Source organism: Escherichia sp. MOD1-EC5189 (genome assembly GCF_002966045.1).
Taxonomy (GTDB): domain Bacteria; phylum Pseudomonadota; class Gammaproteobacteria; order Enterobacterales; family Enterobacteriaceae; genus Escherichia; species Escherichia coli_F.
On the sequence record NZ_PTRX01000007.1, the window covers coordinates 1 to 220703 of the forward strand.

Here is a 220703-nt window from a genome sequence, read left to right on the forward strand (position 1 = left end):
TGCACCTACCCGTTTTATTACATAACTGAAGAAAGCATTGCATTCCGGGAGCGTCCATATATGTTACCTCGCGCCCGTACCCGATAGCCGAAAGGAATAAGATGAGGGGACCGCGCTAGCGGCGATTTACCGCCGGGAGCCCGGGTTGCCAGGGTGGTGGCGATTGAGCCACCCTGGCACGTTCACCGGCTTGAGCGTTCCAAAGTAGCGAGGAACATAAAGTGAACGGAACAGCCTCTAATGTCACATACTCTCCCGGTTGAATGAAACGCCTGATGCGACGCTTACGCGTCTTATCAGGCCTACATACCATCACACCTCGTACTCCATCTCGCCATCCTTACGCAGTGGAATAATCTGCACCTTCTGCACGCGATGGCTTTCCACCTGCAACGTTTTAAGCAAATAATCCCCCACCTGAACTTCTTCGCCAGGTTTTGGAATACGCTGCAAATATTCCATCAACAGCCCGGCAATGGTGTGATATTCACGTTTTTCATCCAGCGGCAGCAGCACATATTGCACCAGATCTTCCAGCGGCATATGACCATTCGCCGTCCAGGAACCGTCGGCATTTTTCTGAATATCATGACGGGCATCGATCTCTTCCACTTCGTTTGGCAAGTTACCTGCAATGGTTTCAGTGACGTCACTTAATGTCACAATCCCTTCCACCGAGCCAAACTCATCCACCACAAAAGCAAAGTGTGTGCGAGCATTACGGAACTGCTCCAGGGCAGGTAACAACGGCAATGTTTCCGGGAACACCAGCGGCTGGCGGATCAACACCCGCAGGTTGAGCGGTTCACCGCGCAGCGACTGTTGCAGAAGATCGATAACGTGAACGACACCGAGCAAATCTTCCGCGTCATCGCCGTCGGTAACGACCAGACGCGTGTGCTGATTTCGCTCCAGCAGCTGGCGGATCTCCTCTTCTGGCACGTTGAGATCGATATGCTCAATATCGTGGCGCGACGTCATGATGCTGCTGACAGTACGCTGGTTAAGATTAAGTACCCGCTCAATCATCCGCCGTTCCTGCGGATTAAAGATCTGCTGGTTACCATGATCCACCAGCATGGACGCGGTTTCGGCATCCAGCTCCGCATCTTCTTTTTGCCCGCTTAACAAGCGCATTACCGCTTCGGTAGTTCGCTGGCGCAGCGTCTGGTTAGCGGAGAGAAAACGTCGCCGGTTAAAGATGGCAAGTTGATTGAGCGCCTCGATCATTACCGAGAAACCAATCGCGGCGTACAGATATCCCTTCGGAATGACGAAGCCGAAACCTTCCGCCACCAGGCTAAAGCCAATCATCAACAGGAAGCTTAGGCAGAGAATAACGATGGTCGGGTGACTGTTAACAAATTGCGTTAACGGCTTGCTGGCCATCAACATCAGGCTGATAGCGATAACCACGGCGGCCATCATGACCAGTAAATGGTCGACCATCCCGACGGCAGTAATCACCGAGTCAAGTGAGAAGATGGCGTCCAGTACCACAATTTGCGTCACCACGCCCCAGAACTTCGCACCTTTGCGTTGCGTGGGGTTATTGCTGTCTTTCCCCTCCAGCCGTTCGTTCAACTCCATCGTGGCTTTGAACAGCAGGAAGAAACCACCAAACAGCATGATTAAGTCGCGGGCGCTAAAGGTAAACGAGCGGAAGCTGAACAGTGGTTGAGTCAGGGTGACCAGCCAGGAGATTGACGCCAGCAGTAACAGGCGCATTAACATTGCCAGCAGCAGCCCGGTAACCCGTGCGCGGTCGCGCTGCTTCGGCGGTAGTTTTTCGGCGAGGATGGCAATAAAGACCAGGTTATCAATGCCGAGGACCAGTTCGATCACAATCAGCGTGATTAACCCGGCCCAGATAGACGGATCGGCAATCCATTCCATAGTAAGTACAAAACCTATTCGTTGTATGACAAATGTCACAATTCGATCATGGATAAATCAGGGCAAAAATGCAATGTCACAGCACTATTTATCTGACTTTATTTGAGGGCTATAACATCGCATTATCCCTGAATTAAAAGTGGCAATAATAAAGCGCTATTTAAGAAATATCGCATATGGAGACATTATATTAATTATTGTCAACCTAAAGAAATTCCTAAAAAACATATTGATTGACACTTAATATAATTCTTAAAAATAGCCAATTGCCGAATTGTTACCTTGCCTGCTATTCCGTTAGCTGTAACACTTCCTCCTGCATTATTGGAAGCCAATATTCAATTACCATAATGCCACCTTATATCTGGAAAATTAATTCACGGAATAACGCTTTTTCATAATCGGCTGCATGATGAAAGAGTTGGAAAATCTAAACTAAATCAGTGTGTTGGTAGCTGAAAAGCCAGGGGAGGTAGCGTGTCTGGACGCCTGAAAGACCAGTCTGAATTATTCTGTCAATAGCCTGCGGATGAAATCAATTTTTTTAGGACTGATGCCAGTTAAATTTTTATTCAATTAACTGCAAGGTAAATGTGCATGGCGACATTGCTATTAATAGTGCACAGGATAATTACTCTGCCAAAGTGATAAATAAACAATGATGAAATCCAAAATGAAATTGATGCCATTATTGGTGTCAGTAACCTTGATAAGCGGTTGCACAGTACTTCCGGGCAGCAATATGTCGACGATGGGTAAAGACGTCATCAAACAGCAGGACGCTGATTTCGATCTCGACAAAATGGTGAATGTTTATCCGCTGACCCCGCGCCTGATTGATCAATTACGTCCACGCCCGAACGTCGCGCGCCCCAATATGACGCTGGAAAGCGAGATTGCCAATTATCAATATCGTGTCGGGCCGGGCGACGTTCTTAATGTCACCGTCTGGGATCACCCGGAACTCACCACTCCAGCTGGTCAGTACCGCAGCTCCAGCGACACCGGCAACTGGGTACAGCCTGACGGCACTATGTTCTACCCGTATATCGGCAAGGTTCACGTGGTGGGGAAAACGCTCGCTGAAATCCGCAGTGATATTACCGGGCGCTTAGCGACGTACATCGCTGACCCGCAGGTGGACGTTAATATCGCCGCCTTCCGCTCGCAAAAAGCGTATATCTCAGGTCAGGTGAATAAATCCGGTCAACAGGCCATCACCAACGTACCACTGACCATTCTCGATGCCATTAACGCCGCAGGTGGCCTGACCGATACCGCTGACTGGCGCAACGTGGTGCTAACACACAATGGTCGTGAAGAACGCATTTCTTTGCAGGCGCTGATGCAAAACGGTGACCTCAATCAGAATCGACTGCTTTACCCCGGCGATATCCTCTACGTGCCGCGTAATGATGATCTGAAAGTATTTGTGATGGGTGAAGTGAAGAAACAGAGCACCCTGAAAATGGACTTTAGCGGCATGACCTTGACTGAAGCCCTGGGCAATGCCGAAGGTATCGACATGACCACCTCCAACGCCAGCGGCATCTTTGTCATTCGTCCATTGAAAGGCGAGGGCGGGCGTAACGGCAAGATCGCCAATATCTACCAACTGGATATGTCCGATGCCACGTCGCTGGTGATGGCGACAGAATTCCGCCTGCAGCCTTATGACGTGGTGTATGTCACCACCGCCCCGGTTTCCCGCTGGAACCGTCTGATCAATCAGTTGCTGCCAACTATTAGCGGTGTCCGTTACATGACGGATACAGCCAGCGACATTCATAACTGGTAATCGTCATGTTTAACAACATCTTAGTTGTCTGTGTCGGCAATATTTGCCGTTCCCCGACGGCGGAACGCTTACTGCAACGTTATCACCCTGAGCTGAAAGTAGAATCCGCTGGTCTCGGCGCACTGGTCGGTAAAGGGGCTGATCCTACTGCCATCAGTGTTGCTGCAGAACATCAACTGTCTCTGGAAGGTCACTGTGCACGGCAAATCAGCCGCCGCCTGTGTCGCAACTACGACCTGATATTGACCATGGAAAAGCGCCATATCGAACGCTTATGCGAGATGGCACCTGAGATGCGCGGCAAAGTGATGCTGTTTGGTCACTGGGATAACGAATGTGAAATCCCCGATCCGTATCGCAAAAGCCGGGAAACGTTTGCAGCGGTGTACACATTACTTGAACGGTCTGCCCGCCAGTGGGCGCAGGCATTGAACGCAGAGCAGGTATAACAATGACAGAAAAAGTAAAACAACATGCCGCTCCGGTAACGGGCAGTGATGAAATCGATATTGGTCGCCTGGTCGGCACCGTCATTGAAGCGCGCTGGTGGGTAATTGGCATCACCGCCGTATTCGCCCTCTGTGCTGTGGTTTACACCTTCTTCGCTACGCCGATATACAGCGCCGACGCACTGGTACAAATTGAGCAAAGCAGCGGCAATTCGTTAGTGCAGGATATCGGCTCGGCGTTAGCCAACAAGCCGCCAGCATCGGACGCTGAGATCCAGTTGATTCGCTCGCGTCTGGTGCTCGGTAAAACGGTGGACGATCTTGACCTCGATATTGCGGTGAGCAAAAACACGTTCCCCATTTTCGGCGCGGGCTGGGATCGCCTGATGGGACGTCAGAACGAGACAGTAAAAGTGACCACCTTTAACCGTCCAAAAGAGATGGTGGATCAGGTGTTTACGCTTAATGTGCTTGATGACAAAAACTACACCCTGAGCAGCGACGGCGGCTTTAGCGCCCGTGGGCAAGCGGGCCAGATGCTGAAAAAAGAAGGCGTCACGCTGATGGTTGAAGCCATTCACGCCAGCCCGGGCAGTGAGTTTACCGTCACTAAATACTCCACGCTGGGGATGATCAATCAACTGCAAAACAGCCTGACGGTAACAGAGAATGGCAAAGACGCTGGCGTACTGAGCCTGACTTATACCGGTGAAGATCGCGAACAGATCCGCGACATTCTTAACAGTATCGCCCGTAACTATCAGGAACAAAATATTGAGCGCAAATCGGCGGAAGCGTCGAAAAGCCTCGCCTTCCTCGCGCAACAGTTACCAGAAGTACGCAGCCGCCTTGATGTTGCCGAAAACAAACTGAATGCCTTCCGTCAGGATAAAGATTCTGTTGATCTGCCGCTGGAAGCGAAAGCGGTGCTTGATTCAATGGTGAACATCGACGCGCAGTTGAACGAACTGACCTTTAAAGAAGCGGAAATCTCCAAGCTGTACACCAAAGTTCACCCGGCGTATCGCACGCTGCTGGAGAAACGGCAGGCGCTGGAAGAAGAGAAAGCCAAACTTAACGGTCGCGTAACGGCGATGCCGAAGACTCAGCAGGAGATTGTGCGTCTGACGCGCGATGTCGAGTCTGGGCAGCAGGTCTATATGCAACTGCTGAATAAAGAGCAGGAGCTGAAAATCACCGAGGCCAGCACCGTCGGCGATGTGCGCATTGTTGACCCGGCAATCACCCAGCCTGGCGTGCTGAAACCGAAGAAAGGGCTGATTATTCTCGGCGCAATCATCCTCGGCCTGATGCTTTCTATCGTGGGTGTGCTGCTGCGCTCGTTGTTCAATCGCGGCATTGAAAGCCCGCAGGTGCTGGAAGAACACGGCATCAGCGTCTATGCCAGCATCCCGCTGTCGGAGTGGCAAAAAGCGCGCGATAGCGTCAAAACCATCAAAGGGGTTAAACGCTATAAACAGAGCCAGCTACTGGCGGTGGGGAATCCAACCGATCTGGCGATTGAAGCCATCCGTAGTCTGCGTACCAGTTTGCACTTCGCGATGATGCAGGCACAGAACAATGTGTTGATGATGACCGGGGTTAGCCCGTCAATCGGTAAAACCTTTGTCTGCGCTAACCTGGCGGCGGTGATCAGTCAGACCAATAAACGGGTGTTGTTGATCGACTGCGATATGCGCAAAGGCTACACCCACGAGCTGTTGGGCACCAATAACGTCAATGGCCTGTCGGAAATTCTGATTGGTCAGGGCGATATTACTACCGCTGCTAAACCGACCTCTATTGCCAAATTTGACCTGATCCCGCGCGGTCAGGTACCGCCAAATCCTTCCGAACTGTTGATGAGCGAACGCTTTGCGGAACTGGTGAGCTGGGCGAGTAAAAACTATGACCTGGTGTTGATTGATACGCCGCCGATTCTGGCAGTGACCGATGCCGCAATTGTCGGGCGTCACGTCGGAACCACGTTAATGGTGGCGCGTTATGCGGTCAACACCTTGAAAGAAGTGGAAACCAGTCTGAGCCGCTTTGAGCAAAACGGTATTCCGGTGAAAGGGGTGATTCTGAACTCTATCTTCCGCCGCGCCAGCGCGTATCAGGATTATGGCTATTACGAATATGAATATAAGTCGGACGCGAAATAACGAGATCCGCTGTCGGATGCGATGCTGACGCATCTTATCCGACCTACGTTCACGCCGCATCAGGCAAGCAAACCCGCTCCGTAGGCCGGATAAGGCGTTCACGCCGCATCCGGCAACAGAACCTGTAAACCAGCTTATAAACCGGCAGAACATCTCGATACTCCGGGAGAACAACCTATGAAAGACAATCCGCTGATCTCAATCTATATGCCGACCTGGAACCGCCAACAACTGGCGATTCGGGCGATAAAATCGGTCCTGCGCCAGGACTACAGCAACTGGGAGATGATTATCGTGGATGATTGCTCCACCTCCTGGGAACAGTTGCAACAGTACGTCACCGCCCTCAACGACTCGCGCATTACGTACATTCACAACGACATTAACAGCGGGGCGTGCGCGGTACGTAACCAGGCGATTATGCTGGCGCAAGGGGAATACATCACCGGGATCGATGACGATGATGAATGGACACCCAACCGCCTGAGCGTCTTCCTCGCCCATAAACAGCAACTGGTCACACACGCCTTTTTGTACGCTAACGACTACGTTTGCCAGGGCGAAGTCTATTCCCAACCGGCAAGCTTGCCGCTGTATCCCAAATCGCCGTATTCACGCCGCCTGTTCTACAAACGCAATATCATTGGTAATCAGGTGTTTAGCTGGGCGTGGCGTTTCAAAGAGTGCTTGTTCGATACCGAACTGAAAGCGGCACAGGATTACGACATCTTCCTGCGAATGGTGGTGGAGTACGGCGAACCGTGGAAAGTGGAAGAGGCGACGCAGATCCTGCATATCAATCACGGCGAAATGCAGATCACCTCGTCACCGAAAAAATTCTCCGGGTACTTCCACTTTTATCGTAAGCACAAAGACAAATTCGACCGCGCCAGCAAGAAATATCAGTTGTTTACCCTCTACCAGATCCGCAATAAACGCATGACCTGGCGCACCTTGTTGACGCTGCTGTCGGTGCGTAACGGCAAACGTCTGGCTGATGGAATTCGGGGGCGCTAAAGATGCTGGAAGATCTGCGCGCCAACAGCTGGAGTTTACGCCCGTGCTGCATGGTTCTTGCCTATCGCGTTGCTCATTTTTGTTCAGTGTGGCGCAAAAAAAACGTCCTCAACAATCTGTGGGCGGCCCCGCTGCTGGTGTTGTATCGCATTATCACCGAATGCTTTTTCGGTTATGAAATCCAGGCCGCCGCGACCATTGGCCGACGCTTTACTATCCATCACGGCTATGCCGTAGTGATCAATAAAAACGTGGTCGCGGGGGATGATTTCACCATTCGCCACGGCGTCACTATCGGCAATCGTGGTGCCAATTACATGGCATGTCCACACATTGGCAACGGCGTCGAGCTTGGTGCCAACGTCATTATTCTCGGCGATATCACGATTGGTAACAACGTTACCGTGGGGGCGGGCAGCGTGGTGCTCGACGCAATCCCGGACAACGCGCTGGTGGTGGGAGAAAAAGCGCGAGTGAAGGTAATTAAATGAATATTCTGCAATTTAATGTGCGACTGGCGGAAGGCGGGGCGGCAGGTGTGGCGTTAGATCTCCACCAGCGCGCGCTGCAACAGGGGCTGGCGTCACATTTTGTCTACGGCTACGGCAAAGGCGGCAAAGAGAGCGTCAGCCATCAGAACTATCCGCAGGTGATCAAACATACGCCGCGGATAACCGCGATGGCGAACATTGCCCTGTTTCGTCTGTTTAATCGCGATCTGTTCGGCAACTTCAATGAGTTATATCGCACCATTACTCGCACACCGGGACCGGTAGTCCTGCATTTTCATGTGCTGCACAGCTACTGGTTGAATCTTAAGAGCGTGGTGCACTTTTGCGAAAAGGTGAAAAACCACAAACCGGATGTCACTTTGGTCTGGACGCTGCACGATCACTGGAGCGTTACCGGACGCTGCGCTTTTACCGACGGGTGCGAAGGCTGGAAAACGGGCTGTCAGAAATGCCCGACCTTAAATAACTATCCGCCGGTGAAGATTGATCGCGCACACCAGCTGGTGGCGGGCAAACGCCAGTTATTCCGCGAGATGCTGGCGCTGGGCTGTCAGTTTATTTCCCCCAGCCAGCATGTGGCTGATGCTTTCAATAGCCTGTACGGTCCAGGGCGTTGCCGGATTATCAATAATGGCATTGATATGGCAACCGAAGCGATTCTGGCGGACCTGCCTCCGGTGCGCGAAACTCAGGGCAAGCCGAAAATCGCAGTGGTGGCGCATGACCTGCGTTACGACGGCAAAACTAACCAGCAACTGGTGCGCGAGATGATAGCGCTGGGCGACAAAATCGAACTGCATACCTTCGGTAAGTTCTCGCCGTTCACCGCTGGTAACGTTGTCAATCACGGCTTTGAAACCGACAAACGTAAGTTAATGAGCGCGCTCAATCAGATGGATGCGCTGGTGTTCAGTTCTCGCGTCGATAACTACCCGCTGATTTTGTGTGAGGCGCTATCGATTGGCGTGCCGGTGATTGCCACCCATAGCGATGCGGCGCGGGAAGTGCTGCAAAAATCCGGCGGTAAAACCGTCAGCGAAGAAGACGTGCTGAAACTGGTGCAGTTAAGCAAACCGGAAATCGCGCAGGCGATATTTGGTACCACGCTGGCTGAGTTCAGCCAACGCAGCCGCGCCGCCTACAGTGGACAACAGATGCTGGAGGAGTATGTCAACTTCTATCAGAATCTGTAGCTACCTGCTGCTGCCGCTGATTTACCTGCTGGTTAACGTCAAAATCGCCCAGCTTGGCGAAAGTTTCCCCATCACCATCGTCACTTTTTTACCTGTCTTGTTACTGCTGTTTTTAGAGCGCATCAGCGTTAAAAAATTGATGATTGCCTTAGGGATTGGTGCGGGACTCACGGCGTTTAACTACCTGTTTGGTCAGTCGCTGGATGCCAGTAAATACGTCACTTCAACTATGCTGTTTGTCTATATTGTGATCATTATTGGCATGGTGTGGAGTATTCGTTTTAAAACAATTTCGCCACACAACCATCGCAAGATATTACGTTTCTTTTATCTGGTGGTCGGGCTGGTGGTGGCGCTGGCGGCGGTGGAGATGGCGCAAATTATCCTCACCGGCGGCAGTAGTATTATGGAGTCGATTTCGAAATATCTGATTTACAGCAACAGCTATGTGCTGAATTTCATTAAATTCGGCGGCAAGCGCACAACAGCACTTTATTTCGAACCGGCATTTTTCGCTCTGGCATTAATCTCAATTTGGCTCAGTATCAAACAGTTTGGTATCAAAACGCCTAAAACCGATGCTATGATTCTCGCAGGGATAATATTATCCGGATCGTTTTCAGGGGTTATGACCTTTATCCTGTTTTATTTGTTGGAGTGGGCGTTTCAATATCTGAATAAAGAGGCGATTAAGAAAAAGTTACCGTTAGCATTGATTTCTCTGGCTGTATTCCTGGTTGGTGTGGTAATCGCGTTTCCTTATATTTCCACCCGCTTGGGCGATTTAGGTACGGAAGGATCGTCATCGTATTATCGTATTGTCGGTCCACTGGTGATGGTCGGTTATTCTTTGAGCCATATTGACGGTGTAGTCAGATTTGGCTCACTTTATGAATATGTCGCATCATTCGGAATATTTAACGGTGCGGATGTCGGAAAAACCATAGACAATGGTTTGTATCTGCTGATTATTTATTTTTCCTGGTTCGCGGTGTTTTTATCACTGTGGTACATGGGGAAAGTGATAAAAATGATGATCAACGCTTTTGGTGATAACCGCAATTTTCGCGTGCAATTATATCTTTTCACTCCGGTATCGCTGTTTTTTACCGGTTCGATATTTAGCCCGGAATATGCATTTTTAATCGTCTGTCCGTTTATTTTGCGAAAAGCGTTAAATATACACCCTAAATAATTCGAGTTGCAGGAAGTTGGTGACGCAGCGAATCCCCAGGAGCGTACACGAGTACGTGACTGGGGTGAGCGAGGAAAACCAACGCACATGCAGCTTGAAGTATGACGGGTATTACGAGGTAAGAACATGTTGCTTAGCATAATCACTGTCGCGTTTCGTAACCTCGAAGGGATAGTCAAAACACACGCCTCGCTGGCGCATCTGGCGCAGGCTGACGATATCAGCTTCGAATGGATTGTTGTCGATGGCGGTTCCAACGACGGTACCCGTGAGTACCTGGAAAATCTCAATGGTATCTATAACCTACGCTTTGTTAGCGAGCCAGATAACGGTATCTACGACGCCATGAACAAAGGCATTGCGATGGCACAAGGCAAGTTTGCGCTGTTTCTCAACTCGGGCGATATTTTTCATCAGGATGCCGCAAATTTTGTCCGTAGATTAAAAATGCAAAAAGATAACGTGATGATTACCGGCGATGCGCTGCTGGATTTTGGCGACGGGCATAAAATTAAACGTAGCGCCAAACCTGGCTGGTATATTTATCACAGCCTGCCCGCCAGTCATCAGGCGATATTTTTCCCGGTATCCGGCTTGAAAAAATGGCGTTATGACCTGGAGTATAAAGTTTCTTCCGATTATGCGCTGGCGGCCAAAATGTATAAAGCCGGTTATGCATTTAAAAAACTCAATGGCCTGGTGTCTGAATTTTCTATGGGTGGAGTATCTACCACCAATAATATGGAATTGTGTGCTGACGCGAAAAAAGTCCAACGGCAAATATTACATGTGCCTGGCTTCTGGGCAGAATTATCCTGGCATTTACGCCAGCGCACGACGGGTAAGACTAAAGCCTTATATAACAAAGTCTGAATATAAGGAATACCAATGCAAGATTTAAGTGGTTTCTCGGTGCCGAAAGGGTTCCGGGGCGGCAACGCTATTAAAGTGCAGTTATGGTGGGCAGTACAGGCAACATTATTTGCCTGGTCGCCACAAGTATTGTATCGCTGGCGGGCATTTTTATTACGTTTATTTGGCGCAAAAATAGGAAAAAACGTAGTTATTCGTCCGTCAGTAAAAATTACCTATCCGTGGAAATTAACCTTAGGTGATTACGCGTGGGTCGGCGATGACGTCAATTTATATACCCTCGGTGAAATAACCATTGGCGCACATTCGGTGATATCGCAAAAAAGTTATTTATGCACCGGGAGCCACGACCATGCAAGTCGACATTTCACCATAAACGCCACGCCCATTGTGATTGGTGAGAAATGCTGGCTGGCAACCGATGTTTTTGTTGCTCCTGGCGTCACGATCGGCGACGGCACCGTCGTGGGTGCGCGAAGCAGTGTTTTTAAATCGCTTCCGGCAAATAGAGTTTGCCGGGGGAATCCCGCAGTGGTGATACGCGAACGCGTTGAAACTGAATAAATTCAAAAAATACAGAGGAATAAGACATGTCAAAAGTCGCTCTCATCACCGGTGTAACCGGACAAGACGGTTCTTACCTGGCAGAGTTTCTGCTGGAAAAAGGTTACGAGGTGCATGGTATTAAGCGTCGTGCATCTTCATTCAACACCGAGCGCGTGGATCATATTTATCAGGATCCGCATACCTGTAACCCGAAATTCCATCTGCATTATGGCGACCTGAGTGATACCTCCAACCTGACGCGTATTTTGCGTGAAGTGCAGCCGGATGAAGTGTACAACCTGGGGGCAATGAGCCACGTTGCGGTTTCTTTTGAGTCACCGGAATATACCGCAGACGTTGATGCGATGGGCACACTGCGTCTGCTGGAGGCGATCCGCTTCCTTGGTCTGGAAAAGAAAACCCGTTTCTATCAGGCTTCCACTTCTGAACTGTACGGTCTGGTGCAGGAAATTCCGCAGAAAGAAACCACGCCGTTCTATCCGCGATCTCCGTATGCGGTCGCCAAACTTTATGCCTACTGGATCACCGTTAACTACCGCGAATCCTACGGCATGTACGCCTGTAACGGCATTCTCTTCAACCATGAATCCCCGCGCCGTGGCGAAACCTTCGTTACCCGCAAAATCACCCGCGCAATCGCCAATATCGCTCAAGGGCTGGAGTCGTGCCTGTACCTCGGCAATATGGATTCCCTGCGTGACTGGGGCCACGCCAAAGACTACGTAAAAATGCAGTGGATGATGCTGCAACAGGAACAGCCAGAAGATTTCGTTATTGCCACCGGCGTTCAGTACTCCGTGCGTCAGTTCGTGGAAATGGCGGCAGCACAGCTGGGCATCAAACTGCGCTTTGAAGGCACGGGCGTTGAAGAGAAGGGCATTGTGGTTTCCGTCACCGGGCATGACGCGCCGGGCGTTAAACCGGGCGATGTGATTATCGCCGTTGACCCGCGTTACTTCCGTCCTGCTGAAGTAGAAACGCTGCTCGGCGACCCAACCAAAGCGCACGAAAAACTGGGCTGGAAACCGGAAATCACCCTCAGAGAGATGGTATCTGAAATGGTGGCTAATGACCTCGAAGCGGCGAAAAAACACTCTCTGCTGAAATCTCACGGCTACGACGTGGCGATCGCGCTGGAGTCATAAGCATGAGTAAACAACGTATTTTTATCGCTGGCCATCGCGGGATGGTCGGTTCTGCCATCAAGCGACAGCTCGAACAGCGCGGTGATGTGGAACTGGTATTACGCACCCGCGACGAACTGAACCTGCTGGACAGCCGCGCGGTGCATGATTTCTTTGCCAGCGAGCGCATTGACCAGGTCTATCTGGCGGCGGCGAAAGTGGGCGGGATTGTCGCCAACAACACGTATCCGGCGGATTTCATCTACCAGAATATGATGATTGAGAGCAACATCATTCACGCTGCGCATCAGAACGACGTCAACAAACTGCTGTTTCTCGGATCGTCCTGCATCTACCCAAAACTGGCAAAACAGCCGATGGCAGAAAGCGAGCTGTTACAGGGCACGCTGGAGCCGACCAACGAGCCATACGCCATTGCCAAAATCGCCGGGATCAAACTGTGCGAATCTTACAACCGCCAGTATGGACGCGATTACCGCTCTGTCATGCCGACCAACCTGTACGGGCCGCACGACAACTTCCATCCGAATAATTCGCATGTGATCCCCGCATTGCTGCGCCGCTTCCACGAGGCGACGGCACAGAATGCACCGGACGTGGTGGTGTGGGGCAGCGGTACGCCGATGCGCGAATTTCTGCATGTCGATGATATGGCGGCGGCAAGCATTCATGTCATGGAGCTGGCGCACGAAGTCTGGCAGGAGAACACCCAGCCGATGCTGTCGCACATTAACGTCGGCACGGGTGTTGACTGCACTATCCGCGAGCTGGCGCAAACCATCGCCAAAGTGGTGGGTTACAAAGGTCGGGTGGTTTTCGATGCCAGCAAACCGGATGGTACGCCGCGCAAACTGCTGGATGTGACGCGCCTGCATCAGCTTGGCTGGTATCACGAAATCTCACTGGAAGCGGGGCTTGCCAGCACTTACCAGTGGTTCCTTGAGAATCAAGACCGCTTTCGGGGGTAATGATGTTTTTACGTCAGGAAGACTTTGCCACGGTAGTGCGCTCCACACCGCTTGTCTCTCTCGACTTTATTGTCGAGAACAGTCGCGGCGAGTTTCTGCTTGGCAAAAGAACCAACCGCCCGGCGCAGGGTTACTGGTTTGTGCCGGGAGGGCGCGTGCAGAAAGACGAAACGCTGGAAGCCGCATTTGAGCGGCTGACGCTTGCGGAACTGGGGCTGCGTCTGCCGATAACAGCAGGCCAGTTTTACGGTGTCTGGCAGCACTTTTATGACGATAACTTCTCCGGCACGGATTTCACCACTCACTATGTGGTGCTCGGTTTTCGCTTCAGAGTCGCGGAAGAAGAACTGTTACTGCCGGATGAGCAGCATGACGATTACCGCTGGCTGACGCCGGACGCACTGCTCGCCAGTGACAATGTTCACGCTAACAGCCGCGCCTATTTTCTCGCTGAGAAGCGTGCCGGAGTACCCGGATTATGAAAATACTGGTCTACGGCATTAACTACTCGCCGGAGTTAACCGGCATCGGCAAATACACCGGCGAGATGGTGGAATGGTTGGCAGCACAAGGTCATGAGGTGCGGGTCATTACCGCACCGCCGTACTACCCGCAGTGGCAGGTGGGCGAGAACTATTCCGCATGGTGGTACAAACGAGAAGAGGGGGCCGCCACGGTGTGGCGCTGCCCGCTGTATGTGCCAAAACAGCCGAGCACCCTGAAACGCCTGTTACATCTCGGCAGCTTTGCCGCCAGCAGTTTTTTTCCCCTGATGGCGCAACGTCGCTGGAAGCCGGATCGCATTATCGGCGTAGTACCAACGCTGTTTTGCACGCCGGGAATGCGCCTGCTGGCGAAACTCTCTGGTGCGCGTACTGTGTTGCATATTCAGGATTACGAAGTGGATGCCATGCTGGGGCTGGGCCTTGCCGGAAAAGGTAAAGGCGGCAAAGTGGCACAGCTGGCGACAGCCTTCGAACGTAGCGGACTGCATAACGTCGATAACGTCTCCACGATTTCGCGTTCGATGATGAATAAAGCCGTTGAAAAAGGCGTGGCGGCGGAAAACGTCATCTTCTTCCCCAACTGGTCGGAAATTGCCCGTTTTCAACATGTTGCAGACGCCGATGTTGACGCCCTTCGTAACCAACTTGGCCTGCCGGATAACAAAAAAATCATTCTTTACTCCGGCAATATTGGTGAAAAGCAGGGGCTGGAAAACGTTATTGAAGCTGCCGATCGCCTGCGCGATGAACCGCTGATTTTTGCCATTGTCGGGCAGGGCGGCGGCAAAGCGCGGCTGGAAAAAATGGCGCAGCAGCGCGGACTGCGCAATATGCAATTTTTCCCGCTGCAATCGTATGACGCCTTGCCTGCACTGCTGAAGATGGGCGATTGCCATCTGGTGGTGCAAAAACGCGGCGCGGCAGATGCCGTATTGCCGTCGAAACTGACCAATATTCTGGCGGTAGGCGGTAACGCGGTGATTACTGCAGAAGCCCACACCGAACTGGGGCAGCTTTGCGAAACCTTTCCGGGCATTGCGGTTTGCGTAGAGCCGGAATCGGTCGAGGCGCTGGTGGCGGGGATTCGTCAGGCGCTCCTGCTGCCCAAACACAACACGGTGGCACGTGAATATGCCGAACGCACGCTCGATAAAGAGAACGTGTTACGTCAATTTATACATGATATTCGGGGATAATTATGTCGCAGTCGAAACTCTATCCAGTTGTGATGGCAGGTGGCTCCGGTAGCCGCTTATGGCCGCTTTCCCGCGTACTTTATCCCAAGCAGTTTTTATGCCTGAAAGGCGATCTTACCATGCTGCAAACCACCATCTGCCGCCTGAACGGCGTGGAGTGCGAAAGCCCGGTGGTGATTTGCAATGAGCAGCACCGCTTTATTGTCGCGGAACAGCTGCGTCAACTGAACAAACTCACCGAGAACATTATTCTCGAACCGGCAGGGCGTAACACTGCACCTGCCATTGCGTTGGCGGCGCTGGCGGCAAAACGTCATAGCCCGGAGAGCGACCCGTTAATGTTGGTCCTGGCGGCAGATCATGTGATTGCCGACGAAGACGCGTTCCGCGCCGCCGTGCGTAATGCCATGCCGTATGCCGAAGCGGGCAAGCTGGTGACCTTCGGCATTGTGCCGGATCTACCTGAAACCGGATATGGCTATATTCGTCGCGGTGAAGTGTCGGCGGGTGAGCAGGATACGGTGGCCTTTGAAGTGGCGCAGTTTGTCGAAAAACCGAATCTGGAAACCGCTCAGGCCTATGTGGCAAGCGGCGAATATTACTGGAACAGCGGTATGTTCCTGTTCCGCGCCGGACGTTATCTCGAAGAACTGAAAAAATATCGCCCGGATATTCTCGATGCCTGTGAAAAGGCGATGAGTGCCGTCGATCCGGATCTCGATTTTATTCGTGTGGATGAAGAGGCGTTTCTCGCTTGCCCGGAAGAGTCGGTGGATTACGCGGTCATGGAACGTACGGCAGATGCCGTTGTGGTGCCGATGGATGCGGGCTGGAGCGATGTCGGTTCCTGGTCCTCTTTATGGGAGATCAGCGCCCACACCGCGGAAGGCAATGTTTGCCACGGCGATGTGATTAATCACAAAACCGAAAACAGCTACGTGTATGCCGAATCTGGCCTGGTCACCACCGTCGGGGTGAAAGATCTGGTAGTGGTGCAGACCAAAGACGCGGTGCTGATTGCAGACCGTAACGCGGTGCAGGATGTGAAAAAAGTGGTCGAGCAGATCAAAGCCGATGGTCGCCATGAGCATCGGGTGCATCGCGAAGTGTATCGCCCGTGGGGCAAATATGACTCTATCGACGCGGGCGACCGCTACCAGGTGAAACGCATCACCGTGAAACCGGGCGAGGGCTTGTCGGTACAGATGCACCATCACCGCGCGGAACACTGGGTAGTGGTCGCGGGAACGGCAAAAGTCACCATTGACGGTGATATCAAACTGCTTGGTGAAAACGAGTCCATTTATATTCCGCTGGGGGCAAAACACTGCCTGGAAAACCCGGGGAAAATTCCCCTCGATTTAATTGAAGTGCGCTCCGGCTCTTATCTCGAAGAGGATGATGTGGTGCGCTTCGCGGATCGCTACGGACGGGTGTAGTAGTTGAATAATCAACCGGAATAAATCTCCGGTAAATAACGACAAAAACAAAATTGGCCGCTTCGGTCAGGGCCAACTATTGCCTGAAAAAGGGTAACGATATGAAAAAATTAACCTGCTTTAAAGCCTATGATATTCGCGGGAAATTAGGCGAAGAACTGAATGAAGATATTGCCTGGCGCATTGGTCGCGCTTATGGCGAATTTCTCAAACCGAAAACCATTGTGTTAGGCGGTGATGTCCGCCTCACCAGCGAAACCTTAAAACTGGCGCTGGCGAAAGGTTTACAGGATGCGGGCGTCGATGTGCTGGATATTGGCATGTCCGGCACCGAAGAGATCTATTTCGCCACGTTCCATCTCGGCGTGGCTGGCGGCATCGAAGTTACCGCCAGCCATAACCCGATGGATTACAACGGCATGAAGCTGGTGCGCGAAGGGGCTCGCCCGATCAGCGGTGATACCGGACTGCGCGACGTCCAGCGTCTGGCAGAAGCCAACGATTTTCCTCCCGTCGATGAAACCAAACGCGGTCGCTATCAGCAAATCAATCTGCGTGACGCTTACGTTGATCATCTGTTCGGTTATATCAACGTCAAAAACCTTACGCCGCTCAAGCTGGTGATCAACTCCGGGAACGGTGCGGCGGGTCCGGTGGTGGACGCCATCGAAGCCCGCTTTAAAGCCCTCGGCGCACCCGTGGAATTGATCAAAGTGCACAACACGCCGGACGGCAATTTCCCCAACGGTATTCCTAACCCGCTGCTGCCGGAATGCCGCGACGACACCCGCAATGCGGTCATTAAACACGGCGCGGATATGGGTATTGCTTTTGATGGCGATTTTGACCGCTGTTTCCTGTTTGACGAAAAAGGACAGTTTATCGAGGGCTACTACATTGTCGGCCTGCTGGCAGAAGCGTTCCTCGAAAAAAATCCCGGCGCGAAGATCATCCACGATCCGCGTCTTTCCTGGAACACCGTTGATGTAGTGACTGCCGCAGGCGGCACCCCGGTGATGTCGAAAACCGGACACGCCTTTATTAAAGAACGTATGCGCAAGGAAGACGCCATCTATGGTGGCGAAATGAGCGCCCACCATTACTTCCGTGATTTCGCTTACTGCGACAGCGGCATGATCCCGTGGCTGCTGGTCGCCGAACTGGTGTGCCTGAAAGAGAAAACGCTGGGCGAACTGGTGCGCGACCGCATGGCGGCGTTCCCGGCAAGCGGTGAGATCAACAGCAAACTGGCGCAACCCGTTGAGGCGATTAACCGCGTCGAACAGCATTTTAGCCGCGAGGCACTGGCGGTGGATCGCACCGATGGCATCAGCATGACCTTTGCCGACTGGCGCTTTAACCTGCGCTCCTCCAACACCGAACCGGTGGTGCGCCTGAATGTGGAATCGCGCGGCGATGTGCCACTGATGGAAGCGCGAACGCGAACTCTGCTGACGTTGCTGAACGAGTAATGTCGGATCTTCCCTTACCCCATTGCGGGTAAGGGGCTAATAACAGGAACAACGATGACAAATCTAAAAAAGCGCGAGCGAGCGAAAACCAATGCATCGTTAATCTCTATGGTGCAACGCTTTTCAGATATCACCATCATGTTTGCCGGGCTATGGCTGGTTTGCGAAGTCAGCGGACTGTCATTCCTCTACATGCACCTGTTGGTGGCGCTGATTACGCTGGTGGTGTTCCAGATGCTGGGCGGTATCACCGATTTTTATCGCTCATGGCGCGGTGTTCGGGCAACGACAGAATTTGCCCTGCTGCTGCAAAACTGGACCTTAAGCGTGATTTTTAGCGCCGGACTGGTGGCGTTCAACAATGATTTCGACACGCAACTGAAAATCTGGCTGGCGTGGTATGGGCTGACCAGCATCGGACTGGTGGTTTGCCGTTCGTGTATTCGCATTGGGGCGGGCTGGCTGCGTAATCATGGCTATAACAAGCGCATGATCGCCGTAGCGGGGGATTTAGCTGCCGGGCAAATGCTGATGGAGAGCTTCCGTAATCAGCCGTGGTTAGGGTTTGAAGTGGTGGGCGTTTACCACGACCCAAAACCGGGCGGCGTTTCTAACGACTGGGCGGGCAATCTGCAACAGCTGGTCGAGGATGCAAAAGCGGGCAAAATTCACAACGTCTATATCGCGATGCAAATGTGCGACGGCGCACGAGTGAAAAAACTGGTCCATCAACTGGCGGACACCACCTGTTCGGTGCTGCTGATCCCCGACGTCTTTACCTTCAACATTCTCCATTCACGCCTCGAAGAGATGAACGGCGTTCCGGTGGTGCCGCTGTACGACACGCCGCTTTCCGGGGTTAACCGCCTGATAAAACGTGCGGAAGACATTGTGCTGGCAACGCTGATCTTGCTGCTGATCTCCCCGGTGCTGTGCTGTATTGCGCTGGCGGTGAAACTCAGTTCACCAGGGCCGGTTATTTTCCGCCAGACTCGCTACGGCATGGATGGCAAGCCGATCAAAGTGTGGAAGTTCCGTTCCATGAAAGTGATGGAGAACGACAAAGTGGTGACCCAGGCGACGCAGAACGATCCGCGCGTCACCAAAGTGGGAAACTTTCTGCGCCGCACCTCGCTGGATGAATTGCCGCAGTTTATCAATGTGCTGACCGGGGGGATGTCGATTGTGGGCCCACGTCCGCACGCGGTGGCGCATAACGAACAATATCGCCAGCTCATTGAAGGCTACATGCTGCGCCACAAAGTGAAACCGGGCATTACCGGTTGGGCGCAGATTAACGGCTGGCGCGGCGAAACCGACACGCTGGAGAAAATGGAAAAACGCGTCGAGTTCGACCTAGAGTACATCCGCGAATGGAGCGTCTGGTTCGATATCAAAATCGTTTTCCTGACGGTATTCAAAGGCTTCGTTAACAAAGCGGCATATTGATATGAGCTTACGTGAAAAAACCATTAGCGGCGCGAAGTGGTCGGCGATTGCTACGGTGATCATCATCGGCCTCGGGCTAGTGCAGATGACCGTGCTGGCGCGGATTATCGACAACCACCAGTTCGGTTTGCTTACCGTTTCGCTGGTGATTATCGCGCTGGCAGACACGCTTTCTGACTTCGGTATCGCTAACTCGATTATTCAGCGAAAAGAAATCAGCCATCTTGAACTCACCACGCTGTACTGGTTGAACGTCGGGCTGGGGATCGTGGTGTGCGTGGCGGTGTTTTTGTTGAGTGATGCCATTGGTGACGTGCTGAATAACCCGGATCTGGCGCCGTTGATTAAAACATTGTCGCTGGCGTTTGTGGTGATCCCCCACGGGCAACAGTTCCGCGCGTTGATGCAAAAGGAGCTGGAGTTCAACAAAATCGGCATGATCGAAACCAGCGCGGTGCTGGCGGGCTTTACTTTTACGGTGGTTAGCGCCCATTTCTGGCCGCTGGCGATGACCGCGATCCTCGGTTATCTGGTCAATAGTGCGGTGAGAACGCTGCTGTTTGGCTACTTTGGCCGCAAAATTTATCGCCCCGGTCTACATTTCTCGCTGGCGTCGGTGGCACCGAACTTACGCTTTGGTGCATGGCTGACGGCGGACAGCATCATCAACTATCTCAACACCAACCTTTCAACGCTGGTGCTGGCGCGTATTCTCGGCGCGGGCGTGGCAGGGGGCTACAACCTGGCTTACAACGTGGCCGTTGTGCCGCCGATGAAGCTGAACCCCATCATCACCCGCGTGTTATTTCCGGCATTCGCCAAAATTCAGGACGACACCGAAAAGCTACGCGTTAACTTCTACAAGCTGCTGTCGGTGGTGGGGATTATCAATTTTCCGGCGCTGCTGGGGCTGATGGTGGTGTCGAATAACTTTGTACCGCTGGTCTTTGGTGAGAAGTGGAACAGCATAATTCCGGTGCTGCAGTTGCTGTGTATTGTGGGGCTACTGCGCTCAGTGGGTAACCCGATTGGCTCGCTGCTGATGGCGAAAGCGCGGGTGGATATCAGCTTTAAATTCAACGTATTCAAAACCTTTCTGTTTATTCCGGCGATTGTTATTGGTGGGCAGATGGCGGGTGCAATCGGCGTCACGCTTGGTTTCCTGCTGGTGCAGATTATCAACACCATTCTGAGTTATTTCGTGATGATTAAACCGGTGCTCGGTTCCAGTTATCGCCAGTACATCCTGAGTTTATGGCTGCCGTTTTATCTCTCGCTGCCGACGCTGGTGGTTAGTTATGCGCTGGGCATTGTGCTGAAAGGGCAACTGGTGCTGGGGATGCTGCTGGCGGTGCAAATTATCGCAGGCGTGCTGGCGTTTGTGGTGATGATCGTGTTGTCGCGCCATCCGCTGGTGGTGGAAGTGAAGCGTCAGTTTTGTCGCAGCGAAAAAATGAAAATGCTTTTGCGGGCCGGGTGAATGGTTGTTTTCGGTTCCGGCAATAGTTGCCGGATGCGGCGTGAACGCCTTATCCGGCCTACGGCTCTGTGCTCGGGTCTTGTAGGTCTGATAAGACGCGTCAGCGTCGCATCAGGCACTGAATGCCGGATGCTGAATAAACGCCTTATCCGGCCTACGGTTCTGTGCTCGGGACTTGTAGGCCTGATAAGACGCGCCAGCGTCGCATCAGGCACTGAATGCCGGATGCGGCGTGAACGCCTTATCCGTCCTACGGTTCTGTGCTCGGACCTTGTAGGCCTGATAAGACGCGCCAGGCAAAAAGCGGCAACGAACACAACAAACACAGCCTCACCTGGCATCAAATTTATGAGGAAAAAATGAAATTACTGATTCTGGGCAACCACACTTGCGGCAATCGCGGCGACAGCGCCATCTTGCGCGGCTTACTTGATGCCATCAACATCCTCAATCCACACGCCGAAGTGGACGTAATGAGCCGCTATCCGGTCAGTTCTTCCTGGCTGCTCAACCGCCCGGTAATGGGCGATCCGCTGTTCCTGCAAATGAAACAACACAACAGCGCTGCGGGCGTTGTCGGGCGCGTAAAAAAAGTCCTCCGTCGCCGCTACCAGCACCAGGTATTGCTCTCACGCGTCACCGACACCGGCAAGCTGCGTAATATCGCCATTGCCCAGGGATTCACTGACTTTGTGCGCCTGCTGTCAGGTTACGATGCCATTATCCAGGTCGGCGGATCGTTTTTTGTCGATCTCTACGGCGTGCCGCAGTTTGAACATGCGCTTTGCACGTTTATGGCGAAAAAGCCGCTGTTTATGATTGGTCACAGCGTCGGCCCGTTCCAGGATGAGCAATTTAACCAACTGGCAAACTACGTATTCGGGCACTGCGACGCGCTGATCCTGCGCGAATCGGTCAGCCTGGATCTAATGAAACGCAGCAATATCACTACCGCAAAAGTTGAACATGGCGTCGATACCGCGTGGCTGGTCGATCACCACACCGAAGACTTCACCGCCAGCTATGCTGTTCAACACTGGCTGGACGTAGCCGCACAGCAGAAAACGGTGGCCATTACCCTGCGCGAACTGGCACCGTTCGACAAACGCCTAGGCACCACTCAACAAGCGTATGAAAAAGCCTTTGCCGGGGTGGTCAATCGCATTCTCGATGAAGGGTATCAGGTGATTGCGCTCTCCACCTGTACGGGCATCGACAGTTATAACAAAGACGACCGCATGGTGGCGCTCAACCTGCGTCAGCACATCAGCGATCCTGCCCGTTATCACGTGGTGATGGATGAGCTCAATGATCTGGAAATGGGCAAAATCCTCGGTGCCTGTGAACTCACCGTCGGTACGCGCCTGCACTCTGCCATTATCTCGATGAATTTTGCTACTCCGGCAATTGCCATCAACTACGAACATAAATCCGCCGGGATTATGCAACAACTGGGGCTGCCAGAGATGGCGATTGATATTCGCCATTTACTGGACGGCAGCCTGCAAGCGATGGTTGCGGATACCTTAGGCCAACTTCCGGCGCTGAACGCGCGACTTAACGAAGCCGTCAGTCGTGAGCGTCAGACGGGAATGCGGATGGTGCAGTCTGTGCTTGAGCGCATCGGGGAGGCGAAATGAAGGTCGGCTTCTTCTTATTGAAATTTCCGCTGTCGTCGGAAACCTTCGTTCTCAACCAAATCACTGCGTTTATTGATATGGGCTTTGAGGTGGAGATTGTCGCGCTGCAAAAAGGCGATACGCAAAACACCCACGCGGCATGGACGAAATATAACCTTGCCGCCAGAACTCGCTGGTTACAGGACGAACCACAAGGCAAAGTGGCGAAACTGCGCCACCGCGCCAGCCAGACCTTACGCGGCATTCATCGTAAAAATACCTGGCAGGCGCTCAACCTCAAACGCTATGGTGCTGAGTCGCGGAACCTGATTTTGTCTGCCATTTGCGGCCAGGTCGCAACACCGTTTCATGCTGATGTGTTTATCGCACATTTTGGCCCTGCGGGGGTAACCGCAGCAAAACTACGGGAACTGGGTGTCATTCGCGGCAAAATCGCCACTATCTTCCACGGTATTGATATCTCCAGTCGGGAAGTGCTCAACCATTACACTCCCGAATATCAACAACTGTTCCGCCGCGGCGATCTGATGCTACCAATAAGCGATCTGTGGGCAGGAAGGCTGCAAAAAATGGGCTGCCCGAGGGAAAAAATTGCCGTATCGCGCATGGGTGTAGACATGACGCGCTTTAGCCCGCGTCCGGTGAAAGCGCCCGCAACACCGCTGGAAATCATTTCCGTCGCACGCTTAACCGAGAAAAAAGGCTTGCACGTGGCGATCGAAGCCTGCCGTCAGTTGAAAGAGCAGGGCGTGGCATTTCGTTATCGCATCCTCGGCATTGGCCCGTGGGAACGACGCCTGCGCACCCTCATAGAACAATATCAACTGGAAGATGTTGTAGAGATGCCGGGCTTTAAACCGAGCCACGAAGTGAAGGCGATGCTCGACGACGCGGATGTCTTCCTGTTGCCTTCGGTAACGGGTGCTGACGGTGATATGGAAGGTATTCCGGTGGCGCTAATGGAAGCAATGGCGGTCGGCATTCCGGTGGTTTCTACTCTGCATAGCGGAATTCCGGAACTGGTGGAGGCCGATAAATCCGGCTGGCTGGTGCCTGAGAACGATGCTCGCGCACTGGCGCAGCGACTGGTGGCGTTTAGCCAACTGGATACCGACGAACTTACTACGGTTGTCAAACGTGCGCGCGAAAAAGTCGAACACGATTTTAACCAGCAGGTGATTAACCGAGAACTCGCCAGCTTGTTGCAGGCTTTATAGAGGAGAACGCATGCCATTTAAAAAACTCTCCCGACGCGCCTTCCTGACGGCAAGCTCGGTGCTTGCCTTCCTCCATACCCCTTTCGCTCGCGCGCTTCCCGCCCGACAACGCGTTAATATTAACGACTACAACCCACACGACTGGATCGCCTCATTTAAACAAGCCTTCAGCGAAGGGCAAACGGTCGTCGTGCCTGGTGGATTGGTTTGCGACAATATCAACACCGGCATCTTCATTCCTGCAGGTAAAACGTTACACATCCTTGGAAGCCTGCGCGGCAACGGCAGAGGGCGATTTGTCTTACAGGACGGCAGCCAGGTGACAGGGGAGAAGGGCGGCAGTATGCATAACATCACCCTGGATGTGCGCGGCTCTGACTGCACCATTAAAGGGCTGGCGATGAGCGGCTTTGGCCCGGTAACGCAGATTTATATTGGCGGCAAAAACAAACGGGTCATGCGCAACCTGATCATCGATAACCTCACCGTTAGCCACGCTAACTACGCTATCTTACGCCAGGGATTTCATAACCAGATTATCGGTGCCAACATCACCAACTGTAAGTTCAGCGACCTCCAGGGCGACGCCATTGAATGGAATGTGGCGATTAACGACCGTGATATTTTGATCTCCGACCATCTCATCGAGCGCATCAACTGTACCAACGGCAAAATCAACTGGGGCATCGGTATAGGCCTTGCGGGGAGTACTTACGATAACAACTACCCGGAAGACCAGGCAGTGAAAAACTTTGTCGTGGCTAATATCACGGGATCGGATTGTCGGCAGTTGATCCATGTTGAAAATGGTAAACATTTTGTTATTCGTAATATCAAAGCCCGCAATATCACGCCGGATTTCAGTAAGAAAGCAGGCATTGATAACGCGACAGTTGCTATTTACGGTTGTGACAATTTCGTGATTGATAATATTGAAATGATTAATAGCGCCGGGATGTTAATCGGTTATGGGGTAATTAAAGGCAAATATCTCTCAATACCGCAAAATTTCCGAGTGAATAATATTCAACTGGATAATACTCATCTTGCTTATAAATTGCGCGGCATCCAAATCTCCGCCGGGAATGCCGTTTCCTTTGTGGCACTGACTAACATTGCGATGAAGCGTGCGTCATTGGAGCTGCACAACAAGCCGCAACACCTTTTTATGCGCAATATCAAGGTGATGCAGGAATCCTCTGTTGGACCCGCATTGAGCATGAACTTCGACATGCGCAAAGACGTTCGTGGCGTCTTTATGGCGAAAAAAGAAACACTGCTGTCTCTTGCAAATGTTCATGCGGTGAATGAAAAAGGGCAAAACTCCGTCGATATCGACAGGGTTAATCACCATATTGTTAATGTGGAAAAGATTAACTTTAGATTGCCGGAACGGAGGGAGTAGATTTGCGACCATTCATAAACTTACTGGATATAATGTTCTAAAAGATTATAATCCTCACACTAACTGTTAAAGCTGGGGCTGGGCAGCATTGACTACTCAGGGAAGGTACTCATCTTTATCTTGTGTTTCTTACGTAACAACCAGACTAAAGTGATTTATGAACGATAACGTTTTGCTCATAGGAGCTTCCGGATTCGTAGGAACCCGACTACTTGAAACGGCAATTGCTGACTTTAATATCAAGAACCTGGACAAACAGCAGAGCCACTTTTATCCAGAAATCACACAGATTGGCGATGTTCGTGATCAACAGGCACTAGACCAGGCGTTAGCCGGTTTTGACACTGTTGTACTACTGGCAGCGGAACACCGCGATGACGTCAGCCCTACTTCTCTCTATTATGACGTTAACGTTCAGGGTACCCGCAATGTGCTGGCGGCCATGGAAAAAAATGGCGTTAAAAATATCATCTTTACCAGTTCCGTTGCTGTTTATGGTTTGAACAAACACAACCCTGACGAAAACCATCCACACGACCCTTTCAACCACTACGGCAAAAGTAAGTGGCAGGCAGAGGAAGTGCTGCGTGAATGGTATAACAAAGCACCAACAGAACGTTCATTAACCATCATCCGTCCTACCGTTATCTTCGGTGAACGCAACCGCGGTAACGTCTATAACTTGCTGAAACAGATCGCTGGCGGCAAGTTTATGATGGTGGGCGCAGGGACTAACTATAAGTCCATGGCTTATGTTGGAAACATTGTTGAGTTTATCAAGTACAAACTGAAGAATGTTGCCGCAGGTTACGAGGTTTATAACTACGTTGATAAGCCAGACCTGAACATGAACCAGTTGGTTGCTGAAGTTGAACAAAGCCTGAACAAAAAGATCCCTTCTATGCACTTGCCTTACCCACTAGGAATGCTGGGTGGATATTGCTTTGATATCCTGAGCAAAATTACGGGCAAAAAATACGCTGTCAGCTCTGTGCGCGTGAAAAAATTCTGTGCAACAACACAGTTTGACGCAACGAAAGTGCATTCTTCAGGTTTTGTGGCACCGTATACGCTGTCGCAAGGTCTGGATCGAACTCTGCAGTATGAATTCGTCCATGCCAAAAAAGACGACATAACGTTTGTTTCTGAGTAATGCAGACGAGTCAGAGAAAAAAGGACCAGGTTGGACTACGATTATTCGGAAAGAGGTACTGATTAAATTATCAGTATGTGGATTTCCGAGTAATCCGAGTAACCCAGATGCTGATGGTGTGTAGTGTTATCGTAAGGTTTAATCAAAGTTATGCGGAACAAAGCTTTGGTATATAGCCATAACGTTTGGCTAACCTATGGCAATAATTTACGCACTATCAGCCACTTAGAGGTAGGAAAATAATGACGAATTTAAAAGCAGTTATACCGGTAGCGGGTCTTGGGATGCATATGTTGCCTGCCACTAAGGCGATACCCAAAGAGATGCTACCGATCGTCGACAAGCCAATGATTCAGTACATTGTTGACGAGATTGTGGCTGCAGGGATCAAAGAAATCCTCCTGGTAACTCACGCGTCCAAGAACGCGGTCGAAAACCACTTCGACACCTCTTATGAATTAGAATCTCTTCTCGAACAACGTGTGAAGCGTCAACTGTTGGCGGAAGTACAGTCCATTTGCCCGCCGGGCGTGACCATTATGAACGTGCGTCAGGGTGAACCTTTAGGTTTAGGCCACTCCATTTTATGTGCACGCCCTGCCATTGGCGACAATCCGTTTGTTGTGGTGTTGCCAGACGTCGTGATCGACGACGCCAGCGCCGACCCGCTGCGCTACAACCTTGCAGCCATGATTGCACGTTTCAACGAAACGGGCCGCAGCCAGGTGCTGGCAAAACGTATGCCGGGTGACCTCTCTGAATACTCCGTCATTCAGACCAAAGAACCACTGGATCGTGAAGGTAAAGTCAGCCGCATTGTTGAATTCATAGAAAAGCCGGATCAGCCGCAGACGCTGGACTCAGACATCATGGCCGTTGGTCGCTATGTGCTTTCTGCCGATATTTGGCCGGAACTGGAACGCACGCAGCCTGGTGCATGGGGGCGTATTCAGCTGACAGATGCCATCGCTGAACTGGCGAAAAAACAATCTGTTGATGCAATGCTGATGACTGGTGACAGCTACGACTGCGGTAAAAAAATGGGCTATATGCAGGCGTTTGTGAAGTATGGACTACGCAATCTGAAAGAAGGGGCGAAGTTCCGCAAAGGGATTGAGAAGCTGTTGAGCGAATAATGGAAATCTGACCGAATGTAACGGTTGATAAGAAAATTATAACGGCGGTGAAGATTCGTGGCGAAAGTAATTTGTTGCGAATATTCCTGCCGTTATTTTATATAAACAATCAGAATAACAACGAGTTAGCAATAGGATTTTAGTCAAAGTTTTCCAGGATTTTCCTTGTTTCCATAGCTGATTGGTAAGACAATTAGTGTTTGAATTTTTCATGTTTAGCGCGAGTGTGTAACGCTCGTCACATCGTAGGCATGTACGCAGTGCTCTGGTAGCTATAAAGCCAGGGGCGGTAGCGTGTGCAAATCTGAGTTAAGGCAGCGATTGTGGGGGCTATAGGTATGTATAGCTGCTCGTTCTGTAGATATGCTTGAACCAGAGCAGCTTCTGACTCAAGCATGTCGTCGCAATAATATTTAATCAACGGGATCGTAAAATGGGTAATATTCTCCAACTTATTGGACGCAATAAAGCATTATTCGGTGATGATGTATCTGAAAATGAAGAAGAATTACAAAGAATTGTCGCTACATCCCGTTTTTTGGTTCTGGGCGCTGCAGGCTCTATCGGGCAGGCTGTTACAAAAGAGATATTTAAACGTAATCCTCAAAAGCTCCATGTTGTCGATATTAGTGAAAATAATATGGTTGAGCTGGTACGAGATATACGTAGCTCTTTCGGTTATATTGATGGGGATTTCCAAACCTTTGCTCTGGATATTGGTTCGGTTGAGTATGACGCATTTATCAAAGCTGATGGAAAATACGATTATGTCCTGAATTTGTCAGCGCTTAAGCATGTTCGCAGTGAAAAAGATCCGTTTACTTTAATGCGTATGATTGAAGTAAACATCCTTAATACAGAGAAAACTATTCAACAATCTATTGCAGCCGGTGTTAAGAAATTTTTCTGTGTTTCTACCGATAAAGCCGCAAACCCTGTGAATATGATGGGGGCTTCCAAGCGTATTATGGAAATGTTCCTGATGCGCAAGAGCGAAGAGATCGCTATTTCTACTGCTCGTTTTGCAAATGTAGCATTTTCAGATGGCTCACTGCTTCATGGTTTTAATCAGCGACTGCAGAAACAACAGCCAATTGTGGCTCCTCACGATATCAAGCGCTATTTTGTGACTCCACAGGAATCTGGTGAGTTGTGTTTGATGTCCTGTATCTTCGGCGAGAATCGTGACATTTTTTTCCCAAAGTTAAATGAGGCGCTGCATCTTATCTCCTTTGCCGATATCGCTGTTTTGTATTTGAAACAGCGTGGCTACGAACCTCATCTCTGTGAGACGGAAGATGAGGCTCGTGTGTTGGCGAAAACTTTGCCAGCGCAGGGAAAGTGGCCATGCCTTTTCACATCCAGCGACACCACTGGTGAAAAAGATTTCGAGGAATTTTTTACCGACAAAGAGGTGCTTGATATGAAGCGCTTTATTAATCTCGGCATTATCAAGAATGATCCACTTTACGATCCCGTGCTTTTAGACCATTTTAAAGAAAAAATTGAGTACATGAGGGCGTCGCTGGAGTGGAGTAAAAAAGACATCGTAAAACTGTTTTTTGAAATGATTCCAGATTTTGGGCATAAAGAAACAGGTAAATATCTTGACAGTAAAATGTAAGTAGGCCTCCTCGTATGAATATCAATTCAATTATCGAATTTGTCCGAGACGTATACAAAACGAATGAGTTTATTCCTTTGCATGCGCCAGTTTTTGATGGCAATGAAAAAAAATATGTATTAGATACACTTGAAAGCACGTTCGTTTCAAGCGTAGGCAAATATGTCGATGACTTTGAGCGCAAGATGGAGGCTTATACTGGAACGGCGAGAGCTGTTGCGACAGTAAATGGTACTGCGGCATTAAGTGCTGCGCTGTATCTAGCTGGGGTGAAGCGCGGCGACTTAGTGGTTACCCAAGCGCTGACTTTTGTTGCAACCTGTAATGCACTTTATCATTTGGGGGCTGAACCTGTATTTATAGATGTTTCGCCTGTCAGTCTCGGTCTTTGCCCTGTTGCGCTGGATAGCTGGCTTTCTGAAAATACCGAGCTGACTGAGCATGGGTGCCAGCATCGTACGACACATCAGATTGTTCGCGCTGTGGTGCCAATGCACACTTTTGGTCATCCTGTTGAAATGGATGAACTTATTGCGGTCTGCAAGAAGTGGCGAATTGTTCTGGTAGAAGATGCGGCAGAAAGCTTGGGTTCCTTTTATAAGGGGCTGCATACTGGTACGCTTGGTGAGTATGGGGCTCTGAGTTTTAATGGAAATAAGATTATCACTACTGGTGGTGGTGGCATGGTTTTTTGTCGCGCGTCTGAGGAAGGTGTGCGAGCGAAGCATGTCACCACAACCGCCAAGGTTCCACATCCATATGAGTTTTACCACGATGAGCCTGGTTTTAACTACCGTATGCCCAACCTGAATGCTGCTCTGGGATGCGGACAAATGGAACGATTGGATATGTTTTTAAAGCAAAAACGCACGCTTGCCCAGCGTTATCAAACATTCTTCGAAGGGTCTGAGTTTAAATTCGTTAAAGAACCTCAATATGCTCAGTCTAATTACTGGCTTAATGCCGTAATCTGTGAAAACTTGGATTCACGTGACGCTATTTTGGCACAAATGAATGAAGCAAAAGTGATGACACGCCCGATATGGAAACTGATGCACCGCTTACCAATGTTTGAGCACGCAATGCGGGATGATCTTAAAAACTCTGAGCAAATTGAGGCTCGCTTGGTCAACTTGCCTAGCTCTCCTGTGGAATAAGTGCGATGACAACAACAACACGCAAGGTCGCAGTTTTTACCGGAACTCGAGCAGAATATGGATTACTCTATTGGTTAATGAAGGACATCCAGAGTGACGAGGAACTGCAACTGCAACTGCTCGTCAGTGGTATGCACCTTTCCCCTGAATTTGGCAATACATGGCAACAGATTGAGCAGGATGGTTTTTCAATTGATGAGAAAATTGAAATTTTGCTCTCCTCTGATTCTCCGGTCGGTATAGCAAAAAGCATGGGGTTGGGGGTTCTGGGGTTTGCTGATGCATTATCCCGGCTGAAACCTGATGTTTTGGTCATTCTTGGCGATCGTTTTGAAGCTCTTGCGGCGGCGCAAACCGCGATGATTCTTCGTATTCCTGTTTTCCATCTACATGGCGGTGAAATTACTGAAGGTGCCTACGATGATGCTATTAGGCACGCCATCACGAAATTGAGTTATTTACACGGTACTTCCACGGAAGAATATAAAAACCGTGTCGTTCAGTTGGGTGAAAATCCGGCTCGTGTTACTAATGTGGGTGCTATTGGGTTAGAGCATCTGAAGCGTAGCAAGTTTATGACGGTCGAAGAGTTATCAACATCATTGAATTTTTCGCTAAAAAAGCCGTATGTACTTGTCACATATCATCCGGTTACTTTAGGTGATGAGCCTGCTGAGGCGAGCTTTACAGCATTGCTGGACGCGCTTGATAAATTTCCCGAGCTTCAGGTTATTCTGACCTACCCGAATGCGGATGATGGCGGCAGAAAAATTATTCCTTTACTTGAAGCCTATGCTGCTAAATCACCTGAACGCGTCAAAGCTATCCCGTCACTTGGACAGGTGCGTTATCTCAGTGCGGTTAAATATGCTTCAGCGGTGGTGGGAAACTCTTCCAGCGGCATAATTGAGGTGCCTGCTCTCGACGTTCCTACGGTAAATATTGGCGTGCGTCAAAAAGGGCGTATTGCCGCGCAAAGCGTACTCAATTGTGATGCTACAACGGAATCTATCACTGCTGCACTAACGAGTGCGATTTCGCGAAGTTACATAAGGGAAGGAGAAAAAATAACCAATCCTTATGGGCAAGGGAATGCGAGTGCTAAGATCATTGAGATGATCAAATCCATGAATTTTGTACCGAGCAAGACATTCTACGACATTAAGTGAAATTATATGACGCTTATTATTGCTGAAGCCGGTGTTAACCACAACGGCGACGAAAAACTGGCTTTTAAACTTGTTGATGTTGCTCATAAAGCAGGTGCTGATATCGTCAAATTTCAGACGTTCAAGGCGAAAAACTTGGTAACAGCTGAAGCAGTACAGGCGGACTATCAGGTTGCGAACACTAAAAAGCAAGAATCACAGTTAGAAATGCTAAGTCGGTTGGAGCTTTCATGGGAAGCTCACCACAAGCTGGTTAGTTATTGTAATAAACTTGGTATCGAATTCCTTTCTACCGCCTTTGATTCCGAGAGCTTGGATTTTCTTGTTAATGAGCTTGGCGTCAAAAGGCTAAAGTTACCTTCAGGTGAATTGACTAACGCGCCTTTGGTACTTGAGCATGCGCGCACTGGTTGCGACATTATTGTCTCAACGGGAATGGCGACATTGGCTGAGATTGAGGCCGCGTTGGGTGTTATTGCTTTCGGATATACAGCGCCTGAAGATGCAGTGCCGAGTATTGAAGCTTTTCAGCGTGCGTACTCCTCTGAGGTTGGTCAAAAAGCGCTAAAGGAAAAGGTTATCATTCTTCATTGCACTACGGAATATCCTGCGCCAGTGGAAGAGATTAATCTACGTGCTATGGATACGTTGCGTCAGGCGTTTGGATTGCCTGTGGGGTATTCCGATCACAGTGAAGGGATAATGATTCCTGTGGCCGCTGTTGCACGTGGTGCGGTTGTGATCGAAAAACACTTCACACTAGATAAAAACATGGAAGGACCGGACCACAAAGCATCGCTGGAGCCCGTTGAACTGGAGGCAATGATTGCCGCTATTCATCAGATAGAAAAAGCGCTAGGGAATAGCATTAAAGCGCCTACTGTGTCAGAAATCAAAAACAAGAGTGTTGCGCGAAAAAGCCTAGTTGCTGCAAAAACTATTATAGCGGGGGAAAGCTTCACACCCGACAATCTGGCAATAAAGCGTCCTGGTACAGGTATGTCTCCTTATTTATATTGGAATTTAATAAATAAAGTTTCTGAAAATGATTATTTGCCGGGGGAGTTGATTAGTGAATGATAATCTTCAGAAAAAACCACTTGTTATTATTGGTGGGGGAGGGCACGCCAGCGTAATTGTTGATATTTTGAAAAGACAGAAGCGAGAGATTGTTGCTATTATTAGCCCTGATGATATCACTCAGCGAAAGGTATATTCAGGAATTGATGTTTTTTCGAATGATAATGAAATCTTTCGTTTCCAACCAAAGGATATTCGCTTAATTAATGGAATTGGGGCCTTACCAGACTCGGAAGTTAGGTATAAAGTTAATTTGTTCTTTGAAAAAATGGGCTATTGTTTTGAAACAATTGTAGCTGATAACGCATATGTGTCACCCTTTGCCTTTTTGGAAGAAGGAGTACAGATATTTCCTGGTGCCATAATTCAACCAGGGACACATATTGGTGCCCATACTATTATTAATACCCGTGTAGTCATTGAGCATGATGTGTCTCTCGGTGCATATAACGTAATCTCTCCTGGGGCTATAATATGTGGGCAGTGTAAAACTGAAGAGCGTGTATTCATTGGTGCAGGTGCAATTGTTATTCAGAATATTGAAATCGGATCAAGAGCCGCAATCATGGCAAACGCATTGGTAGCAGAAAATATACATCCACAACAAAAAGTTTATGCATCACGCGGTATAGTCAGATAATGTTTCAGAAGGTATATAATGAATCAGCAATGGAAAAATGTATTAATCTCACCAGATAGCTCGATACTTGAAGCACTCGAAATTATCAATAACGAAGCATTAAGAGTTGCGTTGGTAGTTAATGAGAATAACACGTTATTAGGAGTCATTACCGATGGTGATATTCGAAGAGGAATTTTGAAAAACCTGCCTCTGACTGCAGAAGTACACCAGGTTATGAATAAAAAACCCGTAACGGCAAGTCCAGTTCTTTCCAAAAAAGAGCTCAATAATCTGATGTCATCGCATGGGATACTGTCTATACCAATAGTCGATAAGGGTATCATTGTGGGGCTGGAGACTATTACAAGTATCGCTGCAACGGAAAAATATGATAATCCTGTTTTTATTATGGCCGGAGGGTTTGGTACTCGTTTGAGACCACTCACTGATAATTGCCCTAAACCAATGCTTAAAGTAGGTGATAAACCTATTTTAGAGACAGTGGTAAGAAGTTTTGTTAAAGCAGGGTTTAGTAATTTATATATATCAACCCATTTTCTTCCAGATATGATTCATCAGCACTTCGGTGATGGTGATGCGTTTAATGCAAAAATCACCTATATACATGAAGAAACTCCCTTAGGTACGGGAGGAGCGCTGGGATTGCTTCCTGACTCCTTATCAGATTCTTTGCCACTCATTATGATCAATGGTGATGTGCTTACCAATATTGATTTTGAGCGGTTACTATCATTTCATAATAATAACAATGCGGATGCTACAATCTGCGTAAGAAAATATGACTACCAGATCCCATATGGTGTTATAACAGGTAATGGTAATAAAATAGTCAGTATGGTTGAAAAGCCAGTACATCATTTCTTTGTTAATGCAGGAATCTATGTTGTTTCTCCCGATATTTTTAAATCAGTACCCAAAAACCATCGAATTGATATGCCGACGTTACTCGAACAATTTATGAGTAAGAATAAAGAGATACTAATGTTCCCGATTCATGAGTATTGGCTTGATATAGGGCGAATAGATGATTTTAATCGGGCACAGGCCGATATTCATTCTTTAGGGCTGGATTAAAATGAAAAAGGTCGCTGTAATCGGGTTGGGAAATATCGCAACAAGACATCGCCACAATCTTAAAAAACTTTTTCCAGGAATTATTGTTTTTTCTATGTCTTCAAGTGAGCGAGTGCTATCCGAGTTAGTGAGTGACTGTGATGGTTACTTAGCTAATGTAGATGCTATCATACAAGAGCAAGTCGATTTTGTAATTGTAGCATCACCAGCAACTTACCATTTACGGCATAGTGAAAAACTTTTGGCAGCAGGAATTCCTACTTTTATTGAAAAACCTGTTACAGCTTCGTTTGATGACGCTAAGAAGTTACATGAAATAGCTGAAAGACACTCAACTCCGGTGGCTATAGGATATTGTTTACGCTATTTGCCTTCTGCAAAAATAATTAAAAAAATAATTGAGGATAAATTTATTGGCAGTATTTACAATGTCAATATTGAGATTGGTCAATATCTGCCGGATTGGAGACCGTCAAAATCATATCGTGAAAGTGTATCAGCAAGTAAAGTTTTGGGTGGCGGAGCGCTACTCGAATTAAGTCATGAGCTGGATTATGCGCAATGGCTATTTGGTGAACTGAAACTTGTGAATTCAGTGCTACGGACTTCGTCAGAACTTGAAATGGATGTCGAATCTTTAGCTGATATTATAGTGATAAATTCCGCCGGTTCGCTTATTAATATCCATCTTGATTTCCTTCAAAAGAAACCATGGCGACAATGTCATATTATTGGCAGTAAGGGACGAATTGTCTGGGATCTCATCCGCAATGAAATCATTCATCATACTCGACAGAGTACCGATATTATCTTTAGTGATCCTGGCTGGGATAAAAATGGTATGTATACAGATATGCTGCTCGACTTCATTGCGGAAATATCCGGGAGTGATAACAACTGTGTGACATTAGAGTCATCAATAAATATTGTTAGCTTAATTGATAAGATAAAAGAAACAAGTCAATGCCTTGGAGAAGTTCAATGAAAATAAACGCTTTTATATTTGCACGTGGGGGATCAAAAGGATTACCTGGTAAAAATATTAAACCTCTAGCAGGCAAACCTCTCCTGCAATACTCTATTGAGACTGCCAAACAGAGTCCTTCGATTTCCTCAATATATGTTTCAACCGACGATGATGATATTGCTCTCGTTGCAGAAAATTGTGGTGCTACTGTTATTCGTAGACCGGCGGAGCTTGCCGGAGACACTAGTCCAGAATGGTTGGCATGGCGTCACGCAATTGAGTGGGTTCAGAAGGAAGTGGGGGATTTCGATGGCTTTGTAAGTTTACCGACTACAAGCCCTTTGCGAAGTGTCGATGATGTCGAATGTGCTATTGCTAAAATAGTCGAGTCTGGTGCTGACATATGCATTTCAGTCACTCCGGCGAGCAGAAGTCCTTATTTTAATATGGTAAAATTTCACGAAAGTGGTTATGTGAGGCTTGTCAATGAACCGGAAGAGAAAGTGCTCAGACGGCAGGATTCACCAGACGTATTTGATATTACTACTGTTGTGTACGCGACAACGCCAAAATTTGTTTTGAATAATTATGGGCTATTCTCAGGCAAAGTTGCAAGCATTATTGTGCCTAAAGAACGTGCCGTTGATATAGATGATATTTTTGATTTTTACATGGCGGAAATTTTACTTAAGGAATTGAATCGTGGCTAATATACTTAAAGGGAAAAAAATCCTTATTGCTGGTGCCGGTGGATTGCTAGGCACTCATCTTGTTAAAAAAGTCATAGATGAAGGTGGTTATGTTATTGCCGGTGATTTTGACTTAGTGTCAACACAGAACAAATTAAATGAGCTGGGTATCACAACTGGATATGAATTACATCAACTTGATGTAACAAGTCTTGAATCTGTTCAGGAAATACTAGCCATTGCACCTGATCTGGATGGTGCTATTAATACGACTTATCCTCGAAATAAAACTTATGGTGCCCACTTTTACGATGTAACGCTGGAAAGTTTCAACGAAAATCTTTCGTTACATCTTGGAAGTTCATTTCTTTTCTCACAACAGTGTGCAGCATATTTCAAAAAAAATCAGCGTTCATTTTCACTTGTAAATATTTCTTCTATTTATGGTGTCGTGGCACCAAAATTCGAAATATACGAAAATACTAAAATGACGATGCCTGTTGAATATGCAGCAATAAAATCGGCATTGTTACATTTAAACAAATATATTGTGGCTTATGTTAGAGATAGTCGATTTAGAATTAATGCTGTAAGTCCTGGTGGTATTTTTGATAACCAACCATCTTCATTTCTGGAAGCATATAAAGAACATACAATGGGAGCTGGAATGTTAAATGTAGAATCTGTCTTGGACTCTATCATTTTCCTTTTATCGGATGGCTCGCAATATGTAACAGGTCAGAACATCGTTGTTGATGATGGATTCTCTATCTGATTATTTACTCTAGACATTTTTAGATAAACGACATCTAATGCTCGGAAGGTGGGGGTATTTTGGATAATAGAAACTTATTCTATGTTATTAGAATATTTCAGTTCTTACTAAAATTTGGGTTGATTCTTTTCATACCCAATTTTTTAAATACAGAAAATTTAGGGTACTATTCATATATAAATACAGTGACCAATGTATTTATTATATTGTTTGGCATGGAACTTTGGTATTTTTATAATCGAGAGATAACAATAACAAAAAAAGGAAAATATTCAGAAATACTGTCTGAGCAATATGCTGGATATATTGTTTTTTACATAATATTGCTACCACTTCTTATTGTTTTTTTTTATGATTTTACTATTGGTGTTATTGTTAAAGCAGGTGCATTTGCCATATTATCTCATTGGGTACAAGAAATTAATCGTAATTTGATTTATTTGTCAAGGCTTACTGAAGCAGCTGTTATTAACTTAGTTCAGTCTGGTTGGGTTGTATTATTTCTTTTTGCGAAGGAAGTTAATATCAATCAGACTTTAAATGCCATGATTGTCGCTCTTGTTGTGTGTGTCGTATTGGGGCAATTTTACCTTCCAGAGCTAAAGATTTTCTCTTTTTCGGCGTTTAGTTTTTTTTCTTTTAAAAAACTATATTTAAATCTCATCGTTGCAAGATGGCTTTTTATCTCCTCTATATCTATGCGTTTAGCTGTTTCTCTGCCTGTCTTATATTATAAGAGCACAAACAACATACATGACTTGGCTATATTTACCTATTTCTATGCTATAGGTACAGGGATAGAATTTTTTATTTATCATTTTGTGCAAGCTAAATTTATGGGGAGGCTATTAAAGACTTTTGTTACTGATATTAAGCAGTATAAAAAAGTTAAAAAATCATACTTAATACAAAATTCAGTACTGTGTTGTATACTTTTGTTTGGGGCTGTAGGTTTCTCATATGAGATCCTGCCTTATGTCGTCAAAAATAGAATTATCACAGAGTCTGTTTCTTTAGGAATTATTGTTATTGTTGGTATTTCAGTAATAAACATGACTAATTACTATTCTGTAGTTCTTTATTCGCAAAAGAAAGATATTGCTAATGTATTTATCCCTCCGTTTTCGTTACTTTTATCATTGTTTATAGTTTTGATTCTGTATCTTATGAAAATAAACGAGTCAATGCTCGGTTATTATTATTTTTTGATTTTTTCAGCTCTTATTGCATTGTTGCGATTATATTTATGGTATAAGTATGATGAACAAAAAATACATATTAACATTTCTTAGTTTTTTCTTAATAATAAATTTGTACTTAGATTTAACATTGTATGGTATCGAAAGTTTTTTTCTTATCGTGTTCGTTTTTTTTATTATCAAGGCCAATTCTATTAGAGTTGCTTTCTCGCTATTTCTAATGATTTTATTATATTTGCTGACGTTATTGTTTTCTGGCAAACTTGGAAGCATGAATAGTGAATTCCTTTCATTCTCCCAATTTTTTATCGCAATATTGGTGTTCATTTCTTTGTGTGAATATTCAGACTATTTGGATAAATACACATTTAATAAACTCGTTTTCTGTGCACTGTTGTTTGTGTCCACTATTTCGGTGCTTCAATACTATCATTTGGATGGTGGGTTAATTTCTGAAATACGTAGAACTATTCACCCGGGGGTATATGATTTATCAGAAGAGTTAAAACGCGATGAAAGCATAACTCTTTCAGGTATAACAAGACCCGTCGGTTTGGCAAAGGAGTCATCGTATCTTAGTATATTTATCGTCTTCTGCGGTTATTCCATTCTTGCGTTAGGGAGTCGATTGCAGAAAATTGTGTTCTTAATACTTCTTTCTTTTTTCTTCTATACAAATACCTCACCCATGTTGGGTATCGTGTTCGTGATATGGGGGACTCATTTGTATTTCAGTGTAAGAAATAATAATTTAAAGATGTTAGCCGTTTTATGGTTTTTTCTGATGGTTTTTATTGCAATGTTAGTATTGAAAAACAGGATTGAAGTTGTAACTCATCAGAGTTTAGGTTGGGATTTTTTATTTGAAGTATATAAAAAAGGTCTGATAACAACTGAATCAAGCTTGGGAATACGTCTTTTTAATCCATTTATTACCATGGTTAATGTGTTAAAAGATAATTTCTTATTCGGGGCTGGCTTCTCAAACATCCCATTTATAAAATTACATTCAGAGGCTTTGGTTTTTACTCCCAAAAATATATTAAGCAATGCTTTAGCCTCTGGATTTATCTATGTAGGGAGCGTTGGTATACTTTTAATTATACTGGCGGTGAAGCCATTCCTGATAACCAAAATGAGTGTCTTTGTATCGTATTCAATAATTCTTTCTTTTTGTGGCGGCGGTTTTTTTACTATTAGATACTGGTCACTTTTATTTTTATTTATGCTAATTTACTCACTTTCTCAAAGGTCGAGAAAAAATGAAATTTTTTCGTGAAATTGATGTGCTAATTATCTTTGAACATATTAGCAGAGAGCTTGAAACATGCTTTTATATGAAACTGGAACTTGAAAAGTTAGAATTGAGCTGTGAACTGGCTCCTTTGCATTTCAATCGATATGTGACAAATATTAGATTTAAGCCAAGAATTGTAGTTTTGCCGTTTCTTAATAGCAAAGATGATTTTACGTTGCAGAAGATTAGAGATATTTATGGTGAAGATGTTATAGCATTGAATTTACATCATGAACAATTATATAATGAATCTACAAAAAAATTTATGCTTCCAAAAGATAGCTATTCGAGGGAAACCTATCATCTCGCATGGACAGAAAGTTTTTATTCTGACCTAATTGTGGCTGGCGCTAAACCTGAAAAAATAAAAGTTTTGTGTAATCCGAGATTTGATTCGTTCTGGTTAGATTCAGGAGAAAGATTTTCTCTGAGTGAGTCTTATGAGGAAGTTATCTTCTTCCCGACGACTTTTGCATGGGCTTTTGTTTCTGAAGACTATTTTCTATCTTTGGGTCATATATCTAAGGACAGATTTTATCGGATGAAAGAGATTACAGACAAAGCAGCTCAGGCGTATTTTAATGATATTAAGAAATTAGCTGACTCATTCCCTGAAAAGCTATTTCTTGTAAGACCTCATCCCTATGAAGATATAAATTATTTTCATAATAAATTTTTAGAGTATTCTGGACTTGCTGTTCTGCCTGAGAATATAAAAATTGAACGGTGTGGTAATGTATATGATTGGATAAAAATAGCTTCAGTAGTTATTGGATGGTGTACTACAACTAATATGGAGGCAGCCATGTGTAAAAAATGTAGTGTTGTCTATCATCCAACATATTATCCAGCAGACATGAATCTGAGCTTTTTTAAGGATTTTGATATTGTCAATAAATATGAAGAATTAGTCGATATTGTCTCAGGACTCAACAGAAAGCTGTTGCCAGATGATACCTTATCAAAATTTTCTAAATTATATGGTTTTCCTCTCAGTCCTGTTTGTCCAAATATTGCTCGTTGGATTCGGGATATTTTATTAACTCATAACAATTCAGAAGAACAGTTTAATGGTAAAAACTATTTAGTTAATATTATCTATGTGATTTTTAAAGATATACCTAAGTATTTGCTTATTAAACTTAAGTTGATGCATATCTTCAATAAGAATTACTCGGGATTATATGAAGATTGTGTCACTTATGGTTGGATAAACAAAAAATATAAACAGTTTAAAAATAAAAATGGTTGAATAATGATAGATTATCTTATTGTTGGTAGCGGACTCTTTGGTTCAGTATTTGCCTTCGAAGCAAATAAGCGTGGTTATTCTGTAAAGGTTATTGAAAAAAGAAATCATCTTGGAGGTAATGTCTACTGTGAGAATGTTGCTGGTATAAATGTCCATAAGTATGGTGCTCATATATTTCATACGAATGATAAAAAAATCTGGGATTATGTTAATGAATTGGTTGAATTCAATAATTTCATCAACTCTCCAGTGGCTTTATCGAAAGGTCAATTATATAACTTGCCTTTTAATATGAACACATTTTATAAGATGTGGGGGGTAATTTCACCAGATGCAGCAAAAAAAATAATTTCAGAGCAGAGTTTAGAAATTACTTCTGAACCCTGTAATCTTGAAGAGCAAGCTATTTCATTAGTTGGTCGAGATATCTACGAAACTCTAATAAAAGAATATACTGAAAAGCAGTGGGGACGTTCCTGCATTGATTTACCATCGTTTATTATTAAAAGACTCCCGGTTAGATTCACATACGACAATAACTATTTTAAAGATAAATATCAAGGGATCCCAATTGGAGGTTATAATAAAATAATCGAAAAACTTCTGTCTGGCATTGATGTGGAATTAGAAGTTGATTATTTTTCTAAGAAAAAAGAATTTGATGGAAGTGCAAAATCAATAGTCTATACTGGTCCAATAGATAGATACTTTGACTATCGATTTGGTCGCTTAGAATATCGCTCTTTAAAATTTGAAGAGCAAATACTTGACACCTCAAACTATCAAGGGAATGCAGTGGTAAATTATATTGATAAGGAGTTTGATTTTACTCGGATCATCGAACATAAGCATTTCGAATTTGGCACTCAGGATAAAACTGTTATCACGAAAGAATATCCTAAAGAATATGAGGATGGTGACGAATATTTCTATCCTGTAAATGATAAAAAAAATAATTCTAGGTATGCTAAATATAAGCTTTTAGCCAATGATTTGGAGAATGTGATTTTTGGTGGGCGTTTAGCCGAGTATAAATATTATGATATGCACCAAGTTATAGCCTCCGCTCTTAGCTTAGTTGACAAAACCTTTAAAAAATAATTTAGTCATTATTTAATATTTTTGTGGTGTGTTTTGATGAAAAAATTCCTTATTATTGACCCATTTATTCATTTTACTGAACATACATTAGTAGATCGTGCACTTATTGAGTATTTTTCTCTTCATGATTCAATGATACTTGTTAACGAAACAATGAAATGTGAATGTGACGATTTGCAATGTAATTTCATAAAACCCTTCCATGATTTTAAAACGAAAATCAAGCTTGTTCGGTTATGTAATCGAGAGATTATAAAGACATTGTATTCTCTGTTTTTTATTTTCCTCAATTTATTTCACCGCAGAAGAATTGTTTTCTTGGCATTAAGTCAGTTTCAATGGTTTTTTTTTAGTATTATATGTACATTATGCAGATTTCAAACTTCGATTGTAATGCATCACTACGCAGAGGCTATGATCAAAGATAAGAAAAAATTAACTATTGGCGATAGAATGTTTCTTTTGGGTAAAAAAATATTTACCCGTTCAAAACATAATACTTTTCTTTATTTATCAAAGCATATAAAAGAAAATCTGCTAAAAGCAAATGTTGCTGTTACATCACAAGATTTTTTTATTAATCACCCGATACCTTTAAGCTTTATTAATAGAGTGCCTTTCACAAAACCATCTAATAAGAAGCATGTTTTAGCTACAATTGGTTTGCTTTCAAAAAAAATGAAAAGCTCGGATAAAATTAATGACCTTAAAACGAGTAATAATATCGAGTTGTGGATGATTGGGCGTCTTGCTTCTACTAATGAGTTTAAGATTAATGATAATATCAAAACTAAATTATGGTCAGGGATGTATTCTACTCATGAGTTTGAAGATGCAATAAAAAAAGTTGATTCTTTTTTGTATTTCTTTACTCCTGAGCAATATCAATGTACAGCTTCTGGAACATTAATTGATGCCATATTATATTGCAAGGGGGTTGTCTGTCTGAATAACGATGCTGCTGTTTCTCTATTAGAAAACTATGACGACAAAATTATCTTTAATAGCATTGATGAAATGAGTGACTACCTGCGCGATAATAAACGTATTTCGAATGGAAATAATACCGACACAAGAATGAAATACTGTTTGCTATCTGAGTGTTGTGGTGATATCTCAATCGTGAATAGATGGGCTAGTGTTAATAGGATGGATTGATTGTTAGATTCTTTCTTCTTTTCCTTAAATTTGAGGTGCTAATGTTACCCGTAATTATTGCAGGAGGGAGTGGTAGCCGGTTATGGCCACTTTCTCGAGTATTATATCCGAAACAATTTCATCACCTTTATGGTGACTATACAATGCTGCAGTCTACAATTAAGCGGTTAGAGAAAATTACTGCGGAAACACCTGTTGTAATTTGTAATGAAGCTCACCGTTTTATAGTCGCTGAGCAGTTACATCAGATAAATTGTTTGGCAAAGAATATTATCCTAGAACCTATAGGAAGAAATACAGCACCTGCAATTGCACTGGCAGCAATTTCTTGTGCAAATATGGACCTTGCTGATTCTGATCCTATTATTCTTGTTTTAGCAGCAGATCATGTTATTACTAACCAAAATGAGTTTATCAAGTCGCTGCAAGCAGCAAAGACTTATGCAGAGGCTGGAAAGCTTGTGACTTTTGGTATCGTGCCTTATAAACCTGAAACGGGCTATGGTTACATCCGTCGTGGCAACGCCTGTTTTGGTGATACAAACAATGTTGCGTTTGAAGTTGCTCAGTTTGTTGAAAAGCCTAATATAGAAACTGCACATGAATATGTCACAAGTGGAGAATATTACTGGAATAGTGGTATGTTCATGTTTCGTGCTAGCCGATTTCTTGATGAGTTGAAAAAGTTCCGTCCTGACATATTCAATGCTTGTAGTAAAGCAATGAATATATTAAATCCAGATCGTGATTTTATTCGGATTAATGAAGAGGCCTTTATTTCTTGTCCTGAGGAGTCAATCGATTATGCTGTGATGGAACAAACTAACGATGCGGTTGTTGTTCCAATGAATGCTGGATGGAACGATGTTGGTTCTTGGGCCTCGCTTTGGGAACTTTCAGACAAGGATGTTAATGGGAATGTCTGCCGTGGAGATGTGCTTTTGAATAATACTGAGGATAGTTACGTTTATGCTGAATCGGGGCTGGTAACCACTGTCGGCGTTAAGGATCTGGTAGTCGTGCAGACCAAAGATGCGGTGCTGATCGCCGATCGCAATTCGGTGCAGGATGTGAAAAAAGTGGTGGAGCAGATTAAAGCAGATGGGCGTCATGAACACCATATTCACCGTGAAGTTTACCGCCCGTGGGGCAAATACGACTCTATCGATGCCGGTGAGCGCTACCAGGTAAAACGCATCACCGTTAATCCGGGTGAAGGGCTTTCTGTACAAATGCATCATCACCGTGCAGAACATTGGGTAGTGGTGGCGGGGACAGCAAAAGTCACCATTGATGGCGATATCAAACTGCTCGGTGAAAACGAGTCTGTCTATATTCCTCTGGGGGCAACGCACTGTCTGGAGAATCCCGGGAAAATTCCGCTCGATCTGATTGAAGTACGCTCCGGCTCATACCTCGAAGAGGATGATATTGTCCGTCTTCAGGATCGCTATGGTCGCGTGTAGTCATGCTAAGACGCGTAGCGTCGTCATTAGACAATGACTGCCGGGTGGCGGATGAATGTCTGTCCTATCTATGGAGCGTGCCAGGGTCAACATTCGGCAAACTGTGACATGAATAATTTTGGCCATTTTATTGTCTGCGCCAACTGTTACCTGAAGAAGGGTAAAAATATGACGAAATTAACCTGTTTTAAGGCTTACGATATTCGCGGCAAGCTAGGCGAAGAGCTGAATGAGGAGATTGCGTGGCGGATTGGCCGTGCTTATGGCGAATTCTTGAAGCCGAAAACCATCGTGCTCGGCGGTGATGTGCGTCCGACAAGTGAGGCGCTGAAACAGGCGCTGGCGAAGGGGCTACAGGATGCGGGTGTCAATGTGCTGGATATTGGTATGTCAGGCACCGAAGAGATCTATTTCGCCACCTTCCATCTGGGCGTCGACGGCGGTATTGAAGTGACCGCCAGTCATAATCCGATGGATTACAACGGTATGAAGTTGGTGCGTGAGGGCGCACGCCCCATCAGCGGCGACACCGGCTTGCGAGATGTCCAGCGTCTGGCAGAGAGTAATGACTTCTCGCCCGTCAACGATGCTGCGCGCGGTAGCTATAAGCAGATTAATCTGCGTGGTGCCTATATCGATCACCTACTCGGCTACATCAACGTCAAAAATCTCACCCCGCTGAAGTTGGTCATTAACTCCGGTAACGGTGCGGCAGGCCCGGTGATCGATGCTATCGAAGCGCGTTTTAAGGCGCAGGGCGTGCCGATTGAGTTCGTCAAAGTTCACAACACGCCGGACGGCAATTTCCCGAACGGGATCCCGAATCCGCTGCTGCCTGAGTGCCGCGCCGATACGCGCGATGCGGTGATTGATCACGGTGCGGATATGGGGATTGCTTTCGACGGCGATTTCGACCGTTGCTTTCTGTTTGATGAAAAAGGTCAGTTTATTGAGGGTTACTACATCGTCGGACTGCTAGCGGAAGCATTTCTTGAAAAACAGCCGGGAGCCAAAATCATACACGATCCGCGTCTTTCCTGGAACACCGTCGACGTGGTGACGGCGGCAGGCGGCACGCCGGTGATGTCGAAAACCGGTCACGCGTTCATCAAAGAGCGGATGCGTAGAGAAGATGCCATCTATGGCGGCGAGATGAGCGCCCATCACTATTTTCGTGATTTTGCTTACTGCGATAGCGGGATGATCCCGTGGCTGTTGGTGGCTGAACTGGTGTGTCTAAAAGGGCAATCCCTAGGTGAACTTGTTTGTGACCGGATGGCGGCTTTCCCTGCAAGCGGGGAAATTAATCGCAAACTGGATGAGCCGGCGGCAGCGATTTTGCGTGTGGAGCAGCACTTTGCCAGTGAAGCGCTGGCAGTGGACAGAACCGATGGTATCAGCATGTCGTTTGTTGACTGGCGTTTCAATCTGCGTTCGTCCAATACCGAGCCGCTGGTGCGACTCAACGTGGAATCGCGCGGTGATATATCTTTATTAAATAGAAAAGTTCAAAAAATATTACAGATTCTAACAAGTAAAATTTGATTTTATATAATATTATTTATATCAAGATTTCATATCGAGGGTTCTTGTGAGTAAGAAAATTATAGCGATAGTAGTGACTTATAATCGTGTTAAATTATTAAATAAAGTAATTGATGCCTTGCTTTTACAGACATATAAAATCGATAAAATTATTGTTGTAGATAATAATAGTTCTGACGGTACAAAGGAATTAATAAATTCGTACTCACAGACCGAAATTATCTATCACAATACTGGTGCTAATTTAGGTGGAGCTGGGGGATTCTATCAAGGGTTTGTTCTGGCATCATCATACGAGTACGACTGTTTATGGTTAATGGATGATGATTTAATGCCTAACCCCACTTGTCTGGAAGAGTTGATCAGAAGTAAGTGTGATGGCATTGTTCAACCTCTGCGTTACAATTTGGATGGTACTTGCGCGGAACTTTCTCCTTTATCTTACGATCTCAATACTATCTTTAAGCTAAAGCCCAAAGGAATAAGTATCAGAGACTATATTCAACGTAATGGGGCTTTGTCAGAGCCTATTGCCATAGAAGCTATACCTTTTGAAGGACCATTGATACATAAAAGAGCAGTCGAAGTTATAGGATTACCAGAGCCGCGCTTTTTCATATTTTGCGATGATATTGACTATGCTATTCGGGCGAAAAAATCTGGAGTTCGTATTATTTGTGAACCGAGGGCAAAAGCTACGCGTTTATTAGTTAATAATCAAACTAATGACATGTTATCATGGAAAGGATATTTTATGCTTAGGAATCTTTTTCATCTTTATAAAAAACACGGTGAAAATAACTTGGTTAAATTGAAACCGTTAATTTTGGCTTGTGGGTACACATTATTATGTGTTTTAAAACTCAGATTTAAACAAGTGCCAGTGATTATTAATGCATTGCGAGACTCAGCAGAATTAAAAAACAATGAAGTATTTAAACCGAAGTGATTGATTTTTTTTAACAAAAACAAGTGAAGATTTTTTCTATTCATCGTATCTGTTACTGAGTTAACATCTAAATCACATTCAAACCGCACACAAGTTGTGTAGTGACCCCCTGACAGGAGTAAACAATGTCAAAGCAACAGATCGGCGTCGTCGGTATGGCAGTGATGGGGCGCAACCTTGCGCTCAACATCGAAAGCCGTGGTTATACCGTCTCTATTTTCAACCGTTCCCGTGAAAAGACGGAAGAAGTGATTGCCGAAAATCCAGGCAAAAAACTGGTTCCTTACTATACGGTGAAAGAATTTGTTGAATCTCTGGAAACGCCTCGTCGCATCCTGTTAATGGTGAAAGCAGGTGCAGGCACGGATGCTGCTATTGATTCCCTTAAGCCATACCTCGATAAAGGTGACATCATCATTGATGGTGGTAATACCTTCTTCCAGGACACCATTCGTCGTAACCGTGAGCTTTCTGCAGAAGGCTTTAACTTCATCGGTACCGGTGTTTCCGGCGGTGAAGAAGGTGCGCTGAAAGGTCCTTCCATTATGCCTGGCGGACAGAAAGAAGCCTATGAACTGGTTGCACCGATCCTGACCAAAATCGCCGCAGTGGCTGAAGACGGTGAGCCATGCGTTACCTATATTGGTGCCGATGGCGCGGGTCACTATGTGAAGATGGTTCACAATGGTATTGAATACGGCGATATGCAGCTGATTGCTGAAGCCTATTCTCTGCTTAAAGGTGGCCTGAACCTCACCAACGAAGAACTGGCGCAGACCTTTACCGAGTGGAATAACGGTGAACTGAGTAGCTACCTGATCGACATCACCAAAGACATCTTCACCAAAAAAGATGAAGACAGTAACTACCTGGTTGATGTGATCCTGGATGAAGCAGCAAACAAAGGTACCGGTAAATGGACCAGCCAAAGCGCGCTGGATCTCGGTGAACCGCTGTCGCTCATTACCGAGTCTGTGTTTGCACGATACATCTCTTCTCTGAAAGAGCAGCGCGTTGCGGCGTCCAAAGTACTGTCTGGTCCGCAAGCACAGCCAGCAGGCGACAAGGCTGAGTTCATCGAAAAAGTTCGCCGTGCGCTGTATCTTGGCAAAATCGTTTCTTACGCTCAGGGTTTCTCTCAGCTGCGTGCGGCGTCTGAAGAGTACAACTGGGATCTGAATTACGGCGAAATCGCGAAGATTTTCCGTGCTGGCTGCATCATCCGTGCGCAGTTCCTGCAGAAAATCACCGATGCATATGCCGAAAATCCGCAGATCGCTAACCTGCTGCTGGCTCCGTACTTCAAGCAAATTGCCGATGACTACCAGCAGGCGCTGCGTGATGTCGTTGCTTATGCAGTACAGAACGGTATCCCGGTTCCGACCTTCGCTGCTGCGGTTGCCTATTACGATAGCTACCGTGCCGCTGTTCTGCCTGCGAACCTGATCCAGGCACAGCGTGACTATTTCGGTGCGCATACTTATAAGCGCATTGATAAAGAAGGTGTGTTCCATACTGAATGGCTGGATTAATCTGATTTAACCAACAATAAAATTGAGGCCCGGCGTATATTGCACCGGGCTTTTTTTTGCCAAATATCTTATAAACTAAATTTCACTGCTTAATATTAACTTAATAAATATCAGCTATTCTTATAAAGAAAATCTGAATTGTTTTTCGTAGCGTTGACCATCTGACAACGTAGCGTTAAAACATTTAGCTCTTATCAGGATGCTAAAAACATCATGATTCACAGTTAAGTTAATTCTGAGAGCATGAAATGAAAATCACCATTTCCGGTACTGGCTATGTAGGCTTGTCAAACGGGCTTCTAATCGCACAAAATCATGAGGTTGTGGCATTAGATATTTTACCGTCACGCGTTGCTATGCTGAATGATCGGATATCTCCTATTGTTGATAAGGAAATTCAGCAGTTTTTGCAATCAGATAAAATACACTTTAATGCCACATTAGATACAAATGAAGCCTACCGGGATGCTGATTATGTCATCATCGCCACTCCAACCGACTATGATCCTAAAAATAATTATTTCAATACATCTAGTGTAGAATCAGTAATTAAAGACGTAGTAGAGATAAATCCTTATGCGGTTATGGTCATCAAATCCACGGTTCCCGTTGGTTTTACCGCAGCGATGCATAAGAAATATCGTACTGAAAATATTATTTTCTCCCCCGAATTCCTCCGTGAAGGTAAAGCTCTTTACGATAACCTTCATCCGTCACGTATTGTCATCGGTGAGCGTTCGGAACGCGCAGAACGTTTTGCGGCGTTATTACAGGAAGGCGCGATTAAGCAAAATATCCCGACCCTGTTCACCGATTCAACCGAAGCAGAAGCGATTAAACTGTTTGCTAATACCTATCTGGCGATGCGCGTAGCATACTTTAACGAGCTGGATAGCTATGCAGAAAGTTTAGGTCTGAATACTCGTCAGATTATCGAAGGTGTTTGTCTCGATCCGCGTATTGGCAATCATTACAACAATCCGTCGTTTGGCTATGGTGGTTATTGTCTGCCAAAAGATACGAAACAGTTACTGGCGAACTACCAGTCTGTGCCGAATAACCTGATCTCAGCAATTGTCGATGCTAACCGCACGCGTAAAGATTTTATTGCCGATGCCGTTTTGTCACGCAAACCGCAAGTGGTGGGTATTTATCGCCTGATTATGAAGAGCGGTTCAGATAACTTTCGTGCATCTTCTATTCAAGGGATTATGAAGCGTATCAAAGCGAAAGGTGTTGAAGTAATTATCTACGAGCCGGTGATGAAAGAAGACACATTCTTCAACTCTCGCCTGGAACGTGATCTCGCCACCTTCAAACAACAAGCCGACGTCATTATTTCCAACCGTATGGCAGAAGAGCTTAAGGATGTGGCAGATAAGGTCTACACCCGCGATCTCTTTGGTAGCGACTAACATCTTGTTATCAGGGCGATTTTCGCCCTGATTCTCTTATGTTCTCTTTGTAATGATTCATTATTTTTATCATTTATCCTATAGCATTCATGGCGATTATCGCTAAACTATGGCGACTTAAAATTATTTCGTCCGTTAGGGTAATGATGAGAGTAGAAAATAATAATGTTTCTGGGCAAAACCATGACCCGGAACAGATTGATTTGATTGATTTACTGGTCCAACTTTGGCGTGGCAAGATGACAATCATCATTTCTGTCATTGTGGCTATAGCTCTGGCTATCGGGTACCTGTCCGTAGCCAAAGAAAAATGGACTTCAACAGCTATCGTTACTCAACCTGATGTGGGGCAAATCGCTGGTTATACCAACGCGATGAATGTGATCTACGGATCAGCTGTACCAAAAGTTTCCGACATTCAGGCTTCACTTATCGGACGTTACAGCACAGCATTCTCCGCATTAGCAGAAACGCTGGATAATCAGGAAGAACCTGAAAAACTGACCATTGAGCCTACCGTTAAAAATCAGTCCTTACCTTTAGCGGTTTCTTATGTGGGTGAAACACCTGAAGGTGCGCAGAAACAGCTGGCGAAGTATATCCAGCAAGTTGACGATCAGGTCAATGAAGAACTGGAACAAGACCTGAAAGATAACATCGCGCTGCGTATGAAAAACTTGCAGGACTCTCTGAAAACCCAGGAAGTGGTTGCGCAGGAGCAGAAAGATCTGCGTATCCGTCAGATTCAGGAAGCGTTGCAGTATGCAAATCAGGCGCAGGTGACAAAGCCACAGGTTCAGCAGACTGAAGATGTGACGCAAGATACGTTGTTCCTTTTGGGTAGCGAAGCGCTGGAGTCGATGATTAAGCATGAGGCGACCCGTCCGTTGGTGTTCTCGCCAAACTACTATCAGACTCGTCAAAACCTGCTGGATATCGAAAGCTTAAAGGTTGATGATCTTGATATTCATGCTTACCGTTATGTGATGAAACCGACGTTACCTATTCGTCGCGATAGCCCGAAAAAGGCAATTACCTTGATTTTGGCGGTGCTGCTGGGCGGCATGGTAGGCGCGGGGATTGTGCTGGGGCGTAACGCGTTGCGTAATTACAACGCGAAATAATATTATTGTGCATTTAAGAGAAACGGGCAGGGTGGTGACACCATGCCCGTTTTTTTTGCCGGATGCGATGCTGGCGCATCTTATCCGGCCTACGTGTGTTGAGATAATGTGTAGGCACGATAAGCTTGCGCATCGGGCTATGGCTCCGGATGCGACAACAACATCGCATCCGCTTACCCAGTAACTCACTGATGCCGTTTACGCAGGTTCTCAATCACCGTCGTTAAATCCAACTCCTGATCCTGTAACAGCACCAGCAGGTGATACATCAAATCAGACGCCTCGTTGGTCAGCTCAAAGCGGTCATGTACCGTTGCTGCCAGTGCGGTTTCCACGCCTTCTTCGCCCACTTTCTGCGCAATGCGTTTGGTGCCGCTGGCATACAGTTTGGCGGTGTAGGAGGTTTCCGGGTCGGCAGATTTACGTTCGGCGAGCAGTTGTTCCAGTTGATACAGGAACAGCCACTGGTGAGCGGTGTTGCCGAAGCAGCTGTTGGTGCCTTTGTGGCAGGTCGGGCCGATGGGATTCGCCAGCACTAGCAATGTGTCGTTGTCGCAGTCCGGCGCAATATTTACTACGTTGAGGAAATTGCCGGACGTTTCACCTTTGGTCCACAGTCGCTGTTTAGTGCGCGAGAAGAAAGTGACTTTGCCGCTTTCGAGGGTTTTGTCTAAGGCTTCCGGGTTCATATAGCCCAGCATTAACACTTCACCGGATACCGCGTGTTGCACAATCACCGGCATCAGTCCGTCGGTTTTTTCCCAGTCCAGTTCGCGACGTTGTTGTTCTGTTAACATATCCTGATCTCCACGCCCTGTGTTGCCAGGTACGCTTTTAATTCACCAATATTGATTATTTGTTTGTGGAACACGGAAGCTGCCAGCGCGCCGTCAACGTCGGCATCGCGGAAGGCTTCGAGGAAGTGTTCCATGGTGCCCGCGCCACCGGAGGCAATCAGCGGGACGTGGCAAACTTCACGCACTTTTTTCAGTTGTTCGAGATCGTAACCGTTACGCACGCCGTCCTGATTCATCATGTTGAGGACGATTTCTCCGGCACCGCGTTTTTGCACTTCCTGTACCCAGTCGAGTGTTTCCCACTGAGTAACGCGGGTGCGGCTTTCATCGCCGGTATATTGATTCACATGATATTTACCGGTTTCGGCGTCGTACCAGGTATCAATACCGACCACAATACACTGCACGCCAAAGCGATCCGCCAGGCGAGTGATTAACGTCGGGTCCGCCAGCGCAGGGGAGTTAATGGAAATTTTATCCGCGCCAAAAGAAAGAATTTTGGCGGCATCATCCAGAGACTTAATCCCACCCGCCACACAGAACGGGATGTCGATCACTTCCGCCACGCGGGATACCCAGCTTTTATCTACCACGCGTCCATCGCTGGAGGCGGTGATATCGTAGAACACCAGTTCGTCAGCGCCTTCTTCGGCGTAGCGTTTTGCCAGCGGTACAATATCGCCAATGATTTCATGGTTGCGAAACTGTACGCCTTTCACCACCTGACCATCACGAACGTCGAGACACGGAATTATGCGTTTTGCCAGCATGCGATGGCCTCCTTCACGGTGAATTTACCTTCCAGTAATGCACGACCAACTATTACGCCGCGCACGCCCGTACCACGCAGGGCCGCCACATCATCAATGTCGCCAATACCGCCGGAAGACTGAAATGCTACCTGCGGATATCTGGCGCACACTTCTTCATATAAAGAGACGTTAGAACCTGCCAGCGTACCGTCGCGCGAGATATCGGTACACAGCACATGTTTCAGGCCGACGGGCAGATAGGTTTCCACCAGTTGTTCCAGCGACACGCCCGAGTTCTCTTGCCAGCCGCTGACCGCCACTTGCTTGTTGCCTTGCTCGTCAATACGGACATCCAGCGCCAGTACTAAGGCATCGGCACCGAAACGTTCAAACCAACCTTTCACCCTTTCTGGTGATTTCACCGCGGTGGAGCCGACCACCACGCGCGCAACGCCCGCTTCCAGTAACGCCGCCACGTCTTCTTCGCTACGCACGCCGCCGCCAACCTGCACCGGAACGTTAACGCCCGCCACCAGGGTTTTAATCAGCGGGATTTGACGTTTAGCCGGATCTTTTGCCCCGGTCAGATCCACCAGGTGCAGCACTTCGGCACCCTGCGCGGCGTAATCTTGTAAGCGCGGCAGCGGGTCGTTACCGTAATCGCGCTGTTTGCCGTAATCGCCCTGATGGAGACGCACCACGGTGCCGTCGATTAAATCTAATGCCGGAATAATCATCACATCTCCAGGAAGTTTTTTAGCAACTTAGCGCCAGCGGCACCAGAACGCTCCGGGTGGAACTGCACGCCGTAGAAGTTATCTTTTTGTACCGCCGCGGTGAACGGTTCGCCGTAGTTACACTGGGCGATGGTCCACGGATTGACCGGCATTGCGTAGCTGTGAACAAAGTAAAAGTACGCACCGTCTTCAATCCCCTGAAACAGGCGGTTGCCTGCCTGCGGGTAAACGCGGTTCCAGCCCATATGTGGCAGCGGCAGACCAAAGTCGGTCATTTTCGGCACGTCTTCGTCGATGATGCCCAGCAAATCGACGCCGTTGCTCTCTTCGCTGCGCCGTCCCAGCAGTTGCATCCCTAAGCAGATGCCCAGCACCGGTTGGGTACAGGCTTTGATGAGATCAAACAACTCGCGCTCACGGACCTGGTCCATCGCCGCTTGCGCGGTGCCAACGCCGGGTAAAAACAGTTTATCGGCCAGCAACACGACGTCCGGGTCACGGCTAACTTTGGGTTCATAACCGTGACGCACAATGGCAGATTTCACCGAGTTCAAATTGGCGCAGCCGGTATCAAGGATCACCACGTTCATTACAGCACTCCTTTCGACGAGGGCAGGGTATCGCCTTCCACGCGGATGGCCTGGCGCAGGGTGCGACCAAAAGCTTTGAACAGGCTCTCTACACGGTGGTGATCGTTTTTACCTTTGGTTTTCAGGTGTAGCGTCACGCCCATGGTGTAAGAGAGCGAACGGAAGAAGTGCTCGATCATCTCGGTGCTGAGATCGCCTACACGCTGATAGGTAAACTCGGCTTTATATTCCAGGTGCGGGCGACCAGAGATATCCAGCGCGCAGCGGGCAAGGCATTCGTCCATCGGCAGCACAAAACCGAAGCGGCAAATACCGCGTTTGTCGCCAAGAGCTATTTTTAACGCTTCGCCCAGCGCCAGACCGGTATCTTCGACAGTGTGGTGATCATCGATATAGAGGTCGCCTTTAACGTTGATTTCCATCCGGAAGCCGCCGTGAGTAGCAATCTGATCCAGCATGTGATCAAAAAAGCCAACGCCGGTGTTAATCTTGCTGCCACCTTCGCGATCCAGCCACACCTGAACGTCAATCTGCGTCTCTTTGGTGTTGCGCACCACGTGGGCATAACGGTCGCGTTTCGTGAGTTGCTCGCCAATCATCGGCCAGTTCAGAGTATCGCGGTCGTAACGTAAACCATTAATGCCCATGTTTTCGGCCAGTTGAATATCGGTCGCGCGATCGCCAATAACATAACTGTTGGCACGATCCATCGCTTGCTCAGCCAGATAACGCTCCACCAGTTTGACTTTCGGCTTACGGCAGTCGCACTCATCGGCGGGCAGGTGTGGACAAATCAGCACTTCATCAAACTGCACGCCTTGTGAGGTGAAGATCTGCATCATCAGGTTGTGCGGGCCATCGAAATCCGCCTGAGGGAAACTTTGTGTTCCCAGACCATCCTGATTCGTGATCATCACCAGTTTGTAGCCCGCTTTTTGCAGCTTCAGCAGTTCCGGGATCACGCCCGGTTCAAAGGCGAGTTTGTCAAAACGGTCCACCTGAAAATCACTCGGCGGTTCGCTAATCAGGGTTCCATCGCGATCGATAAAAAGATACTTCTGACTCATCAAACTTGCTCCGCACGTAAGGCGTCAATGACGCGCTGGCTTTCTTCACGGGTTCCGACGGTAATTCGCAGGCAGCCGCTTAAAGAGGGTTGTTTATTCTGATCACGTAAGATAATGCCCTGATCCCACAAAGATTTAAACACTGCGCTGGAGGCTTTAAAGCGCGCCAGAATGTAGTTGGTTTCAGAGTCAAAAACCTGCTCCACGCAGGGGATCTCTTTCAGTGCGGCAATCAGGTATTCGCGTTCAGCAATAATTTGCGCCACTCGTTCGCGCATGGCGACGATTCCCTGCGGGCTTAACGCCTGGGCTGCAATATCGGCAACCGGTGTCGAGAGCGGGTAGGGGGCGATCACTTTCATCAGCAGGTTGATGACTTCTTCGTTTGCCAGCGTAAATCCGCAACGAAGCCCCGCCAGAGCAAAAGCTTTCGACAGTGTGCGCAAAATAGCCAGGTGCGGATATTCCGCCAGCCAGCCAGCCAGCGATGCCTGCGGGCAAAACTCAATATAGGCTTCATCGGCAACCACAATCGCTTTACCGCGGGTTAACTCCAGCAGGGTGCGAAAATCCTGCGGGTTGATCAGTTGCCCGGTTGGGTTGTTGGGGCTGCAAACGTAGACCACTTTCACACCGTCCAGCTTGTCGGAAATTCCCTGTAAGTCCAGTTGCCAATTGTCCAGGGTCGGCACTGTGCGGCATTCGACACCAATGGATTCAGCGCTGACGCTGTACATGCCGTACGTTGGCGGACAGTAGAGGATGGCGTCTTTACCCGGTTCGCAAAAAGCGCGGATCAGCAGTTCAATACCTTCGTCCGCGCCACGGCTGACCAGCACCTGTTCCGGTTTTACGCCTGCATATTGCGCGTAATTGTCAATCACCGCTTTTGGCTGGCATTCCGGGTAGCGGTTGAGCGTTTGCTGAGTAAGCTGAAACTCCACGGCTGTGGGATATTCGTTGGCGTTCAGCCAGACGTCGCCGTTACCGCCCAGACGACGCGCCGACTGATACGGCGTCAGGTTGCGGACGTTTTCACGCGCTAAATCGGTAATAGTCACGGTGCTCATGCTTGCTCCTTAAGGGCGTTAACACGCAAAGTAACGGCATTTTTGTGGGCAGTCAGGCGCTCGGCGGCGGCCAGTGTTTCAATGGTCGAAGCCAGCGTGGAAAAGCCTTCTTTCGACAGTTCCTGTACGGTCATGCGTTTCTGGAAATCTGCCAGCCCGAGGCTGGAACAGGTGGCGGTATAACCGTAAGTCGGCAGCACGTGGTTGGTGCCGGAGGCGTAATCACCTGCCGATTCCGGTGACCAGTCACCGAGAAATACCGAACCGGCGCTGGTAATGCCATCGACCAGTTCGCGGGCGTTGCGGGTCTGAATGATCAGGTGCTCCGGGCCGTACTGGTTGGAGATCTCCACGCACTGCGCTAAATCGTTGGTTACGATCAGGCGGCTGGCGCTCAGTGCCTGACGGACGGTTTCGGCTCGCGGCAGTTCTGCCAGCTGGCGTTCGACGGCTTCGGCAACGCGACGCGCCATATCAGCATCAGGAGTCAGCAAAATCACCTGTGAATCCGGGCCGTGTTCAGCCTGAGAGAGCAAATCAGAAGCCACGAAATCCGGCGTTGCGCCGCTGTCGGCAATCACCAACACTTCCGATGGGCCTGCGGGCATATCGATCGCCGCACCGTCCAGACGCTGGCTCACCTGACGTTTTGCCTCGGTGACAAAGGCGTTGCCAGGCCCGAAGATTTTGTCCACTTTCGGCACGGATTCTGTACCAAACGCCAGCGCGGCAATGGCCTGTGCGCCACCGACGTTAAACACGTCCTGCACGCCGCACAGCTGCGCCGCGTAAAGGATCTCATCGGCAATCGGCGGCGGTGAGCACAGCACCACTTTTTTACAGCCCGCAATACGTGCCGGAGTTGCCAGCATTAATACCGTTGAGAAGAGCGGGGCGGAGCCGCCAGGAATATACAAACCCACTGAAGCGACCGGGCGCGTAACTTGCTGGCAACGCACGCCTGGCTGCGTTTCGACATCTACCGGCGGCAGTTTTTGCGCAGTGTGGAAGGTTTCAATATTCTTTACTGCCACCGCCATCGCCTGTTTTAGCTCGTCGCTCAGGCGTTCGCTGGCAGCGGCGATCTCATCCGCAGATACCTTCAGCGCGGTAACCGCGGTTTTATCAAACTTCGCGCTGTATTCCCGCAAGGCCTCATCGCCACGCGTTTTCACGTTATCGAGAATATCGTTAACAGTGCGGGTAATGCTTTCAGAGGCGGAGATCGCCGGGCGCATTAACAGCTGGCGTTGTTGCTCCGCAGTACAGCTATTCCAGTCAATGATTGTGTTAAAGCTCATGGCGATCACTCCATCATCTTCTCAATCGGCAGGACCAGGATTGAACTGGCACCCAGCGCTTTCAGTTTTTCCATCGTTTCCCAGAACAGGGTTTCGCTGCTGACCATGTGCATCGCTACGCGTTGTTGATCACCTGCCAGCGGCAGAATGGTTGGGCGTTCGGCACCTGGCAGCAGGGCGATGACTTCATCCAGTCGGTCGGTCGGTGCGTGCATCATGATGTATTTTGATTCGCGCGCCTGGATCACGCCCTGAATACGCGTCAGCAGTTTGTCGATCAGTTGCTGTTTGGATTCTTCCATTTCGCCATCGCGTTGGATCAGGCAGGCTTTCGAGCGGTAGATAACTTCGACTTCGCGCAGGCCGTTAGCTTCCAGCGTGGCACCGGTGGAAACCAGATCGCAAATCGCATCCGCCAGTCCGGCGCGCGGCGCAACTTCGACAGAACCGTTCAGTAAGCAGGATTTAAAAGAGATACCTTTCTGGTCGAGATAACGCTTGAGCAGGTGAGGATAAGAGGTGGCGATACGTTTACCGTTTAAGGAGAGCGGGCCGTCCCAGGCTTCATCAACCGGCGTTGCCAGCGAAAGGCGACAGCCGCCGAAATCCAGACGACGCAGGGTAAAGTAGCGAGGATCTTCACCCTGGGCGCGGCGGTTAAGCAGCTCTTCTTCCAGCACGTTTTCGCCGATAATCCCTAGGTCAACCACGCCGTCCATTACCAGACCGGGAATGTCGTCGTCACGTACGCGCAGAATATCAATCGGCATGTTTTCTGCCATCGCGATCAGGCGCTGGGTGTGAAGATTAATTTTAATGCCGCAGCGCGCCAGTAATTCGCGTGAGTCATCACTTAAACGGCCGGATTTCTGCATAGCTATGCGTAAACGAGTGTTGTCTGTCATTTTCTTATTCCTCTTTAAACCTGTCTGAACCGTTATCAACCGCGCAATAAAAAAGCCCCCGGAAGGTGATCTTCCGGGGGCTTTCTCATGCGTTCATGCACCACTGGAAGATCTGAATGTCTTCCAGCACACATCGCCTGAAAGACTAGTCAGGATGATGGTGATGATGGTGATGTTTAAATTGAACGCGTGTCATAAAAGTCTCTGTGAATGTTTATTCAACTGATGTCTTTTAACCTAAACCACTTTCACGTTAGAAAGCAAGGGCTTTTTTATATATTTTATGGCGATGGATTTGTTTAATGAATGAGCGGGGAAAGGAGAGGGCCAGGAGTGGCTACGTTAAAAAAGTAATCGTGAAAATATGTCTTTAAAACCCTCAAGAACATTGTGTTCTGTAACTAAAGTGGGCTTGGTTCCTGCCGGATGCGGCGTGAATGCCTTATCTGGTCTACAAATGTTGCCTAAATTCAATATATTGATGTTTTTGTAGGACTGATAAGCGGAGCGCATCAGGCAATTGTATATTTGCTAACAGTTTCGATTTCATTCATAGAATGAATTGTCAGTTTTGATACGCTAGCGTAGCCTTATAGATCTAAGGTGTATCAGGAGATAACGGATGAAAAAGGTCGCAATTGTCGGGTTAGGGTGGTTAGGCATGCCGCTGGCGATGTCACTTTCAGCGCGAGGCTGGCAAGTCACCGGGAGTAAAACCACACAAGATGGCGTCGAAGCGGCCCGAATGAGTGGCATTGATAGTTATCTGCTTCGCATGGAACCTGAGTTAGTTTGCGATTCTGACGATCTGGATGCCCTGATGGATGCTGATGCGCTGGTCATCACGCTTCCGGCACGTCGTAGCGGCCCCGGCGATGAGTTCTATTTACAAGCGGTACAAGAGTTAGTGGATAGTGCGCTGGCTCATCATATTCCCCGCATTATTTTTACCAGCTCAACGTCTGTCTATGGCGACGCACAAGGCACCGTTAAAGAAACCACCCCGCGTAATCCGGTGACCAACAGTGGACGAGTATTAAAAGAACTTGAAGACTGGCTGCACAATTTACCCGGTACTTCAGTCGATATTCTGCGTCTTGCGGGCCTGGTCGGGCCGGAACGTCATCCTGGTCGCTTTTTTGCCGGAAAAACCGCGCCTGATGGTGAACATGGTGTCAATTTAGTCCATTTAGAAGATGTTATTGGCGCTATCACCCTGTTGTTACAGGCACCTAAAGGCGGACACATCTATAATATATGTGCGCCAGCTCACCCTGCGCGTAATGTTTTTTATCCGCAAATGGCCCGTTTATTGGGGCTTGAACCTCCGCAGTTCAGAAATAGTCTGGACAGCGGCAAAGGTAAGATTATTGATGGCAGCCGGATTTGTAATGAACTGGGATTTGAATACCAGTATCCCGATCCGCTGGTAATGCCGCTGGAGTAAACGATCACGCCAGCAGGACGCCGCATGCACTGCAAGGGGGCGTGTATGAAACCACTGCTGGATGTGTTGATGATCCTCGATGCCTTAGAAAAAGAAGGCAGTTTTGCGGCGGCGTCGGCCAAACTCTATAAGACGCCGTCCGCTCTGAGTTACACCGTTCACAAGCTGGAAAGCGACCTTAACATTCAATTGCTTGATCGTAGTGGTCACCGCGCAAAATTCACCCGCACCGGAAAAATGTTATTAGAGAAGGGGCGGGAAGTTCTGCATACCGTGCGAGAACTGGAAAAACAGGCGATAAAACTGCATGAAGGCTGGGAAAACGAGCTGGTGATTGGCGTGGACGACACCTTCCCTTTTTCTCTTCTCGCGCCACTTATTGAAGCTTTTTATCAACATCATAGCGTGACGCGCCTGAAGTTTATCAATGGCGTGCTCGGTGGTTCCTGGGATGCCCTGACTCAGGGACGAGCGGATATTATTGTTGGTGCGATGCATGAGCCACCATCTTCCAGTGAGTTTGGTTTTTCACGGTTGGGTGATCTCGAACAAGTCTTTGCGGTCGCGCCTCATCATCCGTTAGCCCTGGAAGAAGAACCGTTAAACCGTCGTATCATTAAGCGATATCGGGCGATTGTGGTAGGGGATACTGCGCAGGCAGGCGCTTCTACGGCCTCGCAACTTCTCGACGAACAAGAAGCCATTACCGTTTTCGATTTTAAAACCAAGCTGGAGCTGCAAATTAGCGGCCTTGGCTGCGGCTATTTACCCCGTTATCTGGCGCAACGTTTTCTCGATAGTGGCGCGTTAATCGAGAAGAAAGTGGTCGCCCAAACTCTCTTTGAACCTGTCTGGATTGGCTGGAACGAACAGACCGCAGGACTTGCCAGCGCCTGGTGGCGAGACGAGATTTTAGCAAATAGTGCGATCGCCGGTGTTTATGCAAAATCTGATGACGGAAAATCAGCCATTTAAAGAAAAATTATTATGACAAGCCTCTCATTCTCTTGTCATTTCCCCCCCATTTAGGCACAATGCGCCGCTGTCAAAAAATGACTAAAAACCGACGTTTAATTAGCGTCGGTTATTTTTTGCTTCAAACCAATCATTCATACCAAGAGGCCGGGCTTCGTACCGGATAGATATTTACTAAAAATCGACAGTTGTTGTCGCTGAGGAATCCAAAAAAATGGGGCAATTTTTTGCTTACGCGACGGTTATTACCGTAAAGGAGAATGACCATGTCGCATAACGTTACTCCAAACACCTCTCGCGTGGAATTGCGTAAAACGCTTACGTTAGTTCCGGTTGTAATGATGGGTCTTGCCTATATGCAGCCGATGACGCTGTTTGATACATTTGGTATCGTTTCAGGCCTCACGGATGGTCATGTGCCGACAGCCTATGCGTTCGCATTGATTGCGATCCTGTTTACGGCTCTGAGCTACGGGAAGCTGGTTCGCCGCTATCCTTCTGCTGGCTCTGCATACACTTACGCCCAGAAATCCATTAGCCCGACTGTCGGCTTTATGGTGGGTTGGTCTTCTCTGCTCGACTATCTGTTCGCGCCGATGATCAACATTCTGCTGGCGAAAATCTATTTTGAAGCTCTGGTGCCTTCCATTCCATCGTGGATGTTTGTGGTGGCGCTGGTGGCCTTTATGACCGCCTTTAACCTGCGTAGTCTGAAATCCGTAGCGAACTTCAACACTGTAATTGTAGTGTTGCAGGTAGTGCTGATCGCGGTAATTCTGGGCATGGTAGTTTACGGCGTATTTGAAGGTGAAGGCGCTGGTACGCTGGCGAGCACTCGTCCGTTCTGGTCTGGTGATGCACATGTCATTCCGATGATCACTGGTGCGACGATTCTGTGCTTCTCCTTTACCGGCTTTGACGGCATCAGCAACTTGTCGGAAGAAACCAAAGATGCAGAGCGCGTGATCCCGCTTGCAATTTTCCTGACCGCGCTTATCGGTGGCATGATCTTCATCTTTGCAACTTACTTCCTGCAACTGTACTTCCCGGATATCTCTCGCTTTAAAGATCCGGATGCGTCACAGCCAGAAATCATGCTGTATGTTGCGGGTAAAGCGTTCCAGGTCGGCGCGCTGATCTTCTCCACCATTACCGTACTGGCGTCCGGTATGGCGGCGCACGCAGGCGTGGCGCGTCTGATGTACGTAATGGGTCGTGACGGCGTGTTCCCGAAAAGCTTCTTCGGTTATGTACACCCGAAATGGCGTACTCCGGCGATGAACATCATCCTGGTTGGCGCGATTGCTCTGCTGGCAATCAACTTCGACCTGGTAATGGCTACGGCGCTGATTAACTTTGGTGCGCTGGTGGCGTTCACCTTCGTTAACCTGTCGGTTATCTCGCAGTTCTGGATCCGTGAGAAGCGTAACAAGACGCTGAAAGATCACTTCCAGTATCTGTTCCTGCCGATGTGTGGTGCGCTGACTGTAGGTGCGCTGTGGGTTAACCTGGAAGAAAGCTCAATGGTTCTGGGTCTGATCTGGGCGGCAATCGGCCTGATTTACCTGGCTTGTGTCACCAAGAGCTTCCGTAACCCGGTTCCGCAGTACGAAGACGTTGCATAATCTTACAAGCCGGATGACATAATCATCCGGTAAATCTCAAAAAGCCGGAGTTTGTCGCTCCGGCTTTTTTGTTTCAGACGATCTCTTCCGCGTACTGCCAAAGCGCTTTTAACAGCGCCACTTTCTCTTTGTCATCGGCATATTGTTGTGCCAGCATCTGCAATTCATCAGCATAGCCCTGCAAAAACTCTGGCGTGAAGACCTGGCGGCGGTGCTCCAGCCAGCGTTGCTGCTCGGCATAATCCAGCGTCCCCGGGAAGTTGCGCGCCCGATAATTGAACAACAGCTTTGCAATCCGTTTATCAACAAAAGTGATATCCAGTGCCGGTAAATTACGCGGCTCGGTTTCCAGCACAATTTTCATTGCTGCACGATCGGCGTCACTGAAAAAGCCATTATAAAGCTGTGCATCCACGTTATCTGAAGGCGTAAACGGTTCGGCTTCGGCGAATATGGCCACCACTTTTTCACGCACTTGCGGATTTTCACGCAGAATTTTTAGGTTATCGAGGCAATACTGACGATTAATTCCCAGTCGGTCGGCATCTTCCGGGCGTAGCGTATTCGCCTGGGCCAGCACCGGACATTTATTGATATGCACCAGTTTAACCGGAACGGCGGCGTTATCGCCAAGATCGGCTTTTGCGGTATATAGACGCTCGCGCAATGTGTCGCTATCCAGTTCCAGTAATGGCGAAATGTCTCCTGCCAAATCCACCATAATTACGGCATTGCGATTTTCAGGATGCCACGCCAGCGGTGCTACCCAGCTGGTATTGCCGCGCCATGCCCCAAACATTCCGGAAACGTGAACCAGGGGTTTCATCTGCGGAACATCAATCAACGCCATCAGTTTGTGTTTATTGCGATGGGTAAAGAGATAATCAAACAGGCGTGGCTGACGCATTTTTACCAGCTTTGCCATCGCAATAGTGGCGTACACATCAGCCATCGCATCGTGGGCGTTGCTATGTTCAATACCATTCGCTTTGGTTAAATGCTCAAGGCGAAAGCTCGGTAGACCGTCATCATTTTCAGGCCAGTTTATTCCTTCCGGGCGCAGGGCATAACAGGCACGCATAACATCCAGTAAATCCCAGCGCGAGTTATCATGCTGCCAGCTCCAGGCGTAAGGATCGTAGAAATTACGATAAAAAACGTTGCGTGTGACTTCGTCGTCGAAACGCACATTGTTGTAGCCCAGAATACAGGTCTTCGGTACGGTAAAAAGCGAGTGAATACGGGCGGCAAACGTGGCTTCGTTTTCTCCTTTCGCCCGTGCCTCCTGCGGGGTAATACCGGTAATTAATACTGCTCCAGGCTGGGGTAAATAGTCATCCGCGGGCTTGCAGTAAAAAACATCGGGTTCGCCGATGACATTGAATTCGTTATCAGTGCGAATGGCTGCGAACTGTGCAGGGCGATCTAACGCGGGGTGCGTTCCAAAGGTTTCGTAATCGTGAAACAAAAAGGTAGATTGTTGCTTACCGTCATTCATCATTAGGTTAAATCCGTTATTTCTGCTGTCTGCCAGAGTATCAAATATCACCGTGCTAATCAGCTTTAGCGCGACAATTTGGCAGCGAGTGGCAACAGATCATGTCAGATAAAAATGAGATAGTAGTCACATTTTCTTGCACTTTATTCCAGCCAGTTCATAAGTATTTCCGTAAAAAGAACAGCTATTTGAAACTCCTGAGGGTTTGCTGTTGAAACGCCGTCTTATTATTGCTGCTTCTTTGTTCGTTTTTAACTTATCGTCTGGTTTTGCGGCGGAAAACATTCCTTTTTCACCTCAGCCTCCAGAGATTCATGCCGGGTCCTGGGTATTGATGGATTACACCACCGGTCAGATTCTCACCGCGGGTAATGAGCATCAACAGCGCAATCCCGCCAGCCTGACAAAGCTGATGACGGGCTATGTCGTGGATCGCGCTATCGATAGTCATCGCATTACGCCAGACGATATTGTCACCGTAGGGCGCGATGCGTGGGCAAAAGATAATCCGGTTTTTGTTGGTTCTTCTCTGATGTTTTTGAAAGAGGGCGATCGCGTATCGGTACGTGATTTAAGCCGTGGTTTAATTGTGGATTCCGGAAATGACGCTTGTGTTGCACTGGCTGACTATATTGCCGGTGGGCAACGGCAGTTTGTTGAAATGATGAACAACTATGCCGAGAAACTGCATCTCAAGGATACGCATTTTGAAACAGTGCATGGTCTGGATGCACCTGGCCAGCATAGCTCGGCTTATGATTTAGCTGTGCTTTCTCGCGCTATCATCCACGGCGAGCCCGAGTTTTATCATATGTACAGTGAGAAAAGCCTCACCTGGAACGGTATCACCCAGCAAAACCGTAACGGGTTATTGTGGGATAAAACCATGAATGTTGACGGCCTGAAAACGGGTCATACTTCTGGTGCCGGGTTTAATCTCATTGCTTCGGCTGTAGATGGGCAGCGTCGTCTCATTGCAGTGGTAATGGGGGCTGACAGTGCAAAAGGTCGTGAGGAAGAGGCAAGAAAATTACTGCGTTGGGGGCAACAAAACTTTACTACGGTGCAAATTTTGCACCGTGGGAAAAAGGTCGGTACGGAACGCATCTGGTATGGTGATAAAGAAAATATCGACCTGGGAACGGAACAAGAGTTCTGGATGGTGCTACCGAAAGCCGAAATTCCACATATCAAAGCCAAATATACCCTTGATGGTAAAGAACTCACCGCGCCAATTAACGCCCATCAGCGGGTAGGGGAAATTGAACTTTACGACCGTGATAAACAGGTGGCGCACTGGCCGCTGGTTACCCTGGAATCTGTCGGGGAAGGCAGCATGTTTTCCCGCCTGAGTGATTATTTCCACCATAAGGCTTGACCTTTCTTTTGCAGCAGACTGGCAGGAGTGCGAGTCTGCTCGCATAATCAACACTCATTCCTTGTGGTTTTAATATTGCAACTATACTGTATATAAAAACAGTATTAATGGAGGCGTCATGAACTACGAGATTAAGCAGGAAGATAAACGTACCGTTGCAGGTTTCCATCTCGTTGGCCCGTGGGAACAGACGGTAAAGAAAGGCTTTGAGCAGTTGATGATGTGGGTAGATAGCAAAAATATTGTGCCGAAGGAGTGGGTTGCTGTCTATTACGACAATCCAGATGAAACACCCGCCGAAAAATTACGCTGCGACACCGTCGTGACGGTGCCGAATAACTTTACGCTCCCTGAAAACAGTGAGGGCGTCATTCTGACAGAAATTTCAGGTGGTCAGTATGCGGTGGCGGTGGCTCGTGTAGTCGGTGATGATTTTGCTAAACCCTGGTATCAGTTCTTTAATAGTCTCTTGCAGGACAGTGCTTATGAAATGTTACCAAAGCCCTGCTTTGAGGTTTATTTGAACAATGGCGCGGAAGAGGGGTACTGGGATATCGAAATGTATGTTGCGGTGCAGCCAAAACATCACTAATTCATCTCAGGGCGGTGTGTTAACGCGATGACCACTCTTTTTTTGAAAGCGAAAAGAGTAAGATGCGCCTTTCAAATTTTTCGCTCCTGCCGGGAAATTACACTGTTCCCGGTATGTCCGTCGGATAATTCAGAGGCGCGCCTTCTGGCCGACAGATGTGTTATGAGCGCTTTTAATCTTCATTAACGGAGTTTCTGCGTGCGTGCCGATAAGTCATTAAGCCCGTTTGAAATCCGGGTATACCGCCATTACCGCATTGTGCATGGTACTCGGGTCGCGCTGGCATTCCTGCTCACTTTTCTCATTATCCGCCTGTTTACTATCCCGGAAAGCACCTGGCCGCTGGTCACCATGGTGGTGATTATGGGGCCAATCTCGTTCTGGGGTAACGTTGTCCCTCGCGCATTCGAACGTATTGGCGGTACGGTGTTGGGGTCGATTTTAGGTCTTATCGCTCTGCAACTGGAGTTAATCTCGTTACCGCTGATGTTAGTCTGGTGCGCGGCGGCTATGTTTCTTTGCGGTTGGCTGGCGCTGGGCAAGAAACCGTATCAAGGTTTATTGATTGGGGTGACGCTGGCAATTGTTGTTGGTTCCCCGACAGGTGAAATTGATACGGCGTTATGGCGAAGCGGCGATGTGATCCTCGGCTCTTTACTGGCAATGTTGTTTACCGGCATCTGGCCACAACGGGCGTTCATCCACTGGCGCATTCAACTGGCAAAAAGTCTGACCGAGTATAATCGGGTCTATCAATCTGCATTCTCACCGAACTTACTCGAACGCCCGCGTCTGGAAAGCCATCTACAAAAACTCCTGACCGATGCCGTGAAAATGCGTGGGCTGATTGCGCCCGCCAGCAAAGAAACCCGTATTCCAAAATCGATATATGAAGGTATCCAGACCATTAATCGCAATCTGGTTTGTATGCTGGAGTTGCAAATCAATGCATACTGGGCCACGCGCCCCAGCCATTTCGTGTTATTGAACGCGCAAAAACTTCGTGATACCCAGCACATGATGCAGCAAATACTGCTGAGCCTTGTTCATGCGCTGTACGAAGGTAATCCGCAGCCGGTTTTTGCCAATACGGAAAAATTGAACGATGCTGTGGAAGAGCTGCGTCAGTTGCTCGATAACCACCATGACCTGAAGGTCGTGGAAACACCAATCTATGGCTATGTGTGGCTGAACATGGAAACGGCACATCAGCTTGAGTTGCTATCGAATCTGATTTGCCGGGCCTTGCGCAAATAATTCCTGAACTTCAGAATCATCTTGCTGCTGCTTCGATTCAGCAAGGATAAAGGGTATGATAGTGAAAAGGGATAAAAGCATTGTCATCTGCGGCAGCTATGAGTAATGTTGGCCCTAACGAATAGCGGTTGCTTAAACGAATCCGACTCTCACATTATCAGGGGTATAAAAATGGAAACTACCAAGCCTTCATTCCAGGACGTACTGGAATTTGTTCGTCTGTTCCGTCGTAAGAACAAACTGCAACGTGAAATTCAGGACGTTGAGAAAAAGATCCGTGACAACCAGAAGCGCGTCCTGCTGCTGGACAACCTGAGTGATTACATCAAGCCGGGGATGAGCGTTGAAGCAATCCAGGGCATCATCGCCAGCATGAAAGGTGACTATGAAGATCGCGTTGACGATTACATCATCAAAAATGCCGAGCTCTCCAAAGAACGCCGCGATATCTCCAAAAAGCTGAAAGCTATGGGCGAAATGAAAAACGGCGAAGCGAAGTAATTCCTGTTTTATTCAATGAGGGTTGCCCGGTAACCCTCATTGCTCATTGCTCATTGTTTCTTTTCTGTGTATCACCGTCATCATTCCCATCTGATAACCTATTGAAATTAGCGACAGCCTTCTTCTGTATGCAGCAAGACAAAAAGTTCTGCAACTCCATTGTTATTAACCGCACTGGTTACTAACACATTGTGCGCTCCAGCTTCCCGTAACCAACTTTTCACCAAAGATATTTGTTCCATGCTGGCTAAATCTGCTTTGGTGACTACTCCAGTAACAGGGCGATTCATTGACGAGGTAAAGCCTGGCGAAAAAGGGGACCACGGTGCGTCCGCATTAAGCACCCCCGCGATAATGTCCGTTTCTCAGGCACTGACCAACAATGCACTGTAGAGGCGGCGATTTTATTGGTGAGGACTGGCAGCAAGATTTCCAGCCTCTTGACGGTGGGCCTGTGCAATCGTTATCAGATTCGTATAGCGATTATTCAGTGCTGCTATTGATAGCAGCTGAAAGCGAGATATCCGTACCAGAATGGCTCGCTCATTCTGAGGGAACGACGGTAATTTTGATTGCAGAACACAATGCCCGTTTGCTGAATGGTCCGGCTGGTGGGGCTGTAGCATTGATCCATTATCTGAATGAAATCTGTCATTCCAGAGAAACCGCTGTCAATGACGCATTTTGTCGGACGTTAACACGAGGAAGTCTGGCTATTCCGCAATGCCATCTTCTTTCGTAATGGATTGAGAATGCTGGATTTTTAATTATATTACGCGCAGTATTAATCGCGTAAATGTTTTGCGGTCAGCAACAGTGGGGGAACCATTGTTCTGTTCAATGAATACCATCATACAATTGAATCAGGAGTCGGTATGATGATTTTGGTGACGGGGGGCGCACGGAGCGGGAAGAGTCGCCACGCAGAGGCGCTTATTGGGGACTCTTCACAGGTTCTGTATATCGCCACCTCGCAAATCCTTGATGATGAGATGGCTGCACGGATAGAACATCATCGGCAAGGCCGCCCGGCTCACTGGCGCACAGTGGAGCGCTGGCAACATCTTGATGAATTAATTCATGCAGACATTAACCCGAATGAGGCTGTGTTGCTGGAATGCGTTACCACAATGGTGACTAATCTGTTGTTTGATTATGGCGGCGATAAAGACCCTGATGAATGGGATTATCAGGCGATGGAACAGGCGATTAATGCTGAGATTCAGTCGTTGATTGCTGCCTGCCAACGTTGCCCCGCAAAGGTTGTATTAGTGACTAACGAAGTGGGAATGGGGATTGTGCCGGAGAGTCGTCTGGCACGACATTTTCGTGATATTGCCGGGCGGGTAAATCAGCAGTTGGCCGCTGCGGCAAATGAAGTATGGCTGGTGGTTTCGGGTATTGGAGTAAAAATCAAATGAGTAAATTATTTTGGGCGATGCTCTCATTTATTACGCGTCTGCCTGTACCGCGTCGCTGGTCCCAGGGACTGGATTTCGAGCATTATTCTCGCGGTATTATTACTTTTCCTTTAATTGGATTATTGCTTGGCGCGATTAGCGGGCTGGTCTTCATGGTGCTGCAGGCATGGTGTGGCGTACCACTGGCGGCATTGTTTAGCGTACTTGTGCTGGCGCTGATGACCGGGGGATTCCACCTGGACGGCCTCGCTGATACCTGTGATGGCGTATTTTCTGCACGTAGCCGCGATCGCATGTTGGAAATCATGCGTGATAGCCGTTTAGGCACCCACGGCGGTCTGGCATTGATTTTTGTTGAACTGGCAAAGATTCTGGTGTTAAGCGAGCTGGCTTTGCGTGGCGAACCGATCCTTGCATCACTGGCGGCAGCATGTGCGGTCAGCCGTGGGACTGCCGCATTATTGATGTATCGTCATCGTTATGCCCGGGAAGAAGGGCTTGGCAATGTGTTCATTGGCAAAATTGATGGGCGACAAACCTGCGTCACACTCGGTTTAGCCGCTATTTTTGCTGCCGTATTATTGCCAGGTATGCATGGTGTGGCTGCTATGGTGGTGACGATGGTGGCGATTTTCATCCTCGGTCAGCTTCTCAAACGTACGCTGGGCGGGCAAACCGGCGATACGCTGGGAGCAGCCATAGAGCTTGGTGAACTGGTCTTCCTGCTGGCACTGCTATAAAGAGACGTGACATGCAAACACTTGCCAATTTACTGAATACGATCCCTGCCATCGATCCTGCCGCTATGTCGCGTGCACAACGGCATATTGACGGGTTACTCAAACCTGTTGGTAGCCTGGGAAGGCTGGAGGCGCTTGGCGTACAACTGGCGGGAATGCCGGGGTTGAATGGCATACCGCATGTGGGCAAAAAAGCGGTACTGGTTATGTGTGCCGATCACGGCGTCTGGGAGGAAGGGGTCGCTATTTCCCCAAAAGAAGTGACAGCCATTCAGGCTGAAAATATGACCCGCGGAACAACCGGCGTGTGTGTGCTGGCAGCACAAGCGGGCGCTAACGTCCACGTAATTGATGTTGGTATTGATACTGCTGAGCCTATCCCCGGGCTTATCAACATGCGTGTCGCACGAGGTAGCGGCAACATTGCTTCAGGTCCGGCAATGAGTCGCTGTCAGGCTGAAGAGTTGCTTTTGGACGTCATATGTTATACGCGGGAGCTGGCAACAAACGGTGTCACGTTGTTTGGCGTAGGTGAACTGGGGATGGCAAACACGACACCGGCAGCGGCGATAGTGAGCACTATCACTGGCCGGGATCCTGAAGAAGTGGTTGGGATTGGCGCAAACCTGCCGACAGATAAACTGGCTAATAAAATTGATGTTGTGCGACGGGCGATTACGTTGAATCAACCAAATCCGCAGGATGGCGTTAATGTTCTGGCAAAAGTGGGTGGATTTGATTTGGTCGGAATGGCTGGCGTGATGTTAGGCGCTGCTTCCTGCGGTTTACCCGTGTTGCTGGATGGATTTCTTTCTTATGCTGCCGCGCTCGCAGCCTGCCAGATGTCTCCTGCAATCAAACCGTATCTCATTCCTTCTCACCTGTCGGCAGAAAAAGGGGCGCGTATAGCGCTGTCGCATTTGGGGCTGGAGCCTTATCTCAATATGGATATGCGTTTAGGTGAGGGAAGTGGCGCAGCTCTGGCGATGCCCATCATCGAAGCTGCCTGTGCGATATACAACAGCATGGGCGAACTTGCTGCCAGTAATATTGTTCTACCGGGGAATACGACTTCTGATTTGAACAGTTAAAAACGAAAAGTCTGATAAAAGCTATACTTATCGGATAGTATTCGCGACTTAGGAAAGGGACATGATGCGTCGTGTAAATATTTTTTGCTCATTTGCTCTACTTTTTGCCAGCCATAATAGCCTGGCGGTAACTTATCCATTACCTCCAGAGGGTAGCCGTTTAGTGGGACAGTCGCTTACTGTAACTGTTCCTGATCACAATACCCAGCCGCTGGAGACTTTTGCCGCACAATACGGGCAAGGGTTAAGTAACATGCTGGAAGCGAATCCTGGCGCTGATGTTTTCTTGCCGAAGTCAGGCTCGCAACTCACCATTCCGCAGCAACTGATTTTGCCCGCCACTGTTCGTAAAGGGATTGTGATTAACGTCGCTGAGATGCGTCTTTATTACTACCCTCCAGACAGTAATACTGTGGAAGTCTTTCCTATTGGTATCGGCCAGGCTGGGCGAGAAACCCCGCGTAACTGGGTGACTACCGTTGAACGTAAACAAGAAGCACCAACCTGGACGCCAACGCCGAACACCCGGCGCGAATATGCGAAACGAGGGGAGAGTTTGCCCGCATTTGTTCCTGCGGGGCCTGATAATCCCATGGGGCTGTACGCGATTTATATTGGCAGGCTATATGCCATCCACGGTACCAATGCCAATTTTGGTATTGGGCTCCGGGTAAGTCAGGGCTGTATTCGTCTGCGCAATGACGATATCAAATATCTGTTTGATAATGTTCCTGTAGGTACTCGTGTACAAATTATTGATCAGCCAGTGAAATACACAACGGAACCGGATGGATCAAAGTGGCTGGAAGTTCATGAGCCGCTGTCGCGCAACCGTGCGGAATATGAGTCAGACCGAAAAGTGCCTTTGCCAGTAACGCCATCTTTGCGGGCGTTCATTAACGGGCAAGAAGTTGATGTGAATCGCGCAAATGCTGCATTGCAGCGCCGATCAGGAATGCCTGTGCAAATTAGTTCTGGTTCAAGACAGATGTTTTAAGAGCGTTGTTAATTAGAAAGCAAAAAGCCTGCTCGAAAGCAGGCTTTTTTGAATTTGGCTCCTCTGACTGGACTCGAACCAGTGACATACGGATTAACAGTCCGCCGTTCTACCGACTGAACTACAGAGGAATCGTGTGAACGGGGCGCATATTAATGGCAGTGCATGGTGATGTCAAAGGGTGAAATGCATTTTTTTGTTTGTTTGCTGTCAATTTCAACAAAGTGGTGAGCTTTCAATCTTATTGGGTAATGAACCATCGTGGTGCATACCCTCCTTTTATAGGGCAGGGGAACGCGACAGCTGATTAAAGGAGCCAATGACGAATCTATCATAATCTCTTATTTGACAGTTGCTTAGCTTGTACATCAACGCCAAAATAAAACTGGCAAGCATCTTGCACTCTGGTTGTAAGTAATGGCGGCACTTGGGCCGATTCTTAAACACCGGAGGCAACATGAACTTCAGACGCTTGAAATACTTCGTAAAAATTGTAGATATTGGTAGCCTGACCCAGGCTGCTGAAGTATTGCATATCGCACAACCAGCGCTCAGTCAGCAGGTTGCCACACTGGAAGGTGAGTTAAACCAACAACTTTTGATTCGCACAAAACGGGGCGTTACGCCAACTGACGCCGGAAAAATTCTCTATACCCATGCGCGGGCCATTTTACGTCAGTGTGAGCAGGCCCAACTGGCGGTGCATAACGTTGGTCAGGCATTATCGGGGCAAGTCTCGATTGGCTTTGCGCCAGGAACCGCTGCGTCATCCATCACCATGCCCTTATTACAGGCGGTTCGCGCTGAATTCCCGGAGGTCGTTATCTATCTTCATGAAAATAGCGGTGCAGTGCTTAACGAAAAACTGATAAGCCACCAACTCGATATGGCAGTGATTTATGAGCATTCTCCTGTGGTTGGTGTTTCCAGTCAGGCTTTGCTGAAAGAAGATCTTTTCCTGGTAGGAACGCAAGATTGTCCGGGGCAAAGCGTTGATGTTAATGCTATAGCACAAATGAACCTCTTTCTCCCCAGCGATTACAGTGCCGTTAGACTTCGTGTTGATGAGGCTTTTTCCCTACGGCGGCTTACAGCAAAAGTTATTGGGGAAATTGAGTCTATTGCCACGCTTACCGCAGCAATTGCCAGCGGCATGGGCGTTGCGGTATTACCCGAATCGGCCGCGCGTTCGTTATGTGGCGCAGTAAACGGATGGATGTCACGCATTACCACACCTTCAATGAGTCTCTCTTTGTCATTAAATTTACCCGCCAGAGCGAACTTATCACCACAGGCGCAAGCAGTGAAAGAGTTGTTAATGTCAGTGATGAGTTCTCCAGTGATGGAAAAAAGGCAGTGGCAATTGGTGAGCTAAGCGTTATATCGGGATGGAATAAGATGCGGGTTTTTATTATTTGTTATGCCGGGCATTAGACTTTAACAATAACGTGATATCTGAACTGCCCGGAGTTTACCGTGAATTTCCAACAACTAAAGATAATCCGCGAGGCTGCACGTCAGGATTACAACCTGACAGAGGTTGCGAATATGCTTTTTACCTCACAGTCAGGCGTCAGCCGTCACATTCGGGAACTGGAGGATGAACTTGGCATCGAAATATTTGTTCGACGAGGTAAGCGACTGCTGGGCATGACTGAACCGGGCAAAGCATTACTGGTCATTGCAGAACGTATTCTGAATGAAGCCAGTAATGTTCGTCGTCTTGCAGACCTGTTTACCAACGATACGTCTGGCGTTCTCACTATTGCAACGACGCATACTCAGGCACGTTATAGCTTGCCTGAGGTCATTAAAGCTTTTCGCGAACTTTTCCCGGAGGTTCGGCTGGAGCTAATCCAGGGTACACCACAGGAAATTGCGACGTTGTTGCAAAATGGCGAAGCTGATATTGGTATCGCCAGCGAGCGTTTAAGTAATGACCCGCAGCTCGTCGCCTTCCCGTGGTTTCGTTGGCACCATAGTTTGCTTGTTCCACTCGATCATCCCTTGACGCAAATTATACCGTTGACGCTGGAATCAATAGCGAAGTGGCCGTTAATCACTTACCGACAGGGGATTACGGGGCGCTCACGTATTGATGACGCATTTGTCCGCAAAGGTTTGCTGGCAGATATTGTATTAAGTGCGCAGGATTCTGATGTCATTAAAACCTATGTTGCACTTGGGCTGGGGATTGGATTAGTTGCCGAACAATCCAGCGGTGAACAAGAGGAAAAGAATTTAATCCGTCTGGATACGCGGCATCTTTTCGATGCTAATACTGTCTGGTTGGGACTCAAGCGAGGACAACTTCAGCGTAACTATGTCTGGCGCTTTCTGGAACTTTGTAATGCAGGACTGTCAGTTGAGGATATCAAGCGCCAGGTGATGGAGAACAGTGAAGAGGAAATTGATTATCAGATATAGCAAAAAGCCCGCTATAAAAGCGGGCTTTTCAGAAATTTGGCTCCTCTGACTGGACTCGAACCAGTGACATACGGATTAACAGTCCGCCGTTCTACCGACTGAACTACAGAGGAATCGCTGTTGAGGCACATCTTAACGGCGAAAAATCTTTTGTCAAACCCGATTTTTAAATTTCCCAACTGTTTGCCGTTTCTATCAACAGTTTGTTGCATTTGCAGACAATTTGTTGGCGAAAATCTTTGCAGCTTTGCTGATTCTCCCTCATTATTTGAAATGTGGTTTCACTTTCTGCAATTAAGGTCGGCTTTGAATATCTCCTCTGCTTTACGCCAGGTTGTTCACGGCACTCGCTGGCACGCCAAACGCAAGAGTTACAAAGTGTTGTTCTGGCGCGAGATAACCCCGCTTGCTGTTCCTATCTTCATGGAGAACGCCTGTGTCCTGTTGATGGGTGTCCTGAGCACTTTTCTGGTCAGCTGGCTGGGAAAAGATGCGATGGCCGGCGTGGGATTGGCGGACAGCTTCAATATGGTCATTATGGCTTTTTTTGCAGCTATCGATCTTGGTACTACTGTCGTTGTGGCATTTAGTCTCGGTAAGCGGGATCGACGACGAGCGAGGGTGGCGACGCGGCAGTCATTGGTGATCATGACGTTGTTTGCCGTACTGTTGGCAACGCTTATTCATCATTTTGGCGAACAAATTATTGATTTCGTCGCGGGTGATGCCACGACAGAAGTTAAAGCACTGGCGTTGACTTATCTGGAGCTGACGGTACTCAGTTATCCAGCAGCTGCCATCACTTTGATTGGTAGCGGGGCACTTCGTGGTGCAGGGAATACGAAAATACCGCTACTGATTAACGGTAGCCTGAATATTCTTAATATTATTATTAGCGGCATATTGATTTACGGCCTTTTCTCCTGGCCGGGACTGGGATTTGTCGGGGCTGGGTTGGGGTTAACCATTTCTCGTTATATTGGCGCAGTGGCAATTTTGTGGGTGCTGGCGATTGGTTTTAATCCTGCGCTAAGGATTTCGTTAAAGAGCTATTTTAAACCGCTGAATTTTAGCATTATCTGGGAAGTCATGGGGATTGGTATTCCAGCGAGTGTCGAATCAGTGTTATTTACCAGTGGTCGGTTATTAACCCAAATGTTCGTTGCCGGGATGGGGACCAGTGTTATTGCCGGGAATTTTATCGCGTTTTCAATTGCGGCTCTTATCAACTTACCCGGAAGTGCGCTCGGCTCTGCTTCTACGATCATTACAGGCCGAAGGTTGGGGGTAGGGCAGATAGCGCAAGCAGAGATTCAGTTGCGGCATGTGTTCTGGCTGTCCACTCTTGGATTAACGGCCATCGCCTGGCTAACGGCTCCCTTTGCTGGGGTTATGGCATCGTTTTACACCCAGGATCCACAGGTTAAACATGTCGTTGTGATTCTGATTTGGCTAAATGCTTTATTTATGCCTATTTGGTCTGCCTCATGGGTGCTACCCGCTGGATTTAAGGGTGCTCGCGATGCCCGTTACGCCATGTGGGTTTCTATGTTGAGCATGTGGGGTTGCCGGGTTGTAGTCGGTTATGTGCTGGGAATCATGCTTGGCTGGGGTGTGGTTGGTGTCTGGATGGGAATGTTTGCCGACTGGGCTGTGCGGGCCGTGCTGTTTTACTGGCGCATGGTTACTGGACGTTGGCTGTGGAAATACCCTAGACCTGAGCCGCAAAAGTGTGAAAAAAAGCCAGCTGTGTCGGAATAAACGACAAAGTGCAGATTATTTCAGCAAACGATTTCAAATTTAAAAAACAGGCTTTGACATTAAGGATGGGCATCGCTAATATTCGCCTCGTTCTCACGATTCCTCTGTAGTTCAGTCGGTAGAACGGCGGACTGTTAATCCGTATGTCACTGGTTCGAGTCCAGTCAGAGGAGCCAAATTTTAGTTTTGAGACATCTCTATAAGTCTCAAAACAGTTAAAAAATAAAAATTATTTTTACCCGGTTACCTTGTAAAAAAGTGACTGGGTTTTTTGATTTCTGTGTTTCGTGCGCTTAATCGAGTCTCACGCTTCAGTGAGCAAATTGCCCCCCCAACAGACATCACGATTCGCAAGGTCAAAAAATTCGTTCCGTGAAGTACCGTACAAAGGTGTAGAGAAAAATGCCTTATGCGGGATGTTGCTGTCGCGTTTTTATCGGGAAACTAAACGTAATTGCCACTTTGTCTTCTGTAATCAGAAAAAGAAAACCTGGAATTTTAATAAATATTATTTCTCTGGGACCGGTATTTTTATAATCAATATGACGAGTTGAATATTATATTTATTATAAGAATTTAATGAGATTAAAGAAATCTGCCATAAAGACAGATTTCTTTAAAATATAATTAGAGATTTGCGACGTTATGATAAACTTTTTGAACATCGTCGTCATCTTCAAGAGCATCAACAAGCCCTTCAAAGATTTCTAAATCTTCTGGGGAAAGCTCAACTTCAGATTGAGCAATCATTTCTAATTCTGTTGTTGAGAACTCAGTGATTCCGGCTGCTTTTAGAGCCGCGATTCCTTTATGAAGGTCAGTTGGTTCAGTATAAATAACAATGTTACCTTCTTCTTCGGTCACATCACGAACATCAACTTCAGCTTCAAGTAAAATTTCAAAAATATGGTCAGGGTCTGTACCTTTAAATACAATCACACCCGTATTGTCAAACATATAGCTGACAGAACCTGCCGCTCCGATATTGCCGCCTTTTTTATTGAAAATTGTGCGAACGTTAGCAATTGTACGGTTAACATTGGAAGTCAATGTCTCGGCGATAATCATTGAGCCATTTGGACCAAAGCCTTCATAACGTCCCTGCACGAACGTTTCATCTCCGCCGCCTTTGGCTTTATCAATTGCTTTATCAATAACATGCTTTGGAACTTGTGCCTGCTTTGCTCGTTCAATAACGAATTTTAAAGATGTGTTTAATTCTGGATCGGGTTCACCTTGTTTGGCAGCAGCATAGATTTCTACACCGAATTTTGCATAAATTTTAGACGTTGCACCGTCTTTAGCCGTTTTTTTAGCAACAATATTGGCCCATTTACGTCCCACTGGAATGATCTCCTCGAAAATTTATTTACATTACTGGTAAATCGTTAACATGCGTTAATTCGGCATATTATATCATAACAGGAAAAATCTCGTCTATTAGAAATAAAAATATTCTAAATCCATAATCTTATATTTAATATCATAAAAACTAATGTTGTTGGCGGATTTTTTTATAATTGTGTTTTGAAAGCATACTTGCTTTTAATATATGGAAATCATTAAGGCTATAATAAAACTCGTATCCGCCCCAGGAAGCAAACAGCCTGCTTTATTGCAGGCTATTTGCTGGATGACTTACTAAATCCTTCACATCTATTCCTGATAAAAAGGAACAGAACTTATTACCGGAACGGCGGTTCATTAAAGGTTCGTAATTTACGTGAATGCAGTCGGTCGCCTTCTGCGCGCAGCAAATCGATCGCACGAATGCCAATTTGCAGGTGTTCGGAAATAGCGCCTTCATAAAAACGGTTAGCCTGACCGGGAAGTTTAATCTCACCATGCAAAGGTTTATCTGAAACACACAGTAGTGTCCCGTATGGCACGCGGAAACGATATCCTTGTGCGGCAATGGTTGCACTTTCCATATCAATTGCCACGGCACGGCTTAAGTTAAAACGAAGTGCAGAAGCTGAGTAACGTAATTCCCAGTTCCTGTCATCTGTGGTTACCACAGTGCCAGTACGTAGCCGCTGTTTAACTTCCTCTCCGGGCCTGCCGCTGACTAACTTGGTAGCGTCATAAAGCGCACGTTGCACTTCAGCAATGCTCGGAATAGGAATATCGGGCGGCAGTACCGCATCAAGAACGTGGTCATCGCGTAAATAAGCGTGTGCAAGTACATAATCTCCAATGGCCTGGCTTTCACGTAAGCCACCACAGTGACCAATCATCAACCAGACATCCGGGCGCAGCACCGCCAGATGATCGCAGATGGTTTTAGCATTTGACGGTCCCACGCCAATATTCACCAGAGTAATACCCTGACCATCGGCGGTAATTAAATGCCATGCTGGCATCTGGTGTTTTTTCCATGCAAGGTCGGAAATGGCTTCTTCTGGCGCTTCGGTTTCGGCGGTGATCCAGTTTCCGCCAGCACAAGAAAGGGCAATGTAGGGACTATCAGGGTCGAGGATCTGGCTGCATCCCCAACGAACGAATTCATCCACATAACGTGTGTAGTTGGTAAACAAGACGAACGGCTGAAAATGTTCAACTGGCGTACCGGTATAATGGCGCAACCGCGCGAGGGAAAAATCGACGCGGCGCGCATCAAAATGCGATAGCGGGGAGAATTCCGTTGGATGATAAATGCCGTCTGCAGTTTCATCGCCAATTTGCGCCAGTTCTGTTGTCGGGAAGTAGCGAGTTAATCCAGCGCTCATTGAGCGATCAAGTGTCAATTCAGAGCCATCGATGACATAAGGATAAGGGATTTCATGTTGCGAGGGTTGCACAGAAATATGCGCACCATAATCCTGATAAAGCAACGTTAGTTGCTCATTCAGGTACGAACGAAAGAGAGTAGGGCGAGTAATCGTGGTGGTGTAGCTGCCTGCGTGAGTAAAACGACCAAATGCGCGCGTTTTGGGGGGATTTGTTGTGCTACCGTCCCAGGTTACGGTCAGTGATGGATAGACAAAAAGACCTTCTTTACGGGCATTTTCATCAGGTAATTCGCCACTTTTAATATAGTTGCCAATGGCATTGCGTAAAGCGACTACAGATTGCTCATACAGCGCGTCGAGTTTTTCCAGTGCCTGAGCTGGGGTCAGACCGGAGCCCTTATTATTCATGTGTGTCTCCTGTTCCATACAATTACCGCACTTCCGATAGTATGTCACAGGAATGTGAAACAAAAGTGTAAGGCGAAGATCGGATGATCTTCGCCTGACTATCAAGCGTGTTGATTGTCTTTCATCAACAAAGCGGTTATTGCAGAAATGAGGCATCCAGCCAGCAAATAAATGGCGACGCTATGCCAGTTCCCGGCAAAGTAAGTGATAAGTGCAGCGGCAATGAAAGGTGTAAAGCCACCGCCAACCACACTGGCAACCTGATATCCGACTCCAGCGCCACTATAGCGATAACTGGCACCAAACATTTCGGTAAACATCGGTTGTTGCACGCACACCACCATGTCATGCGCAATGTTTGCCAGCATTATGGAGAAGAAAACTATCCAGAAAATAGATTGTGCTTCAAGCGCTATAAAGAAAGGAAATGCGCTCAACGTTCCGATTAACGCGCCTGTGATATACACCCTGCGGCGACCAAAACGATCGGCAAGCCAGGCAAAACAGGGAATTGTCAGACAGCTTAGTCCACCTACCAGCAAACCGATATTAAGGAAAAGTTCGCGCGGTAACCCCATATTTTGGGTTGAATAGTTAAGCGCAAAGGCGGTAACGATGTACATCGTCAGCAACTCGCACAGTCGTAGCGCAATAATCTTCAGGAAAGCACCGGGATGCCGTAATAGTGCTTCGATAACCGGAATGCGTTTTTTCGCGGCCGCTTGATTATGTTGCTGTTGTTCAAACTCCGCGGACTCCTCCATGCCATTACGCCCCCACAATGCTCCCAGCACCAGTACGATGCTAAACAGGAAAGGAATACGCCAGCCCCAGCTTAGAAACTGTTCGTCAGTCGTCATCATACTGATCAGTGAAACCAGTCCGGTTGAAAGCAGTAAACCTACACCGTAACCAACTTGTACACCGCTACTGTAAAAGGCTTTTTTATTCTTAGGTGCGCTTTCAACGGAAAGCAACGCTGCGCCTCCCCATTCGCCGCCGACGGCAAATCCCTGAATGGCACGCAGTGTCACCAGTAAAATGGGGGCCCACCAACCTATGGTCGAGAAGGAAGGAAGAATGCCAATCAAGGCTGTCGCGATGCCCATCATCCAGACGGTCAGCATTAACATGCGCTTACGTCCCAGTCGGTCGCCAAAGTGACCGAAAATGACACCGCCAAGTGGACGGAAAAGGAAGCCGACACCAAAGGTGGCAAATGCGGCGAGCGTTCCCATAGCCGGGCTTACTTGCGGGAAAAACTCGCGATTAAACACCAGTGCGGCGGTAATGCCATAGAGTAAAAAATCATACCAGTCGACGACGGCACCAGCGAAACTGCCTAACGCAGCTCGTCGGGCGCGACTTAACGAAAGCGTCCCTTCATCGGGACGAGTGGAGATGAGCGTGGAGTCCATAATGATCCTGTTTGTACTGTCTTTTTATAATTAGTATGGAAAAGGTAACTCACATTGCCGTCGATCTATAAACGAACCTTATGAGACTACCGCGCCAGAGCGCTTCTGCAAATGATTTTATGGCTGATTAACGGCAACATGAAAAATTCGATGGAAGATGAAATCGCAGGAGTTGCATAAGGATTGAGCAGAGCACCTACAGTTTTGAGATATGAAACATAAAAGTCCGCATATGCACAAAATTGCACCCTGATGATTCTGATAGACTGCATTGCATTATAACCAGTAGGGAGGCGAGGTTAGGTATGTTTTTAGCATCATTGTTGAGACGTATTGCATTTAGTTGCTACGATTATAAATCGTATACTTTCAATATTGAAAAAACAGAGTTTGTTGTCATCCATATTCCCGATCAGATTGGCGATGCTATGGCTATCTTTCCAGTGATTCGGGCGCTTGAATTGCATAAAATTAAGCATCTTTTAATTGTTACTTCGACTATTAATTTAGAAGTCTTTAATGCGCTCAAACTTGAACAGACTAAATTAACATTAGTCACAATGACTATGCAGGATCACGCAACATTAAAAGAAATAAAAGATTTAGCGAAGAACATAACACAGCGATACGGTACGCCGGATCTTTGTATAGAGGCGATGCGTAAAAAGAACCTGAAAACGATGTTATTTATCAGTCAGTTGAAAGCAAAAACGAATTTTCAGGTTGTAGGTTTAACCATGAAGTGCTACTCCCCTTTGTGTAAGAACGCGTCCCGGATGGATCAGAATCTCAGGGCTCCCGTACCCATGACATGGGCGTTTATGATGCGTGAAGCGGGTTTTCCTGCAGTCAGGCCAATATATGAATTACCATTAAGCGAGCAGGTAATAAATGAAGTACGTGAGGAATTGTGCACTTTAGGATCTTACATTGCGCTTAATTTAGATGGCAGCGTGCAGGAACGCACATTTTCGTTATCAGTAGCTGAGAAACTCATCGCCAAAATTCAAAGTGATAATGATATGCCAATAGTCATTGTTCATGGACCAAAAGGGGAAGATAAAGCCCTGAAATTAGCGGGTTGTTATAATAATGTCTACCGGCTATCCTTATCACCCTCGATTAAACGTTCAGCAGCAATCATAAAAGATGCTTATATCGCAATAACCCCTGATACCTCAATATTACATATGGCAAGTGCCTATAATACCCCCGTCGTTGCAATTTATGCTGATTACAAAACGCGGTGGCCTGCGATGGCAGATATCTCGGAGTCAGTGGTCGTTGGGCAAAAAATTGATCATATAAGTCTGGATGAATTCGGAAAGGCGCTAAAAAGTGCTTTGGAGAGAGTATGTGTCAGTACTTACGTATAGAAGGTAATGCCGATCTATGCTGAACAGGGGACATTAATACCCTGAGGTTGGTCAATCACCACAAAAAAAGCCTTTGAATCAAAGCAATACTCACCGAATAATAAGGCAACCTGAACTTAAATCCCCGTTAACTGCCATACATTATTATGACTTGCACTGATGTAATTAGCTAAATATTATCGTGATTTGACTAAATAGCAAAAATGATAGCTATCAAAAATAGCTCATATACTTTGTTTCCCGCTGCCGTAGAATAGATGGTCCTTCCATGTTCAAGCATTTATTCAAAAAAAGGGGGCTCGACTGTCTTCAGATAAACAGAGAGGGATTGTAAAGTCGAGTGCCCCTAATGGAGCACTCTATAAAAAATTCAATAATCAAATGTTTTTATAACATGTAACATGAGCAAATCCAAGTTTTGCCATTACGCTTTGCTCACCTGTTGCCAGGGAAATTTCGTATTGTTCACTGGAGTTTGCGGGACTAGATGACCAATACATATTTGAATAAAAATCGGCTTCATTCATATAATGCCCCATATCTCCCCATTCACTGTACAATGTCCCTATACCTCGGGAACGACCCTGGCTTAAAAGGCTTGCACGGGGAAGCATGTAGCCATTGCTACTGCAAAAATTTTCAGCAAGGCTGTATATCATGACAGAATCGCCGGAGTTTACCCACCAACTCTTCACCCGGATTTCGTATATATAGCCAGGGCCTCCTGATTTTGGCGTCGCTGTAATCGTTACCCAACTGCTTCCGACATTTTTAAATGTCACTTTACCAGTAGCGTCAACATCAACCCAGGAGGCAGAGCTTGAAAACTCATAATCAGCCGCCGTTTTTCCTGGGGCAAAGTTGTCATTATTCAACTGATAATACGCCCCAGTGAACCCCTGCGAAGGGAATGTAGTTGTCGGTAGGTTAGCACCATTGACTAACACTGTACCGCTCATTATTTTGTCTTCTGCGCGAGTGAATTGTATTGTGGTACTCAGACCCGCTTGATGAACACCATTCAATACAGGGATCAGCGTTGCGATACCCTCTCCGCCTCCTGTAACAGTGGCTTTGTAATCACCGTTGATATTTTGACTGTAATCAATTGCGCTAATTTTCACGTAGGGCACGTTAGTACCTGATTGCACAAATTCCATCCCTTCAGAAACTTTGATCGTATTGCCTGATATATCGTGCAAAACAAGATGTAGCTCAGCACTATCGGTATAGTCCCCTTTTAGTGATGACCGATTGTTCTTAAGGACGGACTGCGAGGCGTCTGCCGGGCCTGCCACCAACGTTATATTAGCTGTTTGGGTTGCACCTGTGCTCGTTCCTGCACTAACAGTTACGCTCCCAGTTCGCGCACTTTTCACGGTGGTTGTCGCAAATCCGTGTTGATCGGTCACCGCTGTTAATGACCCTAATGTGGCAGAGCCACTTTTTAATGCGAAGTTCACATTGACGCCTTCGACTTGGTTACCACTGCCGTCCTCAACAGTAGCCTTCAGCGTGCTGATATCGCTGTCGTTGGCAGTGATAGTTGACGGATCAGCGCTTAGGCTGACCACATGGGCTGTGCTTTGGTTGCCAGTAACTTTCACGATTGTCTGCGCCTGAATAATTACGCCACTAGTGATAGATGCTGTAACCGTATACGTACCGACTTTATTGCTGGTCAGAACGACTTGTGCCTCCCCGGAAGGATTGGTTTTCATTGTTCCGCTACTTAACGTTGCATCTTCTGGCGTTACGATAAAGGTAACGAGTTCATTGTTCACTGGGGTCCCATTTGGATTGGTTAGCCTTACTGTCAGAGTTGAACCTAATGGGTCATTGATGCCGATAAGTGGACTTGATGCTGTGAGTGTCAGTTTTAAATCGATTACCACCAGGTCCTTCTCATAAGAGGAGCCATTCGCCAGGGATGCTTGCACAGTATACGAACCGTATCTTTTGGGCGTCATGGTGACTTCGGCTATACCCAGTGTATTCGTAGAGACCGTATCCTGACTAATGACCATGTTAAAAATTGACGGCTCTGCACTGAATGTCACAAGCTGTTCAGAAACTGGATTGCCAAACTGGTCGTCGACGTGCGCTTTAACCGCCAGGGGGGTTGCGACCATAACCTGACCTTCAGGCATTTCCAGACTGGTGATCGTCGCAGAATCAGCATCTGCTTTGACAGTCAACGTTTGCATGATGGTGTCTGTAGGTGCATTTGCCAGATTAGCCACAACAATTTTCGTCCCTGCAATGGTGCTTGTTACAAGAATTTCTGCCTTACCCTGAGCATCTGTTTCAGCGGTGGTGTTACTCAGCGTGGCGGATAAGCCGCGGAAATTGACCTTGATGCCTTCTAATGGATTGTCATAAGCGTCAGTGACACTTGCCGTCAGGGTCGCACCCTCGGTTGTGCTGGCGATTAATGAGCTTGATGATGCGGTAAAATCAGCCAGTTTAGCGGTACTCGCATCGGCAAGCAAAGTCACCGGCCTCGTATCACTGACACCATAACTGTCCACGCTGACCGTCACGGGATAGGTGCCGGATTTTGTACCGCTCAGTGTAACTTCCGCCTTGCCGTTGATGTCAGTAATGGCGGAACCGCCTTGTCCGAGAGTAAAGCTTGCACTCACATCTGCCGGTAGCGTGAATGTCACCGCCTCATTGGCTAACGGGTTGCCGTTTCCATCAGTCACTGTTGCCTGAAGTATGGTCATTCCAATGTTATTGGCGATAAAGTTGTTTTCGGTAACGTTAAGATTAACCTGCGCAGTGAGCGTATCCGCAATAAAGTTCACCACCAACTGCTCACTCTTACCGCCAGCCATCGATGCTGTAACAGTATGAGCGCCTGCTTTTGTACCTTTCAGCGTGACTTCCGCTTTGCCTTCAGTATCAGTAATCGCTTTACCGCCATCGCTCAGCGTGAAGTTCGTCCTCACATCTTCCGGCAGAGTAAATGTTACCTCTGTGTTGGCTATCGCATTGCCCTCTGTATCAGCGACTGTTGCTGTTAGTGTCGTGAGATCGTTATTGTCGGCAATCACCGGATCTTTTGAGGCTCCCAGCGTGATTTCAGCATTCGCCACGTTCGGCACATAGGTCACTGTTTGTTGTATCGAATCGCCATTGTCGAGCGTTGCCGTCACTTGATAAACCCCGGCTTTTGTAGCGGTAAAGCTTGCGTAAAAATGGCCGTAGGAGTTGGTAGTATATATAGCGTTATTACTGGGGGTCACACCTTCACTTGGCGAAACGCTGATGGTCACCTTATGTTGGGGTACACCGTTTCCGTAATTATCGTTTACCACAACATACAGATCGGTCGTGTTGCCTGCGGAGACTGTATCAGTAAGTGCTTGTAACAAGGTGATATGTGCCGTAGACGCATCAGCGTTGACATTAATTGATGTGCTAAGCGTGGAGCTACCATTTTCCAGACTGGCCTCAACGGTATCCGGCCTCCCTCCTGATTCTGTCGAGGAACGGGTATTGGTATAAGTGACGGTTGCCTTACCCTGTTCGTTCGTTACGGCTTGGCCGCCATTCGTCATTTCAGCAGAGTTTGTACTGCTGGTGAAACTCACAGTTACACCTTTCACCGGAAAGCTATTATTATCAACGACTGTCGCGGTGATGACGCTGCCGGTGCTATTCTGCGGGGTACCAGCGATTATGCTGTTTGGGACAGACGTCAACCCAATAATTTTTGCCGCAGCTGTGTCGCCAATAAAATGCACAGTTTTGTGGTCGCTGGCACCATTATTAGCAAGTGATACAGTGACCGTCTGCTCACCAAAGGCAACGCCTACGAGAGTGGCCTGCGCGATGCCAGACTCATTGGTATTACTCTCCCCTGGGGTCAGGGTGAGGCCTGAAGAGGCTGAGCTGAATGTTACCGGAAGATTGTTCACCTTATTGTCGAACTGGTCTTTAACCGTTGCAGTTAACGTTGCACTATCGACGCCATTACCCGTGATCTCATCTTTTGACATCTGCAGGGCAACCTGAGCCGAGGTTTTGTCTGCCACAAATGTTACCGGCTGCGAATCACTGGCATTGTTATTAATCAGCGTCGCGGTAACTGTATGCGTGCCCGCTTTTTTACCTTTGAGGGTGACATGCGCTTCCCCATTGGCTTGGGTGACGGTAATACCGTTATTTTCAAGGGTAAAGTTTGCCGCGACGTCTTGTGGCATGGTGAAATTCACCGCTATCCCCGCCACCGGATGATTCGACGGATCTTTCACTGTAGCTGTCAGCTGCACACTGTCGCTGTTATTCGTCACCACCTGTTGAGCAGGAATGTTCAGCGTGAGCCGCGCGTTGCTGGCATCGGGAGCAATATTGACTGTCTTCGAATCGCTATTGCCGTTAGGCAGAGTGGCTTCGGCTGTATGAACACCCAATACCGCGCCTTTTAGGGTAACTTCAGCAACACCACTGTCGTTAGTATTGGTCGTGCTCTGACTAAGTTGAGTATCTGCCGGGTAGGTACTGAAGGTGACCGGTAGATCTTTTACAACGTTATCGAAAGGATCTTTCACTGTTGCCGTGAGTAACGTCTCGTCCACTCCATTACCCGTGATTTCCACTTTCGAGGTTTGCAAGGCGACAATCGCGCTGTCCTTATCCGCCACGAATGTGACTGGTTGCGCATCGCTGGCATTATTGTTACCCAGCGTTGCGGTAACCGTATGCGTACCCGCTTTTTTGCCTTTAAGGGTGACATGTGCTTCCCCATTGGCCTGGGTAATGGCAATACCATTATTTTCAAGGGTAAAGTTTGCCGCAATGTCCTGTGGCATGGTGAAGCTCACCGTTGTTCCCGCCACGGGATGATTCAACGGATCTTTCACGATTGCCGTCAGCTGCACACTGTCGTTGTTATTCGTCACCACCTGTTGAGCAGGGATGTTCAGCGTGACCTGTGCATTGCTGATATCGGGGGTAATATTCACCGTCTTCGTATCGCTGCTGCCGTTAGGCAATGTGGCTTCGGCTGTATGAACACCCAAAACCGTGCCCTTAAGGGTAACTTCAGCAATACCGTTCTCATTAGTATTACGCGCGTTCAGGCTCAGTTGTGTGTCTGCGGGGGAGGTGCGGAAGGCTACTGACAGATTTTTAACCACGTTATCAAAAGGATCTTTCACTGTTGCTGTCAGCGTCGTCTCATCCACGCCATTCCCAATGATTTCCGCTTTCGATGTTTGTAGAACGACAACCGCTCTGTCTTTATCCGCCACAAACGTCATTGGCTGTGCATCGCTGACATTGCTGTTAGCCACACGAGCCGTGATCATATGCGTGCCCGCTAACGTGCCGGTCAGGGAGGCGATTGCAACCCCGTTACTATCCGTCATGCCTTTTCCGCCGTTGCTAATCGAGAACCGACTTGCGACGTCGTTTGGCACAGTGAAGGTGATTTCTTTATCTTTTAGTGGGTTGCCATTTTTATCCTGCAAGGTTGCAGTCATATGTTGCGGTGCTGTGTTGGTGACGGTGATATCACCTGAAGGCACACTGAGGGTCAGGGCAGCAGTACTTTGATCACCGATAAAATTCACCTGTTGACTAGCCTGGGAACCAGAGCTGACAGAGGCCGTAACCGTATAATCACCATTTTTCAAACTGGTCAGCGTGGCTGTGGCGATCCCGTCGTGGCTATTCACTTCGGTTTGGCTCAGTTTCGCCTCTGTTGAATTAACATTGAAGGTGACCTTGACGTCATTGAGCAGGTTGCCTTTTGCATCCCGGACTGTCGCGGTCATGGTGGCGCTGTCATTGCCGTCAGCGACCACTTCATTTTTCGACTTCTGTAGATCAACCTGCGCGGTACTCGAGTCACCGACAAAACTGACGATTAACGTTTGTTTCACGCCATTTTCAAGGGTGACTTCAACCGTGTTGTCTTCCTGCTTACTACTTTTCAGATCAAAAGTCGCCAGACCATTAACATCCGTTTTTGCGGTGTTTTGATTGTTGAAGGAAGTTGCCGATCCGTTTAATACCGCAAACGTGACGGTATGATCATTGATTGGGTTGCTTCCTTCATCAGCGACATTGACCGAGACGGTATTTGCTGCATTCTCATTGGCGAGCACACCATTATTGCTGGCAGATAATGTCGCAATTTTCGCTGACTGCGGGTTGGCGTCGATGATAAATCCAGCGGTATGCAAATCTTCATTCCAGTTTTGCATTAACAGCTTCGCAGTAAGTCCACTGCCTTTGGTATAGGCGGTATAGGTTGCCTTATAGACGCCATCTGCGGTTTCTTTCCAGTCTGTAGTGACTCCTGGTTTCACGTTGTCGATGCTGACTGCAGTATTCAGTTGCTGTTTTTGCTCCTTAACAGGTTTGTCATTTTCATCTCTCAGTTCTACCGTCACTTCGATAGGATTGCCGGACAGATAATGGTTTTTATCAATCGTAATTGACGAGTGAGTTCGGGATGACGAAACAGAAATGATATTAACCACGGCGGGGGCTTTGGCCGCATCCGCACCGTTCAGTTGCGGCATCAGCGTGAGCGTACCAGACATCGCCCCTGTGGTCAGGATCTGGGTATAGCTTCCGTCACCATTATCTTTCCAGTCAGACAGGGTAATGTCTTGAACACCTTCGTGACGCGTCGAGAGCTCCAGCCCGATAACAGGATTACCTGCCGCATCATGCGCAATAAAAGTCAGTATGGCGGTTGAATGAGAATCCGCGCTCAATGTCTGGGCACTTAACGATACCGAGGAATCTTTCTGGCTTAGCGTAGGCGCCTGAACGACCACCATGCTCTGTTCACGATTCGACACATTGCCTTTGACATCTTCAGCGGTGACTTCAATCGGCCAGGTGTTATCGGTTTCTGGTGTACTGGTGAACCGGTAACCCGGCAGGGTAACCAAAATATCTTTATCCGTTGTGACCACTTTACCACCGGCAGCTTCCAGAGCGGTGGCTTCGACGTTATAGCCTTTCAGGGCATATTTGGTTTGTAGCGACGAAACCAGTGATTTCACTTCTCCTGACTTCCCTGTCACGGGGTCTGTCAGGGTCAGGCGAACCAGTTCTTTTTTGCGATATTCCAGAACGATGTTGTTGTTGCGATCCACCAGATCATAACGGCTGCCTGCAAGGCTACGCCGTGCAGCGACTTCGTTCGGGTCAAGCTGTTTCTGCATTGCGCTGCCAGGTTGCCAGGTAAAATCGACGGCAAAACGGGTGTCATTTTCGCCCTGTTTACCCTGGCGTTGCTCCGCGCTGAAGGTCATCAGCGGGAAGGGGGTATAGTTAAGTCCAGCGGTTATGGCATGAGGATTACTTTGCCGATCGTCTTTATCGAACAGGGCCACTTCATCGCCATAATACTGTTCATAGACCAGTTTACCGCCAAGGTGCGGCCAGGCGGGTAACCAGCCTTCTGCGCGTACATCCCAGCCATTGGCCGGGCATGCTTCATAATCGTTGTCCAGTTCAGGTGCGCTGCGCCAGTTGGTCAGTCGCAAATAGCCGTTACTGCTTAATTTAAGATAGTCGCGCCAGTACTCCGCGCCAATGCCGGCGCGGGAGTGGTAACGGCTAAGATCGTGGTCGAAAAAGAAGTTGATGCCCGACATCCATGTGGGAGTGAAATGACGCCAACCCAAGCCGTTGTTAATCTGCGTACGCTCGTCAGTACGGTGGAGAGTATGCTGGCTGAAAAAGAGATTATCAGGCGTTTCATACCATGGATGGAGAAAATCGAACTGGGAATTCTTCAGGCTAAAATCTTCATCCACGCCCAGCGTGATTCTTGCGGTGCCGAAGCGGCTTAACCAGTCTGTCATTGCGCCAGATGCCTGAGAAGAGGCCCATCCACGCGCCATATTGGCCGCTTGCTCGCTGTTCATATCTTCGGCGAGCAGAGACCCGATTTGCTGTGAAGTACTGGCTATCTGTTGCTCAAGGTTGTCACTGCTATTACGCGGCGACGGGGTTAAATTTTTTTCACTAACTTGTGCCGGGACATCCAGTTCATCACCCTGGCGGACATTATCAAAACCTCGAGCAAACGTACGAAACTGGTTGAGTTTGCGTAACTCAGCCAACGAAATACCGAAACGTTCGGCAACGCTTTGGGCCGATTCGAGCGCTCCAAGGGTGTAGGGCACCGTATTGGTATTTGCAATGGCGATTTGTGCAGGGACTGGTTGTTGGGTTGCGGCATTTACCACACCTTGTGCTGCCGCAGCCATAGGGAACACAAGTTGAGTTGCCAGGCTGATACCCGCAGTTAAGCGGCGTAGTTTAATACCCATCCCGCATAAGATTTGCCGATCATTTATTTCTTCTCCACTTCTCTTTTTCGTAGCCATGCTTACCTTCCCTGAACGAGCTAACATAAATGCGCCCTTTCTAGCACAGCGAAAAAATATAAATCCTGATAGCAATATGATTGAAAATTAATAACTTTTCGTTAAGCAGTTTTGGGTGTGAGTTGCAAGAGGGGAGACTACTGAATAACTCAGTTTAATAATTGAGGGGGCAATGGTGACGAATATAGGGACGGAGTAGAGAAGATAATGCTGAACTCTTTGCCAGCAGAAGGTTATGTGGCACAAAAATAACCGTAACTTCTCACTCTCGACAGGAAAGCTGTAGACGGCGTCCATAACAAAACGCCCCCAACCATAAGGTCGAGGGCGCTTAAGATGACAAACCCGCTCTTCGTTAAAGAATCAATGCTTAATGTAGATGAGTTGCATTGCACGATAAAAGCGAAATTTTTAGAATTTGGCTCCTCTGACTGGACTCGAACCAGTGACATACGGATTAACAGTCCGCCGTTCTACCGACTGAACTACAGAGGAATCGTGAGAACGAGGCGCATATTACTTAGCGGTGCCGCGTCTGTCAACACCAAATTTCATAAGTTATTTCAACTGGTTAATTAATCTGCAAACTTGTTAATTAATGAACATTCGTCGCCGAAAAAGAGTCTGTATCATTAGCATGACGTAGTCTCTGCAAAGGATCTTGTTGATAAAATTGGCAGAAACGTTGCCACAATGAAGGGAAACGAGGAGCAAAAAGCTCAGGGGCGCTAAAGAAATATTCAGAAAGTACGGCAAAACACTCAGCAGGATCACTGGCAGCATAAGCATCGATGCTCGCCGCATTTTCACCGACTAATTCGATCTCTTCCTGAATGTTGTTCATTGCGGCATGAAGATCGTGTTCCCAGCCAGCAACCTCACGCAACGGAATAAAGGGAACTCCGCTGGCGCGATCGCCGTTACGGGTGTCCAGCTTATGAGCGACTTCATGAATAATCAGGTTAAAACCAGAAGCATCAAACGAATCTTGTATATCCAACCAGTTCAAAACGATTGGCCCTTGCTGCCAGCTCTGACCTGACTGAACAATACGTTGGTTATGCACTAAACCGATATCGTCTTCCCACTCATCATCGACCACAAATGGCGCAGGGTAAATTAAGACTTCATGAAAACCATCCAGCCATTCTAGCCCTAACTCCAGAACGGGCAGGCAAAATAGAAGGGCTATCCGGCAGCTTCTTAGTGAATCCAGCTCAAAGCCCTGTAAGGGAACAAGCCGTTTTTGCTGTAAAAAACGTTCGGCAAGAGTGACTAATTTGCTTTGTTCCTGTTCCGTCAGACACGTTAAAAGGGGGATCGATAGTGCTTCCTGCCAGGGAAGGGCAGTTTGATGTGCTGATTCTTGTACTTTCCAGGGCCACTTAATCATCGTTTTGCTCGCAAACTCGTCACTTGAACAAAATTGCACGGACAGGGACTGTTAAAATGCCAAATTTCCTGGCATCATGGCAACCATCTGAACGGAGAGATGCCGGAGCGGCTGAACGGACCGGTCTCGAAAACCGGAGTAGGGGCAACTCTACCGGGGGTTCAAATCCCCCTCTCTCCGCCACTTTATCAATGACTTATCTCCTAACTTCCCGCCTTGCTTTTTCTTAACAGAACAATCGTAGAATATTCTTGAAGGTTTAGATCGTCACTGTTTTCTGTTCGATACTGTGACATTCAGCACTTGATTAGCTATTGATCTGACATGAGGGTTTCGAGCGTAAATCTGCAGTTATTCAGTCGTTTTCTTTTCGGTCCTCATTATTCTTCTCATCTTATGCTTTAGACATTGATCCTATGAAACCGATGTTACGTTAGTGGCAGGAACTGAAGTTACGAAGAAAAAGGGTTAATAATTGAGCCAAAAAAGGAACGCGGCCGTCAGATTAAAGCCGCGGGACAAAGTCCATAATTTCCAAGAGTTGTTGAATTTCCCAGCTTTTTTGAAAGCCTTTGTATCATACTAACAAGTAAAAAAGGTTTAAATACCAAAATTAACCTATATTTCTGGTTAGCTTTACCATGACAGATGACTTGCTCCTGGAGACATTGGCGCTGCCAGTCTGTATTGGTGAGTTGTGTATTTATTGTTCGCCGTTTCCTCAGTTTTTTTCTACAGACATAATAAAAAAGACACGTCTCAAGCATGAGCGTGTCTGAGTTTGTCTTATTTATTTGTCTTGGTAAATTATTGTCGTTACTACCAGGCACTGTTCTGTTAAATAACTGAAGTCAGCGCAAAAAATCAATGAGATATCATCTCCTCGACCACTTCTTCGCTACTCAACTGATAGGGATAATACGTTGGCCAGTTTTCCATTTCATTCAATAAAGATTGCTGTGAATCATTACCCATAAAAATGTGAAAATGAGATGATTTTCGTGGTGCAATTATATGATCGCTAAATTGTATATATTTAGGGGCTTTGCTTTCAGGATCTTTACATTCGAATAAGTAACGAACGCCTTTCTTGCCTGATTTATAGGTGAGTATTTTGTAGCCATCGTAATCATATTTACAGGATGTAGTTTCGTTATTTCTATGGAATTCAATAATGCCGTCCTCAATACCAATCATTTCGATATCTGTCGCGTAGCCTTTCTGATAATAATCTTTAACTTCTGCGAATGTTTTGGTTTTATCTGCATTCGCTTTCTTTCGAAAGACGGGGTCAAGCTTGCCATTTTGCAGTAAGGGATAAACGGATTGCCAGACTCCATCCCAGTCACTGAGCGTTCGGTTTTGTACATTGGCATCATCAAAAACACCGTTAGCCGCTTTTTGTTCGACCTCTGTTAAGGGTTTGCCGTGTGAGTGATGACCATGCGAAAAGGCAGGAGCGCTAACAATAAAGACACCTAAAGCAATAGCCAGTTTATTAAGACGAATCGCCAAAACAGTTTCCTCCAGAGTTATTTTATATGACATGTAATGTTATATTGTAACACATAACAAAATGCAACAACTCTTGGGAGACGAGTGCATAGTGTACCCAGGTGTACTCTCTATCTTATTGAAATAAAATAAATTACTTCGATGATTTGAGGTTGATGACAAACGAAACATAACCTGATGCGATCTGTGTGGGCCGGATAAGGCGCTCACGCCGCATCCGGCAGGGATAACGCGTACTTTGTCGGCAATATGAAGTTATAGAGATAATTTGTTGTGAACCTGCTTGCGTAGCCGGTTGAAAAGGGAAAGCAACTTCTTATACCGTAAGACTAAAAGCAGTACAGCCAGCCCAGCGTAGATGAGTGGCTGCGGTGAAATAATCTTCACTGACCACAGATAATGTATTGGGGCCAGGATCGCGACAAGATAGACGAAGTTATGCAACTGTTGCCAGTGTTTACCGAGTTTTCGCTGCATCGCCTGGGTTGAAGTGAACGCTAAAGCAAGCAAAATTACCCAGCTGATAATTCCTAACGTTAAATAAGGCCGGGTAATTAACTCCTTACCTAATAGCGCCAGATTATTCACGCCCAGCTCCAGTAATGCGTAACTGGTTAAATGCAGTGTCGCCCAGGCAAAGCACCATAAGCCTAACAGGCGGCGAGTGCGTATCAATAACGGCTGTTTTGCGTAACGTGCCAGAGGTGTAATTAACAAGGTCGCCAGCAAAAATTTCAGTGCAGTGCGTCCGGTAAAATGCTGAATATCTTTCACCGGATCGGCTCCTAGTCCACCGTGATTGATCGCCCAGGCAAGCCAGAGCAACGGCAACAATCCGGCAAGATGCAGGCAAAGTTTTAGCCATGTCACCTGTTTTGCTGTCAGACGCATTTAGAAATTCTCCCGCAAATCCAGTCCACGATACAGCGATGCCACCTGGTCGGCGTAACCATTAAACAGTAGCGTTGGCTGGCGCTGTACATCGAGGATGCCGCCTGAACCAATAAATCGTTCGGTAGCCTGTGACCAGCGCGGGTGATCAACATGCGGATTAACGTTGGCGTAAAAACCGTATTCGTCAGGCGCTGCCAGATTCCAGGTGGTTGGCGGACGCTCGCGGGTCAGCTTAATACTGACGATCGATTTAATCCCTTTAAAGCCATATTTCCACGGCACAATCAGTCGCACCGGCGCGCCATTTTGTGGCGGTAACGCCTTGCCATAAACACCTACGGTCATCAGTGTGAGCGGATGCATTGCTTCGTCAAGACGTAATCCCTCGACATAAGGATATTTAAGCCCGCCGCCAATAAAGCGATCCTGCTGGCCTGGCATCTGTTCCGGCGCATAAATCGTTTCGAAAGCGGCATACTTCGCATTGCTTGTGGGTTCTACAAGCGCCAGCAATTTATGCAACGGAAAACCAATCCACGGCACCACCATCGACCACGCTTCCACGCAGCGCATACGATAAATACGCTCTTCCAGCGGAAAGCGACGAGTTAAATCATCGTGATCGAGTGTTAATGGTTTTGCCACTTCGCCACTGATTTTCAGTGTCCATGGATCGGTTTTCAGGCTACCAGCATTAGCGGCGGGATCGGCTTTATCCAGCCCGAATTCATAGAAGTTGTTATAGCCGGAAACTTTATCTTCTGGCGTCAGCGGTAGGTTATTTTGCCAGGCGGCAGGCTTGCTGAACTCCAGCGGTTTCCCTGCGGGGGCGGGCGGACGATCGTTCCCTTTAAACCAGCTAAGCAGATCAGCATGTGCGGCGTGAGGCAAAGAAAGTGCAGCTGCGCTGATGCCCAGTGCTTTTAACACCTGCCGACGCTGCATAAAGAATACCGACTCGGCAGTAATATCAGATTCTTTTAAAAATTGATTCTTTTTCATAAGCCATCACACTGTTTTGTCGTTAACCAGTAAGAGATTGTTAATCTGTCAGGGAGTCTCCTCCCTAACAGTAGCAGAGATCTGCTTTTACATATTTACGCATTAACTGCCACGATAGGTTGAATACCCATATTGGCTAAGTAACAAAGGTACATGATAATGCTCGTTCACTTTATTAATTTGAAACTCAACAGGGATCTCAGGGAAGAAACTTTCAAGATTTTGTTTCTTAAAATATTCTCCAGTTTTAAATACAACACGGTAATCGCCCGTGGTTGCAGTTTGCTCGGGCCACAGTGCCTTGATTCGTCCATCCTTATCTGTTTTGGCGGTATTAAGTTGTAACCAGCCGTTATCCGCTTTCTTTTCCAGAGTGACTGTCACGTCGGCAGCGGGTTTTCCTGTTTGCTGGTTCAAAATGTGCACGCTAAGAATGTTTTGTTGTGCGGCATAAACCAAAGAAGGTAATGAAAATGCAGCCGTTGCAACCGAGAGTAGTAAATAACGCTTTAACATGTTTATATCCTTGTCATGTGAATGAGTTTTGAGGATAGCGAAAAAACGTCTGTGATAACCTTACAGAAGCATTACAATTTTGTAATGAACCAGGCTGTTTCTATAACATATGATTTATGGCATATTATTTTCATGAAGATTCTACTTATTGAAGATAATCAAAGGACCCAGGAATGGGTAACGCAGGGGCTTTCAGAAGCAGGTTATGTCATTGATGCGGTTTCTGATGGCAGAGATGGGCTTTATCTTGCGCTGAAGGATGATTATGCATTGATCATTCTGGATATTATGCTTCCGGGTATGGATGGCTGGCAGATCTTACAAACGTTACGAACGGCAAAGCAAACCCCCGTTATTTGCCTTACAGCAAGGGATTCTGTCGATGACAGAGTCAGAGGGCTGGACAGTGGGGCAAATGATTATCTGGTAAAACCTTTTTCATTTTCTGAGTTGCTGGCGAGGGTTCGGGCACAATTAAGGCAACATCATGCGCTGAATTCAACATTAGAAATCAGCGGATTAAGAATGGACTCTGTCAGCCAAAGTGTGAGCAGGGACAATATCAGTATTACACTGACGCGCAAGGAGTTTCAGTTACTTTGGCTACTGGCCTCCAGAGCTGGCGAAATTATACCCAGAACGGTTATTGCGAGTGAAATTTGGGGAATCAATTTCGATAGTGATACTAATACGGTGGATGTCGCTATTCGCAGGCTCCGCGCAAAAGTTGATGATCCTTTTCCTGAAAAGCTAATCGCTACAATCCGGGGAATGGGGTATTCATTTGTAGCGGTAAAAAAATAATGAAAAGATTATCTATAACCGTCCGTTTAACCTTGCTTTTTATATTGCTACTGTCTGTCGCTGGCGCTGGAATTGTCTGGACTCTCTATAATGGCCTGGCAAGTGAGTTGAAATGGCGCGATGATACAACACTCATTAACCGGACTGCACAGATCAAGCAGTTACTAATTGATGGGGTAAATCCAGATACTTTACCTGTCTATTTTAACCGGATGATGGATGTTAGTCAGGATATTTTGATCATTCATGGTCATGGCATCAATAAAATTGTTAACCGGACAAATGTCAGTGATGACATGTTAAATAACATACCTGCTTCTGAGACAATCAGCGCAGCTGGCATTTACAGAAGCATTATTAATGACACAGAGATAGATGCTTTACGAATTAACATTGATGAAATTTCGCCATCATTAACGGTTACTGTGGCTAAATTGGCTTCAGCCAGACATAACATGCTTGAACAGTATAAAATTAATAGCATTATAATTTGCATCGTCGCCATTATACTGTGCTCAGTATTAAGTCCGCTGTTAATCAGAACGGGATTACGAGAGATCAAGAAGTTGAGTGGGGTAACGGAAGCATTAAATTATAACGACACCCGAGAGCCTGTTGAGGTTATCGCACTACCGAGTGAATTAAAACCTCTTGGTCAGGCGTTGAATAAAATGCACCATGCTTTAGTAAAAGATTTTGAGCGCCTTAGCCAATTTGCTGACGATCTCGCTCATGAACTTAGAACGCCAATTAATGCATTACTGGGTCAGAATCAGGTGACGCTCAGTCAAACCCGAAGTATCGCTGAGTATCAAAAAACAATTGCCGGAAACATTGAAGAGCTGGAAAATATTTCGCGGTTAACAGAGAACATACTGTTTCTTGCCAGGGCAGATAAAAACAATGTTTTGGTGAAACTGGATTCGCTTTCTCTCAATAAGGAAGTCGAAAATTTGTTGGACTATCTTGAATACCTTTCAGACGAGAAAGAGATTTGCTTTAAGGTCGAGTGCAATCAGCAAATTTTTGCGGATAAAATTTTACTGCAACGAATGTTATCGAATCTTATTGTTAACGCCATTCGATATTCACCAGAAAAATCGCGCATTCATATAACCAGTTTTCTTGATACCAACGGCTATCTTAATATTGATATCGCCAGCCCTGGAACGATAATTCATGAGCCTGAAAAACTCTTCCGTAGATTTTGGCGGGGAGATAATTCGCGTCATTCCGTAGGTCAGGGACTTGGTCTTTCTTTAGTCAAAGCGATTGCCGAATTACATGGAGGAAGTGCTACGTATCACTATCTCAATAAGCATAACGTGTTCCGAATTACGTTACCGCAAAGAAATTAACATAGGGCTTCAGTACGCCACAGGTTAACCGTGAAAAAACGCAGCCACGTCGTGAGTATTAACGTGGCTGCGATTGATTATGCGCTTACATTACAATGTAACAGGGATTAACCCACGTAAGCTGCCAGCATTTCCTGTGCTGCCAGTTTACCCAACGCATTCGCTGCGAAAGGACTGTCGCCGGTGAGAACTTTACGGTCCTTATGTACTCGCCCGGTGATGTCGTCATTAATGATGTTCATGCCCATTTTCTTCAGCTCTTCGCCGAAGTACCAGGTGAGATGACCCGGCATATAGCCTATCTCTGGCGTTTGTTTGTCTGCGGCGTCTGGGAATGCGCAAATGGAATAACCGTTCAGTGGGTTATCGCTGTGGCGAAGCGCCAGAAATGCCGCCGGGCCGTGGCAAAGGGAGATAACAAAACGGTCATTTTTGATTGCCCACTGTAAAGCGGCAGCTACGTCCTGGCTTTCTGGTAAACCAATAAGTGCGCCATGACCACCAGGAACAAAGATTGCTGCATATTCGCTGTCAGCATTGAGGCTGGCGACAATATCCGCGAGTTTCTTCGGATTGCGGAACAACGATTTATGCTGCTCAAAGAACGGCATTACCTTTTCATCTTTGTGTGGCATAGCCCAGTATTCAAACTTGGTCATCAGGCCGGAAATGGTCGCCACTTCGAATTCGAAACCTGCAGCATGGAGATGATACAACGGTAGCAACGTTTCAATCGGATGGTTACCGGTTGAGAACAATTTGCCGTTGTCGGTCGGCAAATAACGTTCGTCCGCGGCGATCACCAGAATTTTATGTTTACCGCGATACGGTTTTGGGTAGTCCACGCCATCAAGATCAGAGACGGGACTGGTATATTGGCTAAGCGAATATTCTGAAGGGAAGAATGCATTATCTTCAGCAGTATCGACCTGCGGATCTTTACTTTTTTGAACAGTCATAGTGTATTCCTTGTTGTTGCTTAGTTAGGTTAGTCACTATATTTGCGACTGAGCTGGTCGCTATTTTTAACCAGGCTGGAAAATTGAGTCAATATATCGAAAGCGGTAGGCGACGAGGGAAAATATGTAATGATGATGCTGCACTGATGTTGAATGTTTCTCACGCCAAATTTTCCTTTTTGAGTCATGTGGTCACAAGTGACTTCAATGATTTTAGACCATTATCAGAGATCTGGAACGACGATGAGAGATTTAGTGCTATGGAATATTGTTATTCTGTTGAATATTTATATCCCGAACTGCTGTAGAAAAGGCTTTTTTCATGCACTATTTTTGCAAATATTTTTATATGGGAGGCGGTTTTGTTGCGGATTAATTCATAAGAATGCGCATTTAGTGAGTTGGCTGGAAGAGTTGCTGGTAGATGTTAGTGAGCCAGGTAGTGCAGGGTAATGTGCCGTATCGATATGCTTTGGCAATGGCGCGTGTTGCAGATGTAGATGAAAAGCCAAAAAAAGCCTGAGTTCAATGAAGGACGAACTCAGGCTAGTGTTATGTTTTACAGTAACACGCCGAGGCGTGTTGGCTGATTAGAACTGGTAGACTAAGCCCACAGCAACGATATCATCGGTAGCGATGCCGTTTGCTTCGTAGAAGTCATCATCGTTGTCCAGCAGGTTAATTTTGTAATCAACATAGGTGGACATATTTTTGTTGAAGTAGTAGGTCGCACCGACTTCAACGTATTTAACCAGATCTTTGTTAGTGTAACGCGGGTCGCCGTTGCCGTCATGAGCCCAGCCGCCTAAATCCTTACCTTTAGATTGCAAGTAAGCGATGGACGGGCGCAGGCCGAAGTCAAACTGATACTGAGCAACAACTTCAAAGTTTTGGGTTTTGTTAGCGATGGCTGATCTTGATTCACCATTATCAAACTCGCCACCACCATATGGGGTCATATTGCGAGTTTCAGCGTACATAGCTGCTAAATACACATTATTAGCATCATATTTTGCACCAACAGTCCATGCTTCAGCGGTTTCACCACCAGCATTTCTGTTGCTATGGTTACGATCATTTAAACCAACTCCAACCTGGCGATCTGAGCGATCAGAGTTTGAATATGCAGCACCCAGACTTAAACCGAAGTCGAAGTCGTAGGATGTAGACATACCGAAACCATCACCATTTTCTTTGGAAAGGCTACGGCCATCACCACTACCGGAACCTTCCTGCCCGAAGGGGCCACCACTTTCATTATTACCCTGATATTGCAGAGCAAAGTTCAGACCATCAACCTGACCAAAGAAGCCATTGTTACGGTAGGTTGCAACGCCGTTGGTACGACCGTTCATGAAATTGTCGGCACCAGCATAGGTATCACCACCAAATTCTGGCAGCATATCGGTCCATGCTTCGATATCATATACGACACCGTAGTTACGACCATAGTCGAAAGTACCATTCTGACCAAAACCTAAACCTGCGAATGCCAGACGGGTAGCAGAGTTATCGCCATCGCCTTCTGTGCCATTTGCCTGCAGGTTGTATTCCCACTGACCGTAACCAGTGAATTGATCAGCGATCTGAGTTTCACCTTTGAAACCGATACGAGCATATGACATATCGCCATCAGCGCCCGAGTTGTCAGAGAAGTAGTGCAGACCTGCTACTTTTCCGTAGAAATCCAGTTTATTACCATCTTTATTATAGACTTCAGCCGCATTTGCTGCGCCAGCAACTAATAACGCCGGGACCAGCATTGCCAGAACTTTTCTTTTCATTATGTATTCCCTTGTGATTATAATCTTCATGAATATATCAATAAGTGCCGTTATCCAAAAAAAAGCACATTTGGATACTATTCTATGAAGTTCATTTTATTTTAAGGATTACATGTAACAAATGTATTTAAAAGATTTCAAAATGTTTCTAATCTATTTAATATAATTCATGTAAATGAATTCTGAATATAACTATTCATGATGATTATGGGTGTATATCAATGAGTTATGGGTTTTATGGAAAGATAGGGAGTGTCAATGATTTTTGCGCCAGACGGCCTATGTCATCGCGCGCACATTAATGAAGGCATAAAAAAAGCCGGCATCATGCCGGCCCAAAAAAATATAAACAAGACGATAAAAGGCTAATAACGGGGTTATCATGACACAGAAATCTAAAAAGGTATAATTGTATTCAGTGCTAATGTATTGTTTGGGTGAATTAATAAAACCATTATCCAAGATAAAAATAAATCTTTATTGCTGTTTTTCCGGTAATTATTGCCGTTGCGCAAAAACTATCTATTTGCTCAAAAAATGATTGAGTCTTGACTGACTCATCCAATGTGGAAAAATGTGACTTTTATCACATAATAGTACTAAGTTTGAATTTTCCGGGTTATCTCAAAATGGAATACGGTTCGACAAAGATGGAAGAGAGACTCTCTCGCAGCCCTGGCGGCAAATTGGCTTTGTGGGCTTTCTATACATGGTGTGGCTATTTCGTCTGGGCAATGGCGCGATACATCTGGGTGATGAGCCGGATCCCCGATGCCCCCGTGTCGGGATTTGAAAGTGATTTAGGATCTACTGCGGGGAAGTGGTTAGGAGCATTGGTCGGATTTCTGTTTATGGCCCTGGTTGGTGCCTTGCTAGGCGGCATTGCCTGGTACACCCGACCTCGTCCCGCACGTAGCAGACGCTATGAATAAAAACTGCTAAGGTTGCGACTCTTTGGCAACGGAGCGCGTATGGATTTACAACACTGGCAGGCACAGTTCGAAAACTGGTTGAAAAACCATCATCAACATCAGGACGCGGCACATGACCTGTGTCATTTTCGCCGCGTCTGGGCTACGGCACAGAAACTAGCGGCAGATGACGACGTTGATATGCTGGTGATTTTAACCGCATGTTATTTTCACGATATCGTGAGCCTGGCGAAAAATCATCCGCAACGGCAGCGTTCTTCAATACTGGCAGCAGAAGAGACGCGTCGCCTGCTGCGTGAAGAATTCGCGCAATTTCCAGCGGAAAAAATCGAGGCTGTTTGCCATGCCATTGCCGCACACAGTTTTAGCGCGCAAATCGCCCCTTTAACGGCGGAAGCTAAAATCGTTCAGGATGCGGATCGGCTGGAAGCTCTGGGGGCGATTGGCCTGGCGCGTGTGTTTGCCGTTTCGGGGGCGTTGGGCGTGGCATTGTTTGATGGCGAAGATCCGTTCGCGCAGCATCGCCCACTTGATGATAAACGTTACGCGCTGGATCATTTTCAGACTAAGTTGCTGAAGCTACCGCACACCATGCAAACCATAAAAGGCAAACAACTGGCGCAGTACAACGCGCAATTTTTAGTCGAGTTTATGGCGAAGCTCAGTGCCGAGCTGGCGGGGGAGAATGAAGGTATCGATCACAAGGTGATTGATACGTTTTCACCGGTTGGCTGAGCACGTGGCCCTAAATGATGGTAATTATGTTAACCTGTCGGCCATCTCAGATGGCCGGTTAAATCTATGCAGGAAAATATATCAGTAACCGATTCATACAGCACCGGGAATGCCGCACAGGCAATGCTGGAGCAACTGCTGCAAATTTATGATGTCAAAACGCTGGTGGCGCATCTTAACGGTGTGGGTGAGAATCACTGGAGCGCGGCAATTTTAAAACGTGCGCTGGCGAATGACTCAGCATGGCACCGTTTAAGTGAGAAAGAGTTCGCCCATCTGCAAACGTTGTTACCCATTCCACCGGCACATCATCCGCATTATGCGTTTCGCTTTATCGATCTATTTGCCGGGATTGGTGGTATTCGTCGCGGTTTTGAATCGATTGGTGGGCAGTGCGTGTTTACCAGCGAATGGAACAAACATGCTGTACGCACTTATAAAGCCAACTATTATTGCGACCCGGCGGTGCATCACTTTAATGAAGATATTCGCGACATCACTCTCAGCCACAAAGAGGGTATAGGTGATGACGCGGCGGCGGAACATATCCGTCAACATATTCCTGAGCACGATGTTTTACTGGCCGGTTTTCCTTGTCAGCCGTTTTCTCTGGCTGGCGTATCGAAAAAGAACTCACTCGGACGAGCGCACGGTTTTGCCTGTGATACCCAGGGCACGCTGTTCTTCGATGTGGTGCGTATTATCGACGCGCGTCGCCCGGCGATTTTTGTGCTCGAAAACGTCAAAAACCTGAAAAGCCACGACCAGGGGAAAACGTTCCGTATCATCATGCAGACGTTGGATGAACTGGGCTATGACGTGGCAGATGCAGAAGATAATGGCCCGGACGATCCGAAAATCATTGACGGTAAACATTTCCTTCCGCAGCACCGTGAACGCATCGTGCTGGTGGGTTTTCGTCGCGACCTGAATCTGAAAGCCGATTTTACCCTGCGTGAGATCAGCGAATGTTTCCCTGCACAGCGAGTGACACTGGCGCAGTTGCTGGACCCGATGGTTGAGGCGAAATATATCCTGACGCCGGTGCTGTGGAAGTACCTCTATCGTTATGCGAAAAAACATCAGGCGCGCGGTAACGGCTTCGGTTATGGAATGGTTTATCCGAACAATCCGCAAAGCGTCACGCGTACGCTTTCTGCTCGTTATTACAAAGATGGCGCGGAAATTTTAATTGATCGCGGCTGGGATATAGCCACGGGTGAGAAAGACTTTGACGATCCGCAGAACCAGCAACACCGCCCACGTCGGTTAACGCCTCGTGAATGTGCGCGCTTAATGGGCTTTGAAGCACCAGGAGAAGCGAAATTTCGCATTCCGGTTTCGGACACTCAGGCCTATCGCCAGTTCGGTAACTCGGTGGTCGTGCCGGTCTTTGCCGCGGTGGCAAAACTGCTTGAACCAAAAATCAAACAGGCAGTGGCGTTGCGTCAGCAAGAAGCAAAACATGGCCGACGTTCACGATAAGGCTACACGCAGCAAAAATATGCGCGCAATTGCCACGCGCGATACGGCGATTGAGAAGCGCCTCGCCAGTTTGTTAACCGGGCAGGGACTGGCGTTTCGCGTTCAGGACGCCAGTTTGCCCGGACGCCCGGATTTTGTTCTTGATGAATATCGCTGCGTGATATTTACCCACGGCTGCTTCTGGCACCATCATCACTGCTATCTGTTTAAAGTGCCTGCGACTCGAACCGAGTTCTGGCTGGAGAAGATAGGTAAAAATGTTGAGCGCGATCGCCGCGATATCAGTCGCTTGCAGGAGCTTGGCTGGCGCGTACTGATTGTCTGGGAGTGTGCGTTACGTGGGCGCGAGAAGCTGACGGATGAAGCGCTTAGCGAGCGTCTGGAAGAGTGGATCTGCGGCGAAGGTGCCAGCGCGCAGATCGACACGCAGGGGATTCATTTACTCGCTTGATGCGTCCTGAATAACTGGCGCAATAACGGGTTTTGCCGGGAAAAGATATTTTCCTAACGTGACCAGTACCACCGCGAAGACAATCACGCCCAGCGCCAGCCATTCAATCTTCGACAGCGTTTCGCCGCCCAGTCCTGTACCCAGCAAGACCGCGACCACCGGGTTAACGTAGGCGTAGCTGGTGGCGAGAGCTGGACTGACATTACGGATTAAATACATATAAGCGTTGATGGCGATAATCGAACCAAACAGCGCCAGATAGCCGACCGCAAGGAAGCCTGAAAGGGAAGGGATCGTCGTGAGTTTTTCACCCACAATCATCGACGCAATCATTAACACCACGCCAGCTGCCAGCATCTCAATCGCACCCGCCATCATCCCTACAGGTAAGGTAATGCGCGAGCCATAAACCGAGCCAAACGCCCAGCTAATCGAGCCGATTAAAATCAGAATCGCACCCCACGGATTGCCGCTTAAATTTCCACCGCTATTGAGCATGATGATTCCGGCAAGCCCAATGGCGATACCCACCCATTCCAGTTTGCGCGTTTTAATGCCAAACAGGCGGCTGAAGCACAGGGTAAAGAGGGGGACGGTTGCAACCACTACGGCGGCGATGCCGGATGGAACATTTTGATGTTCGGCAACTGTCACCATGCCATTACCGACAGCCAGCAATAACAGGCCAATCAGCGCGGCATTGAGCAGCGGACGTAGCGGGGGGAGTTTGTGTCCGCGCAGTAGCAAAAATGCCATCAATAAAATACCGGCTGCCAGGAATCGAACGCCCGCCATCATTAACGGAGGCCAGCTTTCCACGCCAATCCGAATGACAAAATAGGTTGAACCCCAAATGATATACAACGCAAACAGCGCGCCAAAAAGCGGTAATAACTGGCGGAAACGCATAATCCCTCACGGTGGAAATAAAAAGGTGGTTCATAGTAAACGTGAAAATCATTCTGCTGGCGAGAGATATAATTGCACTTGATTGTTAAAAAAATGTTGACCTATGAAGCAAGTATCAGAGCTGCCGTTTTTGCTTCATACTTACTCCCTTCAACAATAAAAATGAGAGGGAATGCTTTTGGCCGGGAGTAGTTTACTGACGTTGCTCGATGATATCGCCACACTGCTGGACGATATCTCCGTGATGGGCAAACTGGCGGCGAAGAAAACCGCCGGTGTACTAGGGGATGATTTATCGCTCAATGCACAACAAGTTTCAGGTGTGCGTGCCAACCGGGAACTTCCCGTGGTCTGGGGAGTGGCGAAAGGATCGCTGATCAATAAAGTGATTCTGGTGCCGCTGGCGCTGATCATCAGTGCATTTATCCCGTGGGCGATTACGCCTTTGTTGATGATTGGCGGCGCGTTTCTCTGCTTTGAAGGGGTAGAGAAAGTGCTGCATATGCTGGAGGCGCGTAAACACAAAGAAGATCCGGCGCAGAGTCAGCAGCGTCTGGAGAAGCTGGCGGCGCAGGATCCGCTGAAGTTTGAAAAGGACAAAATAAAAGGGGCGATTCGTACCGATTTTATTTTGTCTGCGGAAATCGTCGCTATCACGCTGGGGATTGTGGCAGAAGCGCCGTTGCTTAATCAGGTGCTGGTGCTTTCAGGCATCGCACTGGTAGTGACCGTGGGCGTCTACGGGCTGGTAGGGGTTATTGTTAAGATTGATGACCTGGGGTATTGGCTGGCGGAAAAATCCAGCGCGCTGATGCAGGCATTGGGTAAAGGGTTATTGATTATCGCGCCCTGGCTGATGAAAGCGTTATCGATTGTCGGCACGTTGGCGATGTTCCTCGTCGGCGGCGGGATTGTGGTTCATGGTATTGCGCCGCTGCATCACGCCATTGAACATTTCGCCGGGCAGCAAAGTGCAGTGGTGGCGATGATATTACCGACTGTTTTAAATCTGATTCTTGGATTTATCATCGGCGGCATCGTGGTGCTGGGAGTGAAAGCAGTAGCGAAAATGCGCGGTCAGGCACATTAATACTCGCACTGGCTATTATGCAAAATTCGCCATCTTCAACTAAGGTGAACAAGTTTCACTCGAAAAAAGGAGGCGAGTATGAGCTTTATGGTTAGTGAGGAAGTTACGGTTAAAGAGGGCGGCCCGCGGATGATTGTCACCGGCTATTCCAGCGGTATGGTTGAGTGTCGTTGGTATGACGGTTATGGGGTCAAGCGGGAAGCTTTTCATGAAACCGAGCTTGTTCCGGGGGAGGGGAGTCGTCCTGCGGAAGAAGTTTGAAAGGGTATCATTAACACCAGGCCGGATCACATCCGGCCTGGTGTGCCAATGCCTGCAATGAATGATAGTCGCGTCTTATCATGCCACCATTATAAAATTATCGCTGTTTTGCGGTACGCTATCGCCAGGTTATGCCAGAATCATAAAAAAGCAGGTTGGGAGTCGTCAGGGTGCAGCACGAGACAAAAATGGAAAACCAGAGCTGGTTGAAAAAACTTGCGCGCCGCCTGGGGCCTGGTCATGTCGTTAATCTCTGCTTTATCGTAGTGCTGCTTTTTTCCACCTTGCTCACCTGGCGTGAAGTGGTGGTTCTGGAAGATGCCTATATCTCCAGCCAGCGTAATCATCTGGAAAACGTAGCTAACGCGCTCGATAAGCATCTGCAGTATAACGTCGACAAACTGATCTTTTTGCGTAATGGCATGCGCGAAGCTCTCGTAGCGCCACTGGATTTTACCTCTTTGCGTAATGCCGTAACGGAGTTCGAACAGCATCGCGACGATCACGCCTGGCAAATCGAACTCAACCGACGACGCACCCTGCCAGTCAATGGCGTTTCGGATGCATTAGTCAGCGAGGGAAATCTCCTGTCTCGCGAAAATGAAAGCCTCGACAATGAAGTTACTGCTGCGTTGGAGGTTGGTTACTTGCTACGACTGGCGCACAATTCCTCGTCGATGGTCGAACAAGCTATGTATGTCTCGCGTGCCGGATTTTACGTTTCGACGCAGCCGACCTTGTTTACGCGCAATGTACCAACGCGTTATTACGGCTATGTCACCCAACCCTGGTTTATCGGTCATTCTCAACGAGAAAATCGTCAACGCGCGGTACGTTGGTTCACCTCGCAGTCAGAACACGCCAGCAATACTGAACCGCAGGTTACCGTCAGTGTTCCGGTAGACAGTGATAACTACTGGTATGGCGTGCTGGGGATGAGTATTCCCGTGCGTACCATGCAGCAATTTTTAAGAAACGCCATCGATAAAAACCTCGATGGTGAGTATCAGCTCTATGACAGTAAGCTGAGATTATTGACCTCTTCTAATCCTGACCATTCAACAGGGAATATTTTTGATCCTCGTGAACTGGCCTTGCTGGCGCAGGCAATGGAACATGACACGCGGGGCGGCATTCGTATGAACAGTCGCTATGTTAGCTGGGAACGTCTGGACCATTTCGACGGTGTGCTGGTGCGCGTCCATACGCTAAGCGAAGGCGTGCGTGGTGATTTCGGCAGTATCAGCATTGCATTAACCCTGCTGTGGGCGCTCTTTACCACCATGTTACTCATCTCCTGGTATGTGATTCGCCGGATGGTCAGCAACATGTATGTTCTGCAAAGCTCGTTGCAGTGGCAGGCGTGGCACGACACCTTAACGCGTTTATATAACCGTGGCGCACTGTTCGAAAAAGCCCGTCCGCTCGCTAAATTGTGTCAGACGCACCAACATCCTTTTTCTGTCATTCAGGTCGACCTTGACCATTTTAAAGCGATTAATGACCGCTTTGGTCATCAGGCGGGCGACCGTGTTCTTTCTCATGCTGCTGGATTAATTAGCAGTTCCTTGCGTGCGCAGGACGTTGCCGGGCGGGTCGGTGGCGAGGAGTTTTGTGTGATTCTGCCAGGGGCGAATCTGGCGCAGGCCTCGGAAGTTGCAGAACGTATTCGCCTGAAGTTAAATGAAAAAGAGATGTTGATCGCCAAGAGTACGACGATACGCATTAGTGCCTCGCTGGGGGTAAGCAGCAGCGAGGAAACCGGTGATTATGATTTTGAACAACTCCAGTCACTGGCTGACCGTCGGCTTTATCTCGCTAAACAGGCAGGGCGCAATCGGGTGTTCGCGAGCGACAACGCTTAACGGGCGGAGAAAAAATGGTCCAGCCCTTCACGCCAGCCTTCCGGTCCTTCACGCTGCGTTCGCCAGACGCGGGCCGGATCCTCATGATGCAGATGCACCCCTTGACGATTTAGCCCTTTCACAATCACCGCGTAATCCATTACCTCCAGTAAGGGCGCATCGTTTGGCCCATCGCCCAGACCAAGCGTGGTTGGTCGTTTGCCTAACGATTGTTGATAGGTCGCGATGATCCAGTTTGCGGCCTGATCTTTTCCGGCAGAGGCATCCAGTACGTGCCAGAAGCGCGCCCCCTGCATAAACTGCAAGCCCAGCTCGTTCAGACGGGTGGTAAATTGCGCCATCCGCTCGTCACTGTCGCGCCAGATAAGCGTTACAGATGCCTCATGTAACTGCGTCAGTACCGCCTGGCTACGGCTTAATCCCGTCCATTCGGCGATGGTTTCATCGTCGACGTCATCAAAAGTTGTGAATTTAAAATGCTCTTTCTCACGCAGCGTATTTAATACCTGGCTGATTTCGCCATGGGTAATACCTGAGATGATGCGTGGAAAACCGTCTATATCCTGCCATTGCTCAGCAAGCTGGATCACTGCGCCATTTTCGGCAATCAGCGGTAAACCTTGTAGCCCCAACGTTTTTTGCAAGTACAGCATTTCCGCTGATGTCTTACTGCTACAGAGAATGACGGGAACATTCGCTTCGCGTAAACGGCTGAGCCAGGGGGCAGCTGGTTGCCAGTCATAACTATGACTGTCCAGCAGGGTGCCATCAAGATCAGTAAAAACCAGTAGTGGTTGTTGAATTGAAAGCATGGTCGCGCAGTACTCCCCTTACCAGGATGTTTCTCAAAACAGCACAAATAATCAAAGATGATTTTTTCGGGAGCGATCCCGTTGACGCCAGAGCCACCAAGGGGTGACGTGTGTCACATTTCTATTCATAAGTGGTGTTAATCATTCATAACGCGAATATTTTCTTGTCAGCGAAAAAAATTGCGGATAAGGTGATGAACACATCAGATTTCCTGGTGTAACGAATTTTTTAAGTGCTTCTTGCTTAAGCAAGTTTAATCCCGACCCCCTCAGGGTCGGGATTTTTTTATTGTGCATTCAACGATTCACTTCAGAGACGCTGAAGTCATGAATATCCAGTTCGAAGGCATCCGCCAATTCACGCCATGTATGATATTCACGTCCATCGACACTAACGTGTTCAGGATCGTGCGGGCTGCGATGAACTTCGCTTTCGCTAATTTCATTGATCGCCGCCAGCAGGGCATCGACATCGACGCTGACCTCACGTTTTGCGGTATCGCTGTACTCTTTTGCGGTTTTCATCATCTTTCCTCGCAACCGTTACTCTGTTGTTGCCGCCAGTCGTTAAGTCCGCCTGGCATCTCTTAAGTATAGACCGTCGAGAAAATCAGCACTCGCGCGCGCCTGGCGCTGCCAGAAAAACGAAATTGTTCTACACTGGCACAAAGCCACAGGAGGAAAACGATGAAGGTGAATGATCGGGTAACAGTCAAAACGGATGGCGGTCCGCGTCGTCCTGGCGTGGTACTGGCAGTTGAGGAGTTTAGTGAAGGCACAATGTACCTGGTTTCGCTGGAAGACTACCCGCTCGGCATCTGGTTCTTTAATGAAGCAGGGCATCAGGACGGTATCTTTGTGGAGAAAGCAGAGTAATCTAATTCAGCCTGACTGGTGGGAAACCACCAGTCAGAATGTGTTAGCGCATGTTGACAAAAATACCATTAGTCACATTATCCGTCAGTCGGACGACATGGTAGATAACCTGTTTATTATGCGTTTTGATCTTACGTTTAATATTACCTTTATGCGATGAAACGGTCTTGGCTTTGATATTCATTTGGTCGGAGATTTGAATTGTTCCCTGACCTGCCATCCACATTCGCAACATACTCGATTCGGTTCGGCTCAATGATAACGTCGGCATATTTAAAAACGAGGTTATCGTTGTCTCTTTTTTCAGAATATCGCCAAGGATATCGTCGAGAGATTCCGGTTTAATCGATTTAGAACTGATCAATAAATTTTTTCTGACCAATAGATATTCATCAAAATGAACATTGGCAATTGCCATAAAAACGATAAATAACGTATTGGGATGTTGATTAATGATGAGCTTGATACGCTGACTGTTAGAAGCATCGTGGATGAAACAGTCCTCATTAATAAACACCACTGAAGGGCGCTGTGAATCACAAGCTATGGCAAGGTCATCAACGGTTTCAATGTCGTTGATTTCTCTTTTTTTAACCCCTCTGCTCAACAGATACCCGGTTAAACCTAGTCGGGTGTAACTACATAAATCCATAATAATCGTTGACATGGCATACCCTCACTCAATGCGTAACGATAATTCCCCTTACCTGAATATTTCATCATGACTAAACGGAACAACATGGGTCACCTAATGCGCCACTCTCGCGATTTTTCAGGCGGACTTACTATCCCGTAAAGTGTTGTATAATTTGCCTGGAATTGTCTTAAAGTAAAGTAAATGTTGCGATATGTGAGTGAGGTTAAAACAAATATTTCGCCACAGGAGTATCCTGGAAGATGTTCGTGGGTATTATTTTTCAGATAATCCTTAGGATAACAAGATAAACATTAGGGAATCATATTACAGGTAATTCGCTGATAATATCTGCCAGCAAATTAAAAATTTCACTGAATAAATGTTCGCAAAAAGGAGCAATTAACGGCATTAATGCCGCCATTAATGAGATACCGACAGTCAGAGTTAATGGAAATCCAATAACAAAAATGGATAATTGCGGGGCCATACGATTCAGTAAACCTAATGCCAGATTCAGTGTCAGCAGCAGAGTAATGAGCGGTAACGCCAGCATCAGTCCATTGAGGAAAATCAAACTCCCTGCTTTGGTGAGTGCCAGAAACGCATTGCTATTTAGCGGCTCGCCACCAATAGGCAGGGTGTGAAAGGTATCCACCAGCAGTGAAATCAGCCATAAATGACCGTTAAATGTCAGGAACAGCAGTAACGCCAGCATATCCATGATGCGCGCTAAAACGGGCATATTGAGATGGCTGCCCGGATCGACAAACGTCGCAAATGACAGTCCCATTTGCAGACCGATAATTTCGCCAGCGGTTCGCACAGCGGCAAAAGCAAACTGCATGGTAAAACCAAGCGCAATGCCGATCAGGATCTGCTGCACGGCCAGCCACAGAGCAAAGAACGAAAAAACAGGAACATCGTTGGCAGGTAAGGATGGGGCAATGGCGAACGTGATCATCATTGCGAGACCCAGTTTGACCCGTTTCGGCACGCTACGTTCGCTCAGAATTGGCGCGGTAGAAATGAGCGCCAGCACGCGCAGTAACGGCCAGAAGTACAGGCTCAACCAAGAAAGCCATTGATCGCTTGTCACCTGCAACATTATACGGGCTACCCGATGATATACGGCAGGTTAGTGAACAAGGTACGGACGTAATCCAGCAACAGATTGAGCATCCACGGTCCGGCAATAATAATGGCGATAAATACGGCGATGATTTTCGGAATAAACGACAGCGTCATTTCATTAATCTGCGTGGCGGCCTGCAAAATACTGATGATAAGGCCCGTGACCAACGCCACCAGCAACAGCGGGGCAGCCAGCGCCAGCGCGACTTTCATCGCTTCAGTCCCCATCATCATGACCGATTCAGGTGTCATTTTGCCTCTCTAGCTGTAAAAGCTCTGCGCCAGCGAACCGACCAGCAATTGCCAGCCATCCACCAGTACAAACAGCATCAGTTTAAAGGGCAGAGCAATGGTGGCCGGGGGCACCATCATCATCCCCAATGCCATCAGTACGCTGGCAATCACGAGGTCGATAATCAAAAAAGGAATGAAAATCGTGAAGCCTATCTGAAATGCGGTTTTCAGCTCGCTGGTCACGTAGGCCGGGAGCAAAATGCGCATTGGCACGGCTTCAGGTCCCTGCAACGGGCCGGTATTCGCCAGTCTGGCAAACAACCCTAAATCTGCCTCGCGGGTCTGACGCAGCATAAACTCACGCAGCGGCTGCGCCCCTTTTTCCAGCGCCTCCTGCATTGAGATTTTCTCTTCGCTGAACGGCTGGTATGCATCGACATAAATTTTGTCGATCACCGGCGACATTATAAAAAAGGTCAAAAACAGTGCCAGCCCCAGCAATACCTGGTTAGGTGGCGCGGAGGGCGTTCCCAGCGCGTTACGCAATAAACCAAAAACAATGATGATGCGGGTGAAACTGGTCATCATCAGTAAAATTGCCGGAATAAACGTCAACGAGGTGATGAACACCAGCGTCTGCACCGGGAGTGACCAGCTTTGTCCACCGCCAGGCAGCGGCTGGCTGGTGATACCCGGCAGTTGTGCGAAGGCGAGAGGGGTAACCAGCCAGAGAAGAACAGGTGCGACAGACAACAAACGACGCATCAGGATCTCCCGCTACGCTTAAGCAAGTTTTTCATGACCGACTGAAAATCGGTCTGCGGTATCTCTTCCGTTGGCGCAGAAGGGGGAAGTTTATGCAGCAGATTGATTTGCCCTGCGGTAACGCCGAGCACCAGGCGTGCATCTTCCACATCGACCACCACGACCCTTTCACGCGCGCCCAGCGAAGCACTGGCGCTAATTTTCAGACCGTTAACGCCAGTTCGTTTGGGGGCAAATCCCAGCCGTTTTACCAGCCAGGCAGCAGCGAGGATCAGGGCAATAATGGCGATCAGTGCGCCGCTCACCTGCAGCAGCGGCGCAGCAGAAACCGGCGCGGACGGTTGCACAGTAGCGTGGTTATTCATCGCTAACGGCTCAGGCGGCGCATTCGCTCAGACGGAGTAATGATATCGGTGATCCGCACGCCATATTTATCGGCAACGACCACCACTTCGCCCTGGGCGATTAAATAACCGTTGATCAGAATATCCAGCGGTTCGCCTGCCAGGCCGTCCAGCGCTACGACTGACCCTTGTGTCAGGCGCAACAGCTCTTTGATGGTCATCCGAGTGCGGCCCAGTTCGACGGTCAGTTTAACCGGAATATCCATAATCAGGTCGATATCCTGCAACGTTCCGCTGACATCACCGCCGCCAAATTGCTGGAATACCGCGTCTGCAGCGCTTTTACTGCTGGTTGATTTTTGTTCGCTCAACGCTTCAGCCCACAGATCGTCCATTGCGCCGTTGTTATCATCGGCCGGATTATTCAAGTCACTCATTTGGGCTGTTCCTCGTTCAGAGAATTCAAAATCGGGTTAATCAAATGTTCAATCCGTAACGCATACTGGCCGTTGAGGGTGCCGTACTGGCTGGTCAGCACCGGAACGCCGTCAACATGGGCGATGATGCGATCGGGTTTTTCTATCGGCAGGACGTCGCCGGGTTTCAGTTTTAAAATTTGCGACAGACGCAGCGATATATCGGCAAAGTTAGCGACCAGCTCCAGCTGTGAGTGCTGCACCTGACGCACCAGGTTATCGCGCCAGTTCTGATCTTCATTTCGTGAGTTTTCCAGCGGCGGGTTAACCAACAATTCCCGTAGCGGCTCGATCATGCTGAATGGCAGGCAGATATTAAATTCGCCGGTCAGGTTGCCAATCTCCACATGGAACGGTGTGTTAACCACGATGTCGTTCGGCGAGGTGGTGATATTGGTAAATTTCACCTGCATTTCCGAACGCACGTACTCTACATCCAGCGGATTAATTGCTTTCCAGGCGTCGCTATAGCCTTCCAGCGCCAGCTTCAACATACGGTTGATGACGCGCTGTTCAGTATGGGTAAACTCGCGACCTTCCACTTTGGTTGGGAAGCGTCCATCGCCGCCAAACAGGTTATCCACGGCGATAAACACCAGACTCGGCGAGAACACCACCAGCCCTGTGCCGCGTAGCGGTTTCAGGTGGATTAGGTTCAGGTTGGTCGGCACCGGCAGGTTGCGGGCAAATTCATGGTACGGCTGAATGCGGATGGCCCCGACGGTAATGTCCGGGCTACGGCGCAATAGGTTGAACAGCCCCATACGGAAATGGCGGGCAAAACGCTCATTAATGATTTCCAGCGCCTGCAAACGTTCGCGTACAACCCGTCGTTGGGTATTCGGATCGTACGGACGAATGTCACTATCGCCGCTAACACTGGCCGTCGGTTCGTCTTTGACTTCGCTGTCACCATTCAACAGCGCATCAATTTCAGCTTGAGAAAGAATACTATCGCCCATGTCGTTATCGCAGAATGAAAGCGGTATACAGCACGTCGGTGACATCCTGTTTCGGTTGCCCGGCAACAAGCGGGGTGGAAAGTGTGGCTTTAATCTCAGCAATCAGGCTTTTCTTGCCTTCTTCTGTCGCCAGTACGGCAGCATCCTGACGCGAAAACAGTAACAGCAAGCGGCTACGGACTTCCGGCAAATACTCACTTAGCCGCGAGCGGGTAGCTTCATCTTTTAGCCGCAGAGTTATGCCGATATAAAGCACGCGATCCGCATCACCCAAATTGACCGTAAAGGTATCCAGCGCATAGAAGACCGGGGAGGGCACGACGCGTTGCTGCGCTTTGTCGTCAGCGGCAACCTGATGCGAATGCCAGTAGCTATAACCTGCGCTGGCACAGGCCGCGAGGGTAATGAATACCAGAATCGGGATCCAAAGCGATCGCTTGCTTTTCTTGCTTATCGCGTAATCAGTCATGTGTTGCGGTCTTCCTGTGTCGCTACTGCTTATCGGCTAATTATCCTGCGTCTTGAACGCAACAAAGCGGGGAAAAGACGCGGATTACGGTGCTACCTCTGACGTTAGGCGAAAATATCAACGCCACTGTTGCCTGTTACGCGCCCTTGTAAAGAGACGGGAACGGGTAGCGTATCGCCGTCTTCACCCGCCAGAGGTTCATGATTTGCTGTGCGCTGGCTTTGCTGTTGCTGTGAAGCGGCCTGTTGCTGACCACTAAAGCTTTCGCCACTGATGTTGCTTTGCCCTAACTGAATGCCACTTTCTGCCAGCTGCGTACGCAGTACCGGTAGCGCAGCTTCCAGCGCGGCGCGTACGTGCTGATGCGGTGACACCATCTGGATTTGCGCCTGGCTATCATCCACTTTGAGGGAGATTTGTACTTCACCTAAATCCTGCGGGTGCAGACGCAACTCTGCGCTTTGTTGCCCCTGGCGGGTAAACAGCGAAATATGCTGGCTTAATGATTGTTGCCATTCGTGAGAACCCAGCGGCGCACTCAAAACAGGTGCTGCGACGGTGGGCAGCGGCTGTGTCTGGTGCGGAGTGATGAGCGGGCTGACGGCAGCGGTCACCGGCGAAGGTGTGCTGATGACTTCCGCTTTACTCTGGGCTTCTGCTACCAGCGGTGTTACTGGCTGAGCTTGCGCGTCGGGGGCGTCATCAGGCTGTGCGGTTGTGAATTGCGCAGTAGTCAGTTTTGTGTAGAGAGTTGGTTTCTCTGTCGGTAACACGGTTGACGGCGCATCAGCCACTTTGGGCGTATTGTCAAAACCCGGCAACATCGCAAAAAGGGCGCTCAGGCTTGCGGTGACGTCTTCATTAAGCTCATCTGCTTTTTCGTCTTTTGTCGTATTTTTGTCAGCCACCGCAGCCAACGTCATCGCCTGAGCGGTGGTTAACGGTGTTGATGTGGATTGTTCGTCGTTGATGACAGGAAGTGTTTCATCCACAGGGATCAGTAAATCCGCTTGTTGCGCGTCGGAAACAATATCGCTGACCAGCGGCTCACCTTTTGTTGTGGGTTTATCTGTTGCCACCAGCAACTGAGGGGCCGCTTTGTCGGTTGTTGTTTCACCTGCTATTGCTCCACTCAACAATGCGAGAAAATCTTGTGCAGCATCGCTGGCTTTACCGCCGGGCAATATGGCGGTGTCAACGTCAGCGGTAATCACGGGCGCTAAGCGAATCATTCGGGTTTCCTCATGGTGGCACGTTGGGCGAACTCATCCATCTTTTTCTGATCGAGACGGTTTTCTGCAAGCAGTGCCGCCGTGGATTGCCGTTCCTGCAGTGTCTGCCAGGCTTGCAAACGTTGTTTCTTTTCTCGCCAGCTGTTCAGGGCAATGTCAACTTTCTGCGTCCACTGATTAAGTTGCTGGCGATGCTGAGTAATGGCTTTTTCCAGCGTCTGGATAAACTGCTGATAGTTGATCCAGCGGTTACTGGTCATCCCGGCACTCATATCGCTGTTGAGGTTATTGCGATATTCATTCTGATAATCGATCAGCATTTTGAGTTGTTCCTCTGCCTGCTGGCATCCGCGACGCATTTCACCCAGCAGGCGCGCGGCATCTTCTACCTCTTTTTCTGCCAGATCTTTCAGGGTCGCCAGCGCGCCATGTTCTGCCATCTGCCGTTATCTCCTGCGTTTTCACACTGTCGGGAATATGAGCTCCAGCCCCTGGAGAGACTCTTCCCAGCTCGCGCGTTCAAAAATACCTTGTTGCAAATAGCCCTCCAGTTGCGGCCACAGGGCGATGGCTTTATCAAGCATGGGATCGCTGCCTTTGGCGTACGCACCGACGCTAACCAGATCGCGGTTACGCTGAAAACTCGACAACAGCTGTTTGAAGTTGCGCACTCGCGCGTAATGTTGCTCGCTGATCAACGCCGTCATTGCACGGCTGATCGACGCTTCAATATCAATCGCCGGATAGTGTCCGGCTTCCGCCAGACGACGAGAAAGAACAATGTGACCGTCGAGGATCGCCCGTGCGGAGTCGGCAATCGGGTCCTGCTGGTCATCGCCTTCGGTGAGCACGGTATAAAACGCCGTAATTGAGCCGCCGCCGCTGATACCGTTACCGGCACGCTCGACCAGCGCCGGTAATTTGGCGAATACCGACGGTGGATAACCTTTGGTGGCAGGCGGTTCGCCAATCGCCAGCGCAATCTCACGCTGGGCCATCGCGTAGCGGGTGAGGGAGTCCATAATCAGCAACACATGCTGACCACGATCGCGAAAATCTTCGGCAATGCGCGTGGCATAGGCGGCACCTTGCATTCGCAGGAGCGGAGAAACATCCGCTGGAGCGGCAATCACCACGGAGCGTGCACGCCCTTCGGCACCGAGGATATTCTCAATAAAATCTTTTACTTCGCGCCCACGTTCACCAATCAAACCCACGACAATGACATCGGCGCGGGTGTAACGTGCCATCATCCCCAGCAGCACACTTTTACCGACACCAGAACCAGCAAATAGCCCCATACGCTGCCCGCGCCCAACGGTAAGCAGGGCATTGATTGGGCGCACGCCCGTGTCCAGCACATGTTCAATCGGTGTACGTTGCAAAGGGTTAAAAGGCGGGGTGATCAGCGCACCTGTTTCGGTCGTATCGGGGGAGGGAAGGCCATCAAGCGGTTTACCGCTGCCATCCAGAACGCGACCTAATAACGCCGGACCGAGTGGCAACTGCTTGCCGCTTTGCAGCCCTTCAGCCGAAATGTGTTTGGCATAAACGCGCGCGCCGGGCAGGACACCTTCCACTTCTTCCAGCGGCATTAAAAACAGCCGTTGACCGTTAAAGCCAACCACTTCGCTTTCTACTTCATGCGTTTCCGACCCGTTCTGGCGCTCAATCACACAGGTTGCGCCGAGCGGCAATTGTAATCCGGTAGCCTCCAGCACCAGCCCGGTAGCGCGAGTTAATCGCCCGTAGCGACGTACCGCAGGCAACTGCGCCATTTTGGCTTCGAAGTTATCCAGCGTGGTTAGCCAGCGAGTCAGGCGCGTGGTCATTACACCACTCCTGGCGCTGCCAGACGGCAGAGTTCTTGCCAGCGAGTGGCGACACTGGCATCGAGATCGCCTTCATCGGCGGAGACTTTGCAGCCGCCTGGATGGAGCGTGGGATCGCCCCGTAAGCGCCAGCCATGCAAACTTAAGGTTGCGCCCAGCATATCATCAACACGTTGCAGATCATCCGGGTGCACGCGCAGTTGCGGTTTGCCACTGAATAACGGTTCTTGCTGCAACAACTGTTGGATCTGTTTGATCAGCGCCGAGTTGTCCACCGTTGGCGTTTGACCGATGACCTGGCGCGCCGCCTCCAGCGCCATCTGCATCAGGCGCGAAGCAATCACACTATCAAGTGCATCAAGGGTAGTTTGAAATTCGCTGACCAGTTGCTGCATCCGGGCATGAATCGGCGCTTGCTGGGATTTTGCCTGTGCCAGCCCTTGTTCCAGCCCCTGGGCCAGACCTTCCTGATAGCCCTGTTCGTGACCTTGCTGACGGCCTTCAGTAATCCCCGCTTGATAACCTTGCTCATGGGCCTGCATTTGCAGTTGTGCCAGTTGCTGCTCAAGGCTGGGTTCAGTCTCTTCAATGATGGTTTCTTCTGGCTCGGCCATTGGCACAAACTCTGCCTGTGGTGGCGCGAGATCGTCTGGCGTCCAGGTTTTCCACGGCAAATTATCAGACATAGGTATCCTCGCCGCTACCAATCACCATCTCGCCAGTTTCGGCAAGGCGGCGCACAATCAGCAGAATCGCTTTCTGTTCGTTTTCCACCTGCGACAGACGCACCGGACCACGGTTGGCGAGATCGTCGCGCAGAATATCGGCGGCACGCTGCGACATATTGCGCAGGAACTTCTCGCGCAGTGGTTGCTCGGCCCCTTTCAGCGCGATCAACAGCGATTCGGAATCCACTTCCTGCAACAGACGCTGGATGCTGCGATCGTCGACATCCACCAGATTTTCGAACAGGAACATCTCGTCGATAATTTTTTGTGCCAGCTCGCCGTCGAATTCACGCACGGCGGTAATAACGGCTTCTTCCTGCTGCGTTTTCATCAGGTTGATAATTTCGGCTGCCGTTCTCACGCCGCCCATTTTGCTGCGCTTGAGATTCTGACCGTCGAGCAAGCCATTCAGTACTTCGGTCAGTTCCGCCAGCGCGGCTGGCTGCACGCCGCCAAAGGTGGCGATACGCAACATCACGTCGTGGCGCAGACGTTCATCGAACAACGCCAGAATATCGGCGGCTTGCGCACGCTTCAGATGCACCAGAATGGTGGCGATAATCTGCGGATGCTCATCGCGAATCAGATCGGCGGCGCTCTGCGGCTCCATAAAGTTGAGCGTTTCAATACCGCTGGCGGTATCGCGGGTTTCGAGAATATCTTCCAGCAGGCTGGCGGCACGTTCTTCACCGAGGGCTTTAACCAGCACCGAACGCAGATAATCGTTGGCGTTGATATTCAGTGCGGCAAACTGTTCAGCTTCTTGCTCAAACTCCGCCAGCACATCGGTTAGCTGCTTGTTGGAGATCTGCGTGACGTTCGCCATTGCTGCACTCAGGGTTTGCACTTCGCGCTGGGAGAGGTGCTTGAACACCTCTGCCGCCCGGTCTTCGCCAATGGTCATCAGCAGGATGACGCTTTTATCGGTGCCTGTCAGGTTACTCATGATCGTTATTTATCCACTGGCGAATGACCAGCGCCACCACGCGCGGATCGTTATCAGACATTTCACGGATACGCTGGCTCATGACCTCTGCCCCCAGACGTTGGTTCGCGCGTCGTTGTTGGAGTTGTTCATCTTTGCTCAGGCGGACTTCCACCGCATCTTCCACTTCCTCGCGGGCCTGCGCCTGTTGCTGCACAGCTTTCATCGCCTCAGCGCGACGAGTTAGCTGTGGACGTACCGCTTTACGCCACAGTAGCCACGCCACCAGCAGTACCAGCAACCAGCGTCCGGCGCTCAGCAACTGATCGATAAATACCTGTTGTTGCCAGAACGGCAGTTCTCCACCGCTTTCGTCGCTGCTATTGAACGGCGAGTTAACGACATTGAGCGAGTCACCGCGTTTTTCAGAAAAGCCCATCGCCTCGCGGGTCAGATCTTCAATTTGCTTCATCTGTTCGTTGCTGAGAGGCAACGGTTTGCCATCTGGAAAGGTTTTGTAATTCACCACTACCGCGACTGACAGACGTTGCACATCGCCCACGTTCATTTTGGTATGACGAATGGTGCGATCGACCTCGTAGTTACTGGTTTCATTACGTTGTGTGCTACGCGGCCCATTATTGCTGGTAGTGCTTGCCTGCTGCTGGCGATTATTTTGATTTGCCGGAGGCGTGCTGATCGGCGCGTTATTTGCGGGTGCTGGTTGATTCGACAACGCACCCGGTACGCCGCCTGGATAACCGGAACCGCTTTGCTCGCTCTCATTAAGCTGGCGTGAGCGGAGCGCCGCCTGAGATTTATCACCGTTAGGGCGATACTGCTCTTCGGTTTGCTCCTTACTGGCGAAGTCCAGTTGCGCCGTAACCTGGGCGTGAATATTGCCGTTGCCGACAATAGGCGACAGGATCGCTTCAATACGCCGCTGAATTCGGCCTTCGACATCACTGGCATATTTCAACTGAGCATCATTAAGATCGCGCCCGCTGGTGTTGGATTGGGTTAACAGATGTCCGCCCTGATCAACCAACGTCACGTTCCCCGGCGGCAGACCAGCAACTGCGCTGGAAACCAGATGCACAATGGCACTAATTTGCCCTTCATCGAGTGCGCGGCCGGGTAACAGATTTACCGTCACCGATGCAGAAGGGGATTTTTGCTCACGGACAAATAAAGAGGGTTTCGGCAATGCCAAATGGACACGCGCCCCTTTTACCGGGCCGATAGTTTCGATGGTACGAGAAAGCTCGCCTTCCAGCGCCCGCTGATAATTCACCTGTTCGCTGAACTGGCTAATGCCAAACTTTTCCTGATCGAGCAGTTCGAAACCGACCGCGCCGCCTTTGGGCAAACCTTGTTGCGCCAGGCGCAGGCGCAGTTCGTGAACTTTATCTGCCGGAACTTCAATAGCGCCGCTGGCTTCGCTGAAGCGGTAAGGAATATTCATTTGCGTCAGTTGGCTGACAATTGCGCCACCATCCTGATCGGAAAGATTGCTGAATAATGTGCGGTAGTCGGGGGCTTTCGCCCACAGGATCAGTGCGACCATGACCGCCACTGCTGCGGAACCGGCAACAATCAATGGAATTTTCGGATTCGCACGCAGGCGATTAAGCCACTCAAGAGATTTTGTCTGGGCTGCAGTCGCATTCATCGCGCACCTCGTGGCTGATTATGGACGGCGTTATTGGCAAAGTGGAACAAGACTCACTCCCGGGTCAGCAAACTCGAAAAATTGACGCTCTCATTATTTGTGCTTTCGTTTTTTTCTATCCGCCAATAAACCCGTTTTTTTGTTGCTATTTAGCGCCTTTGTCTTATTGACTTACTGGTAGGCTTTGCTACCAGAAATTATCCGGGAGATGAAAATGTCAGCGATACAGGGGATTGAAGGGGTTATCAGCCAGTTACAGGCTACGGCGATGAGTGCGCGTGCGCAGGAATCACTACCGCAACCGACCATTAGTTTTGCCGGGCAGTTGCATGCCGCGCTCGATCGCATAAGCGATACACAAACCGCCGCCCGCACGCAGGCAGAAAAATTCACCCTCGGCGAACCCGGCGTGGCGTTAAACGATGTGATGACCGATATGCAAAAAGCCTCAGTTTCAATGCAAATGGGGATTCAGGTGCGTAATAAGCTGGTGGCGGCGTATCAGGAAGTGATGAGCATGCAGGTGTAAGTTGTGTAACCTGTTGTTGATTACATCCGATCTCACCGCGTGGGGCATGGATGGGGCAAACACACTCAATTTCTGGTTTAAAATGGAAACCTGATTCTGAAAGTTTTCTGCCATCCACGATCTGTAAACGCGATAACCCCCCTGAACATCAGAGTGTCTCCTTTAACACGCATCACCAGGTCGGTTGTTGTTACAACCACAGACGCAATAGTAACGTTTGGATAATTTAATCTTTGTTGATGTTTTTATTCATATTCCGGGCTAGGGAAATAATCAGGCGTGATTGTGTCACTGGAATAGAGGTTTCTTGTGGCGTATGTGGAAGGGGCGTCTAGAGACAAGGCGTTTCCGGCTGGTGATAAATAAAGGCGCAGCACGTCGAATGCAAGAATGTGCTGCGTCTGGCTCATGGCAATTCATTATTTTCGCATAGCGTCAATGACAAAAATCGACTGTGTGGATCAAGTTGATAATCAGCAAACGGTTCGCAATCAACGAAACCATGCTTCAAATAAAGTTGATGGCAGGCCGTAAATCCAGCCTGTGTACCCGTTTCTAAGCTCAGGCGATGAAGGCATCTGTCATGGGCGACCTGCAAAATGTGGCGTAAAATCAGACTGGCGACACCCCGACGTAAATAATTTGGCGCGGTACGCATTGATTTCAGTTCGCCATGTTTATCATCCAGCAACTTCAGCGCACCAATTCCTGCGAGTTGTTCGCCTTCCCATACTGACCAGAATGTCACTGTCGGGTTACGTAATTTTTGCACATCTAAAGCATGACTGCTTTCGGGGGGAGACTGCTGCAGCATGCCGGAAATATGGTAAGCCACTAATGCTTGCACTGCTGGATGGGTGAGATCATCTGTTTTAATCGTGAACATGACGATTCCGTATTGGTGTTATTTTTGCAATATGCCAACAGGTAATGAAATCTTTGTCTAATAGAGATTTCTTATGACGCAGTATTGTTGAACAATAATCTCCAGGCTTATCAAACAGGGTGAATTAACGCTGCGCCCTGGTTTTTGATATTACCCACCGCGCGCGACACAGGGTGCCAGGTGAACTGGTTTGCTGGCACACAGCCACTGGTAGCGATTTCTGAGGCTTCTTTACCACCAATGTGTTGCCGCATCCATTCCCGCGCAGTTTCTGGCGACAGTACCAGCGGGCGGCGGTCATGAATATCTACCAGACCCTGGTCTGCTGCTGCAGTGACAATTAAAAATCCTTCGGCTTCGTCACCACGCTCAAACGGTGTGCTACCTATCGCGGCTATAAAAACAGGTTGTCCATCAGCGCGATAGATAAAATAAGGCTGTTTTTTGTCGCCTTCTTTTTTCCACTCAAACCAGCCATCGGCAAAACAGATTGCCCGACCATGTTGCCAGAGCGGTTTAAACATACGACTGGTTGCCGCAGTTTCTACGCGGGCGTTAATCAGCGGCGGTTTATCCCACCATCCGGGAGCATATCCCCAGAAAACCGGATCCAGATGAAGGTGTTCATCACGTTCACTGAGCAGAAGAACTTTGGTTCCCGGCGCGACGTTGTATCTGCCAATGGGTTCGGGATCGTAGGGAATATCGCGTTCTATATCTTCCGCGAGAAGCGCAAGGTAATCTTCACGCGTTTGGGATTGGGCAAAGCGTCCACACATAGCAACCTCCTGAGATCATACTGAAAAGAATAGGAGAGGGGGCGGGTAAAATCTATGTGATACAGAGGTAACGATGTTCCCGCTGTTGGCCACAGCGGGAATGAGGGATTACTTCTGAATTAAATAACGAATGGTCGGCCCGTCTTGCTGAATATCCAGCACCGTATAGCCGTGATTACGCGCATCCAGTGGAATATTATTGATCGACTGCGGACAGTCGCTCACCACTTCCAGGATCTCACCTTTTTTTAATTGCGGCATCGCCTCAAGGGTTGCGACTGCCGGATAAGGGCAGGGTTCACCCACCATATCAAGGCGGTAATCAGGAACGATATTTTTCATGCGATCTCCTTAGCTGTCTGCGGTGCCGCACGGCGGAAGAAGCGTTTTTCCCAGCCGATAATCAACATCAGCGCAGCAAACAGCAGCAAATATGTCACCAGCAGGCCACCCATCGGGCCAAAGGTTTTCAGGAGGTTGATTTTGTCCCAGTCGGTGGCCAGCGCCGGAGCGAAATCATCCCAGTAATACGCCAGAATCGTTGAGCCGATCACGTTGCCCAGACCGACCCACCAGTAGTGCACCTGGCCTTCTACCGCGCGGTACATCCAGCCGGTTTCGCAGCCGCCTGCCAGCACGATGCCAAATCCAAACAGCAAACCACCAATTACCGCGTTTGGTCCTGCCCACATGATTTTGGGTTCAACGCCTAACTGTACGTAACTGAAGATCCCGATGGCACTTACCGCCATACCGATAATGATTGCTTTCGCCATGTGGGTACGTCCGGTGATCCACATATCGCGGAACGCCGAAGTAAAGCAGATTTGCGCACGTTCAATCAGTAAACCAAAGCCGACGCCAAACAGCATTGCCAGCCCCAGTTTTGGTTGGTTCATCGCCGTCAGTAGCGCCCAGCCCAGCATGCCGAAAAAGACCAGCATCCCGAGACGAAAACGACGCCGCGCCTGATCCGGTTTTTGCGTCAGCGGTGAGGCGGCAGAAACTTTCTGCATTTTCACGGGAATACGGAAGATGGGCAGCAGGGTAAAGCGCGCGCCAAACCATGAACCAATGGCAGTGGCGATGGCAAAGAACCAGGCATGCAGCGAGAACTGAGGAATGCCGGTAAAGAACGCCGCCAGGTTACAGCCCATTGCCAGACGCGCGCCAAAACCGGCGATAATGCCGCCAATGATGGCCTGCATAATGCGGATACGGCTGCGCGGCATGCGTAGTTTGACATTGTTGGCCCACAGCGCTGCAGCAAAGCAGCCGCCAAACATACCGAGGATCATCATTCCGTCGATGCGGGTTAATGGCGATCCTTCCAGATGAATAATTTTAAAATAACCCCACTCTTCAGCATGGACGCCAAACAGCTGCAAAACCTGACCGCCCCAACGGGTAAATTCACCCGTGACTGCCCAAAAGGTGCCAGTGATGCCAAAATAGTAAGTGGAGAGAATACCCGCCGCGATGACCGCGGGGATGGGCGCCCAGAATTTAATCAACCAGGCGTGTTTGAATTGCTGCCATGACATGAATGTAGCCTCTGAACTCAGAAGGTTTGAAACAAGAGTCGCGGATCATACACCATGCAAATTTATTTTCGGGGTAATAATTCACAAAAATAATGGTTAGATCAAATTTCTCTCTGAACCTGGAAAGGCTGGCGACATCAGGGCTTTAATGCCACAATCCTCTTTTCTTCTCATGCAGGACGAATGATGAAAAAACTCGCAATTGCAGGCGCGCTCATGTTGCTGGCGGGCTGTGCCGAAGTCGAAAACTATAACAATGTTGTGAAAACCCCCGCGCCGGACTGGTTGGCGGGCTACTGGCAGACTAAAGGGCCGCAGCGTGCGCTGGTCAGCCCGGAAGCGATAGGCAGCCTTATTGTCACTAAAGAGGGCGATACCCTCGATTGCCGTCAGTGGCAGCGGGTGATTGCCGTGCCGGGTAAGTTGACATTGATGTCTGATGATCTCACTAACGTTACCGTAAAACGTGAGCTGTACGAGATTGAGCGTGAAGGTAACACCATTGAGTACGATGGAATGACGATGGAGCGTGCGGATCGCCCGACGGCAGAGTGTGCCGCTGCGCTGGATAAAGCGCCGTTACCGACGCCATTGCCGTAATGAAATCTCCCCGGCTTGCCGCCGGGGATGAATTTAAATCACCTCTTCGATAACCCACACGCTGACGCTGCCGCCGTTGCAAAAGAAGGTCGCTTCGCCGTTTTCGTCGGTCACTACGCTCTCTTGCCGGTTCCCCAGAAAATCACGCCAGGTTTTATTGCCGTAATTCTCTCCTAAATGAATGGTTTTTTCGCCATCATCTCCGTTCGACATGACCACCACGCAGCCGGGATATTCGTCGGTGCCACTGCGGCTAAAGGCAATGCAGTTCGGATGGTCGAAAAATAACGTCTGTACACCGTGGGCGAAACGCTGACGGGCGAGAATTAACTCATCAAGTTGTTCGATTATTGGCATATCTATCGGATAGGTTTGCCCGTCACCACCGACATCTTCGTAATGTGCACCGTAGAGATCCGGATAGAACACCGAAGGAACGCCATTTTCCCGCAACAAAATTAAGGCATACGCCAGCGGTTTAAACCACGGTTCGACCGGCGCTTCGAGGGCTTGCAACGGTTGGGTGTCGTGGTTGGCAACGAGGGTTACGGCGTGAAAAGGATCGGCTTCCACCAACGTCCCAGTGAAAATCTGCGTCATGTCGTAGTCGCGCCCCATGCGCGATGCTTCATGGAATTTCATTTGCAGCGGCGCATCAAACAGCATGGTTTTGCCTTCCACCTGATCTATATACGTTTGCAGTTTATCGACTTCATGCGACCAGTATTCCGCCACAATAAACAGCGGCTTTGGCGCAACTTCTTGTACGTGTTCGATCCACTCTTTATAAAACCACGCCGGAATATGTTTGACCGCATCAAGACGAAAACCGTCGCATTGTGTTTGTTCCATCACCCAGCGCGCCCAGTATTTAATCTCTTCCGTCACGGCATGATTGCGAAAATCGATATTCTCGCCCATCAGATAATCGAAATTACCGAGTTCATCATCAACCTGATCGTTCCAGCCTTCTCCGGTATAGTCGTTAACAATTTTAAAAATGCCATCTTCATCAGGGTTTTCGATATGGTCGATACCGCTAAAACATTTGAAATCCCAGATAAACTGCGAGTATTGCCCGGCACGGGCGGGGAAGGTGTAACGCGTCCAGCCTTCGCACTCAATGATTTCTTCGTCAATTTGCGTACGGTCATCAGCATTTACACGCTGCACGCGAATAGCTTCTTTTTCATCTGCGCCCATTTTGTGGTTGACTACCACGTCCAACAGCACCGCAATGTCATTACGTTTCAGGGCGTCAATGGCGGCCAGCAGTTGTGCTTTATCGCCATATTTAGTAGGGATGCTGCCTTTCTGATCAAACTCGCCTAAATCAAATAAATCATAGGAGTCGTAGCCGACCGAGTACCCGCCCGATGCGCCTTTATAGGCTGGCGGTAACCAGACCATATTGATACCAATATCATTAAAACCGTCGGCGCGCTCGGCCAGTTCAGGCCAGAGCTTACCGCCTTCCGGGTAATACCAGTGAAAACATTGTAACAGCGTGGGATTACGCATTCTTCGACTCCATTCAAGGGGAACATTAGAAGCGTAGCCGTAATCGGATTATTCGCGAGCCATCAGCTCGTTAAGATTCAAAAGAGGTTATCCTGCGGAGCCAGCACAAAGCCGCCCTGATCGCCATAGGCACTTAACACCGATTTTTGCACCGATGACTGACCGACCAGTTTCGCCAGTTCATCCATCCGAATCTGTAATAACTGCTTCACCTTGCTTTCGTTGTCGAGAATCAGGCGCAGCATCGGGCGGAGCTGCTCCTGCATCGTGATGGACGGGTCAATCTCTTCAGTCAGATGTGCAATCTCCTGCACCGCATTCACATACGCCATTTCGCTGGCGATGAGTTCGTCCCATTGTTCTTCCGTTGCCAGGCGTAACATGAGCTGGCTTTTTTCGACGAGTTGTTGCCAGGCGAAATACAAATGCGGTGCATGGTTCATCAGACTGGGTCCTGAATCAAAGAAGGGGAGAGTAAAGACTCTTTCCAGGCATCGGCAATATTGCGCATTAATGCTTCCACTTCTTCGACTGCGGAGACATCGTTGCGTAAATTGGCTTGCAGCAAGCGCCTGACCATATAGCTATAAAGAGCAATCAAGTTTTGGGTTAGTTCGTCTTTGCTCTCTTCATCAAGACTCACCCGCAGCCCGTTCTCAATGATGTTGATCGCTTTTGACAAAGAGACGCCTTTGCCTTGCTGATTGTTGTCCTGCATAAACAGGCGCGCTCTAACCAGTGCGCTCAGCACTCCATCAAATAGCATGGTGACCAGCTGCTGCTGGCTGGCGCTCATTACGGCGCTTTCGACGCCAATTTGTGCATAGGCCTGGGTGCCTTTTGCCGCGTACATGACCTGTCTCCCGATGAATAATAATTACTTGGAATTACTGTTGTTTTCGAACTGCTGCGTTAAGTAGCTGCTGGTGCTGTTTAACGAGGTCATTAAAACGTCCAGTTGGGTAAATTGTTCTTTGTAGCGCGCGACCTGCGCATCAATGCGATCGCTGGCGGCGTTGTAGTCTTTAGTTAATTTATTCAGGGTCTTACTAACGCCATCGGTAGCGGCTTTAATAATGCCCGTTGTCGAAAGCCAACTGGTCAGGTTGCTGCCGATGGTGGTTGTGATGCCGGTTTTTTTACCATCGCCAACAATCAATGCACCTACGCCGCTGGCATCTTTTTTCAGTGCAGCGGTGAGTTTGTCGGCATCCAGTTCCAGTTTGCCATCGCTGGGATCGGTCGTGATACCAATCTGCGCCAACGTTTTATAGTTGGAAGAACTAACGGTATTACTCAGCATCGATTTCAACTGCGTCTGAATCGTCCGCAACGTGGAGTCGCCGAGCAGTGCGCCATTGCTAGAACTCTGGCTATCAGCTCCCGCATCTACGGCGGTGTATTTGGTCAGGCTGCTGAAGGTATCTATTAGCGAGTTATAGGCATTCACCCAGTCTTTAATCGCCGTTTGCGCTTTGGAGGTGTCCTGAGTGATGGTTAGCGTCTGGTTGCCCGTGGTGACATCGTTCAGGTTCAGGGTGATGTTTTCCAGCGCGTCGCTGATAGTGTTGCTGCTGTTCTCGATGGCGACGTTGTTGACCGTCAGCTGCGCATTCTGGGCGGCGACCGAGACCTCCATACCGTTGCTGCTGGCACTGGCGTCATAGCCCATAAAACTTTGTAGCGCATCATCACCGCTGACCGAGAGTGTCATCGCATTATCAAGGCCGGTGTCATTTGATGTGACTGACAGACGATATTCACCGTTACCCACGTTAATGATGCTTGCGCTTACGCCTGCTTTTGCGTTGTTGATAGCATCACGGATCCCGCTTAACGACGAGTTAGCTGCGCTGATATCAATGGTAATCGGATCTTTGTCGCCGCCTTGTTGAATGGTGAGTTTACTGTCGCTGGTGGCGATCGCCGTTTTCGTATCGTCTCTGGTGGTGCGCGTGGTCAGGGTTTGCGCCTGCGCCAGATGGGTGACGCTGATGGTGTATTTCCCGGCGATGGCGTTACCCGCGGTGGTGGCACTGAACGCGGTGGTGCTGCTGGTGGTGCTGGTGGCGGAAAAAAGATCGGCTTTAGACAATGCAGTATTGGCGGTCTGGAAAGTCGTCAACGCGCTTTTCAGCGTACCGTAGGCGCTAAGTTTAGCGGTAAACGACGATTGCTGATTTGAAATAGGGGTTAGCGTCGCTTTTTGCGCGGCGGTGAGGCTATCAAGGATTGAACTTAAATCCAGACCTGACCCGACTCCCAGCGATGAAATACTTGCCATGCGATTTCCTTTTATCTTTCGACACGTAAAACGAATACCGGAGTTATCGGCCTGAATTGCGCAAAGTTTACGTTTAATTGTTTTTTTTAATAGCGGGAATAAGGGGCAGAGAAAAGAGTATTTCGGCGACTAACAAAAAATGGCTGTTTGTGAAAAAAATTCTAAAGGTTGTTTTACGACAGACGATAACAGGGTTGACGGCGATTGAGCCGACGGGTGGAAACCCAATACGTAATCAACGACTTGCAATATAGGATAACGAATCATGGCACAAGTCATTAATACCAACAGCCTCTCGCTGATCACTCAAAATAATATCAACAAGAACCAGTCTGCGCTGTCGAGTTCTATCGAGCGTCTGTCTTCTGGCTTGCGTATTAACAGCGCGAAGGATGACGCAGCGGGTCAGGCGATTGCTAACCGTTTTACCTCTAACATTAAAGGTCTGACTCAGGCTGCACGTAACGCCAACGACGGTATTTCTGTTGCACAGACCACTGAAGGCGCGCTGTCCGAAATCAACAACAACTTACAGCGTATTCGTGAACTGACGGTTCAGGCTTCTACCGGGACTAACTCCGATTCTGACCTGGACTCCATCCAGGACGAAATCAAATCCCGTCTTGACGAAATTGACCGCGTATCTGGTCAGACCCAGTTCAACGGCGTGAACGTGCTGTCTAAAGACGGTTCAATGAAAATTCAGGTGGGTGCAAATGATGGTGAAACCATCACGATTGATCTGAAAAAGATCGACTCTTCTACATTGAAGCTGACCGGTTTTAACGTGAATGGCGAAGGTGAAACAGCCAATACTGCTGCAACACTTAAAGATATGGTTGGTTTAAAACTCGATAATACGGGGGTCACTACAGCTGGAGTTAATAGATATATTGCTGACAAAGCCGTCGCAAGTAGCACGGATATTTTGAATGCGGTAGCTGGTGTTGATGGCAGTAAAGTTTCCACGGAGGCAGATGTTGGTTTTGGTGCGGCTGCCCCTAGTACGCCAGTGGAATATACTTATCATAAAGATACTAATACATATACGGCTTCTGCTTCAGTTGATGCGACTCAACTGGCGGCATTCCTGAATCCTGAAGCGGGTGGTACCACTGCTGCAACAGTAAGTATTGGCAACGGTACAACAGCTCAAGAGCAAAAAGTCATTATTGCTAAAGATGGTTCTTTAACTGCAGCTGATGACGGTGCCGCTCTCTATTTTGATACTAATGGTAACTTAAGTAAAACTAACGCAGGCACTGATACTCAAGCTAAACTGTCTGACTTAATGGCAAACAATGTTAAGGCAAAAACAGTCATTACAACAGATAAAGGTACATTTACTGCTAATACGACAAACGATGGTTTTGATGGGGTAGATATTTCTGTTGATGCTTCAACGTTTGCTAACGCCGTTAAAAATGAGACTTACACTGCAACTGTTGGTGTAACTTTACCAGCGACATATACAGTCAATAATGGCACTGCTGCATCAGCGTATTTAGTCGATGGAAAAGTGAGCCAAACTCCTGCCGAGTATTTTGCTCAAGCTGATGGCACTATTACTAGTGGTGAAAATGCGGCTACCAGTAAAGCTATCTATGTAAGTGCCAATGGTAACTTAACGACTAATACAACGAGTGAATCTGAAGCGACTACCAACCCGCTGGCAGCATTGGATGACGCTATCGCGTCCATCGACAAATTCCGTTCATCCCTGGGTGCTATCCAGAACCGTCTGGATTCTGCGGTCACCAACCTGAACAACACCACTACCAACCTGTCCGAAGCGCAGTCCCGTATTCAGGACGCCGACTATGCGACCGAAGTGTCCAACATGTCGAAAGCGCAGATCATCCAGCAGGCCGGTAACTCCGTGCTGGCAAAAGCCAACCAGGTACCGCAGCAGGTTCTGTCTCTGCTGCAGGGTTAATCGTCCTAACCTGATTAACTGAGACTGACGGCAACGCCAAATTGCCTGATGCGCTGCGCTTATCAGGCCTACAAGTTGAATTGCAATTTATTGAATTTGCACATTTTTGTAGGCCGGATAAGGCGTTTACGCCGCATCCGGCAACATTAATGGTAATTTGTCAGCAACGTGATCCCCCGCCACCGGCGGGGTTTTTTCTGTCCGCAATTTACCGGTAACCCCCAAATAACCCCTCATTTCACCCACTAATCGTCCGATTAAAAACCCTGCAGAAACGGATAATCATGCCGATAACTCATATAACGCAGGGCTGTTTATCGTGAATTCACTCTATACCGCTGAAGGTGTAATGGATAAACACTCGCTGTGGCAGCGTTATGTCCCGCTGGTGCGTCACGAAGCATTGCGCCTGCAGGTTCGACTGCCCGCGAGCGTGGAACTTGACGATCTGCTACAGGCGGGCGGCATTGGGTTACTTAATGCCGTCGAACGCTATGACGCCCTACAAGGAACGGCATTTACAACTTACGCAGTGCAGCGTATCCGTGGCGCTATGCTGGATGAACTTCGCAGCCGTGACTGGGTGCCGCGCAGCGTGCGACGCAACGCGCGTGAAGTGGCACAGGCAATAGGGCAACTGGAGCAGGAACTTGGCCGCAACGCCACGGAAACTGAGGTAGCGGAACGTTTAGGGATCGATATTGCCGACTATCGCCAAATGTTGCTCGACACCAATAACAGCCAGCTCTTCTCCTACGATGAGTGGCGCGAAGAGCACGGCGATAGCATCGAACTGGTTACTGATGATCATCAGCGAGAAAACCCGCTACAACAACTGCTGGACAGTAATCTGCGCCAGCGGGTGATGGAAGCTATCGAAACGTTGCCGGAGCGCGAAAAACTGGTATTAACCCTCTATTACCAGGAAGAGCTGAATCTCAAAGAGATTGGTGCGGTGCTGGAGGTCGGGGAATCGCGGGTCAGTCAGTTACACAGCCAGGCCATTAAACGGTTACGCACTAAACTGGGTAAGTTATAACGTCAGTAAATGCCGCACTTTAATTTTGACTACCAGGAGTTCTTAATGATGGTGCAGCACCTGAAAAGACGGCCATTAAGCCGCTATCTTAAAGACTTTAAACACAGCCAGACCCATTGCGCGCATTGCCGTAAATTACTCGATCGCATTACCCTCGTTCGCGACGGCAAAATAGTGAATAAAATCGAGATTTCCCGCCTGGACACGCTGCTTGATGAAAATGGCTGGCAAGTGGAACAAAAATCATGGGCGGCATTGTGCCGATTCTGCGGTGATTTACATTGCAAAACACAGAGTGATTTTTTCGATATTATCGGCTTTAAGCAATTTCTTTTTGAGCAAACTGAAATGAGCCCAGGTACGGTGCGTGAATATGTCGTTCGTCTGCGCCGTTTGGGGAATCATCTACACGAGCAAAATATTTCCCTCGATCAGCTGCAGGACGGTTTCCTTGATGAAATCCTCGCCCCGTGGCTGCCCACTACCAGCACCAACAATTACCGCATCGCGTTACGGAAGTATCAACACTATCAGCGTCAAACGTGTACCGGACTTGTGCAGAAATCCACCAGCCTGCCTGCTTCTGATATATATTAAATAAGAATAAGATGTAGCAGAGTTGTTTTTGTGTTTACAAACAATGGCTCTACACTGCAAACAGACATAACAACATTCGGGGTGAATATGAAATTAGCACATCTGGGACGTCAGGCATTGATGGGTGTGATGGCCGTGGCGCTGGTTGCGGGCATGAGCGTTAAAAGTTTTGCAGATGAAGGTCTGCTTAATAAAGTTAAAGAGCGCGGTACGCTGCTCGTAGGGCTGGAAGGAACTTATCCGCCGTTCAGTTTTCAGGGGGATGACGGCAAATTAACCGGTTTTGAAGTGGAATTCGCCCAACAGCTGGCAAAACATCTTGGCGTTGAGGCGTCACTAAAACCGACCAAATGGGACGGTATGCTGGCGTCGCTGGACTCTAAACGCATTGATGTGGTGATTAACCAGGTCACCATTTCTGACGAGCGCAAGAAAAAATACGATTTCTCTACCCCGTACACCATTTCCGGTATTCAGGCGCTGGTGAAAAAAGGTAACGAAGGCAGCATTAAAACGGCTGATGATCTGAAAGGCAAAAAAGTGGGTGTCGGTCTGGGCACCAACTATGAAGAGTGGCTGCGCCAAAATGTTCAGGGCGTCGATGTGCGTACCTATGATGATGACCCGACCAAATATCAGGATCTGCGCGTAGGCCGTATTGATGCGATCCTCGTTGACCGTCTGGCTGCGCTGGATCTGGTGAAGAAAACCAACGATACGCTGGCAGTAACCGGTGAAGCATTCTCCCGTCAGGAGTCTGGCGTAGCGCTGCGTAAAGGAAATGAAGACCTGCTGAAAGCGGTGAATGATGCAATTGCGGAAATGCAAAAAGATGGCACTCTGCAAGCCCTTTCTGAAAAATGGTTTGGTGCTGATGTGACCAAATAATCAGCATAATGACAAAAAAGGGCGCTTTCACTAGCGCCTTTTTTATTTACGCGTTTTCAGCGTGCATAATAAGAAAATCACAACAACACACATCGGAGGCTGTTATGCCACTGCATAATTTAACCCGTTTCCCACGGTTGGAATTTATCGGCGCGCCAACGCCGCTCGAATATCTGCCACGCTTTTCTGATTATCTTGGACGGGAAATTTTCATCAAACGGGATGACGTCACCCCCATGGCAATGGGCGGCAATAAATTACGTAAGCTGGAATTTCTTGCGGCAGATGCTCTGCGCGAAGGTGCCGATACGCTGATTACTGCCGGGGCGATCCAGTCTAACCATGTGCGCCAGACTGCCGCAGTCGCTGCGAAACTCGGTCTGCACTGCGTGGCGCTGCTGGAAAATCCTATTGGCACAACCGCAGAAAACTATTTAACCAACGGCAATCGTTTGTTGCTGGATCTGTTCAATACCCAGATTGAAATGTGCGACGCACTGACCGATCCCAATGCCCAACTGGAGGAGCTGGCGACGCGAGTCGAAGCACAAGGCTTTCGCCCGTATGTCATTCCGGTTGGCGGTTCTAATGCTTTGGGTGCGCTGGGTTATGTGGAGAGTGCGCTGGAGATCGCGCAACAGTGTGAAGGGGCGGTTAATATTTCGTCGGTGGTGGTCGCATCGGGCAGTGCCGGAACTCACGCCGGACTGGCTGTTGGGCTGGAACACCTGATGCCTGAAAGCGAACTGATTGGCGTGACCGTGTCGCGTTCCGTTGCCGATCAATTGCCGAAAGTGGTTAACCTCCAACAGGCGATTGCGAAAGAACTGGAGCTGACCGCATCAGCGGAAATTTTACTCTGGGATGACTATTTTGCACCTGGCTACGGCGTGCCGAACGACGAAGGCATGGAAGCAGTGAAATTGCTGGCGCGGCTGGAAGGCATTCTGCTTGATCCTGTGTATACCGGAAAAGCGATGGCGGGGCTGATTGACGGTATCAGTCAGAAACGCTTCAAAGATGAAGGGCCGATTCTGTTTATTCATACCGGCGGCGCGCCTGCGCTGTTCGCCTATCATCCCCACGTTTAGCTCCGGAAACGCTCATGCAAGAAAGTATACAACTGGTTATTGATTCCTTGCCGTTCCTGCTGAAAGGGGCTGGGTATACGCTGCAACTCAGTATCGGCGGCATGTTTTTTGGCTTACTGCTAGGGTTTATTCTCGCGCTGATGCGCCTTTCGCCAATCTGGCCCGTGCGCTGGCTGGCGCGTTTTTATATCTCTATTTTTCGTGGTACGCCACTCATCGCACAACTGTTTATGATCTATTACGGCTTGCCGCAGTTTGGCATCGAACTAGATCCCATTCCGTCAGCAATGATTGGTCTGTCGCTAAACACTGCCGCCTATGCTGCCGAAACGCTGCGCGCCGCCATTTCTTCTATTGATAAAGGTCAGTGGGAAGCTGCTGCCAGTATTGGTATGACGCCGTGGCAGACCATGCGTCGCGCGATTTTGCCACAGGCGGCGCGGGTGGCGTTGCCGCCGCTGTCGAACAGCTTTATCAGCCTGGTAAAAGATACGTCGCTGGCCGCGACAATCCAGGTGCCGGAGCTGTTCCGTCAGGCGCAGTTGATTACCTCGCGTACGCTGGAGGTGTTCACCATGTATCTGGCGGCTTCGCTCATCTACTGGATCATGGCGACAGTGTTATCGACGTTGCAGAACCATTTTGAGAATCAACTTAATCGCCAGGAGAGAGAACCAAAATGAGTGCCATTGAAGTTAAGAACCTGGTGAAAAAATTCCACGGTCAGACGGTGCTGCATGGTATCGACCTTGAGGTGAAGCCTGGCGAAGTAGTGGCAATTATCGGTCCGAGTGGTTCCGGCAAAACCACGTTGCTACGCAGCATAAATCTGCTGGAACAACCGGAAGCGGGAACCATCACCGTTGGCGATATCACCATTGATACTGCACGTTCATTAAGTCAGCAAAAATCGCTGATTCGCCAGTTGCGTCAGCACGTCGGGTTTGTCTTCCAGAACTTTAATTTGTTTCCGCATCGTACGGTGCTGGAAAACATTATTGAAGGGCCGGTGATCGTCAAAGGCGAACCGAAAGAAGAGGCCACGGCGCGCGCTCGCGAGCTGTTGGCGAAAGTTGGGCTGGCAGGCAAAGAAACCAGCTATCCACGTCGTTTGTCTGGCGGTCAACAGCAGCGTGTCGCAATTGCGCGTGCGCTGGCAATGCGTCCTGAAGTGATTTTGTTTGACGAGCCAACGTCAGCGCTGGATCCAGAGCTGGTGGGCGAAGTCCTGAACACCATCCGCCAGCTGGCGCAGGAAAAGCGCACGATGGTGATTGTGACGCACGAAATGAGCTTTGCCCGGGATGTTGCGGACAGGGCGATCTTTATGGACCAGGGGCGGATAGTCGAGCAGGGGGCCGCAAAAGCGTTATTTGCCGATCCTCAGCTGCCTCGCACTCGCCAGTTCCTCGAGAAGTTTCTGCTGCAATAATAAGAAAAAATCAGCCCCGACGATTTACCAGTCGGGGCGGGACGCCACTTCAAACGTGATAAAACTGCTTAACAAATCAGCATAACTCATTAATAACATAAGAGAATGCGATGGCTTGCAAAAGTAATTCATTGCCTGAATAATATAAATTATATATAAATCTTATTTATGTGATAGTTTGAATTATCATTATAAATGATACTCACTCTCAGGGGCGTTGCGGTTTACTATGCAGGATACGGATTTTTTCAGCTGGCGTCGCACGATGCTGTTGCGTTTTCAGAGGATGGAGGCCGCAGAAGAGGTCTACCATGAAATAGAGCTTCAAGCTCAGCAGCTGGAGTACGATTACTATTCGTTATGTGTTCGCCACCCGGTACCATTCACGCGACCTAAAGTAGCTTTCTACACCAATTACCCTGAGGCGTGGGTGAGTTATTATCAGGCAAAAAACTTTCTCGCCATTGATCCTGTGCTGAACCCTGAAAACTTTAGTCAGGGCCATTTAATGTGGAATGATGACTTATTCAGCGAAGCACAGCCGTTATGGGAAGCCGCGCGCGCACACGGTTTACGCCGTGGTGTCACCCAGTATTTAATGCTGCCAAACCGGGCGCTGGGCTTTTTGTCCTTTTCCCGTTGCAGCGCGCGCGAAATACCCATTCTTAGTGATGAACTGCAATTAAAAATGCAGTTACTGGTGCGCGAAAGTCTGATGGCTCTGATGCGTTTAAATGATGAAATAGTGATGACGCCAGAGATGAATTTCAGCAAGCGCGAAAAAGAAATTCTGAAATGGACGGCGGAAGGGAAGACATCAGCAGAGATAGCGATGATTTTGTCAATCTCTGAGAATACGGTCAATTTCCATCAGAAAAACATGCAGAAAAAAATCAATGCACCGAATAAGACCCAGGTTGCCTGTTACGCGGCCGCTACTGGCTTAATTTGATCGCTTTTCTTTCTGCGTGCCAGATGCAAAAACCGGCTGAAAGGCACGCTCTCAGCCGGTTTTATATTACTGACGGTAGGCTTGTTTAATTTGCTTAACCGTTTTGGAAAATACTGCAGCCTGGGTTTCGTCTTCGATCAGCGCAAGCTGTTTTTCCATCTTTAACATCACGCGGCCCGCGTCAGCTTGTCCCATCGCCTGCAGCATCAGCGTCAGCATCGCTTTCAGGCAGGAGACTTCATTTGCCAGTTCTTGATTATTCTCGGCAGTAGAAAAATCAGGCGTACTCATTTATTTTCCTCGTCATGTTGCAATGAAAATTTGCGGTGAAAAATGTTAAGGCGGCGGAGTATACCATAAGCTTTGCTAAAAATAGCAGTGGTTGTTTTTTGAGCGTGCCGTCAACGGTGCTATTAAATGCGTTAATATAATGACCAATAAATATTTTTATCATGAATGTTTTTTGCCCGTATTGTTCGGGTTAATTAATGTTACATATTCAGCGGGCTGATTTTCATTTTTGCTGAATAAAGGTAATTTTTGTCACATTTCGTCGCAGGGCTTACTGTGAAACGATCCGGTAAGCCGTTGGTGACGGGCGTGACCATAACTGTGGACAATCGAATTTACAAAAACGAGAGAAAAATCGAATACCCACCATTTTTAACGTTTCAAAGTTGCAATAAAAACCGCTAATATACGAATGACTAACTATCAGTAGCGTTATCCCTATTTCTGGAGATATTCCTTTGATCAACGTTCTACTTGTTGATGACCACGAACTGGTGCGCGCAGGGATACGACGCATTCTGGAAGATATAAAGGGTATAAAAGTCGTCGGTGAGGCATCGTGCGGTGAAGACGCCGTTAAGTGGTGCCGGGCAAATGCCGTTGACGTGGTGCTAATGGACATGAGTATGCCGGGCATTGGCGGTCTTGAGGCGACGCGTAAAATCGCGCGTTCCACAGCTGATGTAAAAATCATCATGCTTACGGTCCATACAGAAAACCCTTTACCAGCGAAAGTCATGCAGGCCGGTGCTGCGGGCTACCTCAGCAAAGGCGCGGCTCCGCAGGAAGTCGTGAGTGCGATCCGTTCTGTCTATTCAGGGCAGCGTTACATTGCTTCTGACATCGCTCAACAAATGGCGTTAAGCCAGATCGAACCAGAAAAAACAGAAAGCCCATTTGCCAGTTTGTCTGAACGTGAATTGCAGATTATGCTGATGATCACCAAGGGCCAGAAGGTCAATGAGATCTCAGAACAGCTCAATCTCAGTCCGAAAACGGTGAACAGCTACCGCTATCGTATGTTCAGTAAACTAAACATTCATGGCGATGTTGAGCTGACTCACCTGGCAATTCGCCATGGTCTGTGTAATGCGGAGACATTATCAAGTCAGTGAGTGATCAGTTTGACGCAAAAGCGTTTTTAAAAAACGTAACCAGCCAGCCAGGCGTTTATCGCATGTACGATGCTGGTGGTACGGTTATCTATGTCGGCAAAGCGAAAGACCTGAAAAAACGGCTTTCCAGCTATTTCCGTAGCAACCTCGCTTCGCGCAAAACCGAAGCGCTGGTCGCCCAGATCCAGCAAATTGATGTAACGGTTACTCATACAGAAACCGAAGCGCTGTTGCTGGAACACAACTACATCAAACTCTATCAGCCGCGTTACAACGTTTTGCTACGCGATGATAAATCTTATCCTTTTATCTTCCTGAGTGGCGATACCCACCCGCGTCTGGCGATGCATCGTGGTGCGAAGCATGCCAAAGGTGAATATTTCGGCCCGTTCCCGAATGGCTATGCCGTACGTGAAACACTGGCGTTACTGCAAAAGATATTCCCCATTCGCCAGTGCGAAAATAGTGTTTATCGCAATCGCTCGCGTCCGTGTCTGCAATATCAGATAGGGCGCTGTCTGGGACCGTGCGTTGAAGGACTGGTGAGTGAAGAAGAATACGCTCAGCAGGTCGAGTATGTGCGCCTGTTTTTGTCTGGCAAAGATGATCAGGTGCTTACGCAACTCATTAGCCGTATGGAAACTGCCAGCCAGAATCTGGAGTTTGAAGAAGCGGCACGTATTCGCGACCAAATTCAGGCGGTGCGACGCGTCACCGAAAAACAGTTTGTGTCCAATACCGGCGACGACCTTGACGTTATTGGTGTGGCGTTCGATGCGGGCATGGCTTGTGTCCACGTATTGTTCATTCGTCAGGGTAAAGTGCTCGGCAGCCGCAGCTATTTCCCGAAAGTGCCGGGCGGTACGGAACTGAGCGAGGTGGTGGAAACCTTCGTAGGTCAGTTCTATTTACAAGGCAGCCAGATGCGCACCTTACCGGGAGAGATCCTGCTCGATTTTAATCTTAGCGATAAAACGCTGCTCGCCGATTCCCTTTCAGAACTGGCGGGACGCAAGATTAATGTTCAAACCAAACCTCGCGGCGATCGGGCGCGTTATCTGAAACTCGCGCGCACCAATGCGGCGACGGCCTTAACCAGCAAACTTTCGCAGCAATCTACCGTTCACCAGCGACTGACCGCGCTTGCCAGCGTGTTGAAATTGCCGGAAGTGAAGCGGATGGAGTGCTTTGACATCAGCCATACCATGGGTGAACAAACCGTCGCCTCCTGTGTGGTATTTGATGCTAACGGCCCGCTGCGTGCGGAGTATCGGCGCTATAACATTACTGGCATTACGCCGGGCGATGATTATGCGGCGATGAATCAGGTGCTGCGTCGGCGTTATGGTAAAGCCATCGACGACAGTAAGATCCCGGATGTGATCCTTATCGACGGCGGCAAAGGCCAGCTTGCGCAGGCCAAAAATGTCTTCGCCGAACTGGATGTCTCATGGGATAAAAATCATCCGCTGCTACTTGGCGTTGCCAAAGGAGCAGATCGTAAGGCTGGGCTGGAAACGCTGTTCTTTGAGCCGGAAGGTGAGGGATTCAGTTTGCCGCCAGATTCTCCCGCGCTGCATGTTATCCAGCATATTCGCGATGAATCACACGATCACGCGATTGGCGGGCACCGCAAAAAACGGGCGAAGGTCAAAAATACCAGTTCCCTGGAAACCATTGAAGGCGTCGGGCCAAAACGTCGGCAAATGTTGTTGAAATATATGGGCGGTTTGCAAGGTTTACGTAACGCCAGCGTCGAGGAAATTGCAAAAGTGCCGGGTATTTCGCAAGGTCTGGCAGAAAAGATCTTCTGGTCGTTGAAACATTGATGTCTCTGTAGCAACATAGGGGTAATCTTACTGACAACAGATAGTTACCCGTCATTATGCAATTTAATATCCCTACGTTGCTTACACTGTTCCGTGTCATCCTTATCCCATTCTTTGTATTGGTCTTTTATCTACCTGTCACCTGGTCGCCGTTTGCCGCCGCGCTCATTTTCTGCGTCGCGGCGGTGACTGACTGGTTCGATGGTTTTCTGGCACGCCGCTGGAACCAGAGTACCCGGTTTGGTGCTTTCCTTGACCCTGTAGCAGATAAAGTTCTCGTGGCTATCGCCATGGTGCTGGTAACCGAGCATTATCACAGCTGGTGGGTGACATTACCGGCGGCAACGATGATCGCCCGTGAAATTATTATTTCTGCGCTACGCGAATGGATGGCAGAGTTGGGTAAACGCAGTAGCGTGGCTGTCTCCTGGATTGGGAAAGTGAAAACCACTGCCCAGATGGTAGCGCTGGCCTGGCTGCTGTGGCGTCCGAACATTTGGGTTGAGTACGCCGGTATTGCACTTTTCTTTGTGGCTGCGGTACTGACTCTGTGGTCAATGTTGCAATATTTGAGCGCTGCGCGTGCAGATTTGCTTGATCAGTGATCGTTTCGGCGCAATTTTCAGCAAACGATCAAAAGTGGTGAAAAATATCGTTGACTCATCGCGCCAGGTAAGTAGAATGCAACGCATCGAACGGCGGCACTGATTGCCAGACGATAATAAAATCAAGTGATTAACTGATTGCTTGATGAATGCGGGAATAGCTCAGTTGGTAGAGCACGACCTTGCCAAGGTCGGGGTCGCGAGTTCGAGTCTCGTTTCCCGCTCCAGTTTAAAAGACATCGGCTTCAGCGGATGTCCGGCTGAAAGGCCTGAAGAATTTGGCGCGTTAACAAAGCGGTTATGTAGCGGATTGCAAATCCGTCTAGTCCGGTTCGACTCCGGAACGCGCCTCCACTTTCTTCCCGAGCCCGGATGGTGGAATCGGTAGACACAAGGGATTTAAAATCCCTCGGCGTTCGCGCTGTGCGGGTTCAAGTCCCGCTCCGGGTACCATGGGAAAGATAAGAATAAAATCAAAGCAATAAGCAGTGTCGTGAAACCACCTTCGGGTGGTTTTTTTGTACCTGCAACTTGTCGTTACACCCTCCTTAATTTTTAATCACCGGCAAAGCCACTCAAAAAGTATCTCTGATACGGACCGACATGTAAGATAGGTGTTGGCGAGTTGAGATCCACAAGGAAAAGCGTATGAAAACGGGACCGTTAAACGAAAGTGAGTTGGAATGGCTGGACGATATTCTGACCAAATACAACACTGACCACGCCATTCTTGATGTGGCGGAGCTGGACGGTTTATTGACGGCGGTGTTGAGTTCTCCGCAAGAGATTGAACCGGCACAGTGGCTGGTTGCCGTATGGGGTGGGGCTGACTATGTGCCACGCTGGGCGTCAGAGAAAGAGATGACGCGCTTTATGAACCTGGCTTTTCAGCATATGACCGATACCGCAGAGCGTCTGAACGAATTCCCGGAGCAGTTTGAGCCGTTATTCGGCTTGCGAGAAGTCGATGGCAGCGAGCTGACGATTGTTGAGGAGTGGTGCTTTGGCTATATGCGGGGCGTGGCACTTTCTGACTGGTCAACGTTGCCCGATTCGTTAAAACCGGCGCTGGAGGCGATTGCGCTGCACGGTACTGAGGAAAACTTCGAGCGGGTAGAGAAGATGTCGCCAGAAGCGTTTGAAGAGAGCGTAGATGCCATTCGACTGGCGGCGCTTGATTTACATGCATACTGGATGGCGCATCCGCAGGAAAAAGCTGTTCAGCAACCGATCAAAGCAGAAGAGAAACCGGGTCGTAACGATCCTTGTCCGTGCGGCAGTGGTAAGAAATTTAAGCAGTGCTGCCTGCATTAAGAGGTCAAATTGGGTGTCAGCGTTAATTCTGGCACCCAATAAGATCTAATCATCCCACTTCTGGTAACAAGCCTGCCGCAATCAAAAATTGCACGCCAATCACAGCAATACCACAGAGAAACACCACCACCAGCGCCGGACGACCACCTTTCACCCGGTAACCCGCCTGAGGATTGTGCTTTCTGCTTTGCCAGGTCAACAGCGAAGGGATAATCAATGCCAGTACCGCCAGCGCCACACCGGCGTAACCCAGCGCCATTACAAATCCTCGTGGATAAAACAGTGCAAACGCTAACGGCGGCAGAAAGGTAATTGCACCAGTTTGCAATCGTCCACCAACGGTATTTGAACGCTGAAACAAATCTGCCAGATAATCAAATAAACCTAACGCAACGCCGAGGAATGACGTGGCGAGGGCTAAATCAGCAAATAAATGCACCGCCAGCTCAACATGCGGAGAGGCCACCATTTCGCGTAACGCCTGTAACAGCCCGTTTAATCCGGCATGATTAGCCAGCAATCCCATAAAGGTTGTTGAATCAATGCTGCCAAGCGTCGCCAGCTGCCAGAAAATATATGCCACCAGGGGGATCGCACTACCGGTTATAAACACCCAGCGTAGCTTACGAATATTGCCATCCATATAACTGACAATGCTCGGCACGCTACCGTGAAAACCAAACGACGTAAAAATCACTGGGATTGCAGACAGTGCCAGCCCCTGTTGCAACGGCAGGGTTAAAAGATTCACCTTATGAATATGCGGAAGTAGCAGTACCAGCATCACCACCAGAAAAATAATTTTGGCGCTGAACAGAAAACGGTTAAATAAATCGACCAGCGAAGTTCCGACACAAACCACGCCACCGGCAACAAAAGTGAACAACAGCACGCCAGCGGTTGCCGACATTGAAATACCTGTCCAGTCGCTGATGCTGGAAGCCAACAATTCACCAGCACCGCTGATGTATGCCGCAGTCAGAGCATACATTAAGAACATCATACTGAAGCCCGTCAGCCACTGACCGTAGCGTCCCAGATAGCGTTTTGCCAGCGTGCCCAGACCGGTATCTGCCGGGACATGCTGGTACACCTCCAGTAGTAATAGCGCCGTGTAGCACATCAACGCCCAAAGCCCAATCAACAAGATAAACGTGACGCTAAAACCAACACCTGCCGCAGCCAGCGGCATTGCCAGCATGCCTGCGCCAATTGTGGTTCCCGCCACGATAAAAACACTTCCCAGAGTTCTGTTTTTCACGCTTTCTTCTGTCCTGACGATCTTTATGAGTGATATCTGCGGCGCAGGTTAAGGCATAACGGCGGATTCGTCAAACCGGCGTTACATATGGTGTAAATATAAATGTACAATAAAATGCGTTCAGTCCTGCGCTGGCGCAAAGTCTTGGTAAGCGGCAATCGCTACGCTAGCCTTTTTTTGAGGAGGAACGATGGACTCTATTCACGGTCATGAAGTGTTAAATATGATGATTGAATCAGGCGAGCAATATACGCATGCCAGTCTGGAAGCAGCGATTAAAGCGCGTTTTGGTGAACAGGCACGTTTTCACACCTGCTCGGCAGAAGGGATGACAGCGGGAGAGCTGGTAGCGTTTCTGGCAGCAAAAGGCAAATTTATACCTTCGGAAGACGGTTTTTCAACCGATCAGAGTAAGATTTGCCGTCACTGATTTGAAACGGCGGCAGTAAACCTGCCGCCGGAGAGCATTAGTTTTGTGTGTCGAGGGTAGAGAGTTCTTTGTCGATAAAATACAAACCTTCGCCGCTTTTGCCTGCCAGGCTTAATTTATCAATAATCGATTTGAACAGTTTCTCTTCTTCATGCTGCTCAGAAACATACCATTGCAGGAAATTAAATGTTGGGTAGTCCTGATTGGTCATTGCAGCATGAGCCAGTTCGTTAATTTTCTGCGTGATTAATTGTTCGTGTTTATAGGTTTCCTGGAATAATTCATCAAGTGAGGAATATTCAGCAAACGGAGATTCAACGGTATTAATACGCGGTAAGTTGCCGGTATCAGTCAGATAATCAAACAGACGCTGCATATGCGTCATCTCTTCCTGGGCGTGGCGGCGCAGGAACGCGGCAGCACCTTCGAAGGTATGATAGCTGCACCAGGCGCTCATTTGCTGATAAAGCAGTGAAGAGTACAGTTCCAGGTTCATCTGCTCATTAAGTTTTTCAATCATTTCTGGTTTCAGCATGATAGTGCTCCACAAAGGTTATATTTGTTGCTGTGGCGTCACTATAATTTGTTATTTTATTATTTGCAAAAGGTAAAATATAAACTTCATTTATTAAAAATACGAATGGGAATAAAACGCATTACCGCTATTTATTTAATCAGCGAAGATCCCCCTCGCTGATTAAAACGTTTAGAGAAAGACAGGGAAGGCGGAATGATGGCACTGATATGACAAAGTGAATTCCGTATTCAAACATAAGGAACCCGCAAAGAGGCTACAGTTGCCTACTGGCTGACCAAAGGGGATAGCGTGGGTATAGCCTTCCTGCTGGCATGCGCGATCGGCGATCCCGCGACTGACATAACGATCGGTACGGGCATGCTGCAAAAAAGCCTGATCATAAACCAACCGAACAATACCTGTTGCCGCGTCAACTTCGCCCACATGAGCCTGGCGAGTAACTGTGCACCCCGCCAGCGTTATTAATGAAAGAGTCAGAATCAGAAGTCTCATGGTCCAGCCAGAAGAGTAAAAGAAAGCAGTATTTTACGCGTTACAGCGCTGCGACAATGGCCGGAAAAGACGCCTGGCAGGCGCTATTTCTCGCCATCTGTATGTGTCAGAAATGGGGGTGCTGCTTTTTGATTATCATTTTTATAACATTAAAGGGGTATTTATGTGATTTGCATCACATAAAGATTGATTTTTGTGATGGTTGTCATATTATAAGTGCAAAGACAATAACACCTGCATAACAAATAGTCGGAGTGCCGCGATGAAACTGCGCAAGATCCTGAAAAGTATGTTCAATAACTATTGCAAGACGTTCAAAGACGTACCGCCAGGCAATATGTTCCGATAACAAAAAACCTGCTCCGGCAGGTTTTTTTGTGTCCTGATGACGGTGTATGTGACTATCGCTGAAGATGTGAAGCCGCTACTATAACGGCTTTCAAAATGCTATCAGGAGTTTACGATGTCCCAGCCGCTGAATGCCGATCAGGAACTGGTTTCTGATGTGGTTGCTTGCCAGTTGGTTATCAAACAAATTCTCGACGTTCTGGATGTAATCGCGCCCGTTGAAGTTCGCGAAAAAATGTCCAGCCAGCTGAAGAATATCGACTTTACTCACCATCCCGCCGCCGCAGACCCGGTCACCATGCGGGCAATCCAAAAAGCCATCGCGCTGATTGAACTCAAGTTTACCCCACAGGGTGAATCCCATTAAAAAACCGCTGCTTCAAAAAGATGAGGCAGCGGTTTCTCAAAAACTTCATCGGCGCAATGCATTAGCGCCGATGATGATCAATGCAGCTGATGCGACACGACATTCAGAACATGTTGGTCGGTCTGCACAGGGCACATACCAGCAAGTTTCGCACTGCGCACTTCATCAAGAATGGTTTGCAGCAACAGGCCATCATGCTGCTGTTCTTTTTCCAGATCGCGCAGGAAATTGACGGTTGAATCATCATTCAGTTCTTTCGCTTCATCGGCTAACTGCGCCAGCGTGCTTGAACGTTGCTCGTATTCTTCCATCGTTTTTTGGAAAAGTTCTTCCAGTGAGTTCAGTTTTTCACCGGGAACATCAATGGCTTTAACGATGGGAGTAGCGCCGACACTCTTCATAAAGTTAAACATGCGCATCATTTGGGTCACGTTACTCTGTGCCTGGGCGCGAAGGAAAGTGGCGGTGCCGTTCAGACTCTGTTCAGAACACCAGTTACTCAGGTGAAGGTAGAGATTGGATGCGTAAAACTCGCGGTTCATTTGAGAGTTGAGTTTGAGAAGCATTCCAGCGGTTGCCATACCTAATATCCTTATATCCAGAAGTGGAGAGGTGCAAGATAAATCAAAACACCATAATTACTGTTTGCAGAATAATTCCTTTCTGCCGGTCCGAAATGTGATCGTGGAGTCAATTCTGACGATGATCTGAAATAAGAATAACGTCTGAACGGGTATAAGAAAATGCTTAAATCATCAAGTTTATATATTTTTACATTTCATTGATGAAATCAATGTAACTGCAATGAATTTTAATGATGATGCTTTTTGTATCTTGTTGATATTAATAGGGGGATTTGAATTCATGATGAAGCAATGATTTTTTAAAACGTTTTTTCATTTTTGCGATATGGCTCTCAGTATACGTGTTCTGTTAATTAATGAGCACAGTGATAATTAATGGCGAAATGAATGACGCGCATTTTCCACATCTTTGAGTTGCGGTTATTACACCATTTCAAAAGCTCAACGCCAGGTAATGTGGCCAATTGACTGGTTAAAAAGAAGACGTTCCGTATGGGTACAAAACACAACAAGGACTTCCAGGCTAATCTTATGGATTAATCTGCTGTGTACTCGATGATTTGTCTGACAAATGAGCCTTTCTCTATGTCTTTTCCCGCTAAATTTATGCACGTTCTCACTGTAATTCTGCGATGTGATATTGCTCTCCTATGGAGAATTAATTTCTCGCTAAAACTATGTCAACACAGTCACTTATCTTTTAGTTAAAAGGTAATGCTTTGTTTTCCGATTAAATTAACGAGAGTTATTCGTTTTTGCCCTACACAAAACGACACTAAAGCTGGAGAGAACCATGCACAAATTTACTAAAGCCCTGGCAGCCATTGGTCTGGCAGCCGTTATGTCACAATCCGCTATGGCGGAGAACTTGAAGCTCGGTTTCCTGGTGAAGCAACCGGAAGAGCCGTGGTTCCAGACCGAATGGAAGTTTGCCGATAAAGCCGGGAAGGATTTAGGGTTTGAGGTTATTAAGATTGCCGTGCCGGATGGCGAAAAAACATTGAACGCGATCGACAGCCTGGCAGCCAGTGGCGCAAAAGGTTTCGTTATTTGTACTCCGGACCCGAAGCTCGGCTCTGCCATTGTGGCGAAAGCGCGTGGCTACGATATGAAAGTCATTGCCGTGGATGACCAGTTTGTTAACGCCAAAGGTAAGCCAATGGATACCGTTCCTCTGGTGATGATGGCGGCGACTAAAATTGGCGAACGTCAGGGCCAGGAACTGTATAAAGAGATGCAGAAACGTGGCTGGGATGTCAAAGAAAGCGCGGTGATGGCGATTACCGCCAACGAACTGGATACGGCACGTCGCCGTACTACGGGATCTATGGATGCGCTGAAAGCGGCCGGATTCCCGGAAAAACAAATTTATCAGGTACCTACCAAATCTAACGACATCCCGGGGGCATTTGACGCTGCCAACTCAATGCTGGTTCAACATCCGGAAGTTAAACATTGGCTGATCGTCGGTATGAACGACAGCACCGTACTTGGCGGCGTACGTGCAACCGAAGGTCAGGGCTTTAAAGCAGCCGATATCATCGGTATTGGTATTAACGGTGTGGATGCAGTAAGCGAACTGTCTAAAGCACAGGCAACCGGCTTCTACGGTTCCCTGCTGCCAAGCCCGGACGTACATGGCTATAAATCCAGTGAAATGCTTTACAACTGGGTAGCAAAAGACGTTGAACCGCCAAAATTTACCGAAGTTACCGACGTGGTACTGATCACGCGTGACAACTTTAAAGAAGAACTGGAGAAAAAAGGTTTAGGCGGTAAGTAATTTGCCGGAAAAATTCCCCTCTGCATGATGCAGAGGGGGTGTGAACGACCAGTGATTCACGGAGACGTTATGCAACAGTCTACCCCGTATCTCTCATTTCGCGGCATCGGTAAAACGTTTCCCGGCGTTAAGGCGCTGACGGATATTAGTTTTGACTGCTATGCCGGTCAGGTTCATGCGTTGATGGGTGAAAATGGCGCAGGAAAATCAACTCTCTTAAAAATCCTCAGCGGCAACTATGCGCCAACCACGGGTTCTGTAGTGATTAATGGACAAGAAATGTCCTTTTCCGACACGACCGCGGCACTTAACGCGGGTGTGGCGATTATTTATCAGGAACTGCATCTCGTGCCGGAAATGACCGTCGCGGAAAACATCTATCTCGGCCAGCTTCCTCATAAAGGCGGCATAGTGAATCGCTCACTGCTGAATTATGAAGCGGGTTTACAACTTAAACATCTTGGTATGGATATTGACCCGGATACGCCGCTGAAATATCTCTCTATTGGTCAGTGGCAGATGGTTGAGATTGCCAAAGCGCTGGCGCGTAACGCCAAAATCATCGCCTTTGATGAGCCAACCAGTTCCCTTTCTGCCCGTGAAATCGACAATCTTTTCCGCGTTATTCGTGAACTGCGTAAAGAAGGGCGCGTGATCTTATATGTTTCTCACCGTATGGAAGAAATATTTGCCCTCAGTGATGCCATCACCGTCTTTAAAGATGGGCGTTATGTCAAAACCTTTACCGATATGCAGCAGGTTGATCATGACGCGCTGGTGCAGGCGATGGTCGGGCGCGACATCGGCGATATCTACGGCTGGCAACCGCGTAGTTATGGCGAGGAGCGGCTGCGTCTTGATGCTGTGAAAGCACCAGGCGTGCGTACGCCAATAAGTCTGGCGGTTCGTAGTGGTGAAATTGTCGGTCTGTTTGGTCTGGTGGGGGCCGGGCGCAGTGAATTAATGAAAGGCATGTTTGGCGGGACGCAAATCACCGCCGGTCAGGTTTATATCGACCAACAGCCGATCGATATCCGTAAACCGGGTCATGCCATTGCCGCAGGCATGATGCTCTGCCCGGAAGATCGTAAAGCGGAAGGCATTATTCCTGTGCACTCCGTTCGCGACAATATCAACATCAGTGCCAGACGCAAACATGTGCTCGGCGGTTGTGTAATCAACAACGGTTGGGAAGAAAACAATGCCGATCACCACATTCGTTCGCTCAACATCAAAACCCCGGGCGCAGAGCAACTGATCATGAATCTTTCAGGCGGAAATCAGCAAAAAGCCATTCTGGGCCGCTGGTTATCGGAAGAGATGAAGGTCATTTTGCTGGATGAACCTACGCGCGGCATTGATGTTGGTGCTAAGCATGAAATTTACAACGTGATTTATGCGCTGGCAGCGCAGGGCGTGGCGGTGCTGTTTGCCTCCAGCGACTTACCCGAAGTCCTCGGCGTTGCCGACCGGATTGTAGTGATGCGGGAAGGCGAAATCGCCGGTGAATTGTTACACGAGCAGGCAGATGAGCGTCAGGCATTAAGCCTTGCGATGCCTAAAGTCAGCCAGGCAGTTGCCTGAGTAAGGAGAGTATGATGTCTTCTGTTTCTACATCGGGTTCTGGCGCACCTAAGTCGTCTTTCAGCTTTGGGCGTATCTGGGATCAGTACGGCATGCTGGTGGTGTTTGCGGTGCTTTTTATCGCCTGCGCCATTTTTGTCCCAAATTTTGCCACCTTCATTAATATGAAAGGGTTGGGCCTGGCAATTTCTATGTCGGGGATGGTGGCGTGTGGCATGTTGTTCTGCCTTGCTTCCGGTGACTTTGACCTTTCTGTCGCCTCCGTAATTGCCTGTGCGGGTGTCACCACGGCGGTGGTTATCAACCTGACTGAAAGCCTGTGGATTGGCGTGGCAGCGGGTTTGTTGCTGGGCGTTCTCTGTGGTCTGGTCAATGGCTTTGTTATCGCCAAACTGAAAATAAATGCCCTGATCACGACACTGGCAACGATGCAGATTGTTCGAGGTCTGGCGTACATCATTTCAGACGGTAAAGCGGTCGGTATCGAAGATGAAAGCTTCTTTGCCCTTGGTTACGCCAACTGGTTCGGTCTGCCTGCGCCAATCTGGCTTACCGTCGCGTGTCTGATTGTCTTTGGTTTGCTGTTGAATAAAACCACCTTTGGGCGTAACACCCTGGCGATTGGCGGGAACGAAGAGGCAGCGCGTCTGGCGGGTGTACCGGTTGTTCGCACCAAAATTATTATCTTTGTTCTCTCTGGTCTGGTATCAGCGATAGCCGGAATTATTCTGGCTTCACGTATGACCAGTGGGCAGCCAATGACGTCGATTGGTTATGAGCTGATTGTTATCTCCGCCTGCGTTTTAGGTGGCGTTTCTCTGAAAGGTGGCATCGGAAAAATCTCATATGTGGTGGCGGGTATCTTAATTTTAGGCACCGTGGAAAACGCCATGAACCTGCTTAATATTTCTCCTTTCGCCCAGTACGTGGTTCGCGGCTTAATCCTGCTGGCAGCGGTGATCTTCGACCGTTACAAGCAAAAAGCGAAACGTACTGTTTGATGCTTTCTTCTGCAACAATTTAGCGTTTTTTCCCACCACAGCCAGCCGCCACAACGGTTGGCTGTTCTTCGTTACAAATGGCGACCCCCGTCACACTGTCTATACTTACATGTCTGTAAAGCGCGTTCTGCGCAACACAATAAGAAAAGAGAAGGAGGAGAACCGGGTGACAGAACCGTTAACCGAAACCCCTGAACTATCCGCGAAATATGCCTGGTTTTTTGATCTCGATGGAACGCTGGCGGAAATCAAACCGCATCCCGATCAGGTGGTCGTGCCTGACAATATTCTGCAAGGACTTCAGCTACTGGCAACCGCAAGTGATGGTGCATTGGCATTGATATCAGGGCGCTCAATGGTAGAGCTTGACGCTTTGGCAAAACCTTATCGCTTCCCGTTAGCGGGCGTGCATGGGGCGGAGCGCCGTGACATCAATGGTAAAACGCATATCGTTCATCTGCCGGATGCGATTGCGCGTGATATTAGCGTGCAACTGCATACGGCTATCGCCCAGCTTCCCGGCGCGGAGCTGGAGACGAAAGGGATGGCCTTTGCGCTGCATTATCGTCAGGCTCCGCAGCATGAAGACGCATTAATGACATTAGCGCAACGTATTACTCAGATCTGGCCACAAATGGCGTTACAGCAGGGAAAGTGTGTTGTCGAGATCAAGCCGCGAGGCACCAGTAAAGGTGAGGCGATTGCTGCCTTTATGCAGGAAGCTCCCTTTATCGGGCGAACGCCGGTATTTCTGGGCGATGATTTAACCGATGAATCTGGCTTCGCTGTCGTTAACCGGCTGGGCGGAATGTCAGTAAAAATTGGCACAGGCGCAACTCAGGCATCATGGCGACTGGCGGCCGTGCCGGATGTCTGGGGCTGGCTTGAAATGATAACCACCGCATTACAACAAAAAAGAGAAAATAACAGGAGTGATGACTATGAGTCGTTTAGTCGTAGTATCTAACCGGATTGCACCACCAGATGAGCACGCCGCCAGTGCCGGTGGCCTTGCCGTTGGCATACTGGGGGCACTGAAAGCCGCAGGTGGACTGTGGTTTGGCTGGAGTGGCGAAACAGGAAATGAGGATCAGCCGCTAAAAAAGGTGAAAAAGGGTAACATTACGTGGGCCTCTTTTAACCTTAGCGAACAGGACCTTGACGAATACTACAACCAATTCTCCAATGCCGTTCTCTGGCCTGCTTTTCATTATCGCCTCGATCTGGTGCAATTTCAGCGTCCTGCCTGGGACGGCTATCTACGCGTAAATGCGTTGCTGGCAGATAAATTACTGCCGCTGTTGCAAGACGATGACATTATCTGGATCCACGATTATCACCTGTTGCCCTTTGCGCATGAATTACGCAAACGTGGGGTGAATAATCGCATTGGTTTCTTTTTGCATATTCCTTTCCCGACACCGGAAATCTTCAACGCGCTGCCGACATATGACACCTTGCTTGAACAGCTTTGTGATTATGATTTGCTGGGTTTCCAGACAGAAAACGATCGTCTGGCGTTCCTGGATTGCCTTTCTAACCTGACCCGTGTCACGACGCGTAGCGCAAAAAGCCATACGGCCTGCGGCAAAGCGTTTCGAACAGAAGTTTACCCGATCGGTATTGAGCCGAAAGAAATAGCGAAACAGGCTGCCGGACCACTGCCGCCAAAACTGGCGCAACTCAAAGCGGAACTGAAAAACGTACAGAACATCTTTTCTGTTGAACGACTGGATTATTCCAAAGGTTTGCCGGAGCGTTTTCTCGCCTATGAAGCGTTACTGGAAAAATATCCGCAACATCACGGTAAAATTCGTTATACCCAGATCGCGCCAACGTCGCGTGGTGATGTGCAAGCCTATCAGGATATTCGTCATCAGCTCGAAAATGAAGCCGGACGAATTAATGGTAAATATGGGCAATTAGGCTGGACGCCGCTTTATTATTTGAATCAGCATTTTGACCGTAAATTACTGATGAAAATATTCCGCTACTCTGACGTGGGCTTAGTGACGCCACTGCGTGACGGGATGAACCTGGTGGCAAAAGAGTATGTTGCCGCTCAGGACCCAGCCAACCCGGGCGTACTTGTTCTTTCGCAATTTGCGGGAGCGGCAAACGAGTTAACGTCGGCGTTAATGGTTAATCCCTACGATCGTGACGAAGTTGCAGCTGCGCTGGATCGTGCATTGACTATGTCGCTGGCGGAACGTATTTCCCGTCATGCAGAAATGCTGGACGTTATCGTGAAAAACGATATTAACCACTGGCAGGAGTGCTTCATTAGCGACCTAAAGCAGATAGTTCCGCGAAGCGCGGAAAGCCAGCAGCGCGATAAAGTTGCTACCTTTCCTAAGCTTGCGTAAGTGCGGTTAATCTCCCGTAAGTGGAACTAACAGCACATCGACCTCACTTGAGGCAATCACTCTTTTCGCCGAGCAGGATGCTCGCGAAAAGAAACTGTGATTGTGATTACCGCAAATCACCAAATCGAAATGATGTTTGCGACAAACCTCCAGAATATGTTCGCTTAACTCACCGTAGGCAATAAACGTCTCGTCAACGGGATACCCCGCATCCTGAATTAACTTATCAAGAAAGCTTTGCGTTTCTTCCTGCATCACGCTGCGTAAATCTTCAAGCATCGGCGCGGCTAATTGATTGTACATTTCCGGGTCGGAAGCGAGAGTAATTAAACTGATGTGTCCCTTTACTGGCCTGGCGATAGATACCGCTTTTGCTAGCAGTTGCTGACTTTCCGGTGTAACCGCAACGGCGACAAGAATATTGCTATAGCTCATAACCTGTTCCTTATTCTGTGAACTTCAGGTGACATTAAAGCTTTACTCCTAATGGAGAATCGACGCAATCCCAACTCAGTCAAACAGGTAAATATTAGTGTGATTATTAGTAAATACAATTAATCAATCACTCTCGGTGATCATATGATTTCAACTGTAATTATAAGAAAATAATGTACTGATTCTCCATATCAAACAAGTGGTTAATATATGTAAAACATTTTATTAACATTAAGTTGATTGTTGCCTTTCTTTGTATTTAATTAGTTTGTTGTGCGGTAAGTGTCTGTTTAAAAATAGCTTATCGGGTATTGCATTAAAGCAATTATTTATAGCAGATGATTATTTACGGTGAGTTATTTTAACTGTGCGCAACATCCCATTTCGATTATTCCTGTTTCATTTTTACTTGCTATCGTAGCGAAAAACTTTTTAACAGATTGAAATACACCCAAAACAAAAGTATGACTTATACATTTATGTTAAGTAATTGAGCGTTTTGTGTGATCTGCATCACACATTATTGAAAATCGCAGCCCCCCTCCGTTGTATGTGAGTGTAGTGACGAGTAAAGTTGCGTCGATTTAGGAAAAATCTTAGATAAGTGTAAAGAACCCCTTCTATTTGTAAGGACTTATTAAATCCAAAAAAGGGCTCTGCCTATTGCAGCTTATCGCAACTATTCTAATGCTAATTATTTTTTACCGGGGCTTCCCGGCGACATCACGGGGTGCGGTGAGACCGCATAAAAATAAAGTTGGTTATTCTGGGTGGGAATAATGCATACCTCCGAGTTGCTGAAACACATTTATGACATCAACTTGTCATATTTACTACTTGCACAGCGTCTGATTGTTCAGGACAAAGCGTCCGCAATGTTTCGTCTCGGCATAAATGAAGAAATGGCGACAACGTTAGCGGCACTGACTCTTCCGCAAATGGTTAAGCTGGCAGAAACCAATCAACTGGTTTGTCACTTCCGTTTTGACAGCCACCAGACGATTACTCAGTTGACGCAAGATTCCCGCGTTGACGATCTCCAGCAAATTCATACCGGCATCATGCTCTCAACACGCTTGCTGAATGATGTTAATCAGCCTGAAGAAGCGCTGCGCAAGAAAAGGGCGTGATCATGAGTGAAAAAAGCATTGTTCAGGAAGCGCGGGATATTCAGCTGGCAATGGAATTGATTACCCTGGGCGCTCGTTTGCAGATGCTGGAAAGCGAAACACAGTTAAGTCGCGGACGCCTGATAAAACTCTATAAAGAACTGCGCGGAAGCCCACCGCCGAAAGGCATGCTGCCATTCTCAACCGACTGGTTTATGACCTGGGAACAAAACGTTCATGCTTCGATGTTCTGTAACGCATGGCAGTTTTTACTGAAAACCGGCTTGTGTAATGGCGTCGATGCGGTAATCAAAGCCTACCGTTTATACCTTGAACAGTGCCCGCAAGCAGAAGAAGGACCGCTACTGGCATTAACCCGTGCCTGGACATTGGTACGGTTTGTTGAAAGTGGATTACTGCAACTTTCCAGCTGCAACTGCTGCGGCGGCAATTTTATTACCCACGCTCACCAGCCTGTTGGCAGCTTTGCCTGCAGCTTATGTCAGCCGCCATCCCGGGCAGTAAAAAGACGTAAACTTTCTCAGAATCCTGCCGATATTATCCCACAACTGCTGGATGAACAGAGAGTACAGGCTGTTTAACTGATACGGTGTGGCGAAACATTCCAGCAGCGGTAACGACGTACCGCTGCTTTTTTTTGCCCCAATCGCACGTTAACGTCTGACGACTGAACATCCTGTCATGGTCAACAGTGGAAGGATGATGTCGTGCTTATCTTATTAGGTTACCTGGTTGTTCTCGGTACAGTTTTCGGCGGTTATCTGATGACCGGTGGAAGCCTTGGAGCACTCTATCAACCCGCTGAACTGGTGATTATTGCCGGTGCAGGGATTGGGTCGTTTATCGTCGGCAATAATGGTAAAGCGATTAAAGGCACGCTGAAGGCGCTGCCGTTACTATTTCGTCGCTCCAAATATACCAAAGCAATGTATATGGATCTGCTCGCTCTGCTTTATCGGTTGATGGCGAAATCGCGGCAGATGGGGATGTTTTCGCTGGAACGCGATATTGAAAATCCCCGTGAGAGCGAGATCTTCGCCAGCTACCCACGCATCCTTGCGGATAGCGTCATGCTTGATTTTATCGTCGATTATCTGCGCCTGATTATCAGCGGTCACATGAATACCTTCGAAATTGAAGCCCTGATGGATGAAGAGATTGAGACGCACGAAAGCGAAGCAGAAGTCCCGGCGAACAGTCTGGCATTGGTCGGGGACTCACTTCCGGCGTTTGGTATTGTCGCGGCTGTGATGGGGGTCGTTCACGCGTTAGGTTCAGCCGATCGTCCTGCCGCCGAGCTGGGGGCGCTTATCGCACATGCGATGGTGGGGACTTTCCTCGGTATTTTATTGGCTTACGGATTTATTTCCCCATTAGCGAGTGTTTTACGTCAGAAAAGCGCCGAAACCAGCAAAATGATGCAATGCGTGAAAGTCACACTGCTTTCTAATCTGAACGGTTACGCACCGCCTATCGCCGTTGAGTTTGGTCGCAAAACGCTCTATTCCAGCGAACGTCCGTCGTTTATTGAACTGGAAGAGCATGTGCGTGCGGTGAAAAATCCGCAACAACAGACGACAACCGAGGAAGCATGAAGAGTCAAGCGCATCCGATAATTGTCGTCAAACGACGCAAAGCCAAAAGCCACGGGGCAGCACATGGATCGTGGAAGATTGCTTATGCCGACTTTATGACCGCGATGATGGCCTTTTTTCTGGTGATGTGGCTAATCTCCATCTCCAGCCCAAAAGAGCTGATTCAGATTGCGGAGTACTTCCGGACTCCACTGGCGACTGCGGTTACGGGCGGCGATCGCATTTCTAATAGTGAAAGCCCAATTCCCGGTGGGGGTGATGATTACACCCAAAGCCAGGGGGAAGTGAATAAGCAGCCGAACATCGAAGAGCTGAAAAAACGCATGGAGCAAAGTCGATTGCGGAAATTGCGTGGCGATCTCGACCAGTTGATTGAATCCGATCCGAAACTGCGGGCGTTACGTCCACATCTCAAAATCGATCTGGTCCAGGAAGGTCTACGTATTCAGATCATCGATAGCCAGAATCGCCCGATGTTCAGAACCGGCAGTGCCGACGTCGAACCCTATATGCGCGACATTCTGCGCGCCATCGCGCCCGTTCTGAATGGTATTCCCAACCGTATTAGCCTTTCGGGTCATACCGATGATTTCCCTTACGCCAGTGGTGAGAAAGGATATAGCAACTGGGAGCTTTCTGCCGATCGAGCCAATGCATCCCGCCGCGAACTGATGGTTGGCGGATTGGATGGCGGCAAAGTGTTACGTGTCGTCGGCATGGCGGCAACGATGCGCTTAAGCGATCGAGGTCCTGATGATGCTGTCAACCGTCGCATCAGCCTGCTGGTACTGAACAAACAAGCCGAACAGGCCATTTTGCATGAAAACGCCGAAAGCCAGAATGAGCCAGTAAGCGCCCTGGAAAAACCTGAGGTTGCACCACAGGTCAGTGTTCCCACAATGCCATCAGCCGAACCGAGGTGACAGCGTGAGCATGGATATAAGCGATTTTTATCAGACATTTTTTGATGAAGCGGACGAACTGTTGGCTGACATGGAGCAGCATCTGCTGGTTTTGCAGCCGGAAGCGCCAGATGCCGAACAATTGAATGCCATCTTTCGGGCTGCCCACTCGATCAAAGGAGGGGCAGGAACCTTTGGCTTCAGCGTTTTGCAGGAAACCACGCATCTGATGGAAAACCTGCTCGACGAAGCCAGACGAGGTGAGATGCAACTCAACACCGACATTATTAATCTGTTTTTGGAAACGAAGGACATCATGCAAGAACAGCTCGACGCTTATAAACAGTCGCAAGAGCCGGATGCCGCCAGCTTCGATTATATCTGCCAGGCCTTGCGTCAACTGGCATTAGAAGCGAAAGGCGAAATGCCATCCGCAGTGACCCGATTAAGTGTGGTTGCCAAAAGTGAACCGCAAGATGAGCAGAGTCGCTGTCAGTCACCGCGTCGAATTATCCTTTCTCGCCTGAAGGCCGGGGAAGTCGACCTGCTGGAAGAAGAGCTGGGACATCTGACAACCCTAACTGACGTGGTAAAGGGGGCGGATTCTCTCTCGGCAATATTACCGGGCGACATTGCCGAAGATGACATCACAGCGGTACTCTGTTTTGTGATCGAGGCCGATCAGATTACCTTTGAAACAGTAGAAGTTTCGCCAAAAACATCTCCCCCACCAGTGCTTAAACTGGCAACCGAACAAGCCCCAACTGGACGCGTGGAGCGGGAAAAAACGACACGCAGCAGTGAATCCACCAGCATTCGTGTGGCGGTAGAAAAGGTTGATCAACTGATTAACCTCGTCGGCGAGCTGGTCATCACCCAGTCCATGCTTGCCCAGCGTTCCAGCGAACTGGACCCGGTTAATCATGGTGATTTGATTACCAGCATGGGGCAGTTACAACGTAACGCTCGTGATTTGCAGGAATCAGTGATGTCGATTCGCATGATGCCGATGGAGTATGTCTTTAGTCGCTATCCCCGCCTGGTGCGAGATCTGGCGGGAAAACTCGGCAAGCAGGTAGAACTGACGCTGGTGGGCAGTTCCACTGAACTCGACAAGAGCCTGATAGAACGCATTATCGACCCGCTGACCCACCTGGTACGCAATAGCCTCGATCACGGTATTGAACTGCCAGAAAAACGGCTCGCCGCAGGTAAAAACAGCGTCGGAAATTTAATTCTGTCTGCCGAACATCAGGGCGGCAACATTTGCATTGAAGTGACCGACGATGGGGCGGGGCTAAACCGTGAGCGAATTCTGGCAAAAGCGGCCTCGCAAGGTTTGACTGTCAGCGAAAACATGAGCGACGACGAAGTCGCGATGCTGATATTTGCACCTGGCTTCTCCACGGCGGAGCAGGTCACCGACGTCTCCGGGCGCGGCGTCGGCATGGACGTCGTTAAACGTAATATCCAGGAGATGGGCGGTCATGTCGAAATCCAGTCGAAGCAGGGTACTGGCACTACGATCCGCATTTTACTGCCGCTGACGCTGGCCATCCTCGACGGCATGTCCGTACGCGTTGCGGATGAAGTTTTCATTCTGCCGCTGAATGCGGTCATGGAATCACTGCAACCCCGTGAAGCCGATCTGCATCCACTGGCCGGCGGCGAGCGGGTGCTGGAAGTGCGGGGTGAATATCTGCCCATCGTCGAACTGTGGAAAGTATTCAACGTCGCGGGCGCGAAAACCGAAGCCACCCAGGGAATTGTGGTGATCTTACAAAGTGGCGGTCGCCGCTACGCCTTGCTGGTGGATCAATTAATTGGTCAACACCAGGTTGTGGTTAAAAACCTTGAAAGTAACTATCGCAAAGTCCCCGGCATTTCTGCTGCGACCATTCTTGGCGACGGCAGCGTGGCACTGATTGTTGATGTCTCCGCCTTGCAGGCGATAAACCGCGAACAACGTATGGCGAACACCGCCGCCTGAATGAGTAAAAAGGTAACAATATGACCGGTATGACGAATGTAACAAAGCTGGCCAGCGAGCCGTCAGGCCAGGAATTTCTGGTATTTACCCTTGGTGATGAAGAGTACGGTATTGATATTCTGAAAGTGCAGGAGATCCGTGGCTATGATCAGGTAACACGGATTGCGAACACGCCAACGTTTATCAAAGGCGTCACGAATCTGCGCGGTGTTATTGTGCCGATTGTGGACTTACGAATTAAGTTCAGCCAGGTGGATGTGGACTATAACGACAACACGGTAGTTATCGTCCTGAATCTCGGACAGCGGGTGGTCGGCATCGTGGTTGACGGCGTCTCAGATGTGCTTTCATTGACGGCGGAGCAAATTCGTCCGGCACCGGAATTTGCCGTGACGCTTTCAACAGAATATCTCACTGGACTCGGCGCACTGGGCGACCGCATGTTGATTCTGGTGAACATCGAAAAACTGCTGAACAGTGAAGAGATGGCGCTGTTAGATAGCGCGGCGTCAGAAGTGGCGTAATTATCCCGATTTCCTCAATTGAAATGAACCCGATGATCTGCGCATCGGGTTTTTTATGTCAACTTTGCGGTGGATGGCATCATTAATAAAGTTTCCCTCCTTCTTGCCGATAACGAGATCAACTTGTTTTCAGGAAGGTGCCTTATGATTAACCGTATCCGCGTAGTCACGCTGTTGGTAATGGTGCTGGGGGTATTCGCACTGTTACAACTTATTTCCGGCAGTCTGTTTTTTTCCTCCCTTCACCATAGCCAGAAGAGCTTTGTGGTTTCCAATCAATTACGGGAACAGCAGGGCGAGCTGACGTCAACCTGGGATTTAATGCTGCAAACGCGCATTAACCTGAGTCGATCAGCGGTGCGGATGATGATGGATTCCTCCAATCAACAAAGTAACGCCAAAGTTGAATTGCTCGATAGCGCCAGGAAAACTTTGACCCAGGCCGCGACACATTATAAAAAATTCAAAAGCATGGCGCCGTTACCTGAAATGGTCGCTACCAGTCGTAATATTGATGAAAAATATAAAAACTATCACACAGCATTAACTGAACTGATTGATTATCTTGATTATGGCAATACTGGAGCTTATTTCGCTCAGCCAACCCAGGGAATGCAAAATGCAATGGGCGAAGCGTTTGCTCAGTACGCCCTCAGCAGTGAAAAAATGTATCGCGATATCGTCACTGACAACGCAGATGATTATCGATTTGCCCAGTGGCAACTGGCGGTTATCGCGCTGGTGGTGGTAATGATTCTGCTGGTGGCGTGGTACGGCATTCGCCGTATGTTGCTTACACCCCTGGCAAAAATTATTGCTCATATTCGCGAAATCGCCGGTGGTAACCTGGCGAATACCCTGACCATTGATGGGCGCAGTGAAATGGGCGATCTGGCGCAGAGCGTCTCACATATGCAACGCTCTTTGACTGACACCGTCACTCATGTGCGCGAAGGCTCTGATGCCATCTATGCTGGCACCCGTGAAATTGCGGCGGGCAATACCGATCTTTCTTCCCGTACTGAACAGCAAGCATCCGCACTGGAAGAAACTGCTGCCAGCATGGAGCAACTCACCGCGACGGTGAAGCAAAATGCCGATAACGCCCGCCAGGCCTCGCAACTGGCGCAAAGTGCCTCCGACACCGCCCAGCACGGTGGCAAAGTGGTGGATGGTGTAGTGAAGACGATGCATGAGATCGCCGATAGTTCGAAGAAAATTGCCGACATTATCAGCGTTATCGACGGTATTGCCTTCCAGACTAATATCCTCGCGCTGAATGCCGCGGTTGAAGCCGCGCGAGCGGGTGAACAAGGCCGTGGTTTTGCCGTGGTGGCGGGCGAAGTGCGTAATCTTGCCAGTCGCAGCGCCCAGGCGGCAAAAGAGATCAAAGCCCTCATTGAAGACTCCGTCTCGCGCGTTGATACCGGTTCGGTGCTGGTCGAAAGCGCCGGGGAAACAATGAACAATATCGTCAATGCTGTCACTCGCGTGACTGACATTATGGGCGAAATTGCATCGGCATCAGATGAACAGAGCCGCGGCATCGATCAAGTCGCATTGGCGGTTTCGGAAATGGATCGCGTCACGCAACAGAACGCATCGCTGGTGCAGGAATCAGCTGCTGCCGCCGCTGCGCTGGAAGAACAGGCCAGTCGTTTAACACAAGCGGTTTCTGCGTTCCATCTGGCAGCCAGCCCACTCACCAATAAAACGCAAACATCATCTCGTCCTGCCAGTGAGCAACCACCGGCACAGCCACGACTGCGAATTGCTGAACAAGATCCAAACTGGGAAACATTTTAACGAGCATTGACTAACGCGGTCATTGCCGCCTGATGGGGAGCGTTGATGTTTAATCGTATTCGAATTTCGACCACGCTGTTTTTAATTTTGATTCTCTGCGGGATCTTGCAGATTGGCAGTAACGGCATGTCTTTTTGGGCATTTCGCGATGATTTGCAACGATTGAATCAGGTCGAGCAGAGCAATCAGCAACGTGCGGCATTAGCGCAAACTCGGGCGGTAATGTTACAGGCCAGTACCGCGCTGAACAAAGCGGGCACTCTGACGGCGCTTAGCTATCCGGCAGATGACATTAAAACGTTGATGACGACGGCGCGCGCCAGTCTGACGCAATCCTCTACGTTATTTAAAAGTTTTATGGCGATGACTGCGGGCAACGAGCACGTGAGGGCGTTGCAAAAAGAGACGGAGAAAAGTTTTGCCCGTTGGCACAACGATCTCGAACATCAGGCGACCTGGCTTGAAAGTAATCAACTTTCGGATTTCCTCACTGCGCCGGTGCAGGAATCACAGAATGCGTTTGACGTTAACTTTGAGGCCTGGCAGCAGGAGATCAACCATGTGCTGGAAGCCGCCAGTGCGCAAAGCCAGCGTAACTATCAGATTTCGGCGCTGGTGTTTATCAGCATGATTATTGTTGCAGCGCTCTACATCAGCAGTGCGCTGTGGTGGACGCGCAAGATGATTGTTCAACCACTGGCCATCATCGGTAGCCATTTTGACAGCATTGCTGCGGGTAATCTGGCGCGTCCGATTGCGGTATATGGTCGCAATGAGATCACCGCCATTTTTGCCAGCCTGAAGACCATGCAGCAGGCTTTACGTGGGACGGTGAGTGATGTGCGTAAGGGAAGCCAGGAGATGCACATTGGTATCGCGGAGATTGTCGCAGGCAATAACGATCTCTCAAGTCGTACCGAACAGCAGGCGGCATCGTTGTCACAAACGGCCGCCAGTATGGAGCAATTAACCGCCACGGTAGGGCAAAACGCCGATAACGCGCGACAGGCGTCGGAACTGGCAAAAAAAGCCGCCACAACGGCGCAGGCGGGGGGTGTCCAGGTCAGTACCATGACTCACACCATGCAGGAAATCGCCACCAGCTCGCAAAAAATTGGCGACATTATCAGCGTTATCGACGGCATTGCTTTCCAGACCAATATTCTGGCCCTGAATGCGGCAGTGGAAGCGGCTCGCGCCGGAGAGCAGGGGCGTGGTTTTGCGGTAGTGGCAGGTGAAGTGCGCAATCTTGCCAGCCGTAGCGCCCAGGCGGCAAAAGAGATCAAAGGACTGATCGAAGAGTCTGTCAATCGTGTCCAGCAGGGTTCGAAACTGGTGAATAACGCCGCCGCGACCATGACCGATATTGTCAGTTCAGTAACCCGCGTGAACGACATTATGGGAGAAATTGCCTCGGCGTCGGAAGAACAACGGCGTGGGATTGAACAAGTTGCACAGGCTGTTAGCCAGATGGATCAGGTGACACAGCAGAACGCCTCCCTGGTAGAAGAAGCGGCGGCGGCAACGGAACAACTGGCGAACCAGGCTGACAATCTTTCGTCGCGCGTGGCGGCATTTACCCTTGAAGAACATGAAGTAGCAAGACATGAGTCGGCGCAGTTACAGATTGCGCCAGTGGTATCCTGAAGTGATTGAGAAGGCGCTATGACTTCATCTCTGCCCTGTGGGCAAACGTCTTTATTGTTACAGATGACCGAGCGCCTGGCGCTTTCCGACGCGCATTTTCGGCGGATAAGTCAATTGATCTATCAACGAGCCGGGATCGTTCTGGCTGACCATAAACGCGACATGGTTTACAACCGACTGGTTCGTCGTTTGCGTTCGCTGGGACTGACGGATTTCGGCCATTACTTGAACTTGCTGGAATCTAATCAGCACAGCGGTGAGTGGCAGGCGTTTATCAATTCGCTGACCACGAATCTGACGGCTTTTTTCCGTGAGGCGCATCATTTTCCTCTGCTCGCGGATCACGCCCGGCGTCGTTCTGGCGAGTATCGCGTATGGAGCGCGGCGGCTTCGACCGGCGAAGAGCCGTACAGCATTGCGATGACGCTGGCTGACACATTGGGCACCGCGCCTGGACGCTGGAAAGTGTTTGCCAGCGATATCGACACCGAGGTGCTGGAAAAAGCCAGAAGCGGTATTTATCGCCATGAAGAGCTGAAAAATCTGACGCCGCAGCAACTGCAGCGGTACTTCATGCGAGGGACGGGACCGCATGAAGGGCTGGTACGCGTGCGTCAGGAGCTGGCGAACTATGTTGATTTTGCCCCGCTGAATTTACTGGCGAAACAATACACCGTGCCGGGGCCGTTTGATGCGATCTTCTGTCGTAACGTCATGATCTACTTCGATCAAACTACCCAGCAGGAGATTTTGCGCCGCTTTGTTCCGCTCCTTAAACCCGACGGATTGCTGTTTGCGGGTCACTCTGAAAACTTTAGCCACCTTGAGCGCCGCTTCACGCTGCGTGGTCAGACGGTGTATGCGCTAAGTAAGGATTAACGATGAGCAAAATCAGGGTGTTATCTGTCGATGATTCGGCACTAATGCGCCAGATCATGACAGAAATCATCAACAGCCATAGCGACATGGAAATGGTGGCGACCGCCCCTGATCCGCTGGTTGCGCGTGATTTGATTAAGAAATTCAATCCCGATGTATTGACGCTGGATGTTGAAATGCCGCGGATGGACGGACTGGATTTTCTCGAAAAATTAATGCGTTTGCGTCCAATGCCCGTTGTGATGGTTTCTTCCCTGACCGGCAAAGGGTCAGAAGTTACGCTGCGCGCGCTGGAGCTGGGGGCGATAGATTTTGTCACCAAACCGCAGTTGGGTATTCGCGAAGGAATGCTGGCGTATAGCGAAATGATTGCTGAAAAGGTACGCACGGCAGCAAAGGCGAGCCTTGCGGCACATAAACCATTGTCGGCACCGACAACGCTGAAAGCGGGGCCGTTGTTGAGTTCTGAAAAACTGATTGCGATTGGTGCTTCAACGGGGGGAACTGAGGCAATTCGTCACGTCCTGCAACCGTTACCGCTTTCCAGCCCGGCACTGTTAATTACCCAGCATATGCCGCCCGGTTTCACCCGCTCTTTTGCCGACAGACTTAATAAGTTGTGCCAAATCGGTGTTAAAGAAGCCGAAGACGGAGAACGCGTTCTGCCGGGGCATGCTTATATCGCACCGGGAGATCGGCATATGGAACTGGCGCGTAGCGGCGCGAATTATCAAATCAAAATCCACGATGGCCCGGCGGTTAACCGTCATCGGCCTTCGGTAGATGTGTTGTTCCATTCTGTTGCCAAACAGGCGGGGCGTAATGCGGTTGGGGTGATCCTGACCGGTATGGGCAACGACGGCGCGGCGGGAATGTTAGCGATGCGGCAGGCGGGGGCATGGACCCTTGCACAAAACGAAGCAAGTTGCGTGGTGTTCGGCATGCCGCGCGAGGCCATCAATATGGGTGGTGTTTGCGAAGTGGTCGATCTTAGCCAGGTAAGCCAGCAAATGCTGGCGAAAATCAGTGCCGGACAGGCGATACGTATTTAAATCAGGAGTGTGAAATGGCGGATAAAGAACTTAAATTTTTGGTTGTGGATGACTTTTCCACCATGCGACGCATTGTGCGTAACCTACTGAAAGAGCTGGGATTCAATAATGTTGAGGAAGCGGAAGATGGCGTCGACGCCCTCAATAAGTTGCAGGCAGGCGGTTATGGATTTGTTATCTCCGACTGGAACATGCCCAACATGGATGGCCTGGAATTGCTGAAAACGATTCGTGCGGATGGCGCGATGTCGGCATTGCCGGTGTTAATGGTGACTGCAGAAGCCAAGAAAGAGAACATCATTGCTGCGGCGCAAGCGGGGGCCAGTGGCTATGTGGTGAAGCCATTTACCGCCGCGACGCTGGAGGAAAAACTCAACAAAATCTTTGAGAAACTGGGCATGTGAGGATGCGACTATGATGCAACCATCAATCAAACCTGCTGACGAGCATTCAGCTGGCGATATCATTGCGCGCATCGGCAGCCTGACGCGTATGTTGCGCGACAGTTTGCGCGAGCTGGGGCTGGATCAGGCAATTGCCGAAGCGGCGGAAGCCATCCCCGATGCCCGCGATCGTTTGTACTATGTTGTGCAGATGACTGCCCAGGCTGCAGAGCGGGCGCTGAACAGTGTTGAAGCGTCACAACCACATCAGGATCAAATGGAGAAATCAGCAAAAGCATTAACCCAACGTTGGGATGACTGGTTTGCCGATCCGATTGACCTTGCCGATGCCCGTGAACTGGTGACAGATACGCGGCAATTTCTGGCAGATGTCCCTGCGCATACCAGCTTTACTAACGCGCAACTGCTGGAAATCATGATGGCGCAGGATTTTCAGGACCTCACCGGACAGGTCATTAAGCGGATGATGGATGTCATTCAGGAGATCGAACGTCAATTGCTGATGGTGCTGTTGGAAAACATCCCGGAACAGGAGTCGCGTCCAAAACGTGAAAACCAGAGTTTGCTTAATGGACCTCAGGTTGATACCAGCAAAGCCGGTGTGGTAGCCAGTCAGGATCAGGTGGACGATTTGTTGGATAGTCTTGGATTTTGATTTGTATTGCCTGATGTGGCGTAACCGCGTCATATCAGGCGGTCGGATAACGCGATGACGCTGCAACCGACAAACGCACACCATGCTTGATGTGTGCAGCAAAAGCCCTAAATCCCGCCTGTTTTGCCCCTTACTCAGACCATTGAACGCTTTGCGCTCTGGCATCATTCACGCTTAATACTCTTTCCAGGATTGGCGACGTGTCTGACGAGAGCGACGACAAAACAGAAGCCCCCACACCCCACCGACTTGAAAAAGCGCGGGAGGAGGGGCAGATCCCGCGTTCCCGTGAACTGACCTCACTGCTGATTTTGTTGGTGGGCGTCTGTGTTATCTGGTTTGGCGGTGTGTCGCTGGCCCGTCGATTGTCGGGCATGCTCTCCGCTGGGCTGCATTTTGATCACAATATTATCAATGACCCGAATCTGATCCTCGGGCAGATTATTCTGCTGATCAGAGAAGCCATGTTGGGGCTGCTGCCGCTGATTAGCGGCGTGGTGCTGGTGGCGCTCATTTCTCCGGTCATGCTGGGGGGGCTGGTATTTAGCAGCAAATCCTTGCAGCCAAAGTTTTCCAAACTCAACCCACTACCGGGAATTAAACGGATGTTCTCGGCACAGACTGGCGCGGAGTTGCTTAAAGCGATTTTGAAAACCATCCTGGTTGGCAGCGTGACGGGGTTTTATCTCTGGCATCACTGGCCGCAGATGATGCGCTTAATGGCTGAGTCTCCGATTACTGCCATGGGTAATGCGATGGATCTGGTTGGGCTATGCGCACTGCTGGTGGTGCTTGGTGTTATTCCGATGGTGGGATTTGACGTCTTTTTCCAAATCTTCAGCCACCTGAAAAAGCTGCGAATGTCGCGGCAGGATATTCGTGATGAGTTCAAACAAAGCGAAGGCGATCCTCATGTTAAAGGGCGGATCCGTCAGATGCAGCGAGCTGCCGCACGGCGTCGGATGATGAACGATGTGCCGAAAGCGGATGTCATTGTCAATAACCCGACCCACTATTCGGTAGCGTTGCAGTATGACGAAAACAAAATGAGCGCACCGAAAGTGGTCGCTAAAGGTGCAGGGCTGGTCGCACTGCGCATTCGTGAAATTGGCGCTGAAAATAACGTCCCGACGCTTGAAGCGCCGCCGCTGGCGCGAGCGCTGTATCGACATGCGGAGATCGGCCAACAAATCCCAGGTCAACTGTACGCCGCGGTGGCGGAGGTGCTGGCCTGGGTCTGGCAACTGAAACGCTGGCGTCTGGCTGGCGGACAGCGCCCTGTTCAACCTACTCATCTTCCGGTGCCGGAAGCCCTGGATTTTATTAACGAGAAACCGACCCATGAGTAATCTGGCCGCGATGCTGCGCCTGCCCGCAAACCTGAAATCGACACAATGGCAGATCCTTGCCGGACCGATTTTGATCCTGTTGATCTTGTCGATGATGGTGCTGCCCCTGCCCGCATTCATACTCGACCTGCTGTTCACCTTCAATATTGCCTTGTCGATCATGGTGTTGCTGGTCGCGATGTTTACCCAGCGCACGCTCGAGTTTGCTGCGTTTCCGACCATTCTGTTGTTTACCACCCTGTTACGTCTGGCACTTAACGTGGCTTCAACCCGTATCATTTTGATGGAAGGGCATACTGGCGCGGCGGCGGCAGGAAAGGTGGTCGAAGCGTTCGGTCACTTCCTCGTTGGTGGCAATTTCGCTATCGGTATCGTGGTGTTCGTCATTCTCGTGATCATCAACTTTATGGTTATTACCAAAGGTGCCGGGCGTATCGCAGAAGTAGGCGCGCGCTTTGTTCTCGATGGTATGCCAGGAAAGCAGATGGCGATTGATGCCGACCTTAACGCCGGACTGATTGGTGAAGATGAGGCGAAAAAACGCCGCAGTGAAGTCACTCAGGAAGCCGATTTTTACGGCTCAATGGACGGGGCAAGTAAGTTTGTTCGCGGCGATGCCATCGCCGGGATCCTCATCATGGTCATTAACGTTGTCGGCGGATTGCTGGTCGGTGTGCTGCAACATGGCATGAGCATGGGACATGCGGCGGAAAGTTATACGCTATTGACCATTGGTGACGGTCTGGTAGCACAAATTCCGGCGCTGGTGATTTCTACCGCCGCGGGGGTTATCGTTACGCGCGTCAGCACTGATCAGGATGTTGGCGAACAGATGGTGAATCAGCTTTTCAGTAACCCGAGCGTTATGTTGTTAAGCGCCGCCGTGCTCGGTTTACTCGGCCTGGTGCCTGGAATGCCGAACCTGGTATTTTTGCTGTTCACTGCCGGATTGCTGGGGCTGGCCTGGTGGATCCGCGGACGCGAACAAAAAGCGCCTGCCGAACCAAAACCGGTAAAAATGGCAGAGAATAATGCCGTTGTTGAAGCAACGTGGAACGATGTTCAACTGGAAGATTCTCTGGGAATGGAAGTGGGTTATCGACTGATCCCGATGGTCGATTTTCAGCAGGATGGTGAACTACTGGGTCGTATTCGCAGTATTCGCAAGAAATTTGCTCAGGAAATGGGCTTTCTGCCGCCGGTAGTACACATTCGCGACAATATGGATCTGCAACCTGCCCGCTATCGCATTTTGATGAAAGGCGTGGAGATAGGCAGTGGTGATGCTTATCCGGGGCGTTGGTTGGCGATTAACCCTGGTACCGCTGCCGGGACGTTACCTGGTGAGGCGACCGTCGATCCAGCATTTGGCCTGAATGCTATCTGGATTGAAAGTGCGCTAAAAGAACAGGCGCAGATTCAAGGGTATACCGTGGTTGAGGCCAGCACGGTGGTGGCTACGCATCTTAACCACCTCATAAGCCAGCATGCCGCAGAGCTGTTTGGTCGTCAGGAGGCGCAACAGCTGCTGGATCGTGTCGCTCAGGAGATGCCAAAGCTGACGGAAGATCTCGTTCCTGGCGTCGTCACGCTCACCACACTGCATAAAGTGCTGCAAAATCTGCTCGATGAAAAAGTCCCGATTCGCGATATGCGCACCATTCTCGAAACGCTGGCGGAACATGCGCCCATCCAAAGCGATCCACATGAATTAACCGCCGTCGTGCGCGTGGCGTTAGGACGGGCTATAACCCAGCAGTGGTTTCCTGGCAAAGATGAAGTCCATGTTATTGGCCTCGATACACCGCTGGAACGTTTGTTACTACAGGCCTTGCAGGGTGGGGGCGGACTGGAGCCTGGGCTGGCGGATCGTTTACTGGCACAAACTCAGGAAGCGCTATCCCGTCAGGAGATGCTGGGTGCGCCGCCAGTATTATTGGTGAACCACGCGCTGCGACCATTATTGTCTCGCTTCCTGCGTCGCAGCCTGCCGCAGTTAGTGGTGCTGTCGAATCTGGAACTATCAGATAACCGACATATCCGTATGACGGCGACGATTGGCGGCAAATAATGAGAGCCTTATTAGCAATATTATTGTTTCCGCTGCTGGCGCAAGCCGCCGGGGAGGGGATGTGGCAGGCGAGCAGTGTGGGCGTTACGTTGAATCACCGTGGTGAATCGATGTCGTCAGCGCCTCTTTCTTCGCGACAACCTGCATCAGGATTGATGACGCTGGTTGCGTGGCGTTATCAGCTTATCGGCCCAACTCCCGTAGGGCTGCGGGTTCGCTTGTGTTCACAATCTCGTTGTGTCGAATTAGAGGGGCAGAGCGGAACCACCGTGGCCTTTTCCGGTATACCGGCGGCAGAACCGTTGCGATTTATCTGGGAAGTGCCTGGCGGCGGGCGGTTAATTCCGCCGCTAAAAGTACAACGTAATGAAGTGATTGTGAATTATCGCTGAAGGACAAATAAAAATTACGCGCTCGCGGCATGTTTAATAACTCAGTGAAAAAGGCTCGATGTTTTGTTGCAATTATTTATCAGGAATAGCTTGCAACAAAACATGCCAAAAATATGTGAATTATCCTCTTGTCAAAGGGCTTGGATAAAAATCTTCAGAGTTACGGTATAACTGCAACTGGCGAGTTCGCGTATTGGTCTGTATGATCATACATGAGAGCCATTCTGATTCAGAATAAGGGTCACTTAAATCCTGAACGTCTTCATTTGAAAGGATTAATTCACATTCTTTGTCCCTAAAATCCAGCCAGGCTCGTTGTGATTTTTTAAGCAAGTTAAGTTGTTCGGTATCAGGTTTTTTGGCACCTGTGCGTGGTACTTGTTCTATATAACGATAAGCTTCACCATAAGCTTTATTTAATTGCGCATCGACGAGATTGTATTCTTGTCGCAGGCATGATTTGATCACGTTAATGTCAGTATCATCATCTGAATTTTTTTGCCAACAATCTTTGATGGCTGAAATGTCATGGTCATTGACTATAACCGTATCTTCTGCGTAAGCCTGGCAAGAGATAATGCCTAATGTTAATACAAGAAATTTAAACACTGCGGTATTCCTTAAATTCAACCGTTATCGTTTCCCTGGGGCCGGATATTACGCTTCTGGCCTCTTATCCAACAGTGAGAAAACAGTGGCATGTCCATTTTCAGAATACATTTAGATGGCAATAAAAAAGCCTGATCAGGTAACCCTGATCAGGCTTCACTCTCACGAAAAATCGATTACATACGCTCTACTGTCTCAATACCCAGCGTATCCAGGCCCAGCTTCAGCGTCTTCGCCGTCAGTTGTGCCAGTTTCAGACGACTGTTACGCACTTCTTCGTTTTCTGCGCTGAGGATCGGGCAGTGCTCGTAGAAGCCAGAGAACAGACCGGCCAGATCGTACAGGTAAGCACACATCACGTGCGGCGTGCCTTCACGGGCAACCACAGTGAGGGTTTCTTCAAACTGCAGCAGGCGAGCTGCCAGTTGTGCCTCACGATCTTCACGGATGATTACCGGGGCTGCAGCCAGTTGCTCTTCGTTAATTTCTGCTTTACGGAACACGGACAATACACGCGTGTAAGCATACTGCATGTATGGCGCGGTATTACCCTCAAACGCCAGCATGTTGTCCCAGTCGAAGATGTAGTCCGTGGTGCGGTTTTTGGAGAGATCTGCGTATTTAACCGCACCAATACCAACCGCATTAGCCAGTTTTTCCAGCTCATCGGCTGGCATATCCGGGTTCTTCTCTGCCACCAGACGGCGTGCGCGTTCCAGGGCTTCATCCAGCAGATCGGCCAGTTTCACCGTACCGCCAGCACGCGTTTTGAACGGTTTGCCGTCTTTGCCCAGCATCATGCCGAACATATGGTGTTCCAGCGGTACGGATTCCGGCACATAGCCTGCTTTACGGACGATCGCCCACGCCTGCATCAGGTGTTGATGCTGGCGGGAGTCGATGTAATACAGCACGCGATCGGCATGCAATGTTTCATAACGATATTTCGCACAGGCGATATCAGTGGTGGTGTAGAGATAGCCGCCATCTTTCTTCTGAATGATCACGCCCATCGGTTCGCCTTCCTTGTTTTTGAACTCATCAAGGAATACGACGGTTGCGCCTTCGCTTTCTACAGCCAGACCTTTGGCTTTGAGATCAGCCACGATACCCGGCAGCATCGGGTTGTACAGGCTTTCGCCCATCACGTCATCACGGGTCAGCGTCACGTTCAGACGATCGTAGGTGATCTGGTTCTGCGTCATGGTGATGTCGACCAGTTTGCGCCACATCTCACGGAAGTATTCGTCACCGCTTTGCAGTTTTACCACGTAGTTACGTGCACGCTCAGCGAACGCTTCATCTTCATCGTAATGCTTTTTCGCATCGCGGTAGAAACCTTCAAGGTCAGCCAGCTCCATTTCACCGGCGTTTTCCTGCTGCTGCTTTTCCAGCCATGCAATCAGCATACCGAACTGAGTGCCCCAGTCGCCGACGTGGTTTGCGCGAATCACTTTGTGACCGAGGAACTCCAGAGTACGCACTGCTGCGTCACCAATAATGGTAGAGCGCAGGTGACCGACGTGCATCTCTTTCGCCACGTTTGGCGCAGAGTAGTCAACCACAATGGTCTGTTTTTCTGGCGTAGCAACACCGAGACGATCGGACGCCAGCGCCTGCTGAACATGTTCAGCCAGGAATGCCGGATCAAGGAAAATGTTGATAAAGCCTGGTCCGGCGATCTCAACCTTGCTGGCGATACCGTTAAGATCCAGATGAGTCAGCACCTGCTCTGCTAATTGTCGCGGTGCCATACCCAGTTTTTTAGCAACTGCCATCATGCCGTTAGCCTGATAGTCGCCGAACTGAACTTTTGCTGACTGACGAACCTGCGGTTCGCAATCCGCAGGCGCGCCTGCCGCAATCATGGCCTGACGGACTTTTTCTGAGAGAAGAGCCTGAATATTCACCGGAATACCTTACATTGATGAAGCGAGCAAAAATTGCCCGCACCAGTTAAAGAAATTAGGGCGGGAGTATACTGCAAATGGCTGTTTTCGTCAGCAACGTGCGCGTGGTGTATTGCCGTTTTCACTATTGCATCAGAAGCGGCGTGAAATCAGCGGTTGGTTGGCGCAGGGCAACAGGGTAAATTAACGCTTTTACTGAAAGACGAAGAGTGATTATGGCGAACTGGCAATCTATCGACGAGCTGCAGGATATTGCATCGGATTTACCGCGATTTACCCACGCATTAGATGAACTTTCCCGCCGTCTGGGGTTGGATATCACTCCACTGACTGCCGATCACATTTCTTTGCGTTGCCATCAAAACGTCACCGCTGAACGCTGGCGTCATGGGTTTGAACAGTGCGGCGAGCTTTTGTCAGAAAATATGATCAATGGCAGGCCGATTTGTCTGTTTAAATTGCATGAACCGGTACAGGTGGCTCACTGGCAGTTTTCAATTGTAGAGCTACCGTGGCCTGGGGAAAAACGTTACCCGCACGAAGGTTGGGAACATATTGAAATCGTTCTGCCAGGTGATCCTGAAACGTTGAATGCCCGTGCGCTGGCATTGCTTTCTGATGAAGGACTCAGCCTTCCGGGGATCTCGGTTAAAACCAGTTCGCCAAAAGGTGAGCATGAGCGATTACCGAATCCGACACTGGCGGTCACCGATGGCAAAACGACGATTAAATTTCATCCGTGGTCCATTGAAGAGATCGTTGCCAGCGAGCAGTCGGCGTAATTAAGGAGCAAAAATGGCATTACTGGAAATTTGCTGTTACAGCATGGAATGCGCGCTAACGGCGCAGCAAAACGGCGCAGACAGAGTTGAATTATGCGCAGCCCCAAAAGAGGGGGGCTTAACGCCGTCGTTGGGGGTATTGAAATCCGTGCGCCAGCGGGTGACGATCCCTGTGCATCCAATTATTCGCCCACGCGGTGGTGATTTTTGCTACAGCGACGGTGAGTTTGCCGCCATTCTTGAGGATGTGCGCACAGTCCGCGAATTAGGTTTTCCTGGACTGGTGACGGGCGTTCTCGATGTTGACGGGAATGTCGATATGCCACGAATGGAAAAAATAATGGCTGCTGCCGGTCCGCTGGCAGTGACTTTTCATCGCGCCTTCGATATGTGCGCTAACCCTTTAAATACACTCAATAATCTTGCGGAATTGGGCGTTGCTCGGGTACTGACATCAGGGCAAAAATCAGACGCACTGCAAGGTTTATCAAAAATTATGGAACTTATTGCCCATGGTGATGCTCCAATCATTATGGCCGGAGCAGGAGTCCGTGCAGAAAACCTGCACCACTTCCTCGATGCCGGAGTGCTGGAAGTCCATAGCTCCGCGGGAGCGTGGCAAGCCTCACCAATGCGTTATCGTAATCAAGGATTGTCCATGTCATCAGATGCACACGCGGACGAGTATTCGCGTTATGTCGTAGACGGGGCGGCGGTTGCTGAAATGAAAGGAATCATTGAACGCCGTCAGGCCAAATGATTTTTACCGTTGCATCATGTCGCCCAATATGATGCTTGCTCGTACCAGGCCCCTGCAATTTCAACAGGGGCCTTTTTTTATCCCCGAGAAGTATAAAAAACGAACGATTTCTGTGATCAGTTGAGCGCGTGACAGTGCGCATAGCGTTGTGCTAAAAATTTTTATATATTCATATTAATTATGTAATTTAAATTACTAAAACTGACAAATATATATTCTAAATAACAACTGGGTTATTCCTTAGCAATTAATGATTACATTGTAATAAATCATATTCTTTATCGATTATTTCAGGCAGTGTTGTGCCGAATTATGCAAGCGGTCAATTCGTTGTATATTTAATTATACAATGATTTCGGTGTTCTGGAATTAATTAGAGGAATCTATGCGAGGGAAAAAACGCATTGGGTTATTATTTTTGCTGATAACGGTTGTGGTTGGTGGCGGCGGGTTATTACTGGCGCAAAAAGCCTTACATAAAACGTCGGATACCGCATTTTGCCTTTCCTGCCACTCGATGAGTAAACCTTTTGAGGAATATCAGGGAACTGTCCACTTTTCTAACCAGAAAGGGATACGTGCGGAATGTGCCGATTGCCATATTCCAAAGTCAGGGGTGGATTATTTATTTGCTAAATTAAAAGCTTCTAAAGATATTTATCATGAATTTGTTAGCGGCAAAATAGACAGTGACGATAAGTTCGAAGCGCATCGTCAGGAAATGGCCGAAACAGTATGGAAAGAATTAAAAGCAACTGATTCTGCAACGTGTCGTAGTTGCCATTCTTTTGATGCCATGGATATTGCCTCGCAAAGTGAATCTGCGCAGAAAATGCATAACAAAGCGCAAAAGGACGGCGAAACCTGTATCGATTGTCATAAAGGCATTGCCCATTTTCCACCAGAAATAAAAATGGATGACAACGCGGCGCATGAGCTGGAAAGTCAGGCCGCTACTTCAGTTACCAATGGCGCACATATTTATCCTTTCAAAACTTCTCGCATAGGCGAGCTGGCTACCGTGAATCCTGGTACCGATCTCACCGTCGTTGATGCCAGTGGCAAACAGCCGATCGTTCTGTTGCAGGGTTATCAAATGCAGGGCAGTGAAAACACGCTCTACCTGGCGGCAGGTCAACGGCTGGCGCTAGCCACATTAAGTGAAGAAGGTATCAAGGCGTTAACGGTAAACGGGGAATGGCAGGCTGACGAATACGGCAATCAATGGCGTCAGGCGTCTTTACAGGGTGTGCTTACCGATCCCGCATTAGCGGACCGTAAACCGCTATGGCAATACGCTGAAAAACTTGACGATACCTATTGCGCTGGTTGCCATGCCCCTATTGCCTCCGACCATTACACCGTCAATGCATGGCCATCCATTGCCAAAGGAATGGGTGCGCGAACCAGCATGAGCGAAAACGAACTGGACATTTTGACGCGGTACTTCCAGTACAACGCCAAAGATATTACCGAGAAACAGTGATCCTCGTTGATCAGGGAGGAAGTTATGACATTAACAAGACGTGAATTTATTAAACACAGCGGTATTGCCGCTGGGGCGCTGGTGGTGACATCGGCTGCACCGCTACCCGCATGGGCAGAAGAGAAGGGGGGCAAAATCCTCACCGCGGGCCGTTGGGGAGCGATGCACGTAGAAGTGAAGGACGGGAAGATTGTTTCTTCGACAGGCGCGCTGGCGAAAACCATACCGAACTCCTTACAGTCTACGGCGGCGGATCAGGTACATACAACGGCGCGTATTCAGCATCCGATGGTGAGAAAAAGCTATCTCGATAATCCACTACAACCGGCGAAAGGTCGTGGCGAAGATACTTATGTACAGGTGAGCTGGGAACAAGCATTAAAACTTATTCATGAGCAACACGATCGCATTCGCAAAGCTAACGGACCATCGGCCATTTTTGCCGGATCTTACGGCTGGCGCTCTTCTGGCGTGTTACATAAAGCGCAAACCTTACTGCAACGTTATATGAATCTTGCGGGCGGTTATTCAGGGCATAGCGGCGATTATTCAACCGGGGCGGCACAGGTAATCATGCCGCACGTGGTGGGTTCCGTGGAGGTGTATGAACAGCAGACCTCCTGGCCACTGATTCTGGAAAACAGTCAGGTGGTGGTGTTGTGGGGGATGAACCCGCTGAATACCTTAAAAATTGCCTGGAGCAGTACCGATGAGCAAGGGCTGGAATACTTCCATCAGCTGAAAAAATCTGGCAAACCAGTGATTGCCATTGATCCTATCCGCTCCGAAACCATCGAATTCTTTGGCGACAATGCTACCTGGATCGCGCCAAATATGGGCACCGACGTGGCGCTGATGTTGGGGATTGCACATACCCTGATGACACTAGGCAAACACGATAAAGTGTTCCTTGAAAAATACACCACCGGGTATCCGCAGTTTGAAGAGTATCTGACAGGTAAGAGCGATAATACGCCGAAGAGCGCGGCCTGGGCGGCGGAAATTACTGGCGTAGCGGAAGCGCAGATAGTCAAACTCGCTGAACTGATGGCGGCAAATCGCACAATGCTGATGGCAGGCTGGGGAATTCAGCGCCAGCAATATGGTGAACAGAAACACTGGATGCTGGTGACGCTGGCGGCGATGTTAGGGCAGATTGGTACACCGGGCGGCGGGTTTGGTTTCTCTTATCATTACTCAAACGGTGGCAACCCGACGCGTGTTGGCGGAGTGCTGCCGGAAATGTCTGCGGCGATTGCCGGACAGGCCAGCGAGGCCGCTGATGATGGCGGAATGACGGCGATTCCTGTTGCCCGTATCGTCGATGCGCTGGAAAATCCTGGCGGCAAATATCAGCATAACGGTAAAGAACAAACGTATCCGAATATCAAAATGATCTGGTGGGCGGGTGGCGGTAACTTTACCCATCACCAGGATACTAATCGTCTGATTAAAGCATGGCAGAAACCGGAGATGATCGTCGTTTCTGAATGCTACTGGACCGCAGCTGCTAAACATGCAGATATCGTATTACCGATCACCACATCGTTTGAGCGCAATGACTTGACGATGACCGGTGATTACAGCAACCAGCATATTGTACCGATGAAGCAGGCTGTCGCTCCGCAATTTGAAGCGCGTAACGATTTTGATGTGTTTGCCGATCTTGCTGAATTACTCAAACCTGGCGGAAAAGAGATCTATACCGAAGGTAGAGATGAAATGGCGTGGCTGAAATTTTTCTATGATGCCGCTCAGAAAGGTGCGCGTGCGCAACGCGTGACTATGCCGATGTTTAATGCTTTCTGGCAGCAAAATAAACTGATCGAAATGCGCCGCAGCGAGAAGAACGAACAGTACGTTCGTTATGCTGATTTCCGCGCCGATCCGGTGAAAAATGCGCTGGGTACGCCAAGCGGCAAAATTGAGATTTACTCCAAAACGCTGGAAAAATTTGGCTATAAGGATTGCCCGGCACACCCAACCTGGCTTGCGCCTGATGAGTGGAAAGGTTCCGCCGACGAGAAGCAGTTGCAGCTTCTGACCGCACATCCGGCACACCGTTTACACAGTCAGCTTAACTATGCGGAACTGCGTAAAAAATATGCGGTTGCCGATCGTGAACCGATCACTATTCACACCGAAGATGCTGCTCGCTTTGGTATTGCGAATGGCGATCTGGTGCGTGTCTGGAACAAACGTGGTCAGATTCTGACAGGCGCGGTGGTGACTGACGGGATCAAAAAAGGCGTGGTATGCGTGCATGAAGGAGCATGGCCAGATCTGGAAAATGGCTTGTGTAAAAACGGCAGTGCGAACGTGTTAACGGCGGATATCCCCAGCTCTCAGCTGGCAAATGCCTGTGCCGGTAACTCTGCGCTGGTGTATATCGAAAAATATACGGGCAATGCACCGAAGTTAACGGCGTTTGATCAGCCAGCTGTTCAGGCATAAGACGTGAAAAGCGCCCGGAAACGGGCGCTGAGGTTATGCAAACGTAAAACTGCCTGATGCGCTATGCTTATCAGACCTACATAGTCCCTGCAACATATTGAATTAAAAAGGCTTTGTAGGCCGGATAAGGCGTTCACGCCGCATCCGGCAGTAATACCAGACCTTTACGGCTTGCGCGCAATCAGTACCGCGCGTTTAGGCGCAGGATAGCCTTCCACCGTTTTACCTGGATCATGTGGGTCGAGGAAATCGGACAGAGACTCGGTGACCATCCATTCGGTGCGTCGCTGCTCTTCGGTCGTGGTAACGCTCACATCCGCAATGCGGATATCAACAAAACCACACTTCTTCAGCCAGTTTTTCAACGCCAGGGCTGACGGGATGAAATAAACATTACGCATTTGCGCGTAACGATCGCCTGGCACCAGGACGGTATTTTCATCGCCATCAATAACCAGTGTTTCCAGCACCAGTTCACCTTCATTCACCAGTTGATCTTTTAACTGCCAGAGATGCTCCAGCGGTGAACGACGATGATAAAGTACGCCCATCGAAAAGACGGTATCAAAGGCTTTCAGTGCCGGAAGTTGTTCAATGCCTAACGGCAGCAGATGCGCCCGTTGGTCGTTACCCAGCAGTTTACGCACCGCTTCAAACTGGCAAAGAAACAGTTGCGTAGGGTCGATCCCCACCGCGAGGTGCGCACCTGCGCCAATCATGCGCCACATGTGATAACCGCTGCCGCAGCCGACATCAAGAATGGTGCGCCCGGTTAAATCAGAAAGATGGGGCAGAACACGATCCCATTTCCAGTCAGAACGCCATTCGGTATCGATGTTCACGCCATACAGTGAAAACGGCCCTTTGCGCCACGGCATGAGGTTGCGCATCAGTGTTTCAATGCGCTTAATCTGCCCGGCGCTCAGTGGCTCTTCGCTTTCTGCCGTCACGCTATGTAGTAAATCAAGACGATACGGTTTAATTTCAGGCAGAAATTCCACCGCATTGGACCACTGTTTAAACAGACCGTGCTGCTGTTCGCGCTGCCAGCTGGCAATCTGCGCGGGCAGCGTTTCCAGCCAGTGTGAAAGATGATTTTTGGCAATCAGAGAATAAAAGTTACCAAAGTCGATCATGCAGCGTCCTCTGCTTTTAATGCCACCAGTGAACCAAAGTTAAAGCACTGGAACCACAGCTCGCTATGTTCAAAACCGGCTTGATGCAGGCGAGCTTTATGGGTTTCCACAGAATCGGTTAGCATCACATTTTCCAGCATGCTGCGCTTCTGGCTGATCTCCAGTTCGCTGTAACCGTTGGCACGTTTAAAGTCGTGGTGCATGTTGAACAGCAATTCACCAACTTTGGCATCTTCGAAACTGAATTTTTCCGAAAGCACCAGCGCACCGCCCGGGTTCAGCCCTTGATAAATTTTATCCAGTAACGCCTGACGCTCGGAAGGTTCCAGGAATTGCAGGGTAAAATTCAGCACAACCATCGATGCGTTTTCAATGGTGATATCGCGAATATCACCTTCAATAACGTCTACTGGCGTAGGGGCTTTATAAGCGTCAATATGACGACGGCAGCGTTCAATCATCGCCGGAGAGTTGTCGATGGCGATAATTTTGCAATTATCATGATGAATATTGCGACGCACTGAGAGCGTCGCCGCGCCCAGAGAACAACCCAGATCGTAAACCTGCGTACCAGGTTGAACGAAGCGTTCGGCTAACATACCAATCATGGAAATAATATTGGAGTAGCCGGGAACGGAACGCTGGATCATATCCGGGAAGACTTCGGCTACCCGTTCATCAAAGGTCCAGTCGCCCAGTCTGGCGATAGGGGCAGAAAATAGCGTGTCGCGGTGAGACATAACGTAAAAATCCGGGAAAAAGAAAGTGGCGTATTGTGCGCTAACGCAGGGAGAAAACCAACTCCCAGGGCATATACCAAAGATTCGCCAGCACCATCAGCAACAGCGCACACCAGGTGGCGCTCATGCCAGAACGTCGCCAGCGGAACAGACGGTGATGAAAACCGTAATAATGCATCAGACGACCAGCAAGCAAAACGATGCCGCAAATATGCACCATCCAGGTTTCTGCGCCATTCATTTCCATAAACAGCATCAACACAATCGCGATGGGAATATACTCCACCGCGTTACCATGAATGCGAATAGCGCTTTGCAGTTCGCTAAAACCGCCGTCACCATAGGCAACGCGGTACTGCATACGCAGGCGAACGACATCAAAAGAGAACTTCATTAATAACAACGCACTTAAAACGGCATACAGCGCGCTTACCATACAAACTCCCTTTAAAATGGCCGATGGCACCTGTCTATGATAGGTGGCAAATTCAGAAAAGAGAAGATTGCTGTGGAATAGCCGGAACTGCTCCGATCTCTGGAAGTGTTTTACGTAAGCCTTCCCACAGGGTATGTACCAGTTCCGGTGCCTGGGCAATATCTGGCGTATGTAAAAAAAGATAAGGCGTAGTGGTCTGATGCCACTGCGCTAATTTTTGTAACCAAACCTGAAACAACTCTCGGTTTTGCGTCATATCATCACTACCGATAAAACGGATCAGCGGATTTGTCGCCGTCAGCACAGCATGTACGGGAACTTTAGGTTTTTTCCGTTGAGCGTCGCGAATAGCTTCACTGTGTGGGCGTGCTGCATGAACCGGGCGGCTGTCTAAAATCACCCGATTAACGCCGCGCTGATGTAAACCGCGATTAATTGTTTGTTCCTCTTCCCCTTTGGCGAAAAACTGTGGATGGCGGACTTCCACACCATAATTAAACTCGCCGGGAAGAGAGTCGAGAAAATGCCAAAGCGCAGGCAGATCCCGTGGGCCAAATGTGGCAGGCAGTTGCAGCCAGTATTGCCCAATGCGCGGCGCTAACGGTGACAAGCGAGTCAAAAATTCAGTTACTAAATCATCGCAATGCCGTAATGCTGCCTGATGCGAAATGGTCGCCGGAAACTTAAAACAGAAGCGAAAATTATCTGTGGTCTGCTCACGCCAGCGCAGGACAACCTCGGATTTCGGCAGGGCGTAAAGCGTGGTGTTGCCCTCCACACAGTTAAAGTGGCGGGCATACTCTTCAAGGCTGGTGATCCCCAACCGCACCCATTTAGGATGCGACCATTGCGGCAGACCGATGTAAATCATAATGCGTTGAGGATCTCTTCCACACTGCGCACACGGGCGATGCGTGGGTAGATATGGTTGATGCTGTTATTGTGCTGCTCGGCGCTGGCGGCGCTGCAGGCGTCTTCGGCAATCACCAGATTAAAACCGAGTTCCCAGGCATTGCGGGCGGTGGATTCAACACCGATATTGGTCGAGATCCCACATAACACTATTGTATCGATACCCCGGCGGCGTAACTGCAACTCCAGATCCGTACCGTAAAACGCACCCCATTGACGTTTGATGATTTCGATATCGCTGTCGGTTGCACCTAATGCAGCAGGATGTTGCCACCAGTTTTCGGGTAACACTTTAGCGGGGGAGGGGGCATCAACCGGCTGTTTTAATGCTTCGGCGTAATCGGTAGACCAACCAACGCGCACCAGAAACACGGGCTGACCGTTCGCGCGAAATTTCGCCGCCAGCTTCCCTGCTCGATTAACCACCTCATCGGCAGTATGAGGACCACCGGCAAAAGGTAAGATGCCTTCTTGTAAGTCAATTACCACCAGCGCAGTGGTTTTAGCATTCAGTTCAAGCATGTTGTCTCCTGATAAAACAAAATCGTGCCTTTCACCTTAATGCGATTAGCCGATGGCGGAACGACAAATTTTGTTAATTTTTATGAGTTCGGGCAACACCTTTATAGCAAACTGGCGTAGAGTCTGATTTCAGGCCCGATATAAAGTGGTAACGAGGCGTTCCAGCGCGGGCCAGGCTCTTACGGTGCGGCAGAATTTCCAGTATAATAGCCGCCTTTTTTCATTCAGTTGTGACATACAGCTAACGCTGCGACTTGGTCACCTGCGCAGCAGGGGGCATCCGCCGGCAGCTAAGTTAAGGGATATCTCATGCGTACAGAATATTGTGGACAGCTCCGTTTGTCCCACGTGGGGCAGCAGGTGACTCTGTGTGGTTGGGTCAACCGTCGTCGTGATCTTGGTAGCCTGATCTTCATCGATATGCGCGACCGCGAAGGTATCGTGCAGGTATTTTTCGATCCGGATCGTGCGGACGCGTTAAAGCTGGCCTCTGAACTGCGTAATGAGTTCTGCATTCAGGTCACGGGCACCGTACGTGCGCGTGACGAAAAAAATATCAACCGCGATATGGCGACCGGCGAAATCGAAGTGCTGGCCTCCTCGCTGACCATCATCAACCGCGCAGACGTTCTGCCGCTTGACTCTAACCACGTCAACACCGAAGAAGCGCGACTGAAATACCGCTACCTCGACCTGCGTCGTCCGGAAATGGCTCAGCGCCTGAAAACCCGCGCTAAAATCACCAGCCTGGTGCGCCGTTTTATGGATGACCACGGCTTCCTCGACATCGAAACTCCGATGCTGACCAAAGCCACGCCGGAAGGCGCGCGTGACTACCTGGTGCCTTCTCGTGTGCACAAAGGGAAATTCTACGCACTGCCGCAGTCTCCGCAGCTGTTCAAACAGCTGCTGATGATGTCTGGTTTTGACCGCTACTATCAGATTGTAAAATGCTTCCGTGACGAAGACCTGCGTGCTGATCGTCAGCCTGAATTCACCCAGATCGATGTGGAAACCTCTTTCATGACCGCGCCGCAAGTGCGTGAAGTGATGGAAGCGCTGGTACGCCATTTGTGGCTGGAAGTGAAGGGCGTGGATCTCGGTGATTTCCCTGTAATGACCTTTGCGGAAGCAGAACGCCGTTATGGTTCTGATAAACCGGATCTGCGTAACCCGATGGAACTGACTGACGTTGCTGATCTGCTGAAATCCGTTGAGTTCGCGGTATTCGCAGGTCCGGCGAACGATCCGAAAGGCCGCGTTGCTGCTCTGCGTGTTCCGGGTGGCGCATCGCTGACCCGTAAGCAGATCGACGAATACGGTAACTTCGTTAAAATCTACGGCGCGAAAGGTCTGGCGTACATCAAAGTTAACGAACGAGCGAAAGGTCTGGAAGGTATCAACAGCCCTGTAGCGAAGTTCCTCAACGCTGAAATCATCGAAGCCATCCTGGATCGTACTGCCGCGCAAGATGGCGATATGATTTTCTTCGGTGCTGATAACAAGAAAATTGTTGCCGACGCGATGGGCGCATTGCGTCTGAAAGTGGGTAAAGACCTTGGTCTGACCGACGAAAGCAAATGGGCACCGCTATGGGTTATCGACTTCCCGATGTTTGAAGACGACGGTGAAGGCGGCCTGACGGCAATGCACCATCCGTTCACCTCACCGAAAGATATGACGGCGGCAGAGTTGAAAGCTGCACCGGAAAATGCGGTGGCGAACGCTTACGATATGGTCATCAATGGTTACGAAGTGGGCGGTGGTTCTGTGCGTATCCATAATGGGGATATGCAGCAGACGGTGTTTGGTATTCTGGGGATCAACGAAGAGGAACAGCGCGAGAAATTCGGCTTCCTGCTCGACGCCCTGAAATACGGTACTCCGCCGCACGCAGGTCTGGCATTCGGTCTTGACCGTCTGACCATGCTGCTGACCGGTACCGACAACATCCGTGACGTTATCGCCTTCCCGAAAACCACGGCGGCAGCGTGTCTGATGACTGAAGCGCCAAGCTTTGCTAACCCGACTGCCCTGTCCGAGCTGAGCATTCAGGTTGTGAAGAAGGCAGAGAATAATTGATATGACTTATAAGCGTCCCGTTTCTATTCTGGTGGTTATTTATGCGCAAGATACGAAACGGGTGCTGATGTTACAGCGGCGTGATGATCCCGATTTCTGGCAGTCGGTAACCGGCAGCGTGGAAGAGGGGGAAACCGCGCCGCAAGCCGCCATGCGCGAAGTAAAGGAAGAGGTCACCATTGATGTTGTCGCTGAACAACTGACCTTAATTGACTGTCAGCGCACGGTGGAGTTTGAAATTTTTTCACATTTACGTCATCGCTATGCGCCGGGCGTAACGCGTAATACGGAATCTTGGTTCTGTCTTGCACTTCCGCACGAGCGTCAGATCGTTTTCACTGAACATCTGGCCTACAAGTGGCTTGATGCGCATGCTGCGGCGGCGCTCACTAAGTCCTGGAGCAACCGGCAGGCGATTGAACAGTTTGTAATTAACGCTGCCTGAACAGGCAGGGCTACCTGGAGATATTTTTATGGCAGGTCATAGTAAATGGGCCAACACCAGACATCGTAAAGCTGCGCAGGATGCTAAGCGCGGTAAAATCTTCACTAAAATCATTCGTGAACTGGTAACCGCCGCGAAGCTGGGCGGTGGAGATCCGGATGCTAACCCGCGTCTGCGAGCAGCCATTGACAAAGCACTGTCTAACAACATGACCCGTGACACCCTGAACCGCGCAATTGCACGTGGTGTGGGCGGTGATGATGATGCAAACATGGAAACCATCATCTACGAAGGTTACGGTCCTGGCGGCACGGCAATCATGATTGAATGTCTGTCTGATAACCGCAACCGTACGGTTGCTGAAGTGCGTCACGCATTCAGCAAATGTGGCGGTAACCTCGGTACTGATGGTTCCGTAGCCTATCTGTTCAGCAAAAAAGGCGTGATCTCCTTCGAGAAAGGCGATGAAGACACCATCATGGAAGCAGCTCTGGAAGCTGGTGCTGAAGATGTTGTGACCTATGATGATGGCGCGATTGACGTCTACACTGCATGGGAGGAAATGGGCAAAGTACGCGACGCTCTGGAAGCGGCAGGTCTGAAAGCAGACAGCGCGGAAGTTTCCATGATCCCTTCCACCAAAGCTGATATGGATGCAGAAACCGCACCGAAACTGATGCGTCTGATCGATATGCTGGAAGATTGCGACGACGTGCAGGAAGTCTACCATAACGGTGAAATCTCTGATGAGGTTGCAGCGACTCTCTGATGAGGCCTGCTAAACAGCAAAACGGAGACGCGTGATGGCTATTATTCTCGGCATTGACCCGGGTTCGCGCGTGACCGGCTATGGCGTCATCCGCCAGGTGGGCAGGCAGCTGTCCTACCTGGGTAGCGGATGTATACGCACCAAAGTGGATGATTTACCGTCTCGCCTTAAGCTCATCTATGCGGGCGTGACGGAAATCATCACCCAGTTCCAGCCTGATTATTTCGCCATTGAACAAGTCTTTATGGCTAAAAATGCCGACTCGGCCCTGAAGCTGGGGCAGGCGCGTGGCGTGGCGATTGTGGCGGCGGTGAATCAGGAATTACCGGTATTTGAATACGCGGCACGTCAGGTAAAACAAACGGTGGTAGGTATTGGTAGTGCCGAAAAAAGCCAGGTGCAGCATATGGTCCGCACTTTGCTGAAACTGCCCGCTAACCCGCAGGCGGACGCCGCCGATGCGCTGGCAATTGCCATCACCCACTGCCACGTTAGTCAGAATGCGATGCAAATGAGCGAATCGCGGCTGAACCTGGCGAGAGGGCGACTGCGTTAAGTTATACCGCCTCGGTCAGTTCAGGCTGAGGCGTTTCTACTCCCTCCGCATGAATCAACACCAAACCCGGATGATGCCACAAACTGGCTGGCGTGACGGTTTTACGCTCCCACGGAATCGAACCTAAAAACCAGAATTTCCAGAAAGTGAGTTTTGCATTCGGATTGCTATTTAACAGCTCTCCAAACGTCTCAATTTCACCCACCGGGATACATAGCGCCTCTTTATAAATATCAAAAACGAATTTTGAACAGAACTGGCGGGAAGATTCGTATTTAAAACCGGTGTGGTAGAACTTATGCAACCGGGCAGGGACCTTTTCGACAAGAGCAAGTTTCTGCTCTTCGGTTAAACCTCCTGCCAGGCGGCGAACACCGTAGCGTTGATCGGTCGACCGTTCAATAAATCGTGACAAAGTTGTGATTGTGGAGAGCGGAACTCGACTCTCCGCAACCAGGTAATCATCACCGTCATGTCCGATGATTATCCCCACATGGTTGCTCCAGCATTTCGAGGCTGCAGAGATTTGCCCAAACAGGCGAGCACCGATGCAGGTAAAAACAATATCACCGGTTTCATATTTAGCTGGGTAATTTATTTTCACTATATCAATCCATTATTTATATATAAAACAGCATCTATCTTTCGTGATGGTAAAGCATTAGCATTGTATTGTAATCATGACAAGGAATGTTTTATGCGGTTATTTGTTAATGTGATAATTATAGTTTCGATCAGTCAATGCGTGAATGTATTTGCTCAAGATAATGTCATTCGCTATCCCTGGCGATATGGACGTATTTCTTTAAATGAGAATAATGAGTTTGTGCCTCAAATTATTCATATGCGTGATGATATCTACGGCGTGGGTGAAGCTGGTGCAAGCCTTAACGATGCGAGAATGGCGCAAAGTGGTGTCACCGTGAGGCTTAGCGTTATACAGCAGGGGCAGGTGGTGAATGCTTTACTGGATTTCTACAATAGCAATAATCAACCTGCTTATATCTTTGAAGGTGGTTTGATGCCTTGCAATAAAGCCTTTGACATCACAACAAGCAACATTGTCCTTGATGGGATGTGTGGAATTTATGATGGGGTCGATGGCTGGCAAGTTATTCCTGCGGGTGATCATTATAAAGAATCATTTTCACTCACTCAGGCTTTTGAATTTCTGCCGGGAAAACATCATTATAAAATTAATGCCGGAAGTTTTATCATCAGAGTGGGGGATGATATTTTTGCAAGAGAGGACGCCGAAAGCATTCTTTTTAATTTGATTAACTGGCGATATGGCTATGTGCTAAAAAGTTATGAAAGGGTGTCGAAGGGGGATTTGATGGCAGGATATTATGCTCTGTATGAATACTCAGGCGCTGACATAATTGATGAGTATGATATTTACTCAAACCAGGTCTCGATTGATCTTAATGGTGACGAGTTAGCGCATACGGAGTCATATCAGTGGCGTATTGATAGTGGAATGATCCCGCAAAAATTCAGCGTTCAGGGACTCGCTGAATGATTAGTCCTCTACCTGCTTGCCAGATACAGAGGCGCGGATGAATTTATCAAGCGTATTCAATCAGCTTTTAATCTCATTTGCTCTTGCCGGGACGTTGATATTAAGCAGCTATCTCATGAAAGCTCACTACCCACGTTTCAGGAAGCCAATTGCGCTCTTTTACTTCTTTTTAGCGATTTATACCAGTTATGCTGCCGTTCAGGAGTATGAGTACCACCGCAATAGCTTGACTACGCTCGCAAAAGTTTCTTCGATTCGTTATACCAGTAATTTTAAGCGTAGCGCCTCGCACTCCTGCAATTTACTGCGGGGAGGAAGGATTGATTGCTCGGGGCTGTATGCCTATGACCTGACCTGGCAGATTGACGGTAAGACCTGGAATTTGCATGTTGAGGACAAGCGTATAAAACCAGGAATCACCATGTGCGTGAAGGTTGTAAAAGATCGCCCCGCCATCGGGAAACCCTGTGAAAACGTGTTTTTCAATATCAGCCCTTTGCCGATTCTGATAGCTATATGGGCAATAAGCGCATTTATATTTGCGGTCTTACTCCTTCACCAACTAAAAAAATGCCGCGAATGGAAGCACGCCAGCAAGGAACGTGGAAAAATTGGCCATTAGAAGTCAAAGAAAGAGTGCGATGTAAGGTGATTCATAGAAAATTTCAGATACCGTGAGCCAAAGGATTATCAGTTCTGAAATGATTTAATATCATCCCTCGCTGGATATCTATCCAGCATTTTTTTATCATACAGCATTATCTTTGATTCATTACGCAGGAGCGTCATGTGATAGGCAGACTCAGAGGCATCATCATTGAAAAACAACCCCCGCTGGTATTAATTGAAGTGGGCGGCGTAGGCTATGAAGTGCATATGCCGATGACCTGTTTTTATGAACTCCCTGAAGCGGGTCAGGAAGCGATCGTTTTCACCCACTTTGTGGTGCGTGAAGACGCGCAACTGCTGTACGGTTTTAACAATAAACAAGAGCGCACGTTGTTCAAAGAGTTGATCAAAACCAACGGCGTTGGGCCTAAACTGGCATTGGCAATCCTCTCCGGAATGTCAGCGCAGCAGTTCGTTAATGCCGTTGAGCGTGAAGAAGTCGGGGCTCTGGTGAAACTGCCGGGTATTGGCAAAAAAACCGCCGAACGCTTGATTGTCGAAATGAAAGACCGATTTAAAGGTTTACATGGCGATCTCTTTACGCCAGCTGCCGACCTGGTACTCACGTCACCTGCCAGCCCGGCGACCGACGATGCTGAACAGGAAGCGGTTGCCGCGCTGGTGGCGCTGGGCTATAAACCACAAGAAGCAAGCCGGATGGTGAGCAAAATCGCTCGCCCTGACGCCAGCAGTGAAACATTAATTCGCGAAGCCCTACGCGCCGCGTTATGAGGTAAAGGATGATTGAAGCAGACCGTCTGATTTCTGCCGGTACCACTTTGCCGGAAGATGTGGCAGATCGCGCCATTCGCCCCAAATTACTGGAAGAGTATGTTGGTCAGCCGCAGGTTCGTTCACAGATGGAGATTTTCATCAAAGCAGCGAAACTGCGCGGCGATGCCCTCGATCATCTGTTGATTTTTGGTCCTCCGGGTTTAGGTAAAACTACGCTTGCCAACATTGTCGCCAATGAAATGGGCGTGAATTTACGCACGACTTCCGGTCCAGTGCTGGAAAAGGCGGGCGATCTGGCAGCGATGCTCACTAACCTTGAACCGCATGACGTGCTGTTTATTGATGAGATCCACCGTCTTTCACCAGTGGTGGAAGAGGTGTTGTATCCGGCAATGGAAGACTACCAACTGGATATTATGATTGGTGAAGGTCCGGCGGCACGCTCCATTAAAATTGACTTGCCGCCGTTTACTCTGATTGGTGCAACCACGCGCGCAGGTTCGCTGACATCACCGCTGCGTGATCGTTTTGGTATTGTGCAACGTCTGGAGTTTTATCAGGTGCCGGATCTGCAATATATCGTCAGTCGTAGTGCCCGTTTTATGGGGCTTGAGATGAGTGACGATGGCGCGTTGGAAGTTGCTCGCCGGGCGCGTGGTACGCCACGTATTGCCAACCGTCTGCTGCGTCGTGTTCGCGATTTTGCCGAAGTGAAGCACGATGGCACCATCTCGGCGGATATCGCCGCCCAGGCACTGGATATGCTGAATGTTGATGCTGAAGGTTTCGATTATATGGACCGCAAATTGTTGCTGGCGGTAATCGATAAGTTCTTTGGTGGGCCGGTAGGTCTGGATAACCTGGCGGCAGCCATTGGCGAAGAACGTGAAACCATTGAGGATGTACTGGAACCTTATTTGATTCAGCAAGGCTTTTTGCAGCGTACACCGCGCGGGCGTATGGCGACAGTGCGGGCGTGGAACCACTTCGGCATCACGCCACCAGAAATGCCTTAAGTTGAATAAGGCATTCAAGCCGCTTCCGACATTGGCGATAAGCCTGATGCGACGCTGTTCGCGTCTTATCAGGCCTACCAAAAGTAGCGAACCGTAGGTCGGATAAGGCGCTCGCGCCGCATCCGACAAATGTGTTCAGCGACAGATTAGCTGGCCTGCTTTTTCATCATACTGATAATAAATAACAGTGCCGCACATAGCACTACCGACGGACCCGCCGGCGTATCGTAAAATGCGGAAAAGGTTAAACCGCCAGTTACTGCCACCATTCCCACCAAAACAGCGACACCGGCCATCTGTTCCGGCGTGCGGGCAAAGCGACGCGCTGTAGCTGCAGGAATAATCAGCAGCGAAGTAATAATCAACGCGCCGACAAATTTCATCGCTACACCAATCGTCAATGCTGTCACCAGCATCAACAACAATTTCACGCGCTGTAATTTCACACCATCAACAAACGCCAGATCCGGGCTAATCGTCATTGACAGCAAATTGCGCCATTGCCAGAACAGAATCGCCACTACGATGACCACGCCAATCGCAATAGAGATGAGATCTTCTGGCGTCACTGCCAGCAAATCACCGAACAGGTAAGCCATCAAATCAACACGAATGTTAGACATCAGACTAACGACCACCAGGCCCAGCGACAGGGCACTGTGCGCCATAATCCCTAATAACGTGTCGATCGCCAGCTGTGGGCGCTTCTCCAGCCATACCAGACCGCCCGCCAGCAGCAGCGTAACGGCAATTACCGCATAGAATGGATTCACGTCCAGCAATAAACCAAACGCGACGCCAAGTAATGAGGCATGAGCCAGTGTATCACCGAAATAAGACATACGACGCCAGACCACAAACGAACCCAGCGGACCCGCGGCACAGGCGAGCATGATCCCGGCTAACCAACCAGGAAATAATAATTCAATCATGAGCGATCATTTCCCCGACGCAAAACAATTCGTCCCTGTAAATCATGACGATGATTATGATGATGGCGATAGATACCCAGTTGTTCAGCACCACGAGGACCAAACATAGAAATAAACTCCGGATGCAGGGAAACAACTTCCGGTGTGCCGGAACAACAAATGTGGTGATTCAGGCAAAGCACTTCATCGGTTTTTGCCATTACCAGATGCAGATCGTGAGAGACCATTAAAACGCCACAATCCAGTTCGCGACGCAACTGGTCAATAAGGTCATATAACGCCACCTGACCATTCACATCCACGCCCTGAGTGGGTTCATCCAGCACTAATAATTGCGGTCGATTTAACAATGCTCGCGCTAACAATACACGCTGTGTTTCGCCACCCGAGAGCTTTTGCATCGGTGCGTTAATCAGATGCCCGGCCTGGACACGTTTCAGTGCAGGCAAAATATCTTCTTTATGTGTGCCAGGGCGTAAGCGTAAAAATCGATTTACGGTCAGTGGCAATGTGGTGTCGAGATACAGCTTCTGCGGTACGTAGCCGATGCGCAGTTTTCCGTTGCGCTTGATAACCCCTTCATCGGGTGTTACCAGTCCGAGCACTACCCGTACCAGTGTCGACTTACCTGCGCCATTTGGCCCAAGTAAAGTCAAAATTTTTCCAGGTTTAAGTTCCAGCGACACATCAGAGAGGACGCGGCGTTGGCCAAAAGAAACCGAGACATTTTCCAGGGAAACCAGACTTGTCATGTTAATTTTAGTCTTGCAGTAGTCATGAAATGTTATAATATCACACTTCTCATATTCATTACGATGATTGGTCGCATTATGTTACATAAAAAAACGCTTCTTTTCGCAGCATTATCCGCCGCTCTTTGGGGTGGTGCAACACAGGCCGCAGATGCTGCCGTTGTCGCTTCGCTTAAACCCATTGGGTTCATCGCATCTGCCATTGCTGATGGGGTAACAGAAACGGAGGTTTTACTTCCTGACGGCGCTTCAGAACATGATTATTCACTGCGTCCATCAGATGTAAAACGCTTACAGAACGCGGACTTAGTTGTTTGGGTTGGCCCGGAGATGGAAGCGTTCATGCAAAAACCGGTAAGTAAATTACCTGAAGCCAAACAGGTAACGATTGCGCAGCTAGAGAATGTGAAACCGCTGCTGATGAAAAGTATTCACGGCGATGATGATGATCACGACCACGCGGAAAAAAGTGACGAAGATCACCATCACGGCGATTTCAACATGCATCTTTGGCTTTCCCCAGAGATAGCGCGGGCTACAGCGGTTGCAATCCATGGAAAATTAGTGGAACTTATGCCGCAAAGTCGAGCCAAACTTGACGCCAACCTGAAGGATTTTGAGGCACAATTAGCCTCAACCGAAAAGCAGGTTGGTAACGAGCTCGCGCCGCTCAAGGGGAAAGGTTATTTCGTTTTTCACGATGCTTACGGCTATTTCGAAAAACAGTTCGGACTGACACCGCTTGGTCATTTTACCGTTAACCCTGAGATTCAACCTGGCGCGCAGCGTTTACATGAAATAAGAACACAGTTGGTTGAGCAAAAAGCAACCTGCGTTTTTGCTGAGCCACAGTTCAGGCCAGCGGTCGTTGAGAGCGTCGCACGAGGGACATCCGTTCGTATGGGAACGTTGGATCCCCTGGGGACGAATATCAAACTGGGTAAAACAAGCTATTCAGAATTCCTGAATCAATTAGCCAACCAGTATGCGAGCTGCCTGAAAGGAGATTAATGAGGAAGTGATTACGTGCAACAGATAGCCCGCTCTGTCGCCCTGGCGTTTAATAATTTACCGCGACCACACCGCGTTATGTTGGGGTCGCTCACCGTTCTTACTCTGGCCGTCGCTGTCTGGCGGCCCTATGTTTATCACCGCGATGCCACGCCAATTGTCAAAACCATTGAGCTGGAACAGAACGAAATTCGTTCGCTCTTACCTGAAGCCAGTGAGCCGATTGATCAAGCTGCACAAGAAGATGAAGCCATTCCCCAGGATGAACTGGATGACAAAATCGCCGGTGAAGCGGGCGTGCATGAATATGTTGTTTCCACTGGCGATACGCTAAGCAGCATTCTCAATCAGTATGGTATTGATATGGGTGATATCACCCAACTGGCTGCTGCCGACAAAGAATTGCGTAACCTGAAAATCGGTCAACAACTTTCCTGGACATTAACCGCGGACGGCGAATTGCAGCGCCTTACCTGGGAAGTATCTCGTCGGGAAACCCGAACCTATGACCGCACTGCCGCTAACGGTTTTAAAATGACCAGCGAAATGCAGCAAGGGGAATGGGTTAACAATCTGCTGAAAGGTACCGTCGGAGGAAGTTTTGTTGCCAGCGCCAGAAACGCCGGTTTAACCAGCGCCGAAGTGAGCGCTGTGATTAAAGCTATGCAGTGGCAAATGGACTTCCGCAAACTGAAAAAAGGCGATGAATTTGCGGTGTTAATGTCACGAGAAATGCTTGATGGCAAACGTGAGCAAAGTCAGCTGCTGGGCGTACGTTTGCGTTCTGAAGGTAAAGATTATTACGCAATCCGCGCTGAAGATGGCAAATTCTACGACCGTAACGGCACTGGTCTGGCGAAAGGATTCTTGCGATTCCCGACGGCGAAACAATTCCGTATCTCTTCTAACTTTAACCCGCGTCGTACTAACCCGGTGACTGGTCGCGTTGCACCGCACAGAGGTGTTGATTTCGCCATGCCACAGGGTACGCCAGTGCTTTCAGTGGGTGACGGTGAAGTGGTGGTTGCCAAACGCAGTGGCGCAGCAGGTTATTATGTGGCTATTCGTCATGGTCGTAGCTACACCACGCGTTATATGCACTTGCGTAAGATTCTGGTGAAACCAGGACAGAAAGTGAAACGTGGCGACCGTATCGCGCTTTCCGGTAATACTGGGCGTTCAACCGGGCCGCATTTGCACTATGAAGTCTGGATCAACCAGCAGGCCGTAAACCCGTTGACGGCAAAACTGCCGCGTACCGAAGGACTGACTGGATCCGATCGTCGCGAATTCCTGGCGCAGGCCAAAGAGATTGTGCCGCAGCTACGGTTTGATTAATTAACATCCATTCGCAGCCGGTACGCAGTCAGTACCGGCTTTTTTATTTGGTGCGGGGCAAGTTGCGCCGCTACACTATCACCAGATTGATTTTTGCCTTATCCGAAACTGGAAAAGCATGGAAACGAAAAAAAATAATAGCGAATACATTCCTGAGTTTGATAAATCCTTTCGCCATCCTCGCTACTGGGGAGCATGGCTGGGCGTAGCAGCGATGGCGGGTATCGCTTTAACACCGCCAAAGTTCCGCGATCCCATTCTGGCACGGCTGGGACGTTTTGCCGGACGACTGGGAAAAAGCTCACGCCGTCGTGCGTTAATCAATCTGTCGCTCTGCTTTCCAGAACGTAGTGAAGCTGAACGCGAAGCGATTGTTGATGAGATGTTTGCCACTGCGCCGCAAGCGATGGCAATGATGGCTGAGTTGGCAATACGCGGGCCGGAGAAAATTCAGCCGCGCGTTGACTGGCAAGGGCTGGAGATCATCGAAGAGATGCGGCGTAATAACGAGAAAGTGATTTTTCTGGTGCCGCACGGTTGGGCCGTCGATATCCCGGCCATGCTGATGGCCTCGCAAGGGCAGAAAATGGCAGCGATGTTCCATAATCAGGGCAACCCGGTTTTTGATTATGTCTGGAACACGGTGCGTCGTCGCTTTGGCGGTCGTCTGCATGCGAGAAATGATGGTATTAAACCATTCATCCAGTCGATACGTCAGGGCTACTGGGGATATTATTTACCCGATCAGGATCATGGTCCAGAGCACAGCGAATTTGTTGATTTCTTTGCCACCTATAAAGCGACGTTGCCCGCGATTGGTCGTTTGATGAAAGTGTGTCGTGCGCGCGTTGTACCGCTGTTTCCAATTTATGATGGCAAGACGCATCGTCTGACGATTCAGGTGCGCCCACCGATGGATGATCTGTTAGAGGCGGATGACCATACGATTGCGCGGCGGATGAATGAAGAAGTCGAGATTTTTGTTGGTCCGCGACCAGAACAATACACCTGGATATTAAAATTGCTGAAAACTCGCAAACCGGGCGAAATCCAACCGTATAAGCGCAAAGATCTTTATCCCATCAAATAAAAAAAGCCTCTCGCGAGGAGAGGCTTCCGCCGTGTGATAAGTTCAAGTTTGCTTCAGAAGATTCGAAATCTGTTGAACTATCATTGAACTGTAGGCCGGATGAGGCGTTTTCGCCGCATCCGGCAACGTACTTACTCTACCGTTAAAATACGCGTGGTATTAGTAGAACCCACGGTACTCATCACGTCGCCCTGGGTGACAATCACCAGGTCACCAGACATCAAGTAACCTTTATCGCGCAGCAGATTAACCGCTTCGCTGGCAGCTGCGACGCCGTCATTGGCGCTATCAAAGTGCACCGGCGTAACGCCACGATAGAGAGCAGTCAGATTCAGCGTACGTTCATGGCGCGACATAGCGAAAATCGGCAGACCGGAGCTGATACGGGAGGTCATCAGAGCGGTACGACCCGATTCGGTCATAGTGATGATCGCCGTAACGCCTTTCAGGTGGTTAGCCGCGTACATTGCTGACATGGCGATAGCTTCTTCCACATTGTCGAACTGAACGTCCAGACGGTGTTTAGAAACGTTGATGCTCGGGATTTTTTCCGCACCCAGGCAAACACGCGCCATGGCTGCAACGGTTTCTGAAGGATACTGACCAGCAGCAGTTTCTGCAGACAGCATCACAGCGTCAGTACCATCCAGAACGGCGTTTGCTACGTCCATGACTTCTGCACGCGTCGGCATCGGGTTAGTAATCATTGACTCCATCATCTGGGTCGCAGTGATTACCGCGCGGTTTAGTTGACGTGCACGACGGATCAACGCTTTCTGAATGCCGACCAGTTCCGGATCGCCAATTTCCACACCGAGGTCGCCGCGAGCAACCATTACCACGTCAGAGGCGAGGATGATGTCATCCATTGCATCCTGGCTGCAAACGGCTTCCGCACGTTCAACCTTGGCAACAATTTTCGCATCACAACCTGCGTCGCGAGCCAGGCGGCGTGCATAGTTCAGATCTTCGCCGCAGCGCGGGAAGGAAACAGCCAGGTAATCTACGCCAATCAACGCCGCAGTCTTAATGTCTGCTTTGTCTTTTTCGGTCAGCGCTTCAGCCGACAAACCACCGCCGAGTTTGTTGATACCTTTATTGTTGGAGAGCGGACCGCCGACGGTCACTTCGGTGAATACTTTCATGCCTTGAACTTCCAGTACTTTTAACTGGACGCGACCATCGTCCAGCAGCAGGATGTCACCCGGCACGACGTCAGCAGGCAGGCCTTTGTAGTCGATACCGACTTTTTCTTTATCGCCTTCACCTTTACCCAGGTTGGCGTCGAGCAGGAATTTATCCCCAATATTGAGGAAAACTTTGCCTTCTTTAAAGGTGGATACACGGATTTTGGGCCCCTGGAGGTCACCCAGAATAGCCACATGACGCCCCAGTTTTGCGGCAATCTCACGAACTTTATCCGCGCGCATTTTGTGATCTTCAGGAGAGCCGTGAGAAAAGTTCATCCGTACAACGTTTGCACCCGCAGCGATAACTTTCTCAAGGTTATTATCGCGATCTGTTGCTGGGCCTAACGTGGTAACGATTTTTGTTCTGCGAAGCCTTCTGGACATGTAATACTCCGTTGACTGAAACAACCAGGTGTTGCTTGAACATGAAATCCGAATGAAATAACGCCGTTATGGCGATAAAGTAATCTCATTCGGATGTCGTATAAGATTAGAACAGTGACAGTCGTTTTTAGCGATCGTCACTTAAATTAAGTAACTGCTTATCAAAACGCGATTCCTTCAGCGCTTCCTTGACCCGCTTCAAGTTATCTCTGAATTTTGCACCGCGTCGCAAAGTAAAACCTGTTGCCAGCACATCTATCACGGTCAGCTGTGCAAGTCGAGAAACCATGGGCATATAAATGTCAGTATCTTCCGGTACATCGAGGGTAATTGCTAGCGTTGCTTCTCGGGCAAGCGGGGTACCCGCAGAGGTGAGGGCAATCACCATGGCGTCGTTTTCCCGTGCCAACTGCGCCAACTCGACCAGATTTTTTGTTCTTCCAGTGTGAGAAATCAGCACCACCACGTCTCCGTCGCTACAATTCATACAACTCATGCGTTGCAGCACGATATCATCGGAGTACACCACCGGAACATTAAAACGAAAGAACTTATTCATCGCATCGTGGGCAACGGCGGCAGAAGAGCCTAATCCAAAAAACGCGATTTTTTTGGCCTGAGTGAGCAAGTCGACGGCGCGGTTAACGGCAGATTTATCCAGTGAATGACGGACATGATCGAGCGTCGCCATTGCCGACTCAAATATTTTTCCCGTGTATGATTCAACGCTGTCATCTTCATTGACGTTGCGATTAACATAGGGGGTGCCATTCGCCAGACTTTGTGCCAGATGCAGTTTAAAATCAGGAAAACCGCGCGTGTCCATACTGCGACAGAAACGATTCACCGTCGGTTCACTAACATTGGCCTCCAGCGCCAGAGCAGCAATACTCGAATGGATCGCGTTATCGGGCGAAGCCAGAATGACCTCGGCAACTTTGCGCTCTGATTTGCTCAAATGTTCCAGCTGAGACTGGATTTTTTCCAGCATATTCATGATGTAAAGAGACTCACGGGTAATGACGATTTCCGCACTGAAAGAAATCGAAATGCAGTTTTGACAGATATTACGCCTGTGCGCTGTGTTAATGACAAAAGCAGATAAAAAAGTTGTTATTTTTTTTCATAACATGATCAGTGTCAGATTTTTACCCAATGGAAAACGATGATTTTTTTATCAGTTTTGCCGCACTTTGCGCGCTTTTACTGTAATCGCACGGGTGGATAAGCGTTTACAGTTTTCGCAAGCTCGTAAAAGCAGTACAGTGCACCGTAAGAAAATTACAAGTATACCCTGGCTTAAGTACCGGGTTAGTTAACTTAAGGAGAATGACATGGCGGTAACGCAAACAGCCCAGGCCTGTGACCTGGTCATTTTCGGCGCGAAAGGCGACCTTGCGCGTCGTAAATTGCTGCCTTCCCTGTATCAACTGGAAAAAGCCGGTCAGCTCAACCCGGACACCCGGATTATCGGCGTAGGGCGTGCTGACTGGGATAAAGCGGCATATACCAAAGTTGTCCGCGAGGCACTCGAAACTTTCATGAAAGAAACCATTGATGAAGGTTTATGGGACACCCTGAGTGCACGTCTGGATTTTTGTAATCTCGATGTCAATGACACAGCTGCATTCAGCCGTCTCGGTGCGATGCTGGATCAAAAAAATCGTATCACCATTAACTACTTTGCCATGCCGCCCAGCACTTTTGGTGCAATCTGCAAAGGGCTTGGCGAGGCAAAACTGAATGCTAAACCGGCACGCGTAGTCATGGAGAAACCGCTGGGGACGTCGCTGGCGACCTCGCAGGAAATCAATGATCAGGTTGGCGAATACTTCGAGGAGTGCCAGGTTTACCGTATCGACCACTATCTTGGTAAAGAAACGGTGCTGAACCTGTTGGCGCTGCGTTTTGCTAACTCCCTGTTTGTGAATAACTGGGACAATCGCACCATTGATCATGTTGAGATTACCGTGGCAGAAGAAGTGGGGATCGAAGGGCGCTGGGGCTATTTTGATAAAGCCGGTCAGATGCGCGATATGATCCAAAACCACCTGCTGCAAATTCTTTGCATGATTGCGATGTCTCCGCCGTCTGATTTGAGTGCAGACAGCATCCGCGATGAAAAAGTCAAAGTACTGAAGTCTCTGCGCCGCATTGACCGCTCCAACGTGCGCGAAAAAACCGTACGCGGGCAATATACTGCGGGCTTCGCCCAGGGCAAAAAAGTGCCGGGCTATCTGGAAGAAGAGGGCGCGAACAAGAGCAGCAATACAGAAACCTTCGTGGCGATCCGCGTCGACATTGATAACTGGCGCTGGGCCGGTGTGCCATTCTACCTGCGTACTGGTAAACGTCTACCGACCAAATGTTCTGAAGTTGTGGTCTATTTCAAAACACCTGAACTGAATCTGTTCAAAGAGTCGTGGCAGGATTTGCCTCAGAATAAACTGACTATCCGTCTACAACCTGATGAAGGCGTGGATATCCAGGTACTAAATAAAGTTCCTGGCCTTGATCACAAACATAACCTGCAAATCACCAAGCTGGACCTGAGCTATTCAGAAACCTTTAATCAGACGCATTTAGCAGATGCCTATGAACGTCTGCTGCTGGAAACCATGCGCGGTATTCAGGCACTGTTTGTACGTCGTGATGAAGTAGAAGAAGCCTGGAAATGGGTGGACTCCATTACTGAGGCGTGGGCGATGGACAATGATGCGCCGAAACCGTATCAGGCCGGAACCTGGGGACCGGTTGCCTCGGTGGCGATGATTACCCGTGATGGCCGTTCCTGGAATGAGTTTGAGTAATATCTGCACTCATCCTTTATGGTTATTTTACCGGTAACATGATCTTGCACAGATTGTAGAACAATTTTTACACTTTCAGGCCTCGTGTGGATTCACCCACGAGGCTTTTTTTATTACACTGACTGAAACGTTTTTGCCCTATGAGCTCCGGTTACAGGCGTTTCAGTCATAAATCCTCTGAATGAAACGCGTTGTGAATCATCCTGCTCTGACAACTCAATTTCAGGAGCCTTTATGAATCCACAATTGTTACGCGTAACAAATCGAATCATTGAACGTTCGCGCGAGACTCGCTCTGCTTACCTCGCCCGGATAGAACAAGCGAAAACTTCGACCGTTCATCGTTCGCAGTTGGCATGTGGTAACCTGGCACACGGTTTCGCTGCCTGCCAGCCAGAAGACAAAGCCTCTTTGAAAAGCATGTTGCGTAACAATATCGCCATCATCACTTCCTATAACGACATGCTCTCCGCACACCAGCCTTATGAACACTATCCAGAAATCATTCGTAAAGCCCTGCATGAAGCGAATGCGGTTGGTCAGGTTGCGGGCGGTGTTCCGGCGATGTGTGATGGTGTCACCCAGGGGCAGGATGGAATGGAATTGTCGCTGTTAAGCCGCGAAGTGATTGCGATGTCTGCGGCGGTGGGGCTGTCCCATAACATGTTTGATGGTGCGCTGTTCCTCGGTGTGTGCGACAAGATTGTCCCCGGGCTGACGATGGCAGCCCTGTCGTTTGGGCATTTGCCTGCGGTGTTTGTGCCGTCAGGTCCGATGGCAAGCGGTTTGCCAAATAAAGAAAAAGTGCGGATTCGCCAGCTTTATGCTGAAGGTAAAGTGGACCGCATGGCGCTGCTGGAGTCAGAAGCTGCGTCTTATCATGCTCCAGGGACATGTACTTTCTACGGTACCGCCAATACGAATCAGATGGTGGTGGAGTTTATGGGGATGCAGTTGCCGGGCTCTTCTTTTGTTCATCCGGACTCCCCGCTGCGCGATGCTTTGACCGCTGCCGCTGCGCGCCAGGTTACACGCATGACCGGCAATGGTAATGAATGGATGCCGATCGGTAAGATGATCGATGAGAAAGTGGTGGTGAACGGTATCGTTGCACTGCTGGCGACCGGTGGTTCCACTAACCACACCATGCACCTGGTGGCGATGGCGCGCGCAGCCGGTATTCAGATTAACTGGGATGACTTCTCTGACCTTTCTGATGTTGTACCGCTGATGGCACGTCTCTACCCGAACGGTCCGGCCGATATTAACCACTTCCAGGCGGCAGGTGGCGTACCGGTTCTGGTGCGTGAACTGCTCAAAGCAGGCCTGCTGCATGAAGATGTCAATACGGTGGCAGGCTTTGGTCTGTCTCGTTATACCCTTGAACCATGGCTGAATAATGGTGAACTGGACTGGCGGGAAGGGGCAGAAAAATCACTCGACAACAATGTGATCGCTTCCTTCGAACAACCTTTCTCTCATCATGGCGGGACAAAAGTGTTAAGCGGTAACCTGGGCCGAGCGGTTATGAAAACCTCTGCCGTGCCGGTAGAGAACCAGGTGATTGAAGCGCCTGCGGTTGTTTTTGAAAGCCAGCATGACGTTATGCCGGCCTTTGAAGCGGGTTTGCTGGACCGCGATTGTGTCGTTGTTGTCCGTCATCAGGGGCCAAAAGCGAACGGAATGCCAGAATTACATAAACTCATGCCGCCACTTGGTGTATTATTGGACCGGTGTTTCAAAATTGCGTTAGTTACCGATGGACGACTCTCCGGCGCTTCAGGTAAAGTGCCGTCAGCTATCCACGTAACACCAGAAGCCTACGATGGCGGGCTGCTGGCAAAAGTGCGCGACGGGGACATCATTCGTGTGAATGGACAGACAGGCGAACTGACGCTGCTGGTAGACGAAGCGGAACTGGCTGCTCGCGAACCACACATTCCTGACCTGAGCGCGTCACGCGTGGGAACAGGACGTGAATTATTCAGCGCCTTGCGCGAAAAACTGTCCGGTGCCGAACAGGGCGCAACCTGTATCACTTTTTAAGACGACAAATTTGTAATCAGGCGAGAGAAAACTCTGATGAAAAACTGGAAAACAAGTGCAGAATCAATCCTCACCACCGGCCCGGTTGTACCGGTTATCGTGGTAAAAAAACTGGAACACGCGGTGCCGATGGCAAAAGCGTTGGTTGCTGGTGGGGTGCGCGTTCTGGAAGTGACTCTGCGTACCGAGTGTGCAGTTGACGCTATCCGTGCTATCGCCAAAGAAGTGCCTGAAGCGATTGTGGGTGCCGGTACGGTGCTGAATCCACAGCAGCTTGCAGAAGTCACCGAAGCGGGTGCACAGTTCGCAATTAGCCCGGGTCTGACCGAGCCGCTGCTGAAAGCTGCTACCGAAGGGACTATTCCTCTGATTCCGGGGATCAGCACTGTTTCCGAACTGATGCTGGGTATGGACTACGGTTTGAAAGAGTTCAAATTCTTCCCAGCTGAAGCTAACGGCGGCGTGAAAGCCCTGCAGGCGATCGCGGGTCCGTTCTCCCAGGTCCGTTTCTGCCCGACAGGTGGTATTTCTCCGGCTAACTACCGTGACTACCTGGCGCTGAAAAGCGTGCTGTGCATCGGTGGTTCCTGGCTGGTTCCGGCAGATGCGCTGGAAGCGGGCGATTACGACCGCATTACTAAGCTGGCGCGTGAAGCTGTAGAAGGCGCTAAGCTATAAAAGTCAAAATGCCCGATCGTGAATCGGGCATTTTTGTAGCGTTTTTCGCCGGGGTTAAGCTTGTACTTTTACCTGTGCTGCGGCGTGCTTTGCGCGCTCAATCGCTTCATCAACGCTCTCAGCGGTCGCCAGCGCTACACCCAGACGACGGCTGCCATCAATTTCCGGCTTACCAAATAAACGAATCTGCAAACCTGCCCCTACGGCATTCTGCACATTATCAAACGTGACATTCTGACTGGTCAGTTGTGGCAGGATAACGGCAGAAGCTGCAGGGCCATACTGGCGGATCCCGCCAACCGGAAGTCCGAGGAAAGCACGCACATGCAGGGCAAATTCCGAGAGATCCTGAGAAATTAACGTCACCATCCCGGTGTCATGCGGGCGAGGGGAGACCTCACTGAAAATCACCTCATCACCACAGACAAACAGCTCGACACCAAACAGCCCATAACCGCCCAGTGCCAGCACCACTTTACGGGCAATCTCTTGCGCACGTTCCAAAGCCAGCTGGCTCATTTGCTGTGGTTGCCAGGATTCACGATAGTCGCCATCTTCCTGGCGATGACCTACCGGTGCACAGAAATGGACGCCATCCACCGCGCTGACGGTTAGCAGGGTAATTTCGAAATCAAACTTAACGACGCCTTCAACAATCACGCGGCCCGCTCCGGCGCGTCCACCTTGCTGAGCGTATTCCCACGCATGTGTAAGCTGCTCGGCGGAACGAATAAACGTCTGCCCTTTGCCGGAAGAGCTCATTACCGGTTTAACTATGCAGGGATAGCCAATAGCGGCAACTGCTTCGCGGAAAAGACTTTCACTATCGGCAAAACGATAAGTTGAAGTGGGTAGCTGCAGTTCTTCTGCCGCCAGGCGACGGATACCCTCGCGATTCATCGTTAATTTCGTTGCGCGAGCGCAGGGGACAACATTCCGTCCTTCCTTTTCAAGCTGGATCAGCATATCGGTGGCAATAGCTTCGATCTCCGGCACGATATAATGTGGTTTTTCCAGTTCAACCACACGGCGTAATGCATCACCATCAAGCATATTAATAACATGGGAGCGATGCGCGACATGCATAGCTGGCGCGTCGGTATAGCGATCGACGGCAATCACCTCTACGCCGAGACGCTGACACTCGATTGCCACTTCTTTACCCAGTTCACCGGAGCCTAATAACATCACGCGAGTTGCTGCCGGACGCAGCGCAGTGCCTAATAACGTCATAACGAATATCCCCTGATTAATTCCGCGCGCAGTATAAACGAAAACGTTTGCGCGTGTCTTTATTGTTGAAGTTGATTTCCCAATCGAGAAGAAATATACTGTATAAAATCACAGTTATTATGAGAGGCTGCAAATGGCGGTTGAAGTTAAATACGTAGTCATTCGTGAGGGCGAAGAGAAAATGTCGTTTACCAGCAAAAAGGAAGCCGATGCTTATGACAAAATGCTTGATACGGCGGATCTGCTTGACACCTGGCTGACAAATTCTCCAGTGCAAATGGAAGACGAGCAACGTGAAGCCCTTTCGCTATGGCTGGCAGAACAAAAAGATGTGCTGAGCACCATTCTGAAAACCGGCAAATTACCGTCCCCACAGGTCGTCGGTGCTGAATCCGAAGAGGAAGATGCCTCACACGCGGCCTGAAGCAACTTGCGCTCCTGACAATTTGTACCATGCTTTCTCCTGAATCATTGTGCTATGGAGAAAAACATGAAAAAAAGAGGGGCGTTTTTAGGGCTGTTGTTGGTTTCTGCCTGCGCATCAGTTTTCGCTGCCAATAATGAAACCAGCAAGTCGGTCACTTTCCCAAAGTGTGAAGGTCTGGATGCTGCCGGAATTGCCGCGAGCGTAAAACGTGATTATCAACAAAATCGCGTGGCGCGCTGGGCAGATGATCAAAAAATTGTCGGTCAGGCCGATCCTGTGGTATGGGTCAGTTTGCAGGACATTCAGGGTAAAGATGATAAATGGTCAGTACCGCTAACCGTGCGTGGTAAAAGTGCCGATATTCATTACCAGGTCAGCGTGGACTGCAAAGCGGGAATGGCGGAATATCAGCGGCGTTAATGGCCTCTGATAATTCGATTGACCGTCGGCGGATGCGGCGCGAGTGCCTGGTCCGCCCTACAAGGCACCTCAATCGTAGGCCTGGGAAGACGCAACAGTGTCGCATCGGGCAATCAGCATCAAACAATGCCACTCAAAACGTCAAATTACGTTCACCTAAAATACCCTTATCACCTGATATACAGTGAACACCTTACCTGGCGCGAATTTCTTTGAATAACGGCCTGCCGACCCGCTTATTTGCGCATCTTTTGTCTCGATATACATTTTCTGACATCCTCATCCGCTATGCTACAGGCACTAAAAATGGTTATTGAGGAGCAAATATGGCTAACTGGTTAAATCAACTGCAATCCCTGCTTGGGCAAAGCAGTTCTTCTACCTCCTCGTCTGCGGATCAGGGATTGGGCAAACTTTTAGTGCCTGGCGCATTAGGCGGACTGGCTGGGCTGCTGGTCGCAAATAAATCAGCACGGAAACTTCTTACGAAATATGGCACCAACGCGTTGCTGCTTGGCGGCGGAGCGGTAGCGGGTACGGTGCTGTGGAATAAATACAAAGATAAAATTCGCGCGGCGCATCAGGACGAATCGCAGTTTGGCGCGCAAAGTACGCCGCTGGATGAGCGTACGGCACGTTTGATCCTTGCGCTGGTCTTTGCCGCTAAAAGTGATGGTCATATTGATGCCAGAGAACGTGCGGCAATCGACCAGCAATTGCGTGAAGCCGGCGTGGAAGAGCAGGGGCGTTTACTCATTGAGCAGGCAATCGAACAACCGCTGGATCCACAACGCCTGGCTACCGGGGTCCGCAATGAAGAAGAGGCGCTGGAAATCTATTTCCTGAGCTGCGCGGCTATTGATATTGACCATTTTATGGAACGCAGTTACCTGAATGCACTGGGTGACGCGCTGAAAATCCCCCAGGATGTTCGTGAAGGCATTGAACGAGATCTCGAACAGCAAAAACGTACTTTGGTGGAATAATTCCGCTCTCTGGATAGCCTGAAGTTGACTATTTCGGGCTATCCAGAACCGCACAGCCATTTGAACTGGCTGATCTTCTCTGTCTGCATAACATTCGAAATCCGCGCCATTACCTGTCATCATCTAAGCAATGACTCCCCTGTTTCGCTTGCATCCCCGGTGAGTTTTGCCACCCTTATAAGATGTTTCAACCAGAAAGAACAATAACATGCTACCAAAAGCCGCTCGCATTCCCCACGCCATGACGCTTCATGGCGATACGCGCATCGATAATTACTACTGGCTGCGGGACGATACGCGTTCTCAGCCGGAAGTCCTGGACTACCTGCAGCAAGAAAATAGTTACGGTCATCGGGTGATGGCCTCGCAACAAGCCTTACAGGATCGCATCTTAAAGGAAATCATCGACCGCATTCCGCAAAGAGAAGTTTCTGCTCCCTACATCAAAAATGGCTACCGCTATCGGCATATTTATGAACCAGGCTGTGAATATGCTATCTACCAGCGTCAATCGGCGTTCAGCGAAGAGTGGGATGAGTGGGAAACATTGCTCGATGCCAACAAGCGCGCGGCGCACAGTGAGTTTTATTCGATGGGCGGAATGGCGATTACGCCCGATAACACCATTATGGCACTGGCAGAAGATTTTCTTTCCCGACGCCAGTACGGCATTCGTTTTCGTAATCTGGAAACAGGTAACTGGTATCCGGAACTGCTGGATAACGTTGAACCCAGCTTTGTCTGGGCAAATGATTCCTGGACTTTCTACTATGTTCGCAAGCATCCGGTGACGCTGCTTCCTTATCAGGTCTGGCGTCACGCCATCGGTACGCCAGCATCGCAGGATAAACTGATCTACGAAGAAAAAGACGATACCTATTACGTCAGCCTGCATAAAACGACCTCGAAGCACTATGTAGTCATTCATCTGGCCAGCGCCACCACCAGTGAAGTTCGCCTGCTGGACGCGGAAATGGCCGATGCCGAGCCGTTTGTTTTTCTGCCGCGACGCAAAGATCACGAATACAGCCTTGATCACTACCAGCATCGGTTTTATCTGCGTTCCAACCGCCACGGCAAAAACTTTGGCTTATACCGTACCCGTATGCGTGATGAACAACAGTGGGAAGAGTTAATTCCGCCACGCGATAACATTATGCTGGAAGGGTTTACGCTGTTTACCGACTGGCTGGTGGTTGAAGAGCGTCAGCGCGGGTTAACCAGTTTGCGCCAAATCAACCGCAAGACCCGGGAAGTCATTGGCATTGCCTTTGATGATCCGGCCTATGTGACCTGGATTGCCTACAATCCAGAACCTGAAACCGCGCGATTGCGTTATGGTTATTCTTCCATGACCACACCAGATACTTTGTTTGAACTGGATATGGATACCGGTGAGCGTCGTGTATTAAAACAAACGGAAGTTCCCGGTTTTGATGCGGCGAATTACCGCAGTGAACACCTGTGGATAGTCGCCCGTGATGGCGTCGAAGTCCCGGTTTCGCTGGTTTATCATCGCAAACATTTTCGCAAAGGACACAACCCGCTACTGGTGTATGGCTACGGTTCTTACGGCGCAAGTATTGATGCCGATTTCAGTTTTAGCCGCTTGAGTTTGTTGGATCGTGGATTTGTCTACGCCATTGTCCATGTTCGCGGCGGTGGTGAGCTGGGGCAACAATGGTACGAAGACGGAAAATTTCTGAAGAAGAAAAATACGTTTAATGATTATCTTGATGCCTGCGATGCATTGTTAAAACTGGGCTATGGCTCTCCTTCGCTCTGTTATGCGATGGGCGGGAGTGCGGGGGGCATGTTGATGGGCGTTGCAATTAATCAACGCCCGGAATTGTTCCACGGCGTTATCGCCCAGGTACCGTTTGTTGATGTTGTAACAACAATGCTTGATGAATCAATTCCTCTTACCACCGGCGAATTCGAAGAGTGGGGGAATCCGCAGGATCCGCAATATTACGAGTACATGAAAAGCTACAGCCCCTATGACAACGTCACCGCACAGGTTTATCCGCATTTATTGGTAACGACCGGTTTACACGATTCTCAGGTGCAATATTGGGAACCGGCAAAATGGGTCGCTAAATTGCGCGAGCTGAAAACCGATAACCATCTTTTATTGCTCTGTACCGACATGGACTCAGGCCATGGCGGTAAATCTGGTCGCTTTAAATCGTACGAAGGCGTAGCGATGGAATATGCTTTTCTGGTCGCGCTGGCGCAGGGAACATTACCCGCTACGCCTGCGGATTAAGTATTTTCCAGATAATGTTTCAGTGTTAAACGCAGCTCCGGGCTCATGCTGTCCAGGTTATTAAATAACCAGCGCAGATAGCCCGGATCGCGTTCGGCAACGTCGGAAACCGCTTTGCCACGGTATTTGCCAAAGGTGAAGGTCGTCATCAACGATGGACGTCCGGTGATATCGGCCATCTGTTCTGCCGTCCAGCCGGAGGTGTTCATAATATCGATAAGCAACGCAGCGGTGATATAACAGTCATACAACGCGCGGTGATGATGCAGGCCCGGCGGCGTCTGTACATTGAGCTTCCGTGTTTTATATAACGCCATATTGCTGTACTTGATCCCTGGCCACAGACGACGGGCCAGTTTCATAGTGCAAATCCACTCACCGGGCATCTCAGGCAGTACGCGGCGGTCAAAGCTGGCGTTGTGCGCGACATACCATTCACTACCGTAATAGTGCGGGATCACATCTTCAATCCACGGTTTATCGGCGACCATGGCTTCGGTGATGCGATGAATCGCCATCGCCTGTGGACTAATAGGACGATCGGGGCGCACCAGGTGGCTCATGGGGTTGACGATTTTTCCGTCAATGACATCAACAGAGGCAATCTCAACGATCCCTCCCTGCAAACCGCAGGTTTCTGTATCGATAATGCGCAACATGGCATGCTCCAGGCCGAAAAAGCCTAGCGTAATGGAATGATATCGCCTTGCCAACCCTGTGATGAACGCTGACCGACTAACAATAATGAACCACGATCGGCGCGAACGATGAGACGACCATGTTCATCCCATAGTGCACTGTTACCACGGGCATTTGCCATCAGCACGGCAATTGAGTACTGATGTGAAAAAAATTGTAAGCGGCGGGTCGACGCCAGCAGGTCGGGTTCCCCCAGACATTGCCCTGTCGTAAATAGTGAACAGGTCGGATCCATATCCATACCTTGCGGTTGTTCATCGACCACCGTGATGGTTCTGGAACGACGGCCCAGACATGCACCATGACTCTGATGGTAGATCCCTGGCGTTTTTCGCCACGGTGCGAACACCGCAATTCCACGAATAAAGCGATCGTTATATTCAACGGGAAGGCCGGCAATGATGGTCATTCGCCAGGTCGTTGCAGCATAACAAAGCGGGTCTAACAGCGAGAGGTCGGGTGGGGCAGGAAGGGCACGTCGCGAATAATCACACCCCAGTAAAGAAAGCGATGGAAAAACTAACAGCTGACATTGTTGCCTGGCGGCGGCCCTCACAAACTCCAGATGATGAGCTACCTGTTCGGTCAGTGAGGTTTTACGAGGCTCATATTGCGCTGCTGCAACTTTCCAGAACGACATAATGACTTCCTTTTCAAAATGACTGCAAATTATGGGTGCGGTTTAGAAAATACTCATAATTTAGCAGGCGTTATGTAAGAAAGTGTAACTCTGTATAAGTTTTATTTAAGTTTGGGCTCGTAAGGTAAACGTGACAGATTGACCGAAGCCAAACGGTGGGCGATAAGCCGCTCGCGAAACCAGCTGCGCAAATGTTCAGGCTGTTCACGTTCAACCGCTTCAGCGATCACCGGCATATTGTAGCGTTCTTTAAATGCCACCCCGGCTGCCGCCAAATCGACATTCACTTTATCCATTTCTGTTTGATCCAGTTTAGCCAGATTCTTCAGCATTCTTAATCTCCTCATCATTCGCGGGCAAAAGTTACTAAGAGTGAGCCTGGATGGCAAGCCGGAATTGATGATCCTCGACTCAGACATTAGACAAGGTTATGCTCTGTAAAAAAGTTATTACAAAAAGGAATAGATAATATGACTTCAACTGCACGCTCCCTTCGCTACGCGCTGGCAATCCTGACCACTACGTTGGTGACACCTTCCGTCTGGGCACATGCGCATTTAACGCATCAGTATCCTGCGGCAAACGCGCAAGTGACAGCTGCCCCGCAGGCAATCACTTTAAACTTCTCGGAAGGCGTTGAAACAGGATTCAGTGGTGCAAAAATCACGGGGCCAAAAAACGAAAATATTAAAACATTACCGGCGAAGCGGAATGAGCAGGACCAAAAGCAACTGATTGTTCCACTGGCCGATTCGCTGAAACCCGGAACCTACACCGTTGACTGGCATGTTGTTTCGGTGGACGGGCATAAAACGAAAGGACACTACACCTTTAGCGTGAAATAAATCATGCTGGCGTTTACCTGGATCGCGCTGCGATTTATCCATTTCACCTCGCTGATGCTGGTTTTTGGCTTCGCAATGTACGGTGCCTGGCTGGCCCCCTTAACGATTCGTCGCTTGCTGACGAAGCGTTTTCTGCGTTTACAACAGCACGCTGCCGTCTGGAGTTTGAGCAGTGCCACTGCAATGCTCGCAGTTCAGGGCGGGTTGATGGGAACGGGATGGTCAGATGTATTTTCGCCAAACATTTGGCAGGCTGTTTTGCAAACGCAGTTTGGTGGCGTCTGGTTATGGCAAATTGTTCTCGCCCTCGTAACGTTGATCGTCGCCCTTATGCAACCGCGGAATATGCCACGTTTGCTGTTTATGCTCACTACCGCGCAATTTATTCTGCTGGCGGGAGTCGGGCATGCGACGCTGAATGAAGGGGTAACGGCGAAAATCCATCAGACTAATCACGCGATTCACCTGATCTGTGCGGCGGCGTGGTTTGGAGGATTACTTCCGGTGCTCTGGTGTATGCAACTCATCAAAGGCCGTTGGCGACACCAGGCTATTCAGGCGCTGATGCGTTTTTCCTGGTGCGGGCATTTTGCGGTGATCGGCGTACTGGCAAGCGGCGTGCTTAATGCATTGTTGATTACCAGATTTCCCCCCACGCTTACGACTTACTGGGGCCAACTCTTATTGCTCAAAGCCATCCTGGTGATGATTATGGTGGTCATCGCGCTGGCTAATCGTTATGTTCTTGTACCGCGCATGAGGCAGGATGAAGATCGTGCGGCTCCCTGGTTTGTGTGGATGACTAAACTCGAATGGGCGATAGGTGCGGTAGTGCTGGTGATCATCAGCCTGCTTGCGACTCTCGAACCTTTTTGATGGATTACGAAAATGATGAAAAAAAGTATTCTGGCGTTTCTGTTACTCACCAGTTCTGCAGCGGCGCTGGCGGCACCGCAGGTGATTACCGTCAGTCGTTTTGAAGTGGGTAAAGACAAATGGGCATTTAACCGCGAAGAGGTAATGCTGACATGCCGACCGGGCCATGCGTTGTATGTTATTAATCCGAGTACCCTCGTGCAGTATCCTTTGAACGATATCGCACAAAAGGAAGTCGCCAGCGGGAAGACCAATGCCCAGCCCATTTCGGTGATTCAGATTGATGATCCTAACAATCCAGGTGAAAAAATGAGTCTGGCACCGTTTATAGAGCGAGCTGAAAAACTCTGTTAATTACCTAAAATAGCCTTTTGATTTCCAATAAAAAACCGCCTCAGTTCTTTCACCAGAACAGGCGGTTTTTAACATTTAAGCTGATGACCACCACGCTTTTTATTGACCATTTTGCACGCAAACTGGAAAACCTGGCGTCGTCATCTATTCTTAAAGGGCAAGGCAACTAAGCCTGCATTAATGCCAACTTTTAGCGCACGGCTCTCTCCCAAGAGCCATTTCCCTGGACCGAATACAGGAATCGTATTCGGTCTTTTTTTAATTGTATTTAAAATCAATTAGTTGCAAACGCCTCCCCGAAATTCCCCGAAATTTACTCGAATTTCTGTATTCCGGTCTTTTTTGGTTATATCACAACCAAAATGCATTTAACAATCCATTTACGTTAAAATCAGAGCAGTAAGTACGTTTTTTCCCTCTCATCAAGATACATTTTTGTTGTCTTCTCCGATGTGTGGCCAAGTAGACGCTGAGCAAATTCTTCTCCACATGTTTCTTTGTACAATCGTCCAGCCAGACTTCTGATCTCGTGAAAAGTTGGTGGGTTTTCACTGAACTGGATACCTGTTAATTTTCTGGCTGCGACAAATTTTTTTGTCAGGCCGTCCGGGTGAATGCTGCCGTCAGGGCTGTTTTTTCTAATCCCGGCACTGATTAGATAATCTCCCCGGCTTACCAGGCGGCACTGTTCAACTACTGTACCAAGCCGTAGACCAGCGACAGGAAGGCTGAGTGACAGGGGGATAGCAATCATCATTCCTGTCTTAATTTGCCTGATGTGGAGACGATCATCATAAATATCACTAAACCGCATATTCGTTATGTCTTCGCGACGTTGTCCTGTTACAAGGGCTAAATCCATAGCTAATGGGAACCATGCCGGAAGTTGATCTGCTGCCTCCCTGATGCAGTTGTATGTCTTTAGTTTCAGTCGTTCTCTTGTAACTACTATTTTCGGTGCTCTTGTTGGTGTTACTGGATTTTGAGATATACGTCCTTCAACAATGGCCTCACGAAACATATCAGACAACACAGAACGCATTGATCCTGCCATTGTGTTTTTCCCTCCTTCAATCCACAAATCAAGAAACTCGGCAATATGGCGAGTGGTTATTTCTGTCAGTAAAATCTCTCCCAATTTTTCTTTTATTGTCTCCAGTTGATTTACCCGAATTTTATAAGTATTTCTGGACACTTTTCTCCTTATAAGAATCGTTTTGTAACGTTCAATCCAGTCTGCCATAGTAAATGAGTCGAGCCCTTTAAGCTTTTCAATTAAGGCAGCAGGAGAGTAGTTTTTGTATATATAATGATTTGCTTCAATTGCCTGCGCTACTGCATCTCTTCTTGAAATTTTACCTAGTGTAAATTCTTCTTTCGTCAGAGGGTTGCGCCAGTAATATGCTTTGTCCCTCCTTCGATATGTTAAGTTTTTAGGCAAATTGGGATCGTATTTTTTCCGCTGCATGTTTTAACTTCTCCAGTAACGGACTGTCTCTCCCTTGTCGCCCATTAGGCTGATGGTGTGTTATATCGGTATCAACCTTATTTGGGTTGATATAGAAAGCCTCCGGAACCACCCTGTAACTCCTCCCGTGTAGTTCAGGTGCAGGATAAATGTTTCCATTCCTTGCCCATCGTCTCAGCGTTGATATTGATGGTGGGTTATCCGGATATCTGAGTTTTCCCCACGTTTTGAGTGTCACAAGATTCATTGCCATACCTCTTACGATATGACCGCCAGTAAATATACAGAATACTGGCGGATGTGGTTGATTTTTAATAATCAGCTATGAAGTTCTAATTTGTATATAATGCAACTCACGAGGACAGAAGTTTCTCGCAATTAAAATTTATCAGCTTTACTTTCTGCTCTCTGGAAACGCCTGCTTCTTTTTTCCCTGAGAGCATTTTTTCGCATTCTGATTTCGTTAATTTAGATTTTGAATATCTTGTCCAGTTAGTAGGAGTGCCACCTTCCTTTTCAATAGTGGCAGTAATTTTATACATGAACACCTCCATTATTATTTCCAGTAGTTCGTTTATTCCATCTTTCGAGTGCTTCTTTTTCACTTCCACTATAGCCGGTTCGGGATTCGCATCCGTTACACTTTGCGCGGTAATATCCTGAAATGGCTTTCACCGTTACTGATGGACAACCACAAAATGGACATGGTTTGACTTTTGTGTATCGCACTGGTTTTTCTCCTGTGAGCTTTGTGGCTGCGCTCATTTCCATTGCTCCCCAAATACAAAACCAATTTCAGCCAGTGCCTCGTCCATTTTTTCGATGAATTCTGGCACCATCTCGTCAAAACTCGCCATGTACTTTTCATCCCGCTCAACCACGACATAATGCAGGCCTTCACGCTTCATACGCGGGTCATAGTTGGCAAAGTACCAGGCATCTTTTTGCGTCACCCACATGCTGTACTGCACCTGGGCCATGTAAGCCGACTTTATGGCCTCGAAACCACCGAGCCGGAACTTCATGAAATCCCGGGAGGTGAACGGGCATTTCAGCTCAAGGCCGTTGCCGTCATTGCATAAACCATCGGGAGAGCAGGCGGTGCGCATAGTCTCGTCACGATAGATGATCGGGGATTCAGTAACATTCACGCCGGAAGTGAACTCAAACAGGGTTCTGGCGTCGTTCTCGTACTGTTTTCCCCAGGCCAGCGCCTTAGCGTTAACTTCCGGAGCCACACCGGTGCAAACCTCGGCAAGCAGGGTGTGGAAGTAGGACATTTTCATGTCAGGCCATTTCTTTCCGGAGCGGGGTTTTGCTATCACGTTGTGAACTTCTGAAGCTGTGATGACGCCGAGCCGTAATTTGTGCCACGCATCATCCCCCTGTACGATAGCTCTCACGTCGATCCCGGTACGCTGCAGGATAATGTCCGGTGTCATATTGCCACCTTCTGCTCTGCGGCTTTCTGTTTCAGGAATCCAAGAGCTTTCACTGCTTCGGCCTGTTTCAGTTCTGACAATGCATGAATGTCGCGGCGAAATATCTGGGAACAGAGCGGCAATAAGTCGTCATCCCATGTTTTATCCAGGGCGATCAGCAGAGTGTTAATCTCCTGCATGGTTTCATCGTTAACCGGAGTGATGTCGCGTTCCGGCTGATGTTCTGCAGTGCATGCGGTATTTTCGACAATGCGCTCGGCTTCATCCTTGTCATAGATACCAGCAAATCCGAAGGCCAGACGGGCACACTGAATCATGGCTTTATGCCGTAACATCCGTTTGGGATGCGACTGCCATGGTCCGATGATTTCTTTGCCTTCTCGGGTTTTGAATGGTTCGCGACGGCACTCATCCATCCACTCGGTAACGCAGATCGGATGATTACGGTCCTTGCGGTAAATCCGGCATGTACATGATTCATTGTCCTGCTCAAAGTCCATGCCATCAAACTGCTGGTTTTCATTTATGATGCGGGACCAGCCATCAACGCCCACCACCGGAACAATGCCGTTCTGCTTATCAGGGAAGGCGTAAATCTCTTTCGTCCACGGATTAAGTCCGTACTGGTTGGCGACGATCAGCAGCGCGATGAATTGCGCATCGCTGGCATTACCTTTAAATGCCGTCTGGCGAAGAGTGGCGATCAGTTCCTGCGGGTCGACAGAATCCATGCCGACGCGTTCAGCCAGCTTCCCGGCCAGTGTTGCAAGTGCTGTACTCATTCGTTTTATACCTCTGAATCAATATCAACCTGGTGACGAGCAATGGTTTCAACCATGTACCGGATGTGCTCCGCCACACGTTCCTGAAATTCAACATCGTCATCAAATGCGCGACTGATTGCCTGTTTGCTGGCACCGTGGCGTTGCAAATGGTCGATGCAGAGCGATTCAAACAGATGCTGGGGCAGACCTTTTTCCAGGTCGTCCGCCAGCGCCGTTTCTTTTTCTTCGCGAACGATTTGCTGGTAGTGGCGTGACCATGCCTGCTCTTCAATGCGATCAAAAATTGGGCATGTACTCATCATCCGTCACCCCAAAATTTTCAAGTTTGTTTGCAATCATCATTGCAATACCCGGAATTAATGGCGCTGAGGCTATACCCGCAGGATTTGCACATAAACCGTAAACCGCTGCAATCACCACTTGTCTTTTCCAGTCGAGTTTTTCTAATGATGAAGCTGCTGCTTCGCCAGTTTCATCACTGCAATCGCGATGCGGATCGCTGCCATCGTTCTCCTTGTGCGGATGTTCAGCACCTTCCATTTCCTCCAGACCTTTTTCCTGATATTCATTCTGATTTTCTTCATTAAAGGTTTTCTGATACGTTGCGTCGCCCATCACCGCGCCGCAGTCAGGACAGTTGCCGCCGCCAGCCTGACCGCAGGCGATGCAAACTTTCTCCGTTTCCTGTTGTTGCACTACTGGCTCAGGCTGTTTCGTTTCTGGCTCGTTTTGTTGCGTATTTGGGTCGTTCTGTTCCGCTTTTTGGTCGTTATGTTCCGTTTCTGGCTGATTCTGGTACACAGAGTCGCGGGTCTGGATCCCCTTAACCCATTTCGGATCATTCGGGTCGCTAATCCCTTCAACAAATTCTCCGCGAGAGGCAGCCAGTAATTTGTCTGCATCGACAGGATTTTTGGGCGGAATGTTTTTCCGGGCTTCATGGAGTTCTGCCCGCAGTTTCTGATATTTCGCATCAACAGAATTTACCTGTGACTGAGCATCCAGCGACTGCGTGTCCTGATGATGTTCAGTTGCATCCGGTTCCACTGTTTCAGCCGTTGCCTGTTCATCTGCCATTGCGCAAGATGGTTGCAGTTTTTCTTCATCATCCTGTTTTTCTTCTTCTGTTACACGCTGCGGCATCGGGGCAGAGGAACGACCGCAGGCAATATCCACGATTTCTGGATCAGGGTTGGCATGATCAGTTTCAGTCAGTACTTTGTTTAGATATTCAGTGACGTGTGCGGGGATAACCTCGATCCCAATTGGTGCTTCTTTTACGGACGCAACCACGATGGCGCGGGAATAATCCAGCCCGCCAGGCATGGTGATGAATTTGTCGCGGAAAACAGAAAAGGGCGGTTTATTTTCAGCGATAATTTCCTCGACACGTTTAGCGTGTGCCGGATGAAGGTTATAAATGTCCACGTCCATTGAACGAGCCAGTACGCCAGTGGCTACGTCGCGCGCCAGTGACGTCAGATCGTGAACGAAACCTTCGCCGCGATCGGTGAGGTTCCCGCCGCCAGCATTAGCGCCGGAAGCCGTGCGCGTGATGCGTGAAACACGATTTCCTTTCATCCACTCTTTTGTCAGCAGACCACGATCGGTGTAGTCTGCGTCCAGGTATGCTTCGAAAAAAGCAGTCATCAGCCCCAGGCTTGAATTGCCTGGATTAGGGAAAACTCTGTCAGTATCACGCACCAGTTTGTGGAGATCGCGAATTTCCAGCGGGTCGAGCAGGCTGGTTTTGTGGGAAACAGCCAGGGCAGTAACAGCTGGTAGTTCTTCAGCTCGTGCAATGTGTAATGCCTGGAGTTCGTCGCGTGAAACGTGCGTTACCGGTTTTTCGCTGCCGTGTTGAGCAAGCCAGCGAATGGGCAGCTCCTGACCGGAAATCGGGAGTAGCATATTCTCCTCAATCTCCGTCATGTCTTCGCCATTAACATTGGTATTGTCAGTGCTGGCTGGTTTGTCCTGCGCAGAGGATGAGGGCGCGATAAATACCATTGTGATGCCATCTTCCCCGCCTTTTTCGTAACGGTTGCAGAATTCCGTATCAAATACGCCCTCTGGTGGAAGGTCATCAACAACGGGCAAATTGACGCGAACAGGTTTTTTAAAGTCATCTTCATCGTAGCCAGCATCGTCAATCGCAACAGCACCACGGGATATGGCAATGGATAATTTTTTCGCTTCAGCCCAGTAGAAACCGCCTTTAATACCGAGACGTTTTCTTACTTTGTCATTTTTTGCTTCGTAATACAGTGGGTAAACTTGTTTATCGGTGCTCATTGTTTTTTAACCTCAACTCAGATTAAAATTACTGCGAGTGATGAATAAATGTCCTAGGTTCTTCACTCAGGCCTGCACAGTGTGCAGGCTTTCTTTTTTTCAGATTTCACCTTTTAATTTCATTGCAATCAGAGTTGCCAGAAATTCGGCTTTTTTTTCTGCGGGCAGATTCTTTCCTATGTGCACCAGACACATTTCTTTAACACCATCGTTAAGTGTTTTAACGTTGCCTGATGGACCGTCGATATCAACCACAGTGAATGGGGTTTCTTTATTTTCTGTCTTAATCACGTAGCCAATACGCTTTCCTTCCAGGGTAACTTCGTGAACAATGTCATCAGTAGTAACAACAGTGGCTTCATAACTGGTAATCATGTTTTTCTCCTTAATTAAGGTTGATCGAATCCCTGCCATTGCTGGCATAAATTCAGTTTCGGATAGTCAGTTAATTAAAGTTCGTGTGCCATCTGGTCTTTTTCGGCACAACTTTCACTACAATATTTTTTCATTTCCGTCGTTGGGATAACTCCACGCATGAAATGAAGAGGTCTTTTAATACTTTTGCTTTCTTCAATTTCTTTATTGCAAAGGTGGTAAGCACATTTTATTTTCTTAGTCATCACCATGACTCCGCCTTTACAGGTAAACCATCACGACCGAGGAAGACTTTAATCATGCAGTCAGAAATGCATGTTTTTGTAGTCAGGTTACGAATATAAAGTTTTCGCTTTTTAATATTGTTTGCCGAGGCGATATATGTCCGGCCTTCATGAAGAACATAATCACCAGGAGTCACACACTGACGTGGTATTTCATCAGTTCCGAAGTGATGTGCAATCATAATTATCTCCATTTTTACAAATGAACTTTGTTGATGCGGTGCCTGGCGCCTCCAGGTGACTGCAACCAGTTAACAATTACAGTCGGCTTTCCCACCCAAACCAATAAGGACTAACATGACTTTTAACTGTGCCGCGTGCGCTTAGCCGCATTCACCGCATCACAAAATTCACTTTAAAAAGGGGCGGCAGGGCAGCCACGGAGTAGAACTGATGCCGCCAAAGACTACACATAGCAATGTCGTTATTTACAACCGGAGGCGCACTCCCACCATTTAAATTTAACAGACAAGACCGACTCTTTATGAATACCGGAAATGCACCTTCGTGTTGTGCGCCTGTCTTTTTACCACTTCAGGCTCGGTGGTATACTGGAGTTCTCACACAACCAGTAATAAGGTATTCCGATGGATAATAAAGACAAAGCCTGGCTACTTGCTTTAGCTTTCAGCATCAGATCGCAGCGAGAAACAACTCATCAAGAATTTTTCTCGGAAATCGAGAATGCTGAGAATGAGTTTTTGTCACTACTCAATGAACGTGATGCTAAAAAAAGCTCCGATTCACTTAAGGCTTGGGCGAAACTAGGCTCTTCAAAATAATTGCTTCTGTAGCGGCATGAACAACTGTTTTTGCCGCCTCTTCAACTTCCTTGTCTGGACGACCAGCCTTTACTTTTTCTGCAATGACCTCCAGCACAGTTGGAAGAACCTTGCTAATAAGCATGGCTGCCACATCTTTGCTGCACAATTGACCGTTAATAACAACCAGATCTTCACCAACCATCTTTTTTCCCCTTAACGCCGGGTGGCGGAACTAAAACCTACAGCGCCGTGCTGTTCTTGATAGAAATATTAGTAACACGGATATTTTAAGTCAATAGTATGGCGTATGATATTTTTGATTTAGTAACTATGTAAATGTTTTTTCAAGGGAAAAATATTAGTTATACAGCTGATTTGCAGAAGTTATGGCACAAAAAAACCGACTAAGACGTCGGTTTTTTTGTTGTGGATGGGGTAGTGAGTAGTGGCTACTGGTTACGTTTCTTTAGTGCCAGCATGTTCTCGAAGGCTTCCTCGTAGAGCTTGTTTAGTCCACGTAGCTGGTTAAGGAGTTTGGCTTTTTCTGACGCAGGTAGAATCTCGAAGAGGTTAAGTAACTCAGCCTGTTCTTCATTGACCAGCCTCCATCCTTTGCCTGAAAAGCTATCATCATAAGTATCTGATGATCTTACATAATTCATTAAGTCTTTAAGGTCTTCTCGAATGTCCTCTGGTTTTACCTTTAACAGAGCCGCAAATTTTAGCGCAGCGTCGGTATTTACCGGTATCTTGCCGTTCAGATACTGGCTAACGGTGCCTTGAGATTCGAATCCCAACAACTCAGCCGCCAGCTCTTGAGTCAGCTTCAGCTCTTTTTTTCTTGCATTCCATGCGGCTTTTAAATTCTTGCTCGCTTCTGGAGTTGCAATCACTTCGCGTGTTTTTTTCATACATAGAGTTTATTTGTTTTACCAATATTATCAAAGATAGTCTGACTGTTGATCTTTAAAATTAGTGGGGCTAATATTTGATCGAGGCATAACGTAGAAGGTTGGCTATGAACTTAAGAGACTATTTAAAAGAGAAACATATCACCCAGTTACAGTTTGGGAAGCTAACGGGTTTATCTCAGGTGCATGTAAGTCGAGTGCTGGGGGGCTATGAAAGATTCAGCCCTGAAAAAGCATTACGTGTTGCTGAAGTAACGAATTTCGAGGTTACACCTCATGAACTCCGGCCTGATATCTACCCGAATCCGACCGATGGTTTACCTGTTGGATGTAAGGCTAACACACAAAATGCACAGGAGTTGATTCATGAAAATCAGGCATGAGCACATCGAATCAGTGTTGTTAGCCCTAGCCGCTGAAAAAGGGCAGGCGTGGGTCGCTAACGCAATTACTGAAGAATATCTGCGCCAGGGGGGCGGCGAATTGCCCCTGGTACCAGGCAAGGACTGGAATAATCAGCAGAACATCTATCACCGTTGGTTAAAAGGTGAAACGGAAGCGCAAAGGGAAAAAATTCAGACACTGATCCCTGCGGTTCTGGCAATTCTTCCGCGCGAGCTGCGTCACCGACTCTGCATCTTCGATACCCTGGAACGCCGTGCATTACTGGCGGCGCAGGAAGCGTTGAGTACGGCAATTGATGCGCATGATGATGCAGTCCAGGCCGTTTACCGGAAAGCACATTTCAGCGGTGGTGGGTCGCCCGGTGATTCTGTCGTAGTGCATTGATTGAAATTAATCGTGCCGGATTGTTTTGTTCGGTATCAGTTAAATGTAACGCTGCGAGCGTTACAAGGTGAAAACAAATGGCTTCAAACTGGATAAAGCTCGAGGTTATTACGCCGGATAAGCCGGAAATATTCAGGCTTGCTGAGATTCTGAATATTGATCCAGATGCCGCATTAGGGAAGGTTATTCGCTTCTGGGCATGGGCGGATCAACAAATGATAGACGGTAATGCAGATTGTAACGCTCGCGGCGTTACAAAAAGTGCAATAGATCGCATCACTTTTATGGCTGGTTTTGCTGATGCGTTAATTCAGGTTGGATGGCTGGTCGAAAATGACGTTGGGCTTTCTCTACCTAACTTTGAACGTCATAACGGAAAAAGCTCTAAAAAACGGGCGGTTACAAACGAGCGAGTTACAAAAATACGCGAACTGAAACGAAAAGGTAACGCTACCAGCGTTACACAAACGGATCAAAAAGCGTTACCAGAGGAAGAGGAAGAGGAAGATATAAATACTGATCTCCCCCTAAATCCCCCTCGCCAAAAACGAGCGTCTAAAAAATTCGAGCCGGAGGCTATTGAGCTGCCCGATTGGTTGCCGGAAACACTCTGGCATGAGTGGGTCCGGTTCAGGCAGGCATTGCGAAAACCGATTCGAACGGAGCAGGGCGCTAACGGGGCGATACGGGAACTGGAAAAATTCCGCCAGCAGGGTTTTACACCTGAGCAGGTGATTCGACACAGCATCGCCAATGAATACCAGGGCCTGTTCGCGCCGAAAGGTGTTCGGCCTGAGACGTTGCTCCGACAGGTTAACACCGTCTCGTTGCCGGACAGTGCGATCCCGCCTGGCTTCAGGGGGTAACAGACCATGAAAAATATTGCGA

At 48.8% G+C, this 220703-nt stretch carries 221 protein-coding genes, 8 tRNA genes, 1 pseudogene and 1 other annotated feature; of the genes and pseudogenes, 141 read left to right on the plus strand and 89 right to left on the minus strand.

Annotation, left to right across the window (positions count from 1 at the left end; all coding sequences use genetic code 11):
- Positions 1–312 precede the first annotated feature (312 nt).
- On the minus strand, positions 313–1896 hold the full coding sequence (locus ATB02_RS07685; RefSeq protein ID WP_105271350.1) for a TerC family protein: 1584 nt from the start codon (positions 1894–1896) through the stop codon (positions 313–315).
- A 658-nt stretch (positions 1897–2554) separates the two neighbouring features.
- Between ATB02_RS07685 and wza the strand changes: the two genes are divergently transcribed.
- The 42 genes from wza (at position 2555) to wzzB (ending at position 51087) form a co-directional block, all read left to right on the plus strand.
- Positions 2555–3694, plus strand: coding sequence for a polysaccharide export protein Wza (wza, locus tag ATB02_RS07690; RefSeq protein WP_000978094.1), 1140 nt, complete (start codon positions 2555–2557; stop codon positions 3692–3694).
- Between the two features lie 5 nt (positions 3695–3699).
- Complete coding sequence (gene wzb, locus ATB02_RS07695; protein ID WP_000482901.1) at positions 3700–4143, plus strand: low molecular weight protein-tyrosine-phosphatase Wzb; 444 nt, start codon at positions 3700–3702, stop codon at positions 4141–4143.
- A gap of 2 nt (positions 4144–4145) precedes the next feature.
- Entirely contained in the window at positions 4146–6308 is a 2163-nt protein-coding gene (gene wzc, locus ATB02_RS07700) for a tyrosine-protein kinase Wzc (protein WP_105271351.1), read from the plus strand.
- Positions 6309–6485: 177 nt separating this feature from the next.
- A complete protein-coding gene (gene wcaA / locus ATB02_RS07705) occupies positions 6486–7325 on the plus strand; it encodes a colanic acid biosynthesis glycosyltransferase WcaA (RefSeq protein WP_000654512.1) in 840 nt (279 codons plus the stop codon).
- Between the two features lie 2 nt (positions 7326–7327).
- Positions 7328–7816 (plus strand): colanic acid biosynthesis acetyltransferase WcaB, encoded by a 489-nt coding sequence (wcaB, locus tag ATB02_RS07710; RefSeq protein WP_105271352.1) that lies wholly within the window; start codon positions 7328–7330, stop codon positions 7814–7816.
- Positions 7813–9030 carry a colanic acid biosynthesis glycosyltransferase WcaC gene (gene wcaC / locus ATB02_RS07715; RefSeq protein WP_105271353.1) on the plus strand — a complete coding sequence of 406 codons (1218 nt, stop codon included), beginning with the start codon at positions 7813–7815 and terminating at the stop codon, positions 9028–9030. Before wcaB ends, wcaC begins: the two co-directional genes overlap by 4 nt.
- Positions 9005–10225, plus strand: coding sequence for a colanic acid polymerase WcaD (wcaD, locus tag ATB02_RS07720; RefSeq protein WP_105271354.1), 1221 nt, complete (start codon positions 9005–9007; stop codon positions 10223–10225). The genes wcaC and wcaD overlap by 26 nt, the downstream gene beginning before the upstream one ends.
- 126 nt (positions 10226–10351) lie before the next feature.
- A complete protein-coding gene (gene wcaE / locus ATB02_RS07725) occupies positions 10352–11098 on the plus strand; it encodes a colanic acid biosynthesis glycosyltransferase WcaE (RefSeq protein ID WP_105271355.1) in 747 nt (248 codons plus the stop codon).
- 15 nt (positions 11099–11113) lie between these two features.
- Positions 11114–11662, plus strand: coding sequence for a colanic acid biosynthesis acetyltransferase WcaF (gene wcaF, locus ATB02_RS07730; RefSeq protein ID WP_001153577.1), 549 nt, complete (start codon positions 11114–11116; stop codon positions 11660–11662).
- A 26-nt stretch (positions 11663–11688) separates the two neighbouring features.
- Positions 11689–12810, plus strand: a complete 1122-nt coding sequence (gmd, locus tag ATB02_RS07735; protein WP_000048190.1) for a GDP-mannose 4,6-dehydratase — start codon at positions 11689–11691, stop codon at positions 12808–12810.
- Positions 12811–12812: 2 nt separating this feature from the next.
- The gene (gene fcl / locus ATB02_RS07740) at positions 12813–13778 is read left to right on the plus strand and encodes a GDP-L-fucose synthase (protein WP_105271356.1); all 966 of its coding nucleotides are present in this window, start codon (positions 12813–12815) and stop codon (positions 13776–13778) included.
- A 2-nt stretch (positions 13779–13780) separates the two neighbouring features.
- Positions 13781–14260, plus strand: a complete 480-nt coding sequence (gene gmm, locus ATB02_RS07745) for a GDP-mannose mannosyl hydrolase (RefSeq protein WP_024192246.1) — start codon at positions 13781–13783, stop codon at positions 14258–14260.
- A complete protein-coding gene (gene wcaI / locus ATB02_RS07750; RefSeq protein ID WP_105271357.1) occupies positions 14257–15480 on the plus strand; it encodes a colanic acid biosynthesis fucosyltransferase WcaI in 1224 nt (407 codons plus the stop codon). The genes gmm and wcaI overlap by 4 nt, the downstream gene beginning before the upstream one ends.
- Positions 15481–15482: 2 nt before the next feature.
- Complete coding sequence (cpsB, locus tag ATB02_RS07755) at positions 15483–16919, plus strand: mannose-1-phosphate guanyltransferase (RefSeq protein WP_105271358.1); 1437 nt, start codon at positions 15483–15485, stop codon at positions 16917–16919.
- Positions 16920–17020: 101 nt separating this feature from the next.
- On the plus strand, positions 17021–18391 hold the full coding sequence (gene cpsG, locus ATB02_RS07760; RefSeq protein WP_105271359.1) for a colanic acid biosynthesis phosphomannomutase CpsG: 1371 nt from the start codon (positions 17021–17023) through the stop codon (positions 18389–18391).
- A 54-nt stretch (positions 18392–18445) separates the two neighbouring features.
- The gene (gene wcaJ / locus ATB02_RS07765) at positions 18446–19840 is read left to right on the plus strand and encodes an undecaprenyl-phosphate glucose phosphotransferase (protein WP_105271360.1); all 1395 of its coding nucleotides are present in this window, start codon (positions 18446–18448) and stop codon (positions 19838–19840) included.
- A 1-nt stretch (position 19841) separates the two neighbouring features.
- Positions 19842–21320, plus strand: coding sequence for a colanic acid undecaprenyl disphosphate flippase WzxC (wzxC, locus tag ATB02_RS07770; protein ID WP_105271361.1), 1479 nt, complete (start codon positions 19842–19844; stop codon positions 21318–21320).
- A gap of 359 nt (positions 21321–21679) precedes the next feature.
- On the plus strand, positions 21680–22960 hold the full coding sequence (gene wcaK / locus ATB02_RS07775; RefSeq protein ID WP_105271362.1) for a colanic acid biosynthesis pyruvyl transferase WcaK: 1281 nt from the start codon (positions 21680–21682) through the stop codon (positions 22958–22960).
- Positions 22957–24177 (plus strand): colanic acid biosynthesis glycosyltransferase WcaL, encoded by a 1221-nt coding sequence (gene wcaL, locus ATB02_RS07780; protein ID WP_000862632.1) that lies wholly within the window; start codon positions 22957–22959, stop codon positions 24175–24177. Before wcaK ends, wcaL begins: the two co-directional genes overlap by 4 nt.
- A gap of 10 nt (positions 24178–24187) precedes the next feature.
- On the plus strand, positions 24188–25582 hold the full coding sequence (wcaM, locus tag ATB02_RS07785; protein WP_105271363.1) for a colanic acid biosynthesis protein WcaM: 1395 nt from the start codon (positions 24188–24190) through the stop codon (positions 25580–25582).
- A gap of 157 nt (positions 25583–25739) precedes the next feature.
- Complete coding sequence (locus ATB02_RS07790; protein WP_000999466.1) at positions 25740–26735, plus strand: N-acetyl-alpha-D-glucosaminyl-diphospho-ditrans,octacis-undecaprenol 4-epimerase; 996 nt, start codon at positions 25740–25742, stop codon at positions 26733–26735.
- Between the two features lie 242 nt (positions 26736–26977).
- A complete protein-coding gene (gene galF / locus ATB02_RS07795) occupies positions 26978–27871 on the plus strand; it encodes a UTP--glucose-1-phosphate uridylyltransferase GalF (RefSeq protein ID WP_000183060.1) in 894 nt (297 codons plus the stop codon).
- A gap of 433 nt (positions 27872–28304) precedes the next feature.
- The gene (locus tag ATB02_RS07805; RefSeq protein WP_105271365.1) at positions 28305–29495 is read left to right on the plus strand and encodes a UDP-N-acetylglucosamine 4,6-dehydratase; all 1191 of its coding nucleotides are present in this window, start codon (positions 28305–28307) and stop codon (positions 29493–29495) included.
- Between the two features lie 14 nt (positions 29496–29509).
- Positions 29510–30652: a LegC family aminotransferase gene (locus ATB02_RS07810; protein WP_033865604.1), complete on the plus strand. Its 1143-nt coding sequence runs from the start codon at positions 29510–29512 to the stop codon at positions 30650–30652.
- A gap of 5 nt (positions 30653–30657) precedes the next feature.
- Complete coding sequence (gene neuC / locus ATB02_RS07815) at positions 30658–31821, plus strand: UDP-N-acetylglucosamine 2-epimerase (RefSeq protein ID WP_105271366.1); 1164 nt, start codon at positions 30658–30660, stop codon at positions 31819–31821.
- A 6-nt stretch (positions 31822–31827) separates the two neighbouring features.
- On the plus strand, positions 31828–32901 hold the full coding sequence (neuB, locus tag ATB02_RS07820; RefSeq protein ID WP_105271367.1) for an N-acetylneuraminate synthase: 1074 nt from the start codon (positions 31828–31830) through the stop codon (positions 32899–32901).
- Entirely contained in the window at positions 32894–33541 is a 648-nt protein-coding gene (locus ATB02_RS07825) for an acetyltransferase (protein WP_105271368.1), read from the plus strand. The genes neuB and ATB02_RS07825 overlap by 8 nt, the downstream gene beginning before the upstream one ends.
- A gap of 18 nt (positions 33542–33559) precedes the next feature.
- Positions 33560–34618, plus strand: coding sequence for a nucleotidyltransferase family protein (locus ATB02_RS07830; RefSeq protein WP_033865600.1), 1059 nt, complete (start codon positions 33560–33562; stop codon positions 34616–34618).
- A 1-nt stretch (position 34619) separates the two neighbouring features.
- A complete protein-coding gene (locus ATB02_RS07835; RefSeq protein WP_105271369.1) occupies positions 34620–35603 on the plus strand; it encodes a Gfo/Idh/MocA family protein in 984 nt (327 codons plus the stop codon).
- Complete coding sequence (locus ATB02_RS07840; RefSeq protein ID WP_105271370.1) at positions 35600–36295, plus strand: acylneuraminate cytidylyltransferase family protein; 696 nt, start codon at positions 35600–35602, stop codon at positions 36293–36295. Before ATB02_RS07835 ends, ATB02_RS07840 begins: the two co-directional genes overlap by 4 nt.
- Positions 36288–37049, plus strand: a complete 762-nt coding sequence (locus tag ATB02_RS07845; protein WP_105271371.1) for an oxidoreductase — start codon at positions 36288–36290, stop codon at positions 37047–37049. Before ATB02_RS07840 ends, ATB02_RS07845 begins: the two co-directional genes overlap by 8 nt.
- A gap of 59 nt (positions 37050–37108) precedes the next feature.
- Complete coding sequence (locus ATB02_RS07850) at positions 37109–38341, plus strand: hypothetical protein (protein WP_105271372.1); 1233 nt, start codon at positions 37109–37111, stop codon at positions 38339–38341.
- A 307-nt stretch (positions 38342–38648) separates the two neighbouring features.
- On the plus strand, positions 38649–39527 hold the full coding sequence (locus ATB02_RS07855) for a hypothetical protein (protein ID WP_157945204.1): 879 nt from the start codon (positions 38649–38651) through the stop codon (positions 39525–39527).
- On the plus strand, positions 39511–40797 hold the full coding sequence (locus ATB02_RS07860; RefSeq protein ID WP_105271374.1) for a hypothetical protein: 1287 nt from the start codon (positions 39511–39513) through the stop codon (positions 40795–40797). The genes ATB02_RS07855 and ATB02_RS07860 overlap by 17 nt, the downstream gene beginning before the upstream one ends.
- Positions 40798–40800: 3 nt before the next feature.
- The gene (gene glf, locus ATB02_RS07865; protein WP_105271375.1) at positions 40801–41898 is read left to right on the plus strand and encodes a UDP-galactopyranose mutase; all 1098 of its coding nucleotides are present in this window, start codon (positions 40801–40803) and stop codon (positions 41896–41898) included.
- Positions 41899–41934: 36 nt separating this feature from the next.
- A complete protein-coding gene (locus ATB02_RS07870) occupies positions 41935–43056 on the plus strand; it encodes a hypothetical protein (protein WP_105271376.1) in 1122 nt (373 codons plus the stop codon).
- 41 nt (positions 43057–43097) lie between these two features.
- The gene (cpsB, locus tag ATB02_RS07875; RefSeq protein WP_105271377.1) at positions 43098–44522 is read left to right on the plus strand and encodes a mannose-1-phosphate guanyltransferase; all 1425 of its coding nucleotides are present in this window, start codon (positions 43098–43100) and stop codon (positions 44520–44522) included.
- 168 nt (positions 44523–44690) lie between these two features.
- Positions 44691–46067, plus strand: a complete 1377-nt coding sequence (gene cpsG / locus ATB02_RS07880) for a colanic acid biosynthesis phosphomannomutase CpsG (protein ID WP_073546692.1) — start codon at positions 44691–44693, stop codon at positions 46065–46067.
- Positions 46068–46113: 46 nt separating this feature from the next.
- On the plus strand, positions 46114–47016 hold the full coding sequence (locus tag ATB02_RS07885; protein ID WP_105271378.1) for a glycosyltransferase family 2 protein: 903 nt from the start codon (positions 46114–46116) through the stop codon (positions 47014–47016).
- Between the two features lie 125 nt (positions 47017–47141).
- Positions 47142–48548 (plus strand): NADP-dependent phosphogluconate dehydrogenase, encoded by a 1407-nt coding sequence (gene gndA, locus ATB02_RS07890; protein ID WP_105271379.1) that lies wholly within the window; start codon positions 47142–47144, stop codon positions 48546–48548.
- Positions 48549–48796: 248 nt separating this feature from the next.
- Positions 48797–49963 carry a UDP-glucose 6-dehydrogenase gene (ugd, locus tag ATB02_RS07895; protein ID WP_105271380.1) on the plus strand — a complete coding sequence of 389 codons (1167 nt, stop codon included), beginning with the start codon at positions 48797–48799 and terminating at the stop codon, positions 49961–49963.
- Between the two features lie 146 nt (positions 49964–50109).
- Positions 50110–51087 carry an LPS O-antigen chain length determinant protein WzzB gene (gene wzzB, locus ATB02_RS07900; protein ID WP_105271381.1) on the plus strand — a complete coding sequence of 326 codons (978 nt, stop codon included), beginning with the start codon at positions 50110–50112 and terminating at the stop codon, positions 51085–51087.
- A 185-nt stretch (positions 51088–51272) separates the two neighbouring features.
- Here the strand turns inward: wzzB and hisIE are convergent, their stop codons facing one another.
- The 9 genes from hisIE to hisL all read right to left on the minus strand — a co-directional run bounded on the left by hisIE (position 51273) and on the right by hisL (position 58502).
- Positions 51273–51884: a bifunctional phosphoribosyl-AMP cyclohydrolase/phosphoribosyl-ATP diphosphatase HisIE gene (gene hisIE / locus ATB02_RS07905; protein ID WP_105271382.1), complete on the minus strand. Its 612-nt coding sequence runs from the start codon at positions 51882–51884 to the stop codon at positions 51273–51275.
- Positions 51878–52654 (minus strand): imidazole glycerol phosphate synthase subunit HisF, encoded by a 777-nt coding sequence (gene hisF / locus ATB02_RS07910; RefSeq protein ID WP_000880156.1) that lies wholly within the window; start codon positions 52652–52654, stop codon positions 51878–51880. The genes hisIE and hisF overlap by 7 nt, the downstream gene beginning before the upstream one ends.
- A complete protein-coding gene (gene hisA, locus ATB02_RS07915; protein WP_000586457.1) occupies positions 52636–53373 on the minus strand; it encodes a 1-(5-phosphoribosyl)-5-[(5-phosphoribosylamino)methylideneamino]imidazole-4-carboxamide isomerase in 738 nt (245 codons plus the stop codon). The genes hisF and hisA overlap by 19 nt, the downstream gene beginning before the upstream one ends.
- On the minus strand, positions 53373–53963 hold the full coding sequence (hisH, locus tag ATB02_RS07920) for an imidazole glycerol phosphate synthase subunit HisH (protein WP_001103586.1): 591 nt from the start codon (positions 53961–53963) through the stop codon (positions 53373–53375). The genes hisA and hisH overlap by 1 nt, the downstream gene beginning before the upstream one ends.
- Positions 53963–55030 carry a bifunctional histidinol-phosphatase/imidazoleglycerol-phosphate dehydratase HisB gene (gene hisB / locus ATB02_RS07925; RefSeq protein ID WP_000080079.1) on the minus strand — a complete coding sequence of 356 codons (1068 nt, stop codon included), beginning with the start codon at positions 55028–55030 and terminating at the stop codon, positions 53963–53965. Before hisB ends, hisH begins: the two co-directional genes overlap by 1 nt.
- Entirely contained in the window at positions 55030–56100 is a 1071-nt protein-coding gene (hisC, locus tag ATB02_RS07930; protein WP_105271383.1) for a histidinol-phosphate transaminase, read from the minus strand. Before hisC ends, hisB begins: the two co-directional genes overlap by 1 nt.
- Positions 56097–57401 carry a histidinol dehydrogenase gene (hisD, locus tag ATB02_RS07935; RefSeq protein WP_105271384.1) on the minus strand — a complete coding sequence of 435 codons (1305 nt, stop codon included), beginning with the start codon at positions 57399–57401 and terminating at the stop codon, positions 56097–56099. The genes hisC and hisD overlap by 4 nt, the downstream gene beginning before the upstream one ends.
- 5 nt (positions 57402–57406) lie before the next feature.
- Positions 57407–58306 (minus strand): ATP phosphoribosyltransferase, encoded by a 900-nt coding sequence (gene hisG, locus ATB02_RS07940; RefSeq protein ID WP_000131779.1) that lies wholly within the window; start codon positions 58304–58306, stop codon positions 57407–57409.
- A 46-nt stretch (positions 58307–58352) separates the two neighbouring features.
- Positions 58353–58476, minus strand: a sequence feature (His leader region).
- Positions 58452–58502 carry a his operon leader peptide gene (gene hisL / locus ATB02_RS07950; RefSeq protein ID WP_001364200.1) on the minus strand — a complete coding sequence of 17 codons (51 nt, stop codon included), beginning with the start codon at positions 58500–58502 and terminating at the stop codon, positions 58452–58454. (Overlaps the previous feature by 25 nt.)
- A 426-nt stretch (positions 58503–58928) precedes the next feature.
- Between hisL and ATB02_RS07955 the strand changes: the two genes are divergently transcribed.
- From ATB02_RS07955 to plaP, 4 genes are all read left to right on the plus strand, one after another.
- Positions 58929–59753, plus strand: a complete 825-nt coding sequence (locus tag ATB02_RS07955; protein WP_000754726.1) for an SDR family oxidoreductase — start codon at positions 58929–58931, stop codon at positions 59751–59753.
- A 45-nt stretch (positions 59754–59798) separates the two neighbouring features.
- Positions 59799–60728, plus strand: coding sequence for a LysR substrate-binding domain-containing protein (locus ATB02_RS07960; RefSeq protein ID WP_019842103.1), 930 nt, complete (start codon positions 59799–59801; stop codon positions 60726–60728).
- A gap of 214 nt (positions 60729–60942) precedes the next feature.
- On the plus strand, positions 60943–61005 hold the full coding sequence (yoeI, locus tag ATB02_RS07965; RefSeq protein WP_010723108.1) for a membrane protein YoeI: 63 nt from the start codon (positions 60943–60945) through the stop codon (positions 61003–61005).
- Complete coding sequence (plaP, locus tag ATB02_RS07970) at positions 60995–62353, plus strand: putrescine/proton symporter PlaP (protein ID WP_105271385.1); 1359 nt, start codon at positions 60995–60997, stop codon at positions 62351–62353. Before yoeI ends, plaP begins: the two co-directional genes overlap by 11 nt.
- A gap of 73 nt (positions 62354–62426) precedes the next feature.
- Here the strand turns inward: plaP and sbcB are convergent, their stop codons facing one another.
- Positions 62427–63854, minus strand: coding sequence for an exodeoxyribonuclease I (gene sbcB, locus ATB02_RS07975; RefSeq protein ID WP_105271386.1), 1428 nt, complete (start codon positions 63852–63854; stop codon positions 62427–62429).
- Between the two features lie 208 nt (positions 63855–64062).
- Between sbcB and dacD the strand changes: the two genes are divergently transcribed.
- The 4 genes from dacD to ATB02_RS07995 all read left to right on the plus strand — a co-directional run bounded on the left by dacD (position 64063) and on the right by ATB02_RS07995 (position 67579).
- Positions 64063–65229 carry a serine-type D-Ala-D-Ala carboxypeptidase DacD gene (dacD, locus tag ATB02_RS07980; RefSeq protein ID WP_032303296.1) on the plus strand — a complete coding sequence of 389 codons (1167 nt, stop codon included), beginning with the start codon at positions 64063–64065 and terminating at the stop codon, positions 65227–65229.
- Between the two features lie 118 nt (positions 65230–65347).
- Positions 65348–65821 carry a DNA gyrase inhibitor SbmC gene (sbmC, locus tag ATB02_RS07985; protein WP_001602831.1) on the plus strand — a complete coding sequence of 158 codons (474 nt, stop codon included), beginning with the start codon at positions 65348–65350 and terminating at the stop codon, positions 65819–65821.
- 198 nt (positions 65822–66019) lie between these two features.
- Complete coding sequence (locus tag ATB02_RS07990; RefSeq protein WP_001200890.1) at positions 66020–67078, plus strand: FUSC family protein; 1059 nt, start codon at positions 66020–66022, stop codon at positions 67076–67078.
- 171 nt (positions 67079–67249) lie between these two features.
- On the plus strand, positions 67250–67579 hold the full coding sequence (locus ATB02_RS07995; RefSeq protein ID WP_000450409.1) for a DUF496 family protein: 330 nt from the start codon (positions 67250–67252) through the stop codon (positions 67577–67579).
- A 107-nt stretch (positions 67580–67686) separates the two neighbouring features.
- On the opposite strand, the pseudogene ATB02_RS08000 reads toward ATB02_RS07995, so the two are convergent.
- Positions 67687–67983: pseudogene (locus tag ATB02_RS08000) on the minus strand (EutP/PduV family microcompartment system protein); the annotation flags it as partial.
- Between ATB02_RS08000 and ATB02_RS08005 the strand changes: the two are divergent.
- The 5 genes from ATB02_RS08005 to ldtA all read left to right on the plus strand — a co-directional run bounded on the left by ATB02_RS08005 (position 67962) and on the right by ldtA (position 71828).
- Positions 67962–68321, plus strand: a complete 360-nt coding sequence (locus tag ATB02_RS08005) for a cobalamin biosynthesis protein (RefSeq protein WP_105271387.1) — start codon at positions 67962–67964, stop codon at positions 68319–68321. The pseudogene ATB02_RS08000 and the gene ATB02_RS08005 overlap by 22 nt on opposite strands.
- Positions 68322–68454: 133 nt before the next feature.
- A complete protein-coding gene (cobU, locus tag ATB02_RS08010; RefSeq protein WP_000973165.1) occupies positions 68455–69000 on the plus strand; it encodes a bifunctional adenosylcobinamide kinase/adenosylcobinamide-phosphate guanylyltransferase in 546 nt (181 codons plus the stop codon).
- The gene (gene cobS, locus ATB02_RS08015; protein WP_105271388.1) at positions 68997–69740 is read left to right on the plus strand and encodes an adenosylcobinamide-GDP ribazoletransferase; all 744 of its coding nucleotides are present in this window, start codon (positions 68997–68999) and stop codon (positions 69738–69740) included. Before cobU ends, cobS begins: the two co-directional genes overlap by 4 nt.
- An 11-nt stretch (positions 69741–69751) precedes the next feature.
- Entirely contained in the window at positions 69752–70831 is a 1080-nt protein-coding gene (gene cobT / locus ATB02_RS08020; RefSeq protein WP_032303292.1) for a nicotinate-nucleotide--dimethylbenzimidazole phosphoribosyltransferase, read from the plus strand.
- Positions 70832–70892: 61 nt separating this feature from the next.
- Entirely contained in the window at positions 70893–71828 is a 936-nt protein-coding gene (gene ldtA / locus ATB02_RS08025) for a L,D-transpeptidase (protein WP_123057659.1), read from the plus strand.
- A 55-nt stretch (positions 71829–71883) separates the two neighbouring features.
- Here the strand turns inward: ldtA and ATB02_RS08030 are convergent.
- Positions 71884–71959 (minus strand) — tRNA-Asn (locus ATB02_RS08030).
- A 326-nt stretch (positions 71960–72285) separates the two neighbouring features.
- On the opposite strand from ATB02_RS08030, the gene nac reads away from it, so the two are divergent.
- Both nac and cbl read left to right on the plus strand, forming a co-directional pair.
- On the plus strand, positions 72286–73203 hold the full coding sequence (gene nac, locus ATB02_RS08035; protein WP_105271389.1) for a nitrogen assimilation transcriptional regulator NAC: 918 nt from the start codon (positions 72286–72288) through the stop codon (positions 73201–73203).
- 101 nt (positions 73204–73304) lie between these two features.
- Positions 73305–74255, plus strand: a complete 951-nt coding sequence (gene cbl / locus ATB02_RS08040) for an HTH-type transcriptional regulator Cbl (protein ID WP_001011014.1) — start codon at positions 73305–73307, stop codon at positions 74253–74255.
- A gap of 37 nt (positions 74256–74292) precedes the next feature.
- On the opposite strand, the gene ATB02_RS08045 is transcribed toward cbl, so the two are convergent.
- Positions 74293–74368, minus strand: a tRNA-Asn gene (locus tag ATB02_RS08045).
- 160 nt (positions 74369–74528) lie between these two features.
- On the opposite strand from ATB02_RS08045, the gene yeeO reads away from it, so the two are divergent.
- Both yeeO and ATB02_RS08055 read left to right on the plus strand, forming a co-directional pair.
- Entirely contained in the window at positions 74529–76016 is a 1488-nt protein-coding gene (gene yeeO / locus ATB02_RS08050) for a toxic metabolite efflux MATE transporter YeeO (RefSeq protein ID WP_001312931.1), read from the plus strand.
- 100 nt (positions 76017–76116) lie between these two features.
- Positions 76117–76192 (plus strand) — tRNA-Asn (locus tag ATB02_RS08055).
- 451 nt (positions 76193–76643) lie between these two features.
- Here the strand turns inward: ATB02_RS08055 and ATB02_RS08065 are convergent.
- From ATB02_RS08065 to shiA, 3 genes are all read right to left on the minus strand, one after another.
- A complete protein-coding gene (locus ATB02_RS08065; RefSeq protein ID WP_000532923.1) occupies positions 76644–77360 on the minus strand; it encodes a YebC/PmpR family DNA-binding transcriptional regulator in 717 nt (238 codons plus the stop codon).
- A gap of 341 nt (positions 77361–77701) precedes the next feature.
- Complete coding sequence (amn, locus tag ATB02_RS08070; protein WP_001060255.1) at positions 77702–79156, minus strand: AMP nucleosidase; 1455 nt, start codon at positions 79154–79156, stop codon at positions 77702–77704.
- Between the two features lie 101 nt (positions 79157–79257).
- Entirely contained in the window at positions 79258–80574 is a 1317-nt protein-coding gene (gene shiA, locus ATB02_RS08075) for a shikimate transporter (protein WP_105271390.1), read from the minus strand.
- Positions 80575–80879: 305 nt separating this feature from the next.
- On the opposite strand from shiA, the gene ATB02_RS08080 reads away from it, so the two are divergent.
- A complete protein-coding gene (locus ATB02_RS08080) occupies positions 80880–81950 on the plus strand; it encodes a glycosyltransferase family 9 protein (protein ID WP_105271391.1) in 1071 nt (356 codons plus the stop codon).
- A gap of 377 nt (positions 81951–82327) precedes the next feature.
- Here ATB02_RS08080 and ATB02_RS08085 read toward each other — a convergent pair whose 3' ends face one another.
- The 3 genes from ATB02_RS08085 to mtfA form a co-directional block, all read right to left on the minus strand.
- Positions 82328–90316, minus strand: coding sequence for an Ig-like domain-containing protein (locus ATB02_RS08085; RefSeq protein WP_157945206.1), 7989 nt, complete (start codon positions 90314–90316; stop codon positions 82328–82330).
- A 419-nt stretch (positions 90317–90735) separates the two neighbouring features.
- Positions 90736–90811, minus strand: a tRNA-Asn gene (locus tag ATB02_RS08090).
- A gap of 100 nt (positions 90812–90911) precedes the next feature.
- The gene (gene mtfA, locus ATB02_RS08095) at positions 90912–91709 is read right to left on the minus strand and encodes a DgsA anti-repressor MtfA (RefSeq protein WP_032237848.1); all 798 of its coding nucleotides are present in this window, start codon (positions 91707–91709) and stop codon (positions 90912–90914) included.
- Between the two features lie 93 nt (positions 91710–91802).
- On the opposite strand from mtfA, the gene ATB02_RS08100 reads away from it, so the two are divergent.
- Positions 91803–91892 (plus strand) — tRNA-Ser (locus ATB02_RS08100).
- 681 nt (positions 91893–92573) lie between these two features.
- On the opposite strand, the gene zinT is transcribed toward ATB02_RS08100, so the two are convergent.
- The 4 genes from zinT to hiuH form a co-directional block, all read right to left on the minus strand.
- Positions 92574–93224 carry a metal-binding protein ZinT gene (gene zinT, locus ATB02_RS08110; RefSeq protein WP_105271393.1) on the minus strand — a complete coding sequence of 217 codons (651 nt, stop codon included), beginning with the start codon at positions 93222–93224 and terminating at the stop codon, positions 92574–92576.
- 255 nt (positions 93225–93479) lie between these two features.
- A complete protein-coding gene (gene msrQ / locus ATB02_RS08115; protein ID WP_105271394.1) occupies positions 93480–94115 on the minus strand; it encodes a protein-methionine-sulfoxide reductase heme-binding subunit MsrQ in 636 nt (211 codons plus the stop codon).
- Positions 94116–95120 carry a protein-methionine-sulfoxide reductase catalytic subunit MsrP gene (gene msrP, locus ATB02_RS08120; protein WP_105271395.1) on the minus strand — a complete coding sequence of 335 codons (1005 nt, stop codon included), beginning with the start codon at positions 95118–95120 and terminating at the stop codon, positions 94116–94118. It lies immediately after the preceding gene.
- A gap of 102 nt (positions 95121–95222) precedes the next feature.
- Complete coding sequence (gene hiuH / locus ATB02_RS08125) at positions 95223–95636, minus strand: hydroxyisourate hydrolase (protein WP_000920116.1); 414 nt, start codon at positions 95634–95636, stop codon at positions 95223–95225.
- A 132-nt stretch (positions 95637–95768) separates the two neighbouring features.
- Here hiuH and hprR point away from each other — a divergent pair, with 132 nt between their 5' ends.
- Together hprR and hprS are read left to right on the plus strand one after the other, a co-directional pair.
- The gene (gene hprR, locus ATB02_RS08130; protein WP_001339045.1) at positions 95769–96440 is read left to right on the plus strand and encodes a response regulator transcription factor HprR; all 672 of its coding nucleotides are present in this window, start codon (positions 95769–95771) and stop codon (positions 96438–96440) included.
- Positions 96440–97798: a two-component system sensor histidine kinase HprS gene (hprS, locus tag ATB02_RS08135; protein WP_105271396.1), complete on the plus strand. Its 1359-nt coding sequence runs from the start codon at positions 96440–96442 to the stop codon at positions 97796–97798. The genes hprR and hprS overlap by 1 nt, the downstream gene beginning before the upstream one ends.
- Positions 97799–97905: 107 nt before the next feature.
- Here the strand turns inward: hprS and hchA are convergent, their stop codons facing one another.
- Both hchA and ompC read right to left on the minus strand, forming a co-directional pair.
- A complete protein-coding gene (gene hchA / locus ATB02_RS08140) occupies positions 97906–98757 on the minus strand; it encodes a glyoxalase III HchA (RefSeq protein ID WP_105271397.1) in 852 nt (283 codons plus the stop codon).
- A 590-nt stretch (positions 98758–99347) separates the two neighbouring features.
- Entirely contained in the window at positions 99348–100541 is a 1194-nt protein-coding gene (gene ompC, locus ATB02_RS08150) for a porin OmpC (protein ID WP_000824399.1), read from the minus strand.
- Between the two features lie 650 nt (positions 100542–101191).
- Between ompC and drpB the strand changes: the two genes are divergently transcribed.
- The 4 genes from drpB (at position 101192) to vsr (ending at position 104144) form a co-directional block, all read left to right on the plus strand.
- Positions 101192–101473, plus strand: coding sequence for a cell division protein DrpB (gene drpB / locus ATB02_RS08155; RefSeq protein ID WP_243040254.1), 282 nt, complete (start codon positions 101192–101194; stop codon positions 101471–101473).
- 39 nt (positions 101474–101512) lie between these two features.
- Positions 101513–102208, plus strand: coding sequence for a phosphohydrolase (locus ATB02_RS08160; protein WP_000365549.1), 696 nt, complete (start codon positions 101513–101515; stop codon positions 102206–102208).
- A gap of 66 nt (positions 102209–102274) precedes the next feature.
- Positions 102275–103693, plus strand: coding sequence for a DNA-cytosine methyltransferase (gene dcm, locus ATB02_RS08165; RefSeq protein WP_105271399.1), 1419 nt, complete (start codon positions 102275–102277; stop codon positions 103691–103693).
- On the plus strand, positions 103674–104144 hold the full coding sequence (gene vsr, locus ATB02_RS08170) for a VSPR family DNA mismatch endonuclease (protein ID WP_000785992.1): 471 nt from the start codon (positions 103674–103676) through the stop codon (positions 104142–104144). The genes dcm and vsr overlap by 20 nt, the downstream gene beginning before the upstream one ends.
- Here the strand turns inward: vsr and yedA are convergent.
- Positions 104133–105053, minus strand: a complete 921-nt coding sequence (gene yedA / locus ATB02_RS08175; RefSeq protein ID WP_105271400.1) for a drug/metabolite exporter YedA — start codon at positions 105051–105053, stop codon at positions 104133–104135. The two genes, vsr and yedA, sit on opposite strands and share 12 nt — an antisense overlap.
- Positions 105054–105225: 172 nt before the next feature.
- Between yedA and ATB02_RS08180 the strand changes: the two genes are divergently transcribed.
- The 3 genes from ATB02_RS08180 to dgcQ all read left to right on the plus strand — a co-directional run bounded on the left by ATB02_RS08180 (position 105226) and on the right by dgcQ (position 108269).
- On the plus strand, positions 105226–106143 hold the full coding sequence (locus ATB02_RS08180) for a DUF808 domain-containing protein (protein WP_000922683.1): 918 nt from the start codon (positions 105226–105228) through the stop codon (positions 106141–106143).
- Positions 106144–106221: 78 nt separating this feature from the next.
- The gene (locus tag ATB02_RS08185) at positions 106222–106404 is read left to right on the plus strand and encodes a YodC family protein (protein WP_000009306.1); all 183 of its coding nucleotides are present in this window, start codon (positions 106222–106224) and stop codon (positions 106402–106404) included.
- Positions 106405–106574: 170 nt separating this feature from the next.
- Positions 106575–108269, plus strand: coding sequence for a cellulose biosynthesis regulator diguanylate cyclase DgcQ (dgcQ, locus tag ATB02_RS08195; RefSeq protein WP_105271401.1), 1695 nt, complete (start codon positions 106575–106577; stop codon positions 108267–108269).
- Here dgcQ and ATB02_RS08200 read toward each other — a convergent pair.
- Together ATB02_RS08200 and yodD are read right to left on the minus strand one after the other, a co-directional pair.
- Entirely contained in the window at positions 108266–109081 is an 816-nt protein-coding gene (locus tag ATB02_RS08200) for a mannosyl-3-phosphoglycerate phosphatase-related protein (protein ID WP_105271402.1), read from the minus strand. The genes dgcQ and ATB02_RS08200 overlap by 4 nt on opposite strands.
- 297 nt (positions 109082–109378) lie before the next feature.
- On the minus strand, positions 109379–109606 hold the full coding sequence (yodD, locus tag ATB02_RS08205; protein WP_105271403.1) for a peroxide/acid resistance protein YodD: 228 nt from the start codon (positions 109604–109606) through the stop codon (positions 109379–109381).
- A 162-nt stretch (positions 109607–109768) separates the two neighbouring features.
- Between yodD and dsrB the strand changes: the two genes are divergently transcribed.
- Positions 109769–109957: a protein DsrB gene (gene dsrB, locus ATB02_RS08210; RefSeq protein WP_000867217.1), complete on the plus strand. Its 189-nt coding sequence runs from the start codon at positions 109769–109771 to the stop codon at positions 109955–109957.
- A 43-nt stretch (positions 109958–110000) separates the two neighbouring features.
- Here the strand turns inward: dsrB and rcsA are convergent, their stop codons facing one another.
- The 14 genes from rcsA to fliF form a co-directional block, all read right to left on the minus strand.
- Positions 110001–110624: a transcriptional regulator RcsA gene (rcsA, locus tag ATB02_RS08215; RefSeq protein ID WP_000104001.1), complete on the minus strand. Its 624-nt coding sequence runs from the start codon at positions 110622–110624 to the stop codon at positions 110001–110003.
- 289 nt (positions 110625–110913) lie between these two features.
- Positions 110914–111699 carry a flagellar biosynthetic protein FliR gene (gene fliR / locus ATB02_RS08220; protein WP_000942317.1) on the minus strand — a complete coding sequence of 262 codons (786 nt, stop codon included), beginning with the start codon at positions 111697–111699 and terminating at the stop codon, positions 110914–110916.
- An 8-nt stretch (positions 111700–111707) separates the two neighbouring features.
- A complete protein-coding gene (gene fliQ, locus ATB02_RS08225) occupies positions 111708–111977 on the minus strand; it encodes a flagellar biosynthesis protein FliQ (protein WP_000187358.1) in 270 nt (89 codons plus the stop codon).
- A 9-nt stretch (positions 111978–111986) separates the two neighbouring features.
- A complete protein-coding gene (gene fliP / locus ATB02_RS08230; RefSeq protein ID WP_001253450.1) occupies positions 111987–112724 on the minus strand; it encodes a flagellar type III secretion system pore protein FliP in 738 nt (245 codons plus the stop codon).
- A complete protein-coding gene (gene fliO, locus ATB02_RS08235; RefSeq protein WP_001059107.1) occupies positions 112724–113089 on the minus strand; it encodes a flagellar biosynthetic protein FliO in 366 nt (121 codons plus the stop codon). Before fliO ends, fliP begins: the two co-directional genes overlap by 1 nt.
- A gap of 2 nt (positions 113090–113091) precedes the next feature.
- Positions 113092–113505, minus strand: coding sequence for a flagellar motor switch protein FliN (gene fliN, locus ATB02_RS08240; protein WP_001281692.1), 414 nt, complete (start codon positions 113503–113505; stop codon positions 113092–113094).
- The gene (gene fliM, locus ATB02_RS08245; RefSeq protein ID WP_001353133.1) at positions 113502–114506 is read right to left on the minus strand and encodes a flagellar motor switch protein FliM; all 1005 of its coding nucleotides are present in this window, start codon (positions 114504–114506) and stop codon (positions 113502–113504) included. The genes fliN and fliM overlap by 4 nt, the downstream gene beginning before the upstream one ends.
- 4 nt (positions 114507–114510) lie before the next feature.
- Positions 114511–114975 carry a flagellar basal body-associated protein FliL gene (gene fliL, locus ATB02_RS08250; RefSeq protein WP_000133109.1) on the minus strand — a complete coding sequence of 155 codons (465 nt, stop codon included), beginning with the start codon at positions 114973–114975 and terminating at the stop codon, positions 114511–114513.
- 104 nt (positions 114976–115079) lie between these two features.
- Entirely contained in the window at positions 115080–116207 is a 1128-nt protein-coding gene (locus tag ATB02_RS08255; RefSeq protein ID WP_105271404.1) for a flagellar hook-length control protein FliK, read from the minus strand.
- The gene (gene fliJ, locus ATB02_RS08260; RefSeq protein WP_000807585.1) at positions 116204–116647 is read right to left on the minus strand and encodes a flagellar export protein FliJ; all 444 of its coding nucleotides are present in this window, start codon (positions 116645–116647) and stop codon (positions 116204–116206) included. Before fliJ ends, ATB02_RS08255 begins: the two co-directional genes overlap by 4 nt.
- 21 nt (positions 116648–116668) lie before the next feature.
- A complete protein-coding gene (gene fliI, locus ATB02_RS08265) occupies positions 116669–118039 on the minus strand; it encodes a flagellar protein export ATPase FliI (protein ID WP_105271405.1) in 1371 nt (456 codons plus the stop codon).
- Positions 118039–118725, minus strand: a complete 687-nt coding sequence (gene fliH, locus ATB02_RS08270; RefSeq protein ID WP_001755088.1) for a flagellar assembly protein FliH — start codon at positions 118723–118725, stop codon at positions 118039–118041. The genes fliI and fliH overlap by 1 nt, the downstream gene beginning before the upstream one ends.
- Positions 118718–119713 (minus strand): flagellar motor switch protein FliG, encoded by a 996-nt coding sequence (gene fliG, locus ATB02_RS08275; protein ID WP_000067950.1) that lies wholly within the window; start codon positions 119711–119713, stop codon positions 118718–118720. Before fliG ends, fliH begins: the two co-directional genes overlap by 8 nt.
- A complete protein-coding gene (gene fliF / locus ATB02_RS08280; protein WP_105271406.1) occupies positions 119706–121364 on the minus strand; it encodes a flagellar basal-body MS-ring/collar protein FliF in 1659 nt (552 codons plus the stop codon). Before fliF ends, fliG begins: the two co-directional genes overlap by 8 nt.
- 214 nt (positions 121365–121578) lie before the next feature.
- Here fliF and fliE point away from each other — a divergent pair, with 214 nt between their 5' ends.
- Positions 121579–121893: a flagellar hook-basal body complex protein FliE gene (fliE, locus tag ATB02_RS08285; RefSeq protein ID WP_001274299.1), complete on the plus strand. Its 315-nt coding sequence runs from the start codon at positions 121579–121581 to the stop codon at positions 121891–121893.
- A gap of 331 nt (positions 121894–122224) precedes the next feature.
- Here the strand turns inward: fliE and ATB02_RS27075 are convergent, their stop codons facing one another.
- The 5 genes from ATB02_RS27075 to yedE form a co-directional block, all read right to left on the minus strand.
- On the minus strand, positions 122225–122281 hold the full coding sequence (locus tag ATB02_RS27075; RefSeq protein WP_108990983.1) for a cyclic lactone autoinducer peptide: 57 nt from the start codon (positions 122279–122281) through the stop codon (positions 122225–122227).
- 18 nt (positions 122282–122299) lie between these two features.
- The gene (locus ATB02_RS08295) at positions 122300–122779 is read right to left on the minus strand and encodes a GNAT family N-acetyltransferase (RefSeq protein ID WP_000494170.1); all 480 of its coding nucleotides are present in this window, start codon (positions 122777–122779) and stop codon (positions 122300–122302) included.
- Between the two features lie 110 nt (positions 122780–122889).
- Entirely contained in the window at positions 122890–123558 is a 669-nt protein-coding gene (locus ATB02_RS08300) for an SOS response-associated peptidase (protein ID WP_105271407.1), read from the minus strand.
- A 108-nt stretch (positions 123559–123666) separates the two neighbouring features.
- Positions 123667–123900 (minus strand): sulfurtransferase-like selenium metabolism protein YedF, encoded by a 234-nt coding sequence (yedF, locus tag ATB02_RS08305; RefSeq protein WP_000790504.1) that lies wholly within the window; start codon positions 123898–123900, stop codon positions 123667–123669.
- Positions 123897–125102, minus strand: a complete 1206-nt coding sequence (gene yedE / locus ATB02_RS08310) for a selenium metabolism membrane protein YedE/FdhT (RefSeq protein WP_000118920.1) — start codon at positions 125100–125102, stop codon at positions 123897–123899. The genes yedF and yedE overlap by 4 nt, the downstream gene beginning before the upstream one ends.
- 186 nt (positions 125103–125288) lie before the next feature.
- Here yedE and yedD point away from each other — a divergent pair, with 186 nt between their 5' ends.
- Positions 125289–125702, plus strand: coding sequence for a lipoprotein YedD (gene yedD / locus ATB02_RS08320; RefSeq protein ID WP_105271408.1), 414 nt, complete (start codon positions 125289–125291; stop codon positions 125700–125702).
- A 33-nt stretch (positions 125703–125735) separates the two neighbouring features.
- On the opposite strand, the gene amyA is transcribed toward yedD, so the two are convergent.
- From amyA to fliD, 4 genes are all read right to left on the minus strand, one after another.
- Positions 125736–127223, minus strand: a complete 1488-nt coding sequence (gene amyA / locus ATB02_RS08325; RefSeq protein WP_001245699.1) for an alpha-amylase — start codon at positions 127221–127223, stop codon at positions 125736–125738.
- Between the two features lie 77 nt (positions 127224–127300).
- Complete coding sequence (gene fliT, locus ATB02_RS08330) at positions 127301–127666, minus strand: flagella biosynthesis regulatory protein FliT (RefSeq protein ID WP_089587558.1); 366 nt, start codon at positions 127664–127666, stop codon at positions 127301–127303.
- Complete coding sequence (gene fliS / locus ATB02_RS08335) at positions 127666–128076, minus strand: flagellar export chaperone FliS (protein WP_000270663.1); 411 nt, start codon at positions 128074–128076, stop codon at positions 127666–127668. The genes fliT and fliS overlap by 1 nt, the downstream gene beginning before the upstream one ends.
- Positions 128077–128100: 24 nt before the next feature.
- Positions 128101–129507 (minus strand): flagellar filament capping protein FliD, encoded by a 1407-nt coding sequence (gene fliD, locus ATB02_RS08340; protein WP_000146781.1) that lies wholly within the window; start codon positions 129505–129507, stop codon positions 128101–128103.
- 265 nt (positions 129508–129772) lie between these two features.
- Here fliD and ATB02_RS08350 point away from each other — a divergent pair, with 265 nt between their 5' ends.
- The 8 genes from ATB02_RS08350 to sdiA all read left to right on the plus strand — a co-directional run bounded on the left by ATB02_RS08350 (position 129773) and on the right by sdiA (position 137442).
- Positions 129773–131443 (plus strand): FliC/FljB family flagellin, encoded by a 1671-nt coding sequence (locus ATB02_RS08350; RefSeq protein ID WP_105271409.1) that lies wholly within the window; start codon positions 129773–129775, stop codon positions 131441–131443.
- Positions 131444–131762: 319 nt separating this feature from the next.
- On the plus strand, positions 131763–132482 hold the full coding sequence (gene fliA, locus ATB02_RS08355) for an RNA polymerase sigma factor FliA (protein ID WP_001087467.1): 720 nt from the start codon (positions 131763–131765) through the stop codon (positions 132480–132482).
- Positions 132483–132527: 45 nt separating this feature from the next.
- Entirely contained in the window at positions 132528–133079 is a 552-nt protein-coding gene (fliZ, locus tag ATB02_RS08360) for a flagella biosynthesis regulatory protein FliZ (protein WP_001354737.1), read from the plus strand.
- A gap of 87 nt (positions 133080–133166) precedes the next feature.
- On the plus strand, positions 133167–133967 hold the full coding sequence (gene tcyJ, locus ATB02_RS08365) for a cystine ABC transporter substrate-binding protein (RefSeq protein WP_001353139.1): 801 nt from the start codon (positions 133167–133169) through the stop codon (positions 133965–133967).
- Positions 133968–134071: 104 nt separating this feature from the next.
- Complete coding sequence (gene dcyD, locus ATB02_RS08370; protein WP_001128215.1) at positions 134072–135058, plus strand: D-cysteine desulfhydrase; 987 nt, start codon at positions 134072–134074, stop codon at positions 135056–135058.
- A 14-nt stretch (positions 135059–135072) separates the two neighbouring features.
- Complete coding sequence (gene tcyL / locus ATB02_RS08375) at positions 135073–135741, plus strand: cystine ABC transporter permease (protein ID WP_001158220.1); 669 nt, start codon at positions 135073–135075, stop codon at positions 135739–135741.
- The gene (gene tcyN / locus ATB02_RS08380; protein WP_001272993.1) at positions 135738–136490 is read left to right on the plus strand and encodes an L-cystine ABC transporter ATP-binding protein TcyN; all 753 of its coding nucleotides are present in this window, start codon (positions 135738–135740) and stop codon (positions 136488–136490) included. The genes tcyL and tcyN overlap by 4 nt, the downstream gene beginning before the upstream one ends.
- A 229-nt stretch (positions 136491–136719) precedes the next feature.
- Entirely contained in the window at positions 136720–137442 is a 723-nt protein-coding gene (gene sdiA, locus ATB02_RS08385) for a transcriptional regulator SdiA (protein ID WP_001154267.1), read from the plus strand.
- 66 nt (positions 137443–137508) lie between these two features.
- Here the strand turns inward: sdiA and yecF are convergent, their stop codons facing one another.
- Genes yecF through ATB02_RS26980 form a run of 3 tightly spaced genes read right to left on the minus strand, consistent with a single transcriptional unit; the run spans position 137509 to position 138050 of the window.
- The gene (yecF, locus tag ATB02_RS08390; RefSeq protein WP_000106474.1) at positions 137509–137733 is read right to left on the minus strand and encodes a DUF2594 family protein YecF; all 225 of its coding nucleotides are present in this window, start codon (positions 137731–137733) and stop codon (positions 137509–137511) included.
- Positions 137720–137896: a protein YecU gene (gene yecU / locus ATB02_RS26065; RefSeq protein ID WP_001302050.1), complete on the minus strand. Its 177-nt coding sequence runs from the start codon at positions 137894–137896 to the stop codon at positions 137720–137722. Before yecU ends, yecF begins: the two co-directional genes overlap by 14 nt.
- Before the next feature lie 37 nt (positions 137897–137933).
- A complete protein-coding gene (locus ATB02_RS26980) occupies positions 137934–138050 on the minus strand; it encodes a hypothetical protein (RefSeq protein ID WP_001302039.1) in 117 nt (38 codons plus the stop codon).
- A gap of 141 nt (positions 138051–138191) precedes the next feature.
- Here ATB02_RS26980 and uvrY point away from each other — a divergent pair, with 141 nt between their 5' ends.
- From uvrY to yecA, 7 genes are all read left to right on the plus strand, one after another.
- Complete coding sequence (gene uvrY / locus ATB02_RS08400; protein ID WP_000611328.1) at positions 138192–138848, plus strand: UvrY/SirA/GacA family response regulator transcription factor; 657 nt, start codon at positions 138192–138194, stop codon at positions 138846–138848.
- Positions 138845–140677, plus strand: coding sequence for an excinuclease ABC subunit UvrC (gene uvrC / locus ATB02_RS08405; protein ID WP_105271410.1), 1833 nt, complete (start codon positions 138845–138847; stop codon positions 140675–140677). Before uvrY ends, uvrC begins: the two co-directional genes overlap by 4 nt.
- A 56-nt stretch (positions 140678–140733) precedes the next feature.
- On the plus strand, positions 140734–141282 hold the full coding sequence (gene pgsA, locus ATB02_RS08410) for a CDP-diacylglycerol--glycerol-3-phosphate 3-phosphatidyltransferase (protein WP_001160187.1): 549 nt from the start codon (positions 140734–140736) through the stop codon (positions 141280–141282).
- A gap of 151 nt (positions 141283–141433) precedes the next feature.
- Positions 141434–141509 (plus strand) — tRNA-Gly (locus ATB02_RS08415).
- A gap of 53 nt (positions 141510–141562) precedes the next feature.
- A tRNA-Cys gene (locus tag ATB02_RS08420) sits at positions 141563–141636 on the plus strand.
- A gap of 12 nt (positions 141637–141648) precedes the next feature.
- Positions 141649–141735: transfer RNA gene (locus ATB02_RS08425), tRNA-Leu, on the plus strand.
- Between the two features lie 195 nt (positions 141736–141930).
- Entirely contained in the window at positions 141931–142596 is a 666-nt protein-coding gene (gene yecA / locus ATB02_RS08430; RefSeq protein WP_023351583.1) for a UPF0149 family protein YecA, read from the plus strand.
- Between the two features lie 49 nt (positions 142597–142645).
- Here yecA and tyrP read toward each other — a convergent pair whose 3' ends face one another.
- A complete protein-coding gene (tyrP, locus tag ATB02_RS08435) occupies positions 142646–143857 on the minus strand; it encodes a tyrosine transporter TyrP (protein WP_105271411.1) in 1212 nt (403 codons plus the stop codon).
- Positions 143858–144047: 190 nt separating this feature from the next.
- On the opposite strand from tyrP, the gene ATB02_RS08440 reads away from it, so the two are divergent.
- Positions 144048–144287, plus strand: coding sequence for a YecH family metal-binding protein (locus ATB02_RS08440; RefSeq protein ID WP_000377223.1), 240 nt, complete (start codon positions 144048–144050; stop codon positions 144285–144287).
- 37 nt (positions 144288–144324) lie between these two features.
- On the opposite strand, the gene ftnA is transcribed toward ATB02_RS08440, so the two are convergent.
- Together ftnA and ATB02_RS08450 are read right to left on the minus strand one after the other, a co-directional pair.
- The gene (ftnA, locus tag ATB02_RS08445) at positions 144325–144822 is read right to left on the minus strand and encodes a non-heme ferritin (protein WP_000917208.1); all 498 of its coding nucleotides are present in this window, start codon (positions 144820–144822) and stop codon (positions 144325–144327) included.
- A gap of 171 nt (positions 144823–144993) precedes the next feature.
- A complete protein-coding gene (locus ATB02_RS08450) occupies positions 144994–145317 on the minus strand; it encodes a YecR-like lipofamily protein (protein ID WP_001237859.1) in 324 nt (107 codons plus the stop codon).
- 262 nt (positions 145318–145579) lie between these two features.
- Here ATB02_RS08450 and azuC point away from each other — a divergent pair, with 262 nt between their 5' ends.
- Positions 145580–145666, plus strand: coding sequence for a stress response protein AzuC (azuC, locus tag ATB02_RS26070; RefSeq protein ID WP_010723106.1), 87 nt, complete (start codon positions 145580–145582; stop codon positions 145664–145666).
- 114 nt (positions 145667–145780) lie between these two features.
- Positions 145781–146032 carry a DUF2766 family protein YecJ gene (gene yecJ / locus ATB02_RS08465; protein ID WP_000082120.1) on the plus strand — a complete coding sequence of 84 codons (252 nt, stop codon included), beginning with the start codon at positions 145781–145783 and terminating at the stop codon, positions 146030–146032.
- A 77-nt stretch (positions 146033–146109) separates the two neighbouring features.
- Here yecJ and ATB02_RS08470 read toward each other — a convergent pair whose 3' ends face one another.
- A complete protein-coding gene (locus tag ATB02_RS08470) occupies positions 146110–146613 on the minus strand; it encodes a non-heme ferritin-like protein (protein WP_000179469.1) in 504 nt (167 codons plus the stop codon).
- 796 nt (positions 146614–147409) lie between these two features.
- Here ATB02_RS08470 and araF point away from each other — a divergent pair.
- From araF to otsA, 5 genes are all read left to right on the plus strand, one after another.
- Positions 147410–148399: an arabinose ABC transporter substrate-binding protein AraF gene (araF, locus tag ATB02_RS08480; protein WP_000548675.1), complete on the plus strand. Its 990-nt coding sequence runs from the start codon at positions 147410–147412 to the stop codon at positions 148397–148399.
- A gap of 69 nt (positions 148400–148468) precedes the next feature.
- A complete protein-coding gene (araG, locus tag ATB02_RS08485) occupies positions 148469–149983 on the plus strand; it encodes an arabinose ABC transporter ATP-binding protein AraG (RefSeq protein ID WP_105271412.1) in 1515 nt (504 codons plus the stop codon).
- Positions 149984–149997: 14 nt separating this feature from the next.
- Positions 149998–150984, plus strand: coding sequence for an arabinose ABC transporter permease AraH (gene araH, locus ATB02_RS08490; protein ID WP_001306740.1), 987 nt, complete (start codon positions 149998–150000; stop codon positions 150982–150984).
- A gap of 166 nt (positions 150985–151150) precedes the next feature.
- Positions 151151–151951, plus strand: a complete 801-nt coding sequence (otsB, locus tag ATB02_RS08495) for a trehalose-phosphatase (RefSeq protein ID WP_105271413.1) — start codon at positions 151151–151153, stop codon at positions 151949–151951.
- On the plus strand, positions 151926–153350 hold the full coding sequence (gene otsA / locus ATB02_RS08500) for an alpha,alpha-trehalose-phosphate synthase (RefSeq protein WP_105271414.1): 1425 nt from the start codon (positions 151926–151928) through the stop codon (positions 153348–153350). Before otsB ends, otsA begins: the two co-directional genes overlap by 26 nt.
- A gap of 6 nt (positions 153351–153356) precedes the next feature.
- Here otsA and uspC read toward each other — a convergent pair whose 3' ends face one another.
- Positions 153357–153785, minus strand: coding sequence for a universal stress protein UspC (uspC, locus tag ATB02_RS08505; RefSeq protein WP_000122421.1), 429 nt, complete (start codon positions 153783–153785; stop codon positions 153357–153359).
- A 779-nt stretch (positions 153786–154564) separates the two neighbouring features.
- On the opposite strand from uspC, the gene flhD reads away from it, so the two are divergent.
- The 15 genes from flhD (at position 154565) to flhE (ending at position 170181) form a co-directional block, all read left to right on the plus strand.
- Entirely contained in the window at positions 154565–154915 is a 351-nt protein-coding gene (gene flhD / locus ATB02_RS08510) for a flagellar transcriptional regulator FlhD (RefSeq protein ID WP_001295647.1), read from the plus strand.
- Between the two features lie 2 nt (positions 154916–154917).
- Entirely contained in the window at positions 154918–155496 is a 579-nt protein-coding gene (gene flhC / locus ATB02_RS08515; protein WP_001291603.1) for a flagellar transcriptional regulator FlhC, read from the plus strand.
- Positions 155497–155622: 126 nt separating this feature from the next.
- Positions 155623–156510, plus strand: coding sequence for a flagellar motor stator protein MotA (motA, locus tag ATB02_RS08520; protein ID WP_000906336.1), 888 nt, complete (start codon positions 155623–155625; stop codon positions 156508–156510).
- Positions 156507–157433 (plus strand): flagellar motor protein MotB, encoded by a 927-nt coding sequence (motB, locus tag ATB02_RS08525; protein ID WP_105271415.1) that lies wholly within the window; start codon positions 156507–156509, stop codon positions 157431–157433. The genes motA and motB overlap by 4 nt, the downstream gene beginning before the upstream one ends.
- Positions 157434–157437: 4 nt before the next feature.
- Entirely contained in the window at positions 157438–159402 is a 1965-nt protein-coding gene (cheA, locus tag ATB02_RS08530; protein WP_077760049.1) for a chemotaxis protein CheA, read from the plus strand.
- 20 nt (positions 159403–159422) lie between these two features.
- The gene (gene cheW, locus ATB02_RS08535; RefSeq protein WP_105271416.1) at positions 159423–159926 is read left to right on the plus strand and encodes a chemotaxis protein CheW; all 504 of its coding nucleotides are present in this window, start codon (positions 159423–159425) and stop codon (positions 159924–159926) included.
- Positions 159927–160070: 144 nt separating this feature from the next.
- A complete protein-coding gene (gene tar / locus ATB02_RS08540; RefSeq protein WP_105271417.1) occupies positions 160071–161732 on the plus strand; it encodes a methyl-accepting chemotaxis protein II in 1662 nt (553 codons plus the stop codon).
- Positions 161733–161777: 45 nt separating this feature from the next.
- Positions 161778–163379: a methyl-accepting chemotaxis protein IV gene (gene tap, locus ATB02_RS08545; protein WP_000483194.1), complete on the plus strand. Its 1602-nt coding sequence runs from the start codon at positions 161778–161780 to the stop codon at positions 163377–163379.
- 18 nt (positions 163380–163397) lie between these two features.
- A complete protein-coding gene (cheR, locus tag ATB02_RS08550; protein WP_000204337.1) occupies positions 163398–164258 on the plus strand; it encodes a protein-glutamate O-methyltransferase CheR in 861 nt (286 codons plus the stop codon).
- A 2-nt stretch (positions 164259–164260) separates the two neighbouring features.
- Entirely contained in the window at positions 164261–165310 is a 1050-nt protein-coding gene (gene cheB / locus ATB02_RS08555) for a protein-glutamate methylesterase/protein glutamine deamidase (protein ID WP_000036371.1), read from the plus strand.
- A gap of 14 nt (positions 165311–165324) precedes the next feature.
- Complete coding sequence (cheY, locus tag ATB02_RS08560; RefSeq protein WP_000763867.1) at positions 165325–165714, plus strand: chemotaxis response regulator CheY; 390 nt, start codon at positions 165325–165327, stop codon at positions 165712–165714.
- Positions 165715–165724: 10 nt separating this feature from the next.
- Positions 165725–166369: a protein phosphatase CheZ gene (gene cheZ, locus ATB02_RS08565; RefSeq protein WP_000983609.1), complete on the plus strand. Its 645-nt coding sequence runs from the start codon at positions 165725–165727 to the stop codon at positions 166367–166369.
- Positions 166370–166569: 200 nt separating this feature from the next.
- On the plus strand, positions 166570–167718 hold the full coding sequence (flhB, locus tag ATB02_RS08570) for a flagellar biosynthesis protein FlhB (RefSeq protein ID WP_105271418.1): 1149 nt from the start codon (positions 166570–166572) through the stop codon (positions 167716–167718).
- A complete protein-coding gene (gene flhA, locus ATB02_RS08575) occupies positions 167711–169789 on the plus strand; it encodes a flagellar biosynthesis protein FlhA (RefSeq protein ID WP_000066967.1) in 2079 nt (692 codons plus the stop codon). Before flhB ends, flhA begins: the two co-directional genes overlap by 8 nt.
- Entirely contained in the window at positions 169789–170181 is a 393-nt protein-coding gene (gene flhE / locus ATB02_RS08580) for a flagellar protein FlhE (protein ID WP_001202066.1), read from the plus strand. The genes flhA and flhE overlap by 1 nt, the downstream gene beginning before the upstream one ends.
- A gap of 120 nt (positions 170182–170301) precedes the next feature.
- Here the strand turns inward: flhE and ATB02_RS08585 are convergent, their stop codons facing one another.
- Positions 170302–170790, minus strand: a complete 489-nt coding sequence (locus ATB02_RS08585; protein WP_001307852.1) for a lysozyme inhibitor LprI family protein — start codon at positions 170788–170790, stop codon at positions 170302–170304.
- Between the two features lie 90 nt (positions 170791–170880).
- On the opposite strand from ATB02_RS08585, the gene yecV reads away from it, so the two are divergent.
- Positions 170881–170925, plus strand: coding sequence for a protein YecV (gene yecV, locus ATB02_RS26635; protein ID WP_211180499.1), 45 nt, complete (start codon positions 170881–170883; stop codon positions 170923–170925).
- A gap of 41 nt (positions 170926–170966) precedes the next feature.
- On the opposite strand, the gene argS is transcribed toward yecV, so the two are convergent.
- Positions 170967–172700: an arginine--tRNA ligase gene (argS, locus tag ATB02_RS08590; protein WP_039020715.1), complete on the minus strand. Its 1734-nt coding sequence runs from the start codon at positions 172698–172700 to the stop codon at positions 170967–170969.
- Positions 172701–172915: 215 nt separating this feature from the next.
- Here argS and ATB02_RS08600 point away from each other — a divergent pair, with 215 nt between their 5' ends.
- The 4 genes from ATB02_RS08600 to torZ all read left to right on the plus strand — a co-directional run bounded on the left by ATB02_RS08600 (position 172916) and on the right by torZ (position 178182).
- Positions 172916–173482, plus strand: coding sequence for a VOC family protein (locus tag ATB02_RS08600; RefSeq protein WP_105271419.1), 567 nt, complete (start codon positions 172916–172918; stop codon positions 173480–173482).
- A 13-nt stretch (positions 173483–173495) separates the two neighbouring features.
- Entirely contained in the window at positions 173496–174242 is a 747-nt protein-coding gene (cutC, locus tag ATB02_RS08605; protein WP_001185733.1) for a copper homeostasis protein CutC, read from the plus strand.
- A 385-nt stretch (positions 174243–174627) separates the two neighbouring features.
- Positions 174628–175728, plus strand: a complete 1101-nt coding sequence (locus ATB02_RS08610) for a NapC/NirT family cytochrome c (RefSeq protein WP_032184432.1) — start codon at positions 174628–174630, stop codon at positions 175726–175728.
- A 24-nt stretch (positions 175729–175752) separates the two neighbouring features.
- The gene (torZ, locus tag ATB02_RS08615; protein WP_105271420.1) at positions 175753–178182 is read left to right on the plus strand and encodes a trimethylamine N-oxide reductase TorZ; all 2430 of its coding nucleotides are present in this window, start codon (positions 175753–175755) and stop codon (positions 178180–178182) included.
- 164 nt (positions 178183–178346) lie between these two features.
- Here torZ and cmoB read toward each other — a convergent pair whose 3' ends face one another.
- Genes cmoB through ATB02_RS08640 form a run of 5 tightly spaced genes read right to left on the minus strand, consistent with a single transcriptional unit; the run spans position 178347 to position 181928 of the window.
- Positions 178347–179318, minus strand: a complete 972-nt coding sequence (gene cmoB / locus ATB02_RS08620) for a tRNA 5-methoxyuridine(34)/uridine 5-oxyacetic acid(34) synthase CmoB (protein WP_000564758.1) — start codon at positions 179316–179318, stop codon at positions 178347–178349.
- Positions 179315–180058, minus strand: coding sequence for a carboxy-S-adenosyl-L-methionine synthase CmoA (gene cmoA, locus ATB02_RS08625; protein ID WP_000019597.1), 744 nt, complete (start codon positions 180056–180058; stop codon positions 179315–179317). Before cmoA ends, cmoB begins: the two co-directional genes overlap by 4 nt.
- 40 nt (positions 180059–180098) lie before the next feature.
- On the minus strand, positions 180099–180494 hold the full coding sequence (locus ATB02_RS08630) for an MAPEG family protein (protein WP_000252980.1): 396 nt from the start codon (positions 180492–180494) through the stop codon (positions 180099–180101).
- Between the two features lie 52 nt (positions 180495–180546).
- Positions 180547–181365 (minus strand): DUF72 domain-containing protein, encoded by an 819-nt coding sequence (locus tag ATB02_RS08635; protein WP_105271421.1) that lies wholly within the window; start codon positions 181363–181365, stop codon positions 180547–180549.
- Positions 181362–181928 (minus strand): hydrolase, encoded by a 567-nt coding sequence (locus ATB02_RS08640; RefSeq protein ID WP_032184429.1) that lies wholly within the window; start codon positions 181926–181928, stop codon positions 181362–181364. The genes ATB02_RS08635 and ATB02_RS08640 overlap by 4 nt, the downstream gene beginning before the upstream one ends.
- A gap of 309 nt (positions 181929–182237) precedes the next feature.
- Here ATB02_RS08640 and aspS point away from each other — a divergent pair, with 309 nt between their 5' ends.
- The 4 genes from aspS to ruvC are packed head-to-tail and all read left to right on the plus strand — an operon-like array spanning position 182238 to position 185780.
- Positions 182238–184010, plus strand: coding sequence for an aspartate--tRNA ligase (aspS, locus tag ATB02_RS08645; RefSeq protein ID WP_001258663.1), 1773 nt, complete (start codon positions 182238–182240; stop codon positions 184008–184010).
- Entirely contained in the window at positions 184003–184455 is a 453-nt protein-coding gene (gene nudB, locus ATB02_RS08650) for a dihydroneopterin triphosphate diphosphatase (protein ID WP_077626310.1), read from the plus strand. The genes aspS and nudB overlap by 8 nt, the downstream gene beginning before the upstream one ends.
- Positions 184456–184483: 28 nt before the next feature.
- Entirely contained in the window at positions 184484–185224 is a 741-nt protein-coding gene (locus tag ATB02_RS08655; protein WP_000907234.1) for a YebC/PmpR family DNA-binding transcriptional regulator, read from the plus strand.
- Between the two features lie 34 nt (positions 185225–185258).
- A complete protein-coding gene (gene ruvC, locus ATB02_RS08660) occupies positions 185259–185780 on the plus strand; it encodes a crossover junction endodeoxyribonuclease RuvC (protein WP_001295503.1) in 522 nt (173 codons plus the stop codon).
- Position 185781: 1 nt separating this feature from the next.
- Here ruvC and ATB02_RS08665 read toward each other — a convergent pair whose 3' ends face one another.
- Positions 185782–186345 (minus strand): YebB family permuted papain-like enzyme, encoded by a 564-nt coding sequence (locus ATB02_RS08665; RefSeq protein ID WP_241957635.1) that lies wholly within the window; start codon positions 186343–186345, stop codon positions 185782–185784.
- Between ATB02_RS08665 and ATB02_RS26640 the strand changes: the two genes are divergently transcribed.
- The 4 genes from ATB02_RS26640 to ruvB all read left to right on the plus strand — a co-directional run bounded on the left by ATB02_RS26640 (position 186253) and on the right by ruvB (position 189722).
- Positions 186253–187302 (plus strand): hypothetical protein, encoded by a 1050-nt coding sequence (locus tag ATB02_RS26640; RefSeq protein WP_241957636.1) that lies wholly within the window; start codon positions 186253–186255, stop codon positions 187300–187302. The genes ATB02_RS08665 and ATB02_RS26640 overlap by 93 nt on opposite strands.
- A 37-nt stretch (positions 187303–187339) precedes the next feature.
- A complete protein-coding gene (locus tag ATB02_RS08680) occupies positions 187340–187924 on the plus strand; it encodes a hypothetical protein (RefSeq protein WP_001054410.1) in 585 nt (194 codons plus the stop codon).
- Positions 187925–188091: 167 nt separating this feature from the next.
- Positions 188092–188703: a Holliday junction branch migration protein RuvA gene (ruvA, locus tag ATB02_RS08685; protein ID WP_000580323.1), complete on the plus strand. Its 612-nt coding sequence runs from the start codon at positions 188092–188094 to the stop codon at positions 188701–188703.
- Between the two features lie 8 nt (positions 188704–188711).
- A complete protein-coding gene (gene ruvB, locus ATB02_RS08690; protein WP_000568522.1) occupies positions 188712–189722 on the plus strand; it encodes a Holliday junction branch migration DNA helicase RuvB in 1011 nt (336 codons plus the stop codon).
- 146 nt (positions 189723–189868) lie between these two features.
- On the opposite strand, the gene znuB is transcribed toward ruvB, so the two are convergent.
- Both znuB and znuC read right to left on the minus strand, forming a co-directional pair.
- Entirely contained in the window at positions 189869–190654 is a 786-nt protein-coding gene (gene znuB, locus ATB02_RS08695) for a zinc ABC transporter permease subunit ZnuB (RefSeq protein WP_000571478.1), read from the minus strand.
- Positions 190651–191406, minus strand: coding sequence for a zinc ABC transporter ATP-binding protein ZnuC (gene znuC / locus ATB02_RS08700; protein ID WP_000202996.1), 756 nt, complete (start codon positions 191404–191406; stop codon positions 190651–190653). Before znuC ends, znuB begins: the two co-directional genes overlap by 4 nt.
- A 78-nt stretch (positions 191407–191484) precedes the next feature.
- On the opposite strand from znuC, the gene znuA reads away from it, so the two are divergent.
- The 3 genes from znuA (at position 191485) to lpxM (ending at position 194845) form a co-directional block, all read left to right on the plus strand.
- Positions 191485–192417: a zinc ABC transporter substrate-binding protein ZnuA gene (znuA, locus tag ATB02_RS08705; protein ID WP_024212292.1), complete on the plus strand. Its 933-nt coding sequence runs from the start codon at positions 191485–191487 to the stop codon at positions 192415–192417.
- A gap of 15 nt (positions 192418–192432) precedes the next feature.
- Positions 192433–193755, plus strand: a complete 1323-nt coding sequence (gene mepM / locus ATB02_RS08710; RefSeq protein WP_001184045.1) for a murein DD-endopeptidase MepM — start codon at positions 192433–192435, stop codon at positions 193753–193755.
- Positions 193756–193873: 118 nt separating this feature from the next.
- Complete coding sequence (gene lpxM, locus ATB02_RS08715; protein ID WP_010364183.1) at positions 193874–194845, plus strand: lauroyl-Kdo(2)-lipid IV(A) myristoyltransferase; 972 nt, start codon at positions 193874–193876, stop codon at positions 194843–194845.
- Positions 194846–194976: 131 nt separating this feature from the next.
- Here the strand turns inward: lpxM and pyk are convergent, their stop codons facing one another.
- Entirely contained in the window at positions 194977–196419 is a 1443-nt protein-coding gene (pyk, locus tag ATB02_RS08720; protein WP_000091148.1) for a pyruvate kinase, read from the minus strand.
- A 127-nt stretch (positions 196420–196546) separates the two neighbouring features.
- A complete protein-coding gene (hexR, locus tag ATB02_RS08725) occupies positions 196547–197416 on the minus strand; it encodes a DNA-binding transcriptional regulator HexR (RefSeq protein ID WP_001056701.1) in 870 nt (289 codons plus the stop codon).
- A 337-nt stretch (positions 197417–197753) separates the two neighbouring features.
- Here hexR and zwf point away from each other — a divergent pair, with 337 nt between their 5' ends.
- From zwf to kdgA, 3 genes are all read left to right on the plus strand, one after another.
- Positions 197754–199229, plus strand: a complete 1476-nt coding sequence (zwf, locus tag ATB02_RS08730) for a glucose-6-phosphate dehydrogenase (protein ID WP_000301727.1) — start codon at positions 197754–197756, stop codon at positions 199227–199229.
- Positions 199230–199463: 234 nt separating this feature from the next.
- On the plus strand, positions 199464–201275 hold the full coding sequence (edd, locus tag ATB02_RS08735) for a phosphogluconate dehydratase (protein ID WP_001069461.1): 1812 nt from the start codon (positions 199464–199466) through the stop codon (positions 201273–201275).
- Between the two features lie 36 nt (positions 201276–201311).
- Positions 201312–201953 carry a bifunctional 4-hydroxy-2-oxoglutarate aldolase/2-dehydro-3-deoxy-phosphogluconate aldolase gene (gene kdgA, locus ATB02_RS08740; protein WP_000800512.1) on the plus strand — a complete coding sequence of 214 codons (642 nt, stop codon included), beginning with the start codon at positions 201312–201314 and terminating at the stop codon, positions 201951–201953.
- Between the two features lie 54 nt (positions 201954–202007).
- Here kdgA and purT read toward each other — a convergent pair whose 3' ends face one another.
- Positions 202008–203186, minus strand: coding sequence for a formate-dependent phosphoribosylglycinamide formyltransferase (gene purT, locus ATB02_RS08745; protein WP_105271423.1), 1179 nt, complete (start codon positions 203184–203186; stop codon positions 202008–202010).
- Between the two features lie 133 nt (positions 203187–203319).
- On the opposite strand from purT, the gene yebG reads away from it, so the two are divergent.
- The 4 genes from yebG (at position 203320) to ptrB (ending at position 207288) form a co-directional block, all read left to right on the plus strand.
- Positions 203320–203610: a DNA damage-inducible protein YebG gene (gene yebG, locus ATB02_RS08750; protein ID WP_000257738.1), complete on the plus strand. Its 291-nt coding sequence runs from the start codon at positions 203320–203322 to the stop codon at positions 203608–203610.
- A 66-nt stretch (positions 203611–203676) separates the two neighbouring features.
- Positions 203677–204033 carry a protein YebF gene (gene yebF, locus ATB02_RS08755; RefSeq protein WP_021556897.1) on the plus strand — a complete coding sequence of 119 codons (357 nt, stop codon included), beginning with the start codon at positions 203677–203679 and terminating at the stop codon, positions 204031–204033.
- Between the two features lie 326 nt (positions 204034–204359).
- Positions 204360–205019 carry a tellurite resistance TerB family protein gene (locus ATB02_RS08760; protein WP_105271424.1) on the plus strand — a complete coding sequence of 220 codons (660 nt, stop codon included), beginning with the start codon at positions 204360–204362 and terminating at the stop codon, positions 205017–205019.
- Between the two features lie 208 nt (positions 205020–205227).
- Positions 205228–207288, plus strand: a complete 2061-nt coding sequence (ptrB, locus tag ATB02_RS08765; protein ID WP_105271425.1) for an oligopeptidase B — start codon at positions 205228–205230, stop codon at positions 207286–207288.
- Here the strand turns inward: ptrB and exoX are convergent.
- The 3 genes from exoX to holE form a co-directional block, all read right to left on the minus strand.
- Positions 207285–207947 carry an exodeoxyribonuclease X gene (gene exoX / locus ATB02_RS08770; RefSeq protein WP_000944256.1) on the minus strand — a complete coding sequence of 221 codons (663 nt, stop codon included), beginning with the start codon at positions 207945–207947 and terminating at the stop codon, positions 207285–207287. The two genes, ptrB and exoX, sit on opposite strands and share 4 nt — an antisense overlap.
- A 23-nt stretch (positions 207948–207970) precedes the next feature.
- Positions 207971–208627, minus strand: a complete 657-nt coding sequence (gene yobB / locus ATB02_RS08775; protein WP_000011660.1) for a carbon-nitrogen hydrolase family protein YobB — start codon at positions 208625–208627, stop codon at positions 207971–207973.
- Between the two features lie 101 nt (positions 208628–208728).
- Positions 208729–208959, minus strand: coding sequence for a DNA polymerase III subunit theta (holE, locus tag ATB02_RS08780; RefSeq protein ID WP_000916763.1), 231 nt, complete (start codon positions 208957–208959; stop codon positions 208729–208731).
- Positions 208960–209097: 138 nt separating this feature from the next.
- On the opposite strand from holE, the gene yobA reads away from it, so the two are divergent.
- The 3 genes from yobA to ATB02_RS08795 are packed head-to-tail and all read left to right on the plus strand — an operon-like array spanning position 209098 to position 210702.
- Positions 209098–209472, plus strand: a complete 375-nt coding sequence (gene yobA, locus ATB02_RS08785) for a CopC domain-containing protein YobA (RefSeq protein ID WP_000204701.1) — start codon at positions 209098–209100, stop codon at positions 209470–209472.
- A 3-nt stretch (positions 209473–209475) separates the two neighbouring features.
- Positions 209476–210348, plus strand: a complete 873-nt coding sequence (gene copD / locus ATB02_RS08790; RefSeq protein ID WP_039020725.1) for a copper homeostasis membrane protein CopD — start codon at positions 209476–209478, stop codon at positions 210346–210348.
- A gap of 12 nt (positions 210349–210360) precedes the next feature.
- Positions 210361–210702: a YebY family protein gene (locus tag ATB02_RS08795; RefSeq protein ID WP_000976467.1), complete on the plus strand. Its 342-nt coding sequence runs from the start codon at positions 210361–210363 to the stop codon at positions 210700–210702.
- Between the two features lie 391 nt (positions 210703–211093).
- Here ATB02_RS08795 and ATB02_RS08800 read toward each other — a convergent pair whose 3' ends face one another.
- The 11 genes from ATB02_RS08800 to kilR all read right to left on the minus strand — a co-directional run bounded on the left by ATB02_RS08800 (position 211094) and on the right by kilR (position 217533).
- Positions 211094–212170, minus strand: coding sequence for a tyrosine-type recombinase/integrase (locus ATB02_RS08800; protein ID WP_105271426.1), 1077 nt, complete (start codon positions 212168–212170; stop codon positions 211094–211096).
- Positions 212136–212417, minus strand: coding sequence for an excisionase (locus ATB02_RS08805; protein ID WP_001311878.1), 282 nt, complete (start codon positions 212415–212417; stop codon positions 212136–212138). The genes ATB02_RS08800 and ATB02_RS08805 overlap by 35 nt, the downstream gene beginning before the upstream one ends.
- A gap of 106 nt (positions 212418–212523) precedes the next feature.
- Positions 212524–212712, minus strand: a complete 189-nt coding sequence (locus ATB02_RS08810; RefSeq protein ID WP_001356607.1) for a DUF1187 family protein — start codon at positions 212710–212712, stop codon at positions 212524–212526.
- The gene (gene ralR, locus ATB02_RS08815) at positions 212705–212899 is read right to left on the minus strand and encodes a type I toxin-antitoxin system endodeoxyribonuclease toxin RalR (RefSeq protein WP_105271431.1); all 195 of its coding nucleotides are present in this window, start codon (positions 212897–212899) and stop codon (positions 212705–212707) included. Before ralR ends, ATB02_RS08810 begins: the two co-directional genes overlap by 8 nt.
- Before the next feature lie 32 nt (positions 212900–212931).
- On the minus strand, positions 212932–213612 hold the full coding sequence (locus ATB02_RS08820) for a lambda exonuclease family protein (protein ID WP_105271427.1): 681 nt from the start codon (positions 213610–213612) through the stop codon (positions 212932–212934).
- Complete coding sequence (gene bet / locus ATB02_RS08825) at positions 213609–214394, minus strand: phage recombination protein Bet (protein WP_063119826.1); 786 nt, start codon at positions 214392–214394, stop codon at positions 213609–213611. The genes ATB02_RS08820 and bet overlap by 4 nt, the downstream gene beginning before the upstream one ends.
- A 5-nt stretch (positions 214395–214399) precedes the next feature.
- On the minus strand, positions 214400–214696 hold the full coding sequence (locus ATB02_RS08830; RefSeq protein WP_033817300.1) for a host-nuclease inhibitor Gam family protein: 297 nt from the start codon (positions 214694–214696) through the stop codon (positions 214400–214402).
- A complete protein-coding gene (locus ATB02_RS08835; RefSeq protein ID WP_096966644.1) occupies positions 214674–216692 on the minus strand; it encodes a RecE family exodeoxyribonuclease in 2019 nt (672 codons plus the stop codon). Before ATB02_RS08835 ends, ATB02_RS08830 begins: the two co-directional genes overlap by 23 nt.
- Positions 216693–216791: 99 nt before the next feature.
- Positions 216792–217067: a hypothetical protein gene (locus tag ATB02_RS08840; RefSeq protein ID WP_105271428.1), complete on the minus strand. Its 276-nt coding sequence runs from the start codon at positions 217065–217067 to the stop codon at positions 216792–216794.
- 74 nt (positions 217068–217141) lie between these two features.
- On the minus strand, positions 217142–217312 hold the full coding sequence (locus tag ATB02_RS08845; protein ID WP_001349883.1) for a YdaE family protein: 171 nt from the start codon (positions 217310–217312) through the stop codon (positions 217142–217144).
- Positions 217312–217533, minus strand: a complete 222-nt coding sequence (gene kilR / locus ATB02_RS08850) for a killing protein KilR (RefSeq protein ID WP_000560218.1) — start codon at positions 217531–217533, stop codon at positions 217312–217314. Before kilR ends, ATB02_RS08845 begins: the two co-directional genes overlap by 1 nt.
- A gap of 405 nt (positions 217534–217938) precedes the next feature.
- Here kilR and ATB02_RS08855 point away from each other — a divergent pair, with 405 nt between their 5' ends.
- Entirely contained in the window at positions 217939–218133 is a 195-nt protein-coding gene (locus ATB02_RS08855; RefSeq protein ID WP_074464194.1) for a hypothetical protein, read from the plus strand.
- Here ATB02_RS08855 and ATB02_RS08860 read toward each other — a convergent pair.
- Both ATB02_RS08860 and ATB02_RS08865 read right to left on the minus strand, forming a co-directional pair.
- Positions 218099–218317 (minus strand): hypothetical protein, encoded by a 219-nt coding sequence (locus tag ATB02_RS08860; protein ID WP_000232638.1) that lies wholly within the window; start codon positions 218315–218317, stop codon positions 218099–218101. The two genes, ATB02_RS08855 and ATB02_RS08860, sit on opposite strands and share 35 nt — an antisense overlap.
- Before the next feature lie 247 nt (positions 218318–218564).
- On the minus strand, positions 218565–219026 hold the full coding sequence (locus ATB02_RS08865) for a helix-turn-helix domain-containing protein (RefSeq protein WP_000753628.1): 462 nt from the start codon (positions 219024–219026) through the stop codon (positions 218565–218567).
- Between the two features lie 107 nt (positions 219027–219133).
- On the opposite strand from ATB02_RS08865, the gene ATB02_RS08870 reads away from it, so the two are divergent.
- From ATB02_RS08870 to ATB02_RS08880, 3 genes are all read left to right on the plus strand, one after another.
- Positions 219134–219409, plus strand: a complete 276-nt coding sequence (locus ATB02_RS08870) for a YdaS family helix-turn-helix protein (RefSeq protein WP_061892277.1) — start codon at positions 219134–219136, stop codon at positions 219407–219409.
- Positions 219393–219815: a toxin YdaT family protein gene (locus tag ATB02_RS08875; protein ID WP_105271429.1), complete on the plus strand. Its 423-nt coding sequence runs from the start codon at positions 219393–219395 to the stop codon at positions 219813–219815. The genes ATB02_RS08870 and ATB02_RS08875 overlap by 17 nt, the downstream gene beginning before the upstream one ends.
- 77 nt (positions 219816–219892) lie before the next feature.
- Positions 219893–220681, plus strand: a complete 789-nt coding sequence (locus ATB02_RS08880) for a hypothetical protein (protein ID WP_105271430.1) — start codon at positions 219893–219895, stop codon at positions 220679–220681.
- The last annotated feature ends 22 nt before the right edge of the window (positions 220682–220703 follow it).

What these genes read in the sequence shown, in the direction of transcription:
- ATB02_RS07685 (WP_105271350.1), bottom strand. Translation starts at nt 1,896, where the DNA reads ATGGAATGGATTGCCGATCCGTCTATCTGGGCCGGGTTAATCACGCTG.
- wza (WP_000978094.1), top strand. Translation starts at nt 2,555, where the DNA reads ATGATGAAATCCAAAATGAAATTGATGCCATTATTGGTGTCAGTAACC.
- wzb (WP_000482901.1), top strand. Translation starts at nt 3,700, where the DNA reads ATGTTTAACAACATCTTAGTTGTCTGTGTCGGCAATATTTGCCGTTCC.
- wzc (WP_105271351.1), top strand. Translation starts at nt 4,146, where the DNA reads ATGACAGAAAAAGTAAAACAACATGCCGCTCCGGTAACGGGCAGTGAT.
- wcaA (WP_000654512.1), top strand. Translation starts at nt 6,486, where the DNA reads ATGAAAGACAATCCGCTGATCTCAATCTATATGCCGACCTGGAACCGC.
- wcaB (WP_105271352.1), top strand. Translation starts at nt 7,328, where the DNA reads ATGCTGGAAGATCTGCGCGCCAACAGCTGGAGTTTACGCCCGTGCTGC.
- wcaC (WP_105271353.1), top strand. Translation starts at nt 7,813, where the DNA reads ATGAATATTCTGCAATTTAATGTGCGACTGGCGGAAGGCGGGGCGGCA.
- wcaD (WP_105271354.1), top strand. Translation starts at nt 9,005, where the DNA reads ATGTCAACTTCTATCAGAATCTGTAGCTACCTGCTGCTGCCGCTGATT.
- wcaE (WP_105271355.1), top strand. Translation starts at nt 10,352, where the DNA reads ATGTTGCTTAGCATAATCACTGTCGCGTTTCGTAACCTCGAAGGGATA.
- wcaF (WP_001153577.1), top strand. Translation starts at nt 11,114, where the DNA reads ATGCAAGATTTAAGTGGTTTCTCGGTGCCGAAAGGGTTCCGGGGCGGC.
- gmd (WP_000048190.1), top strand. Translation starts at nt 11,689, where the DNA reads ATGTCAAAAGTCGCTCTCATCACCGGTGTAACCGGACAAGACGGTTCT.
- fcl (WP_105271356.1), top strand. Translation starts at nt 12,813, where the DNA reads ATGAGTAAACAACGTATTTTTATCGCTGGCCATCGCGGGATGGTCGGT.
- gmm (WP_024192246.1), top strand. Translation starts at nt 13,781, where the DNA reads ATGTTTTTACGTCAGGAAGACTTTGCCACGGTAGTGCGCTCCACACCG.
- wcaI (WP_105271357.1), top strand. Translation starts at nt 14,257, where the DNA reads ATGAAAATACTGGTCTACGGCATTAACTACTCGCCGGAGTTAACCGGC.
- cpsB (WP_105271358.1), top strand. Translation starts at nt 15,483, where the DNA reads ATGTCGCAGTCGAAACTCTATCCAGTTGTGATGGCAGGTGGCTCCGGT.
- cpsG (WP_105271359.1), top strand. Translation starts at nt 17,021, where the DNA reads ATGAAAAAATTAACCTGCTTTAAAGCCTATGATATTCGCGGGAAATTA.
- wcaJ (WP_105271360.1), top strand. Translation starts at nt 18,446, where the DNA reads ATGACAAATCTAAAAAAGCGCGAGCGAGCGAAAACCAATGCATCGTTA.
- wzxC (WP_105271361.1), top strand. Translation starts at nt 19,842, where the DNA reads ATGAGCTTACGTGAAAAAACCATTAGCGGCGCGAAGTGGTCGGCGATT.
- wcaK (WP_105271362.1), top strand. Translation starts at nt 21,680, where the DNA reads ATGAAATTACTGATTCTGGGCAACCACACTTGCGGCAATCGCGGCGAC.
- wcaL (WP_000862632.1), top strand. Translation starts at nt 22,957, where the DNA reads ATGAAGGTCGGCTTCTTCTTATTGAAATTTCCGCTGTCGTCGGAAACC.
- wcaM (WP_105271363.1), top strand. Translation starts at nt 24,188, where the DNA reads ATGCCATTTAAAAAACTCTCCCGACGCGCCTTCCTGACGGCAAGCTCG.
- ATB02_RS07790 (WP_000999466.1), top strand. Translation starts at nt 25,740, where the DNA reads ATGAACGATAACGTTTTGCTCATAGGAGCTTCCGGATTCGTAGGAACC.
- galF (WP_000183060.1), top strand. Translation starts at nt 26,978, where the DNA reads ATGACGAATTTAAAAGCAGTTATACCGGTAGCGGGTCTTGGGATGCAT.
- ATB02_RS07805 (WP_105271365.1), top strand. Translation starts at nt 28,305, where the DNA reads ATGGGTAATATTCTCCAACTTATTGGACGCAATAAAGCATTATTCGGT.
- ATB02_RS07810 (WP_033865604.1), top strand. Translation starts at nt 29,510, where the DNA reads ATGAATATCAATTCAATTATCGAATTTGTCCGAGACGTATACAAAACG.
- neuC (WP_105271366.1), top strand. Translation starts at nt 30,658, where the DNA reads ATGACAACAACAACACGCAAGGTCGCAGTTTTTACCGGAACTCGAGCA.
- neuB (WP_105271367.1), top strand. Translation starts at nt 31,828, where the DNA reads ATGACGCTTATTATTGCTGAAGCCGGTGTTAACCACAACGGCGACGAA.
- ATB02_RS07830 (WP_033865600.1), top strand. Translation starts at nt 33,560, where the DNA reads ATGAATCAGCAATGGAAAAATGTATTAATCTCACCAGATAGCTCGATA.
- ATB02_RS07835 (WP_105271369.1), top strand. Translation starts at nt 34,620, where the DNA reads ATGAAAAAGGTCGCTGTAATCGGGTTGGGAAATATCGCAACAAGACAT.
- ATB02_RS07840 (WP_105271370.1), top strand. Translation starts at nt 35,600, where the DNA reads ATGAAAATAAACGCTTTTATATTTGCACGTGGGGGATCAAAAGGATTA.
- ATB02_RS07860 (WP_105271374.1), top strand. Translation starts at nt 39,511, where the DNA reads ATGAAATTTTTTCGTGAAATTGATGTGCTAATTATCTTTGAACATATT.
- glf (WP_105271375.1), top strand. Translation starts at nt 40,801, where the DNA reads ATGATAGATTATCTTATTGTTGGTAGCGGACTCTTTGGTTCAGTATTT.
- ATB02_RS07870 (WP_105271376.1), top strand. Translation starts at nt 41,935, where the DNA reads ATGAAAAAATTCCTTATTATTGACCCATTTATTCATTTTACTGAACAT.
- cpsB (WP_105271377.1), top strand. Translation starts at nt 43,098, where the DNA reads ATGTTACCCGTAATTATTGCAGGAGGGAGTGGTAGCCGGTTATGGCCA.
- cpsG (WP_073546692.1), top strand. Translation starts at nt 44,691, where the DNA reads ATGACGAAATTAACCTGTTTTAAGGCTTACGATATTCGCGGCAAGCTA.
- gndA (WP_105271379.1), top strand. Translation starts at nt 47,142, where the DNA reads ATGTCAAAGCAACAGATCGGCGTCGTCGGTATGGCAGTGATGGGGCGC.
- ugd (WP_105271380.1), top strand. Translation starts at nt 48,797, where the DNA reads ATGAAAATCACCATTTCCGGTACTGGCTATGTAGGCTTGTCAAACGGG.
- wzzB (WP_105271381.1), top strand. Translation starts at nt 50,110, where the DNA reads ATGAGAGTAGAAAATAATAATGTTTCTGGGCAAAACCATGACCCGGAA.
- hisIE (WP_105271382.1), bottom strand. Translation starts at nt 51,884, where the DNA reads ATGTTAACAGAACAACAACGTCGCGAACTGGACTGGGAAAAAACCGAC.
- hisF (WP_000880156.1), bottom strand. Translation starts at nt 52,654, where the DNA reads ATGCTGGCAAAACGCATAATTCCGTGTCTCGACGTTCGTGATGGTCAG.
- hisA (WP_000586457.1), bottom strand. Translation starts at nt 53,373, where the DNA reads ATGATTATTCCGGCATTAGATTTAATCGACGGCACCGTGGTGCGTCTC.
- hisH (WP_001103586.1), bottom strand. Translation starts at nt 53,963, where the DNA reads ATGAACGTGGTGATCCTTGATACCGGCTGCGCCAATTTGAACTCGGTG.
- hisB (WP_000080079.1), bottom strand. Translation starts at nt 55,030, where the DNA reads ATGAGTCAGAAGTATCTTTTTATCGATCGCGATGGAACCCTGATTAGC.
- hisC (WP_105271383.1), bottom strand. Translation starts at nt 56,100, where the DNA reads ATGAGCACCGTGACTATTACCGATTTAGCGCGTGAAAACGTCCGCAAC.
- hisD (WP_105271384.1), bottom strand. Translation starts at nt 57,401, where the DNA reads ATGAGCTTTAACACAATCATTGACTGGAATAGCTGTACTGCGGAGCAA.
- hisG (WP_000131779.1), bottom strand. Translation starts at nt 58,306, where the DNA reads ATGACAGACAACACTCGTTTACGCATAGCTATGCAGAAATCCGGCCGT.
- ATB02_RS07955 (WP_000754726.1), top strand. Translation starts at nt 58,929, where the DNA reads ATGAAAAAGGTCGCAATTGTCGGGTTAGGGTGGTTAGGCATGCCGCTG.
- ATB02_RS07960 (WP_019842103.1), top strand. Translation starts at nt 59,799, where the DNA reads ATGAAACCACTGCTGGATGTGTTGATGATCCTCGATGCCTTAGAAAAA.
- plaP (WP_105271385.1), top strand. Translation starts at nt 60,995, where the DNA reads ATGTCGCATAACGTTACTCCAAACACCTCTCGCGTGGAATTGCGTAAA.
- sbcB (WP_105271386.1), bottom strand. Translation starts at nt 63,854, where the DNA reads ATGATGAATGACGGTAAGCAACAATCTACCTTTTTGTTTCACGATTAC.
- sbmC (WP_001602831.1), top strand. Translation starts at nt 65,348, where the DNA reads ATGAACTACGAGATTAAGCAGGAAGATAAACGTACCGTTGCAGGTTTC.
- ATB02_RS07995 (WP_000450409.1), top strand. Translation starts at nt 67,250, where the DNA reads ATGGAAACTACCAAGCCTTCATTCCAGGACGTACTGGAATTTGTTCGT.
- ATB02_RS08005 (WP_105271387.1), top strand. Translation starts at nt 67,962, where the DNA reads ATGCACTGTAGAGGCGGCGATTTTATTGGTGAGGACTGGCAGCAAGAT.
- cobU (WP_000973165.1), top strand. Translation starts at nt 68,455, where the DNA reads ATGATGATTTTGGTGACGGGGGGCGCACGGAGCGGGAAGAGTCGCCAC.
- cobS (WP_105271388.1), top strand. Translation starts at nt 68,997, where the DNA reads ATGAGTAAATTATTTTGGGCGATGCTCTCATTTATTACGCGTCTGCCT.
- cobT (WP_032303292.1), top strand. Translation starts at nt 69,752, where the DNA reads ATGCAAACACTTGCCAATTTACTGAATACGATCCCTGCCATCGATCCT.
- ldtA (WP_123057659.1), top strand. Translation starts at nt 70,893, where the DNA reads ATGATGCGTCGTGTAAATATTTTTTGCTCATTTGCTCTACTTTTTGCC.
- nac (WP_105271389.1), top strand. Translation starts at nt 72,286, where the DNA reads ATGAACTTCAGACGCTTGAAATACTTCGTAAAAATTGTAGATATTGGT.
- yeeO (WP_001312931.1), top strand. Translation starts at nt 74,529, where the DNA reads ATGTGGTTTCACTTTCTGCAATTAAGGTCGGCTTTGAATATCTCCTCT.
- amn (WP_001060255.1), bottom strand. Translation starts at nt 79,156, where the DNA reads ATGAATAATAAGGGCTCCGGTCTGACCCCAGCTCAGGCACTGGAAAAA.
- shiA (WP_105271390.1), bottom strand. Translation starts at nt 80,574, where the DNA reads ATGGACTCCACGCTCATCTCCACTCGTCCCGATGAAGGGACGCTTTCG.
- ATB02_RS08080 (WP_105271391.1), top strand. Translation starts at nt 80,880, where the DNA reads ATGTTTTTAGCATCATTGTTGAGACGTATTGCATTTAGTTGCTACGAT.
- ATB02_RS08085 (WP_157945206.1), bottom strand. Translation starts at nt 90,316, where the DNA reads ATGGCTACGAAAAAGAGAAGTGGAGAAGAAATAAATGATCGGCAAATC.
- mtfA (WP_032237848.1), bottom strand. Translation starts at nt 91,709, where the DNA reads ATGATTAAGTGGCCCTGGAAAGTACAAGAATCAGCACATCAAACTGCC.
- msrQ (WP_105271394.1), bottom strand. Translation starts at nt 94,115, where the DNA reads ATGCGTCTGACAGCAAAACAGGTGACATGGCTAAAACTTTGCCTGCAT.
- msrP (WP_105271395.1), bottom strand. Translation starts at nt 95,120, where the DNA reads ATGAAAAAGAATCAATTTTTAAAAGAATCTGATATTACTGCCGAGTCG.
- hiuH (WP_000920116.1), bottom strand. Translation starts at nt 95,636, where the DNA reads ATGTTAAAGCGTTATTTACTACTCTCGGTTGCAACGGCTGCATTTTCA.
- hprR (WP_001339045.1), top strand. Translation starts at nt 95,769, where the DNA reads ATGAAGATTCTACTTATTGAAGATAATCAAAGGACCCAGGAATGGGTA.
- hprS (WP_105271396.1), top strand. Translation starts at nt 96,440, where the DNA reads ATGAAAAGATTATCTATAACCGTCCGTTTAACCTTGCTTTTTATATTG.
- hchA (WP_105271397.1), bottom strand. Translation starts at nt 98,757, where the DNA reads ATGACTGTTCAAAAAAGTAAAGATCCGCAGGTCGATACTGCTGAAGAT.
- ompC (WP_000824399.1), bottom strand. Translation starts at nt 100,541, where the DNA reads ATGAAAAGAAAAGTTCTGGCAATGCTGGTCCCGGCGTTATTAGTTGCT.
- drpB (WP_243040254.1), top strand. Translation starts at nt 101,192, where the DNA reads ATGGAAGAGAGACTCTCTCGCAGCCCTGGCGGCAAATTGGCTTTGTGG.
- ATB02_RS08160 (WP_000365549.1), top strand. Translation starts at nt 101,513, where the DNA reads ATGGATTTACAACACTGGCAGGCACAGTTCGAAAACTGGTTGAAAAAC.
- dcm (WP_105271399.1), top strand. Translation starts at nt 102,275, where the DNA reads ATGCAGGAAAATATATCAGTAACCGATTCATACAGCACCGGGAATGCC.
- vsr (WP_000785992.1), top strand. Translation starts at nt 103,674, where the DNA reads ATGGCCGACGTTCACGATAAGGCTACACGCAGCAAAAATATGCGCGCA.
- yedA (WP_105271400.1), bottom strand. Translation starts at nt 105,053, where the DNA reads ATGCGTTTCCGCCAGTTATTACCGCTTTTTGGCGCGCTGTTTGCGTTG.
- ATB02_RS08180 (WP_000922683.1), top strand. Translation starts at nt 105,226, where the DNA reads ATGCTTTTGGCCGGGAGTAGTTTACTGACGTTGCTCGATGATATCGCC.
- ATB02_RS08185 (WP_000009306.1), top strand. Translation starts at nt 106,222, where the DNA reads ATGAGCTTTATGGTTAGTGAGGAAGTTACGGTTAAAGAGGGCGGCCCG.
- ATB02_RS08200 (WP_105271402.1), bottom strand. Translation starts at nt 109,081, where the DNA reads ATGCTTTCAATTCAACAACCACTACTGGTTTTTACTGATCTTGATGGC.
- yodD (WP_105271403.1), bottom strand. Translation starts at nt 109,606, where the DNA reads ATGAAAACCGCAAAAGAGTACAGCGATACCGCAAAACGTGAGGTCAGC.
- dsrB (WP_000867217.1), top strand. Translation starts at nt 109,769, where the DNA reads ATGAAGGTGAATGATCGGGTAACAGTCAAAACGGATGGCGGTCCGCGT.
- rcsA (WP_000104001.1), bottom strand. Translation starts at nt 110,624, where the DNA reads ATGTCAACGATTATTATGGATTTATGTAGTTACACCCGACTAGGTTTA.
- fliR (WP_000942317.1), bottom strand. Translation starts at nt 111,699, where the DNA reads ATGTTGCAGGTGACAAGCGATCAATGGCTTTCTTGGTTGAGCCTGTAC.
- fliQ (WP_000187358.1), bottom strand. Translation starts at nt 111,977, where the DNA reads ATGACACCTGAATCGGTCATGATGATGGGGACTGAAGCGATGAAAGTC.
- fliP (WP_001253450.1), bottom strand. Translation starts at nt 112,724, where the DNA reads ATGCGTCGTTTGTTGTCTGTCGCACCTGTTCTTCTCTGGCTGGTTACC.
- fliO (WP_001059107.1), bottom strand. Translation starts at nt 113,089, where the DNA reads ATGAATAACCACGCTACTGTGCAACCGTCCGCGCCGGTTTCTGCTGCG.
- fliN (WP_001281692.1), bottom strand. Translation starts at nt 113,505, where the DNA reads ATGAGTGACTTGAATAATCCGGCCGATGATAACAACGGCGCAATGGAC.
- fliM (WP_001353133.1), bottom strand. Translation starts at nt 114,506, where the DNA reads ATGGGCGATAGTATTCTTTCTCAAGCTGAAATTGATGCGCTGTTGAAT.
- fliL (WP_000133109.1), bottom strand. Translation starts at nt 114,975, where the DNA reads ATGACTGATTACGCGATAAGCAAGAAAAGCAAGCGATCGCTTTGGATC.
- ATB02_RS08255 (WP_105271404.1), bottom strand. Translation starts at nt 116,207, where the DNA reads ATGATTCGCTTAGCGCCCGTGATTACCGCTGACGTTGACACCGCCATA.
- fliJ (WP_000807585.1), bottom strand. Translation starts at nt 116,647, where the DNA reads ATGGCAGAACATGGCGCGCTGGCGACCCTGAAAGATCTGGCAGAAAAA.
- fliI (WP_105271405.1), bottom strand. Translation starts at nt 118,039, where the DNA reads ATGACCACGCGCCTGACTCGCTGGCTAACCACGCTGGATAACTTCGAA.
- fliH (WP_001755088.1), bottom strand. Translation starts at nt 118,725, where the DNA reads ATGTCTGATAATTTGCCGTGGAAAACCTGGACGCCAGACGATCTCGCG.
- fliG (WP_000067950.1), bottom strand. Translation starts at nt 119,713, where the DNA reads ATGAGTAACCTGACAGGCACCGATAAAAGCGTCATCCTGCTGATGACC.
- fliF (WP_105271406.1), bottom strand. Translation starts at nt 121,364, where the DNA reads ATGAATGCGACTGCAGCCCAGACAAAATCTCTTGAGTGGCTTAATCGC.
- fliE (WP_001274299.1), top strand. Translation starts at nt 121,579, where the DNA reads ATGTCAGCGATACAGGGGATTGAAGGGGTTATCAGCCAGTTACAGGCT.
- ATB02_RS08295 (WP_000494170.1), bottom strand. Translation starts at nt 122,779, where the DNA reads ATGTTCACGATTAAAACAGATGATCTCACCCATCCAGCAGTGCAAGCA.
- ATB02_RS08300 (WP_105271407.1), bottom strand. Translation starts at nt 123,558, where the DNA reads ATGTGTGGACGCTTTGCCCAATCCCAAACGCGTGAAGATTACCTTGCG.
- yedF (WP_000790504.1), bottom strand. Translation starts at nt 123,900, where the DNA reads ATGAAAAATATCGTTCCTGATTACCGCCTTGATATGGTGGGTGAACCC.
- yedE (WP_000118920.1), bottom strand. Translation starts at nt 125,102, where the DNA reads ATGTCATGGCAGCAATTCAAACACGCCTGGTTGATTAAATTCTGGGCG.
- yedD (WP_105271408.1), top strand. Translation starts at nt 125,289, where the DNA reads ATGAAAAAACTCGCAATTGCAGGCGCGCTCATGTTGCTGGCGGGCTGT.
- amyA (WP_001245699.1), bottom strand. Translation starts at nt 127,223, where the DNA reads ATGCGTAATCCCACGCTGTTACAATGTTTTCACTGGTATTACCCGGAA.
- fliT (WP_089587558.1), bottom strand. Translation starts at nt 127,666, where the DNA reads ATGAACCATGCACCGCATTTGTATTTCGCCTGGCAACAACTCGTCGAA.
- fliS (WP_000270663.1), bottom strand. Translation starts at nt 128,076, where the DNA reads ATGTACGCGGCAAAAGGCACCCAGGCCTATGCACAAATTGGCGTCGAA.
- fliD (WP_000146781.1), bottom strand. Translation starts at nt 129,507, where the DNA reads ATGGCAAGTATTTCATCGCTGGGAGTCGGGTCAGGTCTGGATTTAAGT.
- ATB02_RS08350 (WP_105271409.1), top strand. Translation starts at nt 129,773, where the DNA reads ATGGCACAAGTCATTAATACCAACAGCCTCTCGCTGATCACTCAAAAT.
- fliZ (WP_001354737.1), top strand. Translation starts at nt 132,528, where the DNA reads ATGATGGTGCAGCACCTGAAAAGACGGCCATTAAGCCGCTATCTTAAA.
- tcyJ (WP_001353139.1), top strand. Translation starts at nt 133,167, where the DNA reads ATGAAATTAGCACATCTGGGACGTCAGGCATTGATGGGTGTGATGGCC.
- dcyD (WP_001128215.1), top strand. Translation starts at nt 134,072, where the DNA reads ATGCCACTGCATAATTTAACCCGTTTCCCACGGTTGGAATTTATCGGC.
- tcyL (WP_001158220.1), top strand. Translation starts at nt 135,073, where the DNA reads ATGCAAGAAAGTATACAACTGGTTATTGATTCCTTGCCGTTCCTGCTG.
- tcyN (WP_001272993.1), top strand. Translation starts at nt 135,738, where the DNA reads ATGAGTGCCATTGAAGTTAAGAACCTGGTGAAAAAATTCCACGGTCAG.
- sdiA (WP_001154267.1), top strand. Translation starts at nt 136,720, where the DNA reads ATGCAGGATACGGATTTTTTCAGCTGGCGTCGCACGATGCTGTTGCGT.
- yecF (WP_000106474.1), bottom strand. Translation starts at nt 137,733, where the DNA reads ATGAGTACGCCTGATTTTTCTACTGCCGAGAATAATCAAGAACTGGCA.
- yecU (WP_001302050.1), bottom strand. Translation starts at nt 137,896, where the DNA reads ATGATAAAAATATTTATTGGTCATTATATTAACGCATTTAATAGCACC.
- ATB02_RS26980 (WP_001302039.1), bottom strand. Translation starts at nt 138,050, where the DNA reads ATGGTCACGCCCGTCACCAACGGCTTACCGGATCGTTTCACAGTAAGC.
- pgsA (WP_001160187.1), top strand. Translation starts at nt 140,734, where the DNA reads ATGCAATTTAATATCCCTACGTTGCTTACACTGTTCCGTGTCATCCTT.
- yecA (WP_023351583.1), top strand. Translation starts at nt 141,931, where the DNA reads ATGAAAACGGGACCGTTAAACGAAAGTGAGTTGGAATGGCTGGACGAT.
- ATB02_RS08440 (WP_000377223.1), top strand. Translation starts at nt 144,048, where the DNA reads ATGGACTCTATTCACGGTCATGAAGTGTTAAATATGATGATTGAATCA.
- ftnA (WP_000917208.1), bottom strand. Translation starts at nt 144,822, where the DNA reads ATGCTGAAACCAGAAATGATTGAAAAACTTAATGAGCAGATGAACCTG.
- ATB02_RS08450 (WP_001237859.1), bottom strand. Translation starts at nt 145,317, where the DNA reads ATGAGACTTCTGATTCTGACTCTTTCATTAATAACGCTGGCGGGGTGC.
- azuC (WP_010723106.1), top strand. Translation starts at nt 145,580, where the DNA reads ATGAAACTGCGCAAGATCCTGAAAAGTATGTTCAATAACTATTGCAAG.
- yecJ (WP_000082120.1), top strand. Translation starts at nt 145,781, where the DNA reads ATGTCCCAGCCGCTGAATGCCGATCAGGAACTGGTTTCTGATGTGGTT.
- ATB02_RS08470 (WP_000179469.1), bottom strand. Translation starts at nt 146,613, where the DNA reads ATGGCAACCGCTGGAATGCTTCTCAAACTCAACTCTCAAATGAACCGC.
- araF (WP_000548675.1), top strand. Translation starts at nt 147,410, where the DNA reads ATGCACAAATTTACTAAAGCCCTGGCAGCCATTGGTCTGGCAGCCGTT.
- araG (WP_105271412.1), top strand. Translation starts at nt 148,469, where the DNA reads ATGCAACAGTCTACCCCGTATCTCTCATTTCGCGGCATCGGTAAAACG.
- araH (WP_001306740.1), top strand. Translation starts at nt 149,998, where the DNA reads ATGTCTTCTGTTTCTACATCGGGTTCTGGCGCACCTAAGTCGTCTTTC.
- otsA (WP_105271414.1), top strand. Translation starts at nt 151,926, where the DNA reads ATGAGTCGTTTAGTCGTAGTATCTAACCGGATTGCACCACCAGATGAG.
- uspC (WP_000122421.1), bottom strand. Translation starts at nt 153,785, where the DNA reads ATGAGCTATAGCAATATTCTTGTCGCCGTTGCGGTTACACCGGAAAGT.
- flhD (WP_001295647.1), top strand. Translation starts at nt 154,565, where the DNA reads ATGCATACCTCCGAGTTGCTGAAACACATTTATGACATCAACTTGTCA.
- flhC (WP_001291603.1), top strand. Translation starts at nt 154,918, where the DNA reads ATGAGTGAAAAAAGCATTGTTCAGGAAGCGCGGGATATTCAGCTGGCA.
- motB (WP_105271415.1), top strand. Translation starts at nt 156,507, where the DNA reads ATGAAGAGTCAAGCGCATCCGATAATTGTCGTCAAACGACGCAAAGCC.
- cheW (WP_105271416.1), top strand. Translation starts at nt 159,423, where the DNA reads ATGACCGGTATGACGAATGTAACAAAGCTGGCCAGCGAGCCGTCAGGC.
- tar (WP_105271417.1), top strand. Translation starts at nt 160,071, where the DNA reads ATGATTAACCGTATCCGCGTAGTCACGCTGTTGGTAATGGTGCTGGGG.
- tap (WP_000483194.1), top strand. Translation starts at nt 161,778, where the DNA reads ATGTTTAATCGTATTCGAATTTCGACCACGCTGTTTTTAATTTTGATT.
- cheR (WP_000204337.1), top strand. Translation starts at nt 163,398, where the DNA reads ATGACTTCATCTCTGCCCTGTGGGCAAACGTCTTTATTGTTACAGATG.
- cheB (WP_000036371.1), top strand. Translation starts at nt 164,261, where the DNA reads ATGAGCAAAATCAGGGTGTTATCTGTCGATGATTCGGCACTAATGCGC.
- cheY (WP_000763867.1), top strand. Translation starts at nt 165,325, where the DNA reads ATGGCGGATAAAGAACTTAAATTTTTGGTTGTGGATGACTTTTCCACC.
- cheZ (WP_000983609.1), top strand. Translation starts at nt 165,725, where the DNA reads ATGATGCAACCATCAATCAAACCTGCTGACGAGCATTCAGCTGGCGAT.
- flhA (WP_000066967.1), top strand. Translation starts at nt 167,711, where the DNA reads ATGAGTAATCTGGCCGCGATGCTGCGCCTGCCCGCAAACCTGAAATCG.
- flhE (WP_001202066.1), top strand. Translation starts at nt 169,789, where the DNA reads ATGAGAGCCTTATTAGCAATATTATTGTTTCCGCTGCTGGCGCAAGCC.
- ATB02_RS08600 (WP_105271419.1), top strand. Translation starts at nt 172,916, where the DNA reads ATGGCGAACTGGCAATCTATCGACGAGCTGCAGGATATTGCATCGGAT.
- cutC (WP_001185733.1), top strand. Translation starts at nt 173,496, where the DNA reads ATGGCATTACTGGAAATTTGCTGTTACAGCATGGAATGCGCGCTAACG.
- ATB02_RS08610 (WP_032184432.1), top strand. Translation starts at nt 174,628, where the DNA reads ATGCGAGGGAAAAAACGCATTGGGTTATTATTTTTGCTGATAACGGTT.
- torZ (WP_105271420.1), top strand. Translation starts at nt 175,753, where the DNA reads ATGACATTAACAAGACGTGAATTTATTAAACACAGCGGTATTGCCGCT.
- cmoB (WP_000564758.1), bottom strand. Translation starts at nt 179,318, where the DNA reads ATGATCGACTTTGGTAACTTTTATTCTCTGATTGCCAAAAATCATCTT.
- cmoA (WP_000019597.1), bottom strand. Translation starts at nt 180,058, where the DNA reads ATGTCTCACCGCGACACGCTATTTTCTGCCCCTATCGCCAGACTGGGC.
- ATB02_RS08630 (WP_000252980.1), bottom strand. Translation starts at nt 180,494, where the DNA reads ATGGTAAGCGCGCTGTATGCCGTTTTAAGTGCGTTGTTATTAATGAAG.
- ATB02_RS08635 (WP_105271421.1), bottom strand. Translation starts at nt 181,365, where the DNA reads ATGATTTACATCGGTCTGCCGCAATGGTCGCATCCTAAATGGGTGCGG.
- ATB02_RS08640 (WP_032184429.1), bottom strand. Translation starts at nt 181,928, where the DNA reads ATGCTTGAACTGAATGCTAAAACCACTGCGCTGGTGGTAATTGACTTA.
- aspS (WP_001258663.1), top strand. Translation starts at nt 182,238, where the DNA reads ATGCGTACAGAATATTGTGGACAGCTCCGTTTGTCCCACGTGGGGCAG.
- ATB02_RS08655 (WP_000907234.1), top strand. Translation starts at nt 184,484, where the DNA reads ATGGCAGGTCATAGTAAATGGGCCAACACCAGACATCGTAAAGCTGCG.
- ruvC (WP_001295503.1), top strand. Translation starts at nt 185,259, where the DNA reads ATGGCTATTATTCTCGGCATTGACCCGGGTTCGCGCGTGACCGGCTAT.
- ATB02_RS26640 (WP_241957636.1), top strand. Translation starts at nt 186,253, where the DNA reads ATGTCCGATGATTATCCCCACATGGTTGCTCCAGCATTTCGAGGCTGC.
- ATB02_RS08680 (WP_001054410.1), top strand. Translation starts at nt 187,340, where the DNA reads ATGAATTTATCAAGCGTATTCAATCAGCTTTTAATCTCATTTGCTCTT.
- ruvB (WP_000568522.1), top strand. Translation starts at nt 188,712, where the DNA reads ATGATTGAAGCAGACCGTCTGATTTCTGCCGGTACCACTTTGCCGGAA.
- znuB (WP_000571478.1), bottom strand. Translation starts at nt 190,654, where the DNA reads ATGATTGAATTATTATTTCCTGGTTGGTTAGCCGGGATCATGCTCGCC.
- znuC (WP_000202996.1), bottom strand. Translation starts at nt 191,406, where the DNA reads ATGACAAGTCTGGTTTCCCTGGAAAATGTCTCGGTTTCTTTTGGCCAA.
- znuA (WP_024212292.1), top strand. Translation starts at nt 191,485, where the DNA reads ATGTTACATAAAAAAACGCTTCTTTTCGCAGCATTATCCGCCGCTCTT.
- lpxM (WP_010364183.1), top strand. Translation starts at nt 193,874, where the DNA reads ATGGAAACGAAAAAAAATAATAGCGAATACATTCCTGAGTTTGATAAA.
- pyk (WP_000091148.1), bottom strand. Translation starts at nt 196,419, where the DNA reads ATGTCCAGAAGGCTTCGCAGAACAAAAATCGTTACCACGTTAGGCCCA.
- hexR (WP_001056701.1), bottom strand. Translation starts at nt 197,416, where the DNA reads ATGAATATGCTGGAAAAAATCCAGTCTCAGCTGGAACATTTGAGCAAA.
- zwf (WP_000301727.1), top strand. Translation starts at nt 197,754, where the DNA reads ATGGCGGTAACGCAAACAGCCCAGGCCTGTGACCTGGTCATTTTCGGC.
- edd (WP_001069461.1), top strand. Translation starts at nt 199,464, where the DNA reads ATGAATCCACAATTGTTACGCGTAACAAATCGAATCATTGAACGTTCG.
- kdgA (WP_000800512.1), top strand. Translation starts at nt 201,312, where the DNA reads ATGAAAAACTGGAAAACAAGTGCAGAATCAATCCTCACCACCGGCCCG.
- purT (WP_105271423.1), bottom strand. Translation starts at nt 203,186, where the DNA reads ATGACGTTATTAGGCACTGCGCTGCGTCCGGCAGCAACTCGCGTGATG.
- yebG (WP_000257738.1), top strand. Translation starts at nt 203,320, where the DNA reads ATGGCGGTTGAAGTTAAATACGTAGTCATTCGTGAGGGCGAAGAGAAA.
- yebF (WP_021556897.1), top strand. Translation starts at nt 203,677, where the DNA reads ATGAAAAAAAGAGGGGCGTTTTTAGGGCTGTTGTTGGTTTCTGCCTGC.
- ATB02_RS08760 (WP_105271424.1), top strand. Translation starts at nt 204,360, where the DNA reads ATGGCTAACTGGTTAAATCAACTGCAATCCCTGCTTGGGCAAAGCAGT.
- ptrB (WP_105271425.1), top strand. Translation starts at nt 205,228, where the DNA reads ATGCTACCAAAAGCCGCTCGCATTCCCCACGCCATGACGCTTCATGGC.
- exoX (WP_000944256.1), bottom strand. Translation starts at nt 207,947, where the DNA reads ATGTTGCGCATTATCGATACAGAAACCTGCGGTTTGCAGGGAGGGATC.
- yobB (WP_000011660.1), bottom strand. Translation starts at nt 208,627, where the DNA reads ATGTCGTTCTGGAAAGTTGCAGCAGCGCAATATGAGCCTCGTAAAACC.
- holE (WP_000916763.1), bottom strand. Translation starts at nt 208,959, where the DNA reads ATGCTGAAGAATCTGGCTAAACTGGATCAAACAGAAATGGATAAAGTG.
- yobA (WP_000204701.1), top strand. Translation starts at nt 209,098, where the DNA reads ATGACTTCAACTGCACGCTCCCTTCGCTACGCGCTGGCAATCCTGACC.
- copD (WP_039020725.1), top strand. Translation starts at nt 209,476, where the DNA reads ATGCTGGCGTTTACCTGGATCGCGCTGCGATTTATCCATTTCACCTCG.
- ATB02_RS08795 (WP_000976467.1), top strand. Translation starts at nt 210,361, where the DNA reads ATGATGAAAAAAAGTATTCTGGCGTTTCTGTTACTCACCAGTTCTGCA.
- ATB02_RS08800 (WP_105271426.1), bottom strand. Translation starts at nt 212,170, where the DNA reads ATGCAGCGGAAAAAATACGATCCCAATTTGCCTAAAAACTTAACATAT.
- ATB02_RS08805 (WP_001311878.1), bottom strand. Translation starts at nt 212,417, where the DNA reads ATGAATCTTGTGACACTCAAAACGTGGGGAAAACTCAGATATCCGGAT.
- ATB02_RS08810 (WP_001356607.1), bottom strand. Translation starts at nt 212,712, where the DNA reads ATGTATAAAATTACTGCCACTATTGAAAAGGAAGGTGGCACTCCTACT.
- ATB02_RS08820 (WP_105271427.1), bottom strand. Translation starts at nt 213,612, where the DNA reads ATGACACCGGACATTATCCTGCAGCGTACCGGGATCGACGTGAGAGCT.
- bet (WP_063119826.1), bottom strand. Translation starts at nt 214,394, where the DNA reads ATGAGTACAGCACTTGCAACACTGGCCGGGAAGCTGGCTGAACGCGTC.
- ATB02_RS08830 (WP_033817300.1), bottom strand. Translation starts at nt 214,696, where the DNA reads ATGAGTACATGCCCAATTTTTGATCGCATTGAAGAGCAGGCATGGTCA.
- ATB02_RS08835 (WP_096966644.1), bottom strand. Translation starts at nt 216,692, where the DNA reads ATGAGCACCGATAAACAAGTTTACCCACTGTATTACGAAGCAAAAAAT.
- ATB02_RS08840 (WP_105271428.1), bottom strand. Translation starts at nt 217,067, where the DNA reads ATGATTACCAGTTATGAAGCCACTGTTGTTACTACTGATGACATTGTT.
- ATB02_RS08845 (WP_001349883.1), bottom strand. Translation starts at nt 217,312, where the DNA reads ATGACTAAGAAAATAAAATGTGCTTACCACCTTTGCAATAAAGAAATT.
- kilR (WP_000560218.1), bottom strand. Translation starts at nt 217,533, where the DNA reads ATGATTGCACATCACTTCGGAACTGATGAAATACCACGTCAGTGTGTG.
- ATB02_RS08855 (WP_074464194.1), top strand. Translation starts at nt 217,939, where the DNA reads ATGGATAATAAAGACAAAGCCTGGCTACTTGCTTTAGCTTTCAGCATC.
- ATB02_RS08860 (WP_000232638.1), bottom strand. Translation starts at nt 218,317, where the DNA reads ATGGTTGGTGAAGATCTGGTTGTTATTAACGGTCAATTGTGCAGCAAA.
- ATB02_RS08865 (WP_000753628.1), bottom strand. Translation starts at nt 219,026, where the DNA reads ATGAAAAAAACACGCGAAGTGATTGCAACTCCAGAAGCGAGCAAGAAT.
- ATB02_RS08870 (WP_061892277.1), top strand. Translation starts at nt 219,134, where the DNA reads ATGAACTTAAGAGACTATTTAAAAGAGAAACATATCACCCAGTTACAG.
- ATB02_RS08875 (WP_105271429.1), top strand. Translation starts at nt 219,393, where the DNA reads ATGAAAATCAGGCATGAGCACATCGAATCAGTGTTGTTAGCCCTAGCC.
- ATB02_RS08880 (WP_105271430.1), top strand. Translation starts at nt 219,893, where the DNA reads ATGGCTTCAAACTGGATAAAGCTCGAGGTTATTACGCCGGATAAGCCG.